Origin of the sequence: Brevibacterium sp. BRM-1 (assembly GCF_026802075.1) — a bacterium.
Taxonomy (GTDB): Bacteria; Actinomycetota; Actinomycetes; order Actinomycetales; family Brevibacteriaceae; genus Brevibacterium; species Brevibacterium rongguiense.
In genome coordinates this window covers 1144622-1375307 of record NZ_CP113788.1, presented here as the reverse complement: position 1 = coordinate 1375307, position 230686 = coordinate 1144622, and the positions used below count along the sequence as shown (strand labels likewise).

General features: G+C 71.9%; 202 protein-coding genes, 2 tRNA genes and 3 pseudogenes (2 of these 207 cut by a window edge). 138 read left to right on the top strand and 69 right to left on the bottom strand.

The features are described from left to right. The 3 genes in view from BRM1_RS06050 to BRM1_RS06040 are tightly spaced (at most 38 nt apart) and all read right to left on the bottom strand, a layout consistent with a single transcriptional unit that may run on beyond the window. Positions 1-1720, bottom strand: partial view of an ABC transporter ATP-binding protein gene (locus BRM1_RS06050; RefSeq protein ID WP_268529293.1) — the 5' portion only. Its footprint begins 131 nt before the window's first position; the window shows 1720 of its 1851 coding nt (coding positions 1-1720); it begins with the start codon at positions 1718-1720; the stop codon falls past the left edge of the window. Beyond that, complete coding sequence (locus BRM1_RS06045; RefSeq protein ID WP_268529291.1) at positions 1717-3786, bottom strand: ABC transporter ATP-binding protein; 2070 nt, start codon at positions 3784-3786, stop codon at positions 1717-1719. Before BRM1_RS06045 ends, BRM1_RS06050 begins: the two co-directional genes overlap by 4 nt. 38 nt (positions 3787-3824) lie before the next feature. After that, positions 3825-4844 carry a 23S rRNA methyltransferase gene (locus BRM1_RS06040; RefSeq protein ID WP_268529288.1) on the bottom strand — a complete coding sequence of 340 codons (1020 nt, stop codon included), beginning with the start codon at positions 4842-4844 and terminating at the stop codon, positions 3825-3827. Between the two features lie 1166 nt (positions 4845-6010). On the opposite strand from BRM1_RS06040, the gene BRM1_RS06035 reads away from it, so the two are divergent. The 4 genes from BRM1_RS06035 (at position 6011) to BRM1_RS06020 (ending at position 10372) form a co-directional block, all read left to right on the top strand. After that, positions 6011-7774: an acetolactate synthase large subunit gene (locus BRM1_RS06035; RefSeq protein ID WP_268529724.1), complete on the top strand. Its 1764-nt coding sequence runs from the start codon at positions 6011-6013 to the stop codon at positions 7772-7774. Next, a complete protein-coding gene (gene ilvN / locus BRM1_RS06030) occupies positions 7771-8280 on the top strand; it encodes an acetolactate synthase small subunit (RefSeq protein WP_160954226.1) in 510 nt (169 codons plus the stop codon). The genes BRM1_RS06035 and ilvN overlap by 4 nt, the downstream gene beginning before the upstream one ends. A gap of 154 nt (positions 8281-8434) precedes the next feature. Continuing rightward, positions 8435-9463 (top strand): ketol-acid reductoisomerase, encoded by a 1029-nt coding sequence (ilvC, locus tag BRM1_RS06025; RefSeq protein ID WP_160954225.1) that lies wholly within the window; start codon positions 8435-8437, stop codon positions 9461-9463. A gap of 162 nt (positions 9464-9625) precedes the next feature. After that, positions 9626-10372 carry a hypothetical protein gene (locus tag BRM1_RS06020; RefSeq protein WP_268529285.1) on the top strand — a complete coding sequence of 249 codons (747 nt, stop codon included), beginning with the start codon at positions 9626-9628 and terminating at the stop codon, positions 10370-10372. A gap of 42 nt (positions 10373-10414) precedes the next feature. On the opposite strand, the gene BRM1_RS06015 is transcribed toward BRM1_RS06020, so the two are convergent. The 4 genes from BRM1_RS06015 to BRM1_RS06000 all read right to left on the bottom strand — a co-directional run bounded on the left by BRM1_RS06015 (position 10415) and on the right by BRM1_RS06000 (position 16186). Further along, positions 10415-12217, bottom strand: a complete 1803-nt coding sequence (locus BRM1_RS06015) for an ATP-binding cassette domain-containing protein (protein ID WP_268529283.1) — start codon at positions 12215-12217, stop codon at positions 10415-10417. A 51-nt stretch (positions 12218-12268) separates the two neighbouring features. Beyond that, complete coding sequence (locus BRM1_RS06010) at positions 12269-13939, bottom strand: ABC transporter substrate-binding protein (RefSeq protein WP_268529280.1); 1671 nt, start codon at positions 13937-13939, stop codon at positions 12269-12271. Positions 13940-14165: 226 nt separating this feature from the next. Then, positions 14166-15176 carry an ABC transporter permease gene (locus BRM1_RS06005; protein WP_160954222.1) on the bottom strand — a complete coding sequence of 337 codons (1011 nt, stop codon included), beginning with the start codon at positions 15174-15176 and terminating at the stop codon, positions 14166-14168. Continuing rightward, positions 15173-16186, bottom strand: a complete 1014-nt coding sequence (locus BRM1_RS06000; RefSeq protein ID WP_268529278.1) for an ABC transporter permease — start codon at positions 16184-16186, stop codon at positions 15173-15175. The genes BRM1_RS06005 and BRM1_RS06000 overlap by 4 nt, the downstream gene beginning before the upstream one ends. A 336-nt stretch (positions 16187-16522) precedes the next feature. Between BRM1_RS06000 and BRM1_RS05995 the strand changes: the two genes are divergently transcribed. After that, positions 16523-17818, top strand: coding sequence for a GNAT family N-acetyltransferase (locus tag BRM1_RS05995; protein ID WP_160954206.1), 1296 nt, complete (start codon positions 16523-16525; stop codon positions 17816-17818). Between the two features lie 224 nt (positions 17819-18042). On the opposite strand, the gene BRM1_RS05990 is transcribed toward BRM1_RS05995, so the two are convergent. The 4 genes from BRM1_RS05990 to BRM1_RS05975 all read right to left on the bottom strand — a co-directional run bounded on the left by BRM1_RS05990 (position 18043) and on the right by BRM1_RS05975 (position 23826). Next, positions 18043-20700 carry an ABC transporter permease gene (locus BRM1_RS05990; protein ID WP_160954207.1) on the bottom strand — a complete coding sequence of 886 codons (2658 nt, stop codon included), beginning with the start codon at positions 20698-20700 and terminating at the stop codon, positions 18043-18045. Next, entirely contained in the window at positions 20697-21455 is a 759-nt protein-coding gene (locus tag BRM1_RS05985; protein ID WP_160954208.1) for an ABC transporter ATP-binding protein, read from the bottom strand. Before BRM1_RS05985 ends, BRM1_RS05990 begins: the two co-directional genes overlap by 4 nt. 239 nt (positions 21456-21694) lie before the next feature. Then, entirely contained in the window at positions 21695-22405 is a 711-nt protein-coding gene (locus BRM1_RS05980; protein WP_268529272.1) for a response regulator, read from the bottom strand. Continuing rightward, entirely contained in the window at positions 22402-23826 is a 1425-nt protein-coding gene (locus BRM1_RS05975) for a sensor histidine kinase (protein WP_268529269.1), read from the bottom strand. The genes BRM1_RS05980 and BRM1_RS05975 overlap by 4 nt, the downstream gene beginning before the upstream one ends. A gap of 494 nt (positions 23827-24320) precedes the next feature. Between BRM1_RS05975 and serA the strand changes: the two genes are divergently transcribed. Beyond that, positions 24321-25907 carry a phosphoglycerate dehydrogenase gene (gene serA / locus BRM1_RS05970; RefSeq protein ID WP_160954211.1) on the top strand — a complete coding sequence of 529 codons (1587 nt, stop codon included), beginning with the start codon at positions 24321-24323 and terminating at the stop codon, positions 25905-25907. Positions 25908-26417: 510 nt separating this feature from the next. Here serA and BRM1_RS05965 read toward each other — a convergent pair. The 4 genes from BRM1_RS05965 to BRM1_RS05950 form a co-directional block, all read right to left on the bottom strand. Continuing rightward, a complete protein-coding gene (locus BRM1_RS05965) occupies positions 26418-27032 on the bottom strand; it encodes a DUF1269 domain-containing protein (protein ID WP_268529266.1) in 615 nt (204 codons plus the stop codon). Between the two features lie 230 nt (positions 27033-27262). Next, positions 27263-27520, bottom strand: a complete 258-nt coding sequence (locus tag BRM1_RS05960; protein ID WP_268529264.1) for a hypothetical protein — start codon at positions 27518-27520, stop codon at positions 27263-27265. Next, positions 27501-28535 (bottom strand): IS30 family transposase, encoded by a 1035-nt coding sequence (locus BRM1_RS05955; protein ID WP_268529261.1) that lies wholly within the window; start codon positions 28533-28535, stop codon positions 27501-27503. Before BRM1_RS05955 ends, BRM1_RS05960 begins: the two co-directional genes overlap by 20 nt. A gap of 107 nt (positions 28536-28642) precedes the next feature. Then, entirely contained in the window at positions 28643-29491 is an 849-nt protein-coding gene (locus BRM1_RS05950) for an HpcH/HpaI aldolase/citrate lyase family protein (protein ID WP_268529259.1), read from the bottom strand. Positions 29492-29806: 315 nt separating this feature from the next. On the opposite strand from BRM1_RS05950, the gene BRM1_RS05945 reads away from it, so the two are divergent. The 12 genes from BRM1_RS05945 (at position 29807) to BRM1_RS05890 (ending at position 44385) form a co-directional block, all read left to right on the top strand. Next, the gene (locus BRM1_RS05945; protein ID WP_268529257.1) at positions 29807-30847 is read left to right on the top strand and encodes a 3-isopropylmalate dehydrogenase; all 1041 of its coding nucleotides are present in this window, start codon (positions 29807-29809) and stop codon (positions 30845-30847) included. Between the two features lie 231 nt (positions 30848-31078). Further along, on the top strand, positions 31079-32170 hold the full coding sequence (locus BRM1_RS05940) for a branched-chain amino acid aminotransferase (RefSeq protein WP_160952059.1): 1092 nt from the start codon (positions 31079-31081) through the stop codon (positions 32168-32170). A 320-nt stretch (positions 32171-32490) separates the two neighbouring features. Beyond that, on the top strand, positions 32491-33915 hold the full coding sequence (locus BRM1_RS05935; protein WP_268529253.1) for an MFS transporter: 1425 nt from the start codon (positions 32491-32493) through the stop codon (positions 33913-33915). A gap of 53 nt (positions 33916-33968) precedes the next feature. Continuing rightward, on the top strand, positions 33969-36131 hold the full coding sequence (locus tag BRM1_RS05930) for a prolyl oligopeptidase family serine peptidase (protein WP_160952061.1): 2163 nt from the start codon (positions 33969-33971) through the stop codon (positions 36129-36131). 62 nt (positions 36132-36193) lie between these two features. Beyond that, positions 36194-37300: a lipoate--protein ligase family protein gene (locus BRM1_RS05925; RefSeq protein WP_160952062.1), complete on the top strand. Its 1107-nt coding sequence runs from the start codon at positions 36194-36196 to the stop codon at positions 37298-37300. A gap of 175 nt (positions 37301-37475) precedes the next feature. After that, positions 37476-38261 carry an FAD-dependent thymidylate synthase gene (gene thyX / locus BRM1_RS05920; RefSeq protein ID WP_160952063.1) on the top strand — a complete coding sequence of 262 codons (786 nt, stop codon included), beginning with the start codon at positions 37476-37478 and terminating at the stop codon, positions 38259-38261. A 180-nt stretch (positions 38262-38441) separates the two neighbouring features. Beyond that, positions 38442-40010: an ABC transporter substrate-binding protein gene (locus BRM1_RS05915; RefSeq protein WP_268529248.1), complete on the top strand. Its 1569-nt coding sequence runs from the start codon at positions 38442-38444 to the stop codon at positions 40008-40010. Beyond that, positions 40007-41074 (top strand): ABC transporter permease, encoded by a 1068-nt coding sequence (locus BRM1_RS05910; RefSeq protein ID WP_160952065.1) that lies wholly within the window; start codon positions 40007-40009, stop codon positions 41072-41074. Before BRM1_RS05915 ends, BRM1_RS05910 begins: the two co-directional genes overlap by 4 nt. Next, a complete protein-coding gene (locus tag BRM1_RS05905) occupies positions 41071-42060 on the top strand; it encodes an ABC transporter permease (RefSeq protein ID WP_160952066.1) in 990 nt (329 codons plus the stop codon). The genes BRM1_RS05910 and BRM1_RS05905 overlap by 4 nt, the downstream gene beginning before the upstream one ends. Next, positions 42057-42848: an ABC transporter ATP-binding protein gene (locus BRM1_RS05900; RefSeq protein ID WP_160952067.1), complete on the top strand. Its 792-nt coding sequence runs from the start codon at positions 42057-42059 to the stop codon at positions 42846-42848. The genes BRM1_RS05905 and BRM1_RS05900 overlap by 4 nt, the downstream gene beginning before the upstream one ends. Further along, the gene (locus tag BRM1_RS05895; RefSeq protein ID WP_160952068.1) at positions 42848-43639 is read left to right on the top strand and encodes an ABC transporter ATP-binding protein; all 792 of its coding nucleotides are present in this window, start codon (positions 42848-42850) and stop codon (positions 43637-43639) included. Before BRM1_RS05900 ends, BRM1_RS05895 begins: the two co-directional genes overlap by 1 nt. A 53-nt stretch (positions 43640-43692) precedes the next feature. After that, complete coding sequence (locus BRM1_RS05890; protein ID WP_160952069.1) at positions 43693-44385, top strand: maltokinase N-terminal cap-like domain-containing protein; 693 nt, start codon at positions 43693-43695, stop codon at positions 44383-44385. A gap of 278 nt (positions 44386-44663) precedes the next feature. Here BRM1_RS05890 and BRM1_RS05885 read toward each other — a convergent pair whose 3' ends face one another. From BRM1_RS05885 to BRM1_RS05875, 3 genes are all read right to left on the bottom strand, one after another. Next, entirely contained in the window at positions 44664-45581 is a 918-nt protein-coding gene (locus BRM1_RS05885; protein ID WP_268529242.1) for a hypothetical protein, read from the bottom strand. A 240-nt stretch (positions 45582-45821) separates the two neighbouring features. Beyond that, on the bottom strand, positions 45822-46856 hold the full coding sequence (locus BRM1_RS05880) for an alcohol dehydrogenase catalytic domain-containing protein (protein ID WP_268529241.1): 1035 nt from the start codon (positions 46854-46856) through the stop codon (positions 45822-45824). Between the two features lie 63 nt (positions 46857-46919). Then, a complete protein-coding gene (locus tag BRM1_RS05875; RefSeq protein WP_268529239.1) occupies positions 46920-47834 on the bottom strand; it encodes an ArgP/LysG family DNA-binding transcriptional regulator in 915 nt (304 codons plus the stop codon). 261 nt (positions 47835-48095) lie between these two features. On the opposite strand from BRM1_RS05875, the gene BRM1_RS05870 reads away from it, so the two are divergent. From BRM1_RS05870 to BRM1_RS05830, 9 genes are all read left to right on the top strand, one after another. Continuing rightward, positions 48096-49001 carry a LysE/ArgO family amino acid transporter gene (locus BRM1_RS05870; protein WP_268529237.1) on the top strand — a complete coding sequence of 302 codons (906 nt, stop codon included), beginning with the start codon at positions 48096-48098 and terminating at the stop codon, positions 48999-49001. A 633-nt stretch (positions 49002-49634) separates the two neighbouring features. Next, positions 49635-51455: an ABC transporter substrate-binding protein gene (locus BRM1_RS05865; protein WP_268529235.1), complete on the top strand. Its 1821-nt coding sequence runs from the start codon at positions 49635-49637 to the stop codon at positions 51453-51455. Then, entirely contained in the window at positions 51452-52504 is a 1053-nt protein-coding gene (locus BRM1_RS05860; RefSeq protein ID WP_160952074.1) for an ABC transporter permease, read from the top strand. Before BRM1_RS05865 ends, BRM1_RS05860 begins: the two co-directional genes overlap by 4 nt. After that, entirely contained in the window at positions 52501-53487 is a 987-nt protein-coding gene (locus BRM1_RS05855; protein WP_268529232.1) for an ABC transporter permease, read from the top strand. Before BRM1_RS05860 ends, BRM1_RS05855 begins: the two co-directional genes overlap by 4 nt. After that, complete coding sequence (locus tag BRM1_RS05850) at positions 53484-55256, top strand: dipeptide ABC transporter ATP-binding protein (RefSeq protein WP_268529231.1); 1773 nt, start codon at positions 53484-53486, stop codon at positions 55254-55256. Before BRM1_RS05855 ends, BRM1_RS05850 begins: the two co-directional genes overlap by 4 nt. Beyond that, positions 55253-56632: an NtaA/DmoA family FMN-dependent monooxygenase gene (locus BRM1_RS05845; protein WP_268529229.1), complete on the top strand. Its 1380-nt coding sequence runs from the start codon at positions 55253-55255 to the stop codon at positions 56630-56632. Before BRM1_RS05850 ends, BRM1_RS05845 begins: the two co-directional genes overlap by 4 nt. Continuing rightward, a complete protein-coding gene (gene ssuE, locus BRM1_RS05840) occupies positions 56625-57215 on the top strand; it encodes an NADPH-dependent FMN reductase (RefSeq protein ID WP_160952078.1) in 591 nt (196 codons plus the stop codon). The genes BRM1_RS05845 and ssuE overlap by 8 nt, the downstream gene beginning before the upstream one ends. Beyond that, positions 57212-58228 carry an LLM class flavin-dependent oxidoreductase gene (locus tag BRM1_RS05835; protein WP_268529227.1) on the top strand — a complete coding sequence of 339 codons (1017 nt, stop codon included), beginning with the start codon at positions 57212-57214 and terminating at the stop codon, positions 58226-58228. The genes ssuE and BRM1_RS05835 overlap by 4 nt, the downstream gene beginning before the upstream one ends. Further along, positions 58225-60375 (top strand): FAD/NAD(P)-binding protein, encoded by a 2151-nt coding sequence (locus BRM1_RS05830; protein WP_268529225.1) that lies wholly within the window; start codon positions 58225-58227, stop codon positions 60373-60375. The genes BRM1_RS05835 and BRM1_RS05830 overlap by 4 nt, the downstream gene beginning before the upstream one ends. On the opposite strand, the gene glsA is transcribed toward BRM1_RS05830, so the two are convergent. Together glsA and BRM1_RS05820 are read right to left on the bottom strand one after the other, a co-directional pair. Further along, on the bottom strand, positions 60347-61633 hold the full coding sequence (gene glsA / locus BRM1_RS05825) for a glutaminase A (protein ID WP_268529223.1): 1287 nt from the start codon (positions 61631-61633) through the stop codon (positions 60347-60349). The genes BRM1_RS05830 and glsA overlap by 29 nt on opposite strands. A 93-nt stretch (positions 61634-61726) precedes the next feature. Beyond that, positions 61727-62638, bottom strand: a complete 912-nt coding sequence (locus BRM1_RS05820; RefSeq protein WP_202410716.1) for a 3-methyladenine DNA glycosylase — start codon at positions 62636-62638, stop codon at positions 61727-61729. Positions 62639-62774: 136 nt separating this feature from the next. Between BRM1_RS05820 and BRM1_RS05815 the strand changes: the two genes are divergently transcribed. The 9 genes from BRM1_RS05815 (at position 62775) to glpK (ending at position 74067) form a co-directional block, all read left to right on the top strand. Beyond that, complete coding sequence (locus BRM1_RS05815) at positions 62775-64121, top strand: hypothetical protein (RefSeq protein ID WP_268529221.1); 1347 nt, start codon at positions 62775-62777, stop codon at positions 64119-64121. A 51-nt stretch (positions 64122-64172) separates the two neighbouring features. Continuing rightward, positions 64173-65657 carry a DUF7507 domain-containing protein gene (locus BRM1_RS05810; RefSeq protein ID WP_268529219.1) on the top strand — a complete coding sequence of 495 codons (1485 nt, stop codon included), beginning with the start codon at positions 64173-64175 and terminating at the stop codon, positions 65655-65657. Positions 65658-65941: 284 nt separating this feature from the next. After that, positions 65942-68161 (top strand): hypothetical protein, encoded by a 2220-nt coding sequence (locus BRM1_RS05805; protein ID WP_268529217.1) that lies wholly within the window; start codon positions 65942-65944, stop codon positions 68159-68161. 162 nt (positions 68162-68323) lie between these two features. Then, on the top strand, positions 68324-69130 hold the full coding sequence (locus tag BRM1_RS05800) for a fumarylacetoacetate hydrolase family protein (RefSeq protein ID WP_268529214.1): 807 nt from the start codon (positions 68324-68326) through the stop codon (positions 69128-69130). A 178-nt stretch (positions 69131-69308) separates the two neighbouring features. Continuing rightward, positions 69309-70739 (top strand): glutamate--tRNA ligase, encoded by a 1431-nt coding sequence (gltX, locus tag BRM1_RS05795; RefSeq protein ID WP_268529722.1) that lies wholly within the window; start codon positions 69309-69311, stop codon positions 70737-70739. 27 nt (positions 70740-70766) lie between these two features. Then, complete coding sequence (locus BRM1_RS05790) at positions 70767-72062, top strand: alpha/beta fold hydrolase (RefSeq protein WP_268529211.1); 1296 nt, start codon at positions 70767-70769, stop codon at positions 72060-72062. A 124-nt stretch (positions 72063-72186) separates the two neighbouring features. Further along, positions 72187-72258: transfer RNA gene (locus BRM1_RS05785), tRNA-Gln, on the top strand. Positions 72259-72294: 36 nt separating this feature from the next. Then, a tRNA-Glu gene (locus tag BRM1_RS05780) sits at positions 72295-72367 on the top strand. 125 nt (positions 72368-72492) lie between these two features. Next, entirely contained in the window at positions 72493-74067 is a 1575-nt protein-coding gene (gene glpK / locus BRM1_RS05775) for a glycerol kinase GlpK (RefSeq protein WP_160952087.1), read from the top strand. 113 nt (positions 74068-74180) lie between these two features. Here the strand turns inward: glpK and BRM1_RS05770 are convergent, their stop codons facing one another. Both BRM1_RS05770 and BRM1_RS05765 read right to left on the bottom strand, forming a co-directional pair. Next, the gene (locus BRM1_RS05770) at positions 74181-74888 is read right to left on the bottom strand and encodes a DUF4282 domain-containing protein (RefSeq protein ID WP_160952088.1); all 708 of its coding nucleotides are present in this window, start codon (positions 74886-74888) and stop codon (positions 74181-74183) included. Between the two features lie 68 nt (positions 74889-74956). Beyond that, positions 74957-75679 (bottom strand): IclR family transcriptional regulator, encoded by a 723-nt coding sequence (locus BRM1_RS05765; protein WP_160952089.1) that lies wholly within the window; start codon positions 75677-75679, stop codon positions 74957-74959. 147 nt (positions 75680-75826) lie between these two features. On the opposite strand from BRM1_RS05765, the gene leuC reads away from it, so the two are divergent. The 7 genes from leuC to BRM1_RS05730 all read left to right on the top strand — a co-directional run bounded on the left by leuC (position 75827) and on the right by BRM1_RS05730 (position 82880). Beyond that, positions 75827-77230 carry a 3-isopropylmalate dehydratase large subunit gene (leuC, locus tag BRM1_RS05760; RefSeq protein WP_160952090.1) on the top strand — a complete coding sequence of 468 codons (1404 nt, stop codon included), beginning with the start codon at positions 75827-75829 and terminating at the stop codon, positions 77228-77230. 27 nt (positions 77231-77257) lie between these two features. Then, positions 77258-77857 (top strand): 3-isopropylmalate dehydratase small subunit, encoded by a 600-nt coding sequence (gene leuD, locus BRM1_RS05755; RefSeq protein WP_268529206.1) that lies wholly within the window; start codon positions 77258-77260, stop codon positions 77855-77857. A 97-nt stretch (positions 77858-77954) separates the two neighbouring features. Beyond that, on the top strand, positions 77955-79274 hold the full coding sequence (murA, locus tag BRM1_RS05750) for a UDP-N-acetylglucosamine 1-carboxyvinyltransferase (RefSeq protein ID WP_160952092.1): 1320 nt from the start codon (positions 77955-77957) through the stop codon (positions 79272-79274). Next, on the top strand, positions 79271-80074 hold the full coding sequence (locus BRM1_RS05745) for a lysophospholipid acyltransferase family protein (protein WP_268529200.1): 804 nt from the start codon (positions 79271-79273) through the stop codon (positions 80072-80074). The genes murA and BRM1_RS05745 overlap by 4 nt, the downstream gene beginning before the upstream one ends. Then, positions 80071-81075, top strand: coding sequence for an NAD(P)H-dependent glycerol-3-phosphate dehydrogenase (locus BRM1_RS05740; RefSeq protein ID WP_268529197.1), 1005 nt, complete (start codon positions 80071-80073; stop codon positions 81073-81075). The genes BRM1_RS05745 and BRM1_RS05740 overlap by 4 nt, the downstream gene beginning before the upstream one ends. Positions 81076-81151: 76 nt before the next feature. Continuing rightward, positions 81152-81691 (top strand): YbhB/YbcL family Raf kinase inhibitor-like protein, encoded by a 540-nt coding sequence (locus tag BRM1_RS05735; protein ID WP_268529194.1) that lies wholly within the window; start codon positions 81152-81154, stop codon positions 81689-81691. Between the two features lie 10 nt (positions 81692-81701). After that, entirely contained in the window at positions 81702-82880 is a 1179-nt protein-coding gene (locus BRM1_RS05730; RefSeq protein WP_268529191.1) for a D-alanine--D-alanine ligase family protein, read from the top strand. 44 nt (positions 82881-82924) lie between these two features. On the opposite strand, the gene BRM1_RS05725 is transcribed toward BRM1_RS05730, so the two are convergent. After that, positions 82925-83413 carry a DUF3515 domain-containing protein gene (locus BRM1_RS05725; RefSeq protein ID WP_268529188.1) on the bottom strand — a complete coding sequence of 163 codons (489 nt, stop codon included), beginning with the start codon at positions 83411-83413 and terminating at the stop codon, positions 82925-82927. Between the two features lie 82 nt (positions 83414-83495). On the opposite strand from BRM1_RS05725, the gene thiL reads away from it, so the two are divergent. From thiL to BRM1_RS05670, 11 genes are all read left to right on the top strand, one after another. Next, positions 83496-84572, top strand: coding sequence for a thiamine-phosphate kinase (gene thiL, locus BRM1_RS05720; RefSeq protein WP_268529186.1), 1077 nt, complete (start codon positions 83496-83498; stop codon positions 84570-84572). Beyond that, complete coding sequence (locus BRM1_RS05715; protein ID WP_268529183.1) at positions 84569-86155, top strand: DAK2 domain-containing protein; 1587 nt, start codon at positions 84569-84571, stop codon at positions 86153-86155. Before thiL ends, BRM1_RS05715 begins: the two co-directional genes overlap by 4 nt. A gap of 13 nt (positions 86156-86168) precedes the next feature. Then, on the top strand, positions 86169-88349 hold the full coding sequence (locus BRM1_RS05710) for an ATP-dependent DNA helicase RecG (protein WP_268529180.1): 2181 nt from the start codon (positions 86169-86171) through the stop codon (positions 88347-88349). 28 nt (positions 88350-88377) lie between these two features. Further along, the gene (rsmD, locus tag BRM1_RS05705) at positions 88378-88944 is read left to right on the top strand and encodes a 16S rRNA (guanine(966)-N(2))-methyltransferase RsmD (RefSeq protein WP_268529177.1); all 567 of its coding nucleotides are present in this window, start codon (positions 88378-88380) and stop codon (positions 88942-88944) included. Positions 88945-88974: 30 nt separating this feature from the next. After that, positions 88975-89460: a pantetheine-phosphate adenylyltransferase gene (coaD, locus tag BRM1_RS05700; protein WP_268529172.1), complete on the top strand. Its 486-nt coding sequence runs from the start codon at positions 88975-88977 to the stop codon at positions 89458-89460. After that, on the top strand, positions 89457-90698 hold the full coding sequence (locus BRM1_RS05695) for an MFS transporter (protein WP_268529168.1): 1242 nt from the start codon (positions 89457-89459) through the stop codon (positions 90696-90698). Before coaD ends, BRM1_RS05695 begins: the two co-directional genes overlap by 4 nt. 130 nt (positions 90699-90828) lie before the next feature. Then, a complete protein-coding gene (locus BRM1_RS05690) occupies positions 90829-91347 on the top strand; it encodes a YceD family protein (RefSeq protein ID WP_268529166.1) in 519 nt (172 codons plus the stop codon). Positions 91348-91349: 2 nt separating this feature from the next. Continuing rightward, positions 91350-91553 (top strand): 50S ribosomal protein L32, encoded by a 204-nt coding sequence (rpmF, locus tag BRM1_RS05685; protein ID WP_268529163.1) that lies wholly within the window; start codon positions 91350-91352, stop codon positions 91551-91553. Positions 91554-91564: 11 nt separating this feature from the next. Next, the gene (gene rnc, locus BRM1_RS05680; RefSeq protein ID WP_268529160.1) at positions 91565-92272 is read left to right on the top strand and encodes a ribonuclease III; all 708 of its coding nucleotides are present in this window, start codon (positions 91565-91567) and stop codon (positions 92270-92272) included. Between the two features lie 3 nt (positions 92273-92275). Beyond that, entirely contained in the window at positions 92276-93196 is a 921-nt protein-coding gene (gene mutM / locus BRM1_RS05675) for a bifunctional DNA-formamidopyrimidine glycosylase/DNA-(apurinic or apyrimidinic site) lyase (RefSeq protein ID WP_268529158.1), read from the top strand. Positions 93197-93324: 128 nt separating this feature from the next. Further along, positions 93325-94299, top strand: a complete 975-nt coding sequence (locus tag BRM1_RS05670; RefSeq protein WP_268529154.1) for a hypothetical protein — start codon at positions 93325-93327, stop codon at positions 94297-94299. A 183-nt stretch (positions 94300-94482) separates the two neighbouring features. Here the strand turns inward: BRM1_RS05670 and BRM1_RS05665 are convergent, their stop codons facing one another. Both BRM1_RS05665 and BRM1_RS05660 read right to left on the bottom strand, forming a co-directional pair. Next, the gene (locus BRM1_RS05665) at positions 94483-94974 is read right to left on the bottom strand and encodes a GNAT family N-acetyltransferase (RefSeq protein ID WP_223841871.1); all 492 of its coding nucleotides are present in this window, start codon (positions 94972-94974) and stop codon (positions 94483-94485) included. Positions 94975-94997: 23 nt separating this feature from the next. Then, positions 94998-95342, bottom strand: a complete 345-nt coding sequence (locus BRM1_RS05660) for an ArsR/SmtB family transcription factor (RefSeq protein ID WP_030014567.1) — start codon at positions 95340-95342, stop codon at positions 94998-95000. A gap of 74 nt (positions 95343-95416) precedes the next feature. Between BRM1_RS05660 and BRM1_RS05655 the strand changes: the two genes are divergently transcribed. Genes BRM1_RS05655 through BRM1_RS05645 form a run of 3 tightly spaced genes read left to right on the top strand, consistent with a single transcriptional unit; the run spans position 95417 to position 99034 of the window. Continuing rightward, positions 95417-96745 (top strand): FAD-dependent oxidoreductase, encoded by a 1329-nt coding sequence (locus BRM1_RS05655; RefSeq protein WP_030014565.1) that lies wholly within the window; start codon positions 95417-95419, stop codon positions 96743-96745. After that, a complete protein-coding gene (locus BRM1_RS05650) occupies positions 96742-97806 on the top strand; it encodes a flavin-containing monooxygenase (protein ID WP_030014564.1) in 1065 nt (354 codons plus the stop codon). Before BRM1_RS05655 ends, BRM1_RS05650 begins: the two co-directional genes overlap by 4 nt. Positions 97807-97852: 46 nt before the next feature. Further along, a complete protein-coding gene (locus BRM1_RS05645) occupies positions 97853-99034 on the top strand; it encodes an MFS transporter (RefSeq protein WP_202410718.1) in 1182 nt (393 codons plus the stop codon). A gap of 6 nt (positions 99035-99040) precedes the next feature. Here the strand turns inward: BRM1_RS05645 and BRM1_RS05640 are convergent, their stop codons facing one another. The 6 genes from BRM1_RS05640 to BRM1_RS05615 form a co-directional block, all read right to left on the bottom strand. Then, on the bottom strand, positions 99041-99472 hold the full coding sequence (locus tag BRM1_RS05640; RefSeq protein ID WP_035810208.1) for an arsenate-mycothiol transferase ArsC: 432 nt from the start codon (positions 99470-99472) through the stop codon (positions 99041-99043). A 555-nt stretch (positions 99473-100027) separates the two neighbouring features. Further along, entirely contained in the window at positions 100028-101077 is a 1050-nt protein-coding gene (locus BRM1_RS05635) for an ArsO family NAD(P)H-dependent flavin-containing monooxygenase (protein ID WP_268529137.1), read from the bottom strand. Further along, positions 101074-101496: an arsenate reductase ArsC gene (locus BRM1_RS05630; protein ID WP_030014560.1), complete on the bottom strand. Its 423-nt coding sequence runs from the start codon at positions 101494-101496 to the stop codon at positions 101074-101076. Before BRM1_RS05630 ends, BRM1_RS05635 begins: the two co-directional genes overlap by 4 nt. 17 nt (positions 101497-101513) lie before the next feature. Continuing rightward, on the bottom strand, positions 101514-102530 hold the full coding sequence (locus tag BRM1_RS05625; RefSeq protein WP_102613466.1) for a metalloregulator ArsR/SmtB family transcription factor: 1017 nt from the start codon (positions 102528-102530) through the stop codon (positions 101514-101516). After that, positions 102527-103624, bottom strand: coding sequence for an ACR3 family arsenite efflux transporter (gene arsB, locus BRM1_RS05620; RefSeq protein WP_030014556.1), 1098 nt, complete (start codon positions 103622-103624; stop codon positions 102527-102529). The genes BRM1_RS05625 and arsB overlap by 4 nt, the downstream gene beginning before the upstream one ends. A gap of 150 nt (positions 103625-103774) precedes the next feature. Further along, positions 103775-103996 carry a hypothetical protein gene (locus BRM1_RS05615; protein ID WP_030014555.1) on the bottom strand — a complete coding sequence of 74 codons (222 nt, stop codon included), beginning with the start codon at positions 103994-103996 and terminating at the stop codon, positions 103775-103777. 80 nt (positions 103997-104076) lie between these two features. Here BRM1_RS05615 and BRM1_RS05610 point away from each other — a divergent pair, with 80 nt between their 5' ends. From BRM1_RS05610 to BRM1_RS05600, 3 genes are read left to right on the top strand one after another with little or no spacing between them, the layout of a single operon-like run. After that, on the top strand, positions 104077-104589 hold the full coding sequence (locus tag BRM1_RS05610; protein WP_268529132.1) for an iron transporter: 513 nt from the start codon (positions 104077-104079) through the stop codon (positions 104587-104589). Continuing rightward, entirely contained in the window at positions 104582-104917 is a 336-nt protein-coding gene (locus BRM1_RS05605) for a PadR family transcriptional regulator (protein ID WP_030014553.1), read from the top strand. The genes BRM1_RS05610 and BRM1_RS05605 overlap by 8 nt, the downstream gene beginning before the upstream one ends. Beyond that, positions 104910-106202, top strand: coding sequence for an APC family permease (locus BRM1_RS05600; RefSeq protein WP_268529130.1), 1293 nt, complete (start codon positions 104910-104912; stop codon positions 106200-106202). The genes BRM1_RS05605 and BRM1_RS05600 overlap by 8 nt, the downstream gene beginning before the upstream one ends. Positions 106203-106248: 46 nt before the next feature. Here BRM1_RS05600 and BRM1_RS13965 read toward each other — a convergent pair whose 3' ends face one another. The 4 genes from BRM1_RS13965 to BRM1_RS05580 all read right to left on the bottom strand — a co-directional run bounded on the left by BRM1_RS13965 (position 106249) and on the right by BRM1_RS05580 (position 109903). Further along, positions 106249-106872 (bottom strand): hypothetical protein, encoded by a 624-nt coding sequence (locus BRM1_RS13965; protein ID WP_223841873.1) that lies wholly within the window; start codon positions 106870-106872, stop codon positions 106249-106251. A gap of 82 nt (positions 106873-106954) precedes the next feature. Further along, positions 106955-109075 carry a heavy metal translocating P-type ATPase gene (locus BRM1_RS05590; protein WP_082142010.1) on the bottom strand — a complete coding sequence of 707 codons (2121 nt, stop codon included), beginning with the start codon at positions 109073-109075 and terminating at the stop codon, positions 106955-106957. Continuing rightward, complete coding sequence (gene cmtR / locus BRM1_RS05585) at positions 109072-109434, bottom strand: Cd(II)/Pb(II)-sensing metalloregulatory transcriptional regulator CmtR (protein ID WP_030014549.1); 363 nt, start codon at positions 109432-109434, stop codon at positions 109072-109074. Before cmtR ends, BRM1_RS05590 begins: the two co-directional genes overlap by 4 nt. Positions 109435-109480: 46 nt before the next feature. Further along, on the bottom strand, positions 109481-109903 hold the full coding sequence (locus BRM1_RS05580; RefSeq protein WP_030014548.1) for a MerR family transcriptional regulator: 423 nt from the start codon (positions 109901-109903) through the stop codon (positions 109481-109483). A 231-nt stretch (positions 109904-110134) separates the two neighbouring features. Here BRM1_RS05580 and BRM1_RS05575 point away from each other — a divergent pair, with 231 nt between their 5' ends. Next, on the top strand, positions 110135-110992 hold the full coding sequence (locus BRM1_RS05575; protein WP_308495846.1) for an arsenic resistance protein: 858 nt from the start codon (positions 110135-110137) through the stop codon (positions 110990-110992). A 265-nt stretch (positions 110993-111257) separates the two neighbouring features. Here BRM1_RS05575 and BRM1_RS05570 read toward each other — a convergent pair whose 3' ends face one another. The 8 genes from BRM1_RS05570 to BRM1_RS05535 all read right to left on the bottom strand — a co-directional run bounded on the left by BRM1_RS05570 (position 111258) and on the right by BRM1_RS05535 (position 119235). Continuing rightward, entirely contained in the window at positions 111258-111914 is a 657-nt protein-coding gene (locus BRM1_RS05570; RefSeq protein ID WP_223246099.1) for a CueP family metal-binding protein, read from the bottom strand. A 93-nt stretch (positions 111915-112007) separates the two neighbouring features. Further along, a complete protein-coding gene (locus BRM1_RS05565) occupies positions 112008-112349 on the bottom strand; it encodes a metal-sensitive transcriptional regulator (protein ID WP_202410719.1) in 342 nt (113 codons plus the stop codon). An 11-nt stretch (positions 112350-112360) separates the two neighbouring features. After that, entirely contained in the window at positions 112361-114511 is a 2151-nt protein-coding gene (locus BRM1_RS05560) for a heavy metal translocating P-type ATPase (RefSeq protein ID WP_268529120.1), read from the bottom strand. Positions 114512-114600: 89 nt separating this feature from the next. Further along, on the bottom strand, positions 114601-115197 hold the full coding sequence (locus tag BRM1_RS05555; RefSeq protein WP_030014544.1) for a YdhK family protein: 597 nt from the start codon (positions 115195-115197) through the stop codon (positions 114601-114603). Positions 115198-115348: 151 nt separating this feature from the next. Beyond that, positions 115349-115690: a hypothetical protein gene (locus tag BRM1_RS05550; RefSeq protein WP_030014542.1), complete on the bottom strand. Its 342-nt coding sequence runs from the start codon at positions 115688-115690 to the stop codon at positions 115349-115351. A 49-nt stretch (positions 115691-115739) separates the two neighbouring features. Next, the gene (locus BRM1_RS05545; protein WP_268529720.1) at positions 115740-117953 is read right to left on the bottom strand and encodes a heavy metal translocating P-type ATPase; all 2214 of its coding nucleotides are present in this window, start codon (positions 117951-117953) and stop codon (positions 115740-115742) included. Positions 117954-118078: 125 nt separating this feature from the next. Next, positions 118079-119026 carry a hypothetical protein gene (locus tag BRM1_RS05540; protein WP_030014540.1) on the bottom strand — a complete coding sequence of 316 codons (948 nt, stop codon included), beginning with the start codon at positions 119024-119026 and terminating at the stop codon, positions 118079-118081. Then, positions 119026-119235 carry a heavy-metal-associated domain-containing protein gene (locus BRM1_RS05535; protein ID WP_030014538.1) on the bottom strand — a complete coding sequence of 70 codons (210 nt, stop codon included), beginning with the start codon at positions 119233-119235 and terminating at the stop codon, positions 119026-119028. Before BRM1_RS05535 ends, BRM1_RS05540 begins: the two co-directional genes overlap by 1 nt. A 151-nt stretch (positions 119236-119386) precedes the next feature. On the opposite strand from BRM1_RS05535, the gene BRM1_RS05530 reads away from it, so the two are divergent. Both BRM1_RS05530 and BRM1_RS05525 read left to right on the top strand, forming a co-directional pair. Then, positions 119387-119824 (top strand): DUF6153 family protein, encoded by a 438-nt coding sequence (locus tag BRM1_RS05530; RefSeq protein WP_030014537.1) that lies wholly within the window; start codon positions 119387-119389, stop codon positions 119822-119824. Between the two features lie 206 nt (positions 119825-120030). Then, positions 120031-121539 carry a multicopper oxidase family protein gene (locus tag BRM1_RS05525; RefSeq protein ID WP_030014536.1) on the top strand — a complete coding sequence of 503 codons (1509 nt, stop codon included), beginning with the start codon at positions 120031-120033 and terminating at the stop codon, positions 121537-121539. Positions 121540-121861: 322 nt separating this feature from the next. Here the strand turns inward: BRM1_RS05525 and BRM1_RS05520 are convergent, their stop codons facing one another. Then, entirely contained in the window at positions 121862-123427 is a 1566-nt protein-coding gene (locus BRM1_RS05520; RefSeq protein ID WP_030014534.1) for an MFS transporter, read from the bottom strand. Between the two features lie 165 nt (positions 123428-123592). Here BRM1_RS05520 and BRM1_RS05515 point away from each other — a divergent pair, with 165 nt between their 5' ends. The 4 genes from BRM1_RS05515 to BRM1_RS14055 all read left to right on the top strand — a co-directional run bounded on the left by BRM1_RS05515 (position 123593) and on the right by BRM1_RS14055 (position 126383). After that, positions 123593-124225 (top strand): TetR/AcrR family transcriptional regulator, encoded by a 633-nt coding sequence (locus BRM1_RS05515; RefSeq protein WP_268529097.1) that lies wholly within the window; start codon positions 123593-123595, stop codon positions 124223-124225. Positions 124226-124346: 121 nt separating this feature from the next. Continuing rightward, positions 124347-124718, top strand: a complete 372-nt coding sequence (locus BRM1_RS05510; protein WP_047978437.1) for an ArsR/SmtB family transcription factor — start codon at positions 124347-124349, stop codon at positions 124716-124718. Beyond that, positions 124715-125809, top strand: coding sequence for a cation diffusion facilitator family transporter (locus tag BRM1_RS05505; RefSeq protein WP_082470087.1), 1095 nt, complete (start codon positions 124715-124717; stop codon positions 125807-125809). Before BRM1_RS05510 ends, BRM1_RS05505 begins: the two co-directional genes overlap by 4 nt. Before the next feature lie 223 nt (positions 125810-126032). Continuing rightward, a complete protein-coding gene (locus BRM1_RS14055; RefSeq protein ID WP_442864346.1) occupies positions 126033-126383 on the top strand; it encodes a zinc finger domain-containing protein in 351 nt (116 codons plus the stop codon). A 74-nt stretch (positions 126384-126457) separates the two neighbouring features. On the opposite strand, the gene BRM1_RS05495 is transcribed toward BRM1_RS14055, so the two are convergent. After that, positions 126458-127390, bottom strand: coding sequence for an Abi family protein (locus BRM1_RS05495; RefSeq protein WP_268529083.1), 933 nt, complete (start codon positions 127388-127390; stop codon positions 126458-126460). 157 nt (positions 127391-127547) lie between these two features. Here BRM1_RS05495 and BRM1_RS05490 point away from each other — a divergent pair, with 157 nt between their 5' ends. After that, the gene (locus BRM1_RS05490; RefSeq protein ID WP_160952116.1) at positions 127548-127760 is read left to right on the top strand and encodes a zinc finger domain-containing protein; all 213 of its coding nucleotides are present in this window, start codon (positions 127548-127550) and stop codon (positions 127758-127760) included. 42 nt (positions 127761-127802) lie between these two features. Here the strand turns inward: BRM1_RS05490 and BRM1_RS05485 are convergent, their stop codons facing one another. Then, positions 127803-128714 carry a DMT family transporter gene (locus BRM1_RS05485; protein WP_268529080.1) on the bottom strand — a complete coding sequence of 304 codons (912 nt, stop codon included), beginning with the start codon at positions 128712-128714 and terminating at the stop codon, positions 127803-127805. 87 nt (positions 128715-128801) lie between these two features. Between BRM1_RS05485 and BRM1_RS05480 the strand changes: the two genes are divergently transcribed. From BRM1_RS05480 to BRM1_RS05440, 9 genes are all read left to right on the top strand, one after another. Continuing rightward, positions 128802-129755, top strand: coding sequence for a LysR family transcriptional regulator (locus BRM1_RS05480; RefSeq protein ID WP_268529076.1), 954 nt, complete (start codon positions 128802-128804; stop codon positions 129753-129755). A gap of 12 nt (positions 129756-129767) precedes the next feature. Beyond that, the gene (smc, locus tag BRM1_RS05475; protein WP_268529073.1) at positions 129768-133331 is read left to right on the top strand and encodes a chromosome segregation protein SMC; all 3564 of its coding nucleotides are present in this window, start codon (positions 129768-129770) and stop codon (positions 133329-133331) included. Positions 133332-133498: 167 nt separating this feature from the next. After that, on the top strand, positions 133499-133894 hold the full coding sequence (locus tag BRM1_RS05470; RefSeq protein WP_268529070.1) for a hypothetical protein: 396 nt from the start codon (positions 133499-133501) through the stop codon (positions 133892-133894). A gap of 78 nt (positions 133895-133972) precedes the next feature. Beyond that, positions 133973-135169: a signal recognition particle-docking protein FtsY gene (gene ftsY / locus BRM1_RS05465; RefSeq protein ID WP_268529066.1), complete on the top strand. Its 1197-nt coding sequence runs from the start codon at positions 133973-133975 to the stop codon at positions 135167-135169. 156 nt (positions 135170-135325) lie between these two features. Further along, positions 135326-136774, top strand: a complete 1449-nt coding sequence (locus BRM1_RS05460; RefSeq protein ID WP_268529064.1) for an ammonium transporter — start codon at positions 135326-135328, stop codon at positions 136772-136774. Continuing rightward, entirely contained in the window at positions 136771-137109 is a 339-nt protein-coding gene (locus tag BRM1_RS05455) for a P-II family nitrogen regulator (protein WP_268529062.1), read from the top strand. Before BRM1_RS05460 ends, BRM1_RS05455 begins: the two co-directional genes overlap by 4 nt. Before the next feature lie 175 nt (positions 137110-137284). Continuing rightward, positions 137285-138871 carry a signal recognition particle protein gene (gene ffh / locus BRM1_RS05450; RefSeq protein WP_160953503.1) on the top strand — a complete coding sequence of 529 codons (1587 nt, stop codon included), beginning with the start codon at positions 137285-137287 and terminating at the stop codon, positions 138869-138871. A 154-nt stretch (positions 138872-139025) separates the two neighbouring features. Beyond that, entirely contained in the window at positions 139026-139478 is a 453-nt protein-coding gene (gene rpsP, locus BRM1_RS05445; RefSeq protein WP_268529059.1) for a 30S ribosomal protein S16, read from the top strand. A 2-nt stretch (positions 139479-139480) separates the two neighbouring features. Further along, on the top strand, positions 139481-139711 hold the full coding sequence (locus BRM1_RS05440) for an RNA-binding protein (RefSeq protein ID WP_160953505.1): 231 nt from the start codon (positions 139481-139483) through the stop codon (positions 139709-139711). 115 nt (positions 139712-139826) lie between these two features. On the opposite strand, the gene BRM1_RS05435 is transcribed toward BRM1_RS05440, so the two are convergent. Continuing rightward, complete coding sequence (locus tag BRM1_RS05435) at positions 139827-141488, bottom strand: outer membrane protein assembly factor BamB family protein (RefSeq protein WP_268529058.1); 1662 nt, start codon at positions 141486-141488, stop codon at positions 139827-139829. A gap of 5 nt (positions 141489-141493) precedes the next feature. Further along, positions 141494-143125 carry an outer membrane protein assembly factor BamB family protein gene (locus tag BRM1_RS05430; protein WP_268529056.1) on the bottom strand — a complete coding sequence of 544 codons (1632 nt, stop codon included), beginning with the start codon at positions 143123-143125 and terminating at the stop codon, positions 141494-141496. A 170-nt stretch (positions 143126-143295) separates the two neighbouring features. Between BRM1_RS05430 and rimM the strand changes: the two genes are divergently transcribed. The 11 genes from rimM (at position 143296) to BRM1_RS13960 (ending at position 152373) form a co-directional block, all read left to right on the top strand. Beyond that, positions 143296-143790 (top strand): ribosome maturation factor RimM, encoded by a 495-nt coding sequence (gene rimM / locus BRM1_RS05425; protein WP_160953508.1) that lies wholly within the window; start codon positions 143296-143298, stop codon positions 143788-143790. Beyond that, on the top strand, positions 143790-144668 hold the full coding sequence (gene trmD / locus BRM1_RS05420; protein ID WP_268529051.1) for a tRNA (guanosine(37)-N1)-methyltransferase TrmD: 879 nt from the start codon (positions 143790-143792) through the stop codon (positions 144666-144668). The genes rimM and trmD overlap by 1 nt, the downstream gene beginning before the upstream one ends. A 213-nt stretch (positions 144669-144881) precedes the next feature. Further along, on the top strand, positions 144882-145223 hold the full coding sequence (rplS, locus tag BRM1_RS05415; RefSeq protein WP_160953510.1) for a 50S ribosomal protein L19: 342 nt from the start codon (positions 144882-144884) through the stop codon (positions 145221-145223). Between the two features lie 43 nt (positions 145224-145266). Then, complete coding sequence (gene lepB, locus BRM1_RS05410; protein ID WP_160953511.1) at positions 145267-145917, top strand: signal peptidase I; 651 nt, start codon at positions 145267-145269, stop codon at positions 145915-145917. A 45-nt stretch (positions 145918-145962) separates the two neighbouring features. Continuing rightward, the gene (gene lepB, locus BRM1_RS05405) at positions 145963-146706 is read left to right on the top strand and encodes a signal peptidase I (protein WP_235936429.1); all 744 of its coding nucleotides are present in this window, start codon (positions 145963-145965) and stop codon (positions 146704-146706) included. Further along, a complete protein-coding gene (locus tag BRM1_RS05400) occupies positions 146703-147413 on the top strand; it encodes a ribonuclease HII (RefSeq protein ID WP_268529049.1) in 711 nt (236 codons plus the stop codon). Before lepB (BRM1_RS05405) ends, BRM1_RS05400 begins: the two co-directional genes overlap by 4 nt. Before the next feature lie 56 nt (positions 147414-147469). Beyond that, on the top strand, positions 147470-147784 hold the full coding sequence (locus tag BRM1_RS05395; protein ID WP_160953512.1) for a DUF2469 domain-containing protein: 315 nt from the start codon (positions 147470-147472) through the stop codon (positions 147782-147784). A gap of 147 nt (positions 147785-147931) precedes the next feature. Further along, positions 147932-148282, top strand: a complete 351-nt coding sequence (locus BRM1_RS05390) for a YraN family protein (protein ID WP_160953513.1) — start codon at positions 147932-147934, stop codon at positions 148280-148282. Then, the gene (locus BRM1_RS05385) at positions 148279-149817 is read left to right on the top strand and encodes a YifB family Mg chelatase-like AAA ATPase (protein ID WP_268529046.1); all 1539 of its coding nucleotides are present in this window, start codon (positions 148279-148281) and stop codon (positions 149815-149817) included. Before BRM1_RS05390 ends, BRM1_RS05385 begins: the two co-directional genes overlap by 4 nt. Then, the gene (locus BRM1_RS05380) at positions 149814-151049 is read left to right on the top strand and encodes a DNA-processing protein DprA (RefSeq protein ID WP_268529043.1); all 1236 of its coding nucleotides are present in this window, start codon (positions 149814-149816) and stop codon (positions 151047-151049) included. The genes BRM1_RS05385 and BRM1_RS05380 overlap by 4 nt, the downstream gene beginning before the upstream one ends. Before the next feature lie 70 nt (positions 151050-151119). After that, a complete protein-coding gene (locus tag BRM1_RS13960) occupies positions 151120-152373 on the top strand; it encodes a tyrosine recombinase XerC (RefSeq protein WP_326958221.1) in 1254 nt (417 codons plus the stop codon). 130 nt (positions 152374-152503) lie between these two features. On the opposite strand, the gene BRM1_RS05365 is transcribed toward BRM1_RS13960, so the two are convergent. From BRM1_RS05365 to BRM1_RS05355, 3 genes are all read right to left on the bottom strand, one after another. Continuing rightward, positions 152504-152758, bottom strand: coding sequence for a hypothetical protein (locus BRM1_RS05365; protein ID WP_268529040.1), 255 nt, complete (start codon positions 152756-152758; stop codon positions 152504-152506). Continuing rightward, entirely contained in the window at positions 152755-153915 is a 1161-nt protein-coding gene (locus tag BRM1_RS05360; RefSeq protein ID WP_268529037.1) for an inorganic phosphate transporter, read from the bottom strand. The genes BRM1_RS05365 and BRM1_RS05360 overlap by 4 nt, the downstream gene beginning before the upstream one ends. A 268-nt stretch (positions 153916-154183) precedes the next feature. Next, positions 154184-155401 carry a D-alanyl-D-alanine carboxypeptidase family protein gene (locus BRM1_RS05355; RefSeq protein WP_268529034.1) on the bottom strand — a complete coding sequence of 406 codons (1218 nt, stop codon included), beginning with the start codon at positions 155399-155401 and terminating at the stop codon, positions 154184-154186. 478 nt (positions 155402-155879) lie between these two features. Here BRM1_RS05355 and rpsB point away from each other — a divergent pair, with 478 nt between their 5' ends. The 6 genes from rpsB (at position 155880) to BRM1_RS05325 (ending at position 161522) form a co-directional block, all read left to right on the top strand. Continuing rightward, entirely contained in the window at positions 155880-156800 is a 921-nt protein-coding gene (rpsB, locus tag BRM1_RS05350; RefSeq protein WP_160953520.1) for a 30S ribosomal protein S2, read from the top strand. A 97-nt stretch (positions 156801-156897) separates the two neighbouring features. After that, the gene (gene tsf, locus BRM1_RS05345) at positions 156898-157725 is read left to right on the top strand and encodes a translation elongation factor Ts (protein ID WP_160953521.1); all 828 of its coding nucleotides are present in this window, start codon (positions 156898-156900) and stop codon (positions 157723-157725) included. 186 nt (positions 157726-157911) lie between these two features. Beyond that, a complete protein-coding gene (pyrH, locus tag BRM1_RS05340) occupies positions 157912-158670 on the top strand; it encodes a UMP kinase (RefSeq protein WP_160953522.1) in 759 nt (252 codons plus the stop codon). A gap of 58 nt (positions 158671-158728) precedes the next feature. Further along, positions 158729-159286, top strand: a complete 558-nt coding sequence (frr, locus tag BRM1_RS05335) for a ribosome recycling factor (RefSeq protein WP_268529026.1) — start codon at positions 158729-158731, stop codon at positions 159284-159286. Further along, the gene (locus tag BRM1_RS05330) at positions 159286-160146 is read left to right on the top strand and encodes a phosphatidate cytidylyltransferase (protein ID WP_160953524.1); all 861 of its coding nucleotides are present in this window, start codon (positions 159286-159288) and stop codon (positions 160144-160146) included. Before frr ends, BRM1_RS05330 begins: the two co-directional genes overlap by 1 nt. After that, positions 160146-161522: an FAD-binding oxidoreductase gene (locus BRM1_RS05325; protein ID WP_268529022.1), complete on the top strand. Its 1377-nt coding sequence runs from the start codon at positions 160146-160148 to the stop codon at positions 161520-161522. Before BRM1_RS05330 ends, BRM1_RS05325 begins: the two co-directional genes overlap by 1 nt. A gap of 3 nt (positions 161523-161525) precedes the next feature. Here the strand turns inward: BRM1_RS05325 and BRM1_RS05320 are convergent, their stop codons facing one another. Continuing rightward, complete coding sequence (locus BRM1_RS05320; RefSeq protein WP_268529019.1) at positions 161526-162914, bottom strand: MFS transporter; 1389 nt, start codon at positions 162912-162914, stop codon at positions 161526-161528. A 165-nt stretch (positions 162915-163079) separates the two neighbouring features. Here BRM1_RS05320 and BRM1_RS05315 point away from each other — a divergent pair. From BRM1_RS05315 to BRM1_RS05295, 5 genes and pseudogenes are all read left to right on the top strand, one after another. Further along, positions 163080-164307, top strand: a pseudogene (locus tag BRM1_RS05315) (CaiB/BaiF CoA transferase family protein). Next, complete coding sequence (locus BRM1_RS05310; RefSeq protein WP_160953768.1) at positions 164304-165230, top strand: hydroxymethylglutaryl-CoA lyase; 927 nt, start codon at positions 164304-164306, stop codon at positions 165228-165230. The pseudogene BRM1_RS05315 and the gene BRM1_RS05310 overlap by 4 nt, the downstream one beginning before the upstream one ends. 47 nt (positions 165231-165277) lie before the next feature. Continuing rightward, positions 165278-166585, top strand: coding sequence for a 23S rRNA (adenine(2503)-C(2))-methyltransferase RlmN (gene rlmN, locus BRM1_RS05305; RefSeq protein ID WP_268529016.1), 1308 nt, complete (start codon positions 165278-165280; stop codon positions 166583-166585). Positions 166586-166630: 45 nt separating this feature from the next. Continuing rightward, the gene (locus tag BRM1_RS05300; RefSeq protein ID WP_268529013.1) at positions 166631-167188 is read left to right on the top strand and encodes a DivIVA domain-containing protein; all 558 of its coding nucleotides are present in this window, start codon (positions 166631-166633) and stop codon (positions 167186-167188) included. Between the two features lie 19 nt (positions 167189-167207). Next, positions 167208-167852 carry a propionyl-CoA synthetase gene (locus tag BRM1_RS05295; RefSeq protein ID WP_160953770.1) on the top strand — a complete coding sequence of 215 codons (645 nt, stop codon included), beginning with the start codon at positions 167208-167210 and terminating at the stop codon, positions 167850-167852. Here the strand turns inward: BRM1_RS05295 and BRM1_RS05290 are convergent. Further along, complete coding sequence (locus BRM1_RS05290; RefSeq protein WP_160953771.1) at positions 167833-169032, bottom strand: acyl-CoA dehydrogenase family protein; 1200 nt, start codon at positions 169030-169032, stop codon at positions 167833-167835. The two genes, BRM1_RS05295 and BRM1_RS05290, sit on opposite strands and share 20 nt — an antisense overlap. A 75-nt stretch (positions 169033-169107) precedes the next feature. On the opposite strand from BRM1_RS05290, the gene dxr reads away from it, so the two are divergent. The 4 genes from dxr to BRM1_RS05270 all read left to right on the top strand — a co-directional run bounded on the left by dxr (position 169108) and on the right by BRM1_RS05270 (position 173826). Continuing rightward, a complete protein-coding gene (gene dxr / locus BRM1_RS05285; protein ID WP_268529008.1) occupies positions 169108-170310 on the top strand; it encodes a 1-deoxy-D-xylulose-5-phosphate reductoisomerase in 1203 nt (400 codons plus the stop codon). Further along, complete coding sequence (locus tag BRM1_RS05280; RefSeq protein WP_268529007.1) at positions 170307-171668, top strand: M50 family metallopeptidase; 1362 nt, start codon at positions 170307-170309, stop codon at positions 171666-171668. Before dxr ends, BRM1_RS05280 begins: the two co-directional genes overlap by 4 nt. A gap of 134 nt (positions 171669-171802) precedes the next feature. Continuing rightward, on the top strand, positions 171803-172951 hold the full coding sequence (gene ispG / locus BRM1_RS05275; protein ID WP_160953774.1) for a flavodoxin-dependent (E)-4-hydroxy-3-methylbut-2-enyl-diphosphate synthase: 1149 nt from the start codon (positions 171803-171805) through the stop codon (positions 172949-172951). Continuing rightward, on the top strand, positions 172948-173826 hold the full coding sequence (locus tag BRM1_RS05270; RefSeq protein ID WP_268529003.1) for a GNAT family N-acetyltransferase: 879 nt from the start codon (positions 172948-172950) through the stop codon (positions 173824-173826). The genes ispG and BRM1_RS05270 overlap by 4 nt, the downstream gene beginning before the upstream one ends. A gap of 46 nt (positions 173827-173872) precedes the next feature. Here BRM1_RS05270 and BRM1_RS05265 read toward each other — a convergent pair whose 3' ends face one another. Then, positions 173873-174259, bottom strand: coding sequence for an RNA-binding S4 domain-containing protein (locus BRM1_RS05265; protein ID WP_160953776.1), 387 nt, complete (start codon positions 174257-174259; stop codon positions 173873-173875). A gap of 98 nt (positions 174260-174357) precedes the next feature. On the opposite strand from BRM1_RS05265, the gene BRM1_RS05260 reads away from it, so the two are divergent. Further along, positions 174358-175356, top strand: coding sequence for a cytochrome b/b6 domain-containing protein (locus BRM1_RS05260; RefSeq protein WP_268528999.1), 999 nt, complete (start codon positions 174358-174360; stop codon positions 175354-175356). Between the two features lie 64 nt (positions 175357-175420). Here BRM1_RS05260 and BRM1_RS05255 read toward each other — a convergent pair whose 3' ends face one another. After that, a complete protein-coding gene (locus BRM1_RS05255; protein WP_268528997.1) occupies positions 175421-176350 on the bottom strand; it encodes a carbon-nitrogen hydrolase family protein in 930 nt (309 codons plus the stop codon). 99 nt (positions 176351-176449) lie between these two features. On the opposite strand from BRM1_RS05255, the gene BRM1_RS05250 reads away from it, so the two are divergent. Together BRM1_RS05250 and BRM1_RS05245 are read left to right on the top strand one after the other, a co-directional pair. Next, positions 176450-178270, top strand: coding sequence for a proline--tRNA ligase (locus BRM1_RS05250; RefSeq protein WP_160953778.1), 1821 nt, complete (start codon positions 176450-176452; stop codon positions 178268-178270). Between the two features lie 14 nt (positions 178271-178284). After that, on the top strand, positions 178285-179100 hold the full coding sequence (locus BRM1_RS05245) for a TSUP family transporter (RefSeq protein WP_160953779.1): 816 nt from the start codon (positions 178285-178287) through the stop codon (positions 179098-179100). On the opposite strand, the gene BRM1_RS05240 is transcribed toward BRM1_RS05245, so the two are convergent. After that, positions 179084-180103: an aminoglycoside phosphotransferase family protein gene (locus tag BRM1_RS05240; RefSeq protein ID WP_268528993.1), complete on the bottom strand. Its 1020-nt coding sequence runs from the start codon at positions 180101-180103 to the stop codon at positions 179084-179086. The two genes, BRM1_RS05245 and BRM1_RS05240, sit on opposite strands and share 17 nt — an antisense overlap. Further along, positions 180100-181038 carry a hypothetical protein gene (locus BRM1_RS05235; protein ID WP_160953781.1) on the bottom strand — a complete coding sequence of 313 codons (939 nt, stop codon included), beginning with the start codon at positions 181036-181038 and terminating at the stop codon, positions 180100-180102. Before BRM1_RS05235 ends, BRM1_RS05240 begins: the two co-directional genes overlap by 4 nt. Positions 181039-181138: 100 nt before the next feature. Between BRM1_RS05235 and rimP the strand changes: the two genes are divergently transcribed. From rimP to BRM1_RS05150, 17 genes are all read left to right on the top strand, one after another. Then, positions 181139-181600: a ribosome maturation factor RimP gene (gene rimP / locus BRM1_RS05230; protein ID WP_160953782.1), complete on the top strand. Its 462-nt coding sequence runs from the start codon at positions 181139-181141 to the stop codon at positions 181598-181600. A gap of 113 nt (positions 181601-181713) precedes the next feature. Beyond that, a complete protein-coding gene (gene nusA / locus BRM1_RS05225) occupies positions 181714-182673 on the top strand; it encodes a transcription termination factor NusA (protein ID WP_268528987.1) in 960 nt (319 codons plus the stop codon). A 24-nt stretch (positions 182674-182697) separates the two neighbouring features. Then, positions 182698-182991, top strand: a complete 294-nt coding sequence (locus BRM1_RS05220) for a YlxR family protein (protein WP_268528984.1) — start codon at positions 182698-182700, stop codon at positions 182989-182991. Between the two features lie 104 nt (positions 182992-183095). Continuing rightward, a complete protein-coding gene (gene infB / locus BRM1_RS05215; protein WP_268528981.1) occupies positions 183096-185933 on the top strand; it encodes a translation initiation factor IF-2 in 2838 nt (945 codons plus the stop codon). A gap of 110 nt (positions 185934-186043) precedes the next feature. Beyond that, positions 186044-186544: a 30S ribosome-binding factor RbfA gene (gene rbfA, locus BRM1_RS05210; protein WP_160953468.1), complete on the top strand. Its 501-nt coding sequence runs from the start codon at positions 186044-186046 to the stop codon at positions 186542-186544. A 111-nt stretch (positions 186545-186655) separates the two neighbouring features. Continuing rightward, positions 186656-187492 (top strand): ligand-binding protein SH3, encoded by an 837-nt coding sequence (locus tag BRM1_RS05205; RefSeq protein WP_160953467.1) that lies wholly within the window; start codon positions 186656-186658, stop codon positions 187490-187492. A gap of 55 nt (positions 187493-187547) precedes the next feature. Then, positions 187548-188468, top strand: coding sequence for a tRNA pseudouridine(55) synthase TruB (gene truB, locus BRM1_RS05200; protein WP_268528978.1), 921 nt, complete (start codon positions 187548-187550; stop codon positions 188466-188468). A 77-nt stretch (positions 188469-188545) separates the two neighbouring features. After that, on the top strand, positions 188546-189160 hold the full coding sequence (locus BRM1_RS05195) for a MarR family transcriptional regulator (RefSeq protein ID WP_160953465.1): 615 nt from the start codon (positions 188546-188548) through the stop codon (positions 189158-189160). Positions 189161-189197: 37 nt separating this feature from the next. After that, entirely contained in the window at positions 189198-189683 is a 486-nt protein-coding gene (locus tag BRM1_RS05190; protein ID WP_268528971.1) for a hypothetical protein, read from the top strand. Between the two features lie 142 nt (positions 189684-189825). Beyond that, complete coding sequence (locus BRM1_RS05185) at positions 189826-190761, top strand: bifunctional riboflavin kinase/FAD synthetase (protein ID WP_268528970.1); 936 nt, start codon at positions 189826-189828, stop codon at positions 190759-190761. A gap of 86 nt (positions 190762-190847) precedes the next feature. After that, the gene (gene rpsO / locus BRM1_RS05180) at positions 190848-191117 is read left to right on the top strand and encodes a 30S ribosomal protein S15 (protein WP_160953463.1); all 270 of its coding nucleotides are present in this window, start codon (positions 190848-190850) and stop codon (positions 191115-191117) included. Positions 191118-191397: 280 nt separating this feature from the next. Further along, positions 191398-193641, top strand: coding sequence for a polyribonucleotide nucleotidyltransferase (locus tag BRM1_RS05175; protein WP_268528967.1), 2244 nt, complete (start codon positions 191398-191400; stop codon positions 193639-193641). Between the two features lie 127 nt (positions 193642-193768). Continuing rightward, entirely contained in the window at positions 193769-194965 is a 1197-nt protein-coding gene (locus BRM1_RS05170) for a M16 family metallopeptidase (RefSeq protein ID WP_268528964.1), read from the top strand. A 147-nt stretch (positions 194966-195112) separates the two neighbouring features. Next, the gene (locus BRM1_RS05165) at positions 195113-195763 is read left to right on the top strand and encodes a superoxide dismutase (RefSeq protein ID WP_160953461.1); all 651 of its coding nucleotides are present in this window, start codon (positions 195113-195115) and stop codon (positions 195761-195763) included. A 111-nt stretch (positions 195764-195874) separates the two neighbouring features. Further along, positions 195875-196396, top strand: coding sequence for a GNAT family N-acetyltransferase (locus BRM1_RS05160; protein WP_160953460.1), 522 nt, complete (start codon positions 195875-195877; stop codon positions 196394-196396). Positions 196397-196571: 175 nt separating this feature from the next. Continuing rightward, positions 196572-197321: a 4-hydroxy-tetrahydrodipicolinate reductase gene (gene dapB / locus BRM1_RS05155; RefSeq protein WP_268528960.1), complete on the top strand. Its 750-nt coding sequence runs from the start codon at positions 196572-196574 to the stop codon at positions 197319-197321. 11 nt (positions 197322-197332) lie between these two features. Next, the gene (locus BRM1_RS05150) at positions 197333-197779 is read left to right on the top strand and encodes a hypothetical protein (RefSeq protein ID WP_160953458.1); all 447 of its coding nucleotides are present in this window, start codon (positions 197333-197335) and stop codon (positions 197777-197779) included. A gap of 24 nt (positions 197780-197803) precedes the next feature. On the opposite strand, the gene BRM1_RS05145 is transcribed toward BRM1_RS05150, so the two are convergent. The 5 genes from BRM1_RS05145 to BRM1_RS05125 all read right to left on the bottom strand — a co-directional run bounded on the left by BRM1_RS05145 (position 197804) and on the right by BRM1_RS05125 (position 204648). After that, a complete protein-coding gene (locus tag BRM1_RS05145; RefSeq protein ID WP_268528958.1) occupies positions 197804-198115 on the bottom strand; it encodes a VOC family protein in 312 nt (103 codons plus the stop codon). A 218-nt stretch (positions 198116-198333) separates the two neighbouring features. Further along, a complete protein-coding gene (locus BRM1_RS05140) occupies positions 198334-200643 on the bottom strand; it encodes an HNH endonuclease signature motif containing protein (RefSeq protein WP_268528955.1) in 2310 nt (769 codons plus the stop codon). 512 nt (positions 200644-201155) lie between these two features. Then, positions 201156-202361, bottom strand: coding sequence for a heparan-alpha-glucosaminide N-acetyltransferase domain-containing protein (locus BRM1_RS05135; protein WP_268528953.1), 1206 nt, complete (start codon positions 202359-202361; stop codon positions 201156-201158). Between the two features lie 17 nt (positions 202362-202378). Beyond that, complete coding sequence (locus tag BRM1_RS05130) at positions 202379-203242, bottom strand: hypothetical protein (RefSeq protein ID WP_268528950.1); 864 nt, start codon at positions 203240-203242, stop codon at positions 202379-202381. Between the two features lie 776 nt (positions 203243-204018). Further along, complete coding sequence (locus tag BRM1_RS05125) at positions 204019-204648, bottom strand: ABC transporter ATP-binding protein (RefSeq protein WP_160953454.1); 630 nt, start codon at positions 204646-204648, stop codon at positions 204019-204021. A 137-nt stretch (positions 204649-204785) separates the two neighbouring features. Between BRM1_RS05125 and dapA the strand changes: the two genes are divergently transcribed. After that, the gene (gene dapA / locus BRM1_RS05120) at positions 204786-205706 is read left to right on the top strand and encodes a 4-hydroxy-tetrahydrodipicolinate synthase (RefSeq protein ID WP_268528948.1); all 921 of its coding nucleotides are present in this window, start codon (positions 204786-204788) and stop codon (positions 205704-205706) included. 50 nt (positions 205707-205756) lie between these two features. Beyond that, on the top strand, positions 205757-207469 hold the full coding sequence (locus tag BRM1_RS05115; RefSeq protein WP_268529717.1) for a ribonuclease J: 1713 nt from the start codon (positions 205757-205759) through the stop codon (positions 207467-207469). A gap of 175 nt (positions 207470-207644) precedes the next feature. Here BRM1_RS05115 and BRM1_RS05110 read toward each other — a convergent pair whose 3' ends face one another. Further along, complete coding sequence (locus BRM1_RS05110; protein WP_268528946.1) at positions 207645-209999, bottom strand: glycosyltransferase family 39 protein; 2355 nt, start codon at positions 209997-209999, stop codon at positions 207645-207647. A gap of 74 nt (positions 210000-210073) precedes the next feature. After that, entirely contained in the window at positions 210074-210817 is a 744-nt protein-coding gene (locus BRM1_RS05105) for an IclR family transcriptional regulator (protein WP_268528944.1), read from the bottom strand. Positions 210818-210950: 133 nt separating this feature from the next. Between BRM1_RS05105 and BRM1_RS05100 the strand changes: the two genes are divergently transcribed. From BRM1_RS05100 to BRM1_RS05085, 4 genes are all read left to right on the top strand, one after another. Continuing rightward, a complete protein-coding gene (locus BRM1_RS05100; RefSeq protein WP_268528942.1) occupies positions 210951-212381 on the top strand; it encodes an FAD-binding oxidoreductase in 1431 nt (476 codons plus the stop codon). Positions 212382-212445: 64 nt separating this feature from the next. Then, the gene (aceB, locus tag BRM1_RS05095) at positions 212446-214044 is read left to right on the top strand and encodes a malate synthase A (protein WP_160953449.1); all 1599 of its coding nucleotides are present in this window, start codon (positions 212446-212448) and stop codon (positions 214042-214044) included. A 227-nt stretch (positions 214045-214271) separates the two neighbouring features. Beyond that, positions 214272-215906 (top strand): GMC family oxidoreductase, encoded by a 1635-nt coding sequence (locus tag BRM1_RS05090; RefSeq protein ID WP_268528939.1) that lies wholly within the window; start codon positions 214272-214274, stop codon positions 215904-215906. Further along, on the top strand, positions 215903-217441 hold the full coding sequence (locus tag BRM1_RS05085; protein WP_268528937.1) for an aldehyde dehydrogenase family protein: 1539 nt from the start codon (positions 215903-215905) through the stop codon (positions 217439-217441). Before BRM1_RS05090 ends, BRM1_RS05085 begins: the two co-directional genes overlap by 4 nt. An 80-nt stretch (positions 217442-217521) precedes the next feature. Here the strand turns inward: BRM1_RS05085 and BRM1_RS05080 are convergent. From BRM1_RS05080 to BRM1_RS05070, 3 genes and pseudogenes are all read right to left on the bottom strand, one after another. Next, positions 217522-218088: pseudogene (locus BRM1_RS05080) on the bottom strand (DDE-type integrase/transposase/recombinase); the annotation flags it as partial. Positions 218089-218115: 27 nt separating this feature from the next. Beyond that, positions 218116-219350, bottom strand: a protein-coding gene (locus BRM1_RS05075) for an IS3 family transposase (RefSeq protein WP_268528934.1) whose coding sequence is annotated in 2 segments (ribosomal slippage) — positions 218116-219068 and positions 219068-219350 — 1236 coding nt in all. Because the reading frame shifts where the segments join, the coding sequence is not laid out codon by codon here. Positions 219351-219398: 48 nt separating this feature from the next. Beyond that, positions 219399-219829, bottom strand: a pseudogene (locus BRM1_RS05070) (leucine zipper domain-containing protein); the annotation flags it as partial. Positions 219830-219936: 107 nt separating this feature from the next. Between BRM1_RS05070 and BRM1_RS05065 the strand changes: the two are divergent. Then, a protein-coding gene (locus tag BRM1_RS05065) for an IS3 family transposase (RefSeq protein WP_268528932.1) occupies positions 219937-221180 on the top strand; the annotation gives its coding sequence in 2 pieces (ribosomal slippage) (positions 219937-220261 and positions 220261-221180; 1245 coding nt in all). A 119-nt stretch (positions 221181-221299) separates the two neighbouring features. On the opposite strand, the gene BRM1_RS05060 is transcribed toward BRM1_RS05065, so the two are convergent. Beyond that, the gene (locus BRM1_RS05060; protein WP_268528930.1) at positions 221300-222781 is read right to left on the bottom strand and encodes a SulP family inorganic anion transporter; all 1482 of its coding nucleotides are present in this window, start codon (positions 222779-222781) and stop codon (positions 221300-221302) included. 5 nt (positions 222782-222786) lie between these two features. Then, entirely contained in the window at positions 222787-223575 is a 789-nt protein-coding gene (locus tag BRM1_RS05055) for a fructosamine kinase family protein (protein WP_268528928.1), read from the bottom strand. A 252-nt stretch (positions 223576-223827) separates the two neighbouring features. Between BRM1_RS05055 and BRM1_RS05050 the strand changes: the two genes are divergently transcribed. The 8 genes from BRM1_RS05050 to miaB form a co-directional block, all read left to right on the top strand. Further along, the gene (locus BRM1_RS05050; RefSeq protein ID WP_268529715.1) at positions 223828-226542 is read left to right on the top strand and encodes a DNA translocase FtsK; all 2715 of its coding nucleotides are present in this window, start codon (positions 223828-223830) and stop codon (positions 226540-226542) included. Positions 226543-226588: 46 nt separating this feature from the next. Next, positions 226589-227224, top strand: a complete 636-nt coding sequence (gene pgsA / locus BRM1_RS05045) for a CDP-diacylglycerol--glycerol-3-phosphate 3-phosphatidyltransferase (protein ID WP_160952925.1) — start codon at positions 226589-226591, stop codon at positions 227222-227224. Then, complete coding sequence (locus tag BRM1_RS05040; RefSeq protein ID WP_268528925.1) at positions 227221-227682, top strand: CinA family protein; 462 nt, start codon at positions 227221-227223, stop codon at positions 227680-227682. Before pgsA ends, BRM1_RS05040 begins: the two co-directional genes overlap by 4 nt. Before the next feature lie 289 nt (positions 227683-227971). Continuing rightward, entirely contained in the window at positions 227972-228283 is a 312-nt protein-coding gene (locus tag BRM1_RS05035; RefSeq protein ID WP_202410851.1) for a helix-turn-helix domain-containing protein, read from the top strand. Beyond that, the gene (locus BRM1_RS05030; protein ID WP_268528923.1) at positions 228284-228514 is read left to right on the top strand and encodes a DUF3046 domain-containing protein; all 231 of its coding nucleotides are present in this window, start codon (positions 228284-228286) and stop codon (positions 228512-228514) included. Positions 228515-228791: 277 nt separating this feature from the next. Continuing rightward, on the top strand, positions 228792-229916 hold the full coding sequence (gene recA / locus BRM1_RS05025; protein WP_160952921.1) for a recombinase RecA: 1125 nt from the start codon (positions 228792-228794) through the stop codon (positions 229914-229916). Continuing rightward, the gene (locus BRM1_RS05020; RefSeq protein ID WP_268528920.1) at positions 229903-230499 is read left to right on the top strand and encodes a regulatory protein RecX; all 597 of its coding nucleotides are present in this window, start codon (positions 229903-229905) and stop codon (positions 230497-230499) included. Before recA ends, BRM1_RS05020 begins: the two co-directional genes overlap by 14 nt. Positions 230500-230536: 37 nt before the next feature. After that, positions 230537-230686 carry the beginning of a tRNA (N6-isopentenyl adenosine(37)-C2)-methylthiotransferase MiaB gene (miaB, locus tag BRM1_RS05015; protein ID WP_160952919.1) on the top strand. It continues 1329 nt past the right edge of the window, so only the first 150 of its 1479 coding nucleotides appear in the window; the start codon lies at positions 230537-230539; the stop codon falls past the right edge of the window.

Here is a 230686-nt window from a genome sequence, read left to right as displayed (position 1 = left end):
CCGTCGACAGGCGGTGGGCGATGACGATCGCGGTGCGGCCGCGCAGCACGGTCTCCAGGGCGTTCTGCACGAGCCGCTCGGAGGGGATGTCGAGGTGCGCGGTCGCCTCGTCGAGCACCAAGACGTCCGGATCGGCGAGGAAGACCCGCGCGAACGACACGAGCTGGCGCTGGCCGGAGCTCAGGCGCCCGCCGCGCTTCTTCACGTCCGTCGCGTACCCCGCGGGCAGGCGGCGGACGTAGTCGTCCAGGCCGACCGCGCGGGCGGCGGCCTCGACCTGCGCGTCGGTGGCCTCCGGCCGGCCGACGCGGATGTTGTCGGCGATCGTGCCGGAGAACAGGAACGATTCCTGGGTGACCATGACGACGGCGCGGCGCAGCTGCGCATTGGCGACCTCGCGCAGGTCCACGCCGTCCAGCAGCACCGCGCCGGCGCTCGGATCGTAGAAGCGGGTGAGGAGCTTGACGAGCGTCGACTTGCCCGCACCCGTCGAGCCCACGAGGGCGACCGTCTGCCCCGCCGGCACGGCGAGGTCGAAGCTCGGCAGGACATCCGGCCCGTCGCCGTAGGCGAAGCGGACGCCGCGGAACTCGAGCGCGCGTCCGGCGCCGTCCGCCCGTCCGCCGCGGCCGCCGCCCGCGCGCTCACCGCCGCCGGCCGCAGGCAGCGCGACCGGCTCCCGCGCCTCGGCGACCGCGGGCTCCGTGTCGAGGACGGCCGTGATCTTCTCGAGCGCGGCGGAGGCCGACTGGTAGAGGTTGAAGCTCTGGACCAGCTCGTCGAGCGGGTTGTAGAAGCGGCGCAGGTAGAGGAGGAACGCGGCGAGCACGCCCACCTGGGCGGCGTCCTCGAGGACGAGCCAGGCGCCCACGATGACGATCGCGAACTGCGTGACGTTGCCGATGAGGCGGGTCAGACCGGAGAACCAGGCGACCCCGCGCAGGGCGTCGGTGTTGGCGTCGCGGTACTGCTCGTCTTCTCGGGCGAGGGTGTGCCGGCCCGCCGGCTGGCGGCGGAAGGCCTGGACGGCGCGGATGCCGCCCATCGTCTCCGTGAAGTGCACGATGACCTTCGCGATCGACGTGCGCGTGCGGCGGTATGCGGTGCGCTGGGCGCGCTGCGCGGCCCGTGAGACGAAGAACAGGGGGATGAAGCCCGCGAAGACGATGAGGGCGAGCGGCACGTTGAGCCACACGAGGATGACCGCGATCGCCGCCATCGACAGGATGCCCAGCGCGGATTCGATGAGCGCGAAGGACAGGAAGTCCTGCACGGACTCCATGTCCGAGCTCTGGCGCGCCACGAGCCTGCCCGACGTCGAGCGCTCGTGATACCCGAGGTCCAGGCGCTGGATGTGGCGGAAGAGGCGCCGGCGCAGGTCGAGCATGATCCGCTGGGCGGTGATGCCCATGAGCCGGGTCGAGGTGAACGAGGCTGCGCCGCCCACCAGCGCGGACGCCACGAAGGCGGCGATGGCCGACCACAGGGCGCCGAAGTCGCCGTCCGCTGCCCGCGGCAGGCCGTCGTCGAGGGCCTGCGCCACGAACACCGGGCCGATCGTCGCCGCGCACGCCGAGACGACGATGACGAGCGCGAGCACGATGACCGAGCCCAGGCGCGGGCGCACGAGCGAGAACAGCAGGCGCCTGGCACGCTTGGAGATGTCCGGGGGCAGCGCATCGGGTTCGGCCTCCGCCGAGGCGCTCGCGGGCGCGCTCATCGGCTCGCCTCCTCCGGGGGTGCGGAGGCGCCGTCGGGCTCCCGAGACCCGGGCACCGCGGCGCCCGCCGCCCCCTCGGCTGAGGTTGTGGGATTCGCGGCGCCCGGCGCGCCATCGGCACTCGCCGTTCCTCCGGCTGCGGTCTGGTCCGCGGTCCCGGCATCGGCCACGGACCCGCTGCTTGCCACCGCTTCGGCCCGCGCCGCAGTTCCGCTGGCGGTCGCAGCCCCGGCCTCGGACACCTCCACAGCCAAGCCCGCAGCCACACCCATCGCTCCCGCACCCGAGGCAGCCACACCCGGGGCCGGCGAGTCCTGTGCCGCCGCGGGGCCGGTGGTCGGGCTCGCGCCCATGAGGTCGCGGTAGAGCGCCGAGGTGCGCAGCAGCTCGTGGTGGGTGCCCCGGGCCGCGATCCGGCCCTCGTGGAGGACCGCCACCTCGTCGGCCAGCGCCGCGGTGGAGGGACGGTGGGCGATGATGAGCGTCGTGGAGTCCGGCAGCACGCGGGCGAGCTCGCGCTGGACGCGGTCCTCCGTGTCCACGTCGACCGCGGAGAGCGGATCGTCGAGGACGAGCACCCGCGGGGTGCCCACGATCGCGCGGGCGAGGGCGAGCCGCTGCCGCTGGCCGCCGGAGAGCGCCATGCCCTGCTCGCCCACCTGCGTGTCCAGCCCCTCGGGCAGCGCCTCGGCGAATTCGAGGGCCTGGGCGATGCCGAGTGCCCGGCGCACCTGCGCGTCATCGGCGCCCGGCGCACCGATCGCCACGTTCTCGCGCACCGTTGCGGAGAAGAGGATGGGGTCCTCGAACGCGACGGCGACGAGGGAGCGCAGCTCGCCCAGGGGGATGTCCCGGATGTCCGTGCCGTCCAGGCGCACCGCGCCGCCCGTGATGTCCTGCAGGCGCGGGATGAGGGCGGCGAGCGCGGACTTGCCGGAGCCCGTGGCGCCCACGAGCGCCACCGTCCGGCCCGGCTCGATGTGCAGGCTCAGGCCGGTGAGCGTGTCCGCGGCCGCATCGCCGAAGCGGAAGTCCACGTCGTCGAAGTCGACGCGTCCGCGCCACGCGCGCACCGGCGGCGCGTCGGCGATCGCGCCTCCGGCGTCCGTGATGCCCAGCGGCAGGTCCATGACCTCCCAGTAGCGGGCGGCTGCGGTCATGGTCATGAGGAGATCGGAGAGGAGGAAGCCGAACATCTCGATGGGCATGCGCAGCACCATCGTGATCGTGACGGCCGCGACGACGGTGCCGATCGTCGTCCACCCGGCGAGCACGCCCCACGCGCCCACCGCGAGGATCGCTGCCTGGGCGAGCGTGGGCAGGCACAGGATCGTGCCCCACAGCCACGAGTCGAGCTTGGCCTTGCGCACCTCGAGGCCGGCCAGGCGCTGCGCGAGGGCGTCGAAGCGCCGGGCCATCCACGGCTCGCGGCCGAATGCCTTGAGGATGCGCACCCCCTGGACGGACTCCTCGGCGGCGGTGGTGACCTCGCCCATCGTGTCCTGCGACTGGCGGGAGGTGATGCGGTACTTCGACTCGAAGACCGCGATGACGGCGATCGTGGGGACCGCCATGAGCGCGATGATGAGCCCGAAGACCGGCTGCATCACGGTGAGCACGATCGTGCCGATGAGGATGACGATGGGCGTGACGACGATGAAGGGGCCGCCGAACGCGAAGAACCGGCGCATCTGCGACATGTCGTTCGTGGCGCGGGAGAGCAGCTGGCCCGACTCCCACGCGTCGTGCGTGGGCACGGAGACGTACTGGAGGCGGTCATAGAGGCGCCCGCGCCACACGATCTCCCAGTGCGAGGCGACCGGGGCGACGATCATGCGCCGGCCGAACAGCGCGGCGGCCTCCGCGATGCCCACCGCGAGGATCGCGAGCGCGGGTGCCCAGAGACCCGCGAGGTTGTGGTGGGCGATGGGCCCGTCGATGATGTCCCCGGTGAGCAGCGGGATGACGAGCGTAATGCCATTGCCGATCAGCGTGAGCACGATGACCAGCGAGTATGTGCCCAGCCGTGCCCGGATGTCGGGCCAGAAGCGGAGGAGTGGGCGCATGGTCGCTCATCCTACGCGGCGGCGCGCCGCGCGGGCCCTCAGCCTGCCGTGTGCACCAGGCGGGTGAGGACCTCGGCGTGGGCGGTGTGGGGGAACATGTCGAGCAGCTGCGCGCTCGCGACCCGCATGCTCGGCATCGCGGCGAGGTCCCGGGCCAGGGTCGCGGGGTTGCAGCTGGAGTACACGACGTCGGGGATGCCGCTGGCCTCGATCCACGCGGCCATCGCCTCCCCGATGCCGCGCCGGGGCGGGTTGACGATGAGGACGTCCGGCGGGCCGGTGCGCTCGGCCTGGGCGCGCGCCCAGGCGAAGGCGTCGGCGGCGATGAAGTCCGCGTCCAGGCCCAGCTCCGCCGCCGTCTCCGCCGCCGAGGCGATGGCCTGGTCACTGAGCTCCACACCGGTCACGCTGCGCGCGGCGGGGTTCGGCCTGGCTGCGGCGGCCCCGCGCATTCCCGTCGCGCCGGTGCGCGGCACTCCAGTCGGCGCGGTGCGCGGCACCTCAGCCAGTGGGGCGCTCGCCACACCTGCGGGGGCGGCGGCTGCGCATGCGACCGCGGCGGGCGCTCCTGCTGAGGCGGTGCCGGGCGGCGCGCAGTGGAGGGCGAAGCCGCCCACCCCGCAGAACAGGTCCCACACGCGCAGCGGCTCCGGGGCGGCGGCAGCGTGCGCGGTCGCGGCCGGTTCCGCCCCGGCCCGCGCCTCGGCGAGCTCGTCGATCCACGCACCCACCTGCGCGTACAGCCGGCTGGCCACGGCGGTGTTCGTCTGCAGGAACGACTGGGGACGCACGCGCAGCGGGATGCGCCCCTGCGTCACCCGCAGGAAGTCCGCCCCGGCGATGTGAATCTCCTCGGGGCCCTCGAGCACCGCGGTGTGGCCGGGGTTGAGGTTGGCCGAGACGACCTCGACACCCGGCACGGCGGCCTGGAGCGAGGGCAGGTGCTCCGCGATGCGGGCAATGGACTTGGGGGAGCTCAGGACAAAGCGCACCATGAGCGCGCCCCCGTCGCCGCAGGTGACGAGCACGTGCTTGAGGTCGCCCCGGCGGCGCTGCACGTCAAAGGGGGCGACCTGGGCGCGGCGGATGAGCGCGGGGAGGTGCTCGAGCAGCCGGTGGATGGGCGCGGGGTAGAGGGGGCAGTCGCGCAGGTCGACGCCCTCGCCCGCCTCGTCGCGGATCCCGAGGACCGGCTGGATGCCGTGCCGGAGACGACCATCTTCGCCTTGTTCCGAAAGCCGGTCTCCGGGCCGACGATGGGGGAGTGCCAGATGCCCGGCGCGCCGGCCGAGGGGCCGACACGAGCAGTGCGGAAGGACCTGGCGGGAGCGGCGTCGACCCCGCTGACGGAAGCGCTGCGGGGGCTGCCCGCGACGGAAGCAGCGCCGGGCCCGCCGGTGACCGGAGAAGCACTGAGGGCGTCGCCGGCAGCCATGGCGAATGGCGCGAGGAGGTCCGCGATGCGCTCCTGGGCCTGCGCGATGCGCGCGCCCATGGGCACCGGCAGCAGGGTGCACGACCGGCACCGCCCGGCCTCGAAGTGTTCGCAGCGCATGGGGCGACAGTCTAGGCCGCTCCGCGGTGCACCGGCCGCATGCCGCGGGGCCGTCCAACACGCGCTCTCCAGCCCCTGGCCGCTCCGCGGCGCACCGGCCGCCGCCCGTCGCCTCGCCAGTGCGTCTTGCGGCTTCCTCCGCGCCCGTCTTACATCGCGAGACGGCATGCCTCGCGAATTGGCCAAGCGCTCCTGCCGCGTCTACTGTGATCCCATGAACACGCTCATTGTCGTCCTTATTGAGAAGCGCGCGGAGAACCCGTAAGCGTCTGAATCGGACGACTCGCCGCGCGCCCCTCCCGGACACCGGAAGGGGCGTTTCTTATGAGCGGACACGGAGCCCCGGCCCACCGGCCGGCACCGGGCGAGCGACCACCAGAGTTCGAAGGAGTCACCTTGGCAGCCTCATCCACGGCAGCGACGCCGCAGCCGCCTGCCTCGCCCGCCTCGGGCGCCCCCGGCTCGCCGGCGGCCCAGCCCGGCGCCTCGGCCGAGGAGCGCGCCGCGGCCGCGGCCGCCGCCGGCCCCAACCCGGACCCGGCCGCCGGCGGCGAGTGCGCGGCGCCCAAGCCCGCCCCCCGCCCTGCCGTCGGCGCCCGGCCCCAGGGCGGTGCCCGGCCCGCACCCGCCCGCCGCTCGGGCGACACCCGGCGCGAATCGGAGCCCGAGGTGCTCACCGGCGCCCAGGCGATCGTGCGCAGCCTCGAGCTGCTGGGCGTCACGGACGTCTTCGGGCTGCCCGGCGGCACGATCCTGCCCACCTACGATCCGCTGCTGGACTCGGAGATCATCAACCACATCCTCGTGCGCCACGAGCAGGGCGCCGGGCACGCGGCGGAGGGCTACGCCGCGGCAACCGGCAGGGTGGGCGTGTGCATCGCGACCTCCGGGCCCGGTGCCACGAACCTCGTGACTGCGCTCGCCGACGCCCACATGGACTCCGTGCCGATCATGGCGATCACGGGCCAGCAGGCCTCGAACCTGCTGGGCACGGACGCCTTCCAGGAGGCCGACATCGTGGGCATGACGATGCCCGTGACCAAGCACAGCTTCCTCGTCACGCGCACCGAGGACATCCCGCAGGCCATCCTCAGCGCCCACCACATCGCCTCGACGGGCCGCCCCGGCCCCGTGCTCGTGGACGTGACGAAGGACGCGCAGGCGAGCACCGCGCCGTTCGTATGGCCGGACGTGCCCGCGCTGCCCGGCTACAAGCCGGTGCTCAAGCCCCACGCCAAGCAGATCCGCGAGGCCGCGGCCCTCATCGCGAAGGCCAAGCGGCCCGTCATCTACGCCGGCGGCGGGGTCATCCGCTCCGGCGCGGCCAAGGAGCTCCTCGCGCTCGCCGAAGCGACGAACATCCCCGTGGCCACCACCCTCATGGCGCGCGGCGCCTTCCCGGACACGCACCCGCAGCACGTGGGGATGCCCGGCATGCACGGGTCCGTGGCCGCGGTCGCCTCGTTCCAGAAGTCGGATCTGCTCATCGCGATCGGCTCGCGCTTCGATGACCGGGTCACGGGCGACCTCGACTCGTTCGCACCGCGGGCCAAGGTCATCCACGCAGACATCGACCCCGCGGAGATCGGCAAGAACCGCGAGGCCGAGGTCCCCATCGTCGGCGATGCACGCGAGGTCCTCGCCGAACTCCTCGCGGAGCTCAAGTCCGAGCACCCGCAGGCGCTCGAGGACCCGCGCGAGAAGTGGTGGGCCACCGTGCGCGGCTGGAAGGAGACGTACCCGCTGGGCTACGACGCCAACGACGAGGGACTGTGCGATCCGCAGTACGTCATCCAGCGCATCTCCGCCCTCACCGGGCCGGAGGGCATCTACGTGGCAGGCGTCGGCCAGCACCAGATGTGGGCCAGCCAGTTCGTCACGTACGACCGGCCCAACTCCTGGCTCAACTCCGGCGGCGCCGGCACCATGGGCTACGCGGTGCCCGCGGCGATGGGCGCCAAGGTGGGGGAGCCGGACCGCACCGTCTGGGCGATCGACGGCGACGGCTGCTTCCAGATGACCAACCAGGAGCTCGCCACCTGCGTCATCTGCAGCATCCCGATCAAGGTCGCGATCATCAACAACTCCTCGCTCGGCATGGTCCGCCAGTGGCAGACGCTCTTCTACGACGGGCGCTACTCGAACACGGACCTCAACACCGGCCACAACAGCATCCGCGTGCCGGACTTCGTCAAGCTCGCGGAGGCCTACGGTGCCTACGGCAGGCGCGTGGACCGCAACGAGGACGTCGACGCGGCGGTGGAGGAGGCGCTGGCGATCGACGACCGGCCCGTCGTCCTCGACTTCACGGTCCCCGCCGACGCGATGGTCTGGCCCATGGTCGCGGCGGGCGTGAGCAACGATGAGATCCAGTACGCCCGGGACCTGCGCCCGGACTTCGAGGAGGAAGAGGAAGAGGAGGGGCTGGCATGAGCCGCCACACGCTCTCGGTGCTTGTGGAGAACAAGCCCGGCGTCCTGACCCGCTTCTCCGGCCTCATCGCCCGGCGCGGCTTCAACATCGACTCGCTGGCGGTGGGAACCACCGGCTACGAGGAGCTCTCGCGCATCACCGTGGTCGTCGACGTCCACGATGTGCCGCTCGAGCAGGTGACCAAGCAGCTGAACAAGCTCGTCAACGTCATCAAGATCGTCGAACTGGAGCCCGAGGCCTCGGTGCGGCGCGCGCACATGATCTTCAAGGTCCGCGCCGATGCGGCCTCGCGCGCCCAGATCGCCGCCGCAGTCGAGATGTTCCGCGCCCACATCGTGGATGTCTCCCCGGACACGGTCTGCGTCGAGGCCACCGGAGAGCAGGGCAAGCTCGACGCCCTGCGCCAGGTCCTCGAGCCCTTCGGCATCAAGGAGATCGTCCAGTCCGGCACCGTGGCGATCGGGCGCGGGTCGAAGTCGATCACGGACAAGGCGCCGCGCGCCTGACCCGCCGCCGAGGCGCGGGCCAGCGCCCGCCGTTCCCGCACCTCGGGCGCGGGCCGGCTGCCCACGGGGGCCGCCCGGCATGTGAACGTACCCGGCACCGCGTCCCACACCAGCTACCATCATTCGAGACACCTACTTGAGGAGATTGATTCCCATGGCAGAGCGCTACTACGACGACGATGCGGACCTGGCGGTCATCCAGGGCAAGAAGGTCGCAGTCATCGGCTTCGGCAGCCAGGGCCACGCGCACGCGCTGAGCCTGCGCGATTCCGGCGTCGACGTCCGGATCGGCCTGGCCGCATCCTCGAAGACGCGGGACCGCGCCGAGGCGCAGGGCTTCACCGTCGGCACCCCGGCCGAGGTCGCCGAGTGGGCAGACCTCATCGTCATCCTCGCCCCGGACCAGGTCCAGGCCGACATCTACAAGGACGAGATCCAGGACAAGCTGACCCCGGGCAAGGCCCTGCTGTTCAGCCACGGCTTCAACATCCGCTTCGGCTACATCGAGGCGCCCGAGGGCGTCGACGTCATGATGGTCGCGCCCAAGGGCCCCGGCCACGTGGTCCGCCGCGAGTTCGTCGACGGCCGCGGCGTGCCCGTGCTCGTCGCCGTCGAGGTCGACGCGACCGGCACCGCCTGGGACACCGTCATGTCGTACGCGAAGGCGATCGGCGGGCTGCGCGCCGGCGGCATCAAGACGACGTTCACGGAGGAGACGGAGACCGACCTGTTCGGCGAGCAGACCGTGCTCTGCGGCGGCGTCTCCCACCTCGTCCAGTACGGCTTCGAGACCCTCACCGAGGCCGGCTACCAGCCGGAGATCGCCTACTTCGAGGTGCTCCACGAGCTCAAGCTCATCGTCGACCTCATGGTCGAGGGCGGCATCGCCAAGCAGCGCTGGTCCTGCTCCGACACCGCGGAGTACGGCGACTACGTCTCCGGCCCCCGCGTCATCACGCCGGAGGTCAAGGAGCACATGAAGGAGGTCCTCGCGGACATCCAGAACGGCTCGTTCGCCCAGCGATTCATGGACGACCAGAAGAACGGCGCGAAGGAATTCAACGAGCTGCGCGCCAAGGAGGAGAAGCACCCGATCGAGGCGACCGGGCGCGAGCTGCGCAAGATGTTCGCGTGGCTCAAGGACTCTGACGACGACTACACCGAGGGCACCGCGGCGCGCTGACCCGGCACCCTTCACCTGCGCGCTGCACCTGAGCGCCCAGCACGTGGGCGGACGCCCCGGCGAGGAGACTCGCCGGGGGTTTGCGCGTTCGGGCCGCCCTGCAGACGGGCCGCCCTGCAGATGGGCTGCCGTGCAGATGGGCCGCCTGCGATACTGGCCCGCATGGCGCCCCGCTACCTCTACCCCCTGGCCCAGCACCCCGATGCGCCGCACCTGCTCGTGCCGTCGCGGCTGTTCCCCTGGGTGGGCTTCGGCTGGGCGCTGGGTACCTTTTTCGTCCTGCCCGTGCTCGCGCTCCTCGCCATCATGGGCGGCCAGGGCAGCCGCAGCCAGGGCGGCGCCGCGGTGTCCACCGCCGCCCTGGGCATCGTCGTGGGGATCGAGGCGCTCATGCTCGCCTGGGGCGCCGTCCATGCCGTGCGCCTCGTGCGCCTGCGCCGCCGGCTCACTGCGAGCCTCGACCGCATAGTCGCGCCGCCGGCGCACTACCTGGAGCAGGTGCGCCGGGCGGATGCGGACTTCGCGCGCCGCGATGAGCGGGCCGGCGCGATTCGGGTCCTCGTCGTCTGCCAGGCGTGGGCTGGCCGCCTCGTCGACCTCTTCGCCAGCGGCGGCCCGGACAGCGACGGCCCCTATGATGCGCACGGCCGGGTCTTCCGCGCCGCGCAGGCGCCGCGCACGGCCTTCCTCACCTCCGCGATCTGGCTGAGTGCGTGGTGGCTGCTGCTCTTCGGCTTCACGGCGGTCGGCTCGCCCGGGGGCCTGCCGGCGCTCCCGGCGCTGGGATTCGCGCACTTGGCGGTGAGCGGTCTCCTGCTCGCGGAGCTGTGGATCATCGCGGGCGTGCGCTTCTCGCTCGACCGCGGGATCCGGGCGCGCCTGCGCCGCCTCGAGCTGCAGCGGTTCTGAGCCGCCGCCGGCTCGGGCCGGCAGCGCGCACCGTCACTGCGCTCAGTGGGCGCGGGCCGCCTCCCGGCGGCGCGCCTGCACGATCGGATCTGCCACGGGAGCTGCGCTGATGAGCTCCCGGGTGTAGTCCGAGGTGGGCCGGCGCAGCACCTGCTCGGCGCCGCCGGACTCCACGACCGCGCCGCCGCGCAGCACGACCACGTGCGCGGCGATCTGCTCGATGACGGCCAGGTCGTGGCTGATGAAGAGCGAGGCGAACGCGCGCTCGTCGTGCAGCTCGCGCAGCAGTTCGAGCACCCCGGCCTGCACGGAGACATCGAGCGCGGAGGTGGGCTCGTCCGCGATGAGCAGGTCCGGGTCCAGCGCGAGCGCCCGGGCGATCGACACGCGCTGCTTCTGCCCGCCGGAGAGCTCATGGGGCATGCGCTCACCGGTGCCCGCGGGCAGCCGCACCTCGTCCAGCAGCGCGGCGACGCGCTGCCGGATCGCCCCGTGGCCCAGGTCCGTGTGCGTGCGCAGGGGCTGGGCGAGCTGGGCCCCGACCGTGCGGCGGGGGTTGAGGGAGCCCGCGGGATCCTGGAACACGGTGCCGATGCGGGCCCTCACCCGGCGCTGCTCGCGGCCGTTGCCCGGCCGGACCCGGGTGCCGGCCACCTCCGCCCACCCCGAGGTGAGCACCTGCTGGCCCACGAGCACGTTCGCGATCGTGGACTTGCCCGAGCCGGACTCGCCCACGAGCCCCACGACCGTGCCGCGCGGCACCTCGAGGCTCACTCCGCCCAGTGCCCGCGTACCGCCGCGGCCGCCGTGGACGACGACTGCCTCGTGCAGCCGCGCCGCTGGGGAATCTTCACCGCGCTGCTCGGCCCGCGGAGCTCCCTGCGCTCCCTGCGCGTGCGCGCCCGCGGGCTGGGGTGGGCGCGTCGAGGCGCGCGCACCGCCCTGCGCATACGAAGCCGCCGCACCGTCTGGCGCATGCGCCGCCGCCGGACCGTCCTTCGCGCGCTCCTCCGAGCGCGCGCGGACCCGCGCCTCGGGCTGGGCCTCCGCGCCCTCGCCCAGGCCGGTGAGGCGGGGCACGGAGGCCAGCAGCGTGCGCGTGTAGGCGTGCTGCGGATGGGCGAAGAGCTGCTCGACGGGTGCCGCCTCGACGATCCGGCCCTCGCGCATGACCGCCACGTCGTCGGCGACATCGGCGACGACGCCCATGTCGTGGGTGATGAGGAGGACGGCGCGCTCCCGGGCGATCGAGCGCAGGAGGTCGAGGATCTCCGCCTGGACCGTGACGTCGAGCGCGGTGGTGGGCTCGTCGGCGATGAGGAGCTCCGGGTCGTGGATCGTGGCCAGTGCGATCATGGCCCGCTGGAGCTGGCCGCCGGAGAGCTCGTGGGGGAAGGACCGCGCGATCCGCTCCGGATCGGCGAGGCCCGCCGCGCGCAGCGCGGTCAGCACGCGGGCCCGCGCGGCCTCGCGGCTCACCCGCTCGCCGTGCGCGCTCAGCGCCTCCGCGATGAGGCGGCCCACCCGGTACATGGGGTCGAAGGCGCCCATGGGCTCCTGGAAGACCATCCCGATGCGCAGGCCGCGCACCGCGCGCAGCACCTCCGGGGGCGCGCCCACGAGCTGCGTGCCGTCGGCCAGCACGGCGCTGCCGGCGGCGTGCGCGGACCCGCCGGCCAGGCCCACGAGCGAGAGCGCGGTGACCGACTTGCCGGATCCCGATTCGCCGACGAGCGCCAGCACGCTGGCCTCGCGCACGCGCAGGTCGACGTCGTGGGTCACCGGGTGCGCGCCGAAGCGCACGCTCAGCCCGCGCACGTCCAGCACGGGCTCCGGTGCCGTCATCGCATCCTCCATGGCAGTCCTCTCATCCCCTCCAGCCGCTCGGCCTGCCGCTCAGCCCTTGAGTGAGGCCTTCAGGTAGTTCGGGTAGGCCGGGAACGAGCCGATCGCGAAGTTCTCCACGTTCGAGCCGTGCAGGAACGAGTTCTTCGTGTAGATGAGCGGGACCACCGGGGCGTCCTGCATGATGCGCCGGTCCGCCTTCGCCCACAGCTCCTGCGCCTTGGACTGGTCGACCTCCTCGGTCGCCTGGGCGATGAGCCCGTCGACTTCCTTGTTGGAGTAGCGGGAGATGTTGTAGTTGCCCCCGCCGATCTGCGAGGAGTCGAACAGCGGCTGGATGTTGCCGTTGGCCGACGGGAAGTCCGGCTGCCAGGAGCCCAGGTAGAGGTCGTAGTCCGGCTTGCCGGTCGTGGCGTCCGCGGCAAGCGAATCGGAGTCCTCGGCCTTGATCTTCACCTTGATGCCGGCCCGCTGGAGGCCCTGCTGGATCGCCTCGGCCTGCGAGACGGAGGTCGAGTCGTTCTTCGTCAGCATGGTGAGCGTGCCCAACGACTGGCCGGAGTCCTTGAGCAGCGCCTTCGCCTTGTCCACGTCGCCGGACTCCGGCGCCTGGTAGTCGTTGTAGTCCTGGCGCCCGGGGATGCCCGGGGTGATGAGGGTGGAGGCGAAGTCGCCGGCGATCTCCCCGCCGGCGGCCACGCGGAACGCGTTCTTGTCCACCGCGTACTCGAAGGCCTTGCGCACCGTGGGGTTGTCGAGGCCCTTGGACTCGACGTTCATCGCCAGGTAGGCCAGCGCACCGTCGCCGGAGGTGACGAGGCGCGACTTCGCCGCCGAATTCTGCTGGACCTGGGCGAGCTGCGCGGCCGGCACGAAGTCGGCCGTGAAGCTGTTCGCGGCATCTCCGGAGTCCGCGACGATCGACTGCGCGGCGACCGTGGGATCCTGGCCGAGCTTGAACGTGATGGAGTCCGGCCCGGCCGTGCGGACCTCGTCCGTGTCCGCGCTCCACTCGGGGTTGCGCTCGAGCACGGAGGAGCTGCCCGAGGCGTTCGACTTCACCCGGTAGGGGCCGGTCGCGACGGGCTTGTCCGCGTACTTCTGCGGATCGTCCTTGGCCTTGGGCACCGCGGAGAACGCCGGCATCGAGGCGATCCAGGGGAAGTCTCCGTAGGCGGAGGAGAGGTGGAAGACGAGCGTCGCGTCGTCCGGAATCTCGATCGAGGCGAGCTCCTTGCCCTTGTACGGCCCGGAGTAGTCCTTGCCCCCGGCCAGCAGGGCCTTGTGGTAGCTCAGGCCGCCGGAGAGCTCCGGGGCGAACGAGCGCTCGATGCCGTACTTGACGTCCGCGGCCCGGATCGCGGTGCCGTCCTCGAACTTCAGCCCGTCCTTGAGCCGGAACGTCCAGGTCTTGCCGCCGTCGCTGGCCTTCCCGGTGTCCTGGGCCATGTCCGGAACCACCTGCGGCTCCGCGCCCGGCTCGATCTTCCACGTCGTCAGGCGCCGCTCGACGAGGCCCAGCGACGTGATCGCGAGGCTCTGGCTCTTCGCCGGATCCCAGTCCATCTGCGTCTGCGAGCTCAGGATGCTCAGGGCGCCACCGCGGTGCGTCTCGCCCAGCCTGCCCTGTCCGCCGCTCGTGTCGTCCAAGTCGTTGGCGTGGCAGCCGGCCAGTGCCAGTGCCGCCGTGATCGCCGCGGCGGCGAAAGCCGTTGTCTTCATTGCAGGTCCTTGTCGTTGTGCTGAGTCTGGGCCGCGCCCGAGGCGCGGGGCGGCCGCCCGTGGCGGGCGCCGGCCGCGCATGGCGCGGCGGATCGGAGGCGGGCGGGCAACGGGTGCCGGCCGGCGCCTCGGCGGCGGTGACATCGCCGGCCCGGCGGGTGCCGGAAGGCCAGCCTAGGGGCGTAGGCCAGGCGCGGCACCCGGGCCGCGCACGTGGCCGCCGGGCTCACGACGGGGCCCCGATGCGCGGGTCGAGCGCGCCGTAGAGCAGGTCGACGGCGAAGTTGGCGAGGACGACGGCGAGGGCGGCGAAGAGCGTGACGCCCACGATGATCTGCAGGTCGAGCGCGTTCACCGCGTCGAGGAGCAGTCCGCCCACGCCCTGGATGGCGAAGACCTTCTCCGTGATGACGGTGCCGCCCAGCAGGGAGCCGAAGTCGAGGGCGACGAGCGTGGCGATGGGCACGACGAGGTTGCGCAGCCCGTGGCGGGTGACGACGGCGGACTCCTTGAGCCCGATCGAGCGCGCCGTGCGGATGAAGTCCATGCCCATGACCTCGATGAGCGAGCCGCGGGTCAGGCGCGTGTAGATCGCGCCGTTGATGATCGCGAGCACCGTCCACGGCATGATGAGGTGGAACGCCCAGCCGCCCGGGGACTCGCTCAGCGGCACGTAGCCGCCGATCGGCAGGACGTTGAGCGTGAACCCGAAGAGCAGGATGAACAGCAGCCCCACGAGGTAGGCCGGGGCGGAGACGCCCAGGACCGAGGCGCCCATGAGCAGGCGGTCGGCGGCGCGCCCGCGGCGCAGCGCGGCGATGACGCCGGCGCCCACGCCCACGACGGTCCACAGCAGGAGCGCGCCCAGGGCGATCGAGAGGGTCACGGGCAGGCGCTCGGCGAGTAGCGACGTGACGTCGGTGTGGAGGCGGAACGAGTACCCGAAGCAGGGCGCGGCGCAGTGGATCGCGGTGGCGCCGTCGCCGAACGTGCGGCCGGCGACGATGCCCCACAGGAAGGCGCCGAGCTGGGCGAACCACGGCCGGTCGAGGCCCATGTAGGACTGGACCTCGACGAGCCGGTCCGGGGTGCACGGCTTGCCGCAGGACAGCTGGGCGGGGTTGTTCGGCAGCAGGTAGAAGATGGCGAAGCTCGCCGCCGCGATGACGAGGAGCACGGCGAGCGCGCCGCCCAGCCGGCCCGCGGCGAAGCGTAGGTAGCCCAGCGCCCGGCTCATCGGATGGCCTCCTCGGCGGCCGCGGGGGCGCCCGCGTCCGCGCCGGTCTCCGCGGTGCGCGGGTCGAGCGCATCGCGCAGGCCGTCGCCGAAGAGCGTGAAGCCCAGGGTGACGACGAACAGCGCGGCACCGGGGAAGACGAGGTAGAGGGGGTCGACCTGGACCCACTCGACGGCCGAGGAGATGGTCCGGCCCCAGGAGGGGGTGGGCGGGTTGATGCCGACGCCCAGGAAGCTCAGCGCCGCCTCGGTGCCGATCTTCGCCGGCAGGCTCATCGTGGTGAACACAATGATCGTGGCGGCGAGGTTGGGCAGGATCTCGCGGATGAGGATCGTGCCGGCCGGGATGCCGGTGGCGCGGGCGGCGCGCACGAAGCCGCGCGAGCGCAGGCTCAGCGCCTCGGAGCGGACCACGCGCGCGATGCTCGGCCAGCCGAAGAGCCCGATGACGGCCACGAGCACGACGGACTTGGGGAAGCGGTCCGGCACGACCGCCGAGAGCGCGATCGCGAAGATGAGGAACGGGAAGCCGAAGACCACGTCGGTGAACCGGCTGAGCAGCCGGTCGGCGAGCCCGCCGAAGTAGCCGGCCGTGATGCCCACGGCCACGCCGATGATGACGGAGACGACCGTGGCCGCCAGGCCGATGAAGAGCGAGACGTGCGAGCCCCACAGGACGATCGCGAGCAGATCCCGGCCGGTGCGGGGCTCGAGGCCGAACGGGTGCGCCGCGCTCATCCCGCCCAGGGGGCCCGCCGGCGCGGTGTTGGCCGCGAGCAGGTCCGTGTTGTACGTGTACGGGTCGTTGCCGCTGAGCGCCGTGTACAGCGGCGCGGCGGGGATCATGAGCACGGCGAGCGCCACGAGCGCGACGCCGATGAGCGCCGCGGGGTCCGTGCGCAGCCGGTGCAGCGGGCCGCGGCCGGCTCCGCGCGCCGACCGGCGCCGGCCGGCCGTGCTGCCGGGCGCGGCGGCAGCGGCACCGGAGGACGGGGCGCGGCGGGCGTGCATGGGGCTCCTGGTGGGCTGAGCGGGCTGGGCGGGAGGTGCGGCCGGCATCCTCGCGCGCGGGGGCGGCCGCTGCTGCGGCTGCCGGGGCGGCGCGGGTGCGGCGCGCGCAGGGGTGCGAAGCAGACCAACATATATGCAAGCACGCTTATTCCACCGGGGGGCGCCTGCGCGTCACACGGGCGTCACACGCGGACGGCGGGGGTGTGGCACTCGCGGGCGGTGGGGGGGGGTGCCGCACGCACGGGTTCGGCGGGGTGCGTCACTCGCGGGCGGTGGGGCGGCACCACCGGGGACGAACGGCGCAGGGGAGTGTGAGCCATGCGATAGCCTGAGCCGGTGACTGAATACCGTTTCGAGACCTTTGCGCCCCAGATCGTCGACGGCGCTCCCGACGCCCGCACCGCGGACTACATGCAGGCGGTGCGCGCGGGCTTCCACGACAAGCGGGTCGATGGGGAGAAGCTCCTGCGCCGCACGGAGCGCGCGATCGCGGATGGACGGGTCTTCACCGCGGCCTACCCCACGCGGGTGCCGAAGGGTGCGCTGAGCGCGGACATCCCAGTCGCCACCTTCGCCCACTTCGAGAAGCAGATGAACGTGGGCGGCGCGCGCCTGCTGCCCGCCCACCTCATCACGTGGGTGACGGTGCGGCCCACGCACCGCCGCCGCGGCCTGCTGCGCAGCCTCATGACGGCCAACCTCCAGCACGCAGCGGACGCCGGCTACGCGTTCGCGGCCCTCACCGCCACGGAGGGCGGCATCTACCGCCGCTTCGGCTTCGGGACCGCCACCTGGTATTCGAGCTACGAGGTCGACACGAGCCCCGGCTTCGCGCTCGCCGTCGAGCCGGACCGCCGCGTGGAGATGTGCGATCCCGACGAGCTCGCGGACCTCGCCCCCGAGCTGTACGAGGAGTTCCAGAAGATCTCCCCGGGTGCCGCCGGCCGCCAGCAGGTCTACTACGACGTGGCCACCGGCGATCTCAACGTCGACACGGACGAGCCGGACCTCGCCGTGCGCGCGGCCCTCCACTACGACGAGCACGGCCGGCCCGATGGCTTCGTCAGCTACAAGTTCGCCGGCTGGGACGTCAAGCCGGGCACGATCGAGCTGCTCGACTTCGTCGCCGTCTCCGATGCCGCCTACTCCTCGCTCTGGGCCTTCCTCGCCGCGATCGACCTCGTCGAGCGCGTGAAGTTCGGCTACGGCGCCCAGCAGTCGCCCCTGCCGTGGCTGCTCACGGACCCCCGCCGGGCCAAGCTCGTCGCGACGAAGGACGGGGTGTGGCTGCGCATCCTCGACGTGCTCAAGTCCCTGCGCGCCCGCCCGTGGATGGTCGCCGGCGAGCTCACGCTCTCCGTCGAGGACCCGCTCGGCTACGCCGCAGGGGTCTTCCGCATCGACGCCGACGGCCGCGCCGCCCAGATCGAGCGGATTGCCGAGGAGCCCTCCGATGCGAAGGCGGACCTTGCCCTCAGCGTCTCCGAGCTGGGCTCGATCTACCTGGGCGGGGCCGATCCCGTTGTCCTCGTGCGCGCCGGGCGGATCCGCGAGCTGACCGCGGGGGCCGCGGTGCGCGCGCGCACGATGTTCGGCCTCGAGCGCGCCCCGTACGCCCCGAACGACTTCTAGCGCCGCTCCCGGGGCGTGTGATCGGTCGGCCGACGTGCGCTGTCGCTCAGCGGCAGCAGCCGGTCGGCCCGTCGCCGGCGGGGCACCTCGGCGCCCCGCCACGCCCGCGGCTGCAACCGACGAACAGCGCACTGAGCGAAGCGCCCGCCGGCCGCGGCCAGCGGGCGCTTCACCGTCTGCGGGGCCGCTGGCCCGGGCGGCCCCGCGCGCCGCATCGTCCCGGCTCAGCGGGTGAGCCCCTCGGCCGGGACGATGCGGGAGATCCGGCGCGCCGGCAGCGCCGAGGCCAGGGCCGCAGCCGCGAGGGCCGCCGCGACGATCGCTGCGAGCTGGAGCCACGGCAGCCCGATCACGACGGTGACCCCGTCGAGGTCGAGGAGCGCGGACGTCCCGGCCCAGCCGAAGAACGCGCCGAGCGCCAGGCCCAGCACGAGCGCCACGACGCCCATGAGCACCGCCTCGATCGTGATGAGCGCGCCCACCGAGCCGCGCGACATGCCCATGGCCCGCAGCAGCGCGGCCTCGCGGGTGCGCTCGAAGACGGACATCGACAGCGTGTTGCCCACGCCCACGATCGCGATGACGACGGAGGCGGCCAGCAGCACGAGGACGATCGTGAGCATGATGTCGATGATCTGGCCGTAGCTGGCCCGCTGCATCGCCCCGGAGAGGTCCGGCTCGGCTGCCGGGTGCGCCGCCTGCAGATCGGTGGCGAGCTGGCTGACCTGCGAGGGGCTGGCGTCATCGGCGATCCTCAGCCACGTCTGGCCGTTGCCCTGTGTGGGATCGAGCGGGGCAATGTCCGCGGGATCCGCGAGCACCGTGCCGTTCGGCAGGCCCTGTTCCACGCGGACTCGTAGTAAGACCGATTCGCCGTGGGCGCGCAGGGTGATGCGGGCTCCCTCCAGCTCGCCCTCGTCGACTTCCGCATCGGGGATCGCCGAGGTGGAGGCGAGCACCTCGCCGCGCTCGGGTACGAGGTTTCCGCGGCGCGCCGCCGAGGTGCTGTCCCGCGTGGCGCCCAGGACAGTCGTGGTGCCGCTGGCGTCCGTGCCCTCGCCGCTCAGTGCGGCCTTCGCACTGGCTCCGGCCAGTTCGCTGCGGGCGGCGACGATGTCGGAGTCCCCGGCGGCGCGCTTGGCGGCGTCGGGCGTCGCGGCCGCGTCGACCGCGTTGCGCTGGACGAGCTCCGTGCTCAGCGTGGTCTTGAGCGTCTGCGCGCCCACGACCATCGTCGCGACGAGCGTGACGCCGATGAGCAGCGCGGTCGTCGTCGAGGCCGCGCGGCGCGGGGCCATGCGCACGCTGCGGGCCACCAGGCCCGCGGTGGGGGAGCCGCCCGTGAGCTTCTCGAGCAACCGGCCGCAGCCCTCGATGAGCGGCGGCACGATGACACGGGAGAGGACGAGCACGCCGAAGAACGCGAGCACACCGCCGCCGAACGCGGGGAGGAGGGAGTGCAGGAGGGCGCCGGTGAGCGTGAGCGCCAGGCCCGCCGCCGTCATGAGGCCGCCCAGGATGGCGCGCACCCACGGGAAGCGGCGGTCCGGTGCCGGCACGTCGAGGGGCGCGAGCGCCTGGATGGGCGAGACGCGCGTGGCCTTGCGGGCCGGGACGATGCAGGCGAGCACCGTGACGACGATGCCCACGGCCGGCCCGGCGATGAGGGCCGTCCACGGCAGGCCCGGGACCGGGAAGGACGGGAGCCAGAGCTTCTGCGCCGCCAGGCCCAGGCCCGCGGCTCCCGCCCAGCCCAGGAGCAGGCCGGCGATCGAGCCGAGCACGCCGAGCACCAGCCCCTCGGCGAGGGTGGCCGCGCGGATCTGGCCGCGGGTGGCCCCGATCGCCCGCATGAGGGCAAGGGAGCGGGTGCGGGAGGCGACGAGCACCTGGAACGTGTTGGAGATGACGAGGGCCGCGACGATGATCGCGATCGCGGCGAACGCGAGGACGATCGAAACGAGGGCGTTCGACGAGCCGGTGAGGCTCTCCATCTTCTGGCCGACGAGCTGGTCGTTCGTCTGCACGCTCAGGCCGGCGACCGCCAGCCCCTTGTCGCCCTCGTCCTCGACCGCGGCGCCGTGCGCGGTGTCCGCGATGGCGTGGGCCACGCGCTGCTGGGCCGCGGTGAGGGCCGCGGGGTCCTCGGCCTGGTTGCCGCTGAGCGTCAGCCGGATGGAGTCGGGGCTGGCGCCGGCGTCGATTCGGTTAAGGCCCGCGGAGGTGAGGTAGGCCGTGCCGTAGCCCTCCCCGTCGGAGATGACGCCGGAGACGGTGTAGTCCTTCTTCGTGTCCGCGCTGCCCGCGGAATCGCCGCCCATGGCGCCGAGGTCGGAGTCGAGTTCGATGCGGTCACCGGCGCTCGCGCCCAGGGTCTTCGCATCCGAGGCGTAGAGGGCGATCTGGTCCTTGCCCGCCGGGGTCGTGCCCGCGTCCATTGTCATGCTGCGGGAGGTGGGGTAGGTCGACAGGCCGAGCGCGGACTTCGCGCTGCCCGCCTGGGCCTGGGCATAGGTCGTCTCGATGAGCTGCGCCGATTCGACGCCGTCCAGGCGGCCCAGCCGCTTGGCGAGCTTTGTGGACAGCTCCGCCGAAGCCGAGCCGGCGGAGTCCGACCCTGCGGAGTCCGATCCCGTGGCGGAGTCGTGAGCGTTCGGATCGTCGGAGCTCGCCTCGGGGGGCGCCCCCGCGGACGAGTCGTAGCCGACGATGAGCTGGGCGCCGGCGGCATCGGCCTCCGCCTGCTTGCGCATGGCGTCGTTGAAGGACTGGGAGAGCGCGAGGACGGCCGTGATGAACGCGACGGAGACCATGACCGCGATGCCGGCCGCGATCAGGCGGCCGCCGCCGGTGCGCAGGTTCGCCAGGGTGATGTGCCTCATCGGGTGACCTCCAGCATGGCGCGGGAGAGCGTCTGCACGTCGGGGCGGATGAGGTCGCCGGCGATGCGGCCGTCGGCCAGGAGGACGACCCTGTCGGCCCGGGCGGCGGCGCTGACGTCGTGGGTGACCATGACGACGGTCTGGCCGAACTCGTCGACGGCGGCGCGCAGGAGGTCGAGCACCTCGGTGCCGGTGGCGGAGTCGAGGTTGCCGGTGGGCTCGTCGGCGAAGATGATGTCCGGCCGGGTGACGAGGGCGCGGGCCACGGCCACCCGCTGCTGCTGGCCGCCGGAGAGCTCGAACGGGCGGTGGTGCAGGCGCGGGCGCAGGCCCAGCAGCTCGACGATCCGGTCGTGGAACGCCCGGTCGACGGTCTTCTTCGCAAGCTTCGAGGGCAGCAGGATGTTCTCCTCGGCCGTCATGGCGGGGACCAGGTTGAACGCCTGGAAGATGAAGCCCACATGCTCGCGGCGCACGCGGGTGAGCTGCTTCTCGCTCAGGCTCGTGAGGTCGCGGCGGCCGATCGAGACCCGGCCCGAATCGGGTACGTCGAGCCCGGCGAGGACGTGCATGAGCGTGGACTTGCCCGACCCGGAGGGGCCCATGATGGCGGTGAAGCGGGCGGCCTCGATGTCGATGCTCAGACCGTTGAGGGGGCGCACTGCCGCCTCCCCGGCGCCGTAGGTCTTCACGAGGTCTCTCGCCTGGGCGGCCGCCGTGTAGGCGGGATTGTGGGCCGTGGCCGTCATCGTCATCGCATCCTCTGCTTGGGGAATCGCACCGGTCGGTGCTGGGCGGCGGCGGGGCGCGGGGTGCCCCCGCGGCCGCCGAACATGACTCCTACGCTATGGATTCCCAGGTCAGCGCGCATCGGCCCCGGGGCTGATTTGGCGCGCGGCCCATCATCCTCAAGGATGAGGGAAAACCCCCGGCGGGCGGCGGGGGCGGCCTCGGGCTCAGTGCACACAGGTGGGCTCAGTGCCCGCGGGCGAGGTCAGTGCCCGGGGGTGATGAGTCCGGCCTTGTAGGCGAAGACGACCGCCTGGACCCGGTCGCGCACGCGCAGCTTCGCGAGGATGCGGCCCACGTGCGTCTTGACCGTCGCCTCGGAGAGCACGAGGCGCGCGGCGATGTCGGCATTCGAATCGCCGCTGGCGACCTCGATGAGCACCTCGCGCTCGCGCTCCGTGAGCGCGGCGAGCAGCCGCGCCTGCTGCGGGTCCGGGGTGCGCTGCGCAGCGCCCAGCACCGCCGAGTCGAGCAGCCGGCGCGTGGTCGTCGGCGCCACGACCGCCCCGCCCCGGTGCACGGTGCGGATCGCCTCGAGCAGCGCCTCGGGGGCGGCGTCCTTGAGGAGGAAGCCGGAGGCGCCGGCGCGCAGGGCGGCGTAGGCGTATTCATCGGTGTCGAACGTGGTGAGGACGATGATCTTCGGCACCGGACCGGCGGCGGGAACATCGCCCGCGACGATCCGGCGGGTCGCCTCGAGCCCGTCGAGGCGCGGCATCCGGATGTCCATGAGCACGACGTCGGCCCGCTGGCGGGCCAGCAGCGCGATCGCCTCGGCGCCGTCGCCGGCCTGGCCGATGACGCGCAGGTCCGGCTGCGAGTCGATGACCATGGCGAAGCCGGCGCGCAGCAGCGGCTGGTCGTCGACGAGCAGCACCCGCAGCTGCTCCGGGTCCGCGGTCGGCGCTGCGGTCATCGTGGCGGCTCCTCGTGCTCGGGTGTCGGGACCACCGAGTGAGCGGGTCCCGCGGCTTCGGGGCGGGCCTCGGCCGAGGCGCCCGGACCGGTGGGCGCCGCAGCTCCCGTGCCGGTGGGTGCCGCAGCTCCCGTGCCGGTGAGCGCGGGCTCGAGTGCGACGGGCAGGCGCAGCTCCACGTGGAAGCCGTCGGCGCGGGCCTCCGCCGCGAGCTCCGCGCCCATGATCTGGGCGCGCTCGGCCATTCCGCTCAGCCCCGAACCGGCGCCATCGGAACCGGCCTGCGCCCCGCGGCCGGTGTCGTCGACGCGGACAACGAGGGTCGCCGGGGCGGGCTCGAGGCGCAGGGAGACCGTGGCCCGGGCGGCGGGGCCCGCGTGCTTCATCGTGTTCGTCAGCGCCTCCTGCACGATCCGGTAGAGGGCCAGGCCCGTGCTCGCGGGCAGCGCGGTGCGCTGGGCGAGCAGGCCAGGGTCGCCGATGAGGCTCACCGGCAGCCCGGCCGCGCGCACGTCGGCGACGAGCGCGGGAATGTCCGCAAGGGCGGGCATCGGGGCGGTGCGGGCGGCATCGTCGTCGCGCAGCACGCCGAGCATGCCGCGCATCTGGGCGAGCGCCTCGCGCCCGGTCGTGCCGATCGTCGCGAAGACCCCCTGTGCCCGCGCGGGGTCGGTCTGCGCGATGTAGCTGCCGCCGTCGGACTGCGCGATCATGACGGACATCGAGTGAGCGACGATGTCGTGCATCTCGCGGGCGATGCGCATCCGCTCGGCGTCAGCGGCCAGCCGGGACTCCCGCTCCCGTTCGCGCTCGAGCAGGCGGCTGCGCTCGGCTACCGCCGCGATCTCGCGTCGCCGCCGGCGCCGCACGTCGCCGAGCACCCAGGCGAACCCGACGCTCAGCGCGCCGAACACCGTGCATGCCACAACCGTGGCGATGGCCTCCGGGGGAAGGTCGAGGGCGAACCGGCCGCCCGGGGTGCGCTCGGCGCCCATGAGCACCGCGAGCGCGACGCCCATGACGAGCGCGCCGGCCAAGCCGACGAGGAGGAAGATCCGCCCGCACCGCGCCGGGGCGAACGCGCCGACGGAGTAGACCATGATGGGGGCGGCCACGTAGGCCAGCGAGGGCGGGATGACGAGGACCGCGCTGAGCGCGAAGGCGGCGGTCATCGTCCAGGCGGCCGGGACGGGCCACACCCGGCGGACGGCGAGTGGGGCGCACATGGCCACGGAGACGAGGCCGGCCACCCAGCCCGGCGCCCCTGCGAGGGGGCCAGTGGGCAGGGCCCAGCGCGGGGCGCTCGTGGCCCACGCCAGCAGCGTGAGGAGCAGGGTGAGGACGAACGTGTCCGCGATCCAGGGCCTGCGGTCGAAGAACCCGGCAACCGTGACGTGGCGCGGAGGCGGGTTCGCGGGCATGGCGCCCACTCTAGGCGACGGGCGGGGCCGGCTCGCGCCTTGGCGGGGGAGGTGTTGAGCAAGGGCCGCCCCGGCCCGTGCCTCGGGAAGTGGGGGACCCCGGTTCGCGCCTCGGTGAACGGGGGTGGAGACCGTCAGTCCCCGGCGCACGGGTCTGGCCCGGTCGATGCCGCCGCGAGCGGGGACCCCGGCCCGCGCCTCGGTAAACGGGGGCGGAGGCCGTCAGCCCCCGGCGCACGGGTCTGGCCCGGTCGATGCCGCAGCGAGCGGGGACCCCGGCCCGCGCCTCGGCGCAGGGCGGGAGCACAGGCGACCCTCGCCTCGGTGGGGGCGAGGGCGAGCAGAGCGGCGGGTGTGCGGCGGGCGGGCGGTCCACGATGCGGGCCCGGGCGTGAGAGGCGCGGCGGCGCCGCCTAGACTTGTCCCGGAACGGGGCGCGGCGCCGCGGTGCGCGGGCCCCGGTGGAATCGAATCTCTCCGGGAGGACCCGAACCGTGCCCAAGCCCGTCGTGCTCATCGCCGAAAACCTGTCGCCCGCCACCGTCGAGGCGCTGGGCCCCGACTTCGAGATCCGCACGTGCAACGGCGCCGATCGCGGTGAGCTGCTCGCGGCCCTGCCAGGCGCGGACGCCGTGCTCATCCGCTCGGCCACGCAGATGGACGCCGAGGCGATCGCCGCGGCGGACCGGCTCAAGGTCATCGCGCGGGCCGGGGTGGGCCTCGACAACGTCGACGTGCCCGCCGCCACCCGCGCCGGTGTCATGGTCGTCAACGCCCCCACCTCGAACATCGTCTCCGCGGCCGAGCTCACGATGGCCCACATCCTCGCCTCCGCCCGCAACTTCGGCGCCGGCCACACCTCGCTCAAGGCGGGGCAGTGGAACCGCTCCAAGCTCACCGGCGTGGAGCTGTACGAGAAGACGCTCGGGATCGTGGGGCTGGGTCGGATCGGCGGGCTCATCGCCGAGCGCGCCAAGGCCTTCGGCATGAAGCTCGTGGGCTACGACCCCTACATCACGCAGGCCCGCGCCGCGCAGATGGGCGTGAGCGTCATGAGCCTCGACGAGGTCCTCGAGGCCAGCGACTTCATCACCGTGCACATGCCCAAGACGCCGGAGACGATCGGCATGATCGGCCGCGAGGCGCTGGCGAAGGCGAAGCCGGGCGTGCGCATCGTCAACGTGGCCCGCGGCGGCATCGTCGACGAGGAGGCGCTGGCCGAGGCCGTCGCCTCCGGCCAGGTCGCCGGCGCCGGCATCGACGTGTGGTCCGTCGAGCCGCCCGAGGGCTCCCCGCTCATGGACCTCGACGCGGTCAACGTGACCCCGCACCTGGGCGCCTCCACCGCCGAGGCGCAGGAGAAGGCCGGCGTGGCCGTCGCGAAGTCCGTGCGCCGGGCGCTGTCCGGCGAGCTCGTGCCCGATGCGGTCAACGTGGCCGGCGGCGCGATCGACCCCGATGTGCGCCCGGGCATTCCCCTGGCCGAGCGGCTGGGCCGGGTCGTCTCCGCGCTCGCCGAGTCGCCGGTGACCCACCTGCGGGTGGAAGTGCACGGCGAGATCGCCGACAAGGACGTCTCCGTCCTCACGCTCTCCGCGCTCAAGGGCCTGTTCATGGACGTCGTCTCCACGCCGGTGTCCTACGTCAACGCGCCCGTCTTCGCCGAGGAGCGGGGCCTGAGCGTCGAGTCCATCGCCGATCACGAGGTCGAGGCGTTCCGCAACCTCACGACGCTGGTCGCCACCACCTCGGACGGCCAGCAGGTGCGCGTGTCCGGCACCGTGACCGGTCCCAAGCTCATCCAGAAGCTCACCGAGGTCAACGGGTTCGAGCTCGAGATCCAGCTGGCAGACCACCTGCTCGTCTTCCGCTACCAGGACCGCCCGGGCATCATCGGCCAGCTGGGCCAGGCGCTCGGTGCCGCGGACATCAACATCGCCGGGATGCAGGTCTCGCCCGCCGACGGCGAGGCCCTGTCCGTCATGGCAGTCGACTCCCCGGTGACGGGTGAGGTCGTGGCCGCCGTCGCGGGTGCCGTGGACGCCTCGTCGTTCTCCGTCGTCAACCTCGTGGAGGACTGAGCGGGTTCCGCCCTCGCCAATCTCGTGGAGGGGCGAGCGGGGCTGCCGCGGCCGTCGCGGGTGAGGGGCCCGGGTCTGCGGGATGCGCGTGTGTGCCCGAGCGGCGTGCGGGTCTGCGGGTGCCCGCGGTGTTCGAGCCTGCGGGCCGCGCTGGCCTGCGGGGCGGGGATGCCCGCTGGACTTCCGAGCCTGCGGGGCGCCCGCCCTTTGGAGGCGGAGCCCTCGCCGAGTGGTCATTCCTGTTCGGTTGACGCTGGGCGAACCGAACGAGAATGACCTCTCAGCGGTGGGAAGCGGGGGCAAGAGCGGGTGAGGGTGGCGGTGGCCGGCGGCTCCAACGGCACCCAACAAGGTCAGGCCCTAACCGGCAGGCTGCCAGCGGCCCGCGGGACCATGCCCCTGCCGACGGTGGCGCACCCGGTTCCGGTGTCGATGGTGCCGTCGAGGGTGCCCCACGCCCCTGCCGACGGCGGCGTGTCCCCCGCGGGGGACACGCCGCCGGGGTGGAACTCAGGCCTTCTTGTCCTTGTCCTTGCCGATCAGGCGATCGCGCATCTCGTCCCAGCGCTCCTGCCACTTCTCGCGGCGCTCCGAGCGGTGCTGTTCGCGCAGCTTTGCCTGGGCGGCAGCCGCAGCGGCCTCGGCGGCCTCGCGCTCGGCATCGAGCTCATCGAGGACCTGGTCGAGCGGGCGCCGGATGAGCGCACCGCCCAGTTCGCCGACGATGGCGTCGACGGCCGGGATGCCCTCCTCCGAGCCCTGCACGATGAGCCCGTTCGAACCGGGGCGCACCTGCGCGGCGAAGTCGGAGAGCACATCAGAGGTGTCCGCCGCGCGGGAGGCGTCGACCGCACCGCCCACTGCGGCTCCGGTGGCCCACCCCAGGAGCATGCCGAGCGGGCCGCCCAGCAGGCCGACGAGGGCGCCGATCACGGAGCCGCCGGCGAGCCCCCCGCCGATCGAGGCGTCCGTCGCATCGACGACGCGCCAGTGGCCGTCCTCACTGCGCTCGACGATGGCGCCGGCGTCGATGTAGCTGGGCGAGTTCTTGAGCTTGGAGAACGCCTCGAAGGTCTTCGCGTCGTCGGGGAAGGTGATGATTGCTGCGTAATCGGCCATGATCATCCAATCGTCAGGGGCACAGCGCTGCCTCGACCGGTGATGGGGCGAAGAGGGTCTCCGCCCTGTTCGGTCATGACTGCGAGGCGGTGCTGGCACCGTCCTCGGTGCGCCGGTCGGCGCACTTCGATCGTAGGACGCAGAGGCTGGGAATGACATGGCAATCCCGCCTGCCGAGCGCTTCCGGTTCACGTAGTGCGATCGTCCCGAGCGTGGCGATAGAAGTGAACGAAAATCTAGTGCCGAGCGTCCTCGTTTGGTTCGGCGGGAAGTCGCCGTTTGAAAAACAACATTGGGTATTCCGATCCACTGTAGCCTTTTGTATGAATTACCGACTCAGTAGTCATCTCCCAGCCGTTCATGCCCATCAGGTTGATTTGCTGCATGAATTCTTCGAACTGCTCGGTGTCGTTCCTCCAGCCGCTGATGATGGTCGGAACTGCCGCATATTCCCATTGTTCTATGGAGGCGATGTCAAGGCGTCGAAGCAACATGGGGCTCGCCGGCGAGCAGTCGAGCGAATGCCTCGGTGGGCGTGAGATAGCCCAGTCGGCGGCGGGGTCGATTGTTGATCTCCTCGGCGATGGTGGTGAGGTAGGGCTGGTGATCGGGGATCACCGTGCCCTTGGGCAGATACTCCCGGTAGAGCCGGTTCGTGTTCTCGTTGCTGGGCCTCTGCCAGGGCGAGTGGGGATCGGCGAAGTAGACCGGCATCGCCGTGGCCAGGGAGACCTTCGCGTGCTGGGCCATCTCGCTGCCCTGGTCCCACGCCAACGATGCCTTCATCATCTCGGGCAGGTCGTTGAAAAACTCGATGACCGCGTCAGCGGCTGGCTCGGCGTGTTTCGAGGGCAGGGCCAGCAGCCCGGTGAACCCGCTCATCCGCTCCACCAGCGTCGCCGCGCACGAGGTGCCGTTCTTCCCGATGATCAGATCACCCTCCCAGTGCCCCGGCACCCGACGCTGGGCGGCGTCCTCACCTCGCTCCGCGATCGGGACCATACCTACGATTGGGCCACCGCGCGTCCGCCCGGTCGTACGTGGTCGGCGCTTGGTCCGCTTGGACTGCAGGAAGATGCCCTTGCGGGCGAGCTCACCCTTCGGGATTGCGTAGATGTACTGGTAGATAGCCTCACCGGAGACGGTTCGGCCGCGTGCGTCAGGAGAGTTCGCCATGCGTTCAACGGTCGGGTCTGTCGCCTCCAGACGCAACCGGCCCGCTATCTCGTTCGGCGTCCACGACGCGGCCAGATCCGCCTCCACCCTCGCCTGCAGCACCGGATCCCCCGCGACCTTCCGCTGCTGCGGGCGAGCCCGCCGACGCTGCGCTCTGACGTCTGCGGTCACGGCCTGGTAGCCGCGGGTCTTCGTCGAGTTCCGGTGAAGCTCCCGCAAGATCACCGACGGGCAACGCCCCAGGTGACGGGCGATCCTCCGCACCGACCAGCCCGCTTTCGAGGCCGTCGAGATCTCCGACCTGTCACTGAACGACAACCCCACCCGCGCCATCCGCACACTCCACCGATCAGACCCCCGCCGACCGGGAGTGTTGCTTCGACGCTATGACACCACCGGAGGCCATAGGGGAATTCTAAGAGCAACAATTCAGCTCGTGTCTACCGCTTCCAGAGTCCGTAGGAGTCCGCGAGTGCCGCGATCTTCTTCGCGCGGGCCAGGCGCGGCAGGTACGAACCGTCGACGATCTCCGCGTCGTCCTGGTGTTCGAGCATGTCGCGGGCCCACGTCTGGTCGTCCTCGCTGGGCGAGAGCGAGTCATTCACGATCGCCGCCTGCGACGGATTGAGCACGAGCTTGCCGGTCATGCCCATCTTCAGGGTCCACGCGCAGTCCTCGTGCACGGTGTGGCTGCCGGCTCCGGCGGCCGACGGCCCATCGATCGCGCCGGGCAGGCCGCCCACCCTCGTGGCGATGACGAGGCGGGACCGGGCGTAGGCGAGCGCGATGGGGTCGTCGCCGACACCGGTGTCCTTGCGGAAGTCGTTCGTGCCCAGCGCCAGCCGGAAGGTCCCCGGCGCCGAGGCGATCTTCGTCGCGGCCTCGATGCCCAGGGCCGTTTCGATGAGGGCGAGCACCGGGACGCCCGCGCCCAGGCGCATCGCGGTGAGCGTGACCTGCTCCGGCTGCTCCGTGTTGGGCAGCATGATGCCGCGCAGCCCCGGCAGGCCGTGCATCGCCTCGAGGTCGTCCTCCCACTCCTCGGTGGTGCTGCCGTTGATGCGCACCCAGCCGACCATTCCGTCCGACAGCGCCGCGACGACATTGTCGCGGGCCTCGGACTTCTGTGCCTCGGGGACGGCGGCCTCCATATCGAAGATGACCGAGTCCGCCTCGCTCTTCTGCGCGTCGGCGAACAGCTCCGGCTTGGCGGCGCTGGTGAGCAGCCAGCTGCGCGAGAGCTTGGCGGGGAGGCTGGCGGCGCGTTCGTTGCGAATGGAATTCGGCATGGGCCGATTCTAGGGAATCGGGCCGCGGCAGGGGAGGCTGTCGCGATGTGCGTCTCATTACCCGGACCTGCCCGGGTGCCGACCCGCGGCAGGCGGGTCCGCCGGACCGCTGGCAGGCGTGGCCTGCGCTGGCCCGCGCACCAGGCGAGGCGTTAAGGGATGCGCACAGAGGAAAACACCGCGTGGAAGCTCGTGGAAGCATCAGAGCCCGGGGTGAGTCGTGCCCGAGGCCGATGAACCGCCCGACGCACCGGCCTACGCTTCGCATCCTGAGACGGGCTACCGCATCATGAGACTGGGCCGTAGGCTCGCCGCATGAGCGCATACAAGATCGCAGTCATGCCCGGCGACGGCATCGGAGTCGAGGTCATCCCCGAGGGGCTCAAGGTCCTCAACCGCGCCATCGAGGCCAGCGGTGCCGCCGTGGAGCTCGAGACCAAGCACTTCGAGGCCTCGGCCAAGCGCTGGCACGAAACGGGCGAGACCCTCACCGATGCCGAGCTCGAGGAGCTGCGGGGCTTCGACGCGATCTACTTCGGCGCGTGCGGGGACCCCACGACGCCGTCGGGCGTGCTCGAGCGCGGGATCATCCTCAAGATGCGCTTCGGCCTCGACCACGCCGTCAACATGCGGCCCTCGAAGTCCTACCCCGGCACCGTCTCGCCGCTGAAGGACCCCGGTGACATCGACTTCGTCGTCATCCGCGAGGGCACCGAGGGGCCCTACACCGGCCAGGGGGGCAGCCTGCGCACCAACACCCCCCAGGAGGTGGCCAACGAGGTCTCCGTCAACACGTGGTTCGGGGTGGAGCGCACGGTCCGCTTCGCGTTCGAGCAGGCCCGGGCGCGCCGGCAGAAGCTCACCTACGTCCACAAGACGAACGTCATGGCCCACGCCGGCCACCTGTGGCGCCGCGTGGTCGAGCACGTGGCCCAGGACTACCCGGAGGTCGCGGTCAACTACGAGCACGCGGACGCCTCGACGATCTACCTCGTCACCGATCCGGCGCGCTACGACGTCATCGTAACGGACAACCTGTTCGGCGACATCCTCACGGACCTCGCGGCCGCCGTCACGGGTGGGATCGGCCTGGCCGCGTCGGGCAACCTCAACGTCAACGGCACGGGCCCCAGCCTCTTCGAGCCCATTCACGGTTCCGCCCCGGACATCGCGGGGCAGGGCATCGCGGACCCCACCGCGGCCATCCTGTCCGGTGCCCTCATGGCCGAGCAGCTGGGCCTCGACGTCGCCGCGAAGTCGATCACCGCCGCAGTCGAGGCCGATCTGGCCGAGCGGGGCAGCGCCAAGCGCTCGACGTCCGAGGTGGGCGACGCGATCGCCGCGCGCATCGGCTGACGCTCCCGAAGGGCCGGCCAGCCGGTTCCTGTGAGGCTCCGGGGCCGGCCGGCCCGCCGACACCCCCAGAACAGGCCACGCGTCCGTTGAGGATGCTGGGGGCGCGGCCACGCGTCCGGCCCCGCCGGGACGGGCGCTGCCGCGCGCGCCCCGCCTGCCCCGCAGCCCGCGGCCGGCACTAGACTGCTGCGTGGCGCTGCTCACACGATTCGCAAGAAGAGATGGTTTTCCATGCCCGCATTCGAAGTCCTCAAGAACCCCCAGCCCCTCGCCGCACCGCTGCGCGAGAAGATCCTCGAGACGCCGGCGTTCGGCACCCAGTTCACGGACCACATGGCCCACATCAGCTACACGGACGAACAGGGCTGGCACGGCCGCGAGGTCAGGCCCTACGGGCAGCTCGTGCTCGACCCCGCTGCCGCGGTGCTCCACTACGCACAGGAGGTCTTCGAGGGGCTCAAGGCCTACCGCCACGCCGACGGCACCGTGTGGACCTTCCGGCCGGAGAAGAACGCCGAGCGCCTGCGCAAGTCCGCCCACCGCCTGGCACTGCCGGCGCTGGGGAAGGACGACTTCGTGGACTCCCTGCGCGAGCTTGTCGCGCTCGACGCCGACTGGGTGCCCACACCCCAGAGCGACACGGACGAGGTCAGCCTCTACCTGCGCCCCTTCATGTTCTCCGCGGAGCGGTTCCTGGGGCTGCGGCCCACGCAGCAGGCGGACTACTACGTCATCGCGTCGCCCGCCGGGGCGTACTTCGCCGGCGGCGTGAAGCCGGTGAAGCTGTGGCTGTCGCAGAACCTCAAGCGCGCGGGCAAGGGCGGCACCGGCTTCGCGAAGTGCGGCGGCAACTACGCCGCGTCGACCGAGGCGATGGTCGAGGCCGCGCAGAAGGGGTGCCAGCAGGTGCTCTTCACCGATGCGGAGCACAACACCTACCTCGAAGAGCTCGGCGGGATGAACATCATGCTCGTCACCAGCGAAGGCGCGCTCCTCACGCCCCCGGTGTCGAACACGATCCTCGACGGCGTCACCCGCCGCTCCATCCTGGACATGGCCCCCTCGTTGGGCCTCACGCCCGAGGAGCGGCCCATCACGATCGACGAGTGGCGCGAGGGCGCGGCCAACGGCACCATCACGGAGGCCTTCGCCTGCGGCACCGCCGCGGCCATCACCCCGATCGGCGGCGTGCTCGCCGAGGACTTCGAGATCGCGCAGGGCGATGAGCCCGGCGAGGTCACGATGAAGCTGCGCCGCGCGCTGCTCGACATCCAGTACGGCCGCGCCGAGGCGCCCGACGGCTGGATGGTCCAGCTCGCCTGAGCCGCTCGGCTGAGCGGCGCTCACCGCGCCTGCCCACCCGCTGCGGCATGCCCGCGCACCCGCTGGCAAGCCCGCACACTCGCTCAGCCCGCACAGGCCCACAGTCCCGCGCCCGAGGCGCCGGCTCGCGATTCAGCCGGCCCGCGCCTCGGGTGCTGGGGTGCGGTGAGCTGGGGTGCGGTGAGGGGAGCGGGCCGGCGCCCGATCCCACGATCCTGTCGGCGCCTGCCCCCACCCGCTCGCGCCTGCTCCGCTGCGCCCCCTCCCGACGATTCCGCGTCTGTTCCCGCCCTGTCCGCGCCTGACCCGAAGGCGGCCCCATGCGACCAGCCCCGCCCAGCGCCGCGCCCGGTGCGCTGCCCACCGCCCGCGATGTCGTCTCCGCGCTGCCCTGGAAGTGGCACACGCAGGGCGCGATCTTCGTGATCGGCGGCCTGGGCTTCATGTTCGACGCCTGGGACGTCGCCCTCAACGGGTTCCTCATCCCCCTCCTGAGCAGGGAATGGGGCCTGAGCGTGGGCCAGGCGGCCTGGATCGCCACCGCCAACCTCATCGGCATGGCCGTGGGAGCGTTCGTCTGGGGCGGCATCGCGGACCGGATCGGCCGCAAGCGCGCCTTCACCCTCACCCTCCTCGTGTTCTCCGTGTTCACGGTGGCCGGCGCGCTCGCCCCGAACATCTGGCTGTTCTGCGCCTTCCGCTTCCTCGCGGGCTTCGGCCTGGGCGGCTGCATCCCGGTGGACTACGCGCTGGTGGGCGAGTTCACCCCTGCGCGGCACCGGGGCCGCGTGCTCACCGCTATGGACGGCTGGTGGCCCGTGGGCGCCACCCTGTGCGCGCTGACCTCCGCCTGGCTGCTCAGCATCGGCAGCTGGCACCTCCTCATGCTCGTCATGGTGCTGCCCGCCCTGCTGACCGTGGCCGTGCGCGCCCTCATCCCCGAATCGCCCATGTACCTCCTCTCCGCCGGCCGCACCGCCGAGGCCGACGCCGTGATCTCCCGTCTGGTGGCCCGCACGGGCGCCCAGGCGCGGGAGTGGACCCACGAGGGCGTCGAGCCGATGCCCCACGCCGCCGGACTGCGCGAGCGGCTGCGCGCCGGCACGGGGCAGGTCGTCGAACTCTGGCGCCACAGCCCGATCATCACCGCGACCTCGTGGCTGCTCTTCGTCGCGGTCCTCCTGGTGTACTACGCGGCACTGACATGGCTGCCGAAGATCCTGCGCGCCGCGGGCCTGGCCGACCAGGCCGCCTTCCTGGTGACCGGTGCGATGACGGCGATCGGCATCCTGGGCGTCGTCGCCGCGGCCCTGCTCGTCGAGGCCGTGGGGCGCAAGTGGGTACTCGGCGGCTCCGCTGTGGCCGCCTCCGTGTGCCTCGTCTGGTTCTCACTCGAGCTCGGGGCAGGCTCGGCCGGTGACGTCCCGGCCCCCGGCACCGCATCGCTGAGCATGGGTGCCAAGGCGGCCATCCTGGCATTCGGCTTCTTCATCCAGGTCGCCATCCCCGCGCTCTACACCTACGTCTCCGAGCTCTACCCCACGCGGCTGCGCGGATCCGGATTCGGCTGGGCGTCCGCCGCCTCGCGCGTGGCCACGGGCCTTGCCCCGCTGGTGTTCGGCTCCCTGCTGTGGCCGCTGCTCGGCCTGCCCATGACGTTCGCGCTGCTGGGCGGCCTGGTCGTCGTGGCGGTGGCCGCGATGGCGCTGTGCACCCGCGAAACCCGCGGCGAGGAGCTCGCCTGAGCGGCCCGGTCCTGTGCCGGGCCCGTGTCAGGCCCGTCGCCTAGGGTGAGGGCATGAGCGAAGCCAGCGCCGATGAGGCACGTGCCAGCACCGATCCCTACCTGTGGCTCGAGGAGATCGAGGGCGAGCGGGCGCTCGCCTGGGTCGCCGAGCAGAACGCGCGCACGCGCGAGGCGTTCTTCGATGCGGACTTCGAGGCCAGCGCGGAGGAGATGCGCGCCGCGCTCGACTCGGACGACAAGATCCCGTTCGCCACGAAGCGCGGGGACCACTACTACAACTTCTGGCGCGATGCCGAGCACCCCAAGGGCCTGTGGCGGCGCACCACCTGGGACTCCTATCGCAGCGCCGCCCCGGAGTGGGACGTGCTGCTGGATGTGGATGCGCTGGCAGCCGCGGACGGCACCGAATGGGTCTTCCACGGCGCACAGCTGCGCCGGCCCGACTACGACCGCGCGCTCATCAGCCTGAGCCCGGACGGCGGGGACGCCGTCACCGTGCGCGAATTCGACCTGGGGGCGCGCGAGTTCGTCCCCGCCCCTCGGGGGTTCGACGTTCCTGCCGCGAAGACCAGTGCCTCCTGGGTCGATGCCGACGCGATCCTCGTGGCCACGGACTTCGGCCCCGGCACCATGACGACATCGTCGTACCCCGCCAGCGTGCGCCTGCTGCGGCGCGGCCAGGCGCTCGACGCCGCGGCGGAGATCATGTCCGTGCCCGCCGACCACCTCACCGCTTTCGGCGCCGTCGACCACACCCCGGGATTCGAGCGCGCCGTGCTCGGCGACGTCATCGACTTCCACAACCAGCGCCTGCGCTTCGCCCCGCTGCCCGAGGACGACCGCGCCGCAGCACTCGCGGCGGCGGATTGGACGACGATCGACATCCCCACCGATATCAGCGTCGACATCGACCGGGAGCTCATCCTCTTCCGCCCGCGGACGGACTGGGAGGGTACGGGGTTCACGGTTCCGGCCGGGGCACTCGCGGTCGCCCGCCTCGCCGAGTTCGCGGCGGGCACCGCGGCCCCGCGCATCGTCTTCGCACCGGACGCCGCGACCTCGCTCCAGGGCTGGACCATCACCCGGAACTTCCTGGTCCTCTCCCTGCTGCGCGACGTCCAGTGCGTCAACCGGGTCCTCGACCTGCGCGCCGATTTCACCGCCCGCGAGCTGCCCGCCCCCACGCAGAATCAGACGGTGAGCCTGGGCGCGGTCGATCCCGACGATGAGGAGACCGCCGATGACTACTGGCTCATCGAGACCGGCTTCCTCGAACCCACCGCGCTCAAGCGCGGCAGTCTGGCCTCCGAAGACGCGCCGGAGACCGTCAAGAGCCTTCCGGCGCTCTTCGACGCCGATGGCCTGGAAGTCGGCCAGCACTTCGCGACGAGCGCGGACGGCACGCGGGTGCCCTACTTCCAGATCTCCGAGGCGGGCTTGCCCCTCGACGGCGGAAACCCCGTTCGCCTGGACGGCTACGGCGGCTTCGAGATCAGCCGCCTGCCCGGCTATGCGCCGGTCACCGGCATCGGATGGCTGAGCCGCCGAACGTCTGGCGCCCCGGATGGGCGCGGACCGTCCGGTCCCGCGCCCGGCCGGCGGGGCGTCTTCGTCGTCGCCAATATCCGCGGCGGCGGCGAATACGGTCCGCAGTGGCATGCGGCGGCGCTGCGGGAGAACCGCCAGCGCGCATACGAGGACTTCGCCGCCGTCGCGGGCGACCTCGTCCAGCGCGGGGTGACGACCCCGCAGGCGCTCTCCTGCTCCGGCGGGTCGAACGGCGGCCTGCTCGTGGGCAATATGCTCACCCAGTTCCCCGAGCTCTTCGGCGCGATCTCGTGCGGCGTCCCGCTGCTCGACATGGACCGCTACGTCCACCTGAGCGCAGGCACCTCGTGGATCGCCGAGTACGGGGACCCGCGCGAGCCTGCGCAGTGGGACTTCATCCGCACGTTCTCGCCGTACCACCTGTTCGACGACCGCCGGCGCGCGGACTATCCGCCGGTGCTGTTCTGGACTGCGACGTCTGATGACAGGGTGGGCCCCGTGCAGGCCCGCAAGATGGCGGCGAAGATGCAGGATGCGGGCATCCCCGATGTCTGGTTCTACGAGGACACCGAGGGTGGGCACTCCGCGGCCGCCGACAACCGGCAGGCGGCGCGCACCCACGCGCTGTCCGCCCGGTTCCTGTGGAAGGAGCTGACGGGGGAGTAGGCCGCGCGGCCCACATCGAACCGCACCGCGACACGGGGTGCGCGGCGCAATAGGGTGGCCTTATGACACACGCCGAGGAATCCGCACAGGCCAGGACCTTCCACGCCGAGCGCAAGGTGCCCGGCGGCAAGCTCGTCGTCGTCGACGGCGCCGTGGAGGACGGCGCGATCAGTGCGCTGACGATCTCCGGGGACTTCTTCTTAGAACCCGAGGAGGCCTACGGGGCGCTCGCCCCCGCCCTCGTCGGGGTCCCCGTGCGCGCCTCGAAGGCGGAGCTCGCGGAGCGGCTGGAGAGCGCTCTCGTCCTGGCCGCCCAGGAGGCCGGCATGGCCGAGGCGCAGCTGCACGGCTTCTCCCCGGCCGACATCGCCTACGCCGTGGCGCGCGGGGTCGCCGGCGCCACGGAGTTCTACGACCACGAGTGGACGTTCATCCACGACGTCGTGCGCCCCACGCAGATGAATGTGGCACTCGATCAGGTCCTCCTCGAAGAGGTCGAGGCGGGGCGCCGGGGTCCGACCGTCCGGTTCTGGGAGTGGGACGACCGGGCGACCGTGATCGGCGCGTTCCAGTCCTACGCCAATGAGATCCGACCCGAGGGCGTGGAGAAGTACGACGTCCAGGTGGTCCGGCGCATCACGGGCGGCGGTGCGATGTTCATGGAGGGCGGCAACTGCGTGACATTCGCCCTCTACGGCCCGGCCTCCCTCGTCGCCGGACTCGACTACGAGGAGTCCTACGAGCACCTCGACCGGTGGGTGCTCTCCGCCCTCCGGTCGTTGGGCGTCAATGCGTTCTACAAGCCCATCAACGACATCACCTCCGACCAGGGCAAGATCGGCGGGGCCGCGCAGAAGCGCACGCACGGTGCGGTGCTCCACCACGACACCATGAGCTACGACATCGACGCGGACAGGATGGTCGAGGTGCTGCGGATCGGACAGGCGAAGATCTCCGACAAGGGCATCCGCTCGGCCAACAAGCGAGTGGACCCCCTGCGGCGCCAGACCGGTGTGCCGCGCGAGGCGATCATCGAGCGGATGCGCGAGCACTTCGGAGCCCTCACGGGCGCTGCCGACGGGGCCGTCAGCGCAGAGGAGGAGGCGCGGGCCGAGCGGCTCGTGGCGGAGAAGTTCGGCACCGAGGCGTGGACGCATCGCGTGCCGTGAAACGGCGCCGCAGGCGGGAGCACGCTGCCTGACCAGGCACGGGCCTGCGCGTGCGCAGCCCGCCCGCCCGCGCCTCGGCGGCCGCGGGCCGGGTGAAGCACCCGGACACTAGACTGACCCATGGTGCCGCCTGCGGCGCCGGACCCAGCCGCAGAACCAGCAGAAGGAGCCCCGCGTGCGCGACGTGACGCCCGAGGTCGAACTCATCGCCCGCCCGCAGATCGACTGGGAGTCGATCAACGCCTACCTCGACCAGGTGGGCGGCCAGGCGTGGGGTGAGCGCGTCGAGGGCCAGGACAGCCCCGACGGTGAGGACCTGCTCGAGTTCGCCGGGCGCATGTGCTACCGGTCGTGGGAGCCTGGTCTCAACCCGAATGTCTCGCGGGTGCGCACCGACTCCGCGCAGTACCTGGGAAACGTGATCGGCTCCCAGCACGGCTCCGTGCTCGAGCACGCGAACTTCACGTTCGTGCTCCACAACGTCTCCCGCGTCTTCACCCACGAGCTCATCCGCCACCGCGCCGGCAGCGCCTACTCGCAGGAATCCCTGCGCTACGTGCGCCTCGAGGACATCCCGTTCTGGTTCCCCGACTGGGCGCGCGAAGATCCCGAGCTCATGGAGCGCAGCCTGGCCCTGCTCGACCAGATGGAGCAGCACCAGGCGTGGATGGCTCAGCACTTCGGGCTCGACGAGGAGGGCACGAACTTCTCCCACAAGAAGCACATGACGTCGTTCATGCGCCGCTTCGCGCCCGAGGGCCTGGCCACGGGCATCGTCTACACCGCCAACCTGCGCACGCTGCGCCACGTCATCGAGATGCGCACCGCCCCGGGAGCCGAGGAGGAGATCCGCCTCGTCTTCAACCGCGTGGGCGAGATCATGCGCGCCGAGGCTCCCGCGATCTTCGCCGACTACGAGGTGGCCGACGGCACCTGGACCCCGGGCACGCGCAAGGCCTGAGCCGCCGCGTCGACGGGCGCGGTGAACAGCGCAAACGCCTGCGCTCGCCGTGATCTGCGCGCCCCGCGCAGGCCGTTCCGAACCGCGCCCGTCTTGCGGTGCGGAGCAGCGCAAAAAGCCTCCTCACATCATGTATAGTGGCGCATATCACATCAAAGCTGCGATACACGGAGGTCGTTCATGCGTCGGAGAATTGGCACGTTCGGACTGGCGGCAGGAACCGTGGCGGCGGTCCTCGCCACGACGGCATGCGGCGGCGGTTCGGGCGGCGGCGGCTCGAGCGACACCCTTGTGGCCGAGTCCTCCTTCGACCTCCAGACGATCGACCCGGCCCGGCAGTTCGAGTTCACCGGTTCCACGCTCGACAACGCGATCTATCAGACCGCGCTGAAGTTCGAGGACGGTGACCTCTCCAAGCCCGGGACCGGGTTGTGCAGCTTCAAGATGTCGTCCGATCAGAAGACGATGACGCTGACGATGGCCGATGAGAACGCCAAGTTCTCCGACGGCACCCCGGTCTCGGCCGACGACATCGTCTTCTCCTACAAGCGCCTGCAGGGCATCGGCGGAAATCCTGCGTTCTTCTTGGACGGAGTCGACGTCAAGAAGGTCGACGACAAGACGATCACCCTGACGTCGAAGGATCCCAATCCGGCGCTACCGTACATCTTGCCCAACGCCTCCCTGGGCATCGTGAACTCGAAGGTGGTGAAGGAAAACGGCGGAACCACCGATTCGAAGGACAAAGCACAGCAGTTCCTCGACTCGAACTCCCAGGGCTCCGGCGCCTACAAGGTGGAGTCCTACAACGCAGACAGCGAAGTCGTCCTCACCGCGAACGAGCACTTCGGCGGGCAGGCGCCCAAATACAAGCGCGTCGTCCTGCGCAACGTCGGCGGGGAAACGCAGCTTTCGGATGTGCAGTCAGGCCAGGCCCAGGTCGCATTCGATCTCAATTCGGACCAGGTGAAGAACCTCGACACCGGGCAGGTCAGCGTCGCGACCCAGCCGTCGACCCGTTCCCTGTACGTCTTCAACACGGCGAGCAAGGACATCAGCGCCGTCACCTCGAACGCCGATTTCCAGAATGCTGTGCGCTACGCGATCGACTACGAAAAGGTGCAGCAGCTCGCGGGCGAGGGGGCGCAGCCGCTGGCAAGCCTGGTGCCCAACGAGTTCATCGGCCACGTCCCGAAGGACCAGGCGTTCAAGCGCGATCTCGAGAAGGCGAAGGACTATCTGAAGAAGTCCGGCTACAAGGGCGAGGCCATCACGTTCAACTACGCGAGCGACCAGACCGTGAACGGGGTGAATCTGTCCCAGTTGGCAGAGACCCTGCAATCACAGCTGAAGGAAGCCGGGATCGAACTCAAACTGGCCCCGGCGCCGTCGTCGACGCAGCTCGATGCGTTCCGCTCCGGCAAGCAGGCTATGGGCATCGGCTCCTGGGGTGCCGACTTCCCGGACCCGACGAACTACCTGGTCTTCACCCCCGGTGGGACTGTCGCCAAGCGCGTGAAGTGGGAGGCCGGAGCCGCGCCGGAGGTGGAGAAGCTCCAGAAGGAGGCACTCGCCGCCAAGGAGCCGAGCGATCGCAACACCTCGTACAGCAAGCTCTACGCCGCGCTGAACAAGCAGGGCCCGTTCATCCCGGTGGTCCAGCCGGTATCGAATGTGGCAATCAACAAGTCGGTCACGAAGTACGTCTCCAACGCTGACGTCTCGTTCGACTTCGCCAAGGCCGAATGAGCGCGCAGGCACCGGCGGGCCAGAGGCTGCGGCGCGCGCCGCTGCCGCCTCTGGCCCGCTACATCCTCATCCGCCTGGGGATCAGCGCGCTGCTGATCTTCGGCGTCACCGTGGTGACGTTCCTGCTCACCAACCTCGTGCCCGCCGATCCTGCCCAGGCGATTCTGGGCGACCGGGCGGCTGGCAATCCGGAGATCGTCGAGCGGACCCGCCAGGAGCTCGGCCTCGACAAGCCCCTGATCGTCCAGTACTTCACGTACCTCGGCAACCTGCTCCAGGGCGACCTCGGGGTCTCCAACCAGACCCGGCAGCCGGTAGCCCAGTCGATCGCCAACGTATTTCCGGCATCCATCGAGCTGGGCCTCGGCGCCATCCTCATCTCCGTGGTGCTCGGCCTCATCCTCGGGCTGGTGAGCGCGCTCAAGCGCAACACCGCCGTCGACCATGCGATCCGGGCGATCAGCCTGATCGGGATATCCGCCCCGACCTTCTGGATAGCAACGGTTGCCTACTTCGTGTTCTTCTTCAAGCTCCGCGCGGTCCCCGGCGCCGGCCGGTTGGATCCCTGGCTCCAACCGCCGCCCAAGGTCACGGGCCTCTACACGGTGGATGCGCTCGCAGCCGGCCAGTGGCCGGTCTTCGTCAACGCGCTCTCGCACCTGGTGCTGCCCTCGATTGTGCTCTCCCTCTTCACGATCGGGCTGCTCACCCGGTTCAGCCGCTCGAGCGTGCTCGACGTGGTGGGATTGGACTACGTCACCGCCGCGCGGGCCAAGGGATTGCCGCCGCGGACGGTGATCTTCGGCTACATCTTCCGCGGTGCCCTGGTGCCGATCATCACCGTGGTCGGCCTCGCGTTCGGTTCGCTGCTCTCGGGAGCGGTGCTGACGGAAACGGTGTTCGCCTGGAACGGCCTGGGCCAGTACGCCTATCGCGGTGCCACCAAGCTCGACCTCCCGGTGATCATGGGCGTCGGATTGGTGATCGGAATCGTCTACATCGGCATCAACTTCCTCGTCGATCTCATCTACGGCTTCATCGACCCCCGGGTGAGGGTCCGATGAGCGCCCCGCGCGAGACGCGCACCACGGGCCCGAATCCACTGCACGGCTCACAGCCTGCCGACGGCACCGCCGACGGTGCGGCACTGCCGGGGAATGCCCCGGGAGCCGGTGCGGATGCCGTCGCCCGCGGCATCCCGCGATGGCGGCTGCGCGTGCCGACCGCGCTGCGCACGCCGCTTGGCATCGTGGGGGGTGCCATCATCGCCGTCTGGGTGCTCATCGCCCTCTTCGCTCCGATCCTCTGCCCCGCGGATCCGCTCGCGCAGGCCTTTCCTCGGCTGCAGCCGCCGGGTCCCGGAAATCTCCTCGGCACAGACGAGCTGGGCCGCGATGTGCTCTCGCGCGTGCTCAGCGCGGCGCGCACGACCCTGCCCGTGGCCGTGCTGGTCGTGCTGGCGTCCATGCTCGCGGGATCGATCCTGGGAGCGGTCGCCGGCTACTTCGGAAAGTTCGTCGACGAGGTCATCATGCGCCTCGCCGATCTCGTCTTCGCGTTCCCCACGATCATCCTCGCCATGGTGATCGCGGCTGCCCTGGGCCCCGGCCTGAAGAACGCGGTCGTCGCGATCCTCCTGGTCTCGTGGCCCTCGTATGCGCGGGTCGCACGCTCGCTGGTGATGAGCGCGCGCAGCAGCGAATACGTCGTGGCAGGCAGGCTACTGGGATTCAGCGCCCCGCGCTCGCTCGCTGTCGACATCGCACCGAACGTCGCCTCTCCGCTCCTCGTGCTCGGCACGCTGAGCGTCGGCGAGGCGATTCTCACGATGGCGGGCCTGTCGTTCCTCTCCCTCGGGGCGGTCCCCCCGACTCCGGACTGGGGTGCGATGGTGTCGGAGGGGGTGGCGAACTTCTCCGCATGGTGGATCGCACTGTTCCCGGGCCTTGCCATCCTCACTGTGGTCATGGCGTTCAATTTCATCGGCGACAGCCTGCGCGATGCGCTCGACCCGCGCACCGCCAGGACGGTAGGGGAGCAGACGTCATGACGCTGTTGGAGATCGAGGGGCTGTCGATGACGGCCGGGACAGGGTCGGCGGCGCGCCGACTGCTCGACGAGGTGTCCTTTGCCATCAGCCCGGGGACGATCACCGGGGTAGCAGGCGCCTCGGGGTCCGGTAAGACCATGACCGGGCTGTCGGTCATGGGCCTGGTGCCCGACGGCACGCACATCACCGGCAGCATCCGATTCGACGACCGCGAACTGGTCGGCCTGGGCAACCGCGAGTACAACGGTCTGCGCGGGGCCAAGCTCGCGATGATCTTCCAGGATCCCGCGGCTTCGCTGCACCCCATGCTCAGCATCGGCCGGCAGATGACCGATCACCTTCGCTTCCACACGGGCATCTCACGGTCGCAGGCCCGCTCCCGTGCCGCCGAGGCGCTCGAACGCACACGCGTGCCCGACCCGGTGGGTGCGCTGAAGAAGTACCCTCATCAATTCTCCGGTGGCCAGCTGCAGCGGATCGCCGTGGCCTCGGCGATCGTGTGCGAACCGCGCATCCTCATTGCCGACGAGCCCACGACGGCGCTCGACGTCACCGTGCAGGCCGGTGTCCTCCGACTCCTCCGCGAACTGTGCGACGACCTCGACCTGGGCGTGCTGCTCGTCACCCACGATTTCGGCGTCCTCTCGTCGATCGCGGACGACATCGTCGTCATGCAGAACGGCGTGGTCGTGGAGCGGGGACCGCGCGAGGCTACGATCACGGCTCCGCAGCACGCCTACACTCGTTCGCTGATCGAATCCCTGCCCGGATCGGAGGTGCTGCGCTGATGGCCGAGTCCATACTCCAGCTCGATGGGATCACGTGCGATTACCGCCTGCCGGGCGGTGGGCGCTTCCGCGCTGTCGAGGACGTCTCCCTCGATCTCGCCCGCGGTGAGGTATTGGGCCTGGTCGGCGAGTCGGGCTGCGGCAAGTCGACGCTAGCGAAGCTGATCTGCGGGCTGGAGAAGCCGGCGGCCGGTGCGATCGGCTTCGACGGTGCGCGCGTCGAGCGGCTGGGGCTGCGCAGGCGACCGCGGGCACTCCTGGGCATCCAGATGGTGTTCCAGAACCCCTACGCGTCCCTCAACCCGAGGCGCAGAATCGGCCGCCAGATCGAGGAAGCGCTGGCACTGGATGCGGCGCACCGCTGGAACCTGAGCTCGCTGCTCGCCGCTGTCGACCTCCCGCCATCCGCCGCGGACCGCTTTCCGCACGCGTTCTCCGGGGGGCAGCGCCAGCGCATCGCGATTGCGCGCGCGCTTGCGGCCGGCCCGAAGGTGCTGATCGGCGATGAGCCGATTGCCTCCCTCGATGCGTTTCTGCAGTCGCAGATCGCCGGGCTCATGCGCGATCTCGCCGCCGAGTCGGGTGCCTCCCTCCTCTTCATCAGCCACGATCTGGCGGTGGTGCGCGAAATCGCGGACCGGGTCGCGGTCATGCAATCCGGCCGCCTCGTCGAGGTGGGGGAGACGGAGCAGATCTGGCATTCGCCGGCCGCGGCCTACACTCGCACCCTCATCGAGGCGATTCCGCGCGTCGACGGGCGCGGTGTGATCCCAGGTTCCCCTGCCCCTTAGCGTCGCGGTTGCCCACCGCGTAGGCTGAGGTCAGACCCGCTGAAGGAGGCGCCGTGGCCATCATCTACGAAGCAGATCTCTCACCCACCAAGCTCGAGGCGATCAGCCGCTGGCTGCCGCAGCAGGCTTGGGCGGGGCTGTCCGACCAGCCGCAGCTCGAACTCGTGTCGAGCTATCGGTTCGACGACCCCGCCGGCGAGGTCGGCGCCGAGGTGCACCTCGTGCGCGCCGCCGACTGCCCCGAGCGCCTCATCCAGGTGCCGCTGACGTACCGTCCGGCACCCGTGCCGGACTTGGAGGCGGCGCTCGTCAGCCAGATGGACCACTCGATCCTGGGCCGGCGGTGGATCTACGACGGCACGGCCGACCCCGTCTTCGCCGCCGAACTGCTGCGCAGCATCGTCGAGTCCGACACCTCGGCTGATGAATGGGTGCAGAAGGACTCGGGGGAGGAGCGCCGCGACGACGTCGCCGAGGCGCGCGGCACCGGTGCGCCGGGTGTGCACCTGGGCACCGGCCCGGCGGGCGCGGCCGGTGGCTCGGGGCCGCGCGCCCTGCCCGCGGTGCAGGAGACCGACGGGGCCGCGCTCATCGCGTTCGACGGCCACCGCATTGCCCTCTTCCGGTTCCCCGAGGCGGCGGGCGGCGATGCGCTGAGCGCCGAGTCGCACGCGCTGCGGGTGCGCCTGCCCGAGGGCCAGGGTGCCCCCGCTGGCGAGCTCCTCGCCGCGCGCCTCCTCGACTGAGGCCGGCCCCGGGGGCGGGGCACCGGAGCGCATTTGCATCGAGCACAAGCCGCGGCGTGCGCTGCGCAGCCGCGATCGGCGGCGCCGCGGGCCCGTGGACTGGACCGGCGGCGCTGCGGGCCGTGGACCGACGTTCCCGAAGCCCAGCATCCCGGTAACCCCCACACGCGACGAGCGCCGGCCGAGGTGAGTCTCGGCCGGCGCTCGTCGCGTCGGGGGTGCCGCACTGCGACGACCCGGTGGTTCCGGGCGCCGCGGTTCAGGGCGTCCGGTTGAGCTCAGTGGCGCGGGGCGTAGCCCTCGCCGCCGTCCTCGCCGAACTCCGGGCCGTCGAGGGCATCGCGCTGGCGCACCCCGTCCGGGTTGTCGCCCTTCACGCCCTCCTTCGCATCGTGGAGGCGCTCGCGCAGCGGCTCGCGGTCACCGCGGCGGCCCATCGCCTCACCGCGCTCGGCGACGTGGCGCTCATCGCCGAACCCGCCGCGGGCATCGGCACCGCGCACGTCGTCCGGATTGTCGCCCTTGATGCCCTCCTTGGCGTCGTGGGCGCGCTCGCGGACCGGGCCGCGGCCGTCGTCGTGGCCGACGCGGTCGCGGTCATCGCGGAGGCCCTCGTTGCGCACGCCCTCGCCGCGGTCATCGCGCACAGCGTCGGGGTTGTTGCCCTTGATGCCCTCCTTGGCATCGTGGGCGCGCTCGCGCACGGACTCACCGCGGTGGGCATCGCGGTCGTCGCGGCGCACGTCGCGCTCGTCGTGGCGCTCCTCGCGACGGCTCTCGGCTGCCCCGGCAGCTCCAGCGGCGGCACCGCGGTCGTCGCGTCGGCGGCCCTTGTCATCGACATCGGGATCGAGCGCATCGGCCTTCACCTCGCGCTCCTTCACGGCGCGGCGCTCGGCCTCGATCCGCTCGTTCTCCTCCGCCAGCTCGCGCTCGCGACGATCGGCCTCGATGCGGGTGCGCTCCGTCTCGAGGCGCTGGTTCTCCAGCTCGAGTTCGTGCTTGCGCACGTCGAGCTCCTGCTCCTTGTTCTGCTCCCGCATCTCCGCTGCCTTCTTGCGGTTGGCCTCATCGATGCGGCGCTGCTCCTCGCGCTTGCGGGCGGCCGCCTTGCGGGCGGCGATGCTGATGATGGCGATGAGTGCGATGACGACAACGATGCCGACCACGATCCAGATGATCGTCTGCATATCCATTGCGGTACTCCTCTGTCTTCCTTGACGGTGAACGCGGGGCATGTATCCCTGTCAGAATATCCGATGCCCAGCCGGCGCGGCCGGCGGGGATGCGGGGTATTCGCAGGTGGCGCCGCCGCACCGGCACACCCAGCGGAAGAGGCAGCCTCGGACACGAGCCCAGCCCCAGGCGCCGCCGCGGGCTGCGGCTGCGGCTCCGGCCTACGCCTACGCCTACGCCTACGGCCTACGGCCTACGGCCTACGGCCGGATGAGCGTCATACCCGGCCGCGTGCGCTCGCCCAGCTCCACCAGCGCCTCGGGCACCTCGTCGAGCCCGATGGTCCGCGTGACGAGGTCGGCGGGCCGCAGCGCTCCCGAGGCGACGAGGTCCACGAGCTCCGGATAGTCTGCGGCGGGCATGCCGTGGCTGCCGAAGACGGCGATCTCCTGGCCGATGACCCGGGGCATCGCGGTGACCGGCGGGTGGGCGAAGAGCCCGATCTGCACGTGGCGGCCCAGGGGAGCGGCGGCCAGGAGGGCCGCGTTCATCGTCTCCTCCCGGCCCAGCGCCTCCACGGTCACCGCGGGCCGGCGGCCCGCGGCCGCGACGATCGCGTCCGCGACCTCCTGCGGTGCGAGGCCGGCGGCGTTGACGGTGTCATCGGCGCCGAAGCGCCGGGCGAGGTCGAGCGCACCGTCGGCCACGTCGACCGCCACCGTGCGCGCCCCCAGTGCCCGGGCGATCATGATGGCCGAGAGCCCCACGCCGCCGCAGCCCACGACGGCGGCGGTCTCGCCTCGCTGGAGCCGGGCTCTGTGGTGCAGCCCGCGGAACGCGGTGGCGAACCGGCAGCCCAGCCCGACCACGGCCTCGGCGGGCAGGTCCTCCGGCACCGCGACGAGGTTGTGGTCCGCGGCGTGGATGACCACCTGCTCGGCCCAGGAGCCGAAGTGGGTGAAACCGGGCTGCGTCTGATTCGGGCACACCTGCGCATTGCCGGAGCGGCACTGCTCACACCGCCCGCACCCGCACACGAACGGAGTAGTGACGCGCTGGCCGCGGCGCCACTCGCGCACGCCAGCGCCCACCTGCGCGATTCGGCCGACGAGCTCGTGGCCGGGCACATGGGGCAGGGCGACGGAATCGTCGTGGCCGGCCCAGGCGTGCCAATCGCTGCGGCACAGCCCCGTTGCCTCGACGTCGATGACGACGCCCCCGCTGGGGGCGGTCGGGGAGGGCAGGTCCGCCACGCGGGGGCGCTGGCCGAAGGACTCGAAGAAGACTGCGCGCATGCCCGGCACTCTAATGACCGGCCGGCGCGCGGGCGCGCTCGTCTCATGCGCTCGCGCGCCCGCTCACCAGTCCCGCTGCAGTTCGCTGTCCGCCGCAGCGGCGTGTACGGCCCCTGCGAGCGCATCGAGCGTGGGGGAGTGCATCGTCCACTGGTGCCAGTAGAGGTCGACGTCGTAGGGCTCGGTGCCGGGGATGGGCCGCAGGACGGAGCTGCCCGGGACCAGGCGCCGGAAGGGCGCCGTGGCAAGCGTCCAGCCCAGCTGCCGCGCAGCCCCGAGGACGAGCTGCCGGGCCTCGGGGATGAAGTGCGCGGGCGGGTCCGCCGGCTCGCCGAGCTCGCGGGCCAGGAAGTCGAGCGGGATCGTGTCGCGCGGGTCGTAGCGCAGGACGGGCGCCCGCCCCACCGCGCGGGCCGTCAGCCCCCTGGGGAAGTGGGCGGCGGAGAACCGCGGGTGGGCAAGCGGCCAGTAGCGCCAGGTGCCCAGGTGCTGGGCCGTGGTGCCCGGCGCACCGGCCGGAGCGCTGCTGACGGCGGCCATGGCGATGCCGCGCTGGAGGTAGTCAGCGGCCTGTTGCTCGTCCTCGCGCACGATGTCGAGCAGCAGCCGGCGCGAGCGCGCCACCTCCTCGAGCGCGGGGAGGATCCACGTGGCCATCGCATCGGCGTTGACGACGATGGCGACGCGGGTGAAGCCGCGCACGTGGGTGCGCGCATCGAGGGCGGCCTCCGCATCGTGGGCGGCGATCGCGTACTGCAGTGCCAGGCGGTGGACGATCTCACCCACCTCCGTCAGCGCCACCGGCTTGGTGCGCTGGAGCAGCACGGCGCCCACGTGCGCCTCGAGCGCCTTGAGCCGCTGCGAGACGGCCGAACCGGTGACGCCCAGCTCCGCCGCGGCGGCCTCGATCGTGCCCGCCTCGACCACCGTCGCGAAGGTGTGCAGCTGGGCGGCGGAGAGCCCGCTGAGGTCCGGCATGTGATGCTCCTCACGGTCTGCGATGCGCAGCGGTCCGGGCGAGTGCAAGCGCCCTGGCCAGCGGTGTGGCCGGTGCGGTCCCGGGCACAAATCCTAAGCGGAGCTTAGTTTAGCGAAGAATCATGCGATCGGCTTCGGATGAGGGCGCGCCTAGTGTCGAAGGGTGGCCCGGTCGGGCCGCTTCCACAGCATCGATCGCCTGCGGGCGGGTCCGCCCGCATCCGCAGCCTCGCCAGTGAAAAGGGGTGTCATATGGAGTCCATGAGCATTGTGCTGACCGGGTTCGCCTCCGGTCTCGCGCTGTTCGCCGCAGTCGGCGCGCAGACGATGTTCCTCATCAAGCACGCAGCGGCAGGGCGCCGCATGGCGCCCCTCATCGTCGTCTCGATCGTCTCCGACATGCTGCTCGTCACGCTGGGCGTGGCCGGCATGGGCTCGCTGACCCAGGCGGTTCCGCAGCTCATGTCGATCCTCACGATCGTCGGCGCCGTGTTCCTCTCCGGCTACGGGGCAAGCGCGCTGTGGCGCGCGCTCCGCCCCCGCCGCGCCCCTGAAGAGGGCGCCCGGGAGAGCCTCGATCTCTCCGCCGCCGAGGCGGAGGCCGGGCTCGCCGCGGACCCGGCCGCAGCCCCGGCTCAGGGGGCGGCAGGCGCGCGCCCGGTCGCCGCCGAGTCCACGGCGGGCCCGGCGACCACCGGTCGGGCCAGCACCCTGGTCCGCGAGCGGAGTGCCGCAGCAACCGGGGGAGCGGGCACCGCCGCACCGGCCACCGGGCCGGACGCCGGCGGAGAGGGCCTCTGCGCGGCACACGGCGAGGGCGGCCACGGCCACGGTGCGGTGGGCCGGCTGCTGCGCGGCTCCGGCACCCACCCGATGGTCTCCGCGATCCTCGCGCTGCTCGCGTTCACCTGGCTCAATCCGCAGTCCTACTTCGAGGTCACGGTCATCCTCGGCTCGATGGCCGCGAACTACGGCGACCCGGGCCGCTGGATCTTCGCCGTGGGCCTCTACTGCGCCTCGATCACGTGGTTCGTCGCACTCGGCTTCGGGGCCAAGGCGCTCGGCCGGCTCGTCGTGCGCTACCCGAGGATCTGGCAGCTCCTCGACATCGCAACGGGCTCCGTCATGATCGTGCTCGGCATCGTCCTCGCAGCGCGTCTGCTCTGAGCCGGCGGGCCGGAGCCCGCGGCGCTACTAGGCCGAGGCGGTGGGCGGGAACCAGCGCGCAGCTCCCGCGCACCGCCCGGCAGGGGCTGCTCGGTGCCTGGTGCCCACTGCCCGGTGACCGCCGCCTCGGGTGCTGACGCCTCGGGCGTCTGCTGGTCGCCGCCGCGGGCGTCCGATGCCACCCCAAACCGGCTGCCCACGGGCCGTCGGGACCGCGTTGCGCTGTGTGACACCGGCGGCCACGGCGCGCGGCCCGGTCGCTAGGGTAGGGGAATACCGGAGCGCGGGAACGCGTTGGCCACCTATCGTGGCGATGCCCGCACCGGACAACGGACAGGATGAGCATGATGCCGTTCAAGAACTCGCAGAACTGGGCACTGGCTGCTCGCTTCGAGGCTCTTGACTGTCTCATGCTCGCAGGCGCCACCACGCGAATGTGAGCCCTGGGCACTCGCCCCCGCTCTTCGCGGCGCCGGACGCCGTCCATCTGACTCCCGTGCACCGCGGCCCTCGTCGGCCGCCGCACCCGCGCCCTGTTCGGGGCGGGTGCCCCGCGCCCCCGCACACTGCCGGGGAGGCCCGCGCGGTCCAGGTGAATCGGGAGCACTCGCCTGAGTCCAGGAGTGCACCGTCATGTCCGAGCCCCCCGCACCCCCACATCCCCACCGCAGGCGCACCGTGCGCCCGCAGCCGGGTGAGCGCACCCCGCCCAACCGCTCCGATCGGCCCGGAGAGCCCCGCAGCCGACTCCCCGCTGGGCGCAGTCCCCGCCGCCGTCCGCCCCGCAGCGCGCGCAGCGTGCTCACCGCCACGGTCATCGCGGGCATCGCCGGCGCCATGGCGCTGGCCGGGTGCGGTGCCCCCGCCCAGGCCGGAGCGGGTGCCAACCGCCTACGTCTGGCCTTCGACTCCGACCCGCAGTGCATCGACGGCCAGCAGATGGGCAACAACACGGCCCTCACCGTGGCCCGCCAGCTGACGGACTCGCTGACCGATCAGGATCCCGAATCGGGGGCGATCGTCCCGTGGCTCGCCGCCTCCTGGCGCGTGAGCGCGGATTCCAAGACGTTCGACTTCACCCTGCGCGACGGCGTCCGGTTCTCCGACGGAACGCGCTTCACCGCGGAATCGGTCAAGGAGAACCTCGAGGGGATCGCCGGGCTCAGCGCCAAGGCCCAGCTGGGCTCCACGTACCTGGCGGGCCTGTCGAAGGTCACCGCACACGGCGAGCACCGCGTGACCGTCGCCTTCTCCGCGCCCAATGCGCAGTTCCTCCAGGCCACCTCCACGATGACCTTGGGCATGTACTCCCACGCCACCCTCCAGCGCAGCCCGGAGCAGCGCTGCGCGGGCAGGATCGAGGGCACCGGCCCCTTCACAGTGGGCCGCTACACACCCGGCGACGGCGTGAGCCTCGAGCGCCGCGCCGGCTACGACTGGCCCTCGAGCCGGGCCCTGCACGTGGGCCCCGCCCACGTAGACGGCGTCGACATCGGCATCGTGCCGGAGTCCAGCGTGCGCACCGGCAGCCTGTCGGCCGGCGACATCGACGTCGACACCGCGGTGCAGCAGCAGGACGAAGAGGCCCTCGAGGCCTCGGACTTCACCATCGCAGCCCGTGCCAACCCGGGGCTCGTCTACTCGCTCATGCCGAACGAGAAGAACGCGATCCTCGCCGACGCCGACGTCCGGCGCGCGATCGGCGCGGCCGTCGACCGGCCCGAACTCGCGGCCGTGCTGTCCCACCACCAGGCCCCCGCCACCTCGCTGCTGGCGAAGTCCACGCCCGGCTACCGCGACCACTCCGCACAGCTGGCACACGACCCTGCCCGCGCGGCGGCCCTGCTCGAGCGCGCCGGCTGGCGGGCCGATCCGGCCACGGGCATGCGCAGCAGGAACGGCACGCCGCTGCGGCTGAGCGTGCGCTACTGGCAGACGGCGCCGTTCATCGAGCTCGTCGCGCAGCAGCTGCGCGAGGTCGGCATCGACCTGCAGCTGAAGAAGTCGACGCTGGCGGAGACCACCGCCGCGCGCGCCGCCGGCGACTACGACCTCGAGTTCTCCAACCTCACCCGTGCCGATCCGGACATCGTGCGCACCCTCTTCGATGCCCGCGGCCGCAACATCAACCAGCGCGCCCCCGGCCGCGTCGAGGAGCTGCTCAACGCCTCGGCGGCCCAGCCGGACCAGCGCAGGCGCGGTGCGCAGGTGGACGGCGCCGTCACCGAGCTGCTCACCGCAGGCCACGCGATCCCCCTCGTCGAGCTCTCGGGCGTGATGTCCGTGCGCCCCGGCGTCCGAGACCTCGACTTCGACGCCTCCTCGCGGCTCCAGCTCTACGACACGAGCCTCGCTGCCGCCGGCGCCCAGGCGCCCACCAGCATGCGGGCGCCCGCCGCCCCTCAGGCTGCCGACTCCCGGGCCGCCGCCGCTCATGAGGGGAGCCGCCCATGAGCGCGCGCGGCACCGGTGCGCGCGGCGCGGCGCTCTTCGCGCTGCGGCGCGGCCTCCACGGTCTCGTCGTCCTCTGGGCGGCGTACACGCTGAGCTTCCTCATCCTGTCCGCCCTGCCCGGCGACCCGGTGACGATCATGCTGGGCGCCGCGGGGCAGGCGGCCGGAACCCCCGAGCAGGTCGCGGCCCTGCGCGCCGAGCACGGCCTCGACCGGCCGCTGGCCCTCCAGTACCTCGTGCAGCTGGGCGGGATCGTGCGCGGTGACCTGGGCACCTCGTACACCTCCGGCCAACCCGTCGCGAGCCTCATCGCCGCCGCCGTGCCGACCACGGTGGAGCTGGCGGTCTGGACGCTGCTGTTCGCGCTGCTGGGCGGCGGCGCCCTGGCGCTGACCGCCTCGGCTTCCCGCAGCCCGCGGCTGCGCGGCCTGCTCGCGGCCCTGCCGGGTCTGGGCGCGTCCCTGCCCACGTTCTTCACGGGCCTTGTGCTCCTGCAGGTAGTCGCCTTCCGCCTGCGGCTCATCCCGGCACTCGGCGCCCACGGCTTCGCCGGCGTCGTCCTACCGGCGCTGACCCTGGCCCTGCCGATCGGCGCGATCGTGGCGCAGGTGCTCTTCCGCGCCCTCGAATCGGCATGGGATCAGCAGTTCATCACCACCTACCGCGCAGCGGGGCTCAGCAGGCCCCGCCTGCTGCTCGCACACGCCCTGCCGGTGGCCGCGCTGCCGCTGCTCTCGATCGCCGGAGTGCTCGCGGGCCAGCTGCTGGGCGGGGCCGTCGTCGTCGAGACGGTCTTCACCCGCAACGGCCTGGGCCGCCTCGCACAGACGGCCGTGGCCAATCAGGACATCCCCACCGTCCAGGGCATCGTCGTCCTCTGCGCGGCCGTCTTCGTCCTCGTCAACCTCGCGGCCGACCTGCTCTACCCGCTCGTCGACGCCCGTACCCGCCCCGCCGCCGACCCGCGGGCCAGGCGCACCCCGCTTCGCCGCAGCCGGGGGCGCACCGCGCCCCAGCAGCCCGCCGTCCTCCAGGAGGCCCGCCCATGAGCACCACGGCTCCCAGCACCGCGGGTTCCAGCCAGGCGGTTCCCAGCCCAGCGGCCACCGCTTCTCCGGCCCCCGCCTCGGCGGCGGCCGACGGCATCCCCGCTGCCGCAGTGGCGGCCGACGCCCACGGCAGCCACACCGCACCGGCCCGGTTGCCCCCGGCACGGTGGCTGTCCCGCCTGCCCCGCCCCAGTGCGGGCACCCTCCTCGCCGCCACCGTGCTCGTCCTGGCGCTCAGCTGGGCGCTCGCCCCCAGCGCCTTCGCCCCCGGCAATCCGCTGCTGGGCCAGCCGCGCGAGCGCCTGCAGGCCCCCGGCCTCGCCCACTGGTTCGGCACCGACCACCTAGGCCGGGACGTCTACACGCGCACCGTCCACGGCGCTGCGGTCTCGCTGGGCACCACGGCGCTTGCGGTCCTCGCCGCATTCGGCATCGGATCGGCGGCCGGCGCCACCGCGGCAACCGCCGGCGGCGTGGCCGAATCGCTCATCATGCGCACCGTCGACGTCGCACAGTCCATCCCCGGGCTGCTGCTGTCCATGGCGGTCGTGACGGCGCTGGGCTTCGGGCCCGTGGCCATCGCGCTGGCCGTGGCCGCGTCGTCTGCGCCTGCCTTCGCGCGGATCGCCCACGGGGAGGTGCTGCGCTGGCGCTCCTCCCTCTTCGTCGAGGCCGCCCGCCTCAACGGCGTGGGTGCAGTCCGCACGGTGGTGCGCCACGTGCTGCCGCACGCCGCCGGCCCCGTGCTCGCCCTGGCGGCGGTCGAATTCGGCACCGCGATCCTCGCCGTGTCCGCGCTGAGCTTCCTGGGCTACGGGGCCCCGCCACCGCAGCCCGAATGGGGTCTGCTCGTCTCCGAGGGACGCGACTACCTCGCCAGCGCCTGGTGGCTCACGGCCCTGCCCGGGCTGGCCATCGCCGCCGTCGCCCTGTCCGTCAACCACCTCGCCCGCCGCATCGGAGCCCAGAGGAGGCCCGCATGAGCCGCACCGCACCCGCGCCCGTCCTGGAGCTGTCCGACCTCACGGTGGCCTACCCAGCGGCCCCCGCTCCCGCAGTCGACGGTGCTGCGCTCACCGCCCGGCCGGGCCGCACCGTGGCCCTCGTGGGGGAGTCCGGCTCCGGCAAGTCCAGCCTGGCGGCCGCCGCCGCGGGACTCTCGGTCCCCGGCGCCCGTGTGCGGGCCGCCGTCCACACCGTGGGCGGCGTCGACATGCGCGGCGCCGGGCAGCGGGCGTGGCGCGCGGTGCACGGCTCGGTGCTGGGGTTCGTGCCCCAGGACGCGGGCACCGGGCTCAACCCGGTGCGCTCCGTGGCCGGCCAGCTCGCCCACACGCTGCGCACCCGCGGCGCCCGGCGCCGCGAGGCCGCGGAGCGGGCCGCCGAGGCGCTGGCCGGCGTCGGCCTCGAACCGCGCCTGCACGGGCGGCGCCGGCCGCACGAGCTCTCCGGCGGCCAGCGCCAGCGCATCCTCCTCGCACTCGCCCTGGCCGGCGAGCCGCGGCTCGTCATCGCCGACGAGCCCACCTCCGCCCTCGACGTCACGGTCCAGCGCCAGGTCCTCGACCTGCTGGCCGAGCGGACCGCGCGCGCCGGGGCGGCCCTCGTCCTCATCACCCACGACCTGGGGGTCGCGGCCGATCGCGCCGATGACGTCCTCGTCATGTCCGGCGGCCGCATCGTCGAGGCCGGGACCGCCGCGCAGGTGCTGGAATCCCCACGCGAGCCCTACACGCGCCGGCTGCTCGCGGCGGCGCCCGGCCTCGATGCGCCCCGGCTCATCGCCGCCCCGCGCGGCGGGCCGGCGCAGCCCCAGGAACCGCCGGTGCTGCGCGCCGCAGGCCTCGTGCGCGACTTCGCCCACGGCGGTGGGAGCGTGCGCGCCGTCGACGGGGTGTCCCTCGAGCTGCCGCGCGGGCGCACACTGGGCATCGTCGGCGAATCCGGCTCCGGCAAGTCCACGACGGCCCGCCTGCTGGTGGGCCTCGAACCCGCGGACGCGGGGGAGATCGAGCTGCTTGGCACCCCCGTCACCGGGCGCCGGGCCGAGGCGGTGCGCCTGGCCCGCCGGGTGCGCTTCGTCCACCAGGATCCCAGCGCCTCGCTCGATCCGCGCCGCAGCGCCGGCGACTCGATCGCCGAGCCGCTCGCGGGCTTCGGAATCGGCACGCGCGCCGAGCGCCCGGCGCGCGTGCGCGCACTCCTCGAGCGCGTCGCACTGCCCGCCGACGCAGCCCGGCGGAGGCCGGGGGAGCTCTCCGGCGGCCAGCGGCAGCGGGTGGCGATCGCCCGTGCCCTCGCCGTCGACCCGGAGGTGGTCGTCCTCGACGAGCCCGTCTCCGCCCTCGACGTCTCCGTCCAGGCGCAGATCCTCGAGCTCCTCGCCGGACTGCAGCGCGAACTCGGGCTCTCCTACGTCTTCATCAGCCACGACCTGGCGGTGGTGCGCCAGATCGCCCACGACGTCCTCGTCATGGCCCAGGGGCGGGTCGTCGACGCCGGCCCCACCGAGGAGGTCTTCGCCGCGCCCACCGCGCCCACGACCCGCGCGCTGCTCGCCGCCGTGCCCGGCCGCGCCCAACGACCCCCGTCCGCTGGACCCGCCACGGCCGCCGGGGCGGCCCCGCCGGGCGCTCCCGCGTCGGGGCCGCCCGCCGCCGGCCGCTCGCACCTCGTCCCGTCGCACCCCGACCGCAGTCCCGACCCTTCGCAACCGCCCAGCCGCACCGCAGCACAGATCGGAGCACGATGACACAGCGCCAGGTCCACCTCGCCGCCCACTTCCCGGGCGTGAACAACACGACCGCCTGGTCCGACCCGCAGGCCGGGTCGAACATCGCGATCGACAGCTTCACCCACCTCGCCCGCACCGCCGAGCGCGGCCTCTTCGACTTCTTCTTCCTGGCCGAGGGCCTGCGCCTGCGCGAGCACAAGGGGGAGATCTTCGACCTCGACGTCGTCGGCCGGCCGGAGACCGTGACCGTCCTCGCCACCCTCGCCCAGGCCACCGAGCGCATCGGCCTGGCAGGCACGCTCAGCGCCACCTTCAACGAGCCCTACGACTTGGCGCGCAAGCTCGCCACGCTCGACCACGCGTCAGCCGGCCGGGCCGCGTGGAACGTGGTGACGACCTCCGATGCGTTCACCGGCGAGAACTTCCGCCGCGGGGGGTTCCTCGCCCACGCGGACCGCTACCGGCGCGCGGAGTCCTTCATCTCCGCTGCGCGCACCCTGTGGGAGGCGGGCACGGACTCCACCGGGGGCGACTTCGCCTACCGCTCCGACTTCTTCGACATCGCCGGGCACTGGCCCCTGCCGCGCTCGCGGCAGGTCCACCCGGTCGTCTTCCAGGCGGGGGACTCGCCCGCAGGCCGGGACTTCGCGGCCGGCAGCGCCGACGTCATCTTCACCCGCCACTCCTCGCTGGCCGACGGCCAGGCCTTCGTCGCTGACATCGACGAGCGCCTGCGCGGCTACGGCCGGGATCCGGGGTCGCTCAAGGTCTTCCCGGGCGTCACCTTCGCGCTCGGCGACACGGACGCCGAGGCGCGGGAGGCCTCCGCGCACATCCGCCGCCAGCAGGTGTCCGGGCCCGGTGCCATCGCGTTCCTCGAGCAGACGTGGGGCCGCGACCTCACGGCCTATGATCCCGACGGCCCGCTGCCCGACATCGAGCCCGACTTCGACAACGAGGGCCTCGCCCGCGGCCGCGTGCGCCATATCAAGGACCCGCGTCCCACAGTGGAGAAGTGGCGCGCCCTCGCCGAGGCCAAACGCCTGTCGATCCGCGAGCTCGTCATCGAGGTCTCCGCCCGCCACTCGTTCGTGGGCTCGCCCGCGACGATCGCCGAGGAGATGAACCGCTTCGTCCAGGCCCGCGCGGCAGACGGCTTCATCCTCATCCCGCACCTGACCCCGGGCGGCCTCGACGCGTTCGTCGACCGGGTCGTCCCGGAGCTCCAGGAGCGCGGCGTCTACCGCGACGACTACCCGGGGGATACGCTGCGCGCCAACCTGGGCCTGCCCGCGGCCCGGCCCGAGGCGGACTGGGAGGCGCAGCGGCGCACGGCCCGTGCCTCGGCGGCCCACGAGGATGGGCTGCCGCGCAAGGAGGGCGCCCGTGGCTGAGGTCCTCATCATCTCCGGCAGCCCCGCCGCGCCGTCGAGCACGGACGCACTGCTCGAGCACGCGGGCGCGCACCTGGCGGCCACCGGCCACAGCGGCTCGCTGCTGCGGGCGCGCGAGCTGCCCGGCGAGGCGCTGCTCGCCGGCGACACCGCCCACCCGCAGCTCGCCGCCGCCCTGGACCGGGTGGCAGGCGCGGACGCCGTCGTGCTGGGCTCGCCCGTCTACAAGGCCACGTACACCGGGCTGCTCAAGGCGTTCGTCGACCTGCTGCCCATGGACGCGTTCGCGGGCAAGCCGGTGCTGCCGTTCCTCACCGGCGGCAGCCCCGCGCACGTGCTCGCGCTCGACTACGGGCTCAAGCCGCTGGCCGTCACGCTGGGCGCCACCCACGTGGCGGACGGCCGCTTCGTGCTCTCCGCCGCCATCGACAAGCACGTGGACCCGGACGCCGGCGGCCCCACGCTCACCGATCCGAAGGTCGCCGACGACATCCACGCCGCGCTCGCGGCCTTCGAAGCCGAACTCGACCTGCGCGCCCCCGCCGCCCGGCTGGCGCGCCGCCACCAGGAGGCAGCCTCATGACCGCACCCGCACAGCCGATGACCGCCGCGCCCAGCCCTGCTCGCCCGGTGCACGCGCCCGCCGCCGTGCGCATCCCCCTGGCCGCCGCGGCCGAGCCCGCCGCGCAACTGGCGCAGCTGCGCGAGGCAGCCCGGCGCCTCGAGGCTGCGGGGGTCACGTGGCTCGTCCTGGGCGATGACGGGCAGTCCGGCTTCGACGCCGTGACCGTCGCCGGGTGGCTCGCCCCGGCCACCGAGTCCATCGTGCTCGTCCCCGAGGCGCCCGTGACCCACGCGGAGCCGTTCCACCTGGCAACCGCCACCGCGACGCTCGACCACGATTCGCGCGGCCGCGCGGGCTGGGCGCCGATCGCCCAGACGAGCGAGGCCGCGGCCCGGCTAGTGGGTCGGCGGCCCGCCGCGACCGCCGGCGCGGCGTGGGCCGAGGTGCCCGTGGTCGCCGAGGCGGTCACGGCGCTATGGCACTCGTGGGAGCCCGATGCGATCGTCCGCGACGCGGCGACCGGCCGGTTCGTCGACCGCGAGCGGCTGCACTACGTGCGCTTCACCGGCACCGATTCCGTGGGCGAGGAGTTCACGATCACCGGCCCGTCGATCGTCCCGCGCCCCCCGCAGGGCACGCTCCCCACGCTCATCCGCGTGACCGGCCCGGAGACGGCCGAGGCCGCGGCACAGGCGGCGGACATCGTCGTGCTCGCCGAGGCGCCCGGCGCAGCCGGATGGGATGCCGCGCCCGCGGAGGACCGCACCGTCCTGCGGGCACTGCACGCCCAGGAGCTGGACACCGCCGGGGCCGAGCTGTCCGAGGTGCTCGTCGACGTCGCCGATGCGGCGGGCGCGCTGCGCCTGGCCGAGTGGCTGGGCAGTGCCGAGCGCGGCGGGAATGCCCCGGCCCAGGCAAGCGGGCGTGCCCCGGCCCAGGCAAGCGGGCGTGCCCCGGCCGAGGCAGGCGGGTCCGAGACGGAGCTCCAGAACGGCGAGCCCCGCAACGGAGAGCAGGGGACCCCGCGTTGAGCGCTGCGCTCGCGCAGGCCCCTGCGCGCCTCGTGTTCGTGGGAGGCGGGCCCAAGACGACGGGCCTGCTGCTCGCCCTGGCCGCTCTGGGCCGGGCGGATCGCGGTGCGCTGCCCACCCGCCTGCGCATCGATGTCGTCGAGCCCTGCGAGCCGGGGGCGGGCAGGATCTGGCGCCGCGACCAGGACCCCAACCTGTGGATGAACTCGCTGGCCGAGGACGTGACGATCTTCGCCGACGACACGCTCGAGCCCGCGCCCGTCCCGGGCCCCAGCCTGCACGAGTGGGCCGGGGGCACGCTGTCCGCCGGGGAGTTCGCCCCGCGCCGCAGGCAGGGCGACTACCTCACCGCGGCGTTCGACGCTGCGGTGGCCGCGCTTCCGGACGGGCTGAGCGTGCGCGTCCACCGCGGCACGGCCGCGCAGGTCCGCAGGGCACCGGGCGGGCGGCAGGAGGTCACGGTCGAATCTGCCCACCCCGGTCAGGAGGGAGGCCAGGGCAGGCCGCTGCGCCTGAGCGCGGATGCCCTCGTGCTCGCCCAGGGCTTCGTGGAGGTCGAGCCCGACGCCGCCACGACGGCACTCCAGCGCGCGGCGCGCGCCCGCGGCCTGACCTACGTGGCACCGGGCTACACCGCTGACGTGGACCTTCGCGTGCTGCCCGCGGGCGCCGATGTGCTGGTGCGCGGGATGGGCCTTGCCTTCATCGACGCGCTCATGATGCTCACCGCCGGGCGCGGTGGCACGTTCTCCCGGGGTGCGGACGGCCGCCTGTCCTACGCCCCGAGCGGCCGCGAGCCCATCCTGTGGGCCGGTTCCCGGCGGGGCATGCCCTACCGGCCCAAGCTCGGCTACCGGCCGGAGGGGATGCGCCTGGCACCGCCGCGCTACATCGGCGCCCAGCTGCTCGAGGCGCTGCGCGGGGAGGACGGCTTCGTCAGCGTCGAGGGCTCCGCGCTGCCGCTGCTCGAGGCGGAGATGGCCGCCGCGCACTACATCGAACTCGCCGGCCGCCACCCCGAGCGGGTGAGCGCGAGCGCCGACGACTTCACGGCGCTCATCGATCGGCAGGTTGCGGCGCTGGTCGCCGGCGATGCCGCCGCGCGGCGCGCCGCGCAGGAGGCACTGGACGCCCTGGTCGAGCGGGCGGTTGCCCAGCCGGCCGACCGATTCGACCTGGGCGCCCTCGATCGCCCGCTGGACGGTGTGCGCACCGATTCCGCCGCCGCCCTGGGGGAGGCCATCGCGGGTCACATCGAGGCCGAGCTCGCGCGCGCGGCGGACCCGCACTACTCACAGGACTCCGCGGTCTTCCACGCGCTCGTCTCCGGGTACTTCGCGCTGCGCGAGCACGTCAGCTCGGGGATCTTCACCCCCGAGGACCGCATCCGCAGCTTCGACGGTCGGCTGCACGGGCTCTTCTCCTTCCTGGCCTCGGGGCCGCCGCCCGAGCGGCTCGAGGCGCTGCTCGCGCTGGTGCGGGCGGGCATCGTCCGCTTCGTCGGGCCGGACATGAGCGTCGAGGTGGGCGACGGCGCATTCGTCGCCCGCTCCAGCGGCCACGGCGAGGCGCTGCGCGCGCCCGCCCTCCTCGAGGCCCGGCTGGCGCCCGTGAGCGCGGCGCGCGCGGCCGACCCGCTGCTGCGCGGCCTCCTCGCGGAGGGCTCCCTGCTCCTCGAGGCAGGCGCCGGGCACGCGGCGAAGTTCGTCACCGCCCCGAGCGGGCGCGCTATCGGGGGCGATGGCCGGCCGGTGCCCGACCTCTTCCTCGTGGGCCCGTCCGTGGCGGGGTCCGTGGGCGAGGCGTTCGCGCGGCCGGGCACGAACTCGCGCGTCTTCCGCGACAACGCCCGGCTGGCGAGGGAGATCGCCGGGCAGCTGGCTCAGCCCGGTGCGCGCACGGGCGACGCAGTGGGCGCCGGTACCGGTGACGCCGGGGCTGAAGCGGCCGGCGACGAGGCGGCCGGTGGTGACGCCGAACAGGCCGGCACCGAACCACACGGCACCGAACCGCGCGATACCGAACACGCCTGCGCCGAACCGCGCGGTGCCGAAACGGGCCGGGCCGCGAGCGCGGCTGCACGCCCGGCCGGGCGCGCCCGGCGGCGGGTGCGGGCGCTCAGCCGGTCGGCGCCTCGGCCGCGGTGAGCGCGCCCCGCGGGCGGGAATCGAGTCGGCGCAGGCCGGTGACCTGATCCTCGCCGGCTGTCAGGCGCTGGTGGGGGTCGACGATGACGATCCCGTGGCCTTCGGCCGTGAGGCTGCGCATGCCCGTGAGCAGCATCTTCGCCCCCGCCTGGGCGATCGAGGGCACGAGCGTGAGGTCGATGATGACGTCGTCGCTGCCCGGCGGGATCTGGGCGAACCGGCGCAGGGCCATCTCGGCCGTGGGGAAGTCGAGGACGCCCTGGAGGGCGACGAGCTTCGAGCCGTCGGCGGTGCGGCAGTGCTGGCCGATCGCATTGATCGTGGGCGCGGGGATGGCCATCATGTGCATGCCCATGTCCTTGCTCATCTGCTCGAAGGCCTGGACACCGCGCACCGAGTTGCCGAACGCGTCGAGGCGCGGGGAGAACGTGCCGATGCCCACCTGTCCGGGCAACGCGCCCAGGATCCCTCCGGACACCCCGGACTTGGCGGGAATGCCCACGTGGGAGAGCCAGTCGCCGGCCGCGTCGTACATGCCGCAGCTCGTCATGACGGCCATGACCTGCTGGGCGATCTCCGGGCTGACGACGCGCTCCTGGGTGAGCGGGTTCACCCCGCCGCGTGCCAGCGTCATGCCCATGACGGACAGGTCGTGGACCGTCACCCGCACCGCGCACTGGCGGGTGTAGCCCAGCACCACGTCGTCCGGGTCGTCCTCGATCTTGCCCGCGGCGCGCATGAGGGCGGCCAGCGCCAGGTTGCGCCAGGCGTCCTCGAGCTCGGAGGCGCAGGCGCCCTCGTCCACCGTGAGCTCGCGCCCGGCGAACTGGGAGAGGCCCTCGACGATGAGGGCGGAGCGCTGGGCCGCGGAGGCATCGGGCCCGCCGATGAGCGCGTGCGTGGTGAGCGCCCCGATGTTGATCATGGGGTTCTCCGGCCGGCCCGTGTGCTCGTCGAGGGAGATCTCGTTGAACGCATCGCCGGAGGGCTCCACGTCCACGGCGGCGTTGACGGCCTCGAAGCCGCGGTCGCGCAGCGCCAGCGCGTAGGCGAAGGGCTTCGAGATCGACTGGATGGTGAATTCGCGCAGCGCATCGCCGGCGGAGTACTGCGTGCCGTCGGGGGTGCACAGGGCGATCGCGAAGGGCTCCGGGTCGGCCTCTGCAAGCTCGCGGATGTAGTCCGCCCGCTCACCCGAGCGGTTGTCGAGGCAGCACTCGTAGATGTCGTCGAGGTAGGTGGTGACGGGGGTCTGCATGGTTGCTGCCTCCTGGGATCGGGTGCCTGTTTCGGTCGTGGATGCGGGTGGGTCTCAGAGGCGCGCTCTGGTCTTGGCAGTGCGCTGCTGGGCTCAGGCGCGCGCCGGCTGGGGCGCGGCCGCCTGCACCCCGGCGGCGGCCAGGGCCGCGAGCAGGCGCCGGCGGATCTCCTGCGCCCGCACGCTCAGCGCCTCCTGGCGGCGCTTGTATTCCGCCTTGCCCGCGGCGGTCTCGATGCGCACGGGCTCGAGCCCCCAGTCGTGCAGATCGTAGGGGGAGGCCTCCATGTCGAGGCGGCGGATGTCGACGGCCAGGTCGAATGCGTCGAGCACCGTCTCCGAGGCGACGATCGGCTCGAGCTTCATCGCCCACTTGTACAGGTCCATGCCGGCGTGGAGGCAGCCGGGCTGCTCGTTGGCGACCATCCCGGTGCGCGTGGGCTGCAGCGTGTTGAGCGGGCGGGCGGGCTCGGTGAAGAAGCGGAACGCATCGAAGTGGGAGCACTGCACGCGGTGGCCCTCGACCACCGCGTCCGTCTGCGCACGGCTCAGCCGCAGCGGCACCTGCCCGTGCCGGCGGTCGTCGTCGGACTGACGGTAGACCATGGCCCACTCGTGGAGCCCGAAGCAGCCGAACGTCGCCTCCCGGTGCAGGGTGGCGGTGAGCAGGCCCGCGATGAAGCGGGCGCCGTCGCCGCGCTGGGCGCGCCACTGCTCAAGGTCTACGGCCGCGGTCTGCTGCTCCTCGTCGAGTGCGTACCAGCGCCGGGCGAATTCCGCGCGGTCCGGCCCGTCGCCGAGGCGCACGCGGACACCCGCTCCCGGGTGCCAACGTGCCAGCTTGCCGGGGGAGAAGGGGTAGTAGGTGAACAGGAAGTCCTCGACGGGGTGCGCCTCGCCGCGCTGACGGCGCGCGCGGTGTGCTGCGGTGCGCTGGTCGGCGCGCTGCGCGTGCCGGTCGCGGGCGGCGTGCCACGCGGCGGCGGGCAGCGGTGCAATGTCCATGGCACCAGTGTGCCTGAAGCCATTCGTTCCGATTGTCCGATGGCATCATGGAATTAGGAAAGAATTCACATGAGTTGCCTAGGGTGGGGTGCGATCGCACCGGCATCAGGGCCTGTGCGCCGACATCGGAGTCACCATGTCCCTTCGCACCTCGTTCCGAGCCGCGGGCGCGGCGCTTGCCGCGCTGAGCCTGGCGGCCGTTTCCTCCGCGACGCTCGCGCCCGCCGCCGTCGCCGCCCCCGGTGACCCCCGGCAGGACACGGGTGCGGAGACCTCCGTGGCCAAGGTCAAGGGCAAGGGAGTGGGCTCGGGCCGGTGGGGCATCGCCGGTGCCGTTGAGACGGTGGGCTCGGGTGGCAGCACGTACAACTACGGGGTGCAGTTCGCGCCGGACGGGTCGCTGTGGGTGACGGACTCCGGGAAGGTCTACTGGTCCGGTGGCGGCTCGCAGGGGGGTACGCCGCGCGTCTTCCGGTACGCGAAGACCGGCAGCGACTTCGCGCAGGGGCAGTACACCGTCAACGGCTCCTGGGACCCGGGATGGAACGGGGGCCTGAGGGGCGGCAGCGCCAACGCCGGCATCGGAGCCAACTGGCAGGCGGTGGGGCAGCGCACAGTCATCAGCGAGCCGTACGCCGCGCCCAAGCCCAATCTGACGAACGGGCCGCGCCCCATTACGTTCGACAAGAGCGGCCGCGCGTGGATCGTGAATTCGGAGAACGGCGACCCCTATTCGGCCGACGAGTCGGCACCGCACCGCAAGGTCCAGGTGCTGCGCGCCGACGGCACGCCGGAGGCGACCTTGGGGTGGGGTGGGAAGTGGCCCGATCGCGACCATCCCGGCGTCACGTTCTACGGCACCGGCGCGGCGACGACCCCGGATGGCAAGATCCTCACGACCTCGGAGACGTCAAACCGCCTCAACGTCTTCGACCCCACCACGATGCAGGCCACGGGGCAGATCCCGCTCGACCTGCCCGCGGGCAGTGACAACTCCGATGACAAGGGCTACCGGTCGCCCTATGCGGTCGCGGTCGATCCCGTCGACGGCTCGATCTACACCGGGCTCGTCGATTTCCGCGACGCCCCTGGCATGAAGACCCAGGTGCCCTACGTCGAGAAGCGGGACGCGTCCGGCAAGCTCCTCGCCAAGCTCAAGAGTCCCTCGGGTGCCGCGCCCTTCCTGCGCACCGGTCAGGTCGTGTTCAATGTCGTGGTGAATCCGCACAACCGACACGTCTTCGCGTGGTCGCAGTTCAACAGCGGCGTCGTCGAGTGGGACGAGGACGGAAGCTTCGTGCGCTCCTGGAACGCGTCGAACAACACGGTGGGGGGCGTCGCCAAGGCGGCCGGGGTAGCCACGGAGGCGTTCCCGGGCATGGGCACCGTGCGCGGGCTCACGTTCGACGAAGGCGGACGAATGTACCTCACGATCAACGAGGGCGGCAGCTCGATGGGCAGGGACTCGAGCCCCGGGTCATGATTCTCGGGCAGACTCCTGCCCCGGTGAAGCAGGGGGGGTGCGTGCCGAAGTGTGGATCGCACCCAGGCCCAGCTGTCGTGGCAGGCTCCACCGGCTCAGGCGCAGACCGAGGCCGGCAACGGCGGGCTGCCGATCAAGGACTACGTCGTCGAACAGCACATGGAGGGGGACGTGGACGCCAGCGGTGCAGACCGCTGGACGGTCGTGCCGAAGAAAGAAGCCTCGACGAAGACACGCTGGACCGTCGAAGGGCTTGACCCTGCCAAGCACTACGATTTCCGGGTCTCCGCCTGGAATGAAGCGGGCAACGGCGATTGGCTGCGGCTCGAAAACCAGCGCACGATTCGCATGGCCGACGACTCCGCGGAGTTCGGGCTGGGCGCTCCGAGTGTCAAGGTCGACGTGCTCGACAACGACGTCCTGCTGAGCGACCCGTCGGCCGTGCCGCCGCTCGAGGAGGAGCCGGTCGATGCGGAAACGGCCAAGACGCTCAAGATCCTCGATCCCCGCGACGACGCTCCGAAGAAGTACACGGACAGCCTGACGGTCGATGGCGAGGGCACGTACACAGTGGAGCACGGCGCGATTGTCTTCACTCCTGCGCGCGCCTTCGACACCGAGGGACCGCTGACGCCCATCACATATGCGTTGGGGCTCGAAGGCTGCCGCAGCCACGCGAAGCTCCGCCTTACCGCTCAGCCCAACAGCATCGCACTGGAGAAGTCCGGGAAACTCGCCGTCGGCGCTGCCGGTGCGGTCGGGGATCGGATCGACTGGTCGTTCACCATGAAGAACACAGGCTTCTCGACGTTGCTGGGGGTATCGCTGGGTGATCAGCTGACGGGAATGTCGGATTTTGCCTACGAGTGGCCCGATCCGGCGAAACCGGGTGAGCTGGCGCCAGGCGAGGAGGCGACGGCCACCGCGCACTCTGCCGTCACGGCCGAGCAGCGATCCGCCGGATTCGTCGTGAATTCCGCGGTCGTCACCGGAGTGGCAGGAGACCGCGAGGTGAAGGCGGAGGCGACAGCGCGGGTCGAGCTGCCGGACCCTCCGGAGCCGACGGCGTCCCCGACCACCGAGCCGACGGCGCCGACGACGCCGCCAACGCCGACGATTGATCCCACGCCGCCGACCACCGAACCGACGGAGCCAAGCACGCCGCCAACGGTCGACCCGACCGCGGATCCGACTTCCGAGCCGACGGTTGATCCCACGCCGGGCCCGACAACGGCACCGACGGGAACCCCGACGACGGGCCCCGCCCCCACCTCCGGTCCGACGAGCGGAGTTCCGTCTCCCTCGGCATCATCCGCCCCGAGCACGTCACGCCCGACTACTCAGCCGCCGGCCCCGGCCAGCAGTTCGCCGGGCGATCCCGGCAACCCGCCGGCGCCCGGGCCGAACGGACCGCCCGATGACCGCAGTCCGCTGCCGCGCACCGGTGTCCAGGGCATCGCCTCGGCACTCGTTGCCGCGGGATGCCTGATCGTGGGTGGCGTGCTTACCGCGGTGCGCGCCCGCCGGCGCCGCTGAGCGTGGCAGGTGTCCTGTCCCCACCGCCTTTCGCGGTGGGGGCAGGACGCCTTGTCGCTCGGGGCGATGCGGTTTGGCGAGGCCCTTAACGAACGCTTAGAGTAGGTTGCGCATCCTCTCACAAACATGAAAGCGACCCCCTTCATGCGCAGCCCCCAGAAGAAGCTCGCGGCCGCCGGTGCTGGCGCAGCGGCCTCCGCCCTCGTCCTCGGCTTCGCCGCTGTCCCACTGCTCGTTCCCCGGCACAGGCCGATGACGCAAGCGAATTGCCCGTTCCGGAAATCGTGAAGCAGACGACGATCGGGAAAACCGACTCCAAGGGCATCGGGTCCGGCAAGTGGGGTTACGTGGGCGACGTCAAGACGCAGAACCCCGATGGCAAGACGACCTACCCGTACGGCGTGAACATCAACCCGAGTGACGGATCGCTGTGGGTGTCGGATTCCGGCAAAACGGTGACCAGCAGGTTTAGCTGCGCGTTGGCTGGCTTCCCGGGTACGAGCCGCTGTCAGACGGGTGTACCGCAGATGGTGACCTACGCGAAGGCCGATGGCACCGAACAGCGCGCCAGCCAGTACACCGTGGACGGTGATTTCGCCGTCACGGCGAAGACAGCGATCTCCGATGACTGGAAGACCAAGAACACCGGTTTGGGCGCCCTCTTCGCCGCCCGCACCGAGGCTAGGACGAAGAAGCTCGTCGACACGGAGACCGACAAGTCCGAGTACCACGGCGATTCGTTCCATGGGCCGCGCGGCATCGCGTTCGACGGAGAGGGCAACGGCTGGGTGACGGACTCCGATGACCTCGCGAGCCCGCAGAACCCGGTCGCCGTCAAGATCTTCGACAAGGACCTCGATTTCAAGAAGGCGCTCGGCGGCAACAACTACGGCCAGTTCGATGCGCTCGACAATGCGAACTCCGCCCAGCCCATGTCGATCGCGACGCGTCCCAATGGGAACATGCTCGTCGCCAGCCAGAGCGGCAAGGGCAAGAACCGGCTCATCGAGTACAAGCCGGACGGCACGTTCGTCGGCACGATTCCCCTCGACCTCCCCGAGGGCTCGCCGGGACTGGTCAGCGACAAGGACACCGGTGCGCGGACCCCCCGAGGCGTTTCCGTGAACCCGAAGACCGGACATATCTTCGTCGCGCCCATGGACGGCTCGACGCAGTCGTGGGTGGGGCAGGGCGGCAACTCCATTGCGCCCTTCATCGTCGAGTACGACGAAAAGGGCGCGTTTGTGCAGAACATCGGCCAGGGTGATTACGGCACGCGCCAGGCCATGTTCGGCTCCCGCATCGATCCGAAGACGCAGGAGGTCTGGGCATGGTCCGCCGACGGCGGCTTCAACGAGTACAAGGCGGATGGCACGCTCGTCAAGAAGTTCACCGATAAGGACTTCTACGGTCTGGAGCACATCCGCGGCCTGGTCTTCGACTCCAACGGCCGTGTGCTTGCCAGGACGAAGGAGGGCAGCAATTCGAAGACGGCGCTCAATCGCGTCATGATGCTCGGTCAGACTCCGAATCCGACGACGGAGGTCTCTGGCACCCTCGTGCCGTCCGAAACCCCAGCGGAGACCGCCCCGGCGAGTGCTGTCGCCAAGGCGGCCCGCGCGGACGCCGACGAGCCGACGTGCGGCGTCACCTCTCCGGCACCCGCAGCGCCCACCTACGAGACCGCGGACCTTGATTGGGCGAACGCCTCGGTGAGCGGCGCGCTGCCCTATCGCCAGACCGAAGTGCGCGACTTCTCGATCGAGGCCCGCATGCTCGACGCCGATGATCAGCCCACCAGCGACTGGAAGCTCGTCGACCACAGTTCCGCGACGTCGGAGCTTGGGCGCGACGGGGTCAAGCTGCCGGAGCCGCTGAAGGCGGGCAGCGAGGACAAGGTGCAGTTCCGCGTCGCGGCGTGGAACGAGGCCGGCAACGGGGACACCGGAGGGATCACCCTCCAGGCGCCCCCTGCCCCTACTGCCCCAGCACCCACACCGTGCGAGACGCCCAGCGACGCGCCCTCTCCTTCGGATTCGGCCTCGCCGTCTCCTTCCGACTCGGTCTCCCCGTCCCCGTCGGAGTCGGTCTCCCCGTCTCCTTCAGATTCGACGACTCCGTCTCCATCGGCTTCGGTGACTCCCTCCCCGTCGGACTCGGTCACACCGTCCCCCTCGGACTCGCAGACCCCGGAGCAGACGGACACGACCACCCCCTCGGAGACGAGTAGCGCTTCGGCCACCCCGAGCGCTTCGAGCACCCCGACGAAGCAGCCCAGCCGGAAGCCGAGCCCCGCGCCGTCGACCTCGTCGGCTCCGGCGCCGGGCCCCAACCCCGGAGAGAACCCCGGGGACGGCCCCACGCAGCCGGGCAGCCCCGACCAGCCGAACAGCCCCCTGCCGCGCACCGGTGCGGAGATCGCGGGCGCGCTGGCGGCGGCCGCGCTGCTCATCGGCGGCGGCGTCCTGGCCGTGACCGCCGGCCGCAGGCGCAGCCGGAAGTGACGGCGCTACCGCCCAGCCGCCCGAGCAAGAGCGGCGGCCGGGTGGGCCTGAGCCGCAGCCGCGCGCACTGAGGCGGGAGCGCAGGCGGGCTCCCGCGGGCATATCGCCCGTGGGAGCCCGCCTCCCTCGTCCCCGGCCGGGGTCACGACCTAGACTGACGACATGCGCATAGCGAGATTCGTGCACAAGGATGCACCTGCCTACGGAGTGGTCGAGGGCGAGCTCAAGGACGGCGAGGGCGCGCGGTTCGACACCTCGGGCCTCGAGATCGCCGTGTTGGACGGCGACCCGTTCTTCAGCCCGGCCCAGTCGACCGGGGAGCGCCTGGCCTTCGACGACGTACGGCTGCTCGCGCCCATCATCCCGCGCTCCAAGGTGATCGGCGTGGGCCGCAACTTCGCCGACCACGCCAAGGAGCTCGGCAACGAGGTGCCGGTCTCGCCGCTCACCTTCTTCAAGCCCAACACCGCGGTGATCGGCCCCGGCGATCCCATCCGGCTGCCCGCCATCAGCGAGCACGTGTCCTACGAGGGCGAGCTCGCGGTCATCATCTCCCGCGTCGCCAAGCAGGTGCCCGCGGACAAGGCGTACGACTTCGTGCTGGGCTACACGGCGGCCAACGACGTCACGCTGCGCGACATCCAGGGCACGGACAAGCAGTGGTCGCGGGCCAAGGGCTTCGACACCTCGTGCCCGTTGGGCCCGTGGATCGAAACGGAGCTCGACCCGGACGATGTCCGCATCCGCTCCTGGGTGGGCGATGAGCTCAAGCAGGACGGAACGACCGCGGACTTCATCTTCGACATCCCCCAGCTCATCGAGCACATCTCGGAGACCATCACCCTGCTGCCCGGCGATGTCATCCTCACCGGCACCCCGGCGGGCGTGGGCAGGATCGAATCCGGTGACCGCGTGACGGTCGCGATCGACGGCCTGGGCGTCCTCGTCAACCCCGTCATGGACGCCTGAGCCACCGCCACCCGCCACACAGACACCGCGGCCGCTTCCCAGCCACCTCCACCGCCGGCCGCCGTACACAGCGCCCCAGCCACCGCCCACAGCAACCAGCCCACCGCACAGAGTAAGGAAACGCGTGAACGTCAGAGTCCGCTTCTGCCCGTCGCCCACCGGCACCCCCCACGTCGGGATGGTCCGCACGGCGCTGTTCAACTGGGCGTATGCCCGCCACACCGGCGGCACGTTCGTCTTCCGCATCGAGGACACGGACGCGGCGCGCGACTCGGAGGAGAGCTACGGCCAGATCATCGAGGCCATGCAGTGGCTGGGCCTCGACTGGGACGAGGGCATCGACGTGGGCGGGCCGCACGGGCCCTACCGCCAGTCCGAGCGCGGGGAGATCTACCAGGACGTCATCGCGCGGCTCAAGGCCGGCGGCCACGTCTACGAGTCCTTCTCGACGAACGAGGAGGTCGAGGCCCGCCACCGCGCCGCCGGCCGCGACCCCAAGCTCGGCTACGACGGCTACGACCGCGACCTGACCGATGAGCAGCGCGCCGCGTTCCGCGCCGAGGGCCGCGAGCCCGTGCTGCGCGTGCGGATGCCGGACGAGGACATCACGTTCACGGACCTCGTGCGCGGCGACATCACGTTCCGCGCGGGCACCGTGCCGGACTTCGTGGTGGTGCGCGCCAACGGCCAGCCGCTCTACACGCTGGTCAATCCGGTCGACGATGCGCTCATGGGGATCACCCACGTGCTGCGCGGTGAGGACCTGCTCTCCTCCACCCCGCGCCAGATCGTGCTCTACGAGGCGCTCAAGGCCATCGGCATCGCGGAGCAGACCCCCGCGTTCGGCCACCTTCCCTACGTCATGGGGGAGGGCAACAAGAAGCTCTCCAAGCGCGACCCGGAGTCCAACCTCTTCCACCACCGCGACCGCGGGTTCATCCCCGAGGGGTTCATCAACTACCTGGCGCTGCTGGGCTGGTCGATCGGCCCCGACCGCGACGTCTTCAGCGTGCAGGAGTTCGTCGAGGCGTTCGACATCGCCGACGTCAACCCCAACCCCGCCCGCTTCGACCTCAAGAAGGCCACGGCCATCAACGCGGACCACATCCGCGAGCTGCCCGTCGACGACTTCGCCCAGCGGCTCATCCCGTACCTCGCCGCAGCCGGCATCGTCCCCGCCGAGCCCGAGGCGCGGGACAGGGAGATCCTCGCGGCCGCCGCCCCGCTCGTCCAGACCCGCATGAACCTGCTGAGCGAGGCACCGGACATGCTGGGCTTCCTCTTCACCCCCGATGCCGAGCTCGAGCTCACCGAGGACGGCCTCAAGACGCTCAAGGACACCGCCCCGCAGGTCCTGGCCGCGTCGCTGGAGGCCCTCGAGGCGCTGGCCGACTGGACGACGGACTCCCTCCACGACGCACTGCAGGCCGCCCTCGTCGACGGGCTGGGCATCAAGCCCCGCCTGGCGTTCGGCCCGCTGCGCGTGGCCGTGTCCGGCCGCCGCGTCTCGCCGCCCCTGTTCGAGTCCATGGAGATCCTGGGCCGCGAGTCGACGCTGGCCCGCATCCGCGCGCTCGCGGCGCACCTGGCCGCGCAGCCCGAGGGCTGAGCCGCCCGCACCGCTGAGGAGGAATCCGTGCCCACGGCTGCCTATCGCCTGCCCGCGCTCGCCGTCGAGGAGCACGCCATCACGGTGCCGCTCGACCACTTCGGCGACGAGCCCGGCGAACTCGAGGTCTTCGCCCGCATCGTCGGCACCCCGGGGGAGGCGAAGCCCTACCTGCTCTACCTGCAGGGCGGCCCCGGCTCCGAGGCGTTCCGCCCCACCGCCGCGCACCCCGCCTGGCTGCCGCGCGCGCTGCGCGACTACCGGGTCATCATGCTCGACCAGCGCGGCACGGGCCGCTCGAGCCCCGTGGGCCGCGTCGACGGCCGGTTCCACGGCACCGGGGGAGCGCAGGACACGGCCGGGGTCGCCGCGCGCCTGCGCCACTACCGGGCCGACGCCATCGTCGAAGACGCCGAGGCGCTGCGCCGTGCGCTCGGCATCGAGCGCTGGGCGGTCCTCGGGCAGTCGTTCGGCGGCTTCACCGCCCTGTGCTACCTGGCCGCCCACCCGGCAGCGCTCGACCTCGCCCTCTTCACCGGCGGCCTGCCCCGCGTCGTCGACGAGCGGCTGGCCGCCGACGGCCTGGCCGGGCCCGGCGGGGCGGACCCGGACGTCGCGCATGTCTACCGCGTGACCTGGGAGACGATGCGGCGCAAGTCGCAAGGGTTCTGCGCCCGCTTCCCCGCCGACGCGCAGCGCCTGGAGCGCCTCGCCGAGCGCGCCGCGGAGAGCGGCATCGCGCTTCCCGGCGGCATCGTCGCCGGCCCCGAGCACATCCGCAGCCTGGGCCACGTGCTCGGCACCGCGCACGGCGCGCAGACCCTGCACTACCTCCTCGACTTCGACCCCGACACCGCGGCCTTCCGCCACGACGCGGCTGCCGCCCTGCCGTTCTCCGCCCGCAACCCCGTCTACGCCGTGCTCCAGGAGTCGTGCTGGGCCAACGGCGTCGCAACGGACTGGGGCGCCGTGCGCGCCCGCCCGGCCGGCCTCGATTCGACCTGGCTGGCCGGCGAGCACATCCACCCCGGCCTCCTGGCCAGCGGCGACCTGGCACCGTGGGCCGAGGTCGCCCAGGCGCTTGCGGAGCGGCCGTGGCCGCTCATGTGGGATCCGGGGGCGCTGCGGACGGCGGACGTGCCCGCCATCGCCGCGGTGTACTTCGACGATGCATACGTGCCGCGGGAGTTCTCACTGGCCACGGCCGCGCTGCTGCCGCACGCGCGCACGTGGGTGACGAGCGAGTACGAGCACGACGGGCTGCGCGCCTCGGGCGCGGCGGTGCTCGACCGGCTCCTGGCGATGGCCGCCGGCGACGCCTGAGCCGGGCCGGCTGCGGGGGTGATGAGCATCACCGCGGGGGCCCCGCGCTCGCTTTGCGCCCGCGCGCGGCGGTGTGTAATGTTATCTCTCGTTGCCGAGGCAGCCCGCAAGGCCAGCTTCGCAGTGGGATATGGTGTAATTGGCAGCACGAGTGATTCTGGTTCACTTAGTCTAGGTTCGAGTCCTGGTATCCCAGCGCTTATGACTCGCACCTGCGTGCCATAACGCCCCTGCTCCCGTCGTCTAGGGGCCTAGGACGCCGCCCTCTCAAGGCGGAAACGGCAGTTCGAATCTGCTCGGGAGTACAAGCAAGGGCCCGCGCCCTCGTGGTCAGCCACGGGAGCGCGGGCCCTTTCGCATTCCCGCAGCGGCCGCGCACGGCGCCGGAGGCCGCGCACGGTGCCCGCCCGGGGCAGGGCACAATGGGCGGATGAGCGAGCACACCACGGGGGCCGCCGCGCAGCGCTGCGTCATGGCCATCGACCAGGGCACCACCTCCACCCGCGCCATCGTCTTCGACCGGGCCGGGGCCATCGTGTCCTCCGCCCGCCTCGAGCACGAGCAGATCTTCCCCCGCCCCGGCTGGGTCGAGCACGACCCCGCCGAGATCTGGCAGAACCTGCGCAGCGTCGTCGCCGAGGCGCTCATCGGCGCCGACATCAACCGCCACGCCCTGGCCGCCGTGGGCATCACGAACCAGCGCGAGACGACCGTCGTGTGGGACCGTGCCACCGGGCAGCCGGTGCACAACGCGATCGTGTGGCAGGACACGCGCACCCAGGCGATCTGCGACCGGCTGGCCCAGGCCGCCGCGGGGCCGGACGGGGAACCGGACTACGATCGCTACCGCGAGCGCACCGGGCTGCCCCTGGCCACGTACTTCGCAGGGCCCAAGGCCGCCTGGATCCTCGAGCACGTGGAGGGCGCGCGCGAGCGGGCGGAGGCGGGGGAGCTGCTCTTCGGGACCACCGACTCGTGGTGCCTGTGGAACATGACCGGCGGCCCCGACGGCGGCGTGCACGTCACCGACGTCACGAACGCCTCGCGCACGATGCTCATGAATCTCGACACGCTCGACTGGAATGCCGACATCGCCGCCGACATGGGCATCCCGCTGAGCATGCTGCCCGAGATCCGCTCGTCGTCCGAGGTCTACGGCCACGGCCGCAAGAACGGCCTGCTCATCGACACCCCCATCGCCGGCATCCTGGGCGATCAGCAGGCGGCGACGTTCGGCCAGGCGTGCTTCGAGCGGGGCCAGGCGAAGAACACGTACGGGACGGGCAACTTCATGCTCATGAACACGGGCACGCAGCCCGTGCGCAGCGACCGCGGCCTGCTCACCACCGTGTGCTACCGGCTGGGCGAGGCGCCGCCCGTCTATGCGCTCGAGGGCTCCGTGGCCGTCACCGGCTCGCTCGTCCAGTGGGTGCGCGACAGCCTGGGCTTCATCGCGGACGCGCAGGACATCGAGGAGCTGGCGGCGCAGGTGCCGGACAACGGCGGGTGCTTCGTCGTCCCGGCGTTCTCCGGCCTGTTCGCCCCGTACTGGCGGCCCGAGGCGCGCGGGGCGATCGTCGGCCTCACCCGGTTCGTCGACCGGCGCCACATCGCGCGCGCCGTGCTCGAGGCCACCGCCTTCCAGTCCCAGGAGGTGCTCGAGGCGATGGACGCGGAGGCCCCCGCTGCGCTCACCGAGCTCAAGGTCGACGGGGGCATGGTGGCCAACGACCTGCTCATGCAGTTCCAGGCCGACATCCTGGGCGTGCCCGTCAGCAGCCCGCGCGTCATCGAGACGACGGCGCTGGGCGCGGCCTACGCTGCCGGCATCGCCGTGGGCTTCTGGGCCGGGGAGGACGAGGTCGCCGCGAACTGGGCGGAGGGCCGCCGCTGGGAGCCGCGGATGGATCCGGACGTGCGCGCGCGCAGCCTGCGGCTGTGGAAGAAGGCCGTCGAGCGGACCTTCGACTGGGTCGACGAGGACGTCCGGACCGCGCAGGCCTGAGCGCGCCTGCCGGCTGGGATGCAGACGGGCCGGGCCCGAGGCGAGACTCGCCTCGGGCCCGGCCCGCTTCCCTGTGCGCTGCCGGCCGGGCTGCGCAGGAGTGCCGCCGGAGCTCAGCGCTGCGTGTTGTCCGCCGTGGCCTGCGTGTTCTCCGCCGTGCGGATGTTGGCCACGAAGAATTCGATGACGACGCGCAGGCAGATGATGGAGAAGAACGTGATGATGGCGCCCACGATGATCGTGAAGATCACGAGGAAGACGCCGAAGCCCGTGCCGGGGCCGGCCGAGGAGCCGGAGTAGCTCGAAGCCAGCGCGGACGCCCCCGCCATCGTCACGCCCATGATGAGCGAGCAGATGACCGAGCCCACGTAGTTGAGGACCGCCAGGATGATCCCGATGACGTAGATGACCGAGGCGAACTTCACGGTCACGAAGTTGCGGAACTTCAGGTCGAACAGCGACTTCATGAATGACGCGCCGCCGGGCTGCCCGCCGTTCGCGGGCGCCGGGGCGGCGAAGCCGCCGGTGGCTGCCTGCTGGTCGTAGCCGTAGCCCTGGGCGGCCTGGGAGCCGTACTGCTGCGGGGCCTGCGCGTCGTAGCCGGGCTGGGCGCCGTATGCCTGCACCGGCTGCGAGCCGTAGGCCTGGGCCTGCGAACCGTAGGCCTGCGTCTGCTGGGGGTCATAGGCCTGCGTCTGCTGCGGGTCGTAGCCCTGCGCCGGCTGCTGGGAGCCGTAGGCCTGCGCGGGCTGCGAGCCGAACTGCTGGCCGCCGGTGTTCGCGTCGTAGCCGTAGCCGGGCTGCTGGGGGTTCTGGGTCATGTCGCTCCTTGGGTGAGTGGGTGGTGGGGTGCGGGCTGGCGGGGGAGCGCCGCGGGCGCTGTGCCGGCCTATCCGCGGTTGAGCGCGTCGGTGAGGGCCTTGGCGGCCTCGAGGACGGACTGGGCGTGGAGGCGCCCGGGCTGGCGGGTGAGCCGGTCGACGGGCCCGGAGATGGACACGGCCGCGACCACCCGGTTGCTCGGGCCGCGCACGGGGGCGGAGACGGAGGCGACGCCGCGCTCGCGCTCGGCGATCGACTGGGCCCAGCCGCGGCGGCGCACGCCGGAGAGCATGGTGGCGGAGAAGCGGGCCCCGCGCAGGCCGGTGTGGAGCCGGTCGGGCTCCTCCCAGGCCAGCAGCACCTGGGCGGCGGAGCCGGCCCGCATGCTCAGGGTCGCGCCGATCGGCACGGAGTCGCGCAGGCCCACCGGGCGCTCGGCGGCCGCGACGCACAGGCGCAGGTCGCCCTGGCGGCGGAAGAGCTGGGCGGACTCGCCGGTGCGATCGCGCAGCTGGCTGAGCACGGGGCCGGCCGCGGCGAGCAGGCGGTCCTCGCCGGCCGCCGAGGACAGCTCGGACAGCCGCGGTCCCAGCATGAAGCGGCCCTGCAGGTCGCGGCCGACGAAGCGGTGGAACTCGAGGGCGACCGCCAGGCGGTGGGCCGTCGGGCGGGCCAGACCGGTAAGGCTGACGAGCTCCGCCAGCGATGCGGGGCCGGCCTCGAGGGCGGACAGGACGAGTGCGGCCTTGTCGATGACGCCGACTCCGCTGCCGTTATCTGGAGAGCTCATGGGGCCCATTGTGCAATCTCAGCATCTAAGATGCAAGTCCGAATGGCAGAACGCGGCGGTAAAGTCGCTCGCACAGCCGCCCGGCGCCACCCGCGCTCCGCGGCTGCAGCGGACTGATACAGCAGTGCAGGCAAGGAGGATCGAGCCATGGGCAGGACTCTGGCGGAGAAGGTGTGGAACGATCACATCGTAGCGCTCGGGGAGGACGGCGAGCCGGATCTCATCTACATCGACCTCCATCTTGTGCACGAGGTCACGAGCCCGCAGGCCTTCGAGGGGCTCCGCCTGGCCGGCCGCCCCGTCCGCCGCCCGGACCTCACGATCGCCACCGAGGACCACAACACGCCCACCGTCGACATCGACAAGCCGATCGCGGACCTCACCTCGCGCACCCAGATCGAGACCCTGCGCCGCAACGCGCAGGAGTTCGGCATCCGGCTGCACTCCCTGGGCGATGCGGACCAGGGCATCGTCCACGTGGTGGGCCCGCAGCTGGGGCTCACGCAGCCGGGCATGACGGTGGTCTGCGGCGACTCGCACACCTCCACCCACGGCGCTTTCGGCTCGATCGCCATGGGCATCGGCACCTCGGAGGTCGAGCACGTCCTCGCCACCCAGACGCTCAGCCTCAAGCCGTTCAAGACGATGGCGATCACGGTCGACGGCGAACTGCCCGCAGGGTCCTCGGCCAAGGACATCATCCTGGCGGTCATCGCCAAGATCGGCACCGGCGGCGGGCAGGGCTACGTGCTCGAATACCGCGGCGAGGCGATCCGCAGCCTCTCCATGGAGGCGCGGATGACGATCTGCAACATGTCGATCGAGGCGGGCGCGCGCGCCGGCATGGTCGCCCCGGACCAGACGACGTTCGACTACGTCAAGGGCCGCCCGCACGCACCGCAGGGTGAGGACTGGGACGCGGCCGTCGAGTACTGGAAGACGCTGCGCTCGGACGACGACGCGGAATTCGACGCCGAGGTGGTCCTCGAGGCCGCGGACCTGGAGCCCTTCGTCACGTGGGGCACGAACCCAGGCCAGGGCCTGCCGCTGAGCGCGAGCGTCCCGGACCCCGCCCAGATCGTCGACGAGAACGAGCGCGCCTCCGCCGAGTCCGCGCTCGCCTACATGGGGCTGACGCCCGGCATGCCGCTGCGCGACATCGCCGTGGACACCGTGTTCCTGGGCTCGTGCACGAACGGCCGGCTCGAGGACCTGCGCTCGGCCGCGGAGGTCATCCGCGGGCGGACGAAGGACCCGAACGTGCGGATGATGGTCGTCCCCGGCTCGGCGAAGGTCCGGCTCGCCGCGGAGGCCGAAGGGCTGGACAAGGAATTCGTGGACTTCGGCGCCGAATGGCGCTTCGCCGGCTGCTCGATGTGCCTGGGCATGAACCCGGACCAGCTCTCCGACGGCGAGCGCTGCGCCTCGACCTCGAACCGCAACTTCGAGGGCCGCCAGGGCAAGGGCGGGCGAACCCACCTCGTCAGCCCCCTCGTGGCCGCAGCCACCGCGGTGCGCGGCACCCTGTCCTCGCCCGCCGACCTCGACTGAGCCCGCACCACAGGCAAGGAGCACCCCATGGACAAGATCTCCACGCACACCGGCACCGGCGTCCCGCTGCGCCGCTCGAACGTCGACACGGACCAGATCATCCCGGCCGTCTACCTCAAGCGCGTCACCCGCACCGGGTTCGAGGACGCGCTGTTCGCCCGCTGGCGCAAGGACCCCGAGTTCGTCCTCAACCAGGAGCCCTTCCGGGAGGGCTCGGTGCTCGTGGCCGGCTCCGACTTCGGCACCGGCTCGTCGCGCGAGCACGCGGTGTGGGCGCTCAAGGACTACGGGTTCGCCGCGGTCCTGTCCTCCCGCTTCGCGGACATCTTCCGCGGCAACTCGGGCAAGAACGGCCTCATCGCCGCCCAGGTGGAACAGTCCGACATCGAGCTCATCTGGAAGATCCTCGACAACCACCCCGGCGCCCAGATCACCGTCGACCTCGAGACGCGCACGGTCACGTGCGACACGCTCACCGTGCCGTTCCAGATCGACGACTTCACCCGCTGGCGCCTGCTCGAGGGCCTCGACGACATCAGCCTCACGCTGCGCGACGAGGCCGCCATCTCCCGCTTCGAGGCCACGCGTCCCGCGTTCAAGCCGAAGACCCTCCCGGCGCGCGTCTGAGCCCCGCCCCGGGGGCGGTGCCGGCGCCCGCCTGAGGGCGCCTCGGGCGCGGGTCGGCTAGCATCGCTATGGCACGAAACGCGACCTGAGGAGAGAAATGCTCGATGTCCACGGCGGGGCTCCGCTGACCGGCACGGTGCGCGTCCGCGGCGCGAAGAACCTCGTGCCGAAGGCGATGGTGGCCTCGCTGCTGGGCGACACTCCCTCCGTCCTGCGCAGCGTCCCGCGCATCAGCGACGTCGACGTCGTCACCGGCCTGCTCGGCCTGCACGGCGTGGCCGTCGAGTCGCGGCCCGACGGCGACCGGCCCGACGGCGAGCTGCTCATGGACCCCGCCAACGTCGAGCAGGGCTCCATCGTCGACATCGACGCCCACGCGGGCTCCTCGCGCGTGCCCATCCTCTTCTGCGGGCCCCTGCTGCACCGCCTGGGCCGCGCGTTCATCCCGGACCTGGGCGGCTGCAAGATCGGCGACCGGCCCATCAACTTCCACCTCGACGTGCTGCGCAGCTTCGGCGCGGAGGTGGAGAAGACCGCCGGCGGCATCAAGCTCGAGGCGCCGCGGCGCCTGCGCGGCACGAAGGTCAAGCTGCCCTACCCCTCCGTCGGCACCACCGAGCAGGTGCTGCTGACCGCGGTGCGCGCTGAGGGCACGACCGAGCTGAAGAACGCGGCGGTCGAGCCGGAGATCATGGACCTCGTGGCCATCCTCCAGAAGATGGGCGCGATCATCGCCGTGGACACGGACCGCGTCATCCGCATCGAGGGCGTCGACTCGTTGGACGGCTACGTCCACCGCGCGCTGCCCGATCGCATCGAGGCGGCCTCCTGGGCCTCGGCGGCGCTGGCCACCGGCGGGGACATCTTCGTGGAGAACGCCGCGCAGCCGGACATGATCGCGTTCCTCAACATCTTCCGCAAGATCGGCGGCGCCTTCTCCGTCGAGGAGGAGGGCATCCGCTTCCGCCACCCCGGCGGCCGGCTGTCCTCCGTCGTCCTCGAGACCGACGTCCACCCCGGCTTCATGACCGACTGGCAGCAGCCCCTCGTCGTGGCGCTCACCCAGGCCCAGGGTCTTTCGATCATCCACGAGACGGTCTACGAGAACCGCTTCGGCTTCACCGGCGCGCTGCGCCGCATGGGCGCGACCATCCAGTCCTACCGCGAGTGCCTGGGCGGCACCCCCTGCCGGTTCGGGCGCCGCAACTTCCTCCACTCCGCGGTCATCTCCGGGCCCACGCCGCTGCACGGCGCGGACATCGAGGTGCCGGACCTGCGCGGCGGGTTCTCCCACCTCATCGCGGCGCTCAGCGCCGAGGGCACCTCCCACGTGAGCGGCATCGAGCTCATCAACCGCGGCTACGAGGACTTCATGGACAAGCTCGCGGGCCTGGGCGCCCAGGTGGCCCAGGCATGAGCGGCGACCCCCAGGCCGCCCACCGCATCGACTTCTCCGCGGCCTCCCTGCGCTCGATGAGCCGCGCCGGCTCCGCCGTCGCAGCCCCCGTGCGGGTGCTGTTCCGGGCCTGCGGCCGGATCGTCGAGGAGGGCACCGAGCACCTGCCGGCGCACGGGCCCGTCATCATCGCCGCCTACCACGCGAACTACCTCGACCCCATCCTCGTGGGCCTCGCGCTCAAGGCCCGCGGTCACATGCCCCACTACCTGGCGAAGTCCCAGCTCTTCACCGGGGCGCTGGGCGCCGTGCTGCGCAGAATCGGCCAGATCCCCGTGCTGCGCGGCTCCGCCCGGGCCGGAGATTCGCTCGTCTACGCGCGGCAGGCGCTCGAGGCGGGGGCCACCGTGGTCATCTACCCGCAGGGCACGCTGACGAAGGATCCCGAGCTGTGGCCGCAGCCAGCCCGCTCCGGCGCCGCCCGGCTCGCCCTGGAGACCGGCGTGCCCGTCGTCCCCGTGGCCCACTGGGGGCTGGAGACGAGCTACCCGCGCGGGGCGAAGGTGCCCAGGCCCGCCCCCCGTCAGCCGCTGACCGTGCGCTACGGCGCCCCCATCGACCCGCGCGGCTTCGGCACCGGCCCCGCGGCGATGACGGCCCTGTCCCACCGCATCACGGCCGCCATCGCCGCCGAGCTCGCCCAGCTGCGCGGCCTGCCGCTGCCCGAGCGGTACCGCGCGGACCTGGGCGAGCCGGCACAGCACGAGCCCGCCGCGGATGCCGCGCGGGATGCGAACCCCACGGACGAGGAGGCCCGATGACGACGGCAGTGATGGGCGCGGGCTCGTGGGGCACCACGTTCGCCCAGGTGGTGGCCGACGCGGGCCACCCGGTCACCCTGTGGGCCAGGCGTCCCGAGGTCGCCCGGGAGATCGCCGAGGAGCACACGAACGCGGGCTACCTGCCCGGACTCGTCCTCAACAAGGCGATCACCGCGACCGCGGACCCGGCCGCGGCGCTGGCGGGCGCGGACACCGTCGTGCTCGCCGTGCCCGCGCAGAGCCTGCGGGACAACCTCGAGGCGTGGGCGGGCCTCATCCCCGCCGACGCCGTGCTCGTGAGCCTCATGAAGGGCGTCGAGCGCTCCACCGGCATGCGCATGAGCGAGGTCATCGCCGATGCCGCCGGGGCCAGCCCCGAGCGCATCGCCGTGGTGTCCGGGCCCAACCTCGCCCGCGAGATCGCCGACCGCCAGCCCACCGCCACGGTCGTGGCCTCCGCCAGCCTCGCCACCGCCGAGGCGGTGGCCGACCTCACCGCCAACGCCTACTTCCGGCCCTACACGAACGCCGACGTCGTGGGCGTCGAGCTGGGCGGGGCGGTGAAGAACATCATCGCGCTGTCGGTGGGGATCGCCGACGGGCAGGGTCTGGGCGACAACTCGAAGGCCTCGATCATCACCCGCGGGCTCGCGGAGACCAGCCGGCTGGCGATGGCGATGGGCGCTGACGCCCAGACGCTCTCCGGCCTCGCCGGGCTGGGCGACCTCGTGGCGACCTGCGCGTCGCCCCTGTCGCGCAACCGCTCGTTCGGCCGCCTGCTGGGCGAGGGGCTCAGCGTCGAGGAGGCCACCGAGCGCACCCGGCAGGTGGCCGAGGGCGTGAAGTCCAGCCCCGCCGTGCTGGCGTTGGGGGAGGCCCACGGCGTGGAGCTGCCCATCACGCAGGCGGTGAGCGCGGTCATCGACGGCACGCTCGACGTGGGCGAGCTCGCCGGGGTCCTCCTCTCGCGCAAGCGCAAGCACGAGGGCCTCGAGCGCTGAGGCTGTCCGAGCCCTCTGCCGCCCGTCCGGCACCCGCTAGGGTGGGCAGCACGGATCCACGACGTCAGGAGGCATCATGACCGAACAGCCGAATTCCCCGTTCTGGAACCTGCAGGACGTCCCCCGCTTCGACCTGGTGAGCACGGACATCGCGCAGGGCCAGGAGCTGGGCCTCGCGCAGTGCTCCGCCGCGATGGGCGTGGAGGGCGGCCAGGACCGCTCGCCGCAGCTGTCGTGGTCCGGCTTCCCGCCGGAGACGAAGGCCTTCGTCGTCACGGCCTTCGACCCCGACGCCCCCACCGGCTCCGGCTTCTGGCACTGGACGCTGGCCGATCTGCCCGCCGACGTCACCGAGCTGCCGGCCGATGCCGGCAACCCGGACGCGAACGCGCTGCCCGACGGCGCCTACATGGTGCGCAACGACACCGGCGAGCCGCGCTTCGTGGGCGCCGCGCCGCCGGAGGGCCACGGCCCCCACCGGTACTTCTTCATCGTCCACGCGCTCAGCGAGCCGCTGGGCCTCGACGAGTCCGCGAGCCCGGCCTACGTGGGCTTCAACGTGTTCTTCAAGGGCATCGGGCGAGCCTGGATCGAAACGACGTCCGAGGCCAAGTAGTCTTCCCAGCATGACCAGCTCCGCTCCGCAGTCCGCCCCCGCCCGCTCCGCCGCCTCGCAGCCCGCAGCCCCAGGGGGGCCGGCACCGCGGGAGGACGAGCTCCCGCTCGTGGCCGTGCTCTTCGGCGGCCGGTCCTCCGAGCACGCCGTGAGCTGCGTGGGGGCCAAGGCCGTGATCGGCGCGATCCACCGCGAGCGCTTCCGGGTGCTGCCCATCGGCATCACCCAGGAGGGCACGTGGCGCCGCGTGGAGGACTGGGCGGACTTCGCGTTCGATCCGCAGCGCATGCCGGAGGTCGTCGACGACGGCACGGAGATCCTCGTCGCGCCCTCCGGGGCGCACTCCCCGCTGCGCGAGCGCCTGGCCGACGGCACGGTGCGCGAGCTCGGCCGGGTCGACGCGTTCTTCCCCGTCCTCCACGGCAAGCACGGTGAGGACGGGACGGTCCAGGGCCTCTTCGAGCTCATGGACACCCCGTTCGTGGGCGGGGGCGTGCTCCCCTCGGCCGTGAGCATGGACAAGCACTTCATGAAGGTGGTCCTCGCCGGGGCGGGCATTCCCGCCTGCCCATGGGAGACGCTCACCGCCGCGCAGTGGGCGACCGACCCCGAAGCCGCGGCACAGCGGGTCAGTGAGCAGGGCTTCCCGGCCTTCGTCAAGCCCGCCCGCGCCGGCTCGAGCGTGGGCATCAGCCGCATCGAGTCCGGCGAGCAGCTGCCGGCGGCCATGGCCGAGGCACTCGCCCACGACGACAAGGTCATCGTGGAGCCCGGCATCGACGGCCGGGAGATCGAGTGCTCGGTGCTGGGCGGGCGCGTGGACGCGCAGCTGCGCACCTCGCTGCCGGCGGAGATCATCGTCAAGGGCGACCACGCGTTCTACGACTTCGAGGCCAAGTACCTCGATGCCGACGGCGCCGAGGTCGTGTGCCCGGCCGACATCGACCCGGAGACCACCGCGCGGGTCCAGGACGTCGCGCGGCGGACGTTCCGCGCGTTCGACTGCACGGGCCTGGCCCGCGTCGACACGTTCGTCACCCCCGCGGGCGAGGTGCTCGTCAACGAGCTCAACACGCTGCCCGGCTTCACCCCGACCTCCGGCTACCCGCTTATGTTCGCGGCCTCCGGGGTGGGCTTCGAGCAGCTGGTCGCCGAGCTGCTCGACATCGCGCTGCGCGACGCCCGCTGAGCCGCCCGCGCGCCTCACTCCGCAGTCCCAGCCGGGCGTCGCACCTATCCGCGGACGGGGGTCCCGTCCTCGCCGATGTCCTCGGCGGACTGGCACTTGTCCTGCTGGTGCAGCGCCGCAACGGCGGGGGAGACGGCGTTGAGCACATTGGCCCCGGAGGCCTTGCGCGGGTCGACGAGGACCTCGACGGCGGGGTCACGGCCGAAGCTCACGAACTTCCACGACTCCTCGCTCTGCTCCAGCGAGATCCAGTCGACCCCGCTGACGCTCACGCACGGCTTCGTCGTGGGTGCCGGGGGCTCCATCCCGCAGCGCAGCACAGCGCCGGCCGGGTCGCCCCACGCGGTGGTGGCCTGCGCGGAGGTCTTGCGCTGGGCGAGGTCGTCGATGCGGTCGGGCAGGCGCAGCATGACGGTGGCGCAGTCCGGCGCCGCGGCGCTGGGGGCGGGCTGCACGATGAGGGTTCGCGCGCAGCCGCTCAGCGCCACGGCGCACAGGCCGCTCACGGCGGTGAGGAGCGTGGGAAGGCGCATGCGACCAGCGTAGACCCCGAGCCCGGGCATACTGGACGAAGGGCCGCGGGCCCAGCGGCACAGCAGCGGAGGGCGGGAAAGTATGGAGCACACCGAGGCGGCGCAGGCGCAGGACCGGGCGCGCACGCTCGGCGCGCTGGGTGAGGACGAGGTGCTGCGGCGCATCCTCGCCCGGGTCGCCGCGCCCGCCGGCACGGCGGTCGGCCCCGGCGACGACGCAGCCGTGAGCACGCCCGCGGGCCCGCTCGTCAGCACCGCGGACATGCTCGTCGAGGGCGAGGACTTCCTCGCGGAGTGGCTCGACCCGCGGGCCCTCGGCCGCAAGGCGGCCGCCCAGAACCTCGCGGACATCGCGGCCATGGGCGCCGATCCCCACGGGCTCCTCGTCTCCCTGGCCGCCCCCGCGGACACGCCCATCGAGACGATCGAGGCGATCTACGACGGGCTGGCCGCCGAGTGCGCGCGCGCCGGCACGGGCATCCTGGGCGGCGACCTGTCCGGCTCGGCCGTCCTCACCCTGGCCATCACCGCGCTCGGCACGCTGCCCGCCCCGGCCGGCACCGGTGCACCCGCCGGCTCCGCCCGGCCCTGGCTGCGCAGCGCGGCGCGCCCCGGCGACGCCGTCGTCCTGGCGGGCACGGTGGGCCGCGCCGAAGCCGGCCTCGACCTGCTGTTCGCGGGCTTCCGGGCAGCGAGCGCCCCCGCGGGCTGCGCCGAGCTCATCGAGGCCCAGCTCGCCCCCCGCCCGGACTACGCATCGGCCCGCGCGCTGCGCGGCTGGGCCCGGGCGGCCATCGACGTCTCCGACGGGCTGGCCGGGGACCTGGGCCGCATGGCCCGCGCCTCGGGCGTGCGCATCGACCTCGACCCCGCCGCCCTCGACCGCCTGGCGCGCCCCCTGCTGCCCGCGGCCCGGGCCCTGAACCCGGCCGGGGACGCCGCAGCCCACCGCGAGCGCGCCCGGGGCTGGGCGCTCGCCGGCGGCGAGGACCACGGCATCATCGCCGCCGGCGCGGCCCCCACGCCCGGCCCGCCGCAGCGGGGCACTCCGGTAGGGTGGGAGCCGATCGCGGCCTGCAGTGCGGGCGATCCCGGCGTGTACCTGGCCGGGCGCCCCGTGGGCCTGAAGTCCTTCAGCCATTTCAGGGAGAACGGGTGAGCACGGATCCGGTGCGCCTCAACGGGCGCCTGGCGGCCCGCTGGGCCCGGCGCACGGTCGAGCGGATGCGCCGCGAGCGCAGCGGCATCGACTCGCTCAACGTGTTCCCCGTCCCGGACGGCGACACCGGCTCGAACATGTACCACACGGTGCGCAGCGCGTACCGCGCCGTCGAGGGCCTGTCCGGCTCGGTCACGCTCCCGGAGGTCGTGGGCGCCATGGCCACGGGCGCTCTGCGCGGGGCCCGCGGCAACTCCGGCCTCATCCTCTCCGTCGCGCTGCGCGGCGTCGCCGATGCGCTCGAGGACATCACCGTCCTCGACGCCCCCGCGTTCGCCGGCGCCCTCGAGCTCGCCGCCGCGCGCGCCAACGACGCGATCGCCGACCCCGTCCACGGGACCATGCTCACGGTCCTCCACGCCATGGCCGAGGAGGCGCGCGAGCAGGCCGACGACGGCGCGGACCTCCTCGCACAGATCGCCGCCGTGCGCGCCCGCTCGCGCACCGCGCTCGCGGAGACCACCGGCCAGCTCGACGTGCTCTCCGACGCCTCCGTCGTCGACGCGGGCTCCACCGGCATTGTCGAGCTCTTCGACCTCCTCTACCTCACGGTCACCGGCCACGACCTCGAGGCCGTGAGCGCCGCCGCGCACGTGCGCGCGGACGGGCCCGCCGCCGTGCCCCAGGTCAGCGCGGAGGCCGGGATCGAGCTCGTGTACCTCCTGGGCGGCCCCCGCGACCGCTCCCGGCCGGTCAAGCGGGCGCTTGCGAAGGCCGGCGGCACCTCGGTCGTCGTCTCCTGGCCCAAGGTCCACGTCCACGTCCCGGACGAGGCCGCGGCCGAGCGCGCTCTCGCGGCGATGGCGCCCCTGCCGATCCTCCAGCTGCGCGCCGAGGACCTCACGGTCGCGGGCGGGGTGCACCGGGAGGCCGAGGTGCTCGTCCTCACCCGCGCCCCCGGGCTCCTGCTGCCCGCGGCCCTGGCCGAGGCGACGGCCGTGGCCGCCGGCGATGCCCAGGCCCGCACGGTGCTCACCGGGCTGCGCGACGACGCGGCGGCCGCCGGCACCGAGCAGGTCGTGCTCGCCTCCTCGCAGGCCGATGCGCGGCTGGCCCACGCGGTCTTCGACGGCGCGGAGCCGCGCGGCCCCGCCGCCAGGATCGTCGCCGTCGACGGGCCCGTCGCGGCACTGGCCGCGCTCGCGGTCTACGACCCCCAGCTGCCGGCCGAGGCCGCCGCCGAGGAGATGGCGGCGGCCGCCGCGAACGTCCGCGGCGGCGAGCTCGTCCGCGCCCGCCGCTCGATGGCCGGGCCCGTCATGCACGACTCGGACGCGTGGCTGCTGCGGGTGGCCGGGCGCACCCGCGCGCTCGAGGACGACCTCGGCAGCGCGCTCGCCGCCCTCGCGGACCTCCTCATGGCCCCCGGCGGGGAGCTCATCACCGTCATCGGCGGCGCCCAGGCCCCCGCCGGCGCCCTCGAGGCCGCCCGGGGGCGCATCCGCGCGGCCCACCCGGACGCGTCGGTCGACCTCGTCGCCGGCGACGACCCCGCCTACGGCGCGAGCATCGGCGTCGAGTGAGCGGCGGGGCACCATGAGCGAGACCGGGCCCGCGCCTCGGCCGCCCCAGCTGGCGGACCTCATCACCGCCAAGCGCGATGTCACGGCGTTGGAGAAGCTCGGGCTGTACTCGCTCGAGGACGCGCTGCGCTACTTCCCGCGCCGCTACATCTACCCCGGCCAGCCCACCCCCATCCGCGACCTCGAGCCGGAGTCCACGGCCGTTGTGCTGGCCTGGGTGGTGGGCGTGAGCTCGCGGCACATGCGCAACCGCCGCGGCAAGCTCACGACCGTCACGCTCAGCGACGGGATGGGCACGATCACCGCGACGTTCTTCAACCAGCCGTGGCTGGAGGCCAAGCTCCTGCCGGAGCAGTGGGTGGCGCTCACGGGCAAGGCCAGCCTGTACCGCGGCCAGCTCCAGCTGAGCAACCCCGTGCTGCTCAACCAGGCCGCGGGCGAGGCGCCGGACCTCGAGGAGATCTCCCACCCCATCCCCATCTACCCGGCCTCCGCCCAGATCTCCACCCAGCGCATCCAGCGCCTCATCCGCGTGCTGCTCGACTCCGCGCCCCCGGAGGCCCTCGCCGATCCGCTGCCGGCCGATGTGCGCCTGGCCCACGGCCTGCCGGACTACCGCCAGGCGCTCGAGTACGTCCACCGGCCCATGGGCGAGCGGGAGCCCGAGCAGGCCCTCGAGCGGTTCAAGTTCGAGGAGGCGTTCGCCCTCCAGGCGGAGCTGCGCACCCGCCGCGTGCGCACGGAGCTCGAGCCGGCGGTGGCCCTGCCTGGCGAGGCCGGCGGCCAGCTGCGCGCGTTCGACGAGTCGCTGCCGTTCGAGCTCACCGCCTCGCAGCGGCGGGCGGGCACGGAGATCTCGAAGGACCTCGCCTCCACCTCGCCCATGAACCGCCTGCTGCACGGCGATGTGGGCTCGGGCAAGACGCTCGTGGCCCTGCGCGCCATGCTCCAGGCCGTCGACTCCGGCAAGCAGGCAGCGCTCCTGGCCCCCACCGAGGTGCTCGCCGGCCAGCACTTCCGGTCGCTGTCGGCCATGCTGGGCCCGCTCGCGGAGGACGGCTCCCTGTTCGCCAACCCCAGCGGGGTGCGGCTGGCGCTGCTCACCGGCTCCACGCCGGCCAAGGAGCGCCGGAAGATCGCCCTCGACCTCGTCGCGGGCGAGATCGACATCGTCGTGGGCACCCACGCCCTGCTGAGCGACTCGACGATCTTCCACGACCTGGGCCTCGTCGTCGTCGACGAGCAGCACCGCTTCGGGGTGCGCCAGCGCGAGCAGCTGCGGGCCAAGGGCAGCGGGGCCGTGCCCCACACCCTCGTCATGACCGCCACCCCCATCCCGCGCACCGTGGCGATGACCGTGTTCGGCGACCTCGACGTCTCCGTGCTGCGCGAGCTGCCCGGCGGCCCGCGCGCCATCGCCAGCCACGTCGTCTCGCTTGCCGACCACCCCCACTGGGCCGCGCGGATGTGGGAGGTCGTCGGCGAGCGGGTCGCCGCCGGCCAGCAGGCCTTCGTCGTCGCCTCGCGCATCGAGACGCAGGAGGCGCTCACCGACCCGGAGACGGGCGAGCCCGTGCCGGAGGCGGTGGGCGTGGCCGACCTCGCCGAGCGCATCGCCGCCCTGCCCGCGCTGCGCGGGGCCCGCATCGAGGTCCTCCACGGCCGGCTCGAGCAGGGGGAGAAGGACGTCATCATGTCCCGCTTCGCCCACGGCGAGTTCGACGTGCTCGTCGCGACGACCGTCATCGAGGTGGGCGTCGACGTGCCCAATGCCCGCACGATGGTCATCATGGACGCCGACCGCTTCGGCATCGCCCAGCTCCACCAGCTGCGCGGGCGCGTGGGGCGCGCCGGCGACGACGCCGTGTGCTTCTTCGCCACGAACCGGCCCGAGGCCCACGAGTCCGCCGAGCGGTTGCGCACGGTGGCCGGCACGCTCGACGGCTTCGCGCTCGCCGACTACGACGTCGAGCAGCGCCGCGAGGGCGATGTGCTCGGCCGCTCGCAGTGGGGCGCGCGGACCTCGCTGCGCTACCTCTCCGTCATCCGCGACGAGCCGATTGTGCTCGCCGCCCGCACCGCCGCGCACCGCCTCGTCGACGAGGATCCGGAGCTGGACGGCCATCGCGCGCTGCGGGCCTACATCGACCGGCTGCTCGTGCGCGACGACTCCGACTGGATGGAGACGTCGTGAGCGCCCGCGCCCGGAGAAGGCGGGCCTAGTGCGCATCGTCGCAGGCCGCCACGCCTCCCGCCCGCTGCGCACCCCGCCGGGCGACGGCACGCGGCCCACCTCGGACCGGGTGCGCGAATCGCTCTTCGGCTCGCTCGAATCGCTCGGCATGCTCGCCGGCGCGCAGGTCCTCGACGTCTTCGCCGGCTCCGGCGCGCTGGGCCTCGAGGCGCTCAGCCGCGGGGCCGCGCGCGCCGTCTTCGTCGAGCGCGCCGCGGGCCCCGCCCGCGTCATCGCGGCCAATGCGGCGGCGCTGGGGGAGGGGGCCGCCGCCGAGGTGCGCGTCCAGGCCGCGCTGCCCGCGCTGGCCGCGCTCGCCCAGGAGGGGCGGGCGTTCGACCTCGTGCTCGCCGACCCGCCGTACCCCCTGCCGGAGGCGCAGGTCTCCGCGGTGCTCACCGCCGCCGCCGCGCTGCTGGCCGACGACGCCTCGCTCCTCGTCCTCGAGCGCTCGGCGCGCTCGCCGGAGCCCGATGCCGCGGCCGCCGGGCTCGCGCTCTACGACACGAAGTCCTACGGGGAGACGGCCGTCTACCTGTTCGAGCGTGCGCGCTAGGCGGGCGGCGGGCACGGTTACGATGGGCGCATGAAGGTCGTCTGCCCCGGTTCGTACGATCCCGTCACGGTGGGCCACATCGACATCGTCGCCCGCGCCGCCGCGCTGTTCGATGAGGTCGTCGTGGCCGTCGTCCACAATCCCGCCAAGACCGGCCACTTCCCGGTCGACCAGCGCATCGCACTCATCCGGGCGGGGCTCGCGGAGGACGAGTGCACCGCGGGGGCCGACAACATCGCGATCGACGACGTGGCCGGCGGCCTGCTCGTCGACTACTGCCGCGACATCGGCGCGAGCGCCGTGCTCAAGGGGCTGCGCTCGGGCACCGACTTCGCCTACGAGCTGCCCATGGCGCTCATGAACCGCCACCTGACAGACCTCGAGACCCTCTTCGTGCCGGGCGATCCGCGCTTCGAGCACGTGTCCTCCTCGCTCATCCGCGAGGTCCACGCGCTGGGCGGCGACATCTCCGGGCTCGTCCCCGCGGCCGTGCTGGAGGCGATGGACGCCCGATGAGGCCGGCGTGGTTCGCAGCCCTCGTCGCGCACACGATCGCGCTGCACGGGGTCTACAACGCGTCGAAGGTCCTCATGAGCTACCGCACGCTCGACATGGGCGGCGGCAGCGTCGCGGTGGGGCTGCTCACCGCCGTGTACTCGCTGGCCCCGCTGCTGCTGGCCGTTCCCGTGGGCCGGCGGGTGGACCGCGGCTATGCGATCCCCATCATGTGGGCGGGCACCCTGCTGTCGGTGGGCGGCATCGTCGCCGCGGCGCTCGCGGGCGCCCTGCCCGTGCTCATGGGCGCCGCGATGGCCGTGGGCCTGGGCCAGCTGCTCATGACGGTGGCCGGGCAGGCGCTCATCCCGCTGAGCTTCGAGCCCGCGGACGTCACGGCCCGCTTCGGCACGCTGACCCTGGGCGTGTCGATCGGACAGACGGTCGGCATGCCGATCGCGGGCTTCGCCGCGGGCACGGGCGGCCACCCGGACGCGGTGCGCGGCATGTGGGTGATGGCGGGCCTCGCCGCGCTCGCCATCCCCGCGATGCTCGGCGTCATGGCCCGCCCGGCCGGCCCGCGCATCGCCCGCGCCGAGGCGCGCGCCGCCGCCCGCTCCCCGCTGGCCCTGCTGCGCATCCGGGGCATGAAGCCCGCGATCCTCGCCTCGATGGCGACGCTGGCGGCCATCGACCTCATGAGCGCCTACCTGCCCGTGCTCGGGCAGGCCCACGGGGTGGGTGTGCAGGCGGTGACGCTGCTGCTCACGGTGCGCACGCTGGCCACGATCGTGGCGCGCACCGCGATGGGCGCGCTCATGGCCCGGGTGCGGCTGACGACGCTGCTGTGGCTGTCCTCGGCGGCGGCCGGCATCTGCCTGCTGCTCTTCCCGGTGTGGGTGACGGTGCCCGTGCTCGCGGTGCTCATGGTCATCAGCGGCTTCGCGTTCGGGCTCACCCAGCCGCTCACGATGGGCTGGGTGAGCCACCTGGCCGATGCCGCCAACCGCGGGGCGGTCATGTCGATCCGGCTGGCCGGCAACCGGCTGAGCCAGGTCGTGCTGCCCTCGCTGGCATCGGCGATGAGCGCGGTGTTCGCCACCGGCTCGATCTTCGCGATGTCCGGTGGCCTGCTGCTCGCCTCGAGCGCGGCGACGTGGGCCAGCGCGCGCGGCGCGGTCGGCGATGGCCCCGCGGGCGAGGGAGGCCCCGCGGGCGAGGGAGGCCCCGCGGGCGAGAGCGGCGAGCCGCGCGCGTGAGCGCGCCCACCGTCACACCTCGGGCCCGGGTGCGCGGTTGGCGCCCGGGCCCGGGAGCGGCTAAGGTGGTTGTTTGCGTGTCAATTCGGGGCAGTGACCGGCTGGCCGATGTCGAGAAGAGGTGAGACGGGTGAAGGGAAGCAATCCCCTGATCCTCGACCTCCGCGCCATGAACCTGCTGGACAAGCCGGGTGAGTGGACGAAGCTCGACGAGTCGGTGCCCGCCCCGGAGGACCTGCGGATCGAAATGATCGGGGTGCCTGCTGGCTCGCCCCTGCATCTGAGCCTCCAGCTCGAAAGCGTCGTCGAGGGCATCTACGTCTCCGGCAGCGTGCGGGCAACCGCGGAGGGCGAAGACGCACGTACCCTGGAGCACCTCGAACTGCCGCTCGACGTGGCGATCAACGAGCTCTACGTGTACGAACGGGAGCCGGAGGACGAGGACTCGTATGCCGTCGAGCACGGCACACTGGACCTCGATCCCGCCATACGGGACGCGGTGGTCATGGCTCTGCCGTTCCGGCCGCTCGCGCAGCCGGATCACGGGGAGTTCAACTACACCGTGGGCGAGGACCTCGAACCTGAGGAGGATTCCGATCCGCGCTGGTCCGCACTGAGAAGTCTGTTGGAAGAAGAGAAGGAGAGCTAGTCGTGGCTGTTCCCAAGCGCAAGCTGTCGCGCAGCAACACCCGCCACCGCCGTTCGCAGTGGAAGGCCCAGGCTCCGACCCTGGTCAAGACCGTCGAGAACGGCCGCGTCGTGTACTCGCGCCCGCACCAGGCCAAGGTCGTCGAGGATTCCGCGGGCACCCCGCTGTTCCTCGAGTACAAGGGCCGCAAGGTCGCCGACGCCTGAGCAAGCCTCACGTGTCAGCGCAGAGCCTGCGTGAACTCACCGAGCGTCTCGGGGTCGACATCGACCCCGAGACGCTTCGTCTTGCGCTCACACACCGCTCCTACGCGTTCGAGCAGGGCGGCATCCCCACCAACGAGCGCCTCGAGTTCCTGGGGGACTCCGTGCTCCAGCTGGTGAGCACCGAGTCGCTGTTCTACGACAACCCGCAGCTGCCCGAGGGTCGCCTGGCCAAGATGCGCGCCGCCGTGGTCAACACGAAGGCGCTCGCGCAGATCGCCCGGCGCACCGGGATCGGGCAGTTCCTGCTGCTGGGCAAGGGCGAGGAGTCCACCGGGGGCCGGGACAAGGACTCGATCCTCGCGGACACCGTCGAGGCGCTCATCGGCTCCGCCTACGTCTCCTGCGGCCGCGAGGCCGCGTTCGCGCTCGTCCACCGCCTCATCGACGACATGCTCGTCCAGGCCGTGACGCTGGGCGCCGGGATGGACTACAAGACCACGCTCCAGGAGGCCGCCGCGGACCTTGCCCTGGGGACCGTCACCTACGAGCTCACCGCCGCTGGCCCCGACCACGCGCGCGTCTTCACCGCCGTCGCCCTGCTGGGGGAGCGGGAGTGGGGCTCCGGTGCCGGGTCATCGAAGAAGGGCGCCGAGGCGCAGGCCGCCGAGGCCGCCGTGGGCGCCATCCGGGCGCAGTTCCCGGACTACCGGCGCCCCTGAGCCGTGCCCGAGCTGCCCGAGGTCGAATCCGTCCGCCGCGGCCTGGCGCGCTGGGTGACGGGCGCGCGCGTGGAAGGCGTGCGCGTGCTCGACGAGCGGATCCTGGGCACCACCTCCCAGCGCGACATCCCCGCCGGCGCCGGCCGGGTGCTCGCCGCCGAGGTCGATGGCGCCGGCCTGCTGGCGCCCGAGCGCCGCGGCAAGTTCCTGTGGGTGCCGCTGTCCGATGGGCAGCGCGCGCTCGCGCTGCACCTGGGCATGAGCGGCCAGCTGCGCATCCACACTCCCGATGAGCCGCTGCACCGCCACACCCGCGCGGTCTTCGAGCTCGCCCCTCCGGAGCCGCCCGGGCAGGGCCCCGCCGCCGAGGAGCGGGTCGAACTGCGCTTCGTCGACCAGCGGATCTTCGGACACGTGGGCATCGAGCCGCTCGTGTACGGGCGCGCGCACTGGGGCTCGGCCGAGCGGCGGCCGGTGGGCGCCTCGGCGGCGGAGATCGCCCCGGACCCGTTCGAGGAGGGCTTCGATGTCGCGGCGACCGCGCGCGTCATGGGCCTGCGGCGCAGCCCCGTCAAGGCGGTGCTGCTCGACCAGGGCGTGGTGAGCGGGATCGGCAACATCTACGCCGACGAGGCGCTCCACGCAGCCGGCGTCCACCCCGCGGCGCTCGCCGCGCGACTGCGCCCGGCCCGCCTGCGCGCGGTCCTCGAGGCGGCGCGGTCGGTCATGGCCGCGGCCCTGGACGCCGGCGGCACGAGCTTCGATGCGCTCTACGTCCACGTGAACGGCGAGTCGGGACGTTATGCGTTGAATGTCTATGGGCGGGAAGGTCACCCGTGCAAGCGTTGCGGTACTCCAATCGTACGGGAGAAGTTCAGGAACCGCTCGAGCCATTTTTGCCCGCGCTGCCAACGGAAACGCTAGCTTCGGCGGTTGTGCCCGGCACGACTACGACTGGCCGGACGAGATCCTCGCACACTTTCCATAGCTACGAGAGATTCGTGCCGTCCTGGGTCCCACGGCTCCACGAGATTTGCCGAGACAATGGAGCCATGGAACGATTCATCAACTTCTGGCGCGATCGGCGCATGCTGTGTACCGGCTGCGGCCATTGTTTCGTCGTCGACCTGGACTGGATCGACCGCTGGGAGCAGAGCGGAGAGAAGTACCCCGGTTGCGGCTTGACGTGCGAGCACGAGGACGCACCACGCGTGACGGTCGATGCTGGCGACCCGGCCCTGAACGACGACCAAGTCGCTCAGTTCTCCTGGTACCACACGAGCACGCAGCCGGACTGGCCGACAAGCGAGTTCGACCCGGCGGCGGACCTGACGCCTGGGATCCGAAGGATGATGGGCGGCGACGAGAGGGTCGCCGCGTGGGCCGCGAGGCAGCAGGCGAAGGCGCTCCATGTCGGCACGTACGAGGCCGCGGTCCACAACATGCTGCGGCGAATGCGCGACCAGGCTGACCACGGCAGCCAGTTCTACCTCTACCGAGTGCACCTGAAGCCATCTGTCACCGAGCGGGAGGGCTGGATCGTCGATCCCAGCAACTGGCTCGGCGACGTCGTCCTCGCCGAGGTCTGTCCTCCAGGAGTCGACGTCACCCGGTACCTCAACTACCACGAGGACCCCGGAGGGCTCTCCCTGGCGCTGGGACGAGATGCGATCGCCGGGGTCCAGCGGGTCGCCGTGCCGCTCTCGGATTCCTGGAAGGCCGACTGGGTGATTGACGCCGTCACAGCCCTTGAGGGTGCATCGGACAAACCGGTCCCAGCGACCGGGAAGCTGGGCAGATTCTTGCGGCCTTCGTCTCCTCGAGCCGGCCTCGCTGGCGAGCTCGGTACGGAGCTGGCTGACCGATTACCGGTCAACCTCCATGACCAATTCGCCTCGGCTGCCGCGTTTGCTGAGGGTGACGACCCAGCGCGGTGGGCGCGCCGGGTAAGCAGCCTGTTCGACCTCATCAAGAATCCAAGCCGGGTGCTGGCGGAGCTCGATAAGGCTCAGCACCGACAGGTCTGAACTTGCAAACATGGGCAGAGAAAATCCCCCAAGTGCGCATCGTGGAGAGGCGTGGGGGATGTAGTGCTCTCAAGGTAGCACAGGCTGGTCCTGGTCGACGCGGTCGCTGCGACGTGGTTTCCGCAGGCTGTCGCCTTGGTTCAGGCGTTGCGATGCGATTTCTTTGCCTTGTCAGGGAAGAACTCAGCCAGACTTGGGGACACGTCTCTCGATGAGCACGGTGTCCCGCCACTGACCGGCAAGAGGTCCGCACGGCATCAGCCCGATGAGCTCGCGCCGTCCGACAACCCTGAAGCCAGCTCTCTGGTGGAGCCTGAGGCTGGTTGCGTTCTCGGGGAAGACCGAGGACTGGAGCGTCCAGACGCCTGATCGGTCGGCGACGCCGAGGAAGTCGGCGAGGAGCCGTGAACCGACGCCACATCCGGCCGCGTCGGGATCGACGTACACCGAGTGCTCGACGACACCTCGGTAGACGGCGCGGGTCGAGACGGGGCCGGCTGCGGCCCAGCCGAGGACGCAGTCGTCACCGCCGACGGCGACGAGCATGAGGTCCGGGCGCTTGCTCGACGCGAACGTGTACCAGTCAGGCGGCGGTTCGGTCTCGAAGGTGGCGTGCCCGGACGCGATGCCTGCTTGGTAGATGGCCTCGACGGCGGGCCAGTCGGTCGGCGTCATGGGCCTGGTCGACACGCCTTCCATCAGGTGATGAGCGCCTTGGCTGCGGCGGCGAGAGTGTCGATGGTGGGCCGGTAGTAGGCCCAGCGGCCGCGCTGCTCGCGCTCGACGAGGCCGGCCTCGACGAGCAGCTTCATGTGGTGGGAGACGGTCGGCTGTGATAGCCCGACGGGCTCGGTGAGATCGCAGACGCACATCTCGCCCGCGCTGCTTCCGGCAATGAGGGACATGAGCTTGACCCGGGTGGGGTCGCCGAGGGCCTTGAACACCCTGGCGAGATCCTGGGCGACCGTGTCGTCGATCGTCTCGCCGAGGACGCAGCAGGGCGCGACGTCGGCCGCGGATTCGATGGCTGGGGGAGTGCTCATGCCTCCATTCTGCCTCACGCATTGACATCTGTCGATACGTGAGGCAAGCTCGACCCATCGAAGAACATCAATACATGGAGGTTGAAGTGAATCCCGTCGTCATCATCGGAGCCGGTCCGCAGGGCCTGGCCGCCGCCGCTCATCTGCTCGAGCGAGGCCTGGAGTCCCTGGTTCTGGAGTCGGGCGACGGTCCAGCGTCGGCCGTGGCCGAGTGGGGCCACGTCCGCCTGTTCTCGCCATGGTCTGAACTCATTGACCCAGCGTCGCGCCGGCTGCTCGAGCCGACCGGTTGGAGCGCGCCCGAGACCGGCTACCCGACCGGGGCCCAGTGGGTCGAGGAGTACCTGACGCCGCTGGCCGAGACTCTGAGCGACCGTGTCCGGTACGGCTACCGCGTCGTCGGCGTGGGCCGTAAGGGCCGCGACCTTTCCGTCGACGCCGGCCGCGCGGAGCAGCCGTTCGTCGTCCACGTCCGCCGCGCTGACGGCGAAGAAGAGAGGCTCGAAGCCCAGGCCGTCGTCGACGCCTCCGGGACCTGGCGGGCCCCGAGCCCGGCGGGCGCGGAGGGACTGCCCGCCCTCGGCGAACACGCCGCCGTCGAAGCCGGCCTGCTTGATCACCGCACGCCGAGCCGCGACGAGGCCGCCGAACTGGCTGGCAAGCACGTCGTCGTGGTCGGCAGCGGCCACTCGGCCGCGACAGCAATCGGCGACCTCGCGGCAGTGGTCCGCCGCGAGCCAGGCACCCGGGTGACCTGGGCGCTGCGCCGCGGTACCGTCGGCAACGCCTTCGGTGGCGGGTCGGCTGACGAGTTGCCCGAGCGCGGTGACCTGGGCCAGCGGGCGAAGAAGGCCGTCGAGGACGGCTACGTCGACCTCGTCACCGGGTTCCGCGTCGAGCGGGTCCTCGTCGAGGATGGTCGGGCAGTCTTGGTGGGCGAAGACGGGCGGCGGCTCGAGCCCGCGGACCGAGTGGTCGTCGCGACGGGCTTCCGACCGGACCTGTCGTTCCTCTCCGAGGTCCGCCTCGACCTCGACGTCCGCCTGCAGGCTCCGACGAAGGTCGCCACTGAAGTCGACCCGAACCTTCACTCCTGCGGCTCAGTGCGCGCCACGGGAGCCGCTGACCTCGCCCACCCGGAGCCGGGCTTCTACATCGTCGGCGCGAAGTCCTACGGCCGCGCGCCGACGTTCCTGGCGATGACCGGATACGAGCAGGTCCGCAGCGTCGTCGCCGAGCTCGCCGGGGATCACGAGGCGGCTGACCGTGTCGAGCTGGAGCTGCCCGACACCGGCGTGTGCGGCGGGTCCGGCCTGTTCGACGCCCCGGAGCAGGCGACGTCGGGCGGGTGCTGCACACCCGCGCCCCAGCTGGTCCAGATCGGCACGAGGACCGACGGATGAGCCGCGGTCGCCTGCTGATCGTGGGCGGCGGGCAGTCCGGCCTCGCCGCGGCCCGTGCCGGGCGCGACCGAGGCTGGGAGCCGGTGGTGCTCGAGGCCGGTGACGAGCCAGTCGGGTCGTGGCCGCGCTACTACGACAGCCTGCGGCTGTTCTCTCCGCGCCGGTACAGCGCCTTCCCGGGTCACCCGTTCCCCGGCGACCCCGACGGGTACCCGGGACGCGACGAGGTCGCCGACTACTTGCGCAGCTACGCAGAGTGGCTGGGCGTCGAGGTCCGCACTGGTGCCCGCGTCACCGAGGTCGCCGCCGACGGCCCGGGCTTTGCCGTGGATCTGGCCGACGGGAGCCGCCTGGTTGGGGACGCGCTCATCGCTGCCTCGGGTTCGTTTGCCAGCCCCTACGTGCCGACGATCCCAGGCAGGGAGGCATTCCAGGGCCGGGTCCTGCACGTGGCCGACTACCGGTCGCCCGAGGAGTTCGCCGGTCAGCGGGTCGTGGTCGTCGGGGCGGGCAACTCCGCCGTCCAGATCGCCCACGAGCTCGCCGACCACGCCCAGGCCTCGCTGGCGGTGCGGGACCGGGTCCGGTACGCGCCGCAGGTCATCGCCGGGCGTGACCTGCACTGGTGGTTGCGACTCACCCGCGCCGACCTCCTGCCGCCGTCGGTCCTGAACAGGATTATCACAGGCACACCGGTCATCGACGCCGGAAAGTACAGGGCGGCGCTCGAGGCAGCGCATCCAGACGAGCGACCGATGTTCGCGGAGTACGTCCCGGACGGCGTCGTGTGGCCTGGCGGCTCGCGGGAGCGCGTGGACTCGGTGGTCTTCGCGACCGGCTATCGGCCGCACCTGCCGTACCTGCGATCCCTCGGCGTCCTCGACGAGTCCGGCGCGCCGAGGCACGATCGCGGCGTCTCGACCGTGCGGCCCGGCCTAGCCTTCCTGGGCCTGGAGTTCCAGCGCTCGTTCTCGTCGAACACCCTGCGTGGAGTCCACCGCGACGCGGGTTACGTCGTCGATGCCCTGGCCAGGCAACTGCGAGGCGTCGTCGTTGGCTGAGGCTGCTGTGCAGCCTGGGCGGGCAATGGTGCTGGCTGCGCTGTGCGTGACCGAGATCGTCTCGTGGGGCTTGCTCTACTACGCTTTCCCGGTCCTGGCTCCGCGGATCAGCGTGGATACCGGCTGGTCGCCGGTGGCCGTCACCTCGGCGTTCTCTGTGGCCCTGGCCGTGTCGGCGTTGGCCGGGGTGCCGGTCGGGCGCTTCATCGATCGGCACGGACCCCGTCTCGTCATGACCGCTGGCTCGGGTCTCGGCGTCGTGTCGCTGGTGGTGATCGCCGCGTCGACGAACCTGCTGGTGTTCATCGTCGGCTGGGCGCTGGCCGGAGTCGCCATGGCCGGAGTCCTCTATCCGCCGGCCTTCGCCGCGATCACCGGCTGGTTCGCTGCCGGCCGGCTCGGCGCGCTGACCACGCTGACGCTGGTGGCCGGACTGGCGAGCACGGTCTTCGCGCCGTTGACCGCAGTTGCGTATGAACAGCTGGGATGGCGAGGCACGTACTTCTGGGCGGCGGTCGTGCTGGCGGCCCTCACCGTCCCGATCCACTCGCTCGTGCTGCGACGCCCCTGGCCCCACCCGGTGCATGCCGACGCGGAGGAGCCAGAGGCCGAGAAGGCCTACGCTGCCGGCGTCGTCCGGGACTCACGGTTCCGGTGGCTTGCCGCTGGACTGACTTTGGTCGCCTTGGCCATGTACGCTGCGTTGCTGGCTCTGGTGCCTCTTATGCTCGAGCGCGGCCTGAGTCCTCAGGCCGCCGCCTGGGTGCTCGGCCTCGGCGGACTCGGTCAGGTCGCCGGTCGGCTCGTCTACACCGCTCTTGCCCGGCATGCCTCGCTGACCGTGCGCACCGCGACCGTGTTCGGCCTCGTCACCGTCAGCACCGCGGTGCTCGCTGTGGTCCCCGGGCCGGTCGGTCTGCTGGTCGCGGCGTCGATGACCGCCGGGGTCGGGCGCGGCATCGCGACGCTGCTTCAGGCGACCGCGGTCACCGACCGGTGGGGCGCGCGCGGATACGGCCGCCTCTCCGGCGTCCTCGGCCTCCCGGTCCTGCTGGCCACCGCCTTGGCTCCCGGGGCCGGTGCGGTCCTTGCCGAGGTCACCGGTAGCTACGCAACCGGGTTTGCGGTCCTGGCCGCGGTTGCCGCGGTGGGGACCGTGCTCATGGTCGCCAGCTCGTCCACGGGGACCCCGCGTTCGGCGGGCGTCGCGTCCTCGCGAGCGGCCTGACCCAGCTCAGGCCACGGGCCCTGCAGCGAGTTCGCCGACAAGTTGGCGCACCTTCTCGGCGAGCTCGTCGCGGACCAGGCGCATTCGTTCCTCGCCCTCGATCCCTCGCGCCGAGGGCTCGTCGATCGTCCATTTCTCGATAGTCCCGGCCATCCCCGGCACGGGCTCGACGACAGCCTCGTCGCCGATTACGACGACGCGGTCCGCAGTCTGCAACATAGTGGGATCGATCGGCTTCGGGTGCTCGTCGGCCATGCTCGCCCCGACCTCGGCGACAGAGGCAGCGGACAGGGCATTGAGCCCCGTCCCGGGGGAGGTGCCCGCCGAGTGCACCCGGACGGAGTTGCCGGCGACCTGGCGCATGAGTGCGGCGGCCATCTGCGACTTGCCTGCGTTCTTGACGCAGACGAATAGGATGGACGGCTTCTTCTCGATCACGATGTCTACCTTTGTTCAGTCGATGTTAAGAGCCACCAGGAGCTCGCGGGCACGGGCCGCGATGTCATCGCGGCCGAGCAGTCCCCGCATGCCAGCGGCTCGTCATTGTCGAGGGACCAGTGGATGGCGTTTATGCCCACCACTCATCAACAGAGGCGCGCCAGCCGCGTCAGCACGACGCGGTTGCGGACTCTGGCCCGGTGGTTGCCAGATCGCGCAGGCGTTGCTCCGCTCGGTGCACGGGGACGGACTCGACGAAAGCTTCGCGGCAGGTCGAGCAGCAGATCTTCCGGCCGTCAGGCAGCAGGCGCGTGGGCGATCCCATGCCGTTCTGGCGAACGCGTTCGTCCGTACAGACTGTCGCATGATCCCGGCACAGCGCCGCGCCGCAGTGCCGGCAGAATGCGACGGCGGGGACAGGACCCTGGCCGGCCGTTTCGTGTTCCCAGCAGTCCATCTGCCACTCCTTGATTCGATGATGATCTATATAGAATCTACGCGACGCATCGATAGACGTCAATATCATCTGCGCCATCGATACGTCCGACATCAGCGTTAAGCCCTAGCCATCCGAGCGCCGATCTCGGCGACGGCGGGCTTGGCGGTGCGAGCCGCGCCGATGATGGTGGCGGAGGCGAATCCGGTCCAGTCGCCATAGCCGAGCAAATGCAGCCCGCGGTGGTCACTGCTCCGAGTACTGTCGGTGGCGGGATGGCCGTGCTCGCGCGTCAGTCCGAGCCCGCTCAGGTGGCCTAGGTGAGGGCGGAAGCCGGTGCTCCAGATGATCGCATCGCACTCGTGCTCGCGGCCGTCGTTCCAGGAGACTCCCGTCGGGCTGAGGCGGTCGAACATGGGCGAACGGTCCAGGACGCCGCGATCTCGAGCGGCCTGCACGGGAGGCACCATGACGATGTCTCCAAGTCCGGACACACCGTCGTGGTCCCGGCCAGAGCGACGGGCTGCCTCGCGGGCGGTAGCGACGTCGAAGAGCACTCTGCCGTCGACATCGTCTGGCATGAATCGCGGTGGGTGCCGCGTGACCCACAGCGTTTCGGCGACCGTGGAGACCTCGGCGAGGATCTGTGCGGCGGAGTTCCCTCCTCCGACGACCACGACCCGTTGGCCGGCGAACATGTCGGGCGAGTCGTAGTCGACGGTGTGCAGCTGCCTGCCGGAGAACGTGTCCTGACCGGGGACGTACGGCAGGTAGGGGCTCTGCCACGTGCCGGTGGCACTGATCACCGCAGCGGCCTTCAGAGAGCCCGCGTCCGTGTCCACGGTCCAACGCTCGTGCTCCCGGTGGACGCTTGTGACGCCGACCGAACGGCGCACAGGCAACTCGTAGCGCTCCTCGTATCGTTCGAGGTAGTCTACGACGTGGCTCGCGGTGGGGAACACCTCGCCGGTCTGGGCAGGCATCGGCCATCCGGGTAGAGGACTGTACTGGGCTGGGGAGAACATCCTGAGCGATTGCCAGCCGTGCTGCCAGGCCCCGCCCGGTCGTTCCTGTTCGTCGAGGATGACGAAGTCCAGGCCGGCGCGGCGGAGGAAGTATCCTGCGGCGAGTCCGGCCTGGCCTCCTCCGATGACGACGACGTCACTCACGCCAGCGCCGGGTCCTGGCCGAGCAGCTCTGAAGTGAGCGTCTCGATCCGGGACCTGATTTCGTCGCGGATCGGGCGCACCGCCTCGATGCCCTGGCCAGCGGGATCGTCGAGCTTCCAATCCTCGTAGCGCTTGCCGGGGAAGAACGGGCAGGCGTCACCGCAGCCCATCGTGATGACGACGTCGGAGTCCTGCACGGCCTCGGTGGTGAGGACCTTGGGCTCCTCGGCGATGATATCGATCCCCTCTTCAGCCATGGCCTCTACAGCGACCGGGTTGATCTGCTCGGCGGGCATTGACCCTGCCGAGCGGACCTCGATGCGGTCCGCGGCGAGGTGGCGCAGCCAACCGGCGGCCATCTGGGAGCGGCCGGCGTTGTGGACGCAGACGAACAGGACGGAGGGTGTTTGATCGCTCATGTCTGTGCTTCTCTCGTTCATTCGGTGGTGAAGGTGGCGAGGAGCCGGCTGACGCGTGCAGCGATGTCGTCGCGTATAGCGGCGAGTCCCTCCGGCGATGCCAGTGCCGGGTCGCCGACAGCCCAGTCTTCGTACCGGACTCCGGGGACGATGGGGCAGGCGTCGCCGCAGCCCATGGTCACCACGACATCGGCAGCGCGAATGGCGTCGTCGGTGAGCGGCTTGGGGAACGCCTCGTCGGCGGCCTCGCGGTCGATGTCGGCGACGAGGTCGCGCACGTGCGGGTGGATGCCCGTCGCCGGGGTCGAGCCGGCGGACCGGGCGATGACCCTGCCCTCGGACAGGCTGCGGGTCAGCGCCGCGGCCAGCTGGGAACGACCTGCGTTGGCGACGCAGACAAACAGCACCTGAGGCGGTGCGGTTGCTCGGTTGCGGGTGAGGTCGGCCAGTCGCTGCCGGGCGAAGCGCTCGGTCAGGGGCACCAGGTAGCGTGTGATCTTCGCCGACCGGGCCAGCGCCGTGTACGATTCCCGGACGATGCTGGTGACGGTCTCCCGCGGCAGCTGTGACGTCGCGTCCGCGAGGTCGGCGGCCAGACGCCTGATGTGCTCGTCCATGCTCTCCAGCTCCGCGTCGGCCGTCGTCTCCGGTTCCACGCTGGGGGCAACGGCCGCGGGCGCGAACCCCTCGAGCAAGGCGGCGACGGCGGCACTCTTCCCTGGCGCGATGCTGTACCAGACCCAAGTCCCACGGCGCTCGGAGTTGAGCAGCCCCACTGTCCGGAGGACCTTGAGGTGGTGGGAGACGGTCGGCTGTGAGACCTCGGCGAGGTCGGCGAGATCGCACACGCACGACTCTCCGCGAGGATCGGCAGCGATTGCCGAGAGCATCCGCAGACGCAATGGGTCGGCGAGGGCCTTGAGTGTGCCCGCGAGAGTCGCGGCAACCTCCTGGCCGAGGGCTGTTGAGATCGGCGGCACCTGGGGTGGGCAGTCTTCATCGGGGGCGGCTGGCGTCAGCGCGATGTCGGTCATGACGTTCGTACCTCCTGGTTATAGGGATCGGTGCGGAACCACGCCTTGGCGGCCCAGAGGGAGACGTAGACGAGGCCGACGAGGACGGGCACTTCGATGAGCGGTCCGACGACGCCGGCCAGGGCCTGGCCAGAGGCCGCACCGAAGGTGCCGATCGCGACGGCGATGGCGAGCTCGAAGTTGTTGCCCGCCGCGGTAAATGCAAGTGTGGTCGACCGTGCATAGCCGAGGCCGATGCCCTTGCCCAACAGCAGGCCCGCGAACCACATGACGGCGAAGTACACCAACAGCGGCAGGGCGATCCGGACGACGTCCAGCGGCCGGCTCGTGATCTGCTCACCCTGGAGGGCGAACAGCAGCACGATGGTGAACAGCAGCCCGTAGAGCGCCCACGGCCCGATCTTCGGGACGAACTTCTCCTCGTACCAGTCCCGGCCCTTGCGCTTCTCGCCGATCCAGCGCGAGGCGAATCCCGCGATCAGGGGTAATCCGAGGAAGACGAGGACGTTGAGGGCGATCTGGCCCATCGACACCTCGAGCCCTTGTGTGTCCAGGCCGAGCCAGCTCGGCAGGACGCTGAGGTAGAACCAGCCGAGGACGGAGAACATGACGACTTGGAAGACCGAGTTGATCGCCACCAGCACCGCGGTCGCCTCGCGGTCGCCGCAGGCCAGGTCGTTCCAGATCACGACCATGGCGATGCACCGGGCCAGACCGACGATGATGAGCCCGGTGCGGTATTCGGGAAGGTCGGGCAGGAGCAGCCAGGCCAGGGCGAACATGATCGCCGGCCCGGCGAGCCAATTGAGCACTAGAGAGGAGATGAGGAGCTTCTTGTCGCCGGTGACCGCGGCGACCTTGTCGTAGCGGACCTTGGCCAGGACCGGGTACATCATCACCAGCAGGCCGAGTGCGATCGGCACTGAGATGCCGGCGATCTCGAGCCGGGCGAGCACGTCGGAGACGCCGGGCACCAGGCGGCCGAGCAGGAGGCCTGCGACCATGGCGAGTCCGATCCAGGCCGGCAGCCACCTGTCGAGGGTTGAGAGCCGTCGGGTCACGGGAGGTGCGGCGAACGCCGCTTGATTCGACATGCTTCTATGTTGACAGGCTTCGATGCAGTGGGCAACTTCGGACCTCCAGAGGTGAGCAGCTACCTGCCACCGCAGGACATCGCCGCTGGATCGAGTTCCCTGCCGGGCGGCGTCGGCCTAGGGAAGCGCCGGTCCCGGCCGATTCAGGAATCAGGATCGCCAGGCGGGTTCGTCGCGGAATTCGAAGTCGATATATGCCTTCTCCAGGCCGGCCAGGGCTTCGGCGGTGGTCTCGAACAGCGCCTGGGCCCAAGAGTCGTCGATCTTGGTGACGTTCTGACACAGGTGTGCGGTCACCTCTGACAGCCGCTCGCGGACCTGGCTGGTGTGGCGGCGGGGGTCGTGCTCGGCCAACTGTGTCGGATCAGACATGACTGGCTTCCTCTCGTTGACTGGGCCTTCAATATCGGTCTACGATATCGGCATCCGATAGATCAGGGAAGGGGACTGCGATGCATGTATGGGGATCGCCGGAGACGCGAACCTTCGGCCGGTTGCGGGTGGATGTGGCCGTCGGGCCGATCGCCCGGATGTTCGACGCCGAGGACTGGCAGCAGCCGGCCAATGCGGGCGGCGGTGCCGAGTTCGCCGGCCGGGCGGACGAAGTGGTGGAGAACATCGCGGCCGAGCCCGGCCCGGCAGATCCACCGGCGGATCTGTTCAACCTCGACGCACACATCTACGACGTCGACACCGGGTATCCGGTGCCGTACCTCGACGTCGCCGTCGACGTCATCCGCCTCGACGGCGACGATGACGATAGACCGGAGTTCACGGGGCTGGGGCTGGTGCCGGTGGCCCGGCCCCGCAAGGGCACGGCCGGTCTGCACTACGGCAACAACGTCGCCCTCGACCCCGAAGGCAGCTATCGAGTGTGGGTCCACATCGGCGCGTCGGCGCTGACCGGCACCGACGAGCCCTCGAGCCTGGACTTCACCCTCGATCTCGGTGCCGCCGATGAGTGAGTTCATCCGGGGCGCGGTGCGGATGCACATCCTGCATCACGCCGCCGAGGGCGAGATCCACGGCGCATGGATGGCCGAGGAGCTCGGCCATCACGGATATCAGATCAGCCCCGGCACCCTGTACCCGACCCTGCATCGCTTGGAAGACCAGGGGCTGCTGACCTCGCGGCAGACCACGGTGGAGGGGCGCAACCGGCGGCTGTACCAGATCACCGACGCCGGCCGGGCCGTATTGGCCGACGAACGCCAGGCCCTGACCGAACTCGCACGCGAAATCCTCCACACCGAAACCCCCGACGCTCCCGATGGGATGACACCTGATGAGTGAACCGACTCCGCGGTTGGATCGACGCCTGGGCACCGGCGACGCGGTGATCATCGGGCTCGGGTCGATGATCGGTGCCGGCATCTTCGCCGCCTTCGGGCCGGCGGCCCAGGCGGCCGGCACCGGCCTGCTGATCGGCTTGGGAATCGCGGCGGTGATCGCCTACTGCAACGCCACCGCCTCGGCCCAGCTCGCCGCGGTCTACCCGACCTCGGGAGGCACCTACATCTATGGCCGAGAGCGCATCGGTCACTGGTTCGGGTTCACCGCTGGCTGGGGCTTCGTGGTCGGCAAGACCGCCTCCTGCGCGGCGATGGCGCTGACCTTTGCCACCTACGCCGTGCCCGGCCCCTGGTGGGCCCAGCGGTTGGTGGCGGTGGCCGGCATCGTCGGACTGGCCGCGTTGAACTACCGCGGGGTGAGCAAGACCGCCGGCCTGACCCGGATCCTGGTCGCCATCACCCTGGTCGCGCTGGCGGTGCTGGTGGTCGGCATCTTCGCCGTCGGCCAACCCTCGCCGACGAACCTGGGCGGCTGGCCGGCGTTGACCGTCGGCGGGCCGTACGGGATCCTACAGTCGGCCGGGCTGTTGTTCTTCGCCTTCGCCGGCTACGCCCGGATCGCGACCATGGGCGAGGAGGTCCGCGACCCGCAGCGCACCATCCCGCGCGCCATCCCCATCGCCCTGATCATCGTGGTGATCATCTACCTGGTCGTCGGCGTGAGCGTCCTGCTCGCCGCCGGGCCGGACAAGATCGCCGCCGCGACAGCACCCCTGACCACAGCCGTGCAAGCAGCCGGGGTCGGCGGGCTGGGCCCGGTGGTCCGGATCGGCGGCGCGGTCGCCAGCCTCGGGGCGCTGCTGGCGCTGATCGCCGGCATCGGCCGCACCAGCCTGGCCATGGCCCGGCATCGCGATCTGCCGTTCTGGCTGTCGGCGGTCCACCCCCGTCACAAGGTGCCCCACCACGCCGAGATCGCCCTCGCCGTCGTCGTGTCCGTCCTGGTGCTGACCACCGACCTGCGCGGCGTGATCGGATTCTCCTCCTTCGGCGTGCTCATCTACTACGGCATCGCCAACACCGCCGCATTCACCCAGCCGCCGTCCGACCGCCGCTGGCCACGCTGGCTCAACGTCATCGGCGTCCTCGGCTGCCTGGTCCTGATCGCGACCCTGCCCTGGCAGTCGATCATCGCTGGACTGGCCATGTTCGCCGTCGGCCTGCTCGGCCGCTGGATCGTCCTGCATCGACGTGAAAAGCCCGGCCCAGGGGCAGAGTCGGACTGACCTGCCGCGCCCCGGGGGAGTGAGGCGACTGGGCGGAAGTGCACGCTTACCCGACGTCGAGGGCCGCGAGCTGCTCCGCGCTGCCGGTGACGACGAGGCGCAGGTCGGCGTGGCTCTCGTCGATCGACCAGTCGACGAACGAACAGCAGGCGCTCTTGACCGCCACGAGGTCGTGAAGACGCTGGACGGAGTCGTCGGCTTTCGCGTAGTGGACGATGATCCGGGCGTCGCCGCGTTCGACGTCGAGGAGATATCCGTCGTCGAAGGCCCGCCATTTCTCGACCTGCTCCTTGCCGGCGTCCGGCGTGAGCGTGCAGGCGATGAGCACCGCGTTCGGCAGACCCTGCAGGGCGCTCTCGCGAACGTCCCGCGAGGCCCCACGGATGGCCGTGCGCAACTGCGCGACGGTCGGCGACCCGGCCCGCCCGTCGGGAGTCCGATACATGCGGCACGCGAGGCCGACCGGCGCACTGTCTTCGGCGAACGGGTCGACGCCGTCGATCAGTACGGTCGGGGAGCCGTGGAAGCCGAGGCGCGAGGCGTCCTCGGGTGTCTCGACCCGTTGGTGGACGACCTCCGCGCCAGATCGCCCGTCGAGGGCTTCGGCAATCTTGGAGTCGAGGATCTCCCAGTTCGGGCAGCCGTCGAAGTACTGGAGCGTGATCTTCATGGTCGTGGTCCTTTCCGTCGGCGTCGGGTCTCCTCGAGCGGCTCCCGGTTCGGGCGTCTCCCGAAGCGCTGGGCCTCGATGGTCATCGGTTCGCCTTCGTCCCGTGCGCCGGCTGGAGGTCCGAGGCTGCAGGCAGCCCTCGGCTCGCCGCGATGGGCCTGCGCGCGGCGCGTACGCCATTGAGGATGACGACGACCTCGGCAACCTCGTGGACGAGGACGACTCCGGCCAGGCCGAGCACCCCGAAGAGGGCGAGCGGGAACAGGACGACGATGATCGCCAGCGCGAGGACGATGTTGGCCGTCATGATGCGCCGGCCTCTGCGAGCATGCGCGAACGCGGCGGGGATCAGGCGCAGATCGTGGCCGGTGAAGGCGATGTCGGCGGATTCCACCGCGGCCGCGGAACCGGTGGCTCCCATCGCGATGCCCACGGTCGCGGTGGCCAGCGCGGGGGAGTCGTTGATGCCGTCGCCGACCATCGCCGTCGGCCGCGCTGCGGCCAGACCTGTGATCGCCTCCGCCTTGTCGGCTGGCAGCAGTTCGGCGCGGACGTCGTCGATGCAGGCCTGGGCGGCCAGGGCGCGGGCGGTGCGGGCGTCGTCGCCGGTGAGCATGACCGTGCCGATTCCCTGGTCGTGGAGCATGCGCACGGTCTCGGTGGCCTCGGGGCGGAGTTCGTCGCGCACGCCGATCAGGCCGGCGACCTCACCGTCGGCTTCCACCACGACGACCGTCATGCCCATTTCGGCCAGCTCGTCGGCGTCGGTCCGCAGGCCGGCCGGGGCGATCCAGCGTGGACTGCCGACCCTGACGAAACGGCCGGTGACCCGGCCGGCGATGCCGTGCCCGGCGTCCTCGGCCACCTCGCTCGCCGCCGGGGAGTCCGGCGCGGCCGCTGTGATCGCCGCCGCCAGGGGATGGGTGCTGGTCGCCTCGAGGGCCGCCGCCCACGCGAGGACGTCCTGTTGGCTGCCGCCCGGCGCGGTGCGGGTCTCGGTCACCTGCGGCTGGCCCTGGGTGAGGGTGCCGGTCTTGTCGAAGGCGACCGTGCGGATGGTGCCGAACTGCTCGAAGGCGGCCCCGGACTTGATGACGACGCCGAACCTTGAGGCGGACCCGATCGCGCTGATGACGGTGACCGGCACGGCGATCGCCATCGCGCACGGCGACGCCGCGACGAGGACGACGAGGGCCCGTTCGACCCAGGTCCACGGGTCGCCGACGACGAGCCCGAGCAGCGCGACCAGGGCCGCGGCGACGAGGACGGCAGGGACGAGGGGACGGGCGATCCGGTCGGCCAGCCGGGCGCGCTCTCCCTTGCGGGCGTGGGCCTGCTCGACCAGGGCGACGATCTGTGTCAGCGAGTTGTCCCGTCCGTCTGCGGTCGCCTCGACCAGCAGGGACCCGGACCCGTTCACCGCGCCTGCTGGCACGGGGTCGCCCGGTCCTACCTCCACGGGGATCGACTCCCCGGTCACGGCGGAGGCGTCGACGCTCGAGCGGCCCTCGGCGACCACGCCATCGGTCGGGACATGCTCACCGGCTCCGATCACGAGCAGGTCGAGTTCGCGGAGGTCGGCCACCGGCACGGTCGCGACTCCGCCCATGCGGGAGACGCGGGCGGTCTGCGGGACCAGCGAGAGCAGCGCGCGCAGTCCCTCCTTGGCGCGGTCCATCGCCCGATCCTCCAGGGTCTCGGCCAGGGAGAACAGGAAAGCCAGGGCGGCGGCTTCGGCGACGTGGCCGAGCAGCACCGCGCCGACCGCGGCGATCGTCATCAGCAGGCCGACGCCGAGCCGTCCACGGATCAGGCGGCGCACCGCGCCGGGCACGAACGTCCACGCGCCGGCCAGCAGCGCGATCCACTGGGTCACCAGCGCGGCGACGTCCAGGTCGGACCAGTCCAGCGCGTACCCGGCGACGAGGAACAGGCCGGCGACCGCTGAGGGGAGCAGGGCGAGGTCCCTCCACCACGGCGGGCGGGACTCCGGTTCCGCGCCAGGTTCCGATGGGCTCCGCGCCGGGTCTGGCCCGCAGCAGGCGTCGCCGTCGTCGTGTACCGCAGCCGGGACGGTCTCTGGCCCGCAGCAGGCATCGCCCGATGCCCTGGGTGCGTCCGTGCCGATCGGCTGCAGGGACGAGCGGCGGTTTTCCGCCCTCGGATGGCGCGGCTCGTCGACGCCGCAGCACTCATCGTTCATCGCACAGCCCCGTCGGCGTCGCAGCAGCCGGGCACCGAGCACTCCGGGTCCAAGCACGGTGCGCTCTCGTCCACCGCCAGCGTCACGTCCACGAGCGCGGTCAGGGCTGCGGCGATGTGCGGGTCGGCGATCTCGTAGCGGGTCTGCCGGCCCTCGGGCTCGGCGACGACGATCCCGCAGCCCCGCAGGCAGGACAGATGGTTCGACACATTCGTGCGCGTTAGCTCGAGCTCCCGGGCGAGTCTTGCCGGGTACCCAGGCTCATCGAGGAGGGACAGCAAGATCCGTGAGCGTGTCGGGTCGGACATGGCGCGGCCGAGGCGGTTCATGACGTCGACGCGTGAAGCAATGGTCAGCATGTACTGACCATACAGTGTTTGCTGACCGATTGGCCAGCCCGTGCGATCAGCCCTGCTGGGCAGCCGTTCCGGCGAAGGCCCTGAATGCGCACTCCGACCGGCAGGGCTCGTCACTGTCGGGGCAGCCGTCGACGTGGTCCCGCGCCTGCCGCAGCTGGTCCTGCAGCCGTGTCAGTGACCGAAGCTGTTGCTCAACGGCAGCGATCTGCTCGGCCAGCAGCGGCTGCAGCGTTGCCTTCACCCCCGTGCAGGTCCCGTCGTCGACGAGCTCGATGAGCCGGCGAATCTCGGGCAGCTCGAGGCCGAGCCGCTTCGCCGCGGTGATGAAGTCCAGCCGCTCGAGGTGGCCCTCGTCGAAGTCCCGGTACCCGTTCGGGCTCCGGTCCGCTGCGAGAATGCCGAGGCGCTCGTAGTAACGCAGCGTGCTCGCAGGCACCCCGGTGCGCTCGGAGACCTCGGAGATCTTCATGTTCCGACCATAGGGCGCTCCGGCTTGACCTTCAACCCGGGTTCAAGGTCTAGCGTTTAAAACGGCGCAGTGCATGCGCCCAGCCCGACAGAGAAGGAGACCCATGCGCGCGAGTATGGAATGGATGGTTAGGCACCAGGTCGCGCTCTACGTCGCGGGACTGGCCCTCGGGGCCGTCGTCGACTGTCCCGGCCCACGATCGCCCACCCGGCAGAGCACGCGATTCACCCGGTGCTGGCGCTTCTGCTCTACGCCACGTTCCTCAGCATCCCGTTCGGCAGGCTCGGCCGGGCATTCAAGGACTGGCGCTTCCTCACGACGGTCCTCGTCGTCAACTTCGTCCTGGTGCCGCTGGTCGTCTGGCCGCTGTCGCGGATCGTCGCCGGCGACCAGGCGCTGTTCGTCGGGGTGCTGTTCGTGCTGCTGACCCCGTGTATCGACTACGTCATCGTCTTTTCCGGCCTCGCGGGCGGCGACGAGGAGCGCCTCCTGGCGGCGGCCCCGCTGCTGATGATCGCCCAGATGCTCCTGCTGCCGCTGTACCTGTGGATCTTCATCGACGCGGAGTTCGTCGGCTCCGTCGAGTTCGGTCCCTTCGTCGAGGCCTTCGTCCTGATCATCGCCCTGCCGCTGGTCGCCGCCGCGCTCACGCAGCTCGCCGCCGCCCGATGGCGCATCGGGCGCAGGGTCGAAGAGATCGTCATGGGCGCGATGGTGCCGCTGATGGTCGCCACCCTGGCGGTCGTGGTCGCCTCGCAGGTCGCCGGGGTGAGCGCCCGGTCCGGCTCCCTGCTCCTGGCGGTGCCGGTCTTCGTCCTCTTCGCGGCCGTCATGGTGCCGGTGGGGATGCTGGTCAGCCGCGCGGCGGGCCTCGACGTGCCCGGCAGGCGCGCCGTCGTGTTCAGCGGCGCGACTCGGAACTCGCTCGTCGTGCTCCCGCTGGTGCTCGCGTTGCCCGCGGCGTTTGACCTGGCACCGCTGGTCGTGGTCACCCAGACGCTCGTCGAGCTCGTCGCCATGGTCGTGTTCGTCCGGTTCGTGCCGCTGCTGGTGCCGGAACTCGTGCCGGCTGCCGACGCGTCCGCGTAGGTTTCGTAGTCGAAGCTGCCCTCGCGCCTCAACGGGTCGGCAGGAGTCCTCGGAGGGCTGCCGCACTCCGACGGTCAAGCAATGAGCGCCTTGGCGGCGGCGAGGATGTCGATGGTCGGCCGGTACTAGGCACTGCTTGATTAGACATGCATCCATTTTGAAGGATGTCGATGCCGGCTACACGTCGACCGGATGGTGTTCGTGAAGGCGGGGCTCTCTGATCGTCGGTGATCCGCACTTCCTCGGCGTCTTCAGCATCCGGGCGTCACGTCAGTTGGAGAGTGGTTAAGCAGGTGGGGTCGTCGAGGCGGGTCGAGATGTCCTGTTTCGCGGTGCGGTCTTCGGTGCTGACCGTGAGCGTCGCATCAATACCGCGGGGCAGCCAGAGTCCGATGAATCCGTTGTCGTAAGTCGTGAGCGAATCTTCGAGGATGGTCTCGCCCGACGTCGTGTTGACCACTGTGACATCGACGTCAGTGTTGGCGAGCTCGCCGAGACAGGTAGTGAGGCTGTGGAAGTAGCACTCGTGGGTCTGCTCGAGATACGGGGCGATAGAGACGTAGAAGTCGTCCTCTGGCATCGGCAGAGTGGTTTGGTTGTTCTGATCGTCGGTGAGGACGAGTTGGTCGGGCTCGATCGAAGCCATGAGTTCGGTTGAGCGGTCTATGACCGGCATCGTGTCAAGACGCTTGATGATTTCCCGGGCGTCCAGGCCATCGAGGCCGTGGTGGGCTACCAGAGACTGATCGGATCCTGCGGAAGGGGATGGGTCAGCACCGGCGCAGCCGCTGAGCAGGAGGACGGCGCTGGCTGCCAGCGCGGTTATGGTCGCGCCGAGTCCCTGCCGGCTTCTGGAGGGTCGGATTGGTGCGGCAAGGGTAGGGGTCATATCGAGCTCTTCTCTCGGGTAGATGTTGGTCATGTCGTCAGGCCCGATCTCCGCCTCCGTCCCGCCCCGGGACCGAAGGCGGGACGATGCTCAGCTCACGCCTGCGCGGAGCGAAATCCCAAGGTGTTAGGAGCGGACGAGGCGGTTGATGGCGTCGCTGGCTTCCTGGATCTTGGCGATAGCCGCGTCCTCATCGCCTTGCTTGGCGGCGTCGAGGACGCAGTGCTTGAGGTGGTCATCGAGCAGGCCGGTCGCCACACCCTGCAGGGCCCGGGTGAGGGCGGAGACCTGGGTGAGGATATCGATGCAGTACTTCTCGTCGTCGATCATCTTCGTAATCCCCCGGGCCTGGCCTTCGATGCGCTTCATGCGGTTGCGGTAGCGGTCCTTGTCGCTGATGTAGCCGTGCTGGTGGGTCCCGGTGTCGGTCCTGATCTCGGTGCTGTCGGTGGCAGTGTCGTTGGCCATGGTTGTGTCCTTCACTTCTGGCGCTCCAGGACGGAGCGGGTGCTGGCTTCGGGGGTGAGGTCGATGCGCCGCAGCAGCTGGGCGTTGAGGGCGACAACGACGGTGGAGATCGACATCAGGATCGCGCCGACCGACATCGGCAGGACGAACCCGACGGGTGCGAGGACGCCGGCCGCGAGCGGGACGGAGATGAGGTTGTAGCCGGCGGCCCACCACAGGTTCTGCTTCATCTTCCGGTAGGCGGCCCTCGACAGCTGGATCACCGACAAGACGCTGCGCGGGTCGGAGCTGGCGAGAATGACCCCGGCCGAGGCGATGGCGACGTCGGTGCCGGCTCCGATGGCGATGCCGACATCGGCCTGGGCCAGCGCGGGGGCGTCGTTGACGCCGTCGCCGACCATGGCGACCTTCTTGCCCTCGTGCTGGAGCGCGGCGACTTTCGCGGACTTGTCCTCGGGACGAACGCCGGCGAAGACGCGGTCGATGCCGAGTTCCTGGCCGACCTCGTTCGCCACCGCTTCGGCGTCACCGGTGATCATGACGACCTCGACGCTGAGCTCATGGAGGGCGTCGACGGCATCGCGGGACTCTGGGCGAACCTCGTCGGCGAGCTTGAGGCCACCGATCACCTTGCCATCACGGAGGACGTGCAGGATGATCGCGCCCTCTGCCCGCCACGCGTCTGCCGTGTCGACCTCGTCCTGCCCGGTCTCTTCGAGCAGCCGGGGTCCGCCGACGCGGATCTCCTGGTCGGCCACCGTCGCAGTGACGCCGACCGCGGGGGAAGAGGTGAATCCGCTGGACGGCTCGAGGGTGAGGCTCTTCTCCTTGGCGGCGGTAACGATGGCCTGGGCGAGGGGGTGCTCGCTGTCGGCCTCGGCGGATGCGGCCAGGGCGAGCACCTGGTCGGCATCCATGCCTGCGGTCGGTTCGACGCCGGTGACGGTGGGCTCGCCCTTGGTCAGGGTGCCGGTCTTGTCGAAGAGGACCGCGTCGACTTGGCGCATGGACTCCAGGGCGAGGCGGTCCTTGACCAGGACGCCGCCGCGGGCGGCGCGCTCGGTGGCGATGGAGACGACCAGTGGGATCGCCAGGCCCAGAGCGTGGGGGCAGGCGATGACGAGGACGGTGATGGTGCGGATGACCGCGTCGTCGGGCAGTCCGAAGAGGGTCCAGACTGTTGCGGTGATCAGGGCGGCTACGAGGGCGAACCAGAACAGCAGGGCAGCGGCGCGGTCGGCGATGCGCTGTGCACGGGAGGAAGAGCCCTGCGCCTCAGCGACGAGCCGGTTGATGCCCGCCAGCGCCGTGTCGTCGCCCGTGGCGGTGATCTCCACCCGCAGGCCGGAGTCGGTGGCGACGGTGCCGGCGGTGACGTTCTCGCCCTCGCCGCGGGCGACGGGGCGTGACTCGCCGGTGATCATGGACTCGTCCATGTCGGCGCGGCCGTCGACGACGATGCCGTCGGCGGGGACGCTGCCACCGGGGCGGACGATCACGACATCGCCGACGCGCAGCTCGGCCGGGTCGACCTTGACGACGTCGTCGCCCTCGATCCGCTCGGCCTCATCGGGCAGCAGCGCGGCCAGGGAGTCCAGCGCCGAAGTGGTCTGGGCCAGGGAGCGCATCTCGATCCAGTGGCCCAGCAACATGATGACGATCAGCAACGCCAGCTCCCACCAGAACTCGAGCTCGTGATGGACGAGCCCGAGAGTGGCGGCCCAGGAGGCGAGGAACGCGACGGTGATCCCGAGCGCGATCAGCAGCATCATCCCGGGCTGGCGGCTCTTCAGCTCGCTGACGGCACCGGTGAGGAACGGGGTGCCGCCCCAGGCGTACATGACGGTGCCGAGCACTGCGGCGACCCAGCCCGCCCAGCCGGGCACCGAGTAGCCCAGCAGCATGGCGAACATGGGAGAGAACGCGACCACCGGGATGGCGATGACGAGGTTGATCCAGAACAGTCGACGGAACTGGCCGACGTGGTCGCCGTGGCCCGCATGACCACCATGGCCACTGCCGTGATCGCCGTGCCCGGCATGGTCGCCGTGTTCCATGGTGTGGCCTTCGTGCTCGGCATGCGAGTCGTCAACGTGGCCGGACTCGGTGGTCTCGTCGGCGACGTCGCCGTGGTGATGGTGATGCGTGGTCGGGTCCGTCATTGCTCTTCGCTTCCCCTCGTTCTTCCCCGGTCTTCCCTTCGATCGGGTCGTGTCTCGCCGCGGACCCTTCAGGGCCCGCGGCGGCCGGCTCAGGAGGCCGGCTTGATCTCGCTCTCGACGACCCACTTGTGGTTGGTCATCTTCATGCCGTCGGACTCATAGTCGACCATGTAGACGGTCTCGTCGGTGGAGGAGGCGATGGTCGCCTTCGCGCCCTTCATGCCCTCCATGTGCTCCGCTTCCAGCGTGACCTCGGTGCCGTCGGCCACTCGCTGGTCTCCGGCATCCTTGATCTCCTCCTGCACGACCCACTTGTGATCCTTGACCGGATCCCCGCCGGTGGTGGGCGTGAAGTTCACCGCGTAGGTATAGGTGTCGTAGGCCCCGGCGATCGTGGCCGGTGCGCCGTCCATGCCCTCCATGTGATCGGCGGTGAGCTTGACCTCGGTGCCGACCGGATACTTCGGCGACGCGGCCTTCTCGATGCCCTCGGGGGCGGGGCCGCCGTCCATCGGATGCTCCATCCCGCCGCTGTCAGAACTGCTGCCACTGCTTCCGTGGCCCTCGTGCTGGCTGGTCGACGAGGGGGTCGCTTGGTCCTGGTCTCCTCCGGTGCTGCAGCCGGAGAGCACGAGTGCTCCGCCGAGCACTCCTGCGGCGACGGTGGTCATGAGGCGCTTGCGCATCAAGTCTCCTATCCATTCATTGTAGTCCGATCAACATTATACCCCTATGGGGTATAGGTCAAATATCGATCGGTGGGCGTGGAATCGCTCAGCTTCGATCCAGTCGCCCCGGGCAGCAGTAGTAATACTGCAGCCCCGGGGCATCGAAGGATCAGGCCATGTTGGCGGCGTACTTGGCTGGATCGGAGTCGAAGGTCGGTCCGCAGCCTGGGCAGCAGAGCCAGTAGCGCTGCCCGTCGTAGTCACGGAAGAGGCCCTTTTCTTCGGCGTCCTGTTTGTTGACCGGATTGCCGACCATGACGGGGCAGGTGGTCATGTCGTCGCTTCCTTCGACGAGAAGGTTTTCGCGATGGCCGGAATTCGCGGCGTGGTTCTCTGCGCCGGTCGTGCCGCAGCAGCCGGATCCTGCGCTGACCGGTGCCTCGGCTGCGGATGTCTCGGTTGCGGGGGAGGTGCTGCAGCAGCTGGTGGGTGCCTGGTCTTCGATTCTCATTCTCGGTGGATGCCTTTCGTGTGTTCGGATGATGGTTGGTTCTGCGGCGTCACTGCTTGGCGACGCTGCGGAACCCGCGCAGGCGGAGGCTGTTGCCGACGACGAAGACGCTGGAGAACGCCATCGCCGCGCCTGCGAGCATGGGGTTGAGCATGCCCAGCGCCGCGACCGGAATGGCCGCGACGTTGTAGGCGAAGGCCCAGAACAGGTTCGACTTGATCGTGCCCAGGGTCCTGCGGGAGAGCCGGATCGCGTCGACCGCGGCCCGCAAGTCGCCCCGCACGAGGGTGATGTCGGAGGCCTCGATGGCGACGTCGGTGCCGGTGCCCATCGCCAGGCCAAGGTCGGCCTGGGCGAGGGCGGGGGCGTCGTTGACGCCGTCGCCGACCATCGCGATGACCTTGCCCGCGTCCTGGAGGCGGGTAACAACATCCACCTTGTCCTTGGGCAGGACCTCGGCGATGACCTTTTCGATGCCGACCTCGGCGGCGATCCGCTTGGCCACGGCCTCGTTGTCGCCGGTGAGCAGGACCGGGGTGAGGCCCAGGTCTTTCAGGCCCTGGATCGCCTCGGCGCTGGTGGGCTTGACGGCGTCGGCGACGACGAGGATTCCGCGGGCCTGTCCGTCCCAGCCGACGGCGACGACGGTCTTGCCCTCGTCCTCGGCTGCGGCCTTGGCGGCGGCGACGTCGGAGGAGAGGTGCTGCGACCAGTCGGCCAGCAGGGACTCCCGGCCGACGAGCACGCCGCGGCCGTCGACGACTCCCTGGACGCCCTTGCCCTCGATGTTCGCGAAGTCCTCGGGAGTGGGCAGCTGCCCGATCTCCTGGACCGCGCCCTTGGCGATGGCCTGGGCGATGGGGTGCTCGGAGGCGTCCTCCAGAGCGCCTGCCAGGCGGAGCAGCTCGGCGCGGTCGACGCCGGGCTCGGTGATCGCCTCGACCAGGGTCATCTTGCCGGTGGTGACGGTGCCGGTCTTGTCGAGGACGATAGTGTCGACCTTGCGGGTGGATTCGAGAACCTCGGGACCCTTGATCAGCACGCCCATCTGCGCGCCGCGACCGGTGCCGACCAGCAGGGCGGTGGGAGTGGCCAGGCCGAGGGCGCAGGGGCAGGCGATGACGAGGACCGCGACCGCTGCGGTGAAGGCGGCGGAGACGGGGAACCCGGCACCGAGCCACGCGCCGAGGGCGATGACCGAGATGGCGATGACGATCGGAACGAACACGCCAGAGATCCGGTCGGCCAGGCGCTGGACCGCGGCCTTGCCAGTCTGGGCGTCCTCGACGAGCTTGGCCATCTGTGCCAGTTGGGTGTCCGACCCGACGCGGGTCGCGCGGATGACCAGGCGGCCGCCGGCGTTGACGGTCGCGCCCGTGACCGGGTCGCCGGCGACGACCTCGACTGGCACGGACTCTCCGGTGAGCATGGACGCGTCCACGGCCGACGTTCCGGAGGCGACGGTGCCGTCGGTGGCGATCTTCTCACCTGGGCGGACGACGAACTCGTCGCCGACGGCCAGATCGGAGGTCGGGATCTTGACCTCGGCCCCATTGCGCAGAACCGAGACTTCCTTCGCGCCGAGCTCGAGCAGGGCGCACAGCGCGGCACCGGCCTGGCGCTTGGAGCGCTTCTCGAAGTAGCGGCCGGCGAGGATGAACATCGTCACCCCGGCCGCGGCTTCGAGGTAGATGTTGCCCGCGCCGTCGGAGGGAGCGATGGTGAACTCGAAGGGATGCGTCATGCCTGGCGTCCCGGCGGTGCCGAGGAACAGGGCGTAGAGCGACCACAGGAACGCCGCGGTCGTGCCCATGGAGATGAGGGTGTCCATGGTCGCGGTGCCGTGGCGCAGGTTGGTCCACGCTGCCTTGTGGAACGGCCAGGCCGCCCAGACGATCACCGGTGCGGCCAGGGCCAGGGAGGCCCACTGCCAGTAGGTGAACTGGAGCGCAGGAACCATGGCCATGGCGATCACCGGGACGGTGAGCACGATTGCGCCGATGAGGCGGTGCTTGAGCGATGTCAGCTCGGAGTCGGGAGCCTCACCATCGTCCGTGGTCGGGCCCGACGGCGTCGCGTCCTTGGGCTTGGGCATGGCAGCGGTGTAGCCGGTCTTCTCGACCTCGGCGACCAGCAGGGCGGGGTCGTACCCGTCGGGCACGGTGACCTTGGCCTTCTCGGTGGCGTAGTTGACCGTGGCGGAGACACCGTCGAGCTTATTGAGCTTACGCTCGATCCGGTTCGCGCAGGAGGCGCAGGTCATCCCGCCAATCTCGAGCTCGATGCCGGCGTCCGCGACTAGCGGCGCTTGGGTGTTCGCTGCAGCTTGGGTGCTCACCGCGTGTCCTTTCCTGTTGCTTCTTCGTCGACGGACTGGCCCTTTGGGGATCAGTGGCCGCCCGAGTGTGATTCGTCGTCTGCCTGGGTGCCGTCGCCGTGCCCGGCGTCGACCACGAACTGTGCGGTGCGGACCTTGCCGTCGATCTGGAAGTCCAGGTACAGCAGGTATCGGCCGGCGGTGGGGACCTCGGCGGCGAAGCTGACGTCTGGTCCTCCGGTCGACCCCGCTTGGGGTTCGTCGCCGGCGGGGTGCACGTGCAGGTAGGCCAGGTCACCCTCGCGCAACGCGACCAGGTGGCCAAATGCGCCGAGGTACGGCTCGAGCGCGGTGACCGGCTTGCCGTTGCGCTCGACGGTGGCCGTCAGGTCGCTCGTGCTCCCGGCGTTTAATTCTCCGTCCAGGGTGACGGTGTACCCGTCGACCTCGTCGGTGCGCGAGACCGTCGCCTCGACCGGGGCGTAGTCGCCGGCGACCTCGACGGCACGGGTGAGCGTGACGCCCTCGGCGTCCTTCCCGGCGGGGGTGAAGTCGGCGTAGACGCGGTAGGTTCCTGCCTCGTCCCAGTTCCACGACGGCACCGACCAGGTGCCGGTGGCCTCGTCCAAGTCCGGGTGCACGTGGCGGAACTGCGTCCCGTCGGTGCGCACCACGATCAGGTGAAGATCCTTCTCATGAGTCCTCGTGTACTCCGTCACCGGCTTCCCGTCCTCATCGAGGATCCGGAAGCTCAGTTTGCCGGCATCATTGGTGCCTGATGGGGCCGTGACGGGAGAGAGGACGTAGCCGGCAGCGCTGGCCGAGACGCCGTTCATCGCGTGCTCCATGTTCTGCTCCTCCGTGTCCCCGTGACCCTCGCCGTGCGAGCCCGTGTCGCTGCTCTTGGCCCAGGCGGCCAAGACGCTGTCGGGGACGACGACGCCGGCGAGCCCGAAGGCCGCGCCGAACGCCACCACCAGCCCAGCGCCGTAGGCCGCGAGCCTGACCGGTGCCTTCATCAGACGCGAACCGCCGTATAGCCGGCTTCCTCGACCGCGGCCAGGACCTTCGCGTCGTCGACCTCGCCGGAGGCGGAGACGACGAGCTTGCCGGTCTGCGCGCTGACCTGGATATCGGTGACGCCAGAGATCTCGCTGACCTCCTCGCGGACCGACATCTCGCAGTGCCCGCAGGTCATGCCCGTCACCTGGTACTCGTTCGCAGTCATCGCATAACCTCCTCAATTTGGGTACCCCCGGTGGGTACCTGTGTGAGTGCAACCGTATACCCCTGACGGGTATTCCCGCAAGGGGATGCGGACTCGCCGCTGAATGATCCCCACGTGTCGAGGGGATACACCACCGGGGTATGCTGGGGCTGTGGAGACCGCGACCGATGAACCCTGCCGCAGCCGGCACTGGCTGCAGCTGATCATTCTTACGGCGCTGCTGATCACGGGTCTCCTCGGCATGCACGCGCTGGTCGGCGGACCGGCAGCGGCGACGACCCCCATGGCGTCGCCGGCTCACGCGTCCTCGCAGTCGCCCGGCATGACGGGCATGACGTCTATCGCCTCCATGTCGAGCGCGACCGGAGCACAGGGTCCGGTGCACGGCTCCGGAGGCTGCGCAGACGCCATGAACAGCGGCGACTCCACCTGTGTCTCCGCGCCTACGACCCAGAGCATTCCGGCCCTCCCCGTTCCGTCCGTCGCAGCTGTGCCCACACTCGTCTCTGCGCCCATGCCGTCGTCGCCGTCCGAGACGCCCCGCCGGTTCGCGCTGACGCATCTGGAGCTGTCGATCTACCGAACGTGAGCACTGAGGAGCGCCGATGCGGCGCTCCTCAGTCAGCCACCTCGGCGGGTCCACGACCCTGCCGTGCCTGCCACGACACCGTGTCCCAAAACGCTGGCCCATCTTCCGGGCCCAGGCGGCTCTGTGCCTCCGATCACCCGTGTTCGTCGAGCGCGCGGGCGCGATGTCGTGGTCCCGTTCACCATCGACACAGAAGGACATCACCCATGCATTCCACCCTGAATCGTCGACAGTTCCTGTCTGTCGGCGCATTGACGCTGACTGCCGCCGGCTTCGCCGGATGCAGCACCACCGCCACTAAGACAACCTCGTTCATTGGGTCCAGCAGCACCGCAGTCACTTCCGCGGAGGCGAAGCGCCGCCGCACCGGAACGATCGTGCGGCGTGCGCTGACCGCCGAGCCGGTCACCCTGGACCTCGGAGGGAAGACCGCCAAGACCTGGGCCTATCGGGGAGCGTCGGCGACCAAGCCGCTGCGCGGCAACGTCGGTGACTCCCTGAAGGTCGACTTCACCAACGACCTGCCCGATCCGACCAGCGTCCACTGGCACGGGCTGGCGCTGCGCAACGACATGGACGGAGTGCCGAGCCTCACCCAGGAGCCCATCGAGCCCGGTGGGTCGTTCGACTACGAGTTCACGCTGCCCGAGCCGGGCACGTTCTGGTTCCACCCGCATGTCGGCGTGCAGCTCGACCGCGGCCTGTATGCGCCGCTGATCATCGACGATCCGCACGAGAAGGGCGACTACGACCAGGAATGGGTGATCGTTCTTGATGACTGGCTGGACGGCGTCACCGCGACGCCCGACGAGGTCCTCGCCGAGCTCGAGAAGGGGATGATGGACCACGGCGGCATGGACATGGGGCCGATGCGGATGGGCAACACCCTGATGGGCGCGACCTCGCCGCTACTCGGCGGCGACGCCGGCGACGTCTACTACCCCCTCTACCTGATCAACGGCACGCCTGCGAACGACCCCCAGACCTTCACCGCCAAGCCCGGGGAGCGGATCAGGCTGAGGATCATCAACGCCGGCGGCGACACCGCCTTCCGCTTCGGGGTCGGCGAGCACCCGCTGACGATCACCCACACCGACGGATTCCCCGTCGAGGCCTTCGAGGCCGAGAGCGTCGTGCTCGGCATGGGGGAGCGCTACGACGCGATCATCACCGCCGGCGACGGCGCGTTCGCGGTCGTCGCCGAGGCCCTGGGGAAGCAGGACCAGGCCCTCGCCGTCCTGCGCACCGCATCGGGCAGCGCACCCGCGAAGGACACGACGCTGCCGCAGACGAAAAATCCCGCCACAGCGGCCGACCTCAGGGCAGCCGGCGAGGTCGCACTTCCCAAGCGCGGCGTCGACCGCACGCTCACCCTCGAGCTGACCGGAAGCATGGAAAAGTACGACTGGGCGATCAACGGCAAGCGCATGAACATGGACCAACCGATGCGCGACGCCCTCGGCATCGCCGACGGGGAGCGGGTCGCCCTCGAGTTCAAGAACTCGACGACGATGTGGCACCCGATGCACCTGCACGGGCACACCTACCAGCTTCCCGGCGGCGGGCCGCGCAAGGACACCTCGATCGTCCTGCCCGGCACGACGCTGCGCGTCGAGTTCGACGCCGACAACCCCGGGCGGTGGCTCACCCACTGCCACAACGTCTACCACGGGGAAGCCGGGATGATGACGACGATCGCCTACCAGGAGAACTGACGCATCAGGGCCGCGCACCTTACCGGGTGCGCGGCCCTGCGCCTCAATTGCGCGGACATGGCGTCTTCGTGACCCGGGGGAGACGGTCCGATGCCCCCGACGCGGCGCATCGGAACAGACAGTGCAGCACACGCCGCAACGTCGGTGAGTGTCGGACAGTGTCGATGGTGGTTCTGAGCGTGGTCATCGGGACTCCTTCGGCGTGTTTCGGCGGCATCGTCGCGGGACGGGTCAGCCGCCGTCTCGGCGTACCTGCGGCGGGTGTCGGCGTTCGTGTCCGGCGGACTCATCCGTCCGCCGGACACGAACGGTCGAGGATGCGTCACGACTCCTGAGCGGGCTCCTTCTCGGCGTCGACGTGAGCCTGCCCGGTGGGGCGGATGTGCCGCAGACCGATCGCGGCGATGAGCGCGGCAAGGGCGGCGATGATCGCGGAGGTGATCCCAGCGGCGTTCAGTCCGCTGGTGAACGCCTGCTGGGCCGCGGTCGTCAGTGCCTCTCCGACGTCGCCCGGCAGCTGTCCGGCGGCGGCGATGGCCCCGTCGATCCCGGTCTCGGCCGCGGCCGCCGCCTCCGGTGGCAGCCCATCGGGCAAGGAGTCGCTGATCTGGCTGCGATAGGCGGCGATCCCGATGCTGCCGATGACCGCGACACCGAGTGAGATGCCCAGGTCGTTGACGGTCGTCGCGAGCCCGGAGGCACCGCCGGCCTTCTCCGGCGGGACCGAGCTCACCACCAGGTCCGTGGTCAGCGCCATGGAGGGCGCGACCCCGGGGTAGGTGACGACGAAGCTCGCGATCACCAGCGCGAGACCGGTGACGGCGTCGAGCTGGGTGAACAGGATGTAGCCGACGACCTGGGTGAGCAGGCCCACGGCGATCACGTTGCCCGGCCGGAACCTCCGGGCGAGCATCGGCGAGAGGGTCGAGACGACGATGAGAACTGCCGCGGCAGGCAAAATCGACAGTCCGGCCTGCATAGGCGAGAGCCCTTGCACCTGCTGCAGGTACTGGGTGAACAGCGAATACACCCCACCCAGCGCCGCGGCCGAAAGAAGGAACACCGCGAGTGCTCCGCTGACGGTGCGGTTGGCAAACAGCCGGACGTCGAGCAGGGGCTGGGTCGCGCGCAGCTGCCGGATCACGAACCACAGCCCGACCAGTACTCCGGCGATCAGCAGGCCGATCGACGGGCCGGCCGGCTCCTGGGTGGCGAAGCGCTTGACGCCGTAGATGATGGCCAGCAGCGAAGCGACCAGAAGCAATGCGCTGAGCAGATCGATCTTCGCGGTCGGATCCTTGTGCTCAGGCAGCAGCAGCGGCGCGCCGATGGCCACCAGCGCCATCACGGGCACCGCGACCAGGAACGTCGCCTGCCAGCCGAAGACCTCGAGCAGCAGGCCGGACAGCAGTGGTCCGAGGGCGACACCGGCGAAGATCCCGCCGGCCCAGACGCCGATCGCGACGCCTCGCGCCTTCGGGTCGGCGAAGAGCACGAAGATCAGCCCCAGCGTGGACGGGAGCATCATGGCTCCTCCCACGCCGAGGATGGCGCGCCAGGCGATCATCAGCTCGGGACTGGTCGTCAACGCCGCAGCGATGGACACGATTCCGAACAGGACCGCGCCGATCACCATAAGCAGACGCTTGCCGATCCGGTCGCCGAGGACGCCCATCGCGACGAGGAATCCGGCCATGACGAACCCGTAGATGTCGAGAATCCACAGCAGCTGTGCGCTAGTCGGGTTCAGATCAGCAGCCATGTTCGGGGCCGCCAGGAACAAGATCGTCAGCATCATGAACAGCAGGGTCGACGGGATCACGAGGACCGCGAGCCCCCACCACTGCTTCGCCCCGGTCCGGGGTGCAGGTGCATTCGTCTCAGACATGGCGCACCTCCTTGTTCTGCGTCGTCGTTCTCATGGCTCCATTGGTCCATTCGTTCTCGACAGGGTTGTCACGGGCCGGGAGGCCCTCAGTCGAAGTCAAGCATCGGTGTACGACTTCTAACCGCTATACTAGCTCGTATATTCCCGTACGAGTTAGAGGTGGGTATGCCGAACGGAAAGGGCGCGGCCGGCGCTGGTGAACAGAAGCCGGTGCGGCGAGGAAAGATGGCCAACCAGAGGGCAGACGCCCAGCGCAATCGGGCGAAGATCCTCGCGGCGACGCCGGATGCGCTCAGGAAGGACCCTGATGCCTCCGTCGCCGGCATCGCCGCCGAGGCGGGGGTCGGTCGGATGACCCTCTATGGGCATTTCAAGACGCGTGCCGAGCTCATCGACGCGACCCTCGCCGACAGCCTGGAACGAGCCGAGGCCGTCCTGGCCGACGTGCCTCTCGACGGTGATCCGGGCCAGGCGTTCGAGGCCCTGATCGCCCCGAGCTGGATGCTCCTGGAGCACATTCGCGCCGTGCTCGTGGTGGCTCAGCGCGAGCTGCAGCCGGCCCGCATCCGCGAGATGCACGAGAAGGCCGAAGCCCGGATGCGGGGCCTTCTCGAGCGCGGCCAGCGCGAGGGCGTCTTCCGTGCGGATCTGCCTGTCGACTGGCTCCTCGCGGTCACTCACCTGACCATGAACGCCGCAGCCGAGGAAGTCACCGCCGGCCGGCTCGACAGAGATGACGCTGCCCGCGTCATCGTCGTCACCCTGCACTCTGCCTTCGCCGCCAACGATCACAACTGACCCGCCGAATCGCCGGCCAGGGCAATTCGTCGTCCTCGCGAGCCGAACGTGGGGCGGCCGGTGGCGTCTCGTGGGGCACTCATCGATGCGCACTTACGTTCGAGTATGCAATAATCTGCGTATGGACGCAGATAAGCAGATATGCGGGCTCGACCCCGACAGTCAGTACGTGGAACTTGCCGTCGAGGTGTTCGGGCTCCTCGCCGACGCGACCCGAGTCCGGATCGTCCTCGCGCTGCGTCGCAGCGACGAGCTGTCGGTGAACCACCTCGCCGAGAGCGTGGGCAAGTCGCCGGCCGCGGTGTCGCAGCACCTGGCGAAGCTGCGGATGGCCCGGATCGTGTCGACCCGGCAGGAGGGGCAGCGGGTGTTCTATCGGCTGGAGAACGAGCACGCCTCCCAGCTGGTGTCCGACGCGATCTTCCAGGCCGAGCACTCTGTCGCCAATGGGCAGGTCCCGGCACACCACCACGAGGAACGAGCAGAAGCATGACGGAGCACAGCCACGCCCATCCGCACGCTGACCACGAGCAGGAGAGCGGAGCGTCCGCGCACGATCACGCGGATCGTGATCACGGCCAGGACCACGGGCATACGCACGGTCATGGCCATTCCCATGACCACGGCGAGCACGGTCACTCCCACCCGACGGGGTTCAAGGGCTTCCTGTACGGGATCTTCGTCCCGCACTCCCACGACGCCGCCGACTCGATCGACGACGCGATGGAAGCCCACTCCGAGGGAATCCGCGCGCTGAAGATCAGCCTGGTGCTCATGCTGGCAACGACCGTGCTGCAGGCCGCCGTCGTCGCGTTCTCCGGATCGGTAGCGCTGCTGGCCGACACGATCCACAACCTCTCCGACGCCCTGACCGCGGTGCCGCTGTGGATCGCGTTCGTGCTGTCCCGTCGGGTCGCCACGCGGAAGTACACCTACGGCTTCAACCGGGCCGAGGACCTCGCCGGGCTGTTCATCGTCCTGATGATCGCCCTGTCGGCAGTCATCGCCGCTTGGGAGGCGATCGACCGCATGCTCAACCCCAGGCCCATGGAGAACATCGGCTGGGTGATCGCCGCCGGCATCATCGGCTTCCTCGGCAACGAGGCGGTCGCGGTCTACCGCATCCGCGTGGGCAGGAAGATCGGCTCGGCCGCCCTGGTCGCAGACGGCATCCACGCCCGCACCGACGGATTCACCTCTCTGGCCGTCGTGGCCGGCGGGATCGGCGTGCTGCTCGGCTTCCCGCTCGCCGACCCGATCGTAGGCCTGCTGATCTCGGCCATGATCGCGGTGCTGCTGGTCGGTACCGTGCGCTCGGTCGGCCGACGGCTGATGGATGGCGTCGAGCCGGAGCTCGTCGACCGCGCCGAGCACGCCCTGGAGCATCTGGCCGAGGTCGAGTCGGTGGAACGGGTGCGGATGCGCTGGGTCGGGCACAGGCTCCATGGCGACGCGCTCGTCCGCACCTCCGCGACGAGCCTCTCCGACGCCGACCGGCTGGCCGCGGAGGCGGAGAGTTCGGTGAAGCAGCACATGCCGAATGTGGATGAGATGTCTGTCCGAGTGGCCCCGGTCTGGCGGTGACTGGCTCCGTCATGCGGCTGGTCGTTTAGGAGCGGCTCGTATGCATCTCCTTCTCGAGACGAGACCGATGCCCCGCGATCATGCGAGGGCCGGTCTCAGAAAACTGTCCAGTTAGGGCGAGCGTCCAAGGCGGGCTACAGGAGGCGACGACCGGCAGGTGTTGAAGATCTGGAGGAGCGCCGACGCCCGAAGAGGAGTGGCTCGACGTCGCCGCCGCGGCCGAATGCCTCCATTGAAGCGCCCGGACCGCCCCGGCGACTCACCTCAGTATCATGGTCTTCAACGCGTGCTGCCCTGCTGGATTGGGAGTGCGAGTCGAGTGCCGATTCATTCGCGAGTCGACTGGCGACTCGACTCGCTTGTGAGTGAACGTCACAAACTTGTCGAGTCGGGTTACTTCGAGCGCTCGCTGGCCGTCTACGGCCGGGCGGGCGAGCCGTGCCGGCGCTGCGGTGCGCCGATCCGACGGCTGACCGTGGCCGGGCGCACCACGCACGTCTGCCCGCGCTGCCAGCCGGCGCAGCGGCTGCGCGGAGGGCCTCGGTGGCGCGCTGTTCAGTTCCCATCGAGGTGAGCGAGGAGCACGCGGACGCGGACGTCGATGGCGTCGCGGATGGCGGCAGCGCCTTCGGGAGCCGGTTGCAGGCGTCAGCCTCGCCAGAGCTCGATCGACTCCCAATCGCGTGGCACGCCCATCGACTCGACCGTCAGGGCGTGCGAGCTCGGGAACCTCCGCAGCAGCGCTGTCAGTTGTTGCGCCCAGTCGGAGCTGGGGTCGATGATCGGCAGGAGATACGCAATGACGGCGAGGGCGCTGTAGGTGCCGAAGACGCCCTTCGCCGTCGCCTCATCACGCAGGTGGTCGAGGATAGGGACTTGCCCGACCTGGGGGCGGGCCGGTGCGTACTGGAGCTTCCTGTTGAACAGGCGGGAGTGGTGCGCCGCGACGTTGCGGACGTAGTTCAGGCTGGCCAACCAGCTGCTCATGATGCGCTTAGTCGGTAATCCGAACGCCAGGGCGATCTCCTCGGCGTCCTGCTGGTTCATCCCCCGATAGAGGACTGAGAGGTGGCCCAGCTCGAGGATCTCGGTGAGCGCCCAGACCGGCATCCGATCGTCGTACTTCTCCCGGAAGTGCTTGACGAACTGCTCGTCCGAGCGGATCTTCCTCTCGTTGACACGCCGAAGCCATTGCGCGTGCTTGCTCGGCGCGGGATCCCCCGCGTCGGTGCTCTCGCCGGTGAAGGACTCAGTGAAACAGGCGGGGTCCTCGTAGGCGAAGGGGGACCTTCGGCCAAGCACGTATCCGATCCGCATTCGGGCGGCGACTTCGATGCGCTCGGCGCCGTCCATGACGAGCAAGCGCAGGCGTCGGTCGAAGTCGATGAGGTCCTCGGCGTGCTGCAGCGTTGTGCCGGTCCTGTAGTCGCTGAGCACGCGGACCTGCACGCGACCTTCGTCGTCGATGTCATCCTCGGACTCACGGAACGGGTAGAGGTAGCCGGTGAGGCGGTAGTAGCCGACCGCCTGGCGGACCGACGCAGCCCGGGCGTGGTCTTCGATCTCGACTCCATGCCTCATCAGTCGATCGATCTGTTCGTCGACGGACAGCCACGACTTCGCGTACTCGGCCATGCTCCTCCCCGGGAAAGAAAATCAGCCCGCGCCTTGCGGCAGCGGGCTGATCATGATGGTGCAAGCTTAGCACGGAGCAGAGGCGAGGCTCCGTAGTCTGTGGATGGCCGCCGGTTCTGCGGAGTTTCGATGCGCCGGGACCTGCGCACGAGTCGAGTGCCGTTCGGAGTCGGGCTACTTCGAGCGCTCGCTGGCCGTCTACGGCCGGGCGGGGGAGCCGTGCCGGCGGTGCGGCACGCCGATCCGGCGGCTGACCGGGGCAGGTCGCGCCTCGCACGTCTGCCCGCGCTGCCAGCCGGTGCAGCGGCTGCGGTGAGCGCGGCCGACGTCGCCGCGGGCAGGGCTCGCAGCCTCGCTCCTACGCTACGCGCACGCGCCTGCGCCGCGCCGGCAGGGACATGAGTGCCACGGCACCCACGGTCAGCGCCATGCCCGCGTACTGGAGCGCGCCCAGCTGCTCGTGCAGCACGAGGCGGCCCATGACGATGCCGGACAGCGGCTGGAGGAGCAGCACGGTGGCCGCGAGGTCCGCGGGCAGGCGCACCGTCCCCATGCCGATGAAGACGAAGGAGAGGAACTGGCCGCCGAACGCCACGGCCACGAGCCAGCCCCACGAGGCGCCCGGCATGTGCATCGCGATCGTGCCGGTGACGAGCCCGAACAGGCCGATGACGGTCGCCGCGGAGCCCGTGCCCAAGGCCACCGGGGCGAAGATGCGCCGTCGGTCGAGCTTCGTGGCCCGGCGGTTGCAGTAGAGGTATCCCGCATACAGGCCGCCGGCGGCCACGCCGAAGACCGTGCCGCGCACGGGACTGTCCGCCTGCAGTGCGCGCGTGCCGATCCCGCCCGTGAGCGCGAGCCCGGCGAGCATGACGGGAAGCGCCAGGAAGAACCGCGGGCGCAGCCGCTCGCCCTCGATGAGGCGGGCCAGCAGCGGGTAGACGATGACCTGCGAGCCGATGAGCACGGTGGCGACCGCTGCGCCCGTGTCCAGGATCGACTGCGTCCACATGAGGTAGTCGCACGCGAGGAAGACCCCGGAGCCCAGGGCCCACCGACCCGCCCCGGGCCACAGGCGGCCCAGGCGGCGGTACTCGAGGGCGCCGCAGATCGCCAGGGGGATGAGCGCGAGCGCGCAGCGGTAGAACGCGGCGGTGACGGCGCCCTGCCCGGAGAGCCGGATGAACGTCGAGGAGGCGCCCACGAGCGCGCACCCCAGCACCGTGATCGCCAGGGGCGCGAACAGGCGCTCGCCGGTGGAAGTCTGCATGCCTCCCATTCTGACCGTCGGGACAGATAAGGTCTATTGAATAGAAGTGAACGAAATTCTTCAGTTGGCCTATGCAAAGGGGTGCCCATGAGCGGCCGAACGCCCGCCCGGCGCGAGCTGCACAACTGGGATCGGCTGCGCGTCTTCGCCGAGGTCAGCCGCACAGGCTCCGTGGCCGGTGCCGCCGAGGCCCTGGGCGTCACGGCGCCCGCGGTCTCCCAGCAGCTGCGCCGCCTGGAATCCGAGCTCGGCACGCGCCTCGTCGAGCCCATGGGCCGCGGGATCGTGCTCACCTCCGCCGGCCATCGCGTGGCGCGCGAGGCCCGCGGCATGGCCCGGGCGCTCGGCGAGCTCGTGCGCGCCCTGCCCGCCCTGGCGGGGGAGGCGGCCGGTCCTGTGCGCATCGGCGCCCCCATGAGCGTGCTGGCGCCCCTCCTCGCCCCGGCGCTGGCGCGCCTCCAGACCACCCACCCGGACCTCGAACCGCAGCTCGTGGACGGTGAGGCCTCGGACTTCCTCGCCCGCCTGGCCGACTACGGCCTCGACGCCGCGATCGTCGAGCGCTGGCCCAGCGACGCCCCGCAGCCCAGCCGTGGGCTCGCGGAGCGCGCCCTGCTGCGCGAGCCGGTGCACATCGTGGTCCCGCAGCGCCTCGCGGCCCCGGAGCCGCGCTCGCTGCGCGAGGCGCTCGCGGGGCTCGGCGAGACCCCGTGGGTGGTCTGCCCGCCGGGCAGCGGGGCGCTCGAGACCCTCCGCCAGCTCACCCGCGCCCACGGCCGGACCGCGCGCATCGCCCACCTCATCAGCTCGTATCCCGCCCAGCTGGAGCTCGTCGCGGCGGGGCTCGCGTGCGCGCTCGTGCCCGCCTCGGCCGCCGAGTGCGCGCCCGGCACACACCGCCTGGCGGTCGACACCGGCATCGAGCGGACCATCGGCCTCCTCACCCGTGCGGGGGACGACCGCCATGCCGTGACGGCGCTCGTCGATGCCCTGGCGGCCGGTGGTGCGGAACCGGCCGCGCCTACGCCACCGCCCCCGTAAACTGGGCCCACCATGTTCCTCAAGACCCTCACGATGCGCGGCTTCAAGTCGTTTGCCTCCGCGACGACCCTCGCGCTCGAGCCGGGCATCACCTGCGTGGTGGGTCCCAACGGCTCCGGGAAGTCCAACGTCGTGGACGCGCTCGCGTGGGTCATGGGGGAGCAGGGCGCGAAGAACCTGCGCGGCGGCAAGATGGACGACGTCATCTTCGCCGGCACCGCCAAGCGCCAGGCGCTGGGCCGCGCCGAGGTATCGCTCACGATCGACAACACCGACGGCGCGATCCCCATCGACTACACCGAGGTGACGATCTCCCGCACGCTGTTCCGCACCGGCGGCAGCGAATACGCGGTCAACGGCTCGCCCGCCCGGCTGCTCGACATCCAGGAGCTGCTCAACGACTCCGGGCTGGGCAAGGAGATGCACGTCATCGTCGGCCAGGGCCGCCTCGACCAGATCCTCCACGCGGATCCCCTGGAGCGCCGCGGGTTCATCGAGGAGGCCGCGGGCGTGCTCAAGCACCGCCGCCGCAAGGACAAGGCGCTGCGCAAGCTCACCGGGCTGCAGGCCAACCTCGACCGCCTCCTGGACCTGCGCCAGGAGCTCGCCCGCCAGCTGGGCCCGCTGGGCCGCCAGGCCAAGGCCGCCAAGCGCGCCGCCGGCGTGCAGGCCACGCTGCGCGACACCGCCGCCCGCCTGCTCGCCGACGACATCGTCCAGGCCCAGGCGCGCCTCGAATCCGACCCGCAGACGGCCGACCGAGGCGAGCGGCGCGCACAGCTCGAGACCCGGGTCGCAGAGGCAGACCAGGCCATCGCCGCCGCCGAGGCCCAGCTCAAGGGCCACGAGGCCGAGGTCGAGGAGCTCGGCACCGCGCTGCGCGCCGCCGGTGCCCAGGCCGCCCGCGCCCGCGCGCTCGCCCAGCGCGCCGGCGACCGGGTGGAGTTCCTGCGCGCCCAGCCGCTCGAGTCGACGGGCAAGGACAGTCCCGAGGCGCTGGCCCAGCGCGCCGAGCGCTTCGCCGCCGAAGCCCAGGACGCGCAGGCCGAGCGCGCCGAGCGCGAGGAGGCGCTGGCCGCCCTCACCGCGGACAGGGAGGCCGCCCAGCAGGAGCTGCGCGCCGCAGAGGACGCGCTCACCCGCCGCCGCGCCCAGATCGCCGCCCAGGTGAGAGAGCGCGCGGAGCTCGAGAGCTCGCGCACCGTCGCCCAGCGCGCCCTCGACGACGCCGGCACCACCGCGGCCGCCCTCGACGAGCGGGCGACCGCACTCGAGGGCGATCTCGCGCGGGTGCGCGAGCGCCTTTCCGCGGCCCAGGCCGCCGCGGCCGCGCAGGAGGAGGGCGAGACCGCACTCGACGCAGCCCACGAATCCGCGCTCGCCGCAGCGGATGCCGCCGCCGCCGCCCTCGCGGACTGCGATGACGCCCGCGCCCGCCACCGTGCGGAGGCCGACCGGCTCACCGCGCGCGCCGAGGCCCTCGAGCTGGCCGCCCGCCTGGCCGCGGCCACCGAGGACCTGCTGGCCGCAGGCGTCCCCGGTGTGCGCGCGCCCCTGGGCGAGCTCGTCGCGATCGCCCCGGGCTACGAGGTGGCGCTGGCCGCCGTGCTCGGCGAGCTCGCCGCTGCGGTCGTCGTCGACGGCATGGGCGCCGCGGCCCAGCTGCTCGGCGCCGTGGGTGCCGACGCCGACATCGACCTCCTCGTCCCCGCCCCCGCCGCCGGCCCGGAGTCCGCGCCCGCCTCCGAACCGGCCGCACCCACCCCGCCCGCGCCGCCCACCGCCGCCGATGCGCTGACCGGCTCCGAACCCATCCCGGCCCGCGCGCTCCTCGCCGCGGACGACCCTGCCCTCGGCCGCCTCCTCGACGCCCAGCTGGCAGACGTCTTCGTCTGCGCGGACCTCGACACCGCGCTGAGCGCCGCCCTCGCGCGCCCGGGCGCGACGTTCGCCGCGCTGGGCGGCGAGGTCGTGCGACCCCACCGCCTCACCCGCGCCGGCGCCGGCGAGGGCGCCCGCCTGGCCGCCCGCACCGCGCTGAACGAGGCGCACGCGGACCTCGAAGCCGCGAGCGCGGACCTCGCCGCCCTCGACGCACAGCGCCCCGCGCTGGCCGAGCGCGCCCAGGCGGCCCAGGCGGACGTGGACACCGCCCTCGCCGCCCTCCACGAGTCCGACGCGCAGATCCTCGCAGCTGGGCAGGAGGTGGCGCGCGCGGCCGAGGCCCTCGAGCGCCTTGAGGCCGAGGCCGCGACGCTCGCGCAGCGCCGCGAGCGCGCCCGCGCGGCCGCCGCCGAGGCGCACGAGGCGCTGGCCGCCCTGCCCGCCCGGCCCGCGGAGGACGCGGCCCCCGAGGAGCCGGACACCTCCGCCCGCGACGCGGCCGCCGCGCGGATCTCCGAGCTGGGCGAGCAGGTCATGGAGGCCCGCATCGCCCTGCGCGCCGTGCAGGACCGCGAGCGGTTCCTCGGCGACAGGGTCGCCTCGCTGCGCCGTCAGGCCCAGGCCGAGGAGGCCGCGCGCGAGCGCGCGCAGGCCGCCCACGCCGAGCGCGCCCGGCGCGCTGACCGGACGCAGGCGCTGGGTGCGATCGCGGCCGACCTCGCCGCGCACCTCGGCGGGGCGGAGGCCCAGACCGAGGAGCGGCTGGCCCGCTCGCGCAGCGCCCGGCGTGAGCTCGAGGAGGGCCTGACCGCCCAGCGCGCGGAGCGCGCCGCCGCCGCCGGTGAGCTCGCGGAGCTCACGAGCGCCGAGCACGAGGCCAGGCTGGCCCGCGAGCGCTTCGTCCTCCAGCTCGAGGAGCTCGGCCGCCGCGCCAGCGCGGAGATCGGGCTGTCCGCCGAGCACCTCGTCGAGCAGTTCGGCCCGCACCTGCCCGTGCCCCTCGAGGACGGTCAGGCGCCCTTCGTGCGCAGTGAGGTGCAGGCCCGCCACGCGAAGGCCGAGCGGGACCTCAAGGGCATCGGCAAGGTCAACCCGCTCGCCCTCGAGGAGTACGCCGCCCTGCAGGAGCGCCACGACTTCCTGGAGAAGCAGATCAACGACATCGAGGACGGGCGCCGAGACCTCATGGGCCTGGTCAAGGAGGTCGACCGGCACGTCGAGGAGGTCTTCGCCGCGGCGTTCGCGGACACCCAGCGGGAGTTCGAGCACATCTTCGCCCGGCTGTTCCCGGGCGGGGAGGGGGCGCTGACCCTCACGGACCCGGACGACATGCTCGCCACCGGCGTGGATGTCCACGCCCGCCCGGCCGGCAAGAAGGTCAAGCGGCTCTCCCTGCTCTCCGGAGGGGAGCGCTCGCTCGTGGCCGTCGCGATGCTCGTGGCGATCTTCAAGGCCCGCCCCAGCCCGTTCTACGTCATGGACGAGGTCGAGGCCGCGCTCGACGACCTCAACCTCTCCCGCCTGCTCACCGTCTTCCGCGAGCTGCAGGAGTCCAGCCAGCTCATCGTCATCACCCACCAGAAGCGGACCATGGAGATCGCCGATGCGCTCTACGGCGTGACGATGGGCGGCGACGGCATGTCGAAGGTGATCTCCCAGCGGCTCTCTCACGGAACTGACGCAGAAGCGTAATGGGATCTTGATGCCGCATCCGGCCCGTCGGGACCGGTGCGGGGGAGCGCAGCCGATACGATTGTCCGAGTCCGCCGCGCGCCCACCCCTCCCGTACCCCGCGCGCGGCGCAACGATGTGAGGAGCACCGCGCCCATGCCGGCACCCAACCTGCGAACGAGGACGCCATGGGCGTAGGCGGCCTCCTCGTCATCGTCATCGGGCTGGGCATCATCGTGGCGATCGGCGTCGTCATCGTCCTGCTCGTCGCGCTGCCCGGCCTGCGCTCCGAGGGCAGGCTCGGCCCCTCCCAGGGCACGCAGCGCTTCCGCCTGCCGCAGCACTGGACCGGCTACGACGACGATGTGCACGGGTTCTTCGGCGGCGACGACGAGACCTCCCACCTCGCCACCCGCGAGCAGGCGGCCGTCACCGCCATGCGCGAGCACTCCTACGCGCTGCGCCCCCAGCCGCGCCGCCACGCCGCGCCCAGCCTGCTCACCCTGCGCCCGCGCACCCGGCACTGGAAGGTGCCGGAGACCGGCACCGGCCTGCGCACGGCGCTCGGCCTGCTCTTCAAGTAGGCCGCGCGCGGCCGGCGCCGCCCCGGCCCCGCGCAGCCAACGACCGACCACCGCGAAGCCAACGACTAGGAGTCCGACGTGGATCCGCTCAGCCTCATCGTCCTCGGCGCCCTCGCCGTCATCATCGCCGTCATCCTCTCCCTGGGCCTGCGCGGGCCCTCGGCGTCCGCGAAGGCGGCGCGTCAGGCCGAGGCCGAGCGCCGCGCCGCCGAGCCTGTCTCCACCGAGCCCGGCTCCCGGGGCGAGGGGGCGGGTGCCTCGGGCGCGGGCGACGACGCGGAGCCGGCGGCCCCGAGCGCGACCGGCGAGCACCTGAGCGAGCGGCCGGCGGAGACCCCCACGGCCCCGGCGACCCGGCTGGGCCGCCTGCGCGCGCGCCTGGCGAAGTCGAACTCCGCCCTGGGCCGCGGCCTGCTCGCCCTGCTCTCCCGTGACACCCTCGACGAGGCCACGTGGGAGGAGATCGAGGACACGCTCATCATGGCCGACCTGGGCGTCGACACGGCCGGCGAACTCGTCGAGGCGCTGCGCGAGCGCGTGCGCGTCATCGGCACCCGCGACCCGGAGACGGTGCGCCAGCTGCTGCGCGAGGAGCTCATCCGCGTCGTCGACCCGAGCATGGACCGGGAGCTGGCCGTGGCGGGACCCGACGGGGAGCCCGCGGTCGTGCTCGTCGTGGGCGTCAACGGCTCGGGCAAGACGACGACCGTCGGGAAGATCGCCCGCGTGCTCGTGGCCGAGGACAAGGACGTCGTGCTGGGCGCCGCGGACACGTTCCGCGCCGCCGCCTCCGAGCAGCTGACGACGTGGGGCGAGCGCGTGGGCGTCGAGACGATCCGGGGCCCCGAGGGCTCCGACCCCGCCTCCGTGGCCTACGCCGCTGTCGAGGCGGGCAAGGGCAGCGGCGCCGACGTCGTCCTCATCGACACCGCCGGGCGCCTGCAGAACAAGCGCGGGCTCATGGACGAGCTCGGCAAGGTCAAGCGCGTGGCCACCCGCCCGCTGTCCGAGGGCCACCGCATCGACGAGGTCCTCCTCGTGCTCGACGCCACGACCGGTCAGAACGGCATGAAGCAGGCGCAGGTGTTCGCGGAGGTCGTCGACATCACCGGCATCGTGCTCACGAAGCTCGACGGCACCGCCAAGGGCGGCATCGTCGTCGCCGTGCAGCGCGAGCTGGGCGTGCCGGTCAAGCTCATCGGGCTGGGCGAGGGCGCCGACGACCTGGCGCCCTTCACCGCCGAGGGCTTCGTCGACGCGCTGCTCGAGGGCTGAGGCGCGGGGCGCGTCTCAGTGCGCGGACGGGGGCGTAACACAGTATTCACGCCCGCGTGACCGGCGTTACATCCCCGAAACGAAACCCGACACGCTGCGTAACACCCATTCGCGAGACTGCTGTGCATTCCGCACCTCAAGCGAAGGGGAGGGCACATGCAGCCCGATGATGTGTGGACCCTGGTCAGCGGCGTCTGGATGATGATCGCCGCGGCCCTGGTCCTGTTCATGACGCCAGGCGTCGCGTTCTTCTACGGCGGCATGACGCGCGCCAAGTCAACGCTCAACATGATGATGATGAGCTTCTCCGCGATCGCGGTCGTGGGCGTCGTCTGGGTGCTCTGGGGCTACTCGATGGCCGCGGGCTCCGAGGGCGTCGCCGGGCTGTTCGCCAACCCCTTCGAGTACTTCGGGATGTCGCAGCTGCTGGGCTCCTCGGACCTCATCGCGGCCGGCTTCTCCGGCACGTTCGCGATCATCACGGTCGCCCTCATCTCCGGCGGCATCGCCGACCGCACGAAGTTCTCCGCCTGGCTCGTCTTCTGCGCCGTGTGGGCCACCCTCGTCTACTGCCCGCTGGCCTACATGGTCTGGGGCGGCGGCCTGCTGAGCGAGGACGGCTGGTTCGGCCAGACGTTCGGCGCCCCCATCGACTTCGCCGGCGGCACGGTCGTCCACATCAACGCGGGCGTCGCCGCCCTCGTCCTCGCGCTCATCCTGGGCAAGCGCACCGGCTTCGGCAAGGACCCCGCCCAGCGCCCCCACTCGATCCCGTTCGTCATGCTCGGCGCCGCGATCCTGTGGTTCGGCTGGTTCGGCTTCAACGTGGGCGCGGGTTCGAGCCTCGAGGAGATCGGCCTCATCTTCATCAACACCGTGGCCGCCCCCGGCGCCGCGCTCATCGGCTGGCTGGCCGTCGAGTGGCTGCGCGACGGCAAGCCCACCTCGCTCGGCGGCGCCTCGGGCATCGTGGCGGGCCTCGTCGCGATCACCCCGGCGTGCGCGAACGTCACCCCGCTGGGCGCGCTCGCGATCGGCCTGCTCGCCGGCATCGCCTCCGCGTTCGCGGTGGGCCTCAAGTTCCGCCTCGGCTACGACGACTCGCTCGACGTCGTGGGCGTCCACCTCGTCTCCGGCATCGTCGGCACCGTTCTCATCGGCTTCTTCGCCGCCCCCGTCAGCGAGGACGCCGCCCTGGGCCTGCTCTACGGCGGCGACGGCTCACAGCTGCTCGCCCAGGTCATGGCGGCGCTGTTCTCCATCGTCTTCACCGGCGTCATGACGCTCATCATCGGCCTGGCCATCCACAAGACGATGGGCATGCGGGTCACCCGCGAGGCCGAGGACGAGGGCGTGGACATCACCGAGCACGCGGAGACCGGCTACGAGTTCGGCGGCCTGGGCGTGGGCGGCGCGTTCAGCCCGCACCACCCGGGCGGCGGCTCCGCCTCGGAGCGCATCGCCGCGGCCAGCGCAGCCGATCCCGCGGCCCACCGCGGGCAGCCGGCGGCCGACGCGGGCTCGGAGTCCCACGTGGGGGAGCCCGGGTCCACCCGGCGGGGCACGGTTGACAGCGACCGCGAAGTGGAGACGATCGGATCATGAAGCTCATCACCGCCATCATCCGGCCCAACGCCCTGGAGACCGTGCGCGCGGCGCTCGAGGACTTCGGCGTGCAGGGCATGACCGTCTCCGAGGCCAGCGGCTACGGCCGCCAGAAGGGCCACAAGCAGGTCTACCGCGGCGCCTCGTACTCCGGGGGCCTCGTCGCCAAGCTGCGCCTCGAGGTGTTGTCCTCCGATGCCGACTCCCAGGCGATCGTCGACGCGATCCTCGCCGCCGCCTCGAGCGGCAAGCCCGGCGACGGCAAGATCTGGGTCGTCGACGTCGCCGAGGCGGCACGGGTCTCCGACCGCTCCACCGGCGACGCGGCGATCTGAGCCGCGCGCCGCGCATCCCCCATTCCCCATCCCCACCGCCGCCGAGGTGCGGGCCGAGCGCGACTCGGTTCGCACCTCGGCGGCGGTGCGCGCCCGCCCGAGCGCACCCGGCGGGCGCACACGCGGGCTTGGTATCCTGGGCGGTGCCCGCCGCCCCTTGAGCGAAAGCTGCCACGTGTTCAACTCCCTCTCCGATCGGCTGACGACGACCTTCAAGAACCTGCGCGGCAAGGGCAGGCTCTCCGAGGCCGACGTCGACGCCACCATCCGCGAGATCCGCCGCGCGCTGCTCGACGCCGACGTCGCGCTGCCCGTCGTGCGCGCCTTCACCGGCCGCGTGCGCGAGCGCGCGCTCTCCGCCGAGGTCGCCCAAGCCCTCAACCCGGGCCAGCAGGTCGTCAAGATCGTCAACGACGAGCTCATCGGGATCCTGGGCGGCGAGACCCGCCGCGTGCACTTCGCCAAGCGCCCGCCCACGGTCATCATGCTCGCGGGCCTGCAGGGCGCCGGCAAGACGACGCTGGCCGGCAAGCTCGCCCACTGGCTCAAGGCCGACGGCCACCGCCCCATGCTCGTCGCGGCGGACCTGCAGCGGCCCAACGCGGTCAACCAGCTCGAGGTCGTCGGCTCGCGCGCCGGTGCCTACGTCTACGCCCCTGAGCCCGGCAACGGCGTGGGCGATCCCGTGCAGGTGGCGAAGGACTCGATGGAGGTGGCGAAGTCCAAGCTCTACGACGTCGTCATCGTCGACACCGCCGGGCGCCTGGGCATCGACGAGGAGCTCATGCGCCAGGCCGCGGACATCCGCGCGGCCGTGGACCCGGACGAGGTCCTCTTCGTCATCGACGCGATGATCGGCCAGGACGCTGTGGCCACCGCGGAGGCCTTCCAGCAGGGCGTCGACTTCACCGGCGTCGTGCTCTCCAAGCTCGACGGCGACTCGCGCGGCGGCGCGGCGCTGTCCGTGGCCGAGGTGACAGGCAAGCCCATCATGTTCGCCTCCACCGGCGAGGGCATGACGGACTTCGAGCAGTTCCACCCCGACCGCATGGCCGACCGCATCCTCGACATGGGCGACATCCTCACGCTCATCGAGCAGGCCGAGCGCACCTTCGACAAGAAGGAGGCGGAGAAGCTCCAGAAGAAGGTCGAGGCCGGCGAGGACTTCGACCTCAACGACTTCCTGTCGCAGATGGCCGCGATCAAGAAGATGGGCTCGCTCAAGAAGATGATGGGCATGATCCCGGGCATGAGCCAGTACCGGGAGCAGCTCGACAACTTCGACGAGCGCGAGGTCGACCGCATCGAGGCGATCGTGCGGTCCATGACCCCGCAGGAGCGGGCGAACCCCAAGCTGCTCAACGGCTCGCGGCGCGCCCGCATCGCCAAGGGCGCCGGCACCACGGTCACCGCGGTCAACCAGCTCATGGAGCGCTTCTCTCAGGCCCAGAAGATGATGCGCCAGATGCGCAGCGGCGGCGGCGGGATGCCCGGCATGCCGCAGATGCCCCAGATGCCCGGCGGCGCCGGGCGCCCCGCACGCGGGAAGAAGAAGCCCGCGGGCAAGAAGAAGGCCGCGGGCAAGTCGGGAAACCCCGCCAAGCGGGCGGAGGAGGCCAAGCAGGCCCAGCTGCGCCGCGAGGGCAAGGCGCCCAGCAAGCAGGGGGCCGCGTTCGGCGGAATCGACCTGGACGAGGGCGAGTTCGACCTGTCCAAGCTGCCGAAGGGCTTCGGCGGCATGGGCTCGAGTGGCGGGCGCTGACGCTCTCTGGCACAATGATCGTTTGTACTCGGCTGTCCGCGGGACCCTCTCAACCCGCTGCGCAGTCCAGTTGGCACGATGCGCACCGGACGCTTCCGTCCCCACAGACGCAGGTGGGCATCGAACACTAGTTTCAAAAGGAGACACCACTACAGTGGCAGTCAAGATTCGCCTCACCCGCATCGGCAAGGTGCACGCCCCGTTCTACCGCGTTGTCGTCGCCGATTCGCGCACCCGCCGCGATGGCCGCGTCATCGAGGAGATCGGCAAGTACCAGCCGCTCGCGAACCCGTCGGTCATCGAGATCGACTCGGAGCGCGCGCAGTACTGGCTCTCCGTGGGCGCACAGCCCTCGGACCAGGTCCGCACGCTGCTCAAGCTCACCGGTGACTGGCAGAAGTTCACGGGTGAGGGCGACGCGGAGAACAAGGTCAAGGGCCAGCCCGCGAAGTCCGAGTACGAGGCGCCCGCCGCCAAGTCGGTCATCAAGGAGGTTGTCGTTCCGGACAACACCGCCGATGACGAGGTCCAGGAGGCCGCAGAGCAGGCCGAGGACATCGCCGACGAGAAGCTCGCCGAGGCCGACGCGGAGAAGGCCGAGGCCTGAGCGTGCTCGCCAATGCGCTTGCCCACCTCGTGCGCGGCATCGTCGACTACCCCGACGACGTCGACGTGCGCGACCGCAACTCCAACCGCGGGCGCACCCTCGAGGTCCGCGTGCACCCGGAGGACCTGGGCCGCGTGATCGGCCGGGCCGGGCGCACCGCGAAGGCCCTGCGCACCGTCATCGGCGCCGTGGCCGGTGGCGAGAACGTGCGCGTGGACCTCATCGAGGTCTGAGCGGCAAGCCGCAGAAAGGGGGCCGGATCCAGCTGGATCCGGCCCCCTTTCGCGTGCGCGGGGCGGTCTTGCGCGCGGGCGCGGGCGGGCTTGCGCGCGCGGGCCCGCGTGCGGGTCAGCCGTGCTGGACGGCGCGCAGTCGCGAGGTGCTCTTCTCCGCCGCGTCGATCTTGAGGTCGAGGAAGTCGCCGGCGCCGGTGACCATCCCGATGCTCGCGCGCTGCGGCGCGCCGGACGCGCCCGCGGTGGCGGACCCGGTCGCCTGCTCCGTCCACGCGACTTCGCCGGTCTGGGCGCTCAGGCCGATGACGGTGCCCAGCGTGGCGATCTGGAGTTCGTCGACACCGGGCACGTAGCGCATGGCCGGTGCGGGATCGTCCGCGCCGTCGGCGTCTCCGTCGGCGCCGGCTGCCGAGGCGCTCGCGCCGCCGCCGGCGCGCCCGAGGGCGGCCGTGAGGTCGGCCTTCTTCAGCTGCCATGCCGTCTCACCGGTCGCGGCATCGACGGCCTCGACGGCGGCCTCCTTGCCCAGGAGCGCCACGAGGGGCGACTTCCCCTCGCGGGGGATGAGCGGATCGCCGAACGAGGTCGCGGCGCCGTCCCCGGCATCGGCGTAGTCGCCCTCCTCGGGGACGGGAGCGGGATGCTCCCAGGGGTCCGGCAGCGTCACCGGGAGTGCGGCGTCCGCTGCTGCGAGCAGGGCGCCGCGGTAGACATTGCGGCCGCGGCCCTGCGGCAGTGCGATGCAGTAGATGTAGCCCTGGGCGCTCACCGCGGTGGTCGCCGGGCACGGGGGCTGGGCGCCCGTCGACGTCATCGTGACCGCGCCCGTCTTCCCGGATTTTCCTGCATTCGCGGGGTTCCACTCATCGACGTGGACCATGAGCGTGGTCTGTTCGGCTCCGTCCGCGCTGTAGTCGAGGACGTAGTCGCGGGCGCCGAGCGCGCGCAGGTGGACCCTCTCGCCCGGGGTGTAGCCGCGCGCGGTCAGCGAATCCTGCCCGCCGCTCACGAGCGGGGCGTCGCTCGTGTGCCCGGTCGCCGCCTCGGTGACGCTCAGCCCGGGGTAGCCGCGGTGGGAGACGATGCGGGCCACGCCGGTCCCGTCCGCGGTGGCCACCGCCGTGTCGATGACATTGATGGAGCCGTCCTTGGCGGCCCATGCCCGCTTGCCGGACGCGCGGTCGATGCCCACGAGCGTCGTGATGTCCGGCAGCGAGGAGTTGGAGCGGTCCGTGCACGCGCTCGGCGGCGCGGAGAGCTCCTCCCCGTTGGCGTCCTCGGAGCCGTAGGAGAGGACGAGGGGATTGTCGCCGCTGAGCAGGGGGTGGGTGCGCGAGGCGCTCACGAGCGTGAAGTGGTCGGCCGGCGCACAGCGGTCGATGCTCGCGGCGTCGAAGGTCCAGGCCCGGTTGCCGCTCTCCCAGTCCAGGGCGGTGACGCTGCCGTTGGGCAGCTGCGCATAGATGCGGTCGGCGTCCGCCACGACGACGGGCTCGTAGGTTCCCACCATCTTGACCTTGGGCAGGTCCCACTTCTTGCCGCCGGAGGCGTCGTAGACCGCGAGCCGCTGGGTCTCGTCGTTCTTCAGCACGACGAGACCGTCCTTGGCGGTGACGATCGAGGAGGCGAAGGGCAGGTCGATCCACTCGCCCCAGTGGGGCTTCGCCCCGGGGCTGCCGTGGTCCCCGGGAGGGGCGCCCGGCAGGAGCGAACAGCCGGCAAGAGCGATGGCGGCCGCGGCGCTCACCGCTACGGCAGTGCGGCGGACAGCCACCGCCCTCACTGCGCGACCACCGCTCGCACACGCGAGGACGAAGCCCCGGTGCCGGCGTCATCGACCTTGACGTCGATGAAGCCGCCGTACCCGGTGACCATGCCGATCGCCCCGCCCTTCATCGCCTCACTCCACTTCACCCTGCCGGTCTTCGCATCGAGGCCGATCACGCTGCTGCCCAGTGCGATCTGCACCTCGTCGACCCCGGGCACGTAGCGCGGTGTCAGGGCCGCCTCGGTGCTGGACTCGGCGTCGGAACTCGGCGCGGCCGTCGCGAGCGCACTGCGATCGGCGCTCCAGACGGACTTGCCCGTCGTGAGGTCGAGGGCCTGCAGCCCGCCGCCGGCCGGCACCGCGACGAGCGCAGCGGCGCCGTCGCGCGGGATGACGGGATTGCCGAATGAGGAGGGCCCGCCGTCGTCCCCGCCGCCGTCGTCCCCGCCGCCGCTGTCCTCGGCCGAGGCGTCCTCCCCGGCGGCGGACGAGAGTTCGTGCTTCCACGGCTCGCCCTTGTTCTCGCCCACCTGCTGGTCGGGTCCTGCCAGGAGCTTGCCCCAGACGGCCGTCGTCCCAGAGCCGGGGAGGTCAGGTCCGAGGAGGCAGTACACGTAGCCCTGCTCGCTCGTGTGCACGCTGTACTCGCAGCCCGGCGACTCCGGGATCGGGTCGATTGTGACCGAACCCGCGGAGCTGGACCCCTGCGCAGCCCACGTCTTGACGGTCACCTCCGTGGTTTCGAGCCCACCGCCCACGGGATCGGAGTCGGCGCTGGCGTCCTGTGCGTAGAAGCGGCTGCCGCCCTCGGGGATGACCTGGACATGGCCGCCGGGCTCGAATCCGTACCCGTTGAGGCCCGTGAGCTCGGCGGTCTCCGTCTTGCCGCTGTCGAGCGCGGTCCGCTGCAGGGCCGGGTAGCCGTGGTGGTAGACGACGCGCGCCAGGGACGTGCCGCCGGGCACCGGCACCGCCTCGCCCAGATCGGTGCCAGCGCTCTCCTTCGACCGCCACGTCTCCTTCCCCGTGCCGCGGTCGATGCCGATGACGGTGGCGAGGTCCGGGCTGCTCGCCGCGGATTCCCCCTCGCACCCCGCGGGCAGATCGACGCTCCCACCGTCGCTGGCCCGCCCCGTGGTCTCGTCGTAGCCGGGGCGCAGCTGCGGCTCGCGCGAGAGCACGAGCGGTTCGGAGCCCTCGAGCATGGGAGAGCGCCGGGCGGCGCCGACAAGCGACAGGTGGTCCGCGGGAACGCACCGGTCCGCGTCCCTCGTGCGAAACACCCACTTCTCCTTGCCGTCGGCCCAGCCGAGTGCTGCGATGGAGGAGTCCGCGCGCTGGACGTAGACGGTATCCGCGTCGGCCTGGACCAGCGGTGCGCTGTCGTGCACGAACCGCGGGGCGGGGAGGTCCCACTGCTTCTCGCCGCGGGCGTTGTAGACCGCCGCGGTCTTCTTCTCCGCGTTGGCGATGACCGCGAGCCCCGGCTTCGCCACGACGACCGTCGTGATCCCGGGGAGGTCGAACCACTCACCCCACTGCGCCGCAGCGCTCTGGGTGGCTCCCGCGCCCGGGTTGCCACCGGGGATCGGGATCATGCTGCAGGCGCTCAGCGCCAGAGCCGAGGCCGTTGCGATGGCCACGGCAGAGCAGCGGCGCAGGGCACCGGCGCGCGGCGCCCGCGGGGGGAAAGTGGTGTGCACGTGGGTGTCCCTTCTCGAGGCCTTGCGGTTCGTCGTCCGCTTCTCGAAGCATATGCGCAACCCCCTGACTTGCGGGGATGCGTTCGGCACCGGACCGCTAGGCTTGCCCCATGAGCCACGTTGTCGCCCGCCTGGGCAAGCCGCACGGAATCCGCGGCGAGGTCACCGTCGAGGTGCGCACCGACGATCCCGACGAGCGCTTCGTGCCCGGCGCGGTGTTCTCCACCGAACCGGACATCGGAGAGCTCACGCTCGCGCGCGCCCGCTGGCACCGCGACCGGCTGCTGCTGACCTTCGACGAGATCCCGGACCGCAACCGTGCCGAGGAGGTCCGCAACACCCTCATCGGCGTCGACGCCGAAGCCGATGAGGCCGAGGACGCCTGGCTGATCGAGGACCTCGTGGGCGCGCAGGCGATCCGTGCGGGCGAGGTCGTAGGCGAAATCGCCGACGTCACCACCGGCGCCGCCCAGGACCTGCTCCACCTGCGCCTGCCAGACGGCCGCGAGGTGCTCGTCCCGTTCGTCGAGGCGCTCGTGCCGGTCGTCGACCTCGAGGCCCGCCGCGTGGAGATCGATCCGCCGGACGGGCTGCTGGAGGGCTGATGCGCATCGACGTCGTCTCGATCTTCCCCGAGTACCTCGCCCCCTTGCGCCTCTCCCTCATCGGCCGGGCGATCGCCGATGGCGCCCTCGACCTGCGGGTGCACGACCTGCGCGACTGGACGCACGATCGGCACCGCACCGTCGACGACACCCCCTACGGCGGCGGTGCGGGCATGGTCATGCGCCCTGAGCCGTGGGGGGAGGCGCTCGACGCGCTGCTGGATGCGCACGGCGCGGAGTCCGCCGGGACCACGGACTCCGCCGACGGCGGTGCCGCCGGCGCCGCCGGTGGTGCGGCCACCGGTGAGACTGCCGGGGACCGCCCGGTCGTCCTCGTGCCCTCGCCCGCCGGGGTCCCCTTCACCCAGGCCCAGGCCGCAGAGCTCGCCCAGCGCAGCCGGCTGCTCTTCGCCTGCGGGCGCTACGAGGGCATCGACCAGCGCGTCGTCGAGGAAGCGAGTGCGCGCGCCGAGGTGCGCATGGTCTCGATCGGCGACTACGTCCTCAACGGCGGCGAGGTCGCGGCCATGGTCATGATCGAGGCGATCGCCCGCCTCATCCCGGGCATCATCGGCAATCCGGAATCCCTGGCCGAGGAGAGCTACGAGGACGGGCTGCTCGAATACCCCGTGTACACGAAGCCCGCGCAGTGGCGGGGCCGCGAGGTCCCGGAGGTCCTCCTCTCCGGCAATCACGGCGCGATCGCGCGCTGGCGCCGCGACCGCCGCCTCGAGCGCACCGCGCGCGTGCGCCCCGACCTCCTCGCGGCCCTCGAGCCGGAGCTCAGCGCCGCGGACCGCGCGGTGCTGGCCGCACTCGCCGAGACCTCGGCTCCGGAGGCCGCCGGGCGACTGGCAGCGCCGGGCGCAATCGACTAAACTCGGGCCTTGCGTTTGCTGGTTCCCGCCTGCCTCGGAGGGCGGAGGGCCTGCGGCCCTGCCGACCGGTCGACACCGGCCGCCCGCGCCGCGGCGGCTCACCGAGCCGCAGCCACAGGGGCGCTTGCGCCCCGGCAGACGAACCGCCACCCCGGCCACCGGCCGGAATGACCTGCGCTGTGCCGATCCGAGGCGCTGCAGCGGGAGTGAGATATGCAGAAGCTTGATGTCGTCGACCAGAAGTCGATGAAGACCGACGTCCCGGATTTCCGCCCCGGTGACACCCTTAACGTCCACGTCCGCGTGGTCGAGGGCAACCGCGAGCGCATCCAGGTGTTCAAGGGCGTCGTCATCCGCCGCCAGGGCCACGGCGTCCGCGAGACGTTCACGGTCCGCAAGATCAGCTTCGGTGTGGGCGTCGAGCGCACCTTCCCGGTGCACTCGCCGATCATCGAGAAGATCGAGGTCCTCACCCGCGGCGATGTCCGCCGCGCGAAGCTGTACTACCTGCGCAGCCTGCGCGGCAAGGCAGCGCGCATCAAAGAGAAGCGCTGAGCTGTCCGAACCGCAGCCCCCGAAGGGCGCATCCCCGCGCGGGATGCGCCCTTCGGCGCGTCTGCGGCCGGGTCGCCGCGCCCGCCGCTGGCTGCGCGCCGGCGCCATCGTCGTCATTTTCGCCGTCCTGGCCGCCGCCGGCATCCGCGCGCTGGTGATCCAGTCCTTCTCCATCCCCTCGGCGTCCATGGAGCCCACGCTCGCAGTGGGCTCCGCCGTCTACGCCTGGCGCCCCGATGCGCTCGCCGCGCGCATCGACCCGGGGGACGTCGTCGTCTTCGACGGCCGGGGCTCCTTCGTCGACTCCCCGCCGCCCAGCGCCGGCCAGCAGGCCGCGGCCTGGTTCGGGCTGGGCCGCAAGGACGTCTACTACGTCAAGCGCGTCATCGGGGTGGGCGGCGACAGGATCGCCTGCTGCGATGCCCAGCACCGGCTCACGCGCAACGGCGCCCCGCTGGACGAGCCGTACGCGGCACCGGGCGAGCCCGCCTCGGCCACCCGGTTCGACGTCGAGGTGCCCGCCGGGCGGCTGTGGCTCATGGGCGACAACCGCGCCGATTCCACCGATTCCCGCGCGCTGCTGGGCCGTCCCGGCGGGGGCATGATCCCGACCTCACGGGTGCTGGGGACCGTGGTGGGCCATGGCGCCTCGGTCGGCCCCGGGGAGTCGGTACAGCGCGGCGGCGGCCGATGAGCGGGCACGCTGGGCCGGAGAGGCAGCGGCTAGACTGCACGGGTGATGATGAACGCTGACGGCCCCGGTGCGGATGCCGATTCCCAGGCAGAGCCCGGAGCGCAGGCGGCAGGCGGCGCGGCCGCCTCGGCCTCCGGCGGCCGTCGATTCTGGCGGGGCCTGCGCGAGGTCGCCCTCATCGTCATCATCGCGCTGCTCATCTCCACCGCCGTCAAGACGTGGGTGATGCGCTCGTTCGTCATTCCGTCGGCCTCCATGGAGCAGACGCTGCTCATCGGCGACCGGATCCTTGTCAACCAGCTGCCCTGGACCACCGCGCACCGCGGCGATGTGGTCGTCTTCGACGATCCCGGTGGCTGGCTGCAGCAGTCGGAGGTCGACAAGTACAAGCCCAATCCGCTCCTCGAATTCGTGGGCCTCGTGCCCTCCGATGCGGGACACCAGCTCGTCAAGCGCGTGATCGGCGAGGGCGGGGACACCGTGCAGTGCTGCGATGCCCAGGGCCGGCTGCAGGTCAACGGGCACAGCATCGACGAGACGTACCTGGCGCCCGGCACCGCCCCCTCGGAGGTCGAGTTCAAGGTCACCGTGCCCCCCGACCACTACTGGGTGATGGGCGACAACCGCGGGAACTCGCTGGACTCGCGGTTCAACAAGGACACCGAGGGCGGTTCGTACGTGCCCGCGGACAACGTCGTGGGCACCGTCTTCGCCATCAACTGGCCGCTCAGCCGCCTGTCGTGGGTCTCGAATCCCTCGAGCGTGTACGCGGGCGTCCCCAGCCCGTGACGCAGCCCGCAGCCCGGCCGCGGGCGCGCGCCGCCGCCCCGGAGGGGCTCTCCGACCTCGGCCTCGAGGCGGAGCTGGCCGCCTCCGGCGTCGCCTCGGTCATCGGGATGGACGAGGTGGGACGCGGGTGCACCGCCGGGCCCGTGGGCGTGGGAGCCGTCCGCTTCGATCTGGCGCGGCTGCTCGCAGAACCGGTGCCCGCGGGCATCCGCGATTCCAAGCAGCTGCGGCCGGCCGCCCGGCTCGCCGCGGACCGGGCCGTGCGCGCCTGGCAGCCGCACAGCGCCGTGGCCTATGCCCAGCCCGCGGAGATCGATGCGCTGGGCCTGAGCCTGGCGCTGTGCCTGGCCGGGCGCCGCTGCCTGGCGGCGCTGCCCCCGGCGGACCTCGTGCTGCTCGACGGCAGCTTCGACTGGCTCGGCCGCCCGCTCACGCTCGACGCCCACGCCGTCTTCGATTCCGCCGCGGCCGAGGTGGGGGTACCGCCCGTGCGCACCTTCGTCAAGGGCGATGGGTGGCTCGTCACGATCGCCGCGGCCAGCGTCATCGCCAAGGTCGCCCGCGATGAGCTCATGGCCGGCCTCGCCGCCCGCTTCCCGGGTTACGGGTGGGAGTCGAACGCCGGCTACCCGAGCCCTGTGCACAAGGCCGCGGTCGCTTCCCTGGGGCCCACGCCGTGGCACCGGCGCAGCTTCCGGCTCGTGTGAGGCGGACCGGTCCGGCGGGGTGCGGGGCGAAGCCGGGTGCGACGTAGGATGGCGCCATGAGCGCCGAGGACCTTGAGGACTACGAAGCCGATCTCGAACTCCAGCTGTACCGCGAGTACCGCGACGTCGTCGGCCTCTTCACCTACGTGGTGGAAACCGAGCGGCGCTTCTACCTCGCCAACTCCGTGGACCTCAAGGCCCACCACGACGACGGGGAGATCTACTTCGAGCTCACCCTGGCCGACGCCTGGGTGTGGGACACGTGGCGCTCGGCCCGCTTCGTCAAGCAGGTCCACGTGCTGACGTTCAAGGACGTCAACATCGAGGAGATCGCGAAGTCCGACTTCGACCCGGTCCGCAGCATCCGCTAGGCGCGGCGGTTCGGCAGGGCGCACGTCCGGGCGCCGCCGGTCACCGGCGCCCCGCCCGCCGGTCACAGCGGCTGCTCACAGACCCCGCCGTCCACAGCGACTGACCGCGCCCCGCCCGCCCGTGCCCCGGTGGGCTTCACTGCGGCCATGGGCACGCAGACACTGGGCAGACGGGGCGAGGACTTCGCCCACCGCTACCTCACGGCGCAGGGCTGGGACGTCCTCGCGCGCAACTGGCGGTGCCGGGCAGGCGAGATCGACATCGTCGCCCGGGACGGTGCGACGATCGTCTTCGTCGAGGTCAAGACGCGCGGCAGCCTGCGGGCGGGCCACCCGCTCGAGGCGATCGGCTACCGCAAGCTGCGCACCCTGCGCGAGCTGGCGGTGCGCTGGCTGACCGCGCAGCCGCAGTGGTACCCGGACTTCCGCGTGGACGTGCTGGGCATCCTGTGGAACCGGGGCGATCCCCACGTCACGCACGTGAGGGATGCGCAGTGAGCGCGCACGTGGGCCGCACGGCCGCCATCGCGCTCTGGGGGCTGGCCGGCACGCCCGTGCAGATCGAGGCGAGCGTGAACTCCGGGCTGCCCGGCATCGACATCGTGGGGCTGCCGGACACCTCCGTGAGCGAATCGCGCAAGCGCATCCGCGCCGCGATCTCGAATCTGGGCATCACGCTGCCCGCGCAGCGGATCACGGTGAACCTCTCACCGGGCAGCGTGAAGAAGGTGGGCACCGCGTTCGACCTGGGGATCGCGACCGCGATCCTCGCAGCCGCGGGCCACCTGCCCACCGGTGCCGGCGCGGGCCTCGTGTTCGTGGGCGAGCTGGGCCTGGACGGGCGGCTGCACCCCGTGCGCGGGGTTATGCCGTGTGCGCTCGCGGCCGTGCGGGCGGGTTTTGGCGGCTGTGCGGTGCCGGCCGCCAACAGCGCGGAGGCGCGCCTGGTCCCGGGCCTTAAGGTGCTGGGTGCGGGCAACCTCGCCGAGGCACTCAACGCGTTGGGTGGGCAGGTGGCAGTCCCGGCCCTGCCGCCGGTGTCCTCACCGCCCAGCGCTGCGGCTTCGCGGCCCGCGACGGGTGATCTGCGCGAGGTCCGCGGCCACGGCGATGCCCGCCGAGCGCTCGAGGTCGCCGCGGCGGGCGGGCACCACCTGCTCATGATCGGCTCGCCCGGGGCGGGCAAGACGCTGCTCGCCGGGTGCCTGCCCAGCCTGCTGCCCAGGCTGAGCGACGTCGAGGCGGTCGAGGCGCTCGCCCTGCGCTCGATCGACGGCACCCTCGATGCCGCGGCCGCCGAACCCGAGCGCCAACCGCCCTTCGAGGCTCCGCACCACCGCACCTCGGCGGCGGCCATGGTGGGCGGCTCCCGGCCGGGGACCATCGGGGTGTTCTCCCGCGCCCACCGCGGTGTGCTGTTCATGGACGAGGCCCCTGAGTTCCACCGCGACGTGCTCGAGGCCCTGCGCCAACCGCTCGAATCGGGGCGCTGCGACATCCACCGCGCGTGGGGCTCGGTCTCCCTGCCCGCGCGATTCCAGCTGGTGCTGGCCGCCAATCCATGCCCGTGCGGGGCCTCGATGGGGCCGCAGGGGGCATGCTCGTGCTCGCCGATGGATCGCAGGCGCTACCGCGGCCGGCTCTCCGGCCCGCTGCTCGACCGGGTGGACATCCAGCTCGACATGCTGCCGATCGCACCGGCGGACCTGCACAGCGGGCAGCCCTCGGAGGACTCCGCATCGGTGGCCCGCCGCGTCGCGCGGGCCCGGGAGCGGCAGGCCGAGCGATTCGCCGGGCAGTCCTGGGCGCTCAATGCCCAGGCACCGGGATCCTGGCTGCGCGAGAGCTTCGCCCTCAGCCGCGCGCAGACCCAGCCGCTCGACCGGGCGCTGGAGCGCGGCTCGCTCACGATGCGCGGTTACGACCGGATCGTGCGGATCGCCGCGACGATCGCGGACCTCGATGACCGTTCGGCACCCGATGGCGACGACCTGCTCGCAGCCCTCGTGCTGCGGACCCGGGAGGCGGCATGAGCACCGCGGTTCCGGTGGAGGAGACCACCGAGGCGGTCGCCGACCTCCTGCGCATCGCCGAACCCGGCGACCGGCTCCTGGGGGCGGCGGTCGCGCAGCTGGGCGCGGCTGAGGCACGCGACCGGATCGTGGCCCCGCGCAGCGATGACGTCGAGGCGGTCCTCCACGCCGCGGGAATCCACGGGTTGGAGGCCTCGGGTGCTGCCGCAGCTCTTGCAGTCGAACGCTGGCGCACCCGCCGGGCCGAGCTCGACGCCGCCCGGGACCTGCGGATCATGGCGCGGCTGGGCGCGCGCCTGCTGGTGCCCGGTGATGCGGACTGGCCGCGCGGCCTGGACGACCTGGGCCTCGATGCGCCGCTCGGCCTCTGGGCCCGTGGGCCCGGTTCGCTTGCCCGGCTGTGCTCAGGCTCCGTGGCGCTCGTCGGCTCGCGCGCCGCGGACGACTACGGCATCCACCTGGCCAAGTCCCTGGCGTTCGATGCGGTGGGCGCGGGTCGCACGGTGCTCTCCGGCGGCGCCTATGGGATCGATGCCGCTGCGCACACCGCGGCGCTGGTCGGCGCGCACGGTGCTAGCCACGGTGGGACAGACGGGGGAGTGGGCGCCGGAGGTGCGGGCACGGTGGCGTTCATGGCCGGCGGTGTCGATCGCTTCTACCCGCGGGGCAATGATGCGCTGCTCTCCCGCATCGCCGAGGACTGGATCGTCGTCTCCGAGGCGCCGCCCGGCGGCACCGCGATGCGCCACAGGTTCCTGCTGCGCAATCGGATCATCGCCGCCTGCGCCGCGGCCACGGTCGTGGTCCAGGCCGGCTGGCGGTCGGGGGCCATCAACACGGCCAACCGAGCGGCCGAGCTCCTCCGCCCGGTGGGGGCCGTGCCCGGCCCGGTGACCAGCACCTCGTCGGCCGGTTGCCACCGCCTGATCCGGGAGGGCGCCGCAGTGCTCATCACGGGCTATGAGGATCTCGCCGAGCTGGTGGACGACATCGATCCGACTGCCGGGCGTGCGAACGAGGACGCGCAGGCGCCGCTGCGCGCCACCGATGACCTCAGCACCGAGGAGCTGCGCGTCTACAGCGCGCTGCCGACGCGCCGGGGTGCGGAGATCAGCGCGCTCGCGGTGCGCGCCGGTCTCGACCCGCGCACCGCCATGGCCACCGTCGCCGGCCTCGAGCTCGCGGGCCTCGCCCGCCGCGGTGACCACGGGTGGACGAAGGCACGGCCGTGAGGGCCGATTGCGCCCGGGGCGCGGGTGTCAGGAGCTCCACTCGCGCACCCGGTCGCGCTACCGTTGTCCCATGGCGACTTCCCCCGCACCCGCCGATGCCGCGCAGCCCGATGCTGCGCTGCCGTCGGAGTACCGGGCCGCCCTCGGTGCGTTCGAGGAGGAGCTGCGCGTGGTCCGCGCCGCATCGGCCCACACCGTGCGCAACTACGTCGCGGACGCGCGCTCGCTCCTGCGCTTCCTCGCCCGCGAGTCCGGGGCGGGCGAGGCGGATGCCGTCCTGCCGCTGGACGCCGTCGAGCTGGGCAACCTGCGCCAGTGGCTGCTCGAGCTCAGCGATGCGGGGGCCAGTGCCGGCACCATGGCGCGCCGCATCGCCGGCGTGCGCGCCTTCTTCGGCTTCTGCGCGCGCACGGGCCGCATCGAGCGCAACCCGGCCCTGCGGCTGGCCTCGCCCCGCACGGGCTCCCGGCTGCCCGCCGTGCTCCACCAGGAGCAGGCGCGCCGGGTGCTCGACGACACGGGGCGCACGGCCCGGGCCGGGCACGGTGAGCCGGGCCCCGCCTCCGCGCCCACCGCCGCCGGTGCGGCCTCGGACCCCGGTTCGGCCTCGGCCCCGAGCGCGTTCGGTACTCCCGTCACCGGCGAGACGCCCATGGCGGTCGGAACCCCCGGTGCCGCCAGCAATCCCAGTGAGAGCGTGGCCCCCGACGCAGGCGGCACCGCTGACGCAGGCAGCACTCCTGACGCGGGCGGCGCCCCCGACGCGGGTGAGGCCTCCACAGCCTGTGAAGCCGTGAACCCCCGCGCGCGGGCGCTTGCCGTGCGCGATGCCGCACTCGTCGAGGTGCTCTACGCCACGGGAGTGCGCGTCTCCGAGGTCGTTGCCCTCGACCTCGGAGACATCGACGAATCCGCGGGCCTCCTCACCGTGCTCGGCAAGGGCAACAAGGAGCGGCGCGTGCCGTTCGGCACGCCGGCCCGCACCGCTCTGCGGCTGTGGCTGGCCGAGGGGCGCCCGGTCCTGGCTCCGGCCTCGGGGGCTGCCGGCAGCGCGGTCTTCCTGGGCGCGCGCGGTGGCAGGATCAACGTGCGCCAGGTGCGCGAGGTCGTCCACCGGGTGACGGCGAATCGTCCCGGTTCGCCCGAGCTCTCCCCGCACGGGCTGCGGCACTCCGCTGCGACGCACCTCGTGGAGAACGGCGCCGACATCCGGCAGGTGCAGGACTACCTGGGGCACGCGAGCCTGGCGTCCACGCAGATCTACACGCACGTGTCGATGAAGCGCCTGCACGACTCCTACCGGCAGGCGCATCCGCGGGCCTGAGGTGCACCGACGGGGTGCGGAGGCCCGTGGGCCGGGCGCGTCCGGGGGCGATGCGCGGTCTGGCCTCGTGCAGGCCCGCGGGTGCCAGGGGTTGTGCCGCAGCCCGTGCGTGGGAGCCGTCAGCGGTCGATCAGTGGAAGAACGGGATGACGAGCCACAGGCCGAAGAGGACCAGCAGGCCCACGAGGCCCAGCAGGACGATGCCCCCGGCACGGTCCGCGCTGAAGGCCAGATGGCGGGAGGACTCGCTGCCCGAGGATTCGAGCGAGCGGATGTGTGCGCGGTCGAGCAGGCGCGCCCCGGAGGCCATGATGATGGAGACGAGCGCCGCCGCGGCGATCGTCACGACCGCGACGACGATGAGGGAGGTCCAGTCGATGCTCATGCTGCCGCCTTCGCGGGGTTCGCGGGCGCGGAGGAGGGGATGACCGCGACCTTGTGATGGTCGTTGACGTTGTCCGCGTCGACCTTCGTCTTGCTGGCGCGGTGGAAGATGAAGCCCGCCCCGCCGGTCAGTGCCACGAGGGTGACGATGAGGCCCGCGAAGCCGCCCTGGCTCACCACGATCGCGGCGACGCCGCCCACCAGGCCCGCACCGGGCAGTGTGATGAGCCACGCCACCGCCATCTTGCCCACCACGGCCCACCGCACGGCCGTGCGCCGGCCGAGTCCGGAGCCGATGACGGAGCCCGTGGTCACGTGGGTGGTCGAGAGGGCGAAGCCCAGGTGGGACGACGCGAGGATGGCGGCCGTCGACGACATCTCCGCGGCGAACCCCTGGGGTGTCTCGATGTCCGTGACTCCGCGCCCCAGTGTGCGCATGATGCGCCAACCACCCGAGTAGGTGCCCAGCCCGATGGCGAGCCCGGCTGCGATCACGACCCACCACTGCGGTCCCGTGCCGCCGGCCTGGACGCCCGCGGCGATGAGCACGAGCGTGATGACGCCCATCGTCTTCTGGCCGTCCGAGGTGCCGTGCGCCAGCGCGACGAGTGCCGCGGAGATTCGCTGCCCATTGCGGAAGACGTTCTGCGAGTAGGTGTCCTTCGGGTTGGAGATCCGGTAGGCAAACCACGTGGCGATGGCCGCCGCGAGCGCCGCGACGACCGGCGCGATGACGGCGGGCAGCAGGATCTTCGACAGCACGGCTGCGACCTTGACGCCGTGGACGCCCGCGGTGAACACCACGGCCCCGATCAGTCCGCCGAACAGGGCATGGGAGGACGAGGACGGCATGCCGAAGAGCCAGGTGAGGAGGTTCCACAGGATGGCTCCCGCAAGCCCCGCGAACACGATCGCCGGGGTCACGAGATGCTCGTCGAAGAGGCCGTTGGAGATCGTCTTCGCGACCTCCGTGGACATGAGGGCGCCCACGACGTTGAGCACGGCCGCGATGAGCACGGCCGTGCGGGGCTTGAACGCCCCGGTGGCGACGGAGGTGGCCATCGCGTTCGCGGAGTCGTGGAAGCCGTTGGTGAAGTCGAAGACGAGGGCCGTGACGACCACGACGACCACGAGCACCACGGTGAGGGAGACTGCCATGCCGATCCTTCGTCTGGCGGGGATGGGAGCGGCGCAGACAGGCCGGGATCAATCGCGGGCGGTCGTGGACGGGGGCGCCGAGACGATTGTTCGGCCGAACAGCGCGGCGCGGCAAGCGCGAACGGGGCCTGGGCGGCTTGTTCGCCGCGAATTCATCTGGCGTCCGCTGCGCGTTCGGCTACTCGCCCCGCACCCCCGTGGGCATCGGCCCCCGAACCCGTGAGCACTCGCCTCCCGCGCCCGCTCGCACAGCGAGCCGGGCTCGCTGCTACCCGGCGCGGCGGAACTCCCAGTGCCAGGGCTCGGGCAGCGAGCCGTCCTGACGAGCCCATGCGGGGTGGATCCACCCGAAGCGCGGTGCGTTCGCGCGCATCCACGCGTGTTCGGCCGACCCGAACGAGCTGATGCCGCCGCCCAGGTCGACCGCGAGGCCCCACCCGTGGTTCGAGCGGCCGGGGGTCGCCGCCATCCGGCCCTTGCGCGCCTTGAGGATCACCTGCGTGGCGTAGTCACGATAGGCGTCGGTGACGGAGATCGGGCGCCCGAAGCGCTGCGCGAACGCCCGGGAAAGGCGGTCGAAGGCGTGCGCCCCATCGCAGCGCAGGAGCTGCCCCGGCGCCGTGGCCAACGGGCACAGTGCGGGCGCGGGGATGCGGCCGTTCGCGTGCCCGCCCCAGGCGCCCGCGCCGCTGCGGCCGTCGTCGCCCGCCGGAGCCGGGGGCGCCTCGTCCGGCGCGCGGTCGGCGGGCAGGAGGATCGACGCGTCGACGGCGAAGAAGTGCGCGGGGTTCAGGTAGTCCTTCGCGGCGTGTGCGCGCCAGACGCCCACGTGCACACAGCCGCTGGGGCAGTGGGACGGGTTCGCGACAGTACCGAGGCGCGTGCCGGGGAAGACCTCGGCGCCCCGCTTCACCGTGGCGTCGACCGCCGCGTAGGAGACGATGTGGCCCCCGACCTCCACGCTCACGCTCGGGACACCCGCTACCTTTCCGGCGAAGTGCACGGTGCCCGGCCCAGGTGAGCGGATGGGCTCACCTGGCAGCGCGGCGACATCGATGCCGCGGTGACCTGCCTCCCAGTTGTGGGCCGGCTTGTCGAAGGCCTTGACGACCTGGAAGCCCGGCACCGGCGTCACCCACGCGCCGGCCGGTCCCGCGCCCGTCTGCACCCGCGCAACGCCCGCGGTGGCCCCCAGGATGCCCAGGACGGTCAGCAGCGAACACAGCAGGCCGCTGCAGAGGGTGCGCGAGAGCACTGCCCAGGAGCGGGCCCACGGGCCAGCCGCGCTCACCCGCGCCCCTCGCAGCTCGGCCGCCCGCACACCGTGCCCGAGTGGGCCCGCACACGCGCCCGCGATCCCGACCACGCCCACGGCCGTGGGCGTGGGCGGGATGGCGGGGCCGAGGGGCGCCTCGGGAACGGTGAGCAGACGACGCAAACGGCGCGGCTGGTGCAGACGGCGCGAACGGCGGCGGGGGATGTCCATGCGGGCAGAATCGCTCGTCGGCACGCTTCCTGGGAGACCCGCGCCCCCGGCTGTGGAGGGTGCGCCCCCGCGGGGGCGTCTGTGACCTCGCCAACGCGCCCCTGTGAGTCCGCCGCTGCGGCATCGCTGCCCACGGCTGCCCGCGGCCTGCGAACAGCCCCGACTGGCCCGGATTGACGGGCCGCCGTATACTCGTAGCCAGCAGGAGCGTGTCCGCACGCCCTGACTTCGCGCATCCGAACCCCCGCACGGGCCACCGGTGCGGCCGAGGGCATCCGCATGCCGCTCGGCCGTGGGCCCGCCGCGGCGGATGCCAGGCATCAACCGAAGACACCGCACGCAGGGCCGGCCGGCCCCGCCTCGCGGCCGGACGCACTCGCCCAGGCGCGTGCCCGACGGCGCGCGGGAGCTGACCCCGGCCACGCCTCGCGCGCGGACCAACAGTGCGCCTTGTGCGCCCAGGAAGGAGTGCGTCGGCATGGCCGTCGTCACCACTCGCCAGCTGCTCGACAGCGGTGTCCACTTCGGACACCAGACCCGCCGCTGGAACCCCAAGATGAAGCGCTTCATCTTCACGGAGCGCAACGGGATCTACATCATCGATCTCCAGAAGACCCTCGGCTACATCGACACGGCCTTCGACTTCGTCAAGGAGACCGTCGCCCACGGCGGCACGATCCTGTTCGTCGGCACGAAGAAGCAGGCCCAGGAGGCCATCCAGGAGCAGGCCAAGCGCGTCGGTCAGCCCTTCGTCAACCAGCGCTGGCTGGGCGGCATGCTCACGAACTTCCAGACGATCTCCGGTCGTCTGCGCCGCCTCAAGGAGCTCGAGGAGATCGACTTCGACGACGTCGCGGGGTCGAACTACACGAAGAAGGAGCTCCTCATCCTCCGTCGCGAGAAGGACAAGCTGGAGCGCACGCTCGGCGGCATCCGCGACATGCAGCGCACCCCCTCGGCCGTCTGGATCGTGGACACGAAGAAGGAGCACCTCGCGGTGGACGAGGCCCGCAAGCTGGGCCTGCCCGTCATCGCGATCCTCGACACCAACTGCGATCCCGACGAGGTCGACTACCCGATTCCGGGCAACGACGATTCCATCCGCTCGGTCAACCTGCTCACCCGCGTCGTCGCCGACGCCGTCGCCGAGGGCCTCATCAAGCGCCACTCGTCCGATGAGGGCGGCGAGAGGAACGTCTCCGCCGTCGAGCCGATGCCCGAGTGGGAGCGCGAGCTGCTCGAGGGCTCGAACGAGTCCGCGGCCAGCGCCCCCGCCGCGACCGAGACCGTGACCGAGACGGTCACGGAGACCGCCGCCCCCGCCGGGGAGGGCTCGCAGGAGCCCACCGAGACGGTCACCGAGACCGAGACCGTGGCGGAGACGGCCCCCGAGGCCTGAGCCACCGCTGCCGCGTGAGCGCCGGCGCGGACCCGCGGGGTCCGCGCCGGCGCTCGAACGCCAGACACCGCATCCACGCCAGATACGAGGAGATCGCATGGCAAACTACACCGCTGCCGATATCAAGACCCTGCGCGAGAAGACCGGCGCCGGGATGCTCGACGTGAAGAAGGCGCTCGACGAGGCCGACGGCGACCAGGCCAAGGCCATCGAGCTGCTGCGCGTCAAGGGCCTCAAGGGCGCCACGAAGCGCGAGGGCCGCTCGACCTCGGACGGCCTCATCGCCGCCCACGTCGACGGCGGCGTCGGCACGCTGATCGAGTTCAACTCGGAGACCGACTTCGTCGCGAAGTCCGACAAGTTCATCGAGCTGGCCGAGCAGATCCTGCAGCTCGCGGTGCAGAACAACGCCGAGGACGCCGAGGCGCTGCTCGCCACCGAGGTCGACGGCAAGCCCGTCTCGCAGCTCATCACCGAGGGCGGGGCCGCCCTGGGCGAGAAGGTCGAGCTGCGCCGCGTGGGCCGCATCGCCGGCTCCGCCGTCGAGTCCTACCTGCACCGCACGAACAAGGACCTGCCCCCGCAGGTGGGCGTGCTCTTCGCCTACGCGGGCGACAACGCGGAGGTCGCGCACGACGTCGCCGTGCACATCGCCGCGATGGCGCCCAAGTACTTCAGCCGCGAGGACGTGCCCGCGGACATCGTGGAGAAGGAGCGCGAGATCGCGCTCGAGACCGCGAAGAACGAGGGCAAGCCCGAGCAGGCGCTGCCCAAGATCGTCGAGGGCCGCGTCAACGGCTTCTTCAAGGAGAACTGCCTCCTCGACCAGGGCTTCGCCAAGGAGCCCAAGAAGACCGTGGCCTCCGTCCTCAGCGAGGCCGGCGTCACCGGGTCCGGCTTCCTGCGCTTCCGCGTCGGCAGCTGATCCCGAGCTGAGCTCCCCGAGGGGGCGGGCCACCGCACGGTGGCCCGCCCCCTCGCGCGTTCTCCGGCGCCCGCCCCAACTGCCCGCCCGCCTGCCCAGCGGGCCGGCGGCCAGTCCAAGCGGCTAGACTTGGCGGGGCCCTGGAGGCCCGCCCCACGAGCATTCGAGCAAGCGCAGAGGATCAGCATGAGCAACCAGCCCGTCCACGAATCCGATCGCAGCGCCAGCCGCGTGCGCACCCACCGCCGCCGGGTGCTGCTCAAGCTCTCCGGCGAGGTCTTCGGCGGCGGGGCCGTGGGCGTCAACCCGGACGTCGTGTCCGCCGTGGCCCGGGAGATCGCGCCGACGATCCCGGACGTCGAGGTGAGCATCGTCGTGGGCGGCGGCAACTTCTTCCGCGGCGCCGAGCTCTCCCAGCGCGGCATGGACCGCACGCGCGCCGACTACATGGGCATGCTCGGCACCGTCATGAACTGCCTGGCCATGCAGGACTTCCTCGAGCAGCAGGGCGTGGACACCCGCGTGCAGACCGCCATCCCCATGTCCCAGGTCGCCGAGTCCTACATCCCCCGCCGCGCCATGCGCCACATGGAGAAGGACCGCGTCGTCATCTTCGGCGCCGGCGCCGGCCTGCCGTTCTTCTCCACGGACACGGTCGCAGCCCAGCGCGCCCTGGAGATCCACGCGGACGAGGTCCTCATCGCCAAGAACGGGGTCGACGGGGTCTACACCGCGGACCCCAAGACGGACCCGAGCGCCCAGAAGATCGACCGCATCACCTACCAGGACGCCCTCACCCGCGGGCTCAAGGTCGTCGACTCGACCGCGTTCAGCCTGTGCATGGACAACGACCTGCCCATGCGCGTCTTCGGGATGCAGGGCGAGGGCAACATGCGCCGCGCGATCATGGGCGAGGACATCGGAACCGTGGTCACGGGCGCCTGAGCCGTGCGCCGGGGCGCGAGCGCCCTATCATGAAACCCAGAGCCCCTTAGGAGAAGAAGTGATCAACGAAACCCTCGCCGAGGCCCGCCAGAAGATGGGCAAGGCCATCGACGCCACCCAGGACTCGTTCGGCTCGGTGCGCACCGGCCGCGCGAACCCGGCCCTGTTCGCCAACATCGAGGTCGACTACTACGGCGCCCCCACGCCCCTCCAGCAGCTGGCCTCGTTCCAGGTGCCCGAGGCGCGCACGCTGCTCATCACCCCCTACGACCGCGGGGCGCTGGGCAACATCGAATCGGCGCTGCGCAACTCCGACATCGGCGCGAACCCCGCCAACGACGGCAACATCATCCGCGTGGTCCTCCCGGAGCTCACCGAGGAGCGCCGCAAGGAGTACGTGAAGCTCGTCAAGGGCCACGCGGAGGAGGGCAAGGTCTCCGTGCGCAACATCCGCCGGAAGGCCAAGGAGGCCCTCGAGAAGATCCAGAAGGACGGCGAGGCGGGCGAGGACGAGGTCCGCTCCGGCCTCTCGGAGCTCGAGGACCTCACGAAGAAGAAGGTCGAGGAGATCGACTCGCTCCTGGCCGCCAAGGAGAGCGAGCTGCTCGAGGTCTGATGTCCGCGGACCCGCAGGCGGCCGCCGCGGCCCCGCCGCCCAAGGACTACGGTCGCGCCGGCCGCAACCTACCGGCCGCGATCGGCGTGGGCTGCGTGCTGGGCGGCGCGGTGCTCGCCAGCCTCATCTTCTTCCCCCCGTCCTTCCTCGCGATCGCCGTCGTGGGGGTCGTCGCCGCGACGTGGGAGCTGGCCAACGCCCTCTCGCGCTCCGGCTCGCAGGTCTCGCGCCCGTCGACCATGCTCACGGGCGCGGCGATGGCCATCGCCTGCTACGTGGGCGGGCGCGAGTGGCTGTGGGTGGCGTTCACCGCCGGCACGGGCCTCATCGTGGTCGTCACGCTCCTGCGGCAGCGACCCAACGCCGTCAAGGATGTGTGCCTGAGCGTCTTCGCGCTCACCTACGTGGGCCTCATGGCCTCGTTCGTCGTGTACCTGCTCAACAAGGAGTCGGGCAACCTGCTCGTCATCTGCTTCCTCGCCCTCGTCGTGGGCTCCGACATCGGCGGCTACGTGTTCGGCGTGCTGTGGGGCAAGCACCCCATCGCCCCGCGCATCTCGCCCAAGAAGTCGTGGGAGGGCTACGCGGGCTCCGCCGTCTTCTCCACCGCGGTGGGCGTGTGCATGGCGGTCTTCGCCTTCCCGGCCCCGTGGTGGACCGGGGTGGTGCTCGGCGTGACGATCCCGGTATTCGCGACCCTCGGCGACTTCTCCGAGTCCATGATCAAGCGCGATCTGGGGCTCAAGGACATGGGCACGCTGCTGCCCGGCCACGGCGGCGTTATGGACCGCCTCGACTCCATCCTGCCCACGGCGCCCGTCGCCCTCGTCCTCTTCAGCTTCCTCCCGGGGTACCTGTGATGCCTGCACTCGATGCGCTCGCCGAGCGCCTGCCCGCCGACACCGTCATCGTCGATCCCGACGTCATGGCCCGCTACCTTCACGACGAGGCCGAGTGGGCCCCGTACGAGGCCGCGCTGGCGGTGGTCCGGCCCCGCACCGCGGCCGAGGTGCAGGCCGTGGTCCGCTGGGCCATCGCCGAGGGCGTTGCCCTCGTCCCGCGCGGCTCCGGCACCGGGCTCTCCGGCGGCGCGAACGCGCTGGCCGGCAGCGTCGTCGTCTCCCTCGACCGGATGGACCGCATCCTCGACGTCGACCCCGTCGAGCGCCTCGCCCGCGTCCAGCCCGGCGTCGTCAACGACGACCTGCGCGCCCGCGTCGCCGCCGACGGCCTGTGGTACCCACCGGACCCGGCATCGGCACCGTGGTCGTCGATCGGGGGCAACGTCGCGACGAACGCCGGCGGGCTGTGCTGCGTGAAGTACGGCGTCACCGGCCAGTACGTCGTGAGCCTCGAAGTCGTCAACGGCCGCGGGGAGCTCGTGCGGGTGGGCCGGCGCACCGCGAAGGACGTGGCCGGCTACGACCTGCGCGGCCTTTTCGTGGGCTCGGAGGGCACGCTCGGCATCATCACGGAGGTGACCGTGAGCCTGCTGCCGCTGCCGCGCGAATCGCGCGCGGTAGTGGGCTACTTCCCCGACCTCGTCTCCGCCGGGCGGGCGGTGGCGGCCGTGACCGAGGCCGGGATCATCCCCGCCGCGCTCGAGCTCGTCGACTCGTACTGCCTGCGCGCCGTGGACGAGTGGAAGAACATGGGCCTGTCCGCCGAGGCCGAGGTGCTGCTGCTGGCCTCCACCGACGTCCCCGGCGCCGCCGGCCAGGCGGAGGCCGAGGCGCTCGTGGGCTGCTTCGAGGCCGGCGGGGCGACGTTCGCTGCCGTCTCGGAGACCGCGGAGGAGGCCCAGGCGTTCTTCGCCGCCAGGCGCCTGGCCTACCCGGCGCTCGAGCGGCTGGGCCCCGTCCTCACCGAGGACGTCTGCGTGGCCCGGCACAAGGTTCCGCAGGTGCTGGCCGCCATCCAGGAGATCGGCGAGCGCAACGACGTCACCCTGGCCAACATCGCCCACGCCGGTGACGGCAACCTCCACCCCCTGCTCATCACTCCCGTCGGCGACGAGGCCGCGCGCGAGCGCGCCCAGCGCGCGTTCGAGGAGATCATCTCCGCCGCGCTGGCCGCCGGGGGCACGGTCAGCGGCGAGCACGGCATCGGCCTGCTCAAGATGGGCGGGCTCGAGCGCGAGCTCAGCGCCGAGGTGCTCGCCATGCACCGCGCGCTCAAGGACGCCCTCGACCCGCACGGGATCATGAACCCGGGCAAGGTCTTCGCGCGGCGCTAGGGCTCAGGCGGGGTTGATCTCCGCGAGGCTGCGCCGCGTGGTGCGCGGGCCCAGGAACCCGATCGCCGCGCAGATGATGAGCAGCGCCGCGCTGACGACGAGGTACATGGGCAGCGCCCCGTAGTCCTCGAGCACAGGCAGGAGGATGAACGGCAGCGCACCGCTGGACAGGCGCGACAGGGAGTACGTCCAGCCCACCGCCGTGGCCCGCAGCGCGGTGGGGAAGATCTCCGCCTGGTAGATGTGGAACGCGTTGGAGAAGACGTTGCTGATCGCGGTGGTGAGGAAGCCGAAGACGACGATGAGCACCTCGGAGTCCGAGGTGGCGAAGAGGATGCCGGAGACCGCCATCGCCACCGTGGCCGCGATGAGCAGGTGCTTGCGCTCGAAGCGGGCGATGAGCGGCGTGGACAGCAGCGAGCCCAGGGGGTAGCCGAGGAACGACAGCGCGGTGAACAGCAGCGAGTGGGTGACGTCGTAGCCGCGGGAGACGAGCACGAGCGCGGAGAGCGTGCCGAAGCCGTAGTAGCCGAACGTCTGGAAGAGGTGGAAGACGGCGAGCATGCCCAGCCGCCGCAGGTACGGCGGCCGGAACAGGCGGGAGAGCCGCTGCTGCGCGGGCTCGGGCGCCTCGGCGTCCACGCCGCCGGCCCGTGCCTCGATGGCCTGCAGCTCCTCCGCGTCCACCCCGGAGCCCGCCGCGAACTCGTCGAGCGCGGCCTGCGCCTCCTCGTTGCGGCCCGCGCTGGCCAGCCAGCGCGGCGATTCGGGCAGCCGGCGGCGCAGGAACAGCACCGCGACCGCGCCCAGGCCGCCCAGTGCCAGCAGCCAGCGCCAGCCGGCGATGCCGAGCGGGGGAGCGGCGTTGAGCCACAGCGCCAGGAAGCCCACGACGGGCACGGCGATGAACGAGCAGGTGTAGGCCCAGGTGGCGAGCCGGCCGCGCTTGTCCTTGGGCAGCACGTCGGAGAGGTAGACATCGCCCACCGGGTACTCGGCGCCTACCCCGATGCCCGCCATGAAGCGGGCGAAGACGAGGAACCAGGCGTTCGGGGAGAACGCGGCGATGAGCGACCAGAGCGAGTACCACGCGAGCGTGAGGAGGAAGGCCCGGCGGCGCCCGATCCGGTCGGCGAGCCGGCCCAGGCAGACGGCGCCGACGAACATGCCGACGAAGGCGGAGGCCAGGAGGAGCTTGAGCTGCAGGCCCGAGATCGCGAACGTCGTGCCGAGTGCCACGTTCATCGAGCTGGCGAGGAAGACCTCGTACATGTCGAAGAAGAGGCCGAGGCCCACGGCGATGACGACCCGGCGGTGGACGCGCCCCACGGGGAGGCGGTCGAGCACCGCGCCGATGCTGCGCTGGGTGGAGGTGAGGTGGGGCGGCGTCATCGGCACTCCTCGGTGGGCTCGGCGCCCCGCGGGCGCCCTGGTTCGCTGGCGCCGCCATCGTCCACCCGCACCCGGCGGCGCGCACGTCCCGACCACGATGTGAGACACGGGTCCACGATACGGACCGCGCCCGGGTGTGCGGCGCGGCCGCTATAGCCTCGCGGCATGAGCGACACCGCGCAGTCCGAGCAGCACACCCCGCTCGCAGGCATCCGCGTCCTCGAACTGGGCAACTACATCGCCGCGCCCACGGCGGGGCGCCTCCTCGCGGACTTCGGCGCCGAGGTCATCAAGATCGAGCGCCCGGGCACGGGCGACGAGGTCCGGCGCTGGCGGCTGCCGCGCGGGTCGACGTCCATGCTCTTCCGCACGCTCAACCGCCACAAGCGCTCCGTCGCCCTCGACCTGCGCTCGCCCGCCGGACGCGAGGCCGTGCTCGCGCTGGCAGCCCGCAGCGACGTCGTCATCGAGAACTTCCGGCCGGGCACCCTCGAGAAGTGGGGGCTGGGCCCCGCGCAGCCCCGACCTCGTGCTGTGCCGGATCTCCGCGTTCGGCCAGACCGGCCCGCTGTCGTCGCGGCCCGGCTTCGCCGCGGTCGCGGAGGCCTACGGCGGCCTGCGCGAGCTCGTCGGCGACCCCGACCGCCCGCCCGTGCGCGTGGGCGTCTCGATCGGTGACTCGATCGCCGGGATCTACGCCGCCTTCGGCGCCGTCATGGAGCTCTTCGCCCGCCAGAGCGCGCGCCTGGCCGGGCGGCGCCCGCCTCGGCTGGGCGACCGGGTGGTCGACGTCGCGCTCAACGAGTCCATCCTCTCCGTCATGGAGTCCCTGCTGCCGGACGCGGACGCCTACGGCACGCAGCGCACGCGCACCGGCGGCCGGATGGAGGGCATCGCCCCGTCGAACGCCTACGTGTGCGGCGACGGCCGCTCCGTCGTCATCGCCGGCAACGGCGACTCGATCTTCGCCCGCCTCATGGACCTCATCGGCCGGCCCGACCTGCGCGACGACCCAGCGCTCGCCGCCAACGACGAGCGCTGGCGCCGCCGCGAGGAGCTCGACGCCGCCATCGGCGAGTGGACGGCGGCGCGCCCGCAGGCGGACGTGCTCGCCGACCTCGCCGCCCGCGACATCCCCGCCGGGCCCATCTACACGGCCGCGGACATCGCGGCCGACGAGCAGTACGCCGCGCGCAACATGGTCCAGCGCCGGACCGCCTCCACCGGGAACGAGGAGCTCGAGGGCATCGCCTTCCCCGGCATCGTGCCGGTCTACGGCGGCCGGTCCGGTGAGATCGGCAGCCTGGGCCCCGAGCTGGGCGCGGACACCCGCGCCGTGCTGACCGAGGTGTGCGGCATGGACGCCGCGCAGCTGCAGCGGGTGCTCCCATGAGCCCCGCACCGGCGATCATCCGGGACGTCACGCTGCGCGACGGCCTCCAGCTGACCGGCAAGCCGCTGCCCGCGAGTGCCAAGGCGCAGCTGGCGCGCTCCCTGTTCGAACTGGGCTTCGAGGAGCTCGAGGTGGGCTCGCTGGCCCATCCGAAGGCGGTGCCCGCGGTGGCGAACACCCCGGAGGTCCTCGGGCTGCTGAGCGAGGCCGAGCGGGCGCGCAGCTGGGTGTGGGTCGCCACCGCCCGCCAGGTGGAGCGCGCCATCGACGCGGGGGCCACCCGCTTCCAGTTCTGCCTGTCCGCCTCCGACGCCCACAACCGCGCCAACGTCAACCGCACCGCCGAGCAGAGCATGGCCGAGCTGCCCCGCGCGCTCGAGCTCGCCGCGACGGTGGGCGGCCGCGTGCAGCTGTGCCTCGCCACGTCGTTCACCTGCCCGTTCGAGGGCCCGGTCGACCCGCAGCGCGTCCTCGACCTGGCGGGCGACCCGCGCGCCGCCGGCACACCGGACATCGTCATCGCCGACACCCTGGGCCAGGCGAGCCCCGCACAGGTGAGCGGCCTCATCGCCCGGGTGGCGGCGGAGACGCCGCAGCGGCGCATCGTGTTCCACGGCCACGACACATGGGGCCAGGGCACCGCCAACGCACTGGCCGCCGTGCAGGCGGGCGCAGGCGTCGTCGACGGGGCACTGGGCGGCCTGGGCGGCTGCCCGTTCGCCCCGGGAGCCAGCGGCAACACCGCCACCGAGGACCTCCTGTTCGCCCTGCGCCCCGACTGGCTGGACCCCGCGGGCTTCCACGCGGCGGTCGGGCTGGGTGCCGAGCTGACCGAGCGGCTGGACGAGCCCAACCGCTCGCGGGCCGCAGAGGGGGCACGCGCGCACGCACCGGCCTTCCCCTGGGCGCTGCCCGCACAGTAGGCCTGCGCTCGCGCGGCGCTGAGCGCGCATGGAATAATGGCACGGTCATGAATGAGAGCACCCGCACCCGCCAGGTCCGCCCCGTCGTCGAGAACGCCGACGGGACCACCTCGCGCACCCCCACGCGCGGCGGGCGGCCGCTGCTGAACTTCAAGTCCCCGCGGGTCAGCCAGCCCCGGCAGCACCTGGCGGACATGACGATGGACGAGAGGGTCGCCGCGGTCACGGAGCTGGGGCTGCCCGCCTTCCGCGCCAAGCAGCTCTCCACCCACTACTTCGTCCACCACACGACGGATCCGGACGCCATGACGGACCTGCCGCAGGATCGGCGCGCGGAGCTCGTCGAGCGCTTCTTCCCGCCCCTGCTCACCGAGGTCCGCCGCCAGCGCACCCCGAACGGGGACACGATCAAGTTCCTCTGGCGCCTGTTCGACGGTGCCCTCGTCGAATCCGTGCTCATGCGCTATCGCAACCGGATCACCCTGTGCGTGTCCTCGCAGTGCGGCTGCGGCATGAACTGCCCGTTCTGCGCGACGGGCCAGCAGGGGCTCACGCGCAACATGTCCACGGCGGAGATCGTCGAGCAGGTGATCCGCGCCAACCGGGTGATCGCCGCCGGCCAGCTCGCCCCGGACACGGAGGCGGACACCGACTATCTGGGCAATCCCGCCGCCGCGGTCGGCTCGGAGGCCGACGAGGAGCAGGGCGATGCCCCCAGCCCCGCCGGGAGCGCCGAGCGGGTGACGAACATCGTCTTCATGGGCATGGGCGAGCCGCTGGCCAACTACAAGCGCGTCATGGCCGCCGTCCGCCGCTTCACCGACCCCGCGCCCGGGGGCCTGGGCATGTCCGCCCGCCGCATCACCGTGTCCACGGTGGGGCTGGTGCCGGGCATCCGCAAGCTGGCGGCGGAGGAGCTGCCGGTCACGTTCGCGCTGAGCCTCCACGCCCCCGACGACGGGCTGCGCGACGAGATGATCCCCGTCAACACCCGCTGGAAGGCCGACGAGGCCATCGACGCGGCCTACGACTACTACCGGCAGACCGGGCGGCGCGTGAGCATCGAGTACGCACTCATCAAGGACATGAACGACCACGCGTGGCGCGCGGAACTGCTGGCCAAGAAGCTCAACGCCCGCGGCCGCGGCTGGGTCCACGTCAACCCCATCCCGCTCAATCCCACCCCGGGCTCCGTCTGGACGGCCAGCGAGCCCGAGGTGGCGGCCGAGTTCGTGCGCCGGCTCGTCGCCGCCGGCGTGCCCACGACGATCCGCGACACCCGCGGGCAGGACATCGACGGGGCGTGCGGCCAGCTCGCCGCGGCCACCGAGGACGGCGCGCCCGCGCGCGCATGAGACCGCCGCGGGCAGCGGCGCACAGGAAACGAGGAGAGGCACGTGGTGGACCAGAACTTCCCCAGGATGTCGGGATGGAAGAACGGCTACGACCCTGCGCAGGTCGACAGCTTCTTCAAGCGGGCGCGCGAGTCGTTCGAGCGCCGCACCCCGCAGCCGGGCGACCTCGACGCGCGCGCGGTGCGCACCGTGGGCTTCAGCCTCGTGCGCAACGGCTACCACGTGGGCGTCGTCGATGCCGCGCTCGACCGCCTCGAGGACGTGCTGGCCAAGCGCTCGCGCGAGCTGCTCGTCGCCCAGTCCGGCGAGGACGCGTGGGTCCAGGAGCTCACCCGCGCCGCGAGCTCCCTGCGGGGCCGCCTCGTGCGCCCGGAGGGGGAGCGGTTCGCCACGGCCGACACCGGCGTCATCGGCTACGACATCACGGAGGTCGATGCGCTGCTCAACCGCATCAACGGCTACTTCTCCGAGGGCCGCGCCATGAGCGTCGACGAGGTGCGCCGGGCGCTGTTCAAGACCCGCAAGGGCCAGCGCGCCTACGACGAGGACCAGGTGGACGCGTTCATCGACCGCGTCGTCGAGGTCATGGCGAGCGTCGACTGATGGTGCCCCGGGAGCGGCGATGAGCGCCCAGCCGCACTGGTTCGCCCCGCCCGGGCGCTTGGGCGAGGGCCATCCGGGCACCCTCAACCCCGTCTACGAGCGCCTCGACCGCGCCATCATCGACGGCCGCGCCGACGAGCCGGCGCTCGCGGGCATCGGCCCGGACGGCGCGCGCGCCGAGCTCACCGTGGCGGAGGCGCTGGACCGGGTGGCGAAGATCGCCGGCGCCCTGCGCCTGCTGGCCGTGGGCCCGGGCGTGCCCGTGCGCATCGCGTCCGGCGTCGCCCCGCTGACCGCCGAGCTCGCGGCACTCGCGGTCCAGCGGATCGGCGGGACCGTGGTCTGGGGCGCCGGCGACGCTCCCGGGGCGCCGGCCGCCCCCGTCGTCATCGAGCCGGACGCAGAGGAGCCAGCCGGCGCCTCGGCGGCCGAGCGCGGCGTGCACAGCGCGTTCGCCAAGCCCCTGCGGCGCCTGCCCAGCCGGGTGGAGGGCACCCGCGTGCGCGATGAGCGCGACGGCGCCTCGCTCGACGCGCTCGTGCGCGACGGGCGGATCGAGCCGGCGGCGGTCGAGCCGCTGCCTGCCGATCAGGTCATCGAGATCGCCGCGGACGGCGCCCGCACGACCGCGCTGGAGGCCGCGCTCAGTTCGCGAACGCGTTGATGCCCGTGAGCGCGCGGCCCAGCGTGAGCTGGTGGACCTCGTGGGTGCCCTCGTAGGTGAGCACCGTCTCGAGGTTGACCGCGTGGCGCAGCGGCGAGTACTCGCTCGTGATCCCGGAGCCGCCGAACAGCGCGCGCAGGTCACGGCACACGTTGAGCGCGGTGTCCGCGTTCACCATCTTGCCCAGGCTGATCTGCTGGGGCGAGATGCCCTGCGGCGAGTCCTTGAGGCCGCCCAGGTGGGCCGCGAGCAGGGTGATCTGCGAGTACTGCCCGAACGCCTTCGCAAGCTTCTGCTGGCTGATCTGGAACGAGGAGATGGGCCGGTCGAACTGGATGCGGCTGCCGGTGTAGCGCAGGGCCTCGGTGAGCGCGTCGCGCGCCGCGCCCGTGACGCCGAAGACGATGCCGAAGCGCGCCTCGTTCAGGCACGACAGGGGGCCCTTGAGCCCCTCGGCCTTCGGCAGCATGGCCGAGGCCGGCAGGCGGACGTTGTCCAAGACGATCTCACCGGTGATCGAGGCGCGCAGCGAGATCTTGCGGTGCACCTCGGGCGTCTCCACTCCGGGGGTGTCGGTGGGCACGACGAAGCCGCGCACCACGGGGCGTCCGCGCTCGTCCGTGCCCTCCGTCTTCGCCCACACGATCGCCACGTCGGCGACCGGGGCGTTCGTGATCCACATCTTCGCGCCGTTGAGCACCCAGTCGTCCCCGTCGCGCTTGGCGTGCGTGCGCATGCCGGCGGGGTCGGAGCCCACATCGGGCTCGGTGAGGCCGAAGCAGCCGAGCGCCCTGCCCTGGGCCATGCGGGGCAGCCACTCCTCCTTCTGCTCCTCGGAGCCCCAGTGGTGCAGCGCGAACATCGCCAGCGAGCCCTGGACGCTCACGAGCGAGCGCAGCCCGGAGTCGATCGCCTCGAGCTCGCGGCAGGCCAGGCCGTACTGGGTGGCGGTCGCCCCGCCGCAGCCGTAGCCGTCCAGGTGCATGCCGAGCACGCCCAGCTCGCCCAGGCCCTCCGCCAGCTCGCGGGCGGGGATGGTGCCCTCGAGGAACCAGTCGCCGATCTTCTCGCGCACGTTCTCGTCGAGCCACTTGCGGACGATGCCCGCCCACTCGAGGTCCTCCTTGTCGAAGACGGAGTCGATGCCGAGGATCTCGTCGGGGGTCTGCGTCTGTGCCATCACTGCCCTTTCAGCGGGGTTCGGGATGGGAGGACTTCACCGTCCTCCCAGAAACCGATGCGATCATCGGTGCTCGTGGACGTCCGTGATCTGAGTGTACTGGGGGCCACCGGCTCGGTCGGCAGGCAGGCCCTCGACGTGGCCCGGCGCAATCCGGGCCGCTTCCGCGTGCGCGGCCTCGCGGCCGGCTCCGATGCGGCCGGCCTCGCCGCGCTCGCCGTGGAATTCGGCGTGGAGGCGATCGCGCTGGCCGTCGGGAGCCGCGAGGTCGCCCGCGCCGCCCTCGCCCGCGCCGCCGCCGCGCAGGGTGTCCCCGACCCGGTGCGCGAGATCCTCGTGGGCCCGGACGCCGCGGCACAGCTGGCCGCGCGCCCGGCCGACATCGTGCTCAACGCCGTGACGGGCGCCGTGGGCCTGGGCGCCACCCTCGCGGCGCTCGACGCCGGCACCGACGTGGCCCTGGCGAACAAGGAGTCGCTCATCATCGGCGGCGAGCTCGTGCTCGCCGCCGCCCGCGCCACCGGGGCCCGGCTGCTGCCGGTGGACTCCGAGCACTCGGCGCTCTGGCAGTGCCTGCGGGCCGGTGCCCGCGGCGAGGTCGACCGGCTCGTCATCACCGCCTCCGGCGGCCCGTTCCGCGGCATGGACCGGGCGCAGCTCGAGGCCGTCACACCGGCCCAGGCGCTCGCCCACCCCACGTGGGACATGGGCGCCGTCATCACGACGAACTCCGCCACGCTCGTCAACAAGGGCCTCGAGGTCATCGAGGCCCACCTGCTGTTCGGCATCGCCTACGGTGACATCGACGTCGTCGTCCACCCCCAGAGCCAGATCCACTCGATGGTGCAGTTCCGCGACGGCGCGACGATCGCGCAGGTCTCCCCGCCGGACATGCGCCTGCCGATCGCCTACGCGCTCGGACTCGAGGAGCGCATCCCCGGCGCGGCACCGGCCAACGACTGGTCCGCAGCCCAGGAGTGGACGTTCGAGGCGGTCGACCACGCGGCATTCCCGGCGCTGGGCCTCGCGATCGCGGCGGGTCGGCGCGGCGGCACCGCGCCGGCCGCCTACAACGCGGCCAACGAGGTCCTCGTCGAGGCCTTCCACGCGGGCGCGGTGTCCTTCCCGCAGATCGCCGACGGCCTGGCCGCCGTCCTCGCCCAGCACGCCGACGCGGAGGCGACCCGCGCCTCGGTGCTCGCCGCCGATGCGAGCGCCCGCGCGGCCGCAGCGGCCTGGGCGCGCACCGCCGATGAGAACGGGCGGGGCGCCGCATGACCGCAGCCCTCTTCATCCTCGGCATCGTCCTCATGCTCGTGGGCATCAGCGTGTCGGTCGGCCTCCACGAGCTCGGCCACCTCCTGCCCGCCAAGCGGTTCGGGGTCAAGGTCACCCACTACATGATCGGCTTCGGCCCCACCCTCTTCTCGTTCCGGCGCGGGGAGACGGAGTACGGGATCAAGCTGCTGCCGCTGGGCGGCTACATCGCCATGCCGGGCATGTACCCGCCGCTCGAGGCGACCGAGGGCGGCCGGCCGCCCGCGCGCCGGCGCGCCCGGCTGTTCCAGCGCACCGTCGACGATGCCCGCGAGGTCTCGAACCAGGAGATCGGGCCGGGGGAGGAGGGCCGGACGTTCTACGCGCTCTCCGTGCCCAAGCGCCTCGTCGTCATGTTAGGCGGCCCGTGCGTCAACCTCGTCCTCGGCATCGTCATCATGGCCATCGTGCTGTTCGGGTTCGGCGTGGCGAAGGGGCCGAGCACGACCGTCGCGACCGTCGTCGAGTGCGCGGTGCCCGCCTCCGAGGCGGCTGCGCGGCCGGCCGAGCAGAAGAGCGAGTGCCAGCCGGGCGACCAGCAGACCCCCGCGTGGCAGGCCGGCCTGCGCCCGGGCGACACGATCGTCGCGCTCGACGGCCAGCGGATCTCCGACTGGGACCAGCTGTCCGCGCTCATCCGCACCGACGCCGGCAAGACCGTCCCCCTGACCATCGAGCGCGACGGCGCCGAGCAGACGCTCGAGGTGCCCATCATCCGCACCGAGCGCCCGGTGACCGGGGCAGACGGCCAGCAGGAGACGAACGCCGACGGCAGCCCCAAGACCGCCCAGGCGGGCTTTCTGGGCATCGGCCCCACCCAGCTGCGCGAACCGCTGCCCATGGCCGAGTTCCCCGGCCAGGTGGGCCACATGATCGGCCAGACGTTCACCGCGCTCATCACGCTGCCCCAGAAGCTCGTGGGCGTGGGCCAGACCGCGTTCACGGACCGCGAGCGCGACCCCAACGGCCCCATCGGCATGGTGGGCGTGGGCCGCGTGGCCGGGGAGATCGCCTCGCAGTCGCAGTTCGACGTCGCGCAGAAGGCACAGATCGGGCTGAGCCTGCTGGGCTCGCTCAACTTCTTCCTCTTCGCCTTCAACATGGTCCCGCTGCTCCCGCTGGACGGCGGGCACATCGCGGTGGGCCTCTACGAGGGCGCGCGCCGGCGGCTCAGCCTGCTGCGCGGACGCGGGCCCACCGGGCCGTTCGACACCGCGAAGCTCCTGCCGCTGACCTACGTCGTCATCGGCGCCATGCTGTGCATGACGGCCCTGCTGGCCTACGTCGACATTGTCAAGCCCGTGAGTCTGTTCGGCTAGCGCCCGGGTGCCCGGCGGGCGATGCCCGGGAGGTCCCGGGTCCACTCAGCCAACCCGCGGGCAGGAGAACTAGACTCGGGTCGACCCGGGTCCGCCGTGCCCCGGGCGCCCACGACAGCGAAGGGAACGCCTCTGTGACCTCGGTCAACCTCGGCATGCCGGCCGCGCCGCCGCCCGTGCTCGCGCCCCGGCGCGCCACCCGCCAGATCCAGGTGGGCCGGGTGGGCGTCGGCTCGGACCACCCCGTGAGCGTGCAGTCGATGACGACGACGCCCACGACGGACATCAACGCGACGCTCCAGCAGATCGCGGAGCTCACCGCCGCCGGGTGCGACATCGTGCGCGTGGCCTGCCCGAGCGCCGACGACGCCGAGGCGCTGCCGGCCATCGCGCAGAAGTCCCAGATCCCCGTCATCGCCGACATCCACTTCCAGCCCAAGTACGTCTACGCGGCCATCGAGGCCGGCTGCGCGGGCGTGCGGGTCAACCCCGGCAACATCCGCAAGTTCGACGACCAGGTCAAGGAGATCGCGCGCACCGCCAAGGACGCGGGCGTCTCGATCCGGATCGGCGTCAACGCGGGCTCGCTGGACAAGCGCGTGATGGAGAAGTACGGCAAGGCCACCCCCGAGGCGCTCGTCGAGTCCGCCGTGTGGGAGGCCTCGCTGTTCGAGGAGCACGGCTTCCACGACTTCAAGATCTCCGTCAAGCACCACGATCCGGTCGTCATGGTGCAGGCCTACCAGCAGCTCGCCGCGCGCGGGGACTGGCCGCTGCACCTGGGCGTCACGGAGGCCGGCCCGGCCTTCCAGGGCACGATCAAGTCCGCGACCGCGTTCGGCACGCTGCTGAGCCAGGGCATCGGCGACACGATCCGCGTCTCCCTGTCCGCCCCGCCGGTCGAGGAGATCAAGGTCGGCCAGCAGATCCTCCAGTCGCTCAACCTCAAGCCGCGCAAGCTCGAGATCGTCTCCTGCCCCTCGTGCGGGCGCGCGCAGGTCGACGTCTACACCCTCGCCGAGCGCGTCACCTCGGGGCTCGAGGGCATGGAGGTGCCCCTGCGCGTGGCCGTCATGGGCTGCGTCGTCAACGGCCCCGGCGAGGCGCGGGAGGCCGACCTGGGAGTGGCCAGCGGCAACGGCAAGGGCCAGATCTTCGTCAAGGGCGAGGTCATCAAGACCGTCCCGGAGGCCCAGATCGTCGAGACCCTCATCGAGGAGGCCATGCGGATCGCCGAGGACTCCGACCAGCCGTCCGGCGCGCCCGAGGTCGTCGTCGGTTGAGCGCCCTGCGCCGGCTCGAGCACCGCCACACCCCGTGGCTCGAGGCGCGGATCGCGGCCGATTCCGCCCGCCACGCCTTCCTGGCCAGCCTGCTCGACACCGCGGGCACCGCCGCCGTGGCCCAGCCCTCCGGCACGCTCTTGGGCTACTTCCGCGGCGGCGAGCCCGTCGCCGCCTACTGGATGGGCGGCAGCGTCATCGCCCTCGAGCCCACCTGCGAGTCGAACGCCGCGGCCGCGGCGCACCTGAACGCGCGCGGGCGCGCCTCGTGCTCGCTCATCGGCGAGGCGCCGGCCGTGCTCGACCTCCACGAGCGCCTCGCCTGGGGCCGACCCCTGGGGGTGCGCCCGGAGCAGCCGCTGCTCCAGGCGCGCGCGGCGCCGGCGGTCGAACCGGCCGAGGGGGTGCGCGTGGGCACGGTGGCAGACCTCGAGGAGACGTTCCCGGCCTCGGTGGCGATGTTCACCGAGGAGGTGGGCTTCTCGCCCATCGCGCACGGCGCCGCCGGCTACCGGTCGCGCGTGCGCTCGCTGCTCGCGGCCGGCAGCACCTACCTCATCACGGCCGCCCGCGGCCCCGACGGCGCGCCCGTGCGGCGCTGGCCGGCCCGGGACCGCGACGAGCAGGTGGTCTTCAAGGCCGATCTGGGCATCCGCTCGCCGGCCGCGGTGCAGGTCCAGGGCGTGTGGGTCCATCCGGACTTCCGCGGCGCCGGGCTCGGGGCGCGCGCCATGGCCGCCGTGACCGCGCACGTGCGCGAGCGCGTCAGCCCCGTGGTCACGCTCTACGTCAACGACTACAACGTCGCGGCCCGCAGGACCTACGCGCGCGCCGGCTACGAGCAGATCGGCACGTTCGCCACCGTCATGTACTGAGCCGTCCCCCCGCCAGCCGCGCCCCGGCGTCAGCCGTGCCCCGGCGTCAGCCGCGCCCGCGCAGCCGGTCGAGCTCGCGCCGGTCCTTCTTCGTCGGCCGCCCGGCGCCCTTGTCGCGGCGCGGAGCGGCCCCGCGCAGCGCGGGATCGGGCGGGGGAGTGCGGTCGATCCAGCAGGCCTGGGCCAGCGGCGCGGAGCCCCGGCCGGGCAGGAAGCCCTGCACCGTGAGGATCCGCTCGGCGCCGCTGCGGCGCACGCGCACCTCCTGGCCGATGCGCACCTTGGCGGCGGCCTTGACGCGCTCGCCGTCGATGCGGACGTGCCCGCTGCGGCAGGCCGCGGTGGCCGCGGAGCGGGTCTTGCAGATCCGGGTGGTCCACAGCCACACGTCGATGCGCTGGGAGCGCGCCCCGTCGAAGTCCGGTTCGAGCATTCTTGTGAGCCTACCCTGCTTAACGCCCGTTCATCATCTGCGGTTACGATTGCCTGCAAACTCCATGACCGTACTGTGCGCTCACCGAGGAAGGTGCGATGGCTGCGACGTCGAAGTCGAGCAAGGGCTCGAAGAAGAAGGGCAAGAAGGGCAAGAAGGGGAAGAAGAAGGGCTTCGACCCGCAGTCCCTCATCAAGCCCGGGATCTACGCCGGCATCGGCATCGTCGCCCTGGCCATCCTCGTCGGCATCGCCATCTGGCTGCGCTCCACGGCGGGCGTGCAGGCGTTCATCGCCCGGTACCCCGGCGAGGCGCCGCTGCCGGAGGGCGCCCCCGTGGGCCTGCCGGGCTGGCTGGGCTGGCAGCACTTCCTCAACTTCTTCTTCATGCTGCTCATCATCCGCTCGGGCCTGCTCATCCTCACGACGCAGAAGCCCGACTCGTTCTGGACGCGCGACAACACGAAGCTCGTGAAGACCAAGGGCGATCCGGTCAAGATGAGCATGAACCACCTCATCCACTTCTCCTTCGACTTCCTGTGGGTCATCAACGGCATCGTGTTCTTCGTGCTGCTGTTCGCCACGGGCCAGTGGATGCGCATCGTGCCCACGACGTGGGAGGTCTTCCCGAACGCGCTGTCCGCGGCCATCCAGTACCTGTCGATGAACTGGCCCGCGGAGAACGGGTGGGTCAACTACAACTCGCTGCAGGTGCTCGCCTACTTCACGACCGTCTTCATCGCGGCGCCGCTCGCCATGATCTCCGGCTACCGCCTCTCGGAGATCTGGCCGATCAAGGGCGAGTTCAACAACGTGTTCTCCATCCGCATCGCCACCGTCATCCACGTGAGCGTCATGGTCTACTTCCTCGCGTTCACGTTCGTCCACGTCTTCCTCGTCTTCGCGACGAGCGTGGTCAACGGGCACGGGCTGTTCGGCAACCTCAGCCACACGTTCGGCGCGCAGGAGCATGCGCCGCTGCTGGGCTTCATCTGGTTCGCCGTGGCGATCGTGGCGATGGCCGCCGCCTGGGTGCTCATCCGCCCCGTCTTCATCGCCCCGGTGGCCGGTCGGTTCGGCAAGGTCACGACGCGCTGAACCGCACCGCCCGCCGCGCCCGGTGCGCGGCGGGCGAGCCCGGCCTCAGCCCTCGGGTCCGGCCTCAGCCCTCGAACACGACGCTCGGCTTGGGCCGGGTGTCGACGCTGAGCCGGAAGACGTCCGGGCGCGCATAGTGCCCGGCCGGGTCGAAGTCGAAGGTGCGCCCCGGGCGCTGCGCGACATCGACCTCGGCGGTGAGGATCGCCTCCTCGTCGTAGACGGGCCCCGCGAGCGCCTGGCCGGCCGGGTCGAGGATGACGCTGCCGCCGCGGATGAGGTAGCCCGCCTCGTCGGGCTCGAGCGCGCTTGCGTAGTCATCGCCGTACGCGTCCGCGCGGATCGCCTGGGCGGCGCTGAGCACGAAGCACCGGCCCTCGAGGGCGATGTGGGACATCGTGTGCTGCCACGTGTCGCGGTCGTCCACGGTCGGGGCGCAGTAGAGTTCGACGCCCTGGGCGTACATGGCCTGGCGCAGCAGGGGCATGTAGTTCTCCCAGCAGATCACCGAGCCCAGCTTCCCGAAGCCCGTGTCGTTGACCGTCAGCGTCGAACCGTCGCCGAAGCCCCAGATCAGGCGCTCGGAGCCCGTGGGCATGAGCTTGCGGTGGGTGCCGACGATGCCCGCGGCGGGATCGATGTGGACCGCGGTGCAGTACAGCGTGCCGCCGGAGCGCTCGATGATCCCGAGCACGGTGAACACGCCGTGGGCTGCCGCGGCCTCGGCGATCTGCGCGAGCTCGGGCCCGTCGAGGTCGACGGCGCCGGCGAAGTACCGGGCGAATTCGGCGCGGCCCTCCTCCGTGCGCGTGCCCACCGGCGCGCCGAAGCGCAGGCCCTTGGGATAGGTGCCCAGCAGCGCCTCGGGGAAGACCGCGAGCTTCGCGCCGCGTGCGGCGCAGTCGCCGATGAGGCCGGCGACCCTGGTCGCGGTGGCGGCCGGATCGAAGGGCACGGAACCGGTCTGGACGACGGCGACGGTGGTTGCTGGCATGGCGCTCCTTGTAGTCGGGTTGGCCCCACGGTAACCCCGCGCGCGGGTGATACGCTCGCTGACATCGCCCCCGCGCCCCCGTTTCCCGAGGAGACCCCTATGCCCCTGCGGATGTCGTCGCTGTTCGTGCGCACGCTCAAGGAAGACCCGGTCGATGCCGAGGTCAAGAGCCACAGGCTCCTCCACCGCGCCGGCTACATCCGCCGCTCGGCCCCCGGGATCTACACGTGGCTGCCGCTGGGCCTGGCCGTGCTGCGCCGCATCGAGGCGATCGTGCGCGAGGAGATCGAGGCCGCGGGCTCACAGGAGGTCCACTTCCCGGCGCTGCTGCCGGCGGACCCCTACGAGGAGTCCGGCCGGTGGGAGGCGTTCGGCGAGGGCCTCTTCCGGCTCCGCGACCGCAAGGAGGCGGACTACCTGCTCGCGCCCACCCACGAGGAGGTCTTCACCCTGCTCGTCAAGGACATGTACTCCTCGTACAAGGACCTGCCGCTCTCGCTGTTCCAGATCCAGACGAAGTACCGCGACGAGGCCAGGCCCCGCGCGGGGCTGCTGCGCGGCCGCGAGTTCATCATGAAGGACGCCTACTCCTTCGACATCGACGACGCCGGGCTCGACGCCTCCTACGAGACGATGCGGGAGGCCTACGTGCGCGTCTTCACGCGCCTGGGCCTGCCCTACGTCATGGTCGAGGCGACACCGGGCGCCATGGGCGGCTCCGGCACCCACGAGTTCCTCTACCCCTCCGAGGTGGGCGAGGACACCTACGTGCGCACCGCCGGCGGCTACGCCGCCAACGTCGAGGCCGTCACCACGGTGGTCCCGGAGGCCGTCGACGCCTCCGCGGTCCCCGCGGCCCACGTGGAGGACACGCCGGAGACCCCGACGATCGCCACGCTCGTCGACGCGGCCAACGCCCAGCAGCCGCGCTCCGACCGCCCGTGGACCGCGGCGGACACCCTGAAGAACGTCGTGTGCGCGGTCATCCACCCCGACGGCACCCGCGAGGTCGTCGTCATCGGCCTGCCGGGAGACCGCGAGGTCGACCTGGGCCGGGCGGCCGGCACCGGGATGCTCGGCGACGGCGAGGTCGACCTCGAGCCCGCCACCGAGGCCGACCTCGCGGCCCACCCCGGGCTGGTCCGCGGCTACATCGGGCCGGGCCTGAGCCTGGAGGCGCCCGTGCTCGGCGCGGACTCGGCCACCGGCCTGCGCTACCTCCTCGACCCCCGCGTCGTCGACGGCACGCGCTGGATCACCGGGGCCAACGAGCAGGGCCGGCACGTGTTCGACCTCGTCGCCGGGCGCGACTTCGCCGGTGACGGCTTCATCGAGGCCGCGCAGGTGCGCCCCGGCGACCCCGCCCCCGACGGCTCGGGCGAGCTCGAGCTGGCCCGGGGCGTGGAGATCGGCCAGATCTTCAAGCTCGGCCGCCGCTACGCCCAGAAGCTCGGGCTCTCCGTGCTCGACGAGAACGGCAAGTCCCAGGTCGTGACGATGGGCTCCTACGGCATCGGGGTGACCCGCGCCATGGCCTGCGTCGCGGAGGAGTACGCGGACGACAAGGGCCTCCTGTGGCCCATCAACCTCGCCCCGGCGGAGGTCCACATCGTCGCCACCGGCAAGCACCAGGACGTCTTCGACGCGGCCGAGGCGCTTGCCGCCGAACTCGAGGCGGCCGGGCACACCGTGCTGCTCGACGACCGCCCCAAGACCTCGCCCGGGGTGAAGTTCGGCGATGCCGAGCTGCTGGGCGTGCCCAACATCGTCGTCGTCGGCCGCGGCCTCGCCGACGGCCTCATCGAACTGCGCGACCGCCGCGCCGGCACGGCCGAGGAGCTGCCGGTGGGCGAGGCGGCGGCAGCAGCGTCCGCGCGGGTGCGCGAGCAGTACGCGGCGCTCGCCGCGCCGCAGGGCTGAGGGGCGCGGGCGCCGTGGCGTGGCTGAGTGCCGGGCCGGTGCCGCTGACCCTGGGCATCCTCGCGCTGCTCGTCCTCGCCGGCCTGCTGGCCGGCTGGATCGATGCGGTCGTGGGCGGCGGCGGCCTCATCCAGCTGCCGGTGCTGCTGCTCGTGCCCGGGATGAGCCCGATCCAGGCCCTCGCGACGAACAAGCTCGGCTCGATCGCCGGCACGGCGGCCTCTGCCACGACGTACCTGCGCAGGGTCGCCCCGGACAAGTCCGCCGCGCTGCCCGCGGCCGTCTGCGCGCTCGCCGGCGCGGTGCTCGGCGCGAAGCTCGCCAGCCTCGTGCCGGAGGCGGCCTTCCGCCCGCTCATCCTCGCCGTCCTCGTGGGCGTCGGCGCGTTCACACTGGCCAAGCCCGCCCTCGGGACCGAGGCCAGGCTGCGCTTCGGGGAGCACTCGAAGCGCCACCACGCGGTGGCGTGGCTGCTCGGCGGCGTCGTGGGGATCTACGACGGGGCGCTGGGCCCCGGCACGGGCTCGTTCCTCGTCATCGGGTTCGTCGCCCTGCTCGGCTTCGACTTCCTGCAGGCCTCGGCCACCGCGAAGATCGTCAACCTCGCCACGAACCTCGGGGCGCTGCTGTTCTTCGTCCCGGCCGGCCACGTCGTGTGGCAGGCGGGGCTCGCCGTCGCGGCGGGCAACGTCGCCGGCGGGGTCATCGGGGCCAAGACCGCCATCCGCTTCGGCAGCGGGTTCGTGCGCGCCGTCTTCATCTGCGTCCTCGCGATCCTCGTCCTCACCCTGGGCTGGCAGTGGATCGCGGGGCTCAGCCGAGGCGCTTGAGGGAGTGCGCGTCCACGCCGCGCACGCTCGCGCCGGCCAGGGCGCGGGCCACCCACAGCGAGCGCGCCGCGTCGCCGAGCGCGCGCTCGTTGCCGCCCTGGGCCGAGCGGAGGTACCAGAACATGTTCTGCAGCTCGCGCGCCACCGTGGCGCCCATCCCGGCGCCCGGTTCGATGTGCGCGTGCTGGCACAGGCTCGCCGCGAAGCCCCGCAGCCAGTTCGCCTGGCCCTCGGGGTCGCCGCCGGGCAGCTCGAAGAGCCGGTTCCACAGGATCGGCGCGACCATGTAGGCCGTGGGGCCCGTGAGGGGCTGCGGGTCGATGGCCTTCCACGTGGAGATCCCCGCGCGATCGGGGTTGCCCGCGAGGATGTTGTAGTAGTGCAGGTCCGCGTGCAGCAGCCAGCTCTCGGGCGACTGCGCGAGGTGCTCGGTCCACGCCCGGCCGGTGTCGAGGAGCTGCTCGTCGGCCGGGTCGGCGGCGGCGAAGCCGCGCAGGAGCTCGGCATCGGCCGGCAGCTTGCGCAGCCAGCCGGCGGCGATGTCCTGCACGCGCACGAAGCCGGGCGCGCCTGGCACCTTGAGCGCGAGCGCGAGCTGGCCCCAGATGGGCGCGACCTTGTCGAACGGCTCGCTCGAGAGGTTGACGCCGGTGCGCAGCCGCTCCTGCAGGGTGGCCCGGAAGTCCGCGTGCTGGGCGATGACCCGCACCGCCCCGTGGCCGTTCCAGCGCCGCAGCGCGGTGAGCACCTGGTCGTGGACGCGGGGATTGTCCGTGTTGGGGGCGGCGAACCGGATGATCGCCTGATAGCCCTCCTCGGTGAGGACGGGGATGACGAGGCTCTCCGCCCCCGCCCACGGGGCCCCGGGCACGGGGTCGAGGGTGACCTTCCAGCGGTCCATGAGCTCGAAGAGCATGTAGTCGAGGGCATCGGCCCACGCGCGGGCGCGGGGCTGGCCGATGATCTCCGCGGCGGCGTTGAATAGAGGTGCCGGAACCCTCACTGCTGCCCCTTCCCCGCGGTGTAGCGCAGCACCTGCGGGCTGCCGGCGGCCGCGCGGCCCCGCGCGCTGGCGTAGAGCGCCGCCCCGGCCAGGTACTTCGCATCGGCGGCGGCGAACAACGGCAGGCAGGCATCGGCCAGGGCCGTCTCGAGGCGCACGGCCAGAGCCCGCGCGGAGCGGACGTCGCTCACCTGCGCGGGCAGCTGCCACGCGGGGCGATCGCCCTGCACGGAGGCCCCGCGCAGGGCCAGCAGGCGGTTGCCGGCCATCGCGGCAACGGCCAGGGCGTTCACGCGCGCCCGCGCGGCCGCGCCGAACGCGCTCGCCGCGGGTGTGGCCACCGCGAGCCGCTCGTAGCCGTAGGAGGCCTGGAAGCAGGTACGCACCCAGTGCGCCAGGGGGTCGTCGGCCGCGGGCGCGGTCGCCGAGGCCGTGGGGGAGGCCGTCTGCGCGGCCGGGGCGACGAGGCCCTCGAGCCGGCGGCCGATCCGCTGCCCGGCGGCTCCGCTGAGCCCGAGCGCCGCGCCGATCGCGGCATCGGCGAGCACCGCGGTGAGGTCGCCGTGCAGGCTCTCATAGCCGTCGAGGACCGCCGCGGCGGCCCGCTGCAGGCCCTGTGCGGGGGTGTAGCGCTGGGCGACCGCGGAGGCGGAGGCGCTGGGCGCGGCGCCGGCGGTCCACACGGGGCCCACCGCGGCGCGCAGGCGCTCGATGCGGGAGCGCTCGGCGCCCTCGGGGCGGGTGGCCGCGAGGATCCGGGCGACGCCGTTGCGGACCTCGTCGGCGGGCTCGGGGCTCGCGTACTGGGGACCGCGGTCGATGCGCAGCCCGCAGCCGCCCAGGGCGCCCAGCCCGGCGAGGCCCGCGATGCCGAACGCTCCCAGGCGCAGCGCGGCGCGGCGGCCGTGGGGGACGGGCGGGGGATGGCTGGGCATGGGGCTCATCCTAGCGGCGTCCACTACGCTTGGGTGGCCAAGGCGCCGCCGGGCGCGGGGCAACGGGCCCCCGGGGCGGCCCGGACAGCGAGGAGGACGGATGTCGGCCGACGAGGACAGGGTCACCGAGGCGATCGAGGGCCCGCTGGGCGCCCACGGGATCCTCGTGGAGGAGGTGCGCGCGCTGGCCGCGGGCTCGCACCGCACGGTGCGGGTCGTCATCGACCTCGCCGGCGACACGGCGGAGCCGGTCTCACTCGAGACGATCGCGGAGGCCACCCGCATCGTCGGCGAGGCCACCGATGACCTCCCGCTGTTCAACGACCGTCCGTACACGCTCGAGGTGACCTCCCCGGGCGCCGACCGGCCGCTGACGCAGCCGCGGCACTTCGCCCGGGTCAAGGGCCGCACCCTTGCCGTGCGCACGGCCGCGGGCAAGCGCACGGGCGAGCTCGTCGCGGCGACCGGCGACCACATCGTGCTGCGCGACGGCGACGGTGCGCTGGCCGAGCTGCCCTATCGCGACATCGAGTCCGCCCAGGTGCAGCTGCGCTTCCGCTGAGCGGGCCGCGCGGGGGCGTGGACTATCCTTGTCACCTGCGCAACGACAACTGAATCGGCGACAACTGAATCGACAGCGGGCCCGCGCGGCCCCCCGTCACGAAGGGCAGGGCAATGGACATCGACCTCAGCGCACTCCGGATGATCGAGCGGGAGCGCGAGATCCCGTTCGACACCCTCGTGGAGCTCATCGAGCAGGCGCTGCTCATCGCCTACCAGCGCTCCGACGGGTACTACCCCGATGCCAGGGCCGAGCTCGACAAGAAGACGGGCAAGGCGACGATCTGGGCCGTCGAGTTCGACCGCGACGACAACCCGATCGGCGAGTTCGACGACACCCCCGAGGGCTTCGGCCGGATCGCCGCGATGACGGCCCGCAGCGTCATCCACCAGCGCCTGCGCGATGTGGAGGACGAATCCGTCTTCGGCACCTTCAAAGGCCGAGAGGGCGAGATCGCCTCCGGCACCGTCCAGCAGGGCCGCGACGCCCAGCTCGTCCAGGTCGACCTCGGCGATGTCGAGGCCGTGCTGCCGCCCCACGAGCAGGTGCCCGGCGAGGAGTACCCCCACGGCGCGCGGCTGCGCGTCTACATCACCGATGTGCACAAGGGGAATAAGGGCCCGGCCGTCACCGTTTCCCGCTCGCACCCCAATTTCGTCCGCCGCCTCTTCGCGCACGAGGTGCCGGAGATCGCCGACGACCTCGTCGAGATCGTCGCCCTGGCACGCGAGGCCGGCCACCGCACGAAGATGGCCGTGGCAGCCCGGCGGCCCGGGGTCAACGCGAAGGGCTCGTGCATCGGCGAGCTGGGCTCGCGGGTGCGCGCCGTGATGGCGGAGCTCGGCGAGGAGAAGATCGACATCGTCGACTACAGCGAGGACCCCGCGACGTTCATCGCCCACGCGCTGTCGCCGGCGCGCGTGTCCAAGGTCGAGGTGCTCGACGCGGATGCGAAGTCCGCCCGGGCCTTCGTGCCCACCGACCAGCTGTCGCTGGCCATCGGCAAGGAGGGCCAGAACGCGCGGCTGGCGGCGAAGCTCACGGGGTGGAAGATCGACATCGCGGGAGCCTGAGCGGGCGTGCTGTAGACTGAGGACGTGGTCTGCGCCGATACTCCCGAACGGATGTGCATCGGCTGCAGGGGACGCGCCCCGGCGGGGCAGCTGCTGCGGCTGGTGAGCCAGCCAGGCAGCCCGCCCCACGTGCGCGTCGACCCGGATCGCTCGCTGCCCGGCAGGGGAGCGTCGATCCACCGCGCCGAGCAGTGCTGGTCAGCAGCGCTGAAGAAGAACGCCTTCGCCCGCGCACTGCGGTCCCCCGGGATCCGCGTGCCGGACTGGGCGAGCATCGATCACGGAAAGTGGTTGTCAGAGATGGATACCCAGCAGTGAGTGCTCAGAGATGACACCCCTCGCATTCGGCTGTGAGCAGTGAGATGACTGTTCACTCACCATGAGGTTCCCTCCTGTGCGGAGGGAATCCGGACAGGAGAGAAGTGGCAAAGCCCCGTGTCCATGAGCTCGCGAAGGAGCTCGGCACCACCAGCAAGAACGTGCTGGAGAAACTGCAGGAGATGGGCGAGTTCGTCCGCTCCGCATCGTCGACGGTCGAAGCGCCCGTCGTGCGCAAGCTGAAGGAGGCCTACGGGCCCGCGGCCGGCGCCGACGCGAAGGCCGGCGGCGACAAGCCCGCCGCGCAGGCCGCGAAGCCCGCGGCGGCGAAGAAGTCGGCGTCCAGCGCCGGCGCGAAGCCGGGCCCCAAGCCCGCGCCCAAGCCCGCCGCGCAGCAGGCCCCCGAGCCCGAGGCGCCGGCGGCTCCCGCAGCCCCCGAGGCGCCCGCTGCCGCGGCGCCGGAGGCACCCGAGCCCCCGCGCCCCGCCGCGGAGGCAGCCGCGCCCGAGCCCGCCTCGTCCGCCCCGAAGCCCGGTGCCAAGCCGGGTCCCAAGCCCGCGCCGAAGCCCGCGGGCAAGCCCGAGGGCCGCTCCGGCGGCCGGCCCGGCAACAACCCGTTCGCCCCCTCGCAGGGCATGCCGAAGCCCGGTGCCAAGCCGGGCCGCGGCGGTTCCGCGCGCCCCGGCAACAACCCGTTCGCCCCCTCGCAGGGGATGCCCAAGCCCGGTGGCCGCTCCGGCAGCGGCGATGCCCCGCCGCGCCCCGGCGGCCCCAAGCCCGCGGCGCGCCCCGGCGGCGCCCCCGGTGCGAAGCCCGCTCCGCGCCCCGGCGCGCCGCGGCCCAATCCCGGGCTGCTGAAGAACTCCGCACTGGCCAAGCCCGCGCCCTCGCGCGGCGGTGGCCGCGGCGGCCCCGGGGGAGCCCCCGGCGGTCCCGGCGGCGCACCCGGCCGTCCGGGCGGCGGCCGTCCCGGCGGCGGCGGCCGCGGCTCCGGCCGCGGGCGCGGCGGCACGCAGGGCGCCTTCGGGCGCGGCGGCGGGCGCCAGAAGGGGCGCAAGTCCAAGCGCGCCAAGCGCCAGGAGCTCGAGCAGATGCAGGCGCCCTCGGTTGGCGGCGTCCAGGTCCCCCGCGGCGACGGCAGCACGCCGCTGCGGCTGCGCCGCGGCTCCTCGCTGGCCGACTTCGCCGAGAAGATCAACACGGATCCGACGAACCTCGTCACCGTGCTCTTCCACCTGGGGGAGATGGCCACGATCACCCAGTCGCTCGACGAGGAGACGTTCCGCGTCCTCGGCGAGGAGCTGGGCTACCAGATCCAGATCGTCTCCCCGGAGGACGAGGACCGCGAGCTGCTCGAGACCTTCGGCCTCGACCTCGAGGCCGAGGCGGAAGCCGAATCGGACGAGGTCAAGGAGCCGCGTCCGCCGGTCGTCACCGTCATGGGCCACGTGGACCACGGCAAGACGAAGCTGCTCGACGCCGTGCGCTCGGAGAACGTCGTGGCCAAGGAGGCCGGCGGCATCACCCAGCACATCGGCGCCTACCAGGTCGCCGTCGAGCACGAGGGCGAGGAGCGCAAGATCACGTTCCTCGACACCCCGGGCCACGAGGCGTTCACCGCCATGCGCGCCCGCGGCGCCAAGGCCACCGACGTCGCGATCCTCGTGGTCGCCGCCGACGACGGCGTCATGCCGCAGACCATTGAGGCGCTCAACCACGCCCAGGCTGCGGACGTCCCGATCGTCGTCGCGGTCAACAAGGTCGACAAGGAGGGCGCGAACCCGGACAAGATCATGCAGCAGCTGACCGAGTACAACCTCGTGTCCGAGGAGTACGGCGGCGAGACGATGTTCGTCCCGATCTCCGCGCTCCAGCGCAAGGGCATCGACGACCTCCTCGAGGCCGTCCTGCTCACGACCGACGCCGCGCTCGACCTGTCCGCCAACCCGGACAAGTCCGCCCGCGGCATCGCGATCGAGGCCAAGCTCGACAAGGGCCGCGGCGCCGTCGCGACCGTCCTCGTCGAGTCCGGCACCCTGCGCCAGGGCGATGCGATCGTGTGCGGCACGAGCTACGGTCGCGTGCGTGCGCTGTTCGACGAGTACGGCAACGCGCTCGAGTCCGCCGGGCCCTCGCGGCCCGTGCAGGTCCTGGGCCTGTCGTCCGTGCCGCGCGCCGGCGATACGTTCCTCGCCACGGAGGACGATCGCACGGCCCGCCAGATCGCGGAGAAGCGCGATGCGATCGAGCGCAACGCCGCCCAGGCCCGCGGCCGCAAGCGGATCAGCCTCGAGGACTTCACGAAGGCGCTCGAGGAGGGCAAGGTCGACACGCTCAACCTCATCCTCAAGGGCGATGTCTCCGGTGCGGTCGAGGCCCTCGAGGACTCGCTGCTCAAGATCGACGTGGGCGACGATGTGGACCTGCGCATCATCCACCGCGGCGTCGGCGCGATCACGGAGAACGACATCAACCTCGCGACGGTCGACAACGCGATCGTCATCGGCTTCAACGTGCGCCCGGAGGCCAAGGCGCGCGATCTGGCCGAGCGCGAGGGCGTGGACGTGCGCTACTACTCGGTGATCTACGACGCGATCGACGACATCGAGAACTCGCTCAAGGGCATGCTCAAGCCCGAGTTCGAGGAGGTGCACACCGGCTCGGCGGAGATCCGCGAGGTCTTCCGCTCGTCGAAGTTCGGCAACATCGCCGGTTCGATCGTGCGCGACGGGACCATCCGCCGCAATGCGAAGGCCCGGGTCACGCGCGATGGCGTCGTGGTCGGGGAGAATCAGACGATCGAGTCGCTGCGCCGGTTCAAGGACGATGCCACCGAGGTCCGCGAGGGCTACGAGTGCGGCATCGGCCTGGGCAAGTTCAACGACATCCGCGAAGGCGACATCATCGAGACCTTCGAGATGCAGGAGAAGCCGCGCGACTGAGCGCGGCGCACGCGAGGTACGGCCGGGCGCCGCGGGCATGTGCCGCGGCGCCCGCGCCGACTGCGCGGGGCACAGGCGCCGGGTCGCACCGGCCGAGGAGAGGACAGCACATGGCGGACCCCACGCGGGCGCGCAAGATCGCCGACCGCATCAAGGTCATCGTGGCGAGCACCCTGGAGAAGCGGATCAAGGATCCGCGCCTGGGCTTTGTCACGATCACGGACGTGCGGGTGACCGGCGATCTCCAGCACGCAACCGTCTTCTACACCGTCTACGGCGATGACGAGCAGCTCGAGGGCACACAGGCCGCCCTCAACTCCGCCAAGGGCCTCATCCGCTCCGAGGTGGGCAAGGGGCTCCAGATCCGCCTGACGCCCACGCTCGAGTTCGTCGCCGATGCCGTGCCCGCCGCGGCCGCACAGCTCGACGACCTGCTGGCGAAGGCCGCGGCGCGCGACTCGCAGGTCGCCGCGCTCGCCGCCGGCGCCCGGCCCGCCGGGGAGGCCGACCCCTATCGCCGCCCCGCGCAGGACGAGGCTGCCGCAGGCCCCGAGGCGGACGAGCCGGGAGGCGCCGACGGCACGTCGGAGGACGGTGCCGGGCAGGCGTGAGCCCGCTGTGACCGGATTCGCCCCGCCGCGAGGGTGATTCGCGCGCCGAAAGGCTCTACACTGGCTGAGGCGATCACGAAACGATTACGACAGTGTTAAGGAATCATCGCGTTGGGCAAGCACTCCGATCCGAAGCCGTCCTGGGGCAGCAGCGCCGCCGACCTCGTCCGCAGTGCGCGGCCGCGCAGGCGCAGCGGCAGGCACGGCGAGGCTCCCTCGACCGCGACCGGCGTCATGCGCGCGGTCAAGCGCCGCCCCATGGTGGCGGCCATCGCGCTGCCCGCCGCGGCGATCGCGGCCGTGGCCGGCTCGACCGCCGTGTTCGCGCCCCGCGGGGCAGATGACGGCGTCGTCCAGGCCGAGCAGGCGCAGTCGCCGGAGCGCGACTCGGCGCCCGCGCCGTCCGCGGCCAAGGCGCCCAGCGGCGAGGAGCAGGCGAAGAAGCGCATCGACAAGCTCGCCGCGGACCCGAAGTACCGCGCCAAGGGCGCCGGCGGCAGCCTCGCGACGCCCGAGCCCAGCCCCGCGGCGTCCTCGAGCGGCACCACGGCGAGCGCCAAGAGCGCGGCGGCGAGCAGCGCCGGCGGCGTGTCCAACGCGCCGTGCTCGGTCTCGAGTTCGGTCGAGCAGCACTTCAAGCCCAACGCCTCGAAGGTCTACCGCGCCGTGTGCGCGAAGTTCCCGCAGGTCAAGACGTTCGGCGGCTATCGCAACGACCCGGGCTCCGATCACGGCACCGGCCACGCGGTCGACATCATGATCTCCGGTTCCACAGGCGATGAGATCCGCGACTACGTCCTCGCCCACCGCAAGGAGCTGGGCGTGAAGTACGTCATCTGGAAGCAGCGGCTCTACGCGCCCTACACCTCGGCCTCCGGCCGCCACATGGATGACCGCGGCTCGCAGACCGCCAACCACTTCGACCACGTCCACGTCTCGGTCAACTGAGCGGCCGGCCGACGCGGCCGCCGCGTGACCCGGCCGTCCGCATAGGCTTCTCGGCATGAGCGACACCGCAGCGCCCTCGGGCATCCTCTTCGTCGACAAGCCCGCCGGGCTGACCAGCCACGGCGTGGTCGCGCGGGTGCGCCGGTGGTACGGCACGAAGAAGGTCGGCCATGCCGGCACGCTCGACCCCATGGCCACGGGGCTGCTGGTGCTCGGCCTGGGCCGGGGGACGAAGCTGCTCACGCACCTCGTGGGCGCCGACAAGGTCTACGAGGCTACGATCCGGCTGGGCGCCTCGACGCCCACCGACGACGCCGACTCGCAGCCGGACCGGCACGCGGACCCCGCTGCCGTGGCGGCCCTGGGGGACGCGCAGATCGTCGCAGCCATGGGCCCCTTGACCGGTGAGATCGAACAGGTGCCCAGCGCCGTCTCGGCCATCAAGGTCGACGGCAGGCGCGCCTACGCCCGGGTGCGGGCCGGAGAGGAGGTTGCGCTGCGGGCGCGGACCGTGTGCGTCGCCCGCTTCGAGCCCGTGGCCCCGGTGCGCCGAGGCCCGGGCTGGGCCGATATCGACGTGGTCGTCGCCTGCTCCTCGGGCACGTACGTGCGCGCGCTTGCCCGCGATCTGGGCGCGGCGCTCGGGGTGGGCGGCCACCTCACCGCCCTGCGCCGCACGCGGGTCGCGGGGTGGGACGTCGCCGCCGCCGTGCCCCTGCCCGCGGACACGGATGCGGTGCCCGCCCCGCCGCTGACGGACCTCGCCGCGGTCGCCGCCCGCCTCATGCCGGCGCTCGAGGTCGACGCCGCCAGCGCTCGGGCGCTCATGCAGGGCAAGCTCGTCGCCCTGCCCGCCGCTCCCGCGGTCCTTGCGGTGACCCACGGGGGCCGGCTCATCGCGATTGCGGAGCCGCGCGGTGAGCGCTTCAAGATCGCGACCGGGATCGCCCTCGAACCGCCGGACGCCACTGACTGAACAATCGCAATCAGATGTAAATCGCATTTACAACTGAATGTGTTGTATTGCTCCGGCCCGCCTGGTTGAATGGGCGCATGTTCGTCCTCACCCTCGACCAGCGCGGCTCCCGCGCCGCCCCCGACGCTGTGCCGGGGCTGCTCGCCGCGCTTGCCGGCGTGCCGACCGCGCTGCCGTTCGAGCGCACCGTCGGCGACGAGGTGCAGGGCGCACTGGACGAGCCGGCCGCCGTGCCGGAGGCCCTCATGCGCGCCTGGCGCGCGGGCCCCTGGTGGGCCGGGGTCGGCATCGGCGCGATCGAGGCGCCCCTGCCCGAGCGCAGCGCGGCTGCCCGCGGCGAGGCCTTCGTCCTCGCCCGCGCCGCCGTGGAGGCGGCGAAGGGCCGGCCCCGGGGGCTGTGCGTGCGCGCGCCCGAGGCCGCGGGGGATGCGGCGGGCGCAGCGGAGACCGTGCTCCTGCTCTTCCACGACCTCGTGACCGCGGCGACAGCCGCCCAGTGGCGCGTCATCGCCGCGGCGCTGGCCCAGCCCGGTGCGCGCCAGACTGAGCTCGCCGACGCCCTGGGCGTCAGCCAGCAGTACGTCTCGCGCACGCTGCGCGGGGGCGCACCCGAGCTCGTGGGCCGCAGCGTCGGCGTCTGCGGTGAGCTGCTCGCCGCCGCCGAGGCCGCCCGTGTCAGCCCCCGCCGGTAGCGTGGCGACCATAGGCGCAGCGGAAGGCGGTGGCACGATGACGATGGCGGCGGGGCTCGATCCCCTGTGGTTGGACGGGCTCATCGTCCTGGTGGCGGCGCTCGGCGCCGCGGGACTCGGCTGGCCGGTGACCTCCGCCGTGCTCCACGTGGCGGCCAGCCGCTCCGGGCGGCGCGTCGCGCCGCTGGCCGCCCCCGGCCGGGCGGACGATCCCCCGGGCGTGCCCGGGGCGGGCGGCGGCAGAGCCGGCGCCGGCACCGAGCCGCGGCCCATCGACACCCCGGGCCTGCTGCGCGGCGGCCTGTGGATCGGGCTGCTCGAGCGCCTGCTCATCGCGGGCGGCATCGCGGTGGGCCAGCCCGCGGTCATCGCCGTCGTCGTCGCGGTCAAGGGCCTCGGGCGCCTGCCCGAGCTGCGCGAATCGCGCGCCGCGGGGGAGCGGTTCATCATCGGCACGTTCGCCTCCACGGCCGTCGCCGGCGCCTGCGGGCTGGCCGCCGCCGCGCTCATGGCCCGCACGTGACCCGCCTGCCCGCCCGGTTCGCGCGGCGCCGGGCCGGCGGTGTTCGCCGCGCTCGGCCGGTCGGCTAGCATGGCCGGGTGCGCGGGCCGGCCGGCGCACCGCAACGAGGAGCAGTCGCCCAGCAGAGAGGAACGATCCGCGCGTGGAGGTCTTCAGCTCCGTCGCCGATATCCCCGAGGGGTTCGGCCCGACCGCGGTCACCCTGGGCAACTTCGACGGCGTCCACCGCGGCCACCGGGCAGTCCTCGGCCGCCTGGCCGAACTCGCCGCCGCCCGCGGTCTGCGCTCGCTCGCCGTGACCTTCGACCCGCACCCCGCCGCCGTGCACCGCCCGGGTGAGGCCCCGGAGATCATCTGCCCGCAGGCGGAGAAGATCACCCGCATGGCGACCACCGGCATCGACGCGCTGCTCATCCAGCACTACAGCCTCGAGTTCGCCCGCCAGAGCCCCGCGGACTTCGTGCTCGACTACCTCGTGACAGGCCTGCGCGCCAGGCTCATCGCCGTGGGCGCGGACGTGCGCTTCGGCCGGGACAACGCGGGCACCATCGACACCCTGCGCGAGCTCGGAGGCGCCCACGGGTTCGAGGTCGTCACGATCGACGAGGTGGGCGACGGCCAGCGCTTCTCCTCGACGCGCATCCGCGGCCTCGTCCAGGCCGGCGAGGTGGCCGATGCCGCCCGCGAGCTGGGCCAGCCGCACACGCTCGAGGGCACCGTCGTCCACGGGGACGCGCGCGGGCGGCTCATGGGCTTCCCCACCGCCAACCTCAGCGCGGAGCACGAGGGCGTCATCCCGGCCGACGGCGTCTACGCCGGCTGGGTGGCCTTCAGCACGGAGCCGGGCCGCTTCCCGGCCGCGATCTCGATCGGGACGAACCCCACCTTCGACGGCTGCGAGCGGCGCGTCGAGGCGCACGTCGTGGGCGTGGAGTTCCCGGACCTCGACGTCTACGGGGCGCACATGAGCATCGAGTTCGTCGCCCGGATCCGCGGCCAGGTGGCCTTCGAGGGCATGGACGCGCTCATGGAGCAGATGCACCGCGACTTGGACGACGTCCGAGCCGTGCTAGGCTAGGAAGGCCGTTTTTTCGCCGGCCGCGGTTCCATAGTGCTCACAGCTCAAGGCTGGGGCGCCGCGCAACGACACGGAGGAGTCCGAACATGGCCCTTGATCCCACGGTCAAGCAGGAGATCATCAAAGAGTACGCCACCCACGAAGGCGACACGGGTTCCCCCGAGGTCCAGGTGGCAGTCCTCACCCGTCGCATCAGCGACCTCACGGAGCACTTCAAGGAGCACAAGCACGACCACCACTCGCGTCGCGGCCTGCTGCTCCTCGTCGGCCACCGCCGCCGTCTGCTCAAGTACCTGCAGAACGTCGACATCGAGCGCTACCGCTCGCTCATCAAGCGCCTGGGCCTGCGCCGCTGAGGCACCGCAGTCCCTGCCCGACGGGGCCGCCGCGATCGCATCGCGGTGGCCCCGTTCGCGCATTGCTACACTGAGACACGTCCACGAGTGGCCGGCGGCGAGACGGCCGGTGATCGGTAGTGGCCTCCGCAGCGCGCTGCGTGGGCTTCGATCGATGACCAGCCCCCGCCGAGGCTCCGCGGCGCCCGCCCTCAGGGCTGCCCACTGCGATTCGCGCAGCGCCGCGCACCCGGCCGCTCACACCCGCGCAGACTCCCTGCGCACAACGAACGGAGAAGCTTTGGGTCTCAATCCCGAATCCGCCGTCGCGCACATCGACAATGGTCGCTTCGGCTCCCACACCGTCCGGTTCGAAACCGGGCGCCTCGCCCAGCAGGCCGCCGGCTCTGCCGTGGCCTACCTCGACGACGAGACGATGCTGCTGTCGGCCACCTCGGCCGGCAAGCACCCGCGGGAGGGCTTCGACTTCTTCCCGCTGACCGTCGACGTCGAGGAGCGCATGTACGCCGCGGGCCGCATCCCGGGCTCGTTCTTCCGCCGCGAGGGCCGCCCGTCCACGGACGCGATCCTCACGTGCCGCCTCATCGACCGCCCGCTGCGCCCCACGTTCGTCAAGGGCCTGCGCAACGAGGTCCAGATCGTCATCACGGTCATGTCGGTCAACCCCGACCAGATGTACGACGCGCTGGCGATCAATGCGGCCTCGATGTCGACGCAGCTGTCCGGCCTGCCGTTCTCCGGCCCGATCGGCGGCGTGCGCATCGCCCTCATCGACGACCAGTGGGTCGCCTTCCCCAACTACTCGCAGCTCGAGAGCGCCGTGTTCGACATGGTCGTCGCCGGCCGCGTGGTCGGCGACGACGTCGCGATCATGATGGTCGAGGCGGAGGCCACCGACAACTCGTGGGACCTCATCCAGGGCGGCGCCACGGCGCCCACCGAGGAGGTCGTCGCCGAGGGACTCGAGGCCGCCAAGCCGTTCATCAGCGAGCTCGTGCGCGCCCAGCGGGAGCTGGCCGAGCGCACCGCGAAGCCCACCGTCGAGTTCCCGGTCTTCAAGGACTACGAGGACGACGTCTACCAGGCCGTCGAGGCCGCAGGCCTCGAGCAGCAGACGAAGAACTTCCAGATCGCCGACAAGCAGGAGCGCGAGGCCGCCGGCGACGAGCTGCTGCAGACGCTGCTGGCCGACCTCGGGCCCCGCTTCGAGGGCCGCGAGAAGGAGATCGTCGGTGCGCTCAACGCCCTGACGAAGAAGGTCGTGCGCCAGCGCATCCTCACCGAGCAGGTGCGCATCGACGGCCGCGGGCTCAAGGACATCCGCCCGCTGTCGGCCGAGGTGGGCGTGCTGCCGCGCGTCCACGGCTCCGCGCTCTTCGAGCGCGGCGAGACCCAGATCCTCGGCGTGACCACGCTCAACATGCTCAAGCTCGAGCAGCAGATCGACTCGCTGTCGCCCGTGACATCGAAGCGCTACCTGCACCACTACAACTTCCCGCCGTACTCCACCGGCGAGACGGGCCGCGTGGGCAGCCCCAAGCGCCGCGAGATCGGCCACGGTGCGCTCGCCGAGCGCGCGCTGGTCCCGGTCCTGCCCTCGCGCGAGGAGTTCCCCTACGCGATCCGCCAGGTCTCCGAGGCGCTGGGCTCGAACGGCTCCACCTCGATGGGCTCCGTGTGCGCCTCGACCCTGTCGATGCTCAACGCGGGCGTGCCGCTGCGCGCGTCGGTGGCCGGCATCGCGATGGGCCTCGTGTCCGACGTGATCGACACCCCGGACGGCAAGCAGACCGCGTACGCGGCGCTCACCGACATCCTGGGCGCCGAGGATGCGTTCGGCGACATGGACTTCAAGGTCGCCGGCACGAAGGACTTCGTCACCGCGATCCAGCTGGACACGAAGCTCGACGGGATCCCCGCCTCGGTGCTCGCCGCCGCCCTCACCCAGGCCCGCGAGGCCCGCGAGGTCATCCTCGGGGTCATCAACGAGGCCATCGACGAGCCCGGCGAGATGGCCATCACCGCGCCGCGCATCATCAGCGTGCACATCCCCGTGGACAAGATCGGCGAGGTCATCGGGCCCAAGGGCAAGATGATCAACCAGATCCAGGAGGACACGGGCGCGGAGATCAGCATCGAAGACGACGGCACCGTGCTCATCGGCGCCACCGGCGGGGCAGCCGCGGAGGCCGCGCGCAGCGCGGTCAACGCGATCGCCAACCCGCAGGTCCCCGAGGTGGGCGAGCGCTACCTCGGCACCGTCGTCAAAACGATGTCCTTCGGCGCGTTCGTGTCGCTGACGCCGGGCAAGGACGGGCTGCTGCACATCTCCGAGCTGCGCAAGCTCAACGACGGCAAGCGCGTCGAGGACGTCGAGGACGTCGTGAGCGTCGGCCAGAAGATCCAGGTCGAGATCACGAAGATCGACGACCGCGGCAAGCTCTCGCTTGCCCCGGTCACCGAGGACTCGGACGACGCGGACGCCTCCGGGGCGGACGCGGACGACGAGGGCTCGGAGGACTGAGGTCCTGAACCGCACCTCGGGTCAGCCCGAAGCACTGCTGGGGGAGGACGGTCGCGCATTCCGCACCGTCCTCCCCAGTGGTCTGCGCATCGTCACGGAGACGATCCCCGGCCTGGCCTCGGAGACCGTGGGCGTCTGGGCGGACTCCGGGTCGCGCGACGAGTCGGAGCTGACCGCCGGCTCCACCCACTTCCTCGAGCACATGCTCTTCAAGGGCACCCGCGCCCGGACGGCCGCGCAGATCGCCCGGACCTTCGACCGGATCGGCGGCGACTCGAACGCCGTCACCGCCAAGGAATTCACCTGCTACTACGCCCGCTGCCTCGTGGCGGACCTGGGCTCGGCGGTCGACGTGCTGTGGGACATGGTGCTCGACCCGCTGCTGGATCCCGGCGAGTTCGAGCGCGAGCGCGGCGTCATCCTCGAAGAGCTCGCCATGGCCGCCGACGATCCGCAGGACGTCCTCTACGAGGCGTTCGACGAGCTCATCTACCCCGGCCACCCGCTGGGCCGGCCGATCGGCGCGACGAAGGGCCGCATCCGCGCGCTCGACCACGCAACCCTGCTCGCCCACTACCGGGGGGCCTACACCGCCGACCGGCTCGTCTTCGTGGCCGCCGGCGGCGCCGAGCACGCGGAGGTCGTCGAGCGCGTCACCACCGCCATCGCACAGCTGCGCCCCGCGCTGCTCGCCCCGCCCGGACCGGCCGAGGACCAGACCCGGCCGCGCTCCGCACGGAGCCGCCCGGCGTTCTCCGCCGGCGTGCGCAGCATCCGCCGGGACACGGAGCAGCAGGGCCTGCTCTACGGCGTGGACGGGGTGAGCGCTGTAAGCGAGGACCGGTTCGCGTTCAGCGTCCTGCAGTCGCTGCTGGGCGGCGGGATGTCCTCGCGGCTGTTCCAGAGCGTCCGCGAGGAGCACGGGCTCGCATACTCCGTGCACTGCTCGTCCTCCCAGCACGCCGACTGCGGCGACTTCGCCCTCTACGCCGGCTGCGCGCCGGAGTCCGCGCAGCGGGTCCTCGAACTGTGCGACGCCGAGTTCCGGCGGCTGGCCGAGGAGGCACCGGACGCGGAGGAGGTCGAGGAGGTCGCGGCCCAGCTCGCCGCCTCCACAGTCCTGGGGCTCGAGAGCACCGCGACCCGGATGAACCGGCTGGCGAGCGCCGAGCTGTACGGGATCGCACTGCGCTCGCCGGAGGAGATCGTCGCGCGGGTGCGCGCTGTGAGCGCGCAGGACGTGCGCGCGCTCGCCGAGGCACTCTACGCGGGGCCCAAGGCGCTGGCGACGGTGGGCCCGCGCGACCTCACCCTGCCCGCATAGCCGGGCGGGAATATGACGAGGTCAAAACGCCGTTGTACGGCAGGGTGACCTTCGATAGGGTCATTGCATGAGCGGCCAGCGGGCCGCCCGCGCGCACCGGGCGAGGTGCCCGGCCGCGCACCACATCCGTTCAAGGAGGACGTCGACATGGCTGAGTACACTCTCCCCGATCTGCCCTACGACTACGCGGCGCTCGAGCCGAACATCTCGGCGAAGATCATGGAGCTCCACCACGACAAGCACCACGCCACCTACGTCAAGGGCGCGAACACCGCGCTCGAGCAGATGGCCGAGGCGCGCGAGAAGAACGACTTCGCCACGATCGGCAAGCTGTCCAAGGACCTGTCCTTCAACCTCGGCGGCCACGTCAACCACTCGATCTTCTGGCAGAACATGTCCCCGGACGGTGGCGACAAGCCCACCGGTGAGCTCGCGGCCGCACTCGACGATGCGTTCGGCAGCTTCGAGGCGTTCCAGGGGCAGTTCAACGGCAACGCGACCTCCATCCAGGGCTCCGGCTGGTCCGTCCTCGGCTGGGACACACTGGGCCAGCGCTTCACCCTCGAGCAGCTCTACGACCAGCAGGGCAACATCCAGCTGGCGTACATTCCGCTGCTGCAGCTCGACATGTGGGAGCACGCCTACTACCTCGACTACAACAACGTGAAGGCCGACTACGTGAAGAACTGGTGGAACGTCGTCAACTGGGCCGACGTGCAGGCCCGCTTCGACCGTGCCCGCCAGCAGACGCCCAAGGTGCTCTTCGGCGACGCGCCGAACTACCAGGTCGTGTCCTGAGCCAGCACAGCGCATAGGGGCCCGGCCGCAGTGCCGGGCCCACCGCCTCGGGGGCGGGTCGGCTTCACGGCCGGCCCGCCCCTTCGGCGTGTGCTCGACTAGGGTGGCCGGATGCTGCTGCGAGCGTTCGAGCCGGGCGATGCCGGGCGCCTGGCCCAGATCTTCGACGATCCGGATGAGGGCCTGGCGCGCAACGGCCCGGGAAGACGGACCATCCCGGGGATGCGCCTATGGGTGGCGGCGCTGCGCGATGGGGAGGACGCCGGTGAGCTGTGGGCCCGCGCCATCGTCGACGACCGCCCGGCCGACGGTGTGGGCCTGTGCGGGGGCATCATGATCTCCGCGATCGACCGCGCGCACTCCCTGGGCTGGGTGTCCTACTGGCTGGCCCCCGAGGCGCGGGGGCGCTCGCTCGCCTCCGCCGCGCTGCGCGCGGCGGTGGCGGTCGGCCACGATCGCCTGGGGATCTATCGCCTGGAGTTGGGCTACCGGGTCGACAATCCCGCGTCTGCCCGGGTCGTCGCCGCCGCCGGCTTCACAGTCGAGGGGCGGCAGCGGGGCAAGCTCAGCTACGGCGGCCGGCGCTTCGACACGGAGGAGTGCGCGCACCTCGCCGGCGATCGGCGGCCATAGGCACCCGAGGGCCGGGCCGCGGCGGAGCCGCGGCGGGGCCGCACGGGGCCGGGCACATCGGGATGCGACAATGGGGAGGCTGCTGGCGACCCCGGTCGGGGCCGTCGCCGCCGAGGCGAGGCAGCGACGAAGCAAAGGAGCGCGGCCCGCAGGCCCGCGAACCGAGGGGGAGCACGTGGCAGACATCCGGGTGGCAGTGATCGGCGCGCAGGGGCGCATGGGCTCGCACGCCGCCGCGGCGATCGAGGCGGCCGAGGGCCTGGAGCTCACGGCCCGGCTGGGCAGCGGAGACCCCCTCGAGGGGCTGCTCGCCGCGCGGCCGGATGTGGCCGTGGAGCTGACCGTGCCCAAGGCCACCGAGGACAACGTCCGCTTCCTCGTCGAACACGGTATTCCCGCAGTCGTCGGCACGACCGGCTGGTCCGCCGAGCGCGTCCGGAGCCTCGAGGCGCTCATCGCCGAGCACGAGGGCGCGCGCGTGCTCATCGCGCCCAACTTCTCCATCGGCGCCGTCCTGGCCATGCAGTTCGCCCAGCTGGCCGCCCCCTACTTCGAATCGGCGGAGGTCGTCGAGACGCATCACCCCCGCAAGCTCGATGCGCCGTCCGGCACCGCTGTGGCCACCGCCGAGCGGATCGCGCGCGCCCGCGCCGAGGCGGGCCTGGGCGCCGTGCCCGATGCCACGGAGTCCGACCCCGACGGCGCCCGCGGGGCCGTAATCGACGGCATCCACGTCCACGCGGTCCGGCAGCTGGGGATGAACGCGACGGAGGAGATCCGCTTCGGCTCCGCGCACGAGGCCCTGTCGATCCGCACCGATTCGCTGTCCACCGAGGCGTTCATGCCGGGCATCGTGCTGGCGGTCAAGCGGCTGAGCGAGCACCCCGGTCTCACGGTGGGCCTCGAGCACTTCCTGGACGCCTGAGCAGGGCTGCCATGTCGAAGGCGAAGCTCGGCGCGGTCATCATCTCCGTGCTGCTGGCGCTCTACCTGGTCTTCACCGCGCAGCGCGGCTGGATCATGATCACCGAGCCCAACCCGGTGGCGAAGGTCCTGGGGATCGCGCTGTTCGCGCTGCCGATCCTGGGCGCGTGGGCGCTCATCCGCGAGTTCGCCTTCGGAGCGAGGATGGAGCGGCTCGGGCGCCGGCTCGGGGCCGAGGGCGGTCTGCCGCCCGACGACCTGCCGCGCACCCCGGGCGGCCGCATCGTCCGCTCGGCCGCGGACGCCGCGTTCGCCCAGTACCGCGACGAGGCCGAGGCCGCGCCCGATGACTGGCGCAGCTGGTTCCGGCTGTCGTGCGCCTACGATGTGGCCGGCGACCGCAAGCGGGCGCGTGCCACGATGCGCAGGGCAATCGCCATGGAGAAGGCGCAGCGCTAGGCGCGCCGCGCACCCGGCTGCGGCTCAGCGCGCGCCCGTGTGCATGCCCACGTTGATGACCCGGCCATCGGCTGACCGGCAGAAGAAGCGGGTGACGCCCCACGGTTCTTCCGTGAGCGGGTGGACGATCTCGACTCCCATGCGGCGGGCACGCTCGAAGGCCTCGCGCACATCGTTGACGAAGACCGAGACGTCGGGATTGACCGGGCCGGAAGCGTCCGGGGTCATGACGCTGAGCTGATGGCCCTCATCGTCGGCCAGGGTGACGATCCAGCCGTGGTCCATGACGGGCCAAAGCCCGAGCACGCCGGCATGTTCGTCGACCGCTGCGCTCATGTCGGCAGCAGTGAGGTTCGGGACGACTCGAAGGACGCACATGCGCCCACCCAACCACGCGGCGGCGCGGGTTGCCCCTTCGCCGCGCCGGCCCGCTCACCCGCCGCCGCTCGGTGTGAAGGTGTGCTCGGTGTGACGGCGTGCTTGGGATGGCAGGGGGCTCACCGTGACCGCGTGTTCCGGATGTCCGCGTGCCGACATGCTCTTCCCGGCCGGGTTCAGAAGGGCGGCGGATCGTCGTGAACCGGCGTTACCGGGGTTACCGGGGTTACCGGTGCCTCGCTGCCCGTCTGGGCTGCGTCGATGATGGCCCGAAGCTGAACAGCGTGGGCGGTGCTGATGGGATTGCCGGGTACCGAGGCTCCCGCGGTGATCTCTCCGCTGAGCCGCCAGCCGAGCATCCCGCCGGGCAACCGCAGCGGGATGAGCACCCCGGCGGTCTTGAGCTGGTGGTGGTGCTCGCACAGCGGGTGGAGGTTGTCGAAGTCCGTGCGCCCGCCGAGTTCGGGGCGTTCGCGGTCGAACGGGGTGAGGTGGTCGAGCTCGCAGTCGGTGGCCCGGCGGGAGCAGCCGGGAGCGGTGCAGTGCTGCCACTTCGCCTCCACCGCCGCTCGCAGGGCCGCGGGAATCGTGTACGAATGGGCATGGGCATCGAGGACATGCCCGTCGGCCGGGTCGGTGAGGAGGCGGCGCAGGGTGGGCCGCCCGGCAGCGATCTGGCGTGCGGCCTCCGCCGGCACGGGTGTGCCGTCGGCCAGTTCACCGGGCAGATCGGCGTGGCCCGTGTACGTCAGCAGCGGCAGGGTCAGGGCGACGGTGGCCTGGCGGCGCAGCCAGGCGGTGTGCGTAGGGCACGTCAGCGTGAGCGCCACGGTCTGTCCGCTGCCCCCGGTCGGGCGCTCCGCCATCGACGCGATCGACTGCTCGACCGCCACTGCGGGCGAAGGCTCAGGAACCGGTGCGGGTGGTTCATGTACTGGGGCGGCCATTCGTCCGTGTGGGGCGAACTCGGGCCGGTCCGGTTGCCGGAGTCCGGACGCACCTCGGTGAGACGGACCCGATGCACGGGCGGGAGGCGGCTCCCCTGCAGTCCCGGGAGGCGAACCCCAGGGATTGCACGGAGCCGATCCCCGCGCGGCGCCCGATGGCCGCGAGGACGGGCCCGGGGGCGCACTTGCCCCGAGGGCGCTGCTGACGTGCATACCCTCCCCGGCCGCGTTGGCGCGAGACGGTGGAGTCGCAACCCAAGAACCCTGCTGGGCGGCGTCACAGGGGAGCGGTGCTGCCGCGGTGCCCGATCGCGCCGGTGCGTCCTTGGGTGGGGGTGCCGCGTCCCGAGCTGGGGCTGCCGCCCCGACTGGGAGGACGGCCTGCACGGTGACCTGCGGGGTGGACGAGGCGAGCATGTCGAAGCACAGCTGGGCGATCGTGCGCTCGTCGGTGACCCGCGCTCCGGCTGGAACATCCTGGCCGAACGCCGCGAGCTCGCTGCGGCGCACCGCGCGGGCGAGTGCCCGCACCCGCGCATGCAGCGCTGCCACCTCGCCGACTGGGCCGATGAGGCACAGGTTCGCCGAACCGTCCCTATTGGCCCAGTACTCGACCCGGCGCTGCGCGCGCATCTCCTGGGCGGCGTCTTCGGCGGTCGTGAGAGTGGCGATGAGGCGGGTGGCATGCCGGCGGAAGTCCGCCACCGGCATGCTCGGTCGCAGCCTGCTCAGGTGGGCATCGAGCGCGGAGAGGTCTCGGAGGGTGAGGTCTGCCGCCACGTGGGCCGCGGTCTCGAGTTTGCGGGTGTCGATGGCACCGCATCGTGCGCGGGCGCTCAGCTGGGGCAGGCCGAGGATCGCGGTGAGGGCGTCGGCGATGAGCCGGTCGGCGCGAGTCTCGGTGGTGTCGAGGCAGTGGGCGAGCGTGAGTCCCAGGCGCTGCTGGGCGCCGTCGAAGATGCGAGCGGGAACCGCGTCCGGGGCGTGGAGGTTGAGCAGGGCGCGGATGCGGGCGGTGGGGATGAGCTCCCCGTCATAGGGCAGCCGGTCGGCCCAGGGGATCGCGTCGGGCTCGGGCTCGGGATCTGCGACACCGCCGGCGGGTGGGGCCGCGGGGAGCTCGAAGAGTGTGGCATCATGCTGCTCGGCCATCGTGCGGCAGCCGCACCGGGCTGCGCCCGGGCCGTTCGCGGGGGAGCCGTTGTCCGTGTGGCCGGTGTCGCGCGGGTGACCGGGGTCATGCGGGTGGGCGGGGTCGTGCGTCTGGCCGGGGCTGTGGGTCCGGCCGGGTCGGTCGGGACCGGCGATCTCGGCGGGGGCGAGGAGCATGCCTGGGGTGATGCCGAAGCGAGCGAGGTCGCCGTGGGCCAGGGCGAGGTCGAGTGCGCTCATTCCTGCTCCGAGGAGCTGGCGCAGTCGCTGCCGGCTGGCCTGCGCCGTGACCTCCTGGACGGCTGCGAAGACGGCCGCGTCGTAGCGATGCGGCCGCGGTTCCCGACCGGCCTCTTCGGTTGGCGCGGTGCGTGAGGTGCCGCTCATGCCGCTCACCTCCTCTCCGCCTGCGTGCCCGGTGCTGCGTCCTCCGTGCTGCTTGCTCCCACGATAGCGGGAGGCACTGACACGAGTTGGGCAACAGAACTCTGAATGTGAGAGAAATGGATAAAAGTTCGAAAAATAATCGATTGAGACTACCCTCCACAAGCCCCTTCCGTGCCCTGACTCGTGCGCTGTTTGCCCATGTTCCCGGGCTGCGCACGGCACTGGGTGCCACGTGCATGGTCATCGGGCCTTCCTGTCCCCGGCGGAACGGCAAGCTCGAACGCTTCAACCGCGCCCTGCGCTGCAAAGCGAACCTCCTGCGCTGCAAAGAGGATGGCGGCCCGCGGCGGGTCGCACCAGCAGTACCGAACGCTGCGCGCACCATCGGACGCTGCGCTGCGCTCGCGCCTTGGCCTGGGCACGACACCAGTGAATGCTGCCGCGCCACCGCGCTGCACGCGGTGCACCCACTCCTTCCAGTCGATTGCCGCCAGCCCGGTGGCCGGCTTCATCTAGCGCGTGAGCGCGAACCTGCTCGCGCCTCGGACGCTGGCGCTGACGACGGCCTCGAGTGGGCCCCGGGCGCCGATGAGCGCCTTCCAGACGACCGCTGCGAGGACGAAGAGGCAGGCGTGCAGGGCGAACTCCGCGCCGCCGCCCAGTGCGCGGGCGGGGCAGAAGAGGTCGGCGGTGAGCGAGACGAGCACGACGTGGGCGGTGTAGATGCTCAGCGGCATCGAACCCGGGGCACTGAGCGGAGGGCACCAGGCGAGGCCGGTGCGCCCCCAGCGCTGCTCGATGGCCAGGGCCGCGGCGCCGCAGCCGCCGAGCACGGCGACGGCGATCCCCGCCGTGGACACCATGTCGAACGGAGTGCCCGAGTGCGGGCCGGCGATGGTCAGCCACCACCACGTGTCCGTGGGCGTGATGCCGTAGCTCGTCTCCCCGAGCGCCTGGCGCAGCGCGTCCGGACGCTGCGCCGTGGCGATCTCCAGGGCCGTGCGCCCACCGGCGGACAGCAGCAGCGACGACGCGCTGAGGGCGAGGACTGCGCACGCCCCGCCCGCGGCAGCCAGCCCGAGCGCGCGGCGCACGCTGTGCCAGTCCAGGCGGGCCACGAACATGCCGAGCACCACGTAGCCCATCCACTGCAGCACCGGGTAGTAGCCGGTGAGCACGAGCGCCTGTGCGAGCCACGGCAGGTCCACCGCGGTGGCCAGCGAGGGCACGTCGTAGGCAGGTGAGAGGCCCCAGGCGCGGCGGATGGCGAAGCTGAGCACCGGAGCGGCCGCGAGCCAGACGGGGGCGAGCACCCCGAGCAGCCAGGTGGGCGCGCGCAGCAGGGGCACGGCCAGCACGAACATGGCGCCGTAGTTGACGAGGATGATCGCGATGCCCGAGGGCAGGGAGCCCAGCAGCAGCCCGATGAGCGCGATGAACACCCCGCGCACCCCCAGCCCCGCGGCGGCCGCAGTCCAGCCGCGGGCACCCGGGGCCTCCAGGACGCGCCGCGTGGACAGCACGGTGGACACCCCGGCGAGCACCGCGAACAGAGCGGCCGCCCGGCCGGCGATGACCGCCGGGAACACGGGATCGCCGGCCGCGTCGGAAAGGGGCATGACGTGCGTGGCGATCATCCCGAACAGCGCGATCCCGCGCGCGGCGTCGATGCCGATGCTGCGCCCGGGCGGAGCGAGACGGAGGACCGTGGAGCTCACTGGGCTCGCATGTCCATTCACGCTGAGCGTACCCGGCGCCGGCAGGTGAGTGAGGCATAGAGCAGCGCGACCAACGAGAGGACGGTCAGTCCCGTCGAGGACGGCCACGCAGCGCTCACCGCGAGCGCAAACACGACCAGCAGGAGGGGATCCTGCAGCATCCACACGAGGACGCGCACACCCGCGATATCGCCGATCGCAGTCGGGATGGGTTCGACCAGCGACGGCGGCAGCGGCGGCGCGAGCAGCCCGCGCAGGCGGAGGGCGCAGAGGGGAGCGATGAGCAGGCCGGCCCGCACTGGGTTCGCGACCGCGGGCGAACCGGGCGGCACCGCCCACGGTCCAATGCCCTCCCTGTCAAGAACCAAGGCTGCGACCGAGGAGAGCCCGACGGTCGTCACAGCGATCAGAACCGGGACAAACAGTGCCGCGGCGAGCTGCCAGCCGGGTGGGATTCCGAACAGGCTTTCGGTTCCGCTGTGAGCCGCCTGGACCATGGCAGCATCGAACGCCCGCTGGGCACCGCTCGCCAAGAAGGCAAACCCCCCGAGCGGCAGCCAGAGGAGCCCCTCGCCGACCACGGGCGTCAGCAGCAGGCAACCGATCGCCCCGGCCGCCGCGAGCATTCCGAGTGCACAGGCAATGGGCCGTCGCCGCGCCGAGACCAAGTGGGTGCCCACCAGGTGCCAGAAGCCCGCAGGCACTAGGCGGCCACTGCGCTTGCCTTCTCGGGTGGGCGCGGTGCCGAACAGCGGAGACGGATCGGGCGGCCGCGGCGTCTCACCCAGCGCCGCCCGAGCCGCCCCGGCGTCTCCCACCGCCAGTCCGACAGCGGCTGCGGTGCGCCGGAGTACGCGTTGGCACGCGGCTGCCTCGTCCACGCGGAGTAAGCGGACCGGAAGCATGATTGCGGCAGCCTGGATTGCACATAGGACGCCTGCGATCGTACCGAGGACCAGTGCGGCGAGGGCGTTCGCAGGCTCCGTCGCGGGGCTGGTGCCGACCGCACCGACGCGCTCGGTCAGCAACGCTAGCCCGGCAGTCACCCCTACGCCCAGGCTCACCGCAACAACTGTGGACACCCGAGGCCGGGCAACGGCGCAGACGGCTGCTCCCGCGGGGGCAGCCGTGCCTGCCGCCGCGGTGCACGGCACCCACGCGGCTGCACCCGGCCACCCCGCGGCCCAGCAGGCACAGCCAACTGCCGCGCCCACACAGGCGGCACCGAGCATCCACGGCCAGACCCGCGATCGCACAAACCCGCCGCGAGGCCGCGGTGAATCGAAGACCATGCGCAGCTCGAACGCGCGCGGGAGGGGTAGGCCGAAGGCGCATCCCACGACGGCGCCGAGCGCGGCGGGGGCCAGGAGCAGCAACCCCAGCCCCACACCCGTTTCGCTCAGGCCCAATGTCCCTGCGCGGGGAGCGCCGACGAGGGCTGATCCCAGCTCACGGTGCGTCGCCAGCGCGTCGGTCAGCGCCCACATCAGCGGCCCTCCGATCACCACCGCCGCGAGTACGAGCGCGTAGATCTGCCCGGCCGCTCCGGAGCGGCCCATTCCGCGAGGCGCCGTGCAGTGGAGACGGTGTGCCCGCGTTGCGCCGCGGGCAAGGCGCGGCGGCCCGGTCGCACTGGGTGAGACGTCAGCGGGCCCAGTCATGCGCGTTCCGCGCTCACCGGAACCTCGGCGCTACCGAGCGCAGCGACGAGAGCCTCGGAATGCGTAGCGACGAGCACGGCCGTGCCGGTCGCCATTCGCGCTCGCAGGGCGGTCGCCACGGTGAGGATTGCGGAGCGCGCCAGGCGCCGCTCCGGCTCATCCAAGACGAGAAGCGTCGCCGGGCGCACGAGGGTCAGCGCAAGCACGAAAAGTTGGCGCTGCCCCGAGGACATCTCGTGCGGCAGGCGCCGACGAAGCCCGGCGATCCCCAGCTCGTCCAAGACGCTCTCGCAGGCCTCACGCGCGTGCGAAGCCGGACGACCCCATGTGCGGCTCACCGTGATGGCGTGCTCAAGCACGGTCAGACCCGTGTCAAGGACGGGCTCGCCCAGTTGGGCCGCGACTTGCGCGCGGAAGCGTGCCGAGCGGCGATCGGGCGGAGCGCCGCAGACCAGCACCTCTCCCCGGGTGCGGCGCAGACCGGCCACCGCCTCGAGCGCAGTGGTCTTCCCCGAACCGTTTGTCCCTCGAAGCGCCACGGCGGCTCCGCGCCCGAGGGCGAATGAAACGGGCGCGAGGCGACCCGGGACCGTGATGGCCCGGGTGACAAGCGGCCGGTGGTCCAATACGCATCCTCTAAACGGGGCAAGGGGGTGGTCGAAGCTGTGGGGACATTGTGTCACGCACCGCGCCGCCCTGCCCCCAACGCGCCGCGGGCGGCGTCCGTTGGGGTCAGCGCACCGGGCACGGTAAAATCGCAGTCATGGCGATGATGACGGACGGAGACGCACTGACGGCACGGCAGGCCTTCGGCTCGGTGGGCACGGCGATGGTCACCCCCATGGACGAGTCGGGCGAGATCGACTGGGCCGCAGTCCGCGCGCTCGCCGCCCGCCTGGTGGACGGCGGCAACGACTTCCTCGCCGTCTCCGGCACCACCGGCGAATCGCCCACCACCAGCGACGATGAGAAGCGCCGACTGCTCGACGCCGTGCTCGACGAGGTGGGCGACCGCGCCCGCGTCATCGCCGGGATCGGCACGAACGACACCCGGCACACGCTCGCGCTCGCCGCGGCCGCGCGCGAGGCCGGCGCCAACGGCCTGCTGCTCGTCTCGCCGTACTACTCCAAGCCCCCGCAGAACGCGATCGCGGCCCACATGCGCGCCGTCGCCGATGCCGCCGAGCTGCCGATCATGCTCTACGACATCCCCGGCCGCTCCGGGGTGGCACTGGCCGAGGACACGCTGCGCGACCTCGCCGGGCACCCGAACATCCTCGCCGTCAAGGACGCGAAGGGCGACCTCGAGTCCTCCGCGCGCCTCATGGCCGAGACCGACCTCGCCTACTACTCCGGCGACGACTCCCTCAACCTGCCGCTGCTCGCTGTGGGCGCCGTGGGCGTCGTCTCCACGATCGGCAACGTCGCCCCCGAGCGCGTCGCCGCCCTCGTCGCCGCCGTCCAGGACAACGACCTCGACACCGCGCGGCGCCTGAATGCGGAGCTCCTTCCGCTCATCGACACCATCATGAATCACCTGCCCGGGGCCGTGTCGGCGAAGGCCGCACTCGAGCTCATGGGAGTGATTCCCCATCGCGCAGATCGCCTCCCGCTGCTTCCCGCAGACGGGGAACAGCTGGCGTTCCTGCGCAAACGACTGACAGAAAGCGGGATTCTTTCGTGAAGACCCTCCTGGAAACACCCGGCCCGCCCCCCAAGGCGGACCCCGAGGCGATGCGCATCGTCGCGCTCGGCGGCCTCGGCGAAGTCGGCCGCAACATGACCGTCTTCGAGTACCGCGGCAAGATCCTCATCGTCGACTGCGGCGTGCTCTTCCCCGAGGAGGAGCAGCCCGGTGTCGACCTCATCCTGCCGGACCTGTCCTACCTGGACGGGCGCATGAACGACATCGTGGGAGTCGTGCTCACCCACGGCCACGAGGACCACATCGGCGCCGTGCCCTACCTCCTCAAGCGCCGCAACGACATCCCCCTGCTGGGCTCGACGCTCACCCTGGCGCTCATCGAGGCGAAGCTCAAGGAGCACCGCATCAAGCCCGTTACCCGCGTGGTGCGCGAGGGCGAGACGGACCAGCTGGGGCCCTTCGACCTCGAATTCGTGGCCGTCAACCACTCGATCCCCGACGCCCTGGCCGTGGCCATCAAGACCGGAGCCGGCACCGTGCTGCACACCGGCGACTTCAAGATGGACCAGCTGCCGCTCGACCGCCGCATCACGGACCTGCGCTCCTTTGCCCGCCTGGGCGAGGAGGGCGTCGACCTCTTCCTCACCGACTCGACGAACGCCGAGGTGCCCGGCTTCACCTCGCTCGAGCGCAACATCGGGCCCGTCCTCGAGACGATCTTCGGCAAGGCCGACCGGCGCATCATCGTCGCCTCGTTCTCCTCGCACGTCCACCGTGTGCAGCAGGTCCTCGAGGCCGCCAGCGCGCACGGGCGCAAGGTCGCCCTCGTGGGCCGGTCCATGGTGCGCAACATGAAGATCGCGCAGGAGCTGGGCTACCTCCACGTGCCCGACGGCGTGCTCATCGACATCAAGGACGTCGACAAGCTGCCCGACGACCAGGTGGTGCTCATGTGCACCGGCTCGCAGGGCGAGCCGATGGCCGCGCTCTCGCGCATGGCCAACGGCACCCACCGCGTCGAGGTGGGCGAGGACGACACCATCGTGCTCGCCTCCTCGCTCATCCCGGGCAACGAGAACGCGGTCTTCCGCGTCATCAACGGCCTCATGCGGCTGGGCGCCAAGGTCGTCCACAAGGGCAATGCGAACGTCCACGTCTCCGGCCACGCCTCCGGCGGCGAGCTCCTCTACGCCTACAACATCGTCAAGCCCAAGGGCGTCATGCCCGTGCACGGCGAGTGGCGCCACCTGCTGGCCAACGCCAAGCACGCGGCGGACACCGGTGTGCCGGAGGAGAACATCGTCATCGCCGACGACGGCTGGGTCGTCGACCTCAAGGACGGGCGCGCGCGGGTCGTGGGCGCCGTCGAGTGCGACTACGTCTTCGTCGACGGCTCCTCGATCGGCACCATCACGGAGTCCGACCTCGAGGACCGCCGCGTCCTCGCCGGCGAGGGCTTCGTCTCGATCGTCACCACCGTGCGGCCCGAGGACGCCACGATCATCACGGGCCCGGTCATCAAGACCCGCGGCGTGGCGGAGGAGGACTCCGTCTTCGACTGGATCCAGCCCAAGATCGCCGAGGCGATCACCGAGGCGATGCAGGAGGGCGTCAAGGACGAGCAGAATCTCCAGCAGGTCATCCGCCGCACGATCGGCCGCTGGATCTCCTCGAAGCTGCGCCGGCGCCCCATGATCGTGCCCACGGTCATCGTCGTCGACCGCGAGGGCCGGGAGATCGGCGGCAAGCCCAAGCAGCTCGAATCGGGCCGCTCGGGCGGCAGCCGCCGCCGCAAGCGCTGAGCGCACCCGGGCGCTGGGCGCCCGCACTCCACCGCCGCCGAGGCGCGGGCCGAGCATCGCCTGGCCCGCACCTCGGCGGCGGTGCTGTCTGCGCGGGCCGGCCCGCGCTCAGGCGCCGGGCGCAGGACAGGGCCGCGCCCCGGGGAAGGGGGAACGCGGCCCTGCCGGCCTGGGCTCAGCTCGCGGGGGAGCTGAGGTCGTAGACGGTGGTGCCGCCCACGGTGGTGGAGGTGTAGTTCGCCGCCACCCACTCGCTGATCGCCTGGGACGACGAGCTGCCGCCGCCGGGGCCCCCGCCCATTCCGCCGCCGCCGATGAAGTACGAGACCTCGCCGTCCTCCACCATCTGCTTGAACTCGTCGAGCGTGGGGTAGGGGTCCGAGCCCATCCAACCGCCGATGTCGAGCACCTCGGTGTCCGAGGAGATCATGAGCTGGGCGGCGCTGTTGGCCCCCACCGTCGCCGCGGAGTAGCTCCCTGAGGCCGACTGCAGCAGGCTGACGAGCTCGCTCGACGCCTCGCCGCCCATCCCGCCGCCCCCGCCGCGGCTCGCGTCGCCGGCGTCCTGGGAGGCACTGCCGGACGCGTCGGTGGATGCGTCGCCGCCCTGGGAACCGCCCTGGGTGCCGCTGCCGTCCCCGGCCGCGGTGTCCGCATCGCCAGCGGTGTCGGCATCGCCGGTGGTTCCGGCACCGCCGGGGGCACCGCCCCCGCCGCCCGCCTGGCCGCCGCCCATGCCGCCGCTGCCGCCCCCGGCGGCTGCCGGACCGGACGTCGGGATCGAGCCCTGGTAGGCATTGCCGATCGAGGCCGCCGACCAGGCCGCCGTGCCAGCCCCGCCGAACAGCAGGGCCGCGGCGAGGACCCACGCGGTGAGCGTGCGGCCCGAGCGCAGGCGGATCCGATCGGCGCCCAGGAGCAGTGCGATCGCCGTGACGATGCCGCCGGCCAGGATCGCCCAGCGCAGCCACGGCAGCCAGTCCGCCGCGGTGGTGGCGAGCAGGTAGTACGACATCCCGGCGGTGGCCGCGAGCGCGATGGCGAGGCCGATGCGGGCCGCGAGCCCGCCTCGGCGGCGCCACAGGAGCCCGGCGCCCAGCGCCACGGTGCCGGCCACGGCCGGGGCCAGCGCGACCACGTAGTAGGGGTGGATGGTGCCCTCCATGAAGGAGAACACGGCCGCGGTGACGACGAGCCAGCCGCCGAAGACCAGGAGGCCGGCGCGCTGCGGGTCCGTGCGCGGGCGCCGGAGGGTGGCCCAGAGGCCGCCGAGCAGCAGGACCCCTGCCGCCGGCAGCAGCCAGCCGATCTCCGGGCCGAACGAGGAGTTGAGCATGCGCAGCAGCCCGGCCTCGCCGCCGAAGCCCACGTTGCCGCCGCCTGCGCCTCCACCGCCGTTGCCGGAGCCGCCGAAGATCCGGCCGAACCCGTTGTAGCCGAAGACGAGCTCGAAGAACGAGTTCGAGTCCGTGCCGGCCATGTACGGCCGCGCATCGGCGGGCCACAGGTAGAACAGCGCGGCGTAGGCGGCGATCGGCGCGAGCGCACCGACCGCCCCCGCGGCCAGGCCCGCGAGCCGGCGGCCCAGGCCGCCCTGGGCCGCGATGAGGAAAGCGAGGCCGAGCGCGGGCAGCGTGAGGAAGCCCTGCAGCATCTTGACGAGGAACGCCAGCCCGATGACCGCGCCCGCGGCCAGCATCCACCAGTGCGCGCGGTTCGCCGCGGCGCGGTGCAGCCCGTCGCCGGCGGCATGGACCCGCCCGGACTGGATGGCGCGCACCGTGAGGTAGGCGGCGAGCGCCAGGCACAGGGTGAGCATGGCATCGGGGTTGTCGAAGCGGAACATCATGACCGCCACCGGGGTGAGCGTGACGAGCCAGCCCGCGAGGAGGCCCGCGGGGCGCCCGCCCAGCCGCGCGACTGTGAGATAGGTCAGCCAGACGGTCGCGATGCCCATGAGCGCCTGGGGCAGCAGCACGGTCAGCGAGCTGAACCCGAAGACGCGGGCGAACAGCGCCGGGATCCACAGGGCGGCCGGCGGCTTGTCGACCGTGATGCCGTTGTTCGCATCGAGCGAGCCGAACAGCCACGCCGTCCAGTCCTGCGAACCCGCGCGGATCGCCGCGGCGTAGAACGTGTTGCCGTAGCCGGAGGCGGTGAGGTCGTACAGGTAGGCGAACGCCGCGCCGGCGAGCATGAGCAGCACGCCCGCGCGCAGCCAGCCCTCCCGGCCGCGCCAGCCGTCGCGGCGCAGCCAGGAACGCAGCCCGTCCGGGCGGGGCGAGTCCCCGCCGTCGGGCCCGGGGCGCTGGCCGGCGCGGTGCTGGCCGGTGCTGTGCTGCCCGCGCCGGGCACCGGTGCTGTGGGGTGCGCCCGCGGGGGATGCGCTCCCGTTCGCGGGGGTCGAGTCCGCGCGCCGGCGCTCGGCGCGCTCGGCCCGGCGCGCCCGCGCCGCCCCGACGACGCGCAGCGCCTGTGTTCTGCTGCCTGTTCTGCGCGGGCGCAGCCGCCCCGCCGTGTGCTCAGTCATGCCGCCAGTGTCCCGACGCGCCCCAGCCGCGCGATGAGCCGAGGCTGTGGACCGGCTGTGAGGCGGTGCGCCGCTCACCCGTCCCAGTGGGCGGCGAGCTCCTCGGCCGCTGCGCGCAGCTGGGCTGCGACCCTGGGGTAGATGCTCGGCACGAGCCGCGAGGTGGGCGCCGAGGCGGAGATGCCGGCGGGCGCGGGACCGCCGGGCACCGCGACGGCCAGGCACCGCACCCCGGCCTCCTGCTCCTCGTCGTCGAGGGCGAAGCCGCGCCCGCGGCACTCGCGCAGCTCGGCCATGAGCCCCTCCACGTCCGGGGCGGGAAGGCCGGAGGCCGCGCTGCGCTCCAGGGCGGCGCGGATCTTCGCCTCGCTCATGGTCGCGAGCACGGCCTTGCCCACGCCCGTGTTGAAGCAGGGGACCTGGCGGCCCACCTCGGTGAACATGCGCATGGAGCGCGAGGAAGAGGCCTGGGCGACGTACGTCATCCGCGTGTGGGAGTAGAACGCGAGGTTGACGGTCTCCTGCAGGGCGGCCGCGGCCCGGTCGAGGATGGGCTGGACGGCGAAGCCCGCCTGCTCCGCGGCGTCCGTGCCGAGTCCCACGAGCCGCGAGCCCAGGGCGTAGCGGCGGTCGGCGAACTGGCGGACGTAGCCGCGCGCCATGAGCGTGGCGAGGATGCGGTGCACGCTGGGGGCGGGCAGTCCCACCTCGGCGGCGAGGTCCGTGCCGCGCGCGCTGCCGCCCATGCGGGCCAGGGCCTCGAGGACGTCGAGGGTCCGGTCGACGGACTGCACGCGGGCGGGGGAGGCGGAGGACATGGCTCCCAGTATGCGCGGGGATTATGTTCAGCGGAATAAGATTTCCGCATCGCGGAAAACTGCGTGTGGTGGGAGTCTCCCGAATGCTACGTTGAGCCCGTTGCCCAACCGCCCCGATCGCATGGGAGAGCCGATGGAGACGGAGCTCGCCGAGCTCGAGGCCCAGCTGCCCGCTGGCTGCCTCATCACCAAGCCGGAGACCATGGAGGCCTACCGGCGCGACCGCGCGAACGACCCCCACCCCGGCATGCCGCTGGCCGTGGTGCGCGCCACGAGCACCGCGGACGTGCAGGCCACGGTCCGCTTCGCCGCCGCCCACGGGATCCCCGTCGTGCCGCGCGGGGCGGGCTCGAGCCTGTCGGGCGGCAGCACCGCCGTCGACGGGGGGATCGTGCTCAGCGTCGACCGGATGCGCGAGATCACGATCGACCCCGTCACCCGGACGGCGTTCGTCCAGCCCGGGGCCCTCAACGCCGAGGTCAAGGCGGCGGCCGCGGAGCACGGCTGCTGGTACCCGCCGGACCCCGCCTCGTTCGAGTTCTGCTCGATCGGCGGCAACGTCGCCACGAACGCCGGCGGCCTGTGCTGCGTGAAGTACGGCGTGACCACCGACTACGTGCTGGGCATGACGGTCGTGCTGGCCGACGGCCGGGCCGTCACGCTGGGCGGCCCGCGCCTCAAGGACGTGGCGGGCCTGTCGCTCACGAAGCTCTTCGTGGGCAGCGAGGGCACGCTGGGCATCATCACCGAGGTGTGCCTGCGCCTCATCCCGGCCCAGCGGCTGCGCACGACGCTCGTCGCGACGTTCCCCACGCTCGACGACTCGACGAACACGGTGCTCGAGATCACGAAGACGATGCGCCCCTCCATGTGCGAGTTCATGGACCGCGTGACGATCAACGCCGTCGAAGACGATGTGCACATGGGCCTCGACCGCGACGCCGAGGCGATGCTCATCATCCAGTCCGACGAGCCCGCGGAGCACGCCGGGCGCGAGATCGCCGACATCGAGCGGATCTGCCGGGACAACCACGCCGGCGAGGTGTTCTCCACCGACGACCCCGACGAGGGGGAGCAGTTCATCGCCGCGCGCCGGCACGCGATCCCCGCCGTGGAGAAGACCGGCACGATCCTCCTCGAGGACGTGGGCGTGCCCGTGCCCCTGCTGGGCCGGCTCGTCGACGGCATCGCGGAGATCGCCGCCCAGCGCGACGTGACGATCGCGGTCATGGCCCACGCGGGGGACGGCAACACCCACCCGCTCGTCGTCTTCGACCCCACCGACGCCGCGCAGGAGGAGCGCGCCCACACCGCCTACGGCGAGATCATGGACCTCGCCATGGGCCTGGGCGGCACGATCACGGGCGAGCACGGCGTGGGCCGGCTCAAGCAGCCGTGGCTCGGCGCCTACCTGGGCGACGACGTCTACGAGCTCAACCACCGGATCAAGGCCGCCCTGGACCCCCAGGGCATCCTCAACCCGGGCGTCGTGTTCAACCGCGAGCAGGCGGCGGCCGCGCCCTCGGCCGCCCACGACCCCAGCGCCTCGGCGGCCGCCTCCTAGCCCAGGCGCCCCGCGCGCCGCGCAGACCACCCCGACCCACCCGAAAAGAAACCGAAGGAGAACCATGGCAGAGCTCACGCTCCCCGACGGCCTCGAGATCACCGGGCAGCTGCCCGACGGCGCCGAGAAGGTGCTGACCCCGGACGCGCTCGACCTCATCGTCGACCTCCACCGCCGCTTTGAGCCCACCCGCCAGGAGCGCCTCGCGGCGCGCAAGGAGGTCCAGAAGCACCTGGACTCCGGCGGCGAGCTGGGCTTCCTCGACGAGACGAAGGCCGTGCGCGAGGACGACTCGTGGACCGTCGTGGCCCCCGCGCCGGGACTCGAGGACCGCCGCGTGGAGGTCACCGGCCCCACGTACACGAAGATGACGATCAACGCGCTGAACTCCGGCGCGAAGGCCTGGCTGGCCGATCAGGAGGACGCGAACACCCCCGCCTGGGAGTCCGTGATCGGCGGCCAGCTCAACCTGCTCAACGCCATCAACCGCGAGATCGACTTCGTCGCCGAGGAGACCGGCAAGGAGTACAGGCTGCGCCCCGACGAGGAGCTGCCCACGATCATCGTGCGCCCCCGCGGCTGGCACATGGGCGAGAAGCACATGAAGGTCGACGGGCAGGAGGTCTCCGGCTCGCTCGTCGACTTCGCCCTCTACTTCGCCACGGCCGGGCGCCGCCAGCTCGAGAAGGGCCAGGGTCCCTACTACTACCTGCCGAAGATGGAGTCCTACCTCGAGGCGCGCCTGTGGAACGACGTGTTCTCCTACTCCGAGGAGAAGCTGGGCGTCGAGCACGGCTCGATCCGGGCCACGTGCCTCATCGAGACCTACCCCGCGGCCTTCCAGATGGAGGAGATCCTCTACGAGCTGCGCGACCACTCCGCGGGCCTCAACGCCGGGCGCTGGGACTACATCTTCTCCGTCATCAAGACCCACCGGAACAAGGGCGCGGACTGGATCCTGCCCGACCGCAACCTCGTGACGATGACGGTGCCCTTCATGCGCGCCTACACCGAGCTGCTTGTGCGCACGTGCCACAAGCGCGGGGCCCACGCGATCGGCGGCATGGCCGCGCAGATCCCGTCGAAGGACGAGGCGGCCAACGCCCAGGCGTTCGAGAAGGTCACCGGCGACAAGACCCGCGAGGCCGGCGACGGCTTCGACGGCTCGTGGGTGGCCCACCCGGGCATGGTCGACATCTGCAAGGAGGCCTTCACGAAGGTCCTGGGCGAGGCGCCCAACCAGCTCGACAAGAAGCGCGAGGACGTCTCCGTCACCGCCGCGGACCTGCTCAGCGTCAAGGACACCCCCGGCGATGTCACCGAGGCGGGCCTGCGCGCCAACGTGTCCGTGGGCATCCAGTACGTCCAGTCGTGGCTCAACGGCAACGGCGCGGCGGCGATCAACGGCCTCATGGAGGACGCCGCCACCGCGGAGATCTCGCGCACCCAGGTGTGGCAGTGGCTGAAGTTCAACACCGAGCTGGCCGACTCCGGCGAGCAGGTCACCCGCGAGCTCGTCGAGCGCATCATCGACGAGGAGGTCGGCAAGCTGCCCGGCGGCCGCGAGGCCTACGGCAAGGCCACCGACCTCTTCGCGAAGATGGCCACGGACGCCACGTACTACGACTTCCTCACCCTGCCCGCCTACGAGCTCATCGACTGAGCGGGCCCGGACGGGCGCGCCACCGGCGCGCCCGCCGGAACCAGCGGTGCCCGGGGCGCGTGCGCCCCGGGCACCGCTGTGCTCCCGGGGTCGCGCACGGGGGGCATGGCGGGATGCTCTCGGATCGGGCGGGAGCCGGTGTCTCGGCGGTGCACAGCAGGTCCCGCGGCCATGGCGCACACAGTGGTGCGCATCACATGCGGCCGCAGGGCCGGAAGGGTGGTCCCATGGCAGCGCACGGCAGCTACGACTACGTCATCATCGGCGCCGGCAGCGCGGGCAGCGTGCTCGCCCACCGCCTCTCCGAGGACCCGAACGCCTCGGTCCTCGTGCTCGAGGCGGGCCCCCGCACCCACGGCATGGAGATCGACATGCCGGCGGCCTTCGCCAACCTCTTCAAGTCCGCGTGGGACTGGGACTACCAGACGGAGCCGCAGCCGGGGCTCGGCGGCGGCTCCGACCACTGGCCCCGGATGCGCGGCACCGGCGGCTGCTCGGCGATGAACGCCATGATCTACATCCGGGGCAATCCCGACGACTACGACGGCTGGGAGCGCGACTTCGGGGCCGAGGGCTGGGGCTGGGCCGATGCGCTGCCCTACTTCGTGCGGTCGGAGACGAACACCGGCCTGGCCGGCCCGGAGCACGGGACGCACGGCCCCCTCCACGTCGAGGACCGCCGCTACACCCACGAGCTCACCGCCGCGGCCGTGGCCGCCGGCGTCGCCGCGGGCCTGCCCGAGCGGCGCGACTTCAACGCCGGCGAGCAGCACGGGGCGGGCCTCTACCAGGTCACCTGCCGCAACGGGCGCCGTTGGTCGGCCGACGCCGCCTACCTCGCCCCGGCCCTCGAACGGCCCAACGTCGAGCTCATCACGAACGCGCTCGTCACCCGCATCGTCATCGACGGGGGCCGCGCCGTGGGCGTGCGCTACCTCAAGGACGGCGCCGAGCAGGCGGTCTTCGCCGGCGCCGAGGTCATCCTCAGCGGCGGTGCGATCAACTCGCCGCAGGTGCTCATGCTCTCCGGGCTCGGGCCCGCCGACCACCTGCGCGAGCACGGCATCGAGGCGCTGGTCGACCTGCCCGTCGGCCAGAACCTCCACGACCACCCCGTCACCCCCGTGCTGTGGGAGACGCGGGGGACGACCGATCTCGCCGCCGACCACGTCACTCCGGCCAGGCTCGCGCAGTGGGCGCTCACCGGGCGCGGGCCGCTGGCCTCCAACGTGGGGGAGGGCGGGGCCTTCTTCTCCACCCGCGGCGACGACGCCCATCCGGACATCCAGCTGCACATCGCCCCGGCGGGCTTCCACCACAACGGCTTCGGAGAGCCCGGCACGCGCAAATTCACGATCGCCCCCACGGTCGTCGAGGTCGCCAGCCGCGGGGCACTGCGGCTGCGCGGGCCCGATCCGCGCTGGCGGCCCTCGCTCGACCCCCAGTACTTCGCAGCGCCCGAGGACCGGGCCGCGATGGCCGCCGGCATCCGCCGCTCCATCGAGATCGCCCACGAGGCCCCGCTGGCCCGCTTCCTCTCCCGGCCCTACGACCGGCCGGGCGATGCGCTCGACGACGCGGAGATGACCCGGCTCATCGAAGGCTACGCGCAGACGCTCTACCACCCGGTGGGCACGTGCGCGATGGGCGCGGGCCCCGAGTCCGTCGTCGACCCGCAGCTGCGCGTGCGCGGCGTGGACGGCCTGCGCGTCGTCGACGCCTCGGTCTTCCCCCGCGTGACCCGCGGAAACACCAACGCCCCCACGATCATGCTCGCCGAGCGCGCTGCGGACCTGCTGCGGGGGCGCACCCCCGAGCGCGCGACCGCCCCCGCCGCGACGCAGAAGGAGACCGCCCGATGAGCCCGACACCCACGCCGCTGTCCAATTCCGCGCTGGCCAACCAGAGCCCGGGCAATGCCGCGAGCGGCGCCGGGCCCCGGCTCACCGTGACCCGCCCGGGCACCGGCGAGCCCCTGGGCAGCTACCCGATCGCCACCGCCGAGGACGTCGCCGCGGCCGTCGAGCGCGCCCGTGGGGCCGCCGACTGGTGGGCGGGCCTCACGTTCGCCCAGCGCGGCAAGCGGCTCGATGCCTTCCGCGGCATCCTCGCCCGCCGCTTCGCGCAGATCTCCAAGCTCGTGAGCGAGGAGACGGGCAAGCCCGTGGCCGATGCCGCCATCGAGGTCGCGACGATCCTCGACCACATCGCGTGGGCCGCCCGCCACGCGCGCTCGGTGCTGGGCCCCCGGCGCACGCGCTCGACGCTCATGAGCTTCCACCTGTCCGGGTCGATCGAATACCGCCCCCTGGGCGTCGTGGGGGTCATCGGCCCCTGGAACTTCCCGGTCATGACGCCGCTGGGCTCGATCGTCTTCGCGCTCGCCGCCGGCAACGCCGTCGTCTTCAAGCCCAGCGAGCTCACCCCCGGGGTGGGCCTCTGGCTGGGCCGCTACATGGCCGAGGCCGTGCCCGAGGCACCGGTCCTCCAGGTGCTCACGGGCGATGGCACCACGGGCGACGCGCTGGCGCGCGCGGACATCGACAAGATCGCGTTCACCGGCTCCACCGCGACCGCCAAGAAGGTCATGGCCGCGGCCGCGGAGCGCCTGACGCCCATGGTCGCCGAGTGCGGCGGCAAGGACGCGTTCGTCGTCGACTACGACGCCGACCTCGATGCCGCCGCCGAGGCCGCCGCGTGGACCGCGCTGTCCAACGCCGGCCAGACCTGCGTGGGCACTGAGCGGATCTACGTCCACGAGTCCGTCTCCGAGGCGTTCGGGGCCAAGCTCGCCGCGATCGTCGGGGGCCTGCGCGCGGGCGCCGACGACGCCGCGCCGATCGGGCCCATGACGATGGCCGGCCAGGTCGACGTCGTCGAGGACCACCTGCGCGGGGCCGTGGACGCCGGGGCGCGCGTCTTGGCCGGCGGCGTCGGGGCACCCGAGGGCCAGGTGGTCCAGCCGAGCATCCTCACGGGCGTGGCGGACGATGCGCCGGCGAACACGGAGGAGACGTTCGGCCCGACGGCCAACCTCATGGGCTTCTCCGAGGTCGGCCCGCTGCTCGCCCGCATCAACGCCACCGGCTACGGCCTGGGCGGGACCGTGTACGGCCGTGCCCGGGCCGCGCAGATCGCCCGGGGCATGCGCACCGGGATGGTCTCGATCAACGCGGCGCTGGGGTTCGCCATGCTGCCCTCCGTCCCGTTCGGCGGGGTCGGCAAGTCCGGGTTCGGGCGCATCCACGGCCCCGACGGCCTGCGCGAGTTCGCCTACGCCCACTCCGCCGTGCGCAGGCGCCTGCCGCCCGTGCTCGATCCGACGACGTTCGCGCGCACGGCCAAGCAGGACGAGCTGCTCGCCACGGTCGTCAACCTCCTCCACGGCGGGGCCTGAGCCGGGGCGCCGAGGCGCGGGCCGGGGCGCCGCCAGCCCGCGCCCCGGGCGAGCGCGGGCACCGGCCCGGGGCGCGGGCCCTAGTTGTGATGTCCAGGCAGGTTGTTGAGTCTGCTGATGGGCGGGGCTCCGATCGCGGAGTGGACCCTGTGGTGATTGTAGACATGCAACCAACCAGGAAGTTCACCTCGGCGTTCGGTCTCGGAACTGTAAAAACGCGCGTAGGCCCAGCCCTCGGCAAGCGTGCGGTGAAACCGCTCGATCTTCCCATTCGTCTGCGGCCGATAAGGACGGGTGCGTTTATGTCGCACACCAAGTTCGGTGCACGCCTCACGCCACGCAGACGACCGGTAAGCCGAACCGTTGTCTGACAGCACGCGCTCAACACTCACGCCACGGTCTGCAAACCACGCCACGGCCCTGTTGAGCACACCAATGGCAGTGAGGGCCTTCTCATCGGCGCAGATCTCGGCGTAGGCCACCCGGGAGTGGTCATCGATGACAGTGTGGACGAATGCGGTGCCGATACGAGGTCGGTAGTCGTGGCCGCGCTCACCGGTGAGGCGGGCCTGGGCACGGGCGTTGAGCTTGCTCTGGCGCCGGGTGAGGAACTTGTGGCCGCCACCGTCGGGGATGTTGCCAAACTTTGAAGCGCCCTGGGTTTCGTTCCGCGCTTATGTGGTGACGAGGGCTCTCGCCTGGGATTGATCGTAGGCCGCTTCGACCTCGGCGGGCGTGCGGTAGTCGAGAGCTTCGTGCAGGCGTTGACGGTTCCACCAGCTGACCCACTCCAGCGTCGCCAATTCGACCGCCGATGTCGACGGCCACGTCGTGCGTGAGTAGATCAGCTCGGCCTTGTACAAGCCGTTGACCGTCTCAGCCAAGGCGTTGTCATACGAATCGCCTACTGTCCCAACCGAAGGCGCGACGCCGTGCTCGGCCAACGTGTCGGTGTACGCCAGCGAAACGTACTGGACTCCGCGGTCGCTGTGATGCACGAGCCGTCCGCTCTGACGCGCCGCCGGGGTCGTGGTGATCGCCTGCTGCAACGCGATCATCGGCAACGCCTGCGTCGTCAGCGACGACGCGACCGACCAACCGACGATCTTCCTTGTGCACGCATCGGTGATGAACGCCGTGTACGCGAACCCACCGACGGTGCGCACGTACGTGATGTCCGCCACCCACAGCTCGTTCGGCGCCAACGCGTGGAAGTCACGCTCGACCAGGTCCGGGCGGTGATCGGGCAGCTTCGACGCGACGGTCGTGAACGGGCGACGCCCGCGCCGAACACCGTGCAGCCCAGCGACTCTCATGAGCCGGGCGGTCTGGTCGCGTCCGATCATCCAGCCCTGGCGGCGCATCGCGTGCCACATCTTGCGGTGGCCATACACGCCGTAATTCTGCTGGTGGACGCGCCGGATCTCGTCGATGAGGACCTCGTCACGGATCGCTCGCGCGCAGCGCGGGCGGGCTTTCGCTGCCCGGTAGCCGCGCGACGTGATGAACCCACACTCCGTCGCGCCCAGCACGCGACAGATGGACTCGACCCCGAACTGACCCTTGTGTTCGTCGATGAACCGGATCATCTCGTCGTGGGGCGGTCGAGTTCCGCTGCGAAAAAAGCCGATGCTTTCTTCAAGATCTCGTTCGCGCGCCGTGTCTCTGCGAGTTCGCGGCGAAGGCGCCGGTTCTCTTCCTCGAGCGACTCACGCGGCGCTGCCGCGCCCGCCATGGCTAGTTGTTCGCCGGCACGGGGCATCCAGTTACGGATGGTCGCCGGCGCGATACCGAGCGAGGCTCCGACGGCGTCCATCGCGACGCGCTGTGAGCATGCTTCGGCGGCGCGCTTGTCGAGCACCATCCTGACGGCGTGCTCACGCAACTGCTGGTCGTACTTCTTGGGCATGATCCGATTCTCCTTCAGATGAGTCGGAACCAAACCCAGGGCGCTTCACTTCGTGACGTCGACATGGATCAGCGCCCCAGGGTGGTCGTGCTCATACCGGCGGATCGGTTCACCGGTGACGCGGTCGATACGGTTGAGTCGGTTGATCCGGCAGCGCACGAGCACCGCGTGAACCGTTGATGCCGCGATGCCCAGTTCGCCGGCGATCTGCACCGGCCCCAACCGCCTGCGCCACCGCGCTTTGACGATCTGCTTGACCACCGCAGGCGGGGTCTTGGTGGCATCGAGTGGGGCCGGCTGGATCGGTCCATCATGCCTGCGGGGCCCTCGATGCGGAATCGGGTCGCCCATTTTCGGGCCGTCGGCGGTGAAGTCATGAACATTCTCGCCGCGGCGGCGACCGGCCATTTCTGCTCAACGATGAGCTTGGCTAGGCGCAATCGAGCGCGTGGGGTCAGAGCAGCGTTAGCGTGGGACATGAAGGCCTCCTGTGATGCGTGAGCGGTTTGTCGACAGCGGGCCCTGACCCCGGGTCTTGGACACGTGGAATCCAGCAGTTGCTGGAGGAAGCGAGATGATCAGGACTATGGCCAGGAAGAACTACTCCGATGAGTTCCGTCGGCAGGCCGTCGACTTGTACGAGTCCACTCCCGATGCCACGTTGAAGGGCATCGCCGCCGATCTGGGGGTGTCCCGGGGAACGTTGGCGGACTGGGTGAGGGCGTTCGGGACAGGTTCGACGGCTGCGCCACCAGAACACTCCTCCAGCGGCGCGAAGTCGGCCGGTACCGAGTCCGCGGCGGTGAGGATCGCCCGGTTGGAGGCGGAGAACGCCCGGCTACGGGCCGACAAGGTCAAGGTCGAGACCGAGCGGGACATCCTGCGGAAAGCGGCCAAGTATTTCGCTGGGGAGACGAACTGGTGAACCGCTTCCAGTTCGTCGCCGACCACCAGCACGCCTTCGAGGTGAAGCGGTTGTGTCAGGCTGTGGAGGTCTCCCGGTCATCGTTCTACGCCTGGTGCGCCGCCGCACCGGCCCGGGCCGAACGGGTCGTGGCCGATGCCGAGCTCGCCGAACGGATCCGGACCGTCCAGGACCCGAAGACCGGTGGTGACCCCGCCTACGGGGCACCCAGGGCGACCGCTGAACTCAACGACGGCGTGCCGGCCGAGGACCGGGTCAACCACAAGCGGGTCGCCCGGGTGATGCGCCACCACGGGCTGGCCGGGATCCGGCTCCGCCGCCGGGTCCGGACCACGCTGCCCGAGCCAGCCGACCAGAAGTACCCCGACCTGCTCAGGCGGGACTTCACCGCAGAGCGGCCCAACACCATCTACGTCGGCGACATCACCTACCTGCCGCTGCCTGAGGGCCGCAATCTGTACCTGGCCACCGTGATCGACTGTTTCTCCCGCAAACTCGCCGGCTGGGCGATCGCCGACCACATGCGCACCGAACTCGTCGAAGACGCACTCAAGGCTGCCCGCCGTGACCGGGGCAGCCTGGCCGGGGCGGTGTTCCACAGCGATCACGGGTCGGTCTACACCTCGGCTGACTACGCCAAACTCTGCGGCCAACTCGGCGTCACCCAATCCATGGGTGCCGTCGGCACCAGCGCCGACAACGCCCTGGCCGAGTCATTCAACGCCACCCTGAAACGCGAACTCCTCGCTGGCGCCGCCACGTTCACCGACGCCACCAGCTGCAGGCGGGCTGTGTTCCGGTGGGCCACCCGCTACAACACCCGCCGACGCCACTCCTGGTGCGGCCACCAGTCCCCGTCCACCTACGAGGCCCACCGGGCCGCTACGCTGCCAACCGCAGCATAATCAACCAACACCGTGTCCACGATCCGGGGCGAAGGCCCAGCTCCACTCTCGCAATGGGAGGCCTTCACCTGTCAGCGGGTAGACCGCGATTCACGCAACAACGTCCCTGGACATCACACCTAGTCCGCGCCGCCCTCGCCGAGCGCTGCGCGCAGCCGGGCCACGAAGCGGGCGCTCACCGCGTCGAGGCCGGTGAAGGAGACGCGGCGGCCGCGCCGGCGATAGCGCTCGGCCACGGCCTCGAGCGCCGCGACGGCGGTCGTGTCCCACACCGCTGCCCGGGCCAGGTCGATCGTGACCGCGCCGGTGCCCGCGCCGTAGTCGAACGCCTCGACGAGCTCGCCGGAGGACGCGAAGAACAGCTGGCCGGAGACCTCGTAGCGCTCCGGGCCGCCGGTCACGGACACGATGAGCGCCACCCTGCGGGCGAAGGCCACCATCGAGGCGAGCACCCCCACGATGACGCCGACGGCCAGGTTGCGGGTGGCCAGGGTGCCGAGCACCGTGAGCGCCATGACCACCGTCTCGCTGCGCGGCATGAGCGCCAGGGTGCGCAGGCTGTGCCAGTCGAACGTGGTCGCCGCGACCACGAGCATGACCGCCACGAGGGCCGCCATGGGAATCGCCCCCACCCACTGGCCCAGCAGCACGGACAGGGCGATGAGGAACGCGCCGGCGAGGAAGGCGCTCAGCCGGGTCCGGGCGCCTGCCTGCTTGACGTTGACCATCGTCTGCCCGATCATGGCGCAGCCGCCCATCCCGCCGAAGAACCCGGTGATGATGTTCGCGATGCCCTGCCCCCAGGCCTCCCGGGTCTGGTTCGAGCGGGTATCGGTGAGGTCGTCGACGAGGCGGGCCGTCAGCAGCGACTCCATGAGGCCCACGAGGGCCAGCGCCAGCGCATAGGGCGCGATCGTGGCCAGGGCGCCGAGCGTGACGGGGATGTGCGGGATCACGGGCACGGGGAACGCATCGGGCAGCCGGCCCTGGTCCCCGACGGTGGGCACGTCGAGGCCGAGGGAGACGACCGCGAGTGTCACGAGGAGGATCGACGCGAGGGGCGCGGGGAAGGCCTTCGTCAGGCGCCCCGCGACCGCGATGATGACGAGCCCGGCGGCCACGAGCGGGTAGACCGGCCACGGCACGTCGATGAGCTGGGGCAGCTGGGCGGTGAAGATGAGGATGGCCAGCGCATTGACGAATCCCACCATGACCGAGCGGGAGACGAACCGCATGAGCCTGGCGACCCCGACGGCGGCGAGGAGGAGCTGCATCGCCCCGCCCAGGATGACGGTGGCAAGCAGGTAGTCGACGCCGTGGTCGCGGGCCACGGGGAAGACGACGAGGGCCACGGATCCGGCGGCCCCGGAGACCATGCCCGGGCGCCCGCCGAACACCGCGGCCGCGCAGGCCATGGTGAACGCGGCGTAGAGGCCCATGCGGGGGTCGAGCCCCGCCACAATCGCAAAGCTCAGCGACTCCGGGATGAGCGCGAACGCGGTGACCAGCCCGCCGAGGACCTCGCGGGTGAGCAGGCGCGGCGAGCGCAGCGCCGCCCGCACGGAGGTCGCTGCGCCCGCGGTGCTCGGCGGCCCGGGCACGGGCCTCAGAATCCCAGCGCGCGGGCGCGGGCGACGATCGCCTCGGCGGTGCGGACGGCCTGCCGGGCGTAGCCGCCGCCGAACAGGCGCACGTGGGCGAGCAGCGCGAAGAAGAGGTGGGCCGGCAGATCCTGCCGCCAGCCGCTCGGCAGCCCGGCGGCCGCCTCGTAGCCGGCGAAGATCTCCTCGAGGTGCGGAGCGCCGAACAGGGCGAGCAGGGCGAGGTCCTCGAGGCGGTGGCCGCCGTGGGCGCTCGGGTCGATGAGCGTGGCGCCCCCCGCAGCGAACAGGACATTTCCCGCCCACAGGTCCCCGTGCACGCGGCTGGGGGCTTCGGCCGGGCCGCCGGCGATCCCGTCGAAGGCTCCCGCGCGCACCGCCGCGAGCGCCTCCTCGACCGCGCGGCGCCCCGCGGCATCGAGCGCATCGGCCGTCGCGGCGGCGAGCGGTGCGAGGCGGTCCTGCGCCCAGTAGGTCCGGAAGTCGCCGCGGTGGGCCACGGAGACCTCGAACGGCGCGTCGAGCGGGCCGAACCAGAGCCGCTCGGAGGGCGCGGCGCCGAACGCCTCGGCACCCGCCGCGTGCAGCGCAGCGAGGCCCCTGCCGAACGCCCGCGCCGCCGCGGCGGTGGGCGGCACGGACTCGAGGCGCTCGAGGAGCAGACGGTCCTCCCGGACGTCCAGCACGCCCACGACCGGGACCGCCGCCGGCGCGGCCAGCCAGGCCAGCCCCGCGGCCTCGGCGGCGAAGAATCCCGGGGGAGCGGCGGGGCTTTCCTTGGCGTATTCCTCCATGCCCCCCACGGTAGAGCAGAGCGGCGGGCGCCGGGGCCGGCGGCGGGCCGCCCACCACGCCGGCCCGCGCCAATCCCCGGCCTGCGGGGCGCCTGTGCGTAGCATGGGAGCATGGCGACCAGCACGACTTCCCCCGCTGCTGGCACCGGCCGCCGCAAGCGCGCAGCTCCCCAGAGCGCGCCGGCACCGGAACCCGCGGGGACGAAGCAGACGACGAACCCCGTGACCGGCGCGTGGATGGGAGTGGCACAGATGGCAGGCAACCGCACCCGGCACGCCCTGAGCGAATCCGAGACCGCGGGCTCCGAGCACCCCGACGAGCGGCCCCAGGGCCGCCGCGACGGAACCGGCTTCTTCCTCGTGGGCCTCGCGATAGTCGTCGCGGCCTTCGAGTGGTGGAACATCCCCGGCCCGGTGGGCGACGGCGTGCGCGCCGTCATCGAGGGCACCCTGGGCCGTGTGGCCCTGGCGCTGCCCATCATCCTGCTCGCCTATGCGATCCGCCTGTTCCTGCGCGGCCACGACACCCGGGGCAACAACCGCACGCTCATCGGCACGATCGCCTTCGTGCTCGCCGCTGCAGGCCTGGCCCACATCGCCGCCGGCATGCCGAACTTCGCGAACTCCCGCGCGGCGATGGCCAACGGCGGCGGCGCCCTGGGCTTCGTCATCGCCTCCCCGCTCGTCACGGCCGCGACCGTCTACGTCGCCGCGCCGCTGCTCGTGCTGCTGGGACTGTTCTCCGTGCTCGTGCTCACCGCCACCCCGGTCAACCGGATCCCCCAGCGGATCGCGGCGCTCTACGAGCGCCTCGTCGGCGACCCCGCCCAGCGCGCAAGCGAGGACGCGGCCGCCCCGACCGACCTCGTGCGCGATGACCAGCGGACCTCCGCACTGCCCCCCATGGGCCGCAAGCGCGGCAGCCGCAAGCAGCGCGCGGCCGGTGCCGCGGCCCAGGGCGACGAGGCCGACCCGGCCTACGACAAGGCCTACATCCACGAGGACGACGTGGCGGCCGACGCACCCGCCCCCGCGCGCGGCGCCGGGCGCGGGAAGCCCGCGGGCGCCTCGGCGGCTGGGGAGCTCTACGACGTCGACGCGGACGCGGACGCGGGCGCGGATGCGCCCAAGCCCGGCCAGCGCCGGCCCACGAAGGCCGAGCGCGAGACCCAGCGGATCAAGCGCGAGGCCGGCATCGCCGACGAGGCGCCCACCACCGCCCTCGAGCGCGAGCCGGATCCGGCGAAGACGGTGCAGGCCGTGTCCACCCCGGCCCCCGAGGCCACGGGGGAGCTGCCCCAGCGCGTCGCCCAGCTCGAGCTCGCCGGCGATGTCACCTATGCGCTGCCCTCGTCGGACTACCTGCTGGCCGGCCCGCCGGCCAAGGAGCGCTCCGAGGCCAACGACCGCGTCGTCGAGGCGCTGCGCGAGGTCTTCGAGCAGTTCAACATCGACGCCGAGGTCTCCGGCTTCTCCCGCGGTCCCACCGTCACCCGCTACGAGGTGGAGCTGGGCGTGGGCACGAAGGTGGAGAAGGTCACCGCGCTGAGCAAGAACATCGCCTACGCCGTGGCCAGCGCCGATGTGCGCATCCTCTCGCCCATCCCGGGCAAGAAGGCGATCGGCATCGAGATCCCCAACAGCGACCGCGAGACGGTGGCCCTGGGCGATGTGCTGCGCTCGCAGGCCGCGCGGAAGACCGACAACCCCATGGTCGTGGGCCTGGGCAAGGACGTCGAGGGCGGCTTCGTCGTCGCCGACCTCGCGAAGATGCCCCACCTGCTCGTCGCCGGCGCCACCGGCTCGGGCAAGTCGAGCTTCGTGAACTCCATGATCACGTCCGTCATGATGCGCGCCACCCCGGACGAGGTGCGCATGATCCTCGTCGACCCCAAGCGCGTGGAGCTGACGATCTACGAGGGCATCCCGCACCTCATCACGCCCATCATCACGAACCCCAAGAAGGCCGCCGAGGCGCTCGAGTGGGTCGTGCGCGAGATGGACGCCCGCTACGACGACCTCGCGTTCTTCGGGTTCAAGCACGTCAAGGAGTTCAACAAGGCGGTGCGCGAGGGCCGGATCCAGCCGCCGCCCGGCTCCGAGCGCGACCTCCACCCGTACCCCTACCTGCTCGTCGTCGTCGACGAGCTGGCCGACCTCATGATGGTCGCCCCGCGCGATGTCGAGGCCTCCATCCAGCGGATCACGCAGCTGGCGCGCGCCGCGGGCATCCACCTCGTGCTCGCCACCCAGCGCCCGAGCGTCGACGTCGTCACGGGCCTCATCAAGGCCAACGTGCCCTCGCGGCTGGCCTTCGCCACCTCCTCGCTCGCCGATTCGCGCGTCGTGCTCGACCAGCCCGGCGCGGAGAAGCTCATCGGGCAGGGCGATGCGCTGTTCCTGCCGATGGGCGCCGCGAAGCCCATGCGCGTCCAGGGCGCCTGGATCAACGAGTCGGAGATCGAGCAGGTCGTCACGCACGTGAAGGGCCAGCTCGCCCCCGCCTACCGCGAGGACGTCGCGGTCGAGGCGCCCAAGAAGCAGATCGACGAGGAGATCGGCGACGACCTCGACCTGCTGCTGCAGGCCGCCGAGCTCGTCGTCACCTCGCAGTTCGGCTCCACGTCCATGCTCCAGCGCAAGCTGCGGGTGGGCTTCGCCAAGGCCGGCCGGCTCATGGACCTCATGGAGTCCCGCGGCATCGTGGGCCCCTCCGAGGGCTCGAAGGCCCGCGATGTGCTCGTCACCCCGGAGGACCTGCCCGCCACCCTCGCCGTCATCAAGGGCGAGGAGCCGGCCGCGCCTGCACCCGCCGCCGAGCAGGCGGGGGAGGCCCAGGCGGTGGAGCCGGCCGGGGCGGGCGATCCGTACGCCGCGGACATCTACGCGACGGGCATCGAGCCCCACGACGGCCTCGAGGTGGTCGAGGCCGAATCCGAGGACGCCTGGGAGCTCACCGGCCGATGAGCCGCCGCCCGGGCCCGCGGGCGGGCGCCGGTAGAGTGAGGATGTGATGAGCCAGCAGCGAGACGCAGTGCCCCCGCGCGACCCGGCCCCGCCGAGCCCGTGGAACGTCCCGAACGCGCTCACCGTGCTGCGGATCCTCATGGTCCCGGTCTTCGCCGTGCTCCTGCTCATGCACGGCGGGCAGGACCCCGTCCTGCGGCTGTGGGCGTTCGCGGTGTTCGTGCTGGCGATGCTCACGGACAAGATCGACGGCGACCTGGCCCGCAAGCACAACCTCGTCACCGACTTCGGCAAGATCGCCGACCCCATCGCGGACAAGTCGCTCATGGCGGCGGCGTTCATCGGCCTCGCACTCATCGGGGCCCTGCCCTGGTGGATCCCCGTCGTCATCCTCGTGCGCGAGTTCGGCATCACCGTGCTGCGCTTCGTCGTCATCCGCTACGCCGTCATGCCCGCCTCCAAGGGAGGCAAGCTCAAGACCGTGCTCCAGACCGTCGCGGTCGCCCTGTTCCTCCTCCTGCTGCCGGTCAGCGCGCTGGGCATCGGCTGGCTCACGCTCTGCCTCGTCGTGCTCGCGGGCATCTCGCTGGCCGCGGCCGTGGTGGTCACGCTCGTGACCGGCGTCGACTACTGCATCCAGGCCTATCGGCTCGTGCGCGACGCCCGGGCCCAGCAGGCGTGAGCCGGGCCGCGGCGGCGATCGGCGCCCTGCGGGAGGCGGGCCTCACGGTCGCCACCTGCGAGTCCCTGACCGCCGGCCTGGTGGCCGGTGAGCTGGCCACCGTGCCCGGTGCCTCGGCCGTCCTGCGCGGGGGCCTTATCACCTACGCCACGCAGCTCAAGGCGGTCCTCGCCGGGGTCGACCCGAGCCTGCTCGCCGCCCGGGGGGCGGTGGATCCCGAGGTCGCCGAGCAGATGGCGCTGGGCGCGGCTCGGGTGTGCGGGGCCGACATCGGCCTGGCCTGCACCGGTGTGGCCGGCCCGGAGCCGCAGGACGGCCGGCCCGTGGGCCTCGTCTACACGGCCCTGGCCCGAGGCGGTCGTGCCCGGGCGCACGAGCACAGGTTCGGCGGCGACCGGGTCGCCATCCGGGCCGCAACCGTCGCGGCGCTGCTGGAGCGGGCGGCGCGGCTGCGCTGAGCCCGCGCCGTGGACCGGGCCGCGCTCCGGGCCGCTGTCCGCGCCGCCCTCCGCGCCCGGTGCCTGTGCCGGGGCTGTCCCTGCCCTGCGCGCGGGCCACGGCCGCGGTTGGAGCTGGCTGGCAATCGTCTCGCGGGGCGGCGCCGGGCTTCTGCCGGGGCGCCCGCCTGGGTAGCCTGGGGAATGAATCGGCTCGAAGCGTCGTTCGATTGTGCGTATGACTGCGAAGAGGATGACCAAGCCGACGACGAAGACCATCACCATCCCGCCGCCCCGAGGAGGACGCACCATGACATTGGTCCGAACGGAGATCGGCGATACGCTGCGCGCCACGCGACGCCAGCAGAACCGCACGCTGCGCGATGTCTCCACCGGCGCGAGCGTCTCCCTGGGCTACCTCAGCGAGATCGAGCGGGGGCAGAAGGAGGCCTCCTCCGAGCTGCTCGCCTCGATCTGCGAGGCCCTCGACATGCCCGTGTCCGCGCTCCTGCGCGAGGTCAGTGACCGCATGGCGCTGAGCGAGGGAGTCCAGATCCCCGACACCGTGCCCGCCGAGCTCTCCGAGCGGGTGCTCGCCGACGAGGCCATGGCGGGGCGCTGAGTGCGCCACACCCTCTACGCGCGCCTCATGGACGATGAGTTCGGCCGGGTGCGCGCGGCCTCCCTGCACACCGACCTGGCGCTGAGCGCCCTGGGCTCGCTCACGCCGGCGCAGGCGCTGGCCGTCGGCCACGATCCGCGCGAGGTGTGGACCGCCGTGTGCGATGCGACGGGAGTGCCGGACGAGCGCAGGCTCGGGCGGGACCCGAAGCCGCGCTCGGCCCCGTTCTGAGCGCCCGCGCTGCCGGGTGCGCGCAGGCCGGCCCCCGTCCGGGGGCCGGCCTGCGCACGTTCCGGGGGCAGCCGCCCGCACCGCCGCGGGGGCGAGGGCAGCACGACACGCCCGTCGCATATCGAACACGTGTTCGCATGATGCGCTAGGCTGGCGCCAGCGCCTGTGACCGCCGGGCCCCCCGAGCCCCGCCGCCGTCCACAGGCCGCCCATGAGCGGGAGCCGTGTCAGTGCCCCGCCCTAGAGTGCAGGCACAGGCATTCCACAAGGAGGAGACATGGCAGGCAAGACCGCGCGCACCGGCGCAGGCAGCAGCTCGGACAACAAGGCGAAGGCCCTCGAATCGGCGCTGGGCCAGATCGACCGCCAGTACGGCAAGGGCGCCATCATGCGCCTGGGCGATGAGACCCGCGCCCCCATCGAATCGATCCCGACGGGCTCGATCGCCCTCGACATCGCGCTGGGCATCGGCGGCCTGCCCCGCGGCCGCATCGTCGAGATCTACGGCCCGGAGTCCTCCGGCAAGACGACCGTCGCCCTGCACGCGGTGGCCAATGCCCAGAAGAACGGCGGCATCGCGGGCTTCATCGACGCTGAGCACGCGCTGGACCCCGAGTACGCCAAGAAGCTCGGCGTCGACACGGACCAGCTCCTCGTCAGCCAGCCCGACACCGGCGAGCAGGCACTCGAGATTGCGGACATGCTCATCCGCTCGGGTGCCCTCGACGTCATCGTCATCGACTCGGTGGCCGCGCTCGTGCCCAAGGCGGAGATCGAGGGCGAGATGGGCGACTCGCACGTCGGCCTGCAGGCCCGCCTCATGTCCCAGGCGCTGCGCAAGCTCACCGGCGCGCTCGCGCACTCGAAGACGACGGCCATCTTCATCAACCAGCTCCGCGAGAAGGTGGGCGTGTTCTTCGGCTCCCCGGAGACCACCTCGGGCGGCAAGGCGCTGAAGTTCTACGCCTCGGTGCGCATCGACGTGCGCCGCATCGAGACCCTCAAGGAGGGCACCGACGCCGTGGGCAACCGCACCCGCGCGAAGATCGTGAAGAACAAGGTCGCCCCGCCGTTCAAGCAGGCCGAGTTCGACATCATCTACGGCCACGGGATCTCCCGCGAGGGCAGCCTCATCGACATGGGCGTGGACAACGGCATCATCCGCAAGTCCGGGTCCTGGTTCACCTACGACGGCGACCAGCTGGGCCAGGGCAAGGAGAATGTGCGCAACTTCCTCGCCGACAACCCCGGCCTCGCCGAGGAGATCGAGCTGAAGATCAAGCAGAAGCTCGGGCTCATCGCCGTCGAGGGCGAGGCGGAGGAGCCCGCGCCGGCGCAGCCGGAGCCTGCAGAGGCCACGGCGGGCGGTGCGCCGGCGGTTCCGGTCGATGTCGACTTCTGAGCCGGCCGGGGGAGACCCGCGCACCGCGGTGCTCGACTCGCTGCGCACCGCAGTGGGCCGGATCGCCGCGGAGCCCGCAGGTCCCCGCACCGCAGCCCAGGAGGCCGATGCCGCCGGCGTGGACGCGTCCGAGTACGCCCGCGCGAAGAAGCGGGCGCTCAACATGCTCGCCGCCCGCGACCACGGCAGCGCCGAGCTGCGCGACAAGCTGCTGGCCAGGGAGCACCCTCCGGAGGTCGTCGAGTGCCTCCTCGAGCGGCTGGAGCGCTCCGGCCTCATCGACGATGAGGCGTTCGCGCGCGCCTTCGTGCGCGCCAACCGCGAGCGGCGCGCGCTGTCGAAGACCGCGCTGCGCCGCGAGCTCAGCCGGAAGGGCCTGGAGGCCCAGACGGTGGCCGCCGCCGTCGATCCCGTCGCCGACGAGCACGAGGTCGCCTTCGGCGTCGCGATGAAGAAGGCCCGCTCGACTGTGGGCCTGCCGCGCGAGACCCGCGAGCGGCGCATCCTCGGCATGCTCGCGCGCCGCGGATTCCCCTCCGGCGTGTGCATCGACGTCACGCGCAGGGCGCTCGACGAGACGTGAGCGGCGGCGGGCGGACGGCGGATAGAATGGGCCCGCTATGACACACGCTCCCGCCGCCCCGCTCCCGCGCACCTACGAGGTCAAGACCTTCGGGTGCCAGATGAACGTCCACGACTCCGAGCGCCTCTCGGGCCTCCTCGACGACGCCGGATACAGCGCCGCACCGGAGGGCGAACAGGCCGACATC

Excerpts from the sequence above, each read along its gene's own strand:
- BRM1_RS05870 (WP_268529237.1), top strand. The coding sequence starts at position 48,096 with ATGAGCATTGTGCTGACCGGGTTCGCCTCCGGTCTCGCGCTGTTCGCC.
- BRM1_RS05580 (WP_030014548.1), bottom strand. The coding sequence starts at position 109,903 with ATGAAGATCTCCGAGGTCTCCGAGCGCACCGGGGTGCCTGCGAGCACG.
- BRM1_RS05985 (WP_160954208.1), bottom strand. The coding sequence starts at position 21,455 with ATGACGATGACGGCCACGGCCCACAATCCCGCCTACACGGCGGCCGCC.
- coaD (WP_268529172.1), top strand. The coding sequence starts at position 88,975 with ATGAAGGTCGTCTGCCCCGGTTCGTACGATCCCGTCACGGTGGGCCAC.
- BRM1_RS05660 (WP_030014567.1), bottom strand. The coding sequence starts at position 95,342 with ATGAGCACTCCCCCAGCCATCGAATCCGCGGCCGACGTCGCGCCCTGC.
- BRM1_RS05940 (WP_160952059.1), top strand. The coding sequence starts at position 31,079 with ATGCCCGCATTCGAAGTCCTCAAGAACCCCCAGCCCCTCGCCGCACCG.
- dapA (WP_268528948.1), top strand. The coding sequence starts at position 204,786 with ATGGCGATGATGACGGACGGAGACGCACTGACGGCACGGCAGGCCTTC.
- smc (WP_268529073.1), top strand. The coding sequence starts at position 129,768 with ATGTTCCTCAAGACCCTCACGATGCGCGGCTTCAAGTCGTTTGCCTCC.
- lepB (WP_235936429.1), top strand. The coding sequence starts at position 145,963 with ATGATGAACGCTGACGGCCCCGGTGCGGATGCCGATTCCCAGGCAGAG.
- BRM1_RS05190 (WP_268528971.1), top strand. The coding sequence starts at position 189,198 with ATGACGATGGCGGCGGGGCTCGATCCCCTGTGGTTGGACGGGCTCATC.
- BRM1_RS05090 (WP_268528939.1), top strand. The coding sequence starts at position 214,272 with ATGGCAGCGCACGGCAGCTACGACTACGTCATCATCGGCGCCGGCAGC.
- BRM1_RS05935 (WP_268529253.1), top strand. The coding sequence starts at position 32,491 with ATGCGACCAGCCCCGCCCAGCGCCGCGCCCGGTGCGCTGCCCACCGCC.
- BRM1_RS05395 (WP_160953512.1), top strand. The coding sequence starts at position 147,470 with ATGAGCGCCGAGGACCTTGAGGACTACGAAGCCGATCTCGAACTCCAG.
- BRM1_RS05725 (WP_268529188.1), bottom strand. The coding sequence starts at position 83,413 with ATGCGCCTTCCCACGCTCCTCACCGCCGTGAGCGGCCTGTGCGCCGTG.
- BRM1_RS05855 (WP_268529232.1), top strand. The coding sequence starts at position 52,501 with ATGAGCACCACGGCTCCCAGCACCGCGGGTTCCAGCCAGGCGGTTCCC.
- BRM1_RS05695 (WP_268529168.1), top strand. The coding sequence starts at position 89,457 with ATGAGGCCGGCGTGGTTCGCAGCCCTCGTCGCGCACACGATCGCGCTG.
- BRM1_RS05380 (WP_268529043.1), top strand. The coding sequence starts at position 149,814 with ATGAGCACCGCGGTTCCGGTGGAGGAGACCACCGAGGCGGTCGCCGAC.
- BRM1_RS05945 (WP_268529257.1), top strand. The coding sequence starts at position 29,807 with ATGAGCGCATACAAGATCGCAGTCATGCCCGGCGACGGCATCGGAGTC.
- BRM1_RS05510 (WP_047978437.1), top strand. The coding sequence starts at position 124,347 with ATGGACGCAGATAAGCAGATATGCGGGCTCGACCCCGACAGTCAGTAC.
- BRM1_RS05295 (WP_160953770.1), top strand. The coding sequence starts at position 167,208 with ATGAGCGCCCAGCCGCACTGGTTCGCCCCGCCCGGGCGCTTGGGCGAG.
- BRM1_RS13960 (WP_326958221.1), top strand. The coding sequence starts at position 151,120 with ATGGCGACTTCCCCCGCACCCGCCGATGCCGCGCAGCCCGATGCTGCG.
- BRM1_RS05915 (WP_268529248.1), top strand. The coding sequence starts at position 38,442 with ATGCGTCGGAGAATTGGCACGTTCGGACTGGCGGCAGGAACCGTGGCG.
- rimP (WP_160953782.1), top strand. The coding sequence starts at position 181,139 with ATGTCGGCCGACGAGGACAGGGTCACCGAGGCGATCGAGGGCCCGCTG.
- rlmN (WP_268529016.1), top strand. The coding sequence starts at position 165,278 with ATGAATGAGAGCACCCGCACCCGCCAGGTCCGCCCCGTCGTCGAGAAC.
- BRM1_RS05280 (WP_268529007.1), top strand. The coding sequence starts at position 170,307 with ATGACCGCAGCCCTCTTCATCCTCGGCATCGTCCTCATGCTCGTGGGC.
- BRM1_RS05735 (WP_268529194.1), top strand. The coding sequence starts at position 81,152 with ATGACCGAACAGCCGAATTCCCCGTTCTGGAACCTGCAGGACGTCCCC.
- trmD (WP_268529051.1), top strand. The coding sequence starts at position 143,790 with ATGCGCATCGACGTCGTCTCGATCTTCCCCGAGTACCTCGCCCCCTTG.
- BRM1_RS05875 (WP_268529239.1), bottom strand. The coding sequence starts at position 47,834 with ATGCCGGACCTCAGCGGGCTCTCCGCCGCCCAGCTGCACACCTTCGCG.
- BRM1_RS05965 (WP_268529266.1), bottom strand. The coding sequence starts at position 27,032 with ATGATCATGGCCGATTACGCAGCAATCATCACCTTCCCCGACGACGCG.
- lepB (WP_160953511.1), top strand. The coding sequence starts at position 145,267 with ATGCGCCCTTCGGCGCGTCTGCGGCCGGGTCGCCGCGCCCGCCGCTGG.
- arsB (WP_030014556.1), bottom strand. The coding sequence starts at position 103,624 with ATGTCGAATCAAGCGGCGTTCGCCGCACCTCCCGTGACCCGACGGCTC.
- BRM1_RS06010 (WP_268529280.1), bottom strand. The coding sequence starts at position 13,939 with ATGAAGACAACGGCTTTCGCCGCCGCGGCGATCACGGCGGCACTGGCA.
- BRM1_RS05930 (WP_160952061.1), top strand. The coding sequence starts at position 33,969 with ATGAGCGAAGCCAGCGCCGATGAGGCACGTGCCAGCACCGATCCCTAC.
- BRM1_RS05085 (WP_268528937.1), top strand. The coding sequence starts at position 215,903 with ATGAGCCCGACACCCACGCCGCTGTCCAATTCCGCGCTGGCCAACCAG.
- BRM1_RS05850 (WP_268529231.1), top strand. The coding sequence starts at position 53,484 with ATGAGCCGCACCGCACCCGCGCCCGTCCTGGAGCTGTCCGACCTCACG.
- BRM1_RS05745 (WP_268529200.1), top strand. The coding sequence starts at position 79,271 with ATGAGCGGCGACCCCCAGGCCGCCCACCGCATCGACTTCTCCGCGGCC.
- BRM1_RS05140 (WP_268528955.1), bottom strand. The coding sequence starts at position 200,643 with ATGAGCGGCACCTCACGCACCGCGCCAACCGAAGAGGCCGGTCGGGAA.
- BRM1_RS05560 (WP_268529120.1), bottom strand. The coding sequence starts at position 114,511 with ATGACGGACCCGACCACGCATCACCATCACCACGGCGACGTCGCCGAC.
- rpsO (WP_160953463.1), top strand. The coding sequence starts at position 190,848 with ATGGCCCTTGATCCCACGGTCAAGCAGGAGATCATCAAAGAGTACGCC.
- BRM1_RS13965 (WP_223841873.1), bottom strand. The coding sequence starts at position 106,872 with ATGAAGATCACGCTCCAGTACTTCGACGGCTGCCCGAACTGGGAGATC.
- BRM1_RS05265 (WP_160953776.1), bottom strand. The coding sequence starts at position 174,259 with ATGCTCGAACCGGACTTCGACGGGGCGCGCTCCCAGCGCATCGACGTG.
- BRM1_RS05145 (WP_268528958.1), bottom strand. The coding sequence starts at position 198,115 with ATGAGCGCAGCGGTCGACGAACATGCCGGCGTGCTCGGGCTTTGGCCC.
- BRM1_RS05765 (WP_160952089.1), bottom strand. The coding sequence starts at position 75,679 with ATGAGCTCTCCAGATAACGGCAGCGGAGTCGGCGTCATCGACAAGGCC.
- BRM1_RS06015 (WP_268529283.1), bottom strand. The coding sequence starts at position 12,217 with ATGACGGCACCGGAGCCCGTGCTGGACGTGCGCGGGCTGAGCGTGCGC.
- BRM1_RS05975 (WP_268529269.1), bottom strand. The coding sequence starts at position 23,826 with ATGCCCGCGAACCCGCCTCCGCGCCACGTCACGGTTGCCGGGTTCTTC.
- BRM1_RS05020 (WP_268528920.1), top strand. The coding sequence starts at position 229,903 with ATGTCGACTTCTGAGCCGGCCGGGGGAGACCCGCGCACCGCGGTGCTC.
- aceB (WP_160953449.1), top strand. The coding sequence starts at position 212,446 with ATGGCAGAGCTCACGCTCCCCGACGGCCTCGAGATCACCGGGCAGCTG.
- glpK (WP_160952087.1), top strand. The coding sequence starts at position 72,493 with ATGAGCGAGCACACCACGGGGGCCGCCGCGCAGCGCTGCGTCATGGCC.
- BRM1_RS06045 (WP_268529291.1), bottom strand. The coding sequence starts at position 3,786 with ATGCGCCCACTCCTCCGCTTCTGGCCCGACATCCGGGCACGGCTGGGC.
- BRM1_RS05845 (WP_268529229.1), top strand. The coding sequence starts at position 55,253 with ATGACACAGCGCCAGGTCCACCTCGCCGCCCACTTCCCGGGCGTGAAC.
- BRM1_RS05980 (WP_268529272.1), bottom strand. The coding sequence starts at position 22,405 with ATGACCGCAGCGCCGACCGCGGACCCGGAGCAGCTGCGGGTGCTGCTC.
- BRM1_RS05195 (WP_160953465.1), top strand. The coding sequence starts at position 188,546 with ATGTTCGTCCTCACCCTCGACCAGCGCGGCTCCCGCGCCGCCCCCGAC.
- rplS (WP_160953510.1), top strand. The coding sequence starts at position 144,882 with ATGCAGAAGCTTGATGTCGTCGACCAGAAGTCGATGAAGACCGACGTC.
- BRM1_RS05655 (WP_030014565.1), top strand. The coding sequence starts at position 95,417 with ATGGAGGTTGAAGTGAATCCCGTCGTCATCATCGGAGCCGGTCCGCAG.
- ilvC (WP_160954225.1), top strand. The coding sequence starts at position 8,435 with ATGGCAGAGCGCTACTACGACGACGATGCGGACCTGGCGGTCATCCAG.
- BRM1_RS05670 (WP_268529154.1), top strand. The coding sequence starts at position 93,325 with ATGGAACGATTCATCAACTTCTGGCGCGATCGGCGCATGCTGTGTACC.
- BRM1_RS05470 (WP_268529070.1), top strand. The coding sequence starts at position 133,499 with ATGGGCGTAGGCGGCCTCCTCGTCATCGTCATCGGGCTGGGCATCATC.
- gltX (WP_268529722.1), top strand. The coding sequence starts at position 69,309 with ATGGTCCGCACGGCGCTGTTCAACTGGGCGTATGCCCGCCACACCGGC.
- rbfA (WP_160953468.1), top strand. The coding sequence starts at position 186,044 with ATGGCGGACCCCACGCGGGCGCGCAAGATCGCCGACCGCATCAAGGTC.
- BRM1_RS05950 (WP_268529259.1), bottom strand. The coding sequence starts at position 29,491 with ATGCCGAATTCCATTCGCAACGAACGCGCCGCCAGCCTCCCCGCCAAG.
- leuD (WP_268529206.1), top strand. The coding sequence starts at position 77,258 with ATGGACAAGATCTCCACGCACACCGGCACCGGCGTCCCGCTGCGCCGC.
- BRM1_RS05605 (WP_030014553.1), top strand. The coding sequence starts at position 104,582 with ATGAGTGAGTTCATCCGGGGCGCGGTGCGGATGCACATCCTGCATCAC.
- BRM1_RS05815 (WP_268529221.1), top strand. The coding sequence starts at position 62,775 with ATGTCCCTTCGCACCTCGTTCCGAGCCGCGGGCGCGGCGCTTGCCGCG.
- BRM1_RS05055 (WP_268528928.1), bottom strand. The coding sequence starts at position 223,575 with ATGGAGGAATACGCCAAGGAAAGCCCCGCCGCTCCCCCGGGATTCTTC.
- BRM1_RS05365 (WP_268529040.1), bottom strand. The coding sequence starts at position 152,758 with ATGAGCATCGACTGGACCTCCCTCATCGTCGTCGCGGTCGTGACGATC.
- BRM1_RS05540 (WP_030014540.1), bottom strand. The coding sequence starts at position 119,026 with ATGAAGGCACCGGTCAGGCTCGCGGCCTACGGCGCTGGGCTGGTGGTG.
- BRM1_RS05730 (WP_268529191.1), top strand. The coding sequence starts at position 81,702 with ATGACCAGCTCCGCTCCGCAGTCCGCCCCCGCCCGCTCCGCCGCCTCG.
- BRM1_RS05455 (WP_268529062.1), top strand. The coding sequence starts at position 136,771 with ATGAAGCTCATCACCGCCATCATCCGGCCCAACGCCCTGGAGACCGTG.
- cmtR (WP_030014549.1), bottom strand. The coding sequence starts at position 109,434 with ATGCTGACCATTGCTTCACGCGTCGACGTCATGAACCGCCTCGGCCGC.
- BRM1_RS05520 (WP_030014534.1), bottom strand. The coding sequence starts at position 123,427 with ATGTCTGAGACGAATGCACCTGCACCCCGGACCGGGGCGAAGCAGTGG.
- BRM1_RS05150 (WP_160953458.1), top strand. The coding sequence starts at position 197,333 with ATGTCGAAGGCGAAGCTCGGCGCGGTCATCATCTCCGTGCTGCTGGCG.
- BRM1_RS05330 (WP_160953524.1), top strand. The coding sequence starts at position 159,286 with ATGTCCGCGGACCCGCAGGCGGCCGCCGCGGCCCCGCCGCCCAAGGAC.
- BRM1_RS06000 (WP_268529278.1), bottom strand. The coding sequence starts at position 16,186 with ATGCACGCCCGCCGCGCCCCGTCCTCCGGTGCCGCTGCCGCCGCGCCC.
- BRM1_RS05820 (WP_202410716.1), bottom strand. The coding sequence starts at position 62,638 with ATGGACATTGCACCGCTGCCCGCCGCCGCGTGGCACGCCGCCCGCGAC.
- BRM1_RS05570 (WP_223246099.1), bottom strand. The coding sequence starts at position 111,914 with ATGACCAACATCTACCCGAGAGAAGAGCTCGATATGACCCCTACCCTT.
- BRM1_RS05990 (WP_160954207.1), bottom strand. The coding sequence starts at position 20,700 with ATGAGGCACATCACCCTGGCGAACCTGCGCACCGGCGGCGGCCGCCTG.
- BRM1_RS05235 (WP_160953781.1), bottom strand. The coding sequence starts at position 181,038 with ATGCCCAGCCATCCCCCGCCCGTCCCCCACGGCCGCCGCGCCGCGCTG.
- rpsB (WP_160953520.1), top strand. The coding sequence starts at position 155,880 with ATGGCCGTCGTCACCACTCGCCAGCTGCTCGACAGCGGTGTCCACTTC.
- BRM1_RS05490 (WP_160952116.1), top strand. The coding sequence starts at position 127,548 with ATGGCCGCCGGTTCTGCGGAGTTTCGATGCGCCGGGACCTGCGCACGA.
- BRM1_RS05880 (WP_268529241.1), bottom strand. The coding sequence starts at position 46,856 with ATGCGCGCAGTCTTCTTCGAGTCCTTCGGCCAGCGCCCCCGCGTGGCG.
- BRM1_RS05525 (WP_030014536.1), top strand. The coding sequence starts at position 120,031 with ATGCATTCCACCCTGAATCGTCGACAGTTCCTGTCTGTCGGCGCATTG.
- BRM1_RS06020 (WP_268529285.1), top strand. The coding sequence starts at position 9,626 with ATGGCGCCCCGCTACCTCTACCCCCTGGCCCAGCACCCCGATGCGCCG.
- BRM1_RS05960 (WP_268529264.1), bottom strand. The coding sequence starts at position 27,520 with ATGTTGCTTCGACGCCTTGACATCGCCTCCATAGAACAATGGGAATAT.
- BRM1_RS05535 (WP_030014538.1), bottom strand. The coding sequence starts at position 119,235 with ATGACTGCGAACGAGTACCAGGTGACGGGCATGACCTGCGGGCACTGC.
- pgsA (WP_160952925.1), top strand. The coding sequence starts at position 226,589 with ATGAGCCAGCAGCGAGACGCAGTGCCCCCGCGCGACCCGGCCCCGCCG.
- BRM1_RS05555 (WP_030014544.1), bottom strand. The coding sequence starts at position 115,197 with ATGCGCAAGCGCCTCATGACCACCGTCGCCGCAGGAGTGCTCGGCGGA.
- BRM1_RS05390 (WP_160953513.1), top strand. The coding sequence starts at position 147,932 with ATGGGCACGCAGACACTGGGCAGACGGGGCGAGGACTTCGCCCACCGC.
- BRM1_RS05545 (WP_268529720.1), bottom strand. The coding sequence starts at position 117,953 with ATGACCTGCGCCTCCTGCGCGAACCGGATCGAGCGTAAGCTCAATAAG.
- BRM1_RS05900 (WP_160952067.1), top strand. The coding sequence starts at position 42,057 with ATGACGCTGTTGGAGATCGAGGGGCTGTCGATGACGGCCGGGACAGGG.
- leuC (WP_160952090.1), top strand. The coding sequence starts at position 75,827 with ATGGGCAGGACTCTGGCGGAGAAGGTGTGGAACGATCACATCGTAGCG.
- pyrH (WP_160953522.1), top strand. The coding sequence starts at position 157,912 with ATGAGCAACCAGCCCGTCCACGAATCCGATCGCAGCGCCAGCCGCGTG.
- BRM1_RS05630 (WP_030014560.1), bottom strand. The coding sequence starts at position 101,496 with ATGAGCGATCAAACACCCTCCGTCCTGTTCGTCTGCGTCCACAACGCC.
- BRM1_RS05515 (WP_268529097.1), top strand. The coding sequence starts at position 123,593 with ATGCCGAACGGAAAGGGCGCGGCCGGCGCTGGTGAACAGAAGCCGGTG.
- BRM1_RS05460 (WP_268529064.1), top strand. The coding sequence starts at position 135,326 with ATGCAGCCCGATGATGTGTGGACCCTGGTCAGCGGCGTCTGGATGATG.
- BRM1_RS05260 (WP_268528999.1), top strand. The coding sequence starts at position 174,358 with ATGGCTGCGACGTCGAAGTCGAGCAAGGGCTCGAAGAAGAAGGGCAAG.
- BRM1_RS05310 (WP_160953768.1), top strand. The coding sequence starts at position 164,304 with ATGAGCCCCGCACCGGCGATCATCCGGGACGTCACGCTGCGCGACGGC.
- BRM1_RS05905 (WP_160952066.1), top strand. The coding sequence starts at position 41,071 with ATGAGCGCCCCGCGCGAGACGCGCACCACGGGCCCGAATCCACTGCAC.
- BRM1_RS05255 (WP_268528997.1), bottom strand. The coding sequence starts at position 176,350 with ATGCCAGCAACCACCGTCGCCGTCGTCCAGACCGGTTCCGTGCCCTTC.
- BRM1_RS05865 (WP_268529235.1), top strand. The coding sequence starts at position 49,635 with ATGTCCGAGCCCCCCGCACCCCCACATCCCCACCGCAGGCGCACCGTG.
- BRM1_RS05035 (WP_202410851.1), top strand. The coding sequence starts at position 227,972 with ATGACATTGGTCCGAACGGAGATCGGCGATACGCTGCGCGCCACGCGA.
- BRM1_RS05290 (WP_160953771.1), bottom strand. The coding sequence starts at position 169,032 with ATGGCACAGACGCAGACCCCCGACGAGATCCTCGGCATCGACTCCGTC.
- BRM1_RS05835 (WP_268529227.1), top strand. The coding sequence starts at position 57,212 with ATGACCGCACCCGCACAGCCGATGACCGCCGCGCCCAGCCCTGCTCGC.
- ilvN (WP_160954226.1), top strand. The coding sequence starts at position 7,771 with ATGAGCCGCCACACGCTCTCGGTGCTTGTGGAGAACAAGCCCGGCGTC.
- tsf (WP_160953521.1), top strand. The coding sequence starts at position 156,898 with ATGGCAAACTACACCGCTGCCGATATCAAGACCCTGCGCGAGAAGACC.
- BRM1_RS05860 (WP_160952074.1), top strand. The coding sequence starts at position 51,452 with ATGAGCGCGCGCGGCACCGGTGCGCGCGGCGCGGCGCTCTTCGCGCTG.
- BRM1_RS05925 (WP_160952062.1), top strand. The coding sequence starts at position 36,194 with ATGACACACGCCGAGGAATCCGCACAGGCCAGGACCTTCCACGCCGAG.
- BRM1_RS05050 (WP_268529715.1), top strand. The coding sequence starts at position 223,828 with ATGGCAGGCAACCGCACCCGGCACGCCCTGAGCGAATCCGAGACCGCG.
- glsA (WP_268529223.1), bottom strand. The coding sequence starts at position 61,633 with ATGCAGACCCCCGTCACCACCTACCTCGACGACATCTACGAGTGCTGC.
- BRM1_RS05165 (WP_160953461.1), top strand. The coding sequence starts at position 195,113 with ATGGCTGAGTACACTCTCCCCGATCTGCCCTACGACTACGCGGCGCTC.
- BRM1_RS05565 (WP_202410719.1), bottom strand. The coding sequence starts at position 112,349 with ATGGCCAACGACACTGCCACCGACAGCACCGAGATCAGGACCGACACC.
- thiL (WP_268529186.1), top strand. The coding sequence starts at position 83,496 with ATGGAGCACACCGAGGCGGCGCAGGCGCAGGACCGGGCGCGCACGCTC.
- BRM1_RS05800 (WP_268529214.1), top strand. The coding sequence starts at position 68,324 with ATGCGCATAGCGAGATTCGTGCACAAGGATGCACCTGCCTACGGAGTG.
- BRM1_RS05485 (WP_268529080.1), bottom strand. The coding sequence starts at position 128,714 with ATGCAGACTTCCACCGGCGAGCGCCTGTTCGCGCCCCTGGCGATCACG.
- BRM1_RS05480 (WP_268529076.1), top strand. The coding sequence starts at position 128,802 with ATGAGCGGCCGAACGCCCGCCCGGCGCGAGCTGCACAACTGGGATCGG.
- BRM1_RS05665 (WP_223841871.1), bottom strand. The coding sequence starts at position 94,974 with ATGACGCCGACCGACTGGCCCGCCGTCGAGGCCATCTACCAAGCAGGC.
- BRM1_RS05770 (WP_160952088.1), bottom strand. The coding sequence starts at position 74,888 with ATGACCCAGAACCCCCAGCAGCCCGGCTACGGCTACGACGCGAACACC.
- BRM1_RS05355 (WP_268529034.1), bottom strand. The coding sequence starts at position 155,401 with ATGGACATCCCCCGCCGCCGTTCGCGCCGTCTGCACCAGCCGCGCCGT.
- BRM1_RS05160 (WP_160953460.1), top strand. The coding sequence starts at position 195,875 with ATGCTGCTGCGAGCGTTCGAGCCGGGCGATGCCGGGCGCCTGGCCCAG.
- BRM1_RS05495 (WP_268529083.1), bottom strand. The coding sequence starts at position 127,390 with ATGAGGCATGGAGTCGAGATCGAAGACCACGCCCGGGCTGCGTCGGTC.
- BRM1_RS05740 (WP_268529197.1), top strand. The coding sequence starts at position 80,071 with ATGACGACGGCAGTGATGGGCGCGGGCTCGTGGGGCACCACGTTCGCC.
- BRM1_RS14055 (WP_442864346.1), top strand. The coding sequence starts at position 126,033 with ATGCCTCCATTGAAGCGCCCGGACCGCCCCGGCGACTCACCTCAGTAT.
- BRM1_RS05600 (WP_268529130.1), top strand. The coding sequence starts at position 104,910 with ATGAGTGAACCGACTCCGCGGTTGGATCGACGCCTGGGCACCGGCGAC.
- BRM1_RS05625 (WP_102613466.1), bottom strand. The coding sequence starts at position 102,530 with ATGACCGACATCGCGCTGACGCCAGCCGCCCCCGATGAAGACTGCCCA.
- BRM1_RS05550 (WP_030014542.1), bottom strand. The coding sequence starts at position 115,690 with ATGAGAATCGAAGACCAGGCACCCACCAGCTGCTGCAGCACCTCCCCC.
- BRM1_RS06005 (WP_160954222.1), bottom strand. The coding sequence starts at position 15,176 with ATGAGCCGGGCGCTGGGCTACCTACGCTTCGCCGCGGGCCGGCTGGGC.
- murA (WP_160952092.1), top strand. The coding sequence starts at position 77,955 with ATGCTCGATGTCCACGGCGGGGCTCCGCTGACCGGCACGGTGCGCGTC.
- rimM (WP_160953508.1), top strand. The coding sequence starts at position 143,296 with ATGAGCCACGTTGTCGCCCGCCTGGGCAAGCCGCACGGAATCCGCGGC.
- BRM1_RS05115 (WP_268529717.1), top strand. The coding sequence starts at position 205,757 with ATGCGCATCGTCGCGCTCGGCGGCCTCGGCGAAGTCGGCCGCAACATG.
- BRM1_RS05615 (WP_030014555.1), bottom strand. The coding sequence starts at position 103,996 with ATGTCTGATCCGACACAGTTGGCCGAGCACGACCCCCGCCGCCACACC.
- BRM1_RS05325 (WP_268529022.1), top strand. The coding sequence starts at position 160,146 with ATGCCTGCACTCGATGCGCTCGCCGAGCGCCTGCCCGCCGACACCGTC.
- BRM1_RS05105 (WP_268528944.1), bottom strand. The coding sequence starts at position 210,817 with ATGTCCTCCGCCTCCCCCGCCCGCGTGCAGTCCGTCGACCGGACCCTC.
- BRM1_RS05250 (WP_160953778.1), top strand. The coding sequence starts at position 176,450 with ATGCCCCTGCGGATGTCGTCGCTGTTCGTGCGCACGCTCAAGGAAGAC.
- BRM1_RS05710 (WP_268529180.1), top strand. The coding sequence starts at position 86,169 with ATGAGCGAGACCGGGCCCGCGCCTCGGCCGCCCCAGCTGGCGGACCTC.
- BRM1_RS05110 (WP_268528946.1), bottom strand. The coding sequence starts at position 209,999 with ATGACTGAGCACACGGCGGGGCGGCTGCGCCCGCGCAGAACAGGCAGC.
- BRM1_RS05505 (WP_082470087.1), top strand. The coding sequence starts at position 124,715 with ATGACGGAGCACAGCCACGCCCATCCGCACGCTGACCACGAGCAGGAG.
- nusA (WP_268528987.1), top strand. The coding sequence starts at position 181,714 with ATGGACATCGACCTCAGCGCACTCCGGATGATCGAGCGGGAGCGCGAG.
- BRM1_RS05100 (WP_268528942.1), top strand. The coding sequence starts at position 210,951 with ATGGAGACGGAGCTCGCCGAGCTCGAGGCCCAGCTGCCCGCTGGCTGC.
- BRM1_RS05610 (WP_268529132.1), top strand. The coding sequence starts at position 104,077 with ATGCATGTATGGGGATCGCCGGAGACGCGAACCTTCGGCCGGTTGCGG.
- truB (WP_268528978.1), top strand. The coding sequence starts at position 187,548 with ATGAGCGACACCGCAGCGCCCTCGGGCATCCTCTTCGTCGACAAGCCC.
- BRM1_RS05895 (WP_160952068.1), top strand. The coding sequence starts at position 42,848 with ATGGCCGAGTCCATACTCCAGCTCGATGGGATCACGTGCGATTACCGC.
- BRM1_RS05320 (WP_268529019.1), bottom strand. The coding sequence starts at position 162,914 with ATGACGCCGCCCCACCTCACCTCCACCCAGCGCAGCATCGGCGCGGTG.
- BRM1_RS05910 (WP_160952065.1), top strand. The coding sequence starts at position 40,007 with ATGAGCGCGCAGGCACCGGCGGGCCAGAGGCTGCGGCGCGCGCCGCTG.
- BRM1_RS05590 (WP_082142010.1), bottom strand. The coding sequence starts at position 109,075 with ATGAACGATGAGTGCTGCGGCGTCGACGAGCCGCGCCATCCGAGGGCG.
- recA (WP_160952921.1), top strand. The coding sequence starts at position 228,792 with ATGGCAGGCAAGACCGCGCGCACCGGCGCAGGCAGCAGCTCGGACAAC.
- BRM1_RS05650 (WP_030014564.1), top strand. The coding sequence starts at position 96,742 with ATGAGCCGCGGTCGCCTGCTGATCGTGGGCGGCGGGCAGTCCGGCCTC.
- BRM1_RS05360 (WP_268529037.1), bottom strand. The coding sequence starts at position 153,915 with ATGGCAGTCTCCCTCACCGTGGTGCTCGTGGTCGTCGTGGTCGTCACG.
- BRM1_RS05955 (WP_268529261.1), bottom strand. The coding sequence starts at position 28,535 with ATGGCGCGGGTGGGGTTGTCGTTCAGTGACAGGTCGGAGATCTCGACG.
- BRM1_RS05885 (WP_268529242.1), bottom strand. The coding sequence starts at position 45,581 with ATGGATATGCAGACGATCATCTGGATCGTGGTCGGCATCGTTGTCGTC.